General features: G+C 63.1%; 206 protein-coding genes, 2 tRNA genes and 8 pseudogenes (1 of these 216 cut by a window edge). 101 read left to right on the forward strand and 115 right to left on the reverse strand.

Going from position 1 to position 227,592, the window contains the following annotated elements:
- Positions 1–57: 57 nt before the first annotated feature.
- A complete protein-coding gene (locus ACVJGD_RS27390) occupies positions 58–432 on the reverse strand; it encodes a recombinase family protein (protein WP_456637159.1) in 375 nt (124 codons plus the stop codon).
- Positions 425–598: a hypothetical protein gene (locus ACVJGD_RS27395; RefSeq protein WP_456637160.1), complete on the reverse strand. Its 174-nt coding sequence runs from the start codon at positions 596–598 to the stop codon at positions 425–427. The genes ACVJGD_RS27390 and ACVJGD_RS27395 overlap by 8 nt, the downstream gene beginning before the upstream one ends.
- A 259-nt stretch (positions 599–857) precedes the next feature.
- On the opposite strand from ACVJGD_RS27395, the pseudogene ACVJGD_RS27400 reads away from it, so the two are divergent.
- From ACVJGD_RS27400 to ACVJGD_RS27420, 5 genes and pseudogenes are all read left to right on the forward strand, one after another.
- A pseudogene (locus ACVJGD_RS27400) lies at positions 858–1,097 on the forward strand (ATP-binding protein); the annotation flags it as partial.
- 130 nt (positions 1,098–1,227) lie between these two features.
- Positions 1,228–2,445, forward strand: coding sequence for a tyrosine-type recombinase/integrase (locus tag ACVJGD_RS27405; RefSeq protein ID WP_456637161.1), 1,218 nt, complete (start codon positions 1,228–1,230; stop codon positions 2,443–2,445).
- Positions 2,442–3,419, forward strand: coding sequence for a tyrosine-type recombinase/integrase (locus ACVJGD_RS27410; RefSeq protein ID WP_456637162.1), 978 nt, complete (start codon positions 2,442–2,444; stop codon positions 3,417–3,419). The genes ACVJGD_RS27405 and ACVJGD_RS27410 overlap by 4 nt, the downstream gene beginning before the upstream one ends.
- Positions 3,416–4,441 (forward strand): tyrosine-type recombinase/integrase, encoded by a 1,026-nt coding sequence (locus ACVJGD_RS27415; RefSeq protein ID WP_456637163.1) that lies wholly within the window; start codon positions 3,416–3,418, stop codon positions 4,439–4,441. The genes ACVJGD_RS27410 and ACVJGD_RS27415 overlap by 4 nt, the downstream gene beginning before the upstream one ends.
- A gap of 122 nt (positions 4,442–4,563) precedes the next feature.
- A pseudogene (locus ACVJGD_RS27420) lies at positions 4,564–4,812 on the forward strand (ATP-binding protein); the annotation flags it as partial.
- An 874-nt stretch (positions 4,813–5,686) separates the two neighbouring features.
- Here ACVJGD_RS27420 and ACVJGD_RS27425 read toward each other — a convergent pair.
- Positions 5,687–6,505 (reverse strand): annotated as a pseudogene (locus ACVJGD_RS27425) (DUF932 domain-containing protein); the annotation flags it as partial.
- Between the two features lie 381 nt (positions 6,506–6,886).
- Here ACVJGD_RS27425 and ACVJGD_RS27430 point away from each other — a divergent pair.
- Positions 6,887–7,927: a hypothetical protein gene (locus ACVJGD_RS27430; RefSeq protein ID WP_456637164.1), complete on the forward strand. Its 1,041-nt coding sequence runs from the start codon at positions 6,887–6,889 to the stop codon at positions 7,925–7,927.
- A 68-nt stretch (positions 7,928–7,995) separates the two neighbouring features.
- Here the strand turns inward: ACVJGD_RS27430 and ltrA are convergent, their stop codons facing one another.
- Positions 7,996–9,246, reverse strand: a complete 1,251-nt coding sequence (gene ltrA / locus ACVJGD_RS27435; protein ID WP_456632677.1) for a group II intron reverse transcriptase/maturase — start codon at positions 9,244–9,246, stop codon at positions 7,996–7,998.
- Positions 9,247–9,810: 564 nt separating this feature from the next.
- Here ltrA and ACVJGD_RS27440 point away from each other — a divergent pair.
- The 6 genes and pseudogenes from ACVJGD_RS27440 to ACVJGD_RS27465 all read left to right on the forward strand — a co-directional run bounded on the left by ACVJGD_RS27440 (position 9,811) and on the right by ACVJGD_RS27465 (position 15,668).
- Complete coding sequence (locus ACVJGD_RS27440) at positions 9,811–10,146, forward strand: hypothetical protein (RefSeq protein WP_456637165.1); 336 nt, start codon at positions 9,811–9,813, stop codon at positions 10,144–10,146.
- Between the two features lie 90 nt (positions 10,147–10,236).
- Positions 10,237–11,366 (forward strand): IS3 family transposase gene (locus ACVJGD_RS27445; protein ID WP_456637166.1). Its coding sequence is split into 2 segments (ribosomal slippage): positions 10,237–10,489 and positions 10,489–11,366, totalling 1,131 coding nucleotides; the frame shifts between segments, so codons are not numbered across the junction.
- 172 nt (positions 11,367–11,538) lie between these two features.
- On the forward strand, positions 11,539–12,273 hold the full coding sequence (locus ACVJGD_RS27450; protein ID WP_456637167.1) for a hypothetical protein: 735 nt from the start codon (positions 11,539–11,541) through the stop codon (positions 12,271–12,273).
- A 364-nt stretch (positions 12,274–12,637) separates the two neighbouring features.
- Positions 12,638–12,853 (forward strand): helix-turn-helix transcriptional regulator, encoded by a 216-nt coding sequence (locus ACVJGD_RS27455; protein WP_456637168.1) that lies wholly within the window; start codon positions 12,638–12,640, stop codon positions 12,851–12,853.
- 455 nt (positions 12,854–13,308) lie between these two features.
- Positions 13,309–13,474 (forward strand): annotated as a pseudogene (locus ACVJGD_RS27460) (JAB domain-containing protein); the annotation flags it as partial.
- A gap of 136 nt (positions 13,475–13,610) precedes the next feature.
- Positions 13,611–15,668: a DEAD/DEAH box helicase gene (locus ACVJGD_RS27465; RefSeq protein ID WP_456637169.1), complete on the forward strand. Its 2,058-nt coding sequence runs from the start codon at positions 13,611–13,613 to the stop codon at positions 15,666–15,668.
- Here the strand turns inward: ACVJGD_RS27465 and ACVJGD_RS27470 are convergent.
- A complete protein-coding gene (locus tag ACVJGD_RS27470; RefSeq protein ID WP_456636361.1) occupies positions 15,657–16,736 on the reverse strand; it encodes an IS630 family transposase in 1,080 nt (359 codons plus the stop codon). The two genes, ACVJGD_RS27465 and ACVJGD_RS27470, sit on opposite strands and share 12 nt — an antisense overlap.
- Before the next feature lie 85 nt (positions 16,737–16,821).
- On the opposite strand from ACVJGD_RS27470, the gene ACVJGD_RS27475 reads away from it, so the two are divergent.
- Positions 16,822–18,225 carry a DNA-processing protein DprA gene (locus tag ACVJGD_RS27475; RefSeq protein ID WP_456637170.1) on the forward strand — a complete coding sequence of 468 codons (1,404 nt, stop codon included), beginning with the start codon at positions 16,822–16,824 and terminating at the stop codon, positions 18,223–18,225.
- A gap of 69 nt (positions 18,226–18,294) precedes the next feature.
- Entirely contained in the window at positions 18,295–18,741 is a 447-nt protein-coding gene (locus ACVJGD_RS27480) for a GNAT family N-acetyltransferase (RefSeq protein WP_456637171.1), read from the forward strand.
- A gap of 6 nt (positions 18,742–18,747) precedes the next feature.
- Here ACVJGD_RS27480 and ACVJGD_RS27485 read toward each other — a convergent pair whose 3' ends face one another.
- Positions 18,748–19,122, reverse strand: a complete 375-nt coding sequence (locus ACVJGD_RS27485; protein ID WP_456637172.1) for a hypothetical protein — start codon at positions 19,120–19,122, stop codon at positions 18,748–18,750.
- Positions 19,123–19,442: 320 nt separating this feature from the next.
- On the opposite strand from ACVJGD_RS27485, the gene ACVJGD_RS27490 reads away from it, so the two are divergent.
- Complete coding sequence (locus tag ACVJGD_RS27490; RefSeq protein ID WP_456637173.1) at positions 19,443–21,113, forward strand: PAS domain-containing protein; 1,671 nt, start codon at positions 19,443–19,445, stop codon at positions 21,111–21,113.
- Between the two features lie 197 nt (positions 21,114–21,310).
- Here ACVJGD_RS27490 and ACVJGD_RS27495 read toward each other — a convergent pair whose 3' ends face one another.
- The 5 genes and pseudogenes from ACVJGD_RS27495 to ACVJGD_RS27515 form a co-directional block, all read right to left on the reverse strand.
- Positions 21,311–22,012 carry an AprI/Inh family metalloprotease inhibitor gene (locus ACVJGD_RS27495; RefSeq protein ID WP_456637174.1) on the reverse strand — a complete coding sequence of 234 codons (702 nt, stop codon included), beginning with the start codon at positions 22,010–22,012 and terminating at the stop codon, positions 21,311–21,313.
- A gap of 13 nt (positions 22,013–22,025) precedes the next feature.
- Positions 22,026–23,015 carry a 2-hydroxyacid dehydrogenase gene (locus tag ACVJGD_RS27500; RefSeq protein ID WP_456640392.1) on the reverse strand — a complete coding sequence of 330 codons (990 nt, stop codon included), beginning with the start codon at positions 23,013–23,015 and terminating at the stop codon, positions 22,026–22,028.
- Positions 23,012–23,800, reverse strand: coding sequence for an ABC transporter permease (locus tag ACVJGD_RS27505; RefSeq protein ID WP_456640393.1), 789 nt, complete (start codon positions 23,798–23,800; stop codon positions 23,012–23,014). Before ACVJGD_RS27505 ends, ACVJGD_RS27500 begins: the two co-directional genes overlap by 4 nt.
- Before the next feature lie 12 nt (positions 23,801–23,812).
- A pseudogene (locus ACVJGD_RS27510) lies at positions 23,813–24,607 on the reverse strand (ABC transporter ATP-binding protein); the annotation flags it as partial.
- Between the two features lie 20 nt (positions 24,608–24,627).
- Positions 24,628–25,647: an ABC transporter substrate-binding protein gene (locus tag ACVJGD_RS27515; RefSeq protein ID WP_456637175.1), complete on the reverse strand. Its 1,020-nt coding sequence runs from the start codon at positions 25,645–25,647 to the stop codon at positions 24,628–24,630.
- Between the two features lie 247 nt (positions 25,648–25,894).
- Between ACVJGD_RS27515 and ACVJGD_RS27520 the strand changes: the two genes are divergently transcribed.
- The 4 genes from ACVJGD_RS27520 to ACVJGD_RS27535 all read left to right on the forward strand — a co-directional run bounded on the left by ACVJGD_RS27520 (position 25,895) and on the right by ACVJGD_RS27535 (position 31,049).
- On the forward strand, positions 25,895–26,728 hold the full coding sequence (locus tag ACVJGD_RS27520; protein WP_456637176.1) for a creatininase family protein: 834 nt from the start codon (positions 25,895–25,897) through the stop codon (positions 26,726–26,728).
- Positions 26,729–26,847: 119 nt separating this feature from the next.
- Complete coding sequence (locus ACVJGD_RS27525) at positions 26,848–27,123, forward strand: hypothetical protein (protein WP_456637177.1); 276 nt, start codon at positions 26,848–26,850, stop codon at positions 27,121–27,123.
- A 506-nt stretch (positions 27,124–27,629) separates the two neighbouring features.
- Positions 27,630–29,630 (forward strand): carbohydrate porin, encoded by a 2,001-nt coding sequence (locus tag ACVJGD_RS27530; protein WP_456637178.1) that lies wholly within the window; start codon positions 27,630–27,632, stop codon positions 29,628–29,630.
- Between the two features lie 105 nt (positions 29,631–29,735).
- Positions 29,736–31,049 (forward strand): ABC transporter ATP-binding protein, encoded by a 1,314-nt coding sequence (locus ACVJGD_RS27535; protein WP_456637179.1) that lies wholly within the window; start codon positions 29,736–29,738, stop codon positions 31,047–31,049.
- A 136-nt stretch (positions 31,050–31,185) separates the two neighbouring features.
- Here the strand turns inward: ACVJGD_RS27535 and ACVJGD_RS27540 are convergent, their stop codons facing one another.
- Together ACVJGD_RS27540 and ACVJGD_RS27545 are read right to left on the reverse strand one after the other, a co-directional pair.
- Positions 31,186–32,811, reverse strand: coding sequence for an FMN-binding glutamate synthase family protein (locus ACVJGD_RS27540; protein ID WP_456637180.1), 1,626 nt, complete (start codon positions 32,809–32,811; stop codon positions 31,186–31,188).
- A 297-nt stretch (positions 32,812–33,108) separates the two neighbouring features.
- Entirely contained in the window at positions 33,109–33,882 is a 774-nt protein-coding gene (locus ACVJGD_RS27545) for a ferredoxin--NADP reductase (RefSeq protein WP_456637181.1), read from the reverse strand.
- A 290-nt stretch (positions 33,883–34,172) separates the two neighbouring features.
- On the opposite strand from ACVJGD_RS27545, the gene ACVJGD_RS27550 reads away from it, so the two are divergent.
- Both ACVJGD_RS27550 and ACVJGD_RS27555 read left to right on the forward strand, forming a co-directional pair.
- Positions 34,173–35,126: an ATP-grasp domain-containing protein gene (locus ACVJGD_RS27550; RefSeq protein ID WP_456637182.1), complete on the forward strand. Its 954-nt coding sequence runs from the start codon at positions 34,173–34,175 to the stop codon at positions 35,124–35,126.
- Between the two features lie 352 nt (positions 35,127–35,478).
- Positions 35,479–36,480 (forward strand): NADP-dependent oxidoreductase, encoded by a 1,002-nt coding sequence (locus tag ACVJGD_RS27555; RefSeq protein ID WP_456637183.1) that lies wholly within the window; start codon positions 35,479–35,481, stop codon positions 36,478–36,480.
- Between the two features lie 106 nt (positions 36,481–36,586).
- Here ACVJGD_RS27555 and ACVJGD_RS27560 read toward each other — a convergent pair whose 3' ends face one another.
- Positions 36,587–39,745, reverse strand: coding sequence for an efflux RND transporter permease subunit (locus ACVJGD_RS27560; RefSeq protein WP_456637184.1), 3,159 nt, complete (start codon positions 39,743–39,745; stop codon positions 36,587–36,589).
- 9 nt (positions 39,746–39,754) lie between these two features.
- Positions 39,755–40,954 carry an efflux RND transporter periplasmic adaptor subunit gene (locus tag ACVJGD_RS27565; protein ID WP_456637185.1) on the reverse strand — a complete coding sequence of 400 codons (1,200 nt, stop codon included), beginning with the start codon at positions 40,952–40,954 and terminating at the stop codon, positions 39,755–39,757.
- Positions 40,955–41,187: 233 nt separating this feature from the next.
- Here ACVJGD_RS27565 and ACVJGD_RS27570 point away from each other — a divergent pair, with 233 nt between their 5' ends.
- Positions 41,188–41,994: a cysteine rich repeat-containing protein gene (locus ACVJGD_RS27570; RefSeq protein ID WP_456637186.1), complete on the forward strand. Its 807-nt coding sequence runs from the start codon at positions 41,188–41,190 to the stop codon at positions 41,992–41,994.
- Positions 41,995–42,011: 17 nt separating this feature from the next.
- Here ACVJGD_RS27570 and ACVJGD_RS27575 read toward each other — a convergent pair whose 3' ends face one another.
- Positions 42,012–42,368: a hypothetical protein gene (locus ACVJGD_RS27575; protein WP_456637187.1), complete on the reverse strand. Its 357-nt coding sequence runs from the start codon at positions 42,366–42,368 to the stop codon at positions 42,012–42,014.
- 97 nt (positions 42,369–42,465) lie between these two features.
- On the opposite strand from ACVJGD_RS27575, the gene ACVJGD_RS27580 reads away from it, so the two are divergent.
- From ACVJGD_RS27580 to ACVJGD_RS27590, 3 genes are all read left to right on the forward strand, one after another.
- Positions 42,466–42,678 carry a hypothetical protein gene (locus ACVJGD_RS27580; protein WP_456637188.1) on the forward strand — a complete coding sequence of 71 codons (213 nt, stop codon included), beginning with the start codon at positions 42,466–42,468 and terminating at the stop codon, positions 42,676–42,678.
- A 130-nt stretch (positions 42,679–42,808) separates the two neighbouring features.
- Positions 42,809–43,939, forward strand: coding sequence for an FAD-dependent monooxygenase (locus ACVJGD_RS27585; RefSeq protein WP_456637189.1), 1,131 nt, complete (start codon positions 42,809–42,811; stop codon positions 43,937–43,939).
- On the forward strand, positions 43,936–45,546 hold the full coding sequence (locus tag ACVJGD_RS27590; protein ID WP_456637190.1) for a benzoate-CoA ligase family protein: 1,611 nt from the start codon (positions 43,936–43,938) through the stop codon (positions 45,544–45,546). The genes ACVJGD_RS27585 and ACVJGD_RS27590 overlap by 4 nt, the downstream gene beginning before the upstream one ends.
- Before the next feature lie 166 nt (positions 45,547–45,712).
- On the opposite strand, the gene ACVJGD_RS27595 is transcribed toward ACVJGD_RS27590, so the two are convergent.
- From ACVJGD_RS27595 to maiA, 3 genes are read right to left on the reverse strand one after another with little or no spacing between them, the layout of a single operon-like run.
- Positions 45,713–46,900, reverse strand: a complete 1,188-nt coding sequence (locus ACVJGD_RS27595; protein WP_456637191.1) for a 3-hydroxybenzoate 6-monooxygenase — start codon at positions 46,898–46,900, stop codon at positions 45,713–45,715.
- Positions 46,900–47,415: a MarR family winged helix-turn-helix transcriptional regulator gene (locus ACVJGD_RS27600; RefSeq protein ID WP_456637192.1), complete on the reverse strand. Its 516-nt coding sequence runs from the start codon at positions 47,413–47,415 to the stop codon at positions 46,900–46,902. Before ACVJGD_RS27600 ends, ACVJGD_RS27595 begins: the two co-directional genes overlap by 1 nt.
- On the reverse strand, positions 47,402–48,037 hold the full coding sequence (gene maiA, locus ACVJGD_RS27605) for a maleylacetoacetate isomerase (RefSeq protein WP_456637193.1): 636 nt from the start codon (positions 48,035–48,037) through the stop codon (positions 47,402–47,404). The genes ACVJGD_RS27600 and maiA overlap by 14 nt, the downstream gene beginning before the upstream one ends.
- Before the next feature lie 105 nt (positions 48,038–48,142).
- On the opposite strand from maiA, the gene gtdA reads away from it, so the two are divergent.
- Positions 48,143–49,183 carry a gentisate 1,2-dioxygenase gene (gtdA, locus tag ACVJGD_RS27610; protein WP_456637194.1) on the forward strand — a complete coding sequence of 347 codons (1,041 nt, stop codon included), beginning with the start codon at positions 48,143–48,145 and terminating at the stop codon, positions 49,181–49,183.
- Between the two features lie 182 nt (positions 49,184–49,365).
- Here the strand turns inward: gtdA and ACVJGD_RS27615 are convergent, their stop codons facing one another.
- From ACVJGD_RS27615 to ACVJGD_RS27630, 4 genes are all read right to left on the reverse strand, one after another.
- Positions 49,366–50,193: an ABC transporter permease gene (locus ACVJGD_RS27615; protein WP_456637195.1), complete on the reverse strand. Its 828-nt coding sequence runs from the start codon at positions 50,191–50,193 to the stop codon at positions 49,366–49,368.
- Entirely contained in the window at positions 50,186–50,959 is a 774-nt protein-coding gene (locus tag ACVJGD_RS27620; RefSeq protein ID WP_456637196.1) for an ABC transporter ATP-binding protein, read from the reverse strand. Before ACVJGD_RS27620 ends, ACVJGD_RS27615 begins: the two co-directional genes overlap by 8 nt.
- Positions 50,960–51,134: 175 nt before the next feature.
- A complete protein-coding gene (locus ACVJGD_RS27625; RefSeq protein ID WP_456637197.1) occupies positions 51,135–52,139 on the reverse strand; it encodes an ABC transporter substrate-binding protein in 1,005 nt (334 codons plus the stop codon).
- Positions 52,140–52,150: 11 nt separating this feature from the next.
- Positions 52,151–53,539, reverse strand: coding sequence for an FAD-dependent oxidoreductase (locus tag ACVJGD_RS27630; RefSeq protein ID WP_456637198.1), 1,389 nt, complete (start codon positions 53,537–53,539; stop codon positions 52,151–52,153).
- Between the two features lie 136 nt (positions 53,540–53,675).
- Here ACVJGD_RS27630 and ACVJGD_RS27635 point away from each other — a divergent pair, with 136 nt between their 5' ends.
- On the forward strand, positions 53,676–53,930 hold the full coding sequence (locus ACVJGD_RS27635; RefSeq protein ID WP_456637199.1) for a hypothetical protein: 255 nt from the start codon (positions 53,676–53,678) through the stop codon (positions 53,928–53,930).
- Between the two features lie 16 nt (positions 53,931–53,946).
- Here the strand turns inward: ACVJGD_RS27635 and ACVJGD_RS27640 are convergent, their stop codons facing one another.
- Genes ACVJGD_RS27640 through ACVJGD_RS27660 form a run of 5 tightly spaced genes read right to left on the reverse strand, consistent with a single transcriptional unit; the run spans position 53,947 to position 58,627 of the window.
- On the reverse strand, positions 53,947–54,933 hold the full coding sequence (locus ACVJGD_RS27640) for a Bug family tripartite tricarboxylate transporter substrate binding protein (RefSeq protein ID WP_456637200.1): 987 nt from the start codon (positions 54,931–54,933) through the stop codon (positions 53,947–53,949).
- Complete coding sequence (locus ACVJGD_RS27645; RefSeq protein WP_456637201.1) at positions 54,930–55,835, reverse strand: amidohydrolase family protein; 906 nt, start codon at positions 55,833–55,835, stop codon at positions 54,930–54,932. The genes ACVJGD_RS27640 and ACVJGD_RS27645 overlap by 4 nt, the downstream gene beginning before the upstream one ends.
- Before the next feature lie 14 nt (positions 55,836–55,849).
- On the reverse strand, positions 55,850–57,031 hold the full coding sequence (locus ACVJGD_RS27650) for an amidohydrolase family protein (RefSeq protein WP_456637202.1): 1,182 nt from the start codon (positions 57,029–57,031) through the stop codon (positions 55,850–55,852).
- Between the two features lie 38 nt (positions 57,032–57,069).
- Entirely contained in the window at positions 57,070–57,744 is a 675-nt protein-coding gene (locus ACVJGD_RS27655) for an RraA family protein (protein WP_456637203.1), read from the reverse strand.
- Positions 57,745–57,772: 28 nt separating this feature from the next.
- Positions 57,773–58,627, reverse strand: coding sequence for an amidohydrolase family protein (locus tag ACVJGD_RS27660; RefSeq protein ID WP_456637204.1), 855 nt, complete (start codon positions 58,625–58,627; stop codon positions 57,773–57,775).
- 123 nt (positions 58,628–58,750) lie between these two features.
- Between ACVJGD_RS27660 and ACVJGD_RS27665 the strand changes: the two genes are divergently transcribed.
- The 5 genes from ACVJGD_RS27665 to ACVJGD_RS27685 all read left to right on the forward strand — a co-directional run bounded on the left by ACVJGD_RS27665 (position 58,751) and on the right by ACVJGD_RS27685 (position 63,757).
- The gene (locus ACVJGD_RS27665) at positions 58,751–59,725 is read left to right on the forward strand and encodes a LysR substrate-binding domain-containing protein (protein ID WP_456637205.1); all 975 of its coding nucleotides are present in this window, start codon (positions 58,751–58,753) and stop codon (positions 59,723–59,725) included.
- 145 nt (positions 59,726–59,870) lie between these two features.
- Positions 59,871–60,953, forward strand: a complete 1,083-nt coding sequence (locus tag ACVJGD_RS27670) for an ABC transporter substrate-binding protein (protein ID WP_456637206.1) — start codon at positions 59,871–59,873, stop codon at positions 60,951–60,953.
- A gap of 64 nt (positions 60,954–61,017) precedes the next feature.
- Complete coding sequence (locus ACVJGD_RS27675; RefSeq protein ID WP_456640394.1) at positions 61,018–61,803, forward strand: ABC transporter ATP-binding protein; 786 nt, start codon at positions 61,018–61,020, stop codon at positions 61,801–61,803.
- Positions 61,800–62,666 (forward strand): ABC transporter permease, encoded by an 867-nt coding sequence (locus tag ACVJGD_RS27680; protein WP_456637207.1) that lies wholly within the window; start codon positions 61,800–61,802, stop codon positions 62,664–62,666. The genes ACVJGD_RS27675 and ACVJGD_RS27680 overlap by 4 nt, the downstream gene beginning before the upstream one ends.
- 50 nt (positions 62,667–62,716) lie before the next feature.
- Positions 62,717–63,757 (forward strand): esterase, encoded by a 1,041-nt coding sequence (locus ACVJGD_RS27685; RefSeq protein ID WP_456637208.1) that lies wholly within the window; start codon positions 62,717–62,719, stop codon positions 63,755–63,757.
- A 2-nt stretch (positions 63,758–63,759) separates the two neighbouring features.
- Here the strand turns inward: ACVJGD_RS27685 and ACVJGD_RS27690 are convergent, their stop codons facing one another.
- Together ACVJGD_RS27690 and ybaL are read right to left on the reverse strand one after the other, a co-directional pair.
- Positions 63,760–64,233, reverse strand: a complete 474-nt coding sequence (locus tag ACVJGD_RS27690) for a hypothetical protein (protein WP_456637209.1) — start codon at positions 64,231–64,233, stop codon at positions 63,760–63,762.
- Between the two features lie 48 nt (positions 64,234–64,281).
- A pseudogene (ybaL, locus tag ACVJGD_RS27695) lies at positions 64,282–66,050 on the reverse strand (YbaL family putative K(+) efflux transporter).
- Between the two features lie 304 nt (positions 66,051–66,354).
- Here ybaL and ACVJGD_RS27700 point away from each other — a divergent pair.
- Entirely contained in the window at positions 66,355–67,035 is a 681-nt protein-coding gene (locus ACVJGD_RS27700; protein ID WP_456640395.1) for an alpha/beta hydrolase family protein, read from the forward strand.
- 33 nt (positions 67,036–67,068) lie between these two features.
- Here ACVJGD_RS27700 and ACVJGD_RS27705 read toward each other — a convergent pair whose 3' ends face one another.
- Both ACVJGD_RS27705 and ACVJGD_RS27710 read right to left on the reverse strand, forming a co-directional pair.
- Positions 67,069–67,731 carry a response regulator gene (locus ACVJGD_RS27705; RefSeq protein WP_456637210.1) on the reverse strand — a complete coding sequence of 221 codons (663 nt, stop codon included), beginning with the start codon at positions 67,729–67,731 and terminating at the stop codon, positions 67,069–67,071.
- The gene (locus ACVJGD_RS27710; protein WP_456637211.1) at positions 67,728–69,137 is read right to left on the reverse strand and encodes a histidine kinase; all 1,410 of its coding nucleotides are present in this window, start codon (positions 69,135–69,137) and stop codon (positions 67,728–67,730) included. Before ACVJGD_RS27710 ends, ACVJGD_RS27705 begins: the two co-directional genes overlap by 4 nt.
- Positions 69,138–69,351: 214 nt before the next feature.
- On the opposite strand from ACVJGD_RS27710, the gene ACVJGD_RS27715 reads away from it, so the two are divergent.
- Entirely contained in the window at positions 69,352–70,329 is a 978-nt protein-coding gene (locus tag ACVJGD_RS27715) for a DUF2380 domain-containing protein (RefSeq protein WP_456640396.1), read from the forward strand.
- A gap of 50 nt (positions 70,330–70,379) precedes the next feature.
- On the opposite strand, the gene ACVJGD_RS27720 is transcribed toward ACVJGD_RS27715, so the two are convergent.
- On the reverse strand, positions 70,380–70,673 hold the full coding sequence (locus ACVJGD_RS27720; protein WP_456637212.1) for a GYD domain-containing protein: 294 nt from the start codon (positions 70,671–70,673) through the stop codon (positions 70,380–70,382).
- A 171-nt stretch (positions 70,674–70,844) separates the two neighbouring features.
- Between ACVJGD_RS27720 and ACVJGD_RS27725 the strand changes: the two genes are divergently transcribed.
- Positions 70,845–71,576, forward strand: a complete 732-nt coding sequence (locus ACVJGD_RS27725) for an aspartate/glutamate racemase family protein (protein WP_456640397.1) — start codon at positions 70,845–70,847, stop codon at positions 71,574–71,576.
- Here the strand turns inward: ACVJGD_RS27725 and ACVJGD_RS27730 are convergent.
- Positions 71,568–72,350 carry an SDR family oxidoreductase gene (locus ACVJGD_RS27730; RefSeq protein WP_456637213.1) on the reverse strand — a complete coding sequence of 261 codons (783 nt, stop codon included), beginning with the start codon at positions 72,348–72,350 and terminating at the stop codon, positions 71,568–71,570. The two genes, ACVJGD_RS27725 and ACVJGD_RS27730, sit on opposite strands and share 9 nt — an antisense overlap.
- Before the next feature lie 196 nt (positions 72,351–72,546).
- On the opposite strand from ACVJGD_RS27730, the gene ACVJGD_RS27735 reads away from it, so the two are divergent.
- The 4 genes from ACVJGD_RS27735 (at position 72,547) to ACVJGD_RS27750 (ending at position 76,279) form a co-directional block, all read left to right on the forward strand.
- A complete protein-coding gene (locus tag ACVJGD_RS27735; RefSeq protein WP_456637214.1) occupies positions 72,547–73,374 on the forward strand; it encodes a phytanoyl-CoA dioxygenase family protein in 828 nt (275 codons plus the stop codon).
- A 28-nt stretch (positions 73,375–73,402) separates the two neighbouring features.
- Entirely contained in the window at positions 73,403–74,209 is an 807-nt protein-coding gene (locus ACVJGD_RS27740; protein ID WP_456637215.1) for an acetoacetate decarboxylase family protein, read from the forward strand.
- Positions 74,210–74,294: 85 nt separating this feature from the next.
- The gene (locus ACVJGD_RS27745; protein WP_456637216.1) at positions 74,295–75,536 is read left to right on the forward strand and encodes an ABC transporter substrate-binding protein; all 1,242 of its coding nucleotides are present in this window, start codon (positions 74,295–74,297) and stop codon (positions 75,534–75,536) included.
- Positions 75,533–76,279, forward strand: coding sequence for an SDR family NAD(P)-dependent oxidoreductase (locus ACVJGD_RS27750; protein WP_456637217.1), 747 nt, complete (start codon positions 75,533–75,535; stop codon positions 76,277–76,279). The genes ACVJGD_RS27745 and ACVJGD_RS27750 overlap by 4 nt, the downstream gene beginning before the upstream one ends.
- A 172-nt stretch (positions 76,280–76,451) precedes the next feature.
- On the opposite strand, the gene ACVJGD_RS27755 is transcribed toward ACVJGD_RS27750, so the two are convergent.
- The 7 genes from ACVJGD_RS27755 to ACVJGD_RS27785 form a co-directional block, all read right to left on the reverse strand.
- Entirely contained in the window at positions 76,452–77,222 is a 771-nt protein-coding gene (locus ACVJGD_RS27755; protein WP_456637218.1) for an IclR family transcriptional regulator, read from the reverse strand.
- 145 nt (positions 77,223–77,367) lie between these two features.
- Complete coding sequence (locus ACVJGD_RS27760) at positions 77,368–78,150, reverse strand: maleate cis-trans isomerase family protein (protein WP_456637219.1); 783 nt, start codon at positions 78,148–78,150, stop codon at positions 77,368–77,370.
- Positions 78,151–78,155: 5 nt separating this feature from the next.
- Positions 78,156–79,067, reverse strand: a complete 912-nt coding sequence (locus ACVJGD_RS27765) for an ABC transporter substrate-binding protein (protein ID WP_456637220.1) — start codon at positions 79,065–79,067, stop codon at positions 78,156–78,158.
- A 12-nt stretch (positions 79,068–79,079) separates the two neighbouring features.
- Entirely contained in the window at positions 79,080–80,390 is a 1,311-nt protein-coding gene (locus ACVJGD_RS27770; protein ID WP_456637221.1) for an MFS transporter, read from the reverse strand.
- 186 nt (positions 80,391–80,576) lie between these two features.
- Positions 80,577–81,758 carry an acyl-CoA dehydrogenase family protein gene (locus ACVJGD_RS27775; RefSeq protein WP_456637222.1) on the reverse strand — a complete coding sequence of 394 codons (1,182 nt, stop codon included), beginning with the start codon at positions 81,756–81,758 and terminating at the stop codon, positions 80,577–80,579.
- A gap of 108 nt (positions 81,759–81,866) precedes the next feature.
- Complete coding sequence (locus ACVJGD_RS27780) at positions 81,867–82,586, reverse strand: LrgB family protein (protein WP_456637223.1); 720 nt, start codon at positions 82,584–82,586, stop codon at positions 81,867–81,869.
- Positions 82,583–83,008: a CidA/LrgA family protein gene (locus ACVJGD_RS27785; RefSeq protein ID WP_456637224.1), complete on the reverse strand. Its 426-nt coding sequence runs from the start codon at positions 83,006–83,008 to the stop codon at positions 82,583–82,585. Before ACVJGD_RS27785 ends, ACVJGD_RS27780 begins: the two co-directional genes overlap by 4 nt.
- Positions 83,009–83,235: 227 nt before the next feature.
- Between ACVJGD_RS27785 and ACVJGD_RS27790 the strand changes: the two genes are divergently transcribed.
- On the forward strand, positions 83,236–84,177 hold the full coding sequence (locus tag ACVJGD_RS27790; protein WP_456637225.1) for a LysR substrate-binding domain-containing protein: 942 nt from the start codon (positions 83,236–83,238) through the stop codon (positions 84,175–84,177).
- Between the two features lie 3 nt (positions 84,178–84,180).
- Here ACVJGD_RS27790 and ACVJGD_RS27795 read toward each other — a convergent pair whose 3' ends face one another.
- On the reverse strand, positions 84,181–85,080 hold the full coding sequence (locus tag ACVJGD_RS27795) for a LysR family transcriptional regulator (protein ID WP_456637226.1): 900 nt from the start codon (positions 85,078–85,080) through the stop codon (positions 84,181–84,183).
- 123 nt (positions 85,081–85,203) lie between these two features.
- On the opposite strand from ACVJGD_RS27795, the gene ACVJGD_RS27800 reads away from it, so the two are divergent.
- The 3 genes from ACVJGD_RS27800 (at position 85,204) to ACVJGD_RS27810 (ending at position 87,552) form a co-directional block, all read left to right on the forward strand.
- A complete protein-coding gene (locus ACVJGD_RS27800; RefSeq protein ID WP_456637227.1) occupies positions 85,204–85,629 on the forward strand; it encodes a YybH family protein in 426 nt (141 codons plus the stop codon).
- A gap of 432 nt (positions 85,630–86,061) precedes the next feature.
- A complete protein-coding gene (locus tag ACVJGD_RS27805; protein WP_456637228.1) occupies positions 86,062–86,688 on the forward strand; it encodes a hypothetical protein in 627 nt (208 codons plus the stop codon).
- A 504-nt stretch (positions 86,689–87,192) separates the two neighbouring features.
- Positions 87,193–87,552: a hypothetical protein gene (locus ACVJGD_RS27810; RefSeq protein ID WP_456637229.1), complete on the forward strand. Its 360-nt coding sequence runs from the start codon at positions 87,193–87,195 to the stop codon at positions 87,550–87,552.
- A gap of 75 nt (positions 87,553–87,627) precedes the next feature.
- Here ACVJGD_RS27810 and ACVJGD_RS27815 read toward each other — a convergent pair whose 3' ends face one another.
- Positions 87,628–88,521 carry a LysR family transcriptional regulator gene (locus ACVJGD_RS27815; protein WP_456637230.1) on the reverse strand — a complete coding sequence of 298 codons (894 nt, stop codon included), beginning with the start codon at positions 88,519–88,521 and terminating at the stop codon, positions 87,628–87,630.
- Between the two features lie 153 nt (positions 88,522–88,674).
- Between ACVJGD_RS27815 and ACVJGD_RS27820 the strand changes: the two genes are divergently transcribed.
- Positions 88,675–89,328, forward strand: coding sequence for a hydrolase (locus tag ACVJGD_RS27820; RefSeq protein ID WP_456637231.1), 654 nt, complete (start codon positions 88,675–88,677; stop codon positions 89,326–89,328).
- Between the two features lie 380 nt (positions 89,329–89,708).
- Here ACVJGD_RS27820 and ACVJGD_RS27825 read toward each other — a convergent pair.
- Positions 89,709–89,798 (reverse strand) — tRNA-Ser (locus ACVJGD_RS27825).
- Positions 89,799–89,920: 122 nt separating this feature from the next.
- Here ACVJGD_RS27825 and ACVJGD_RS27830 point away from each other — a divergent pair.
- Complete coding sequence (locus ACVJGD_RS27830) at positions 89,921–90,784, forward strand: alpha/beta fold hydrolase (protein ID WP_456637232.1); 864 nt, start codon at positions 89,921–89,923, stop codon at positions 90,782–90,784.
- Between the two features lie 385 nt (positions 90,785–91,169).
- Here ACVJGD_RS27830 and ACVJGD_RS27835 read toward each other — a convergent pair whose 3' ends face one another.
- The 6 genes and pseudogenes from ACVJGD_RS27835 to ACVJGD_RS27860 all read right to left on the reverse strand — a co-directional run bounded on the left by ACVJGD_RS27835 (position 91,170) and on the right by ACVJGD_RS27860 (position 97,578).
- Positions 91,170–92,303: an ROK family protein gene (locus ACVJGD_RS27835; protein WP_456637233.1), complete on the reverse strand. Its 1,134-nt coding sequence runs from the start codon at positions 92,301–92,303 to the stop codon at positions 91,170–91,172.
- A gap of 75 nt (positions 92,304–92,378) precedes the next feature.
- The gene (locus tag ACVJGD_RS27840; RefSeq protein WP_456637234.1) at positions 92,379–93,539 is read right to left on the reverse strand and encodes an iron-containing alcohol dehydrogenase; all 1,161 of its coding nucleotides are present in this window, start codon (positions 93,537–93,539) and stop codon (positions 92,379–92,381) included.
- A 185-nt stretch (positions 93,540–93,724) separates the two neighbouring features.
- The gene (locus ACVJGD_RS27845; protein WP_456637235.1) at positions 93,725–94,501 is read right to left on the reverse strand and encodes an enoyl-CoA hydratase-related protein; all 777 of its coding nucleotides are present in this window, start codon (positions 94,499–94,501) and stop codon (positions 93,725–93,727) included.
- A gap of 22 nt (positions 94,502–94,523) precedes the next feature.
- Positions 94,524–95,262 (reverse strand): annotated as a pseudogene (locus tag ACVJGD_RS27850) (SDR family oxidoreductase).
- Between the two features lie 53 nt (positions 95,263–95,315).
- Complete coding sequence (locus tag ACVJGD_RS27855) at positions 95,316–96,872, reverse strand: class I adenylate-forming enzyme family protein (protein WP_456637236.1); 1,557 nt, start codon at positions 96,870–96,872, stop codon at positions 95,316–95,318.
- A gap of 55 nt (positions 96,873–96,927) precedes the next feature.
- Positions 96,928–97,578, reverse strand: a complete 651-nt coding sequence (locus ACVJGD_RS27860; RefSeq protein WP_456637237.1) for a DsbA family protein — start codon at positions 97,576–97,578, stop codon at positions 96,928–96,930.
- A gap of 189 nt (positions 97,579–97,767) precedes the next feature.
- Between ACVJGD_RS27860 and ACVJGD_RS27865 the strand changes: the two genes are divergently transcribed.
- The 4 genes from ACVJGD_RS27865 (at position 97,768) to ACVJGD_RS27880 (ending at position 100,226) form a co-directional block, all read left to right on the forward strand.
- The gene (locus ACVJGD_RS27865) at positions 97,768–98,277 is read left to right on the forward strand and encodes a winged helix-turn-helix transcriptional regulator (protein ID WP_456637238.1); all 510 of its coding nucleotides are present in this window, start codon (positions 97,768–97,770) and stop codon (positions 98,275–98,277) included.
- Between the two features lie 413 nt (positions 98,278–98,690).
- A complete protein-coding gene (gene rplU / locus ACVJGD_RS27870; RefSeq protein WP_456637239.1) occupies positions 98,691–99,074 on the forward strand; it encodes a 50S ribosomal protein L21 in 384 nt (127 codons plus the stop codon).
- Between the two features lie 123 nt (positions 99,075–99,197).
- Complete coding sequence (gene rpmA, locus ACVJGD_RS27875) at positions 99,198–99,470, forward strand: 50S ribosomal protein L27 (RefSeq protein WP_454621879.1); 273 nt, start codon at positions 99,198–99,200, stop codon at positions 99,468–99,470.
- A gap of 168 nt (positions 99,471–99,638) precedes the next feature.
- Positions 99,639–100,226 carry a GNAT family N-acetyltransferase gene (locus ACVJGD_RS27880; RefSeq protein WP_456637240.1) on the forward strand — a complete coding sequence of 196 codons (588 nt, stop codon included), beginning with the start codon at positions 99,639–99,641 and terminating at the stop codon, positions 100,224–100,226.
- A gap of 123 nt (positions 100,227–100,349) precedes the next feature.
- Here ACVJGD_RS27880 and ACVJGD_RS27885 read toward each other — a convergent pair whose 3' ends face one another.
- On the reverse strand, positions 100,350–101,264 hold the full coding sequence (locus ACVJGD_RS27885) for a DMT family transporter (protein WP_456637241.1): 915 nt from the start codon (positions 101,262–101,264) through the stop codon (positions 100,350–100,352).
- A 160-nt stretch (positions 101,265–101,424) separates the two neighbouring features.
- On the opposite strand from ACVJGD_RS27885, the gene ACVJGD_RS27890 reads away from it, so the two are divergent.
- A complete protein-coding gene (locus tag ACVJGD_RS27890; protein WP_456637242.1) occupies positions 101,425–101,904 on the forward strand; it encodes a MaoC family dehydratase in 480 nt (159 codons plus the stop codon).
- Here the strand turns inward: ACVJGD_RS27890 and ACVJGD_RS27895 are convergent.
- The gene (locus ACVJGD_RS27895; RefSeq protein ID WP_456637243.1) at positions 101,837–102,436 is read right to left on the reverse strand and encodes a methylated-DNA--[protein]-cysteine S-methyltransferase; all 600 of its coding nucleotides are present in this window, start codon (positions 102,434–102,436) and stop codon (positions 101,837–101,839) included. The two genes, ACVJGD_RS27890 and ACVJGD_RS27895, sit on opposite strands and share 68 nt — an antisense overlap.
- Positions 102,437–102,681: 245 nt before the next feature.
- Between ACVJGD_RS27895 and ACVJGD_RS27900 the strand changes: the two genes are divergently transcribed.
- Positions 102,682–103,908 (forward strand): ABC transporter substrate-binding protein, encoded by a 1,227-nt coding sequence (locus tag ACVJGD_RS27900; protein WP_456637244.1) that lies wholly within the window; start codon positions 102,682–102,684, stop codon positions 103,906–103,908.
- 165 nt (positions 103,909–104,073) lie between these two features.
- Here the strand turns inward: ACVJGD_RS27900 and ACVJGD_RS27905 are convergent, their stop codons facing one another.
- Positions 104,074–104,499 carry a DUF1330 domain-containing protein gene (locus ACVJGD_RS27905; RefSeq protein WP_456637245.1) on the reverse strand — a complete coding sequence of 142 codons (426 nt, stop codon included), beginning with the start codon at positions 104,497–104,499 and terminating at the stop codon, positions 104,074–104,076.
- A gap of 158 nt (positions 104,500–104,657) precedes the next feature.
- Between ACVJGD_RS27905 and ACVJGD_RS27910 the strand changes: the two genes are divergently transcribed.
- Complete coding sequence (locus ACVJGD_RS27910) at positions 104,658–106,904, forward strand: PBP1A family penicillin-binding protein (RefSeq protein WP_456637246.1); 2,247 nt, start codon at positions 104,658–104,660, stop codon at positions 106,902–106,904.
- A 154-nt stretch (positions 106,905–107,058) separates the two neighbouring features.
- On the opposite strand, the gene ACVJGD_RS27915 is transcribed toward ACVJGD_RS27910, so the two are convergent.
- The 4 genes from ACVJGD_RS27915 to ACVJGD_RS27930 form a co-directional block, all read right to left on the reverse strand.
- Positions 107,059–107,898, reverse strand: coding sequence for a M48 family metallopeptidase (locus tag ACVJGD_RS27915; protein WP_456637247.1), 840 nt, complete (start codon positions 107,896–107,898; stop codon positions 107,059–107,061).
- Positions 107,899–108,096: 198 nt separating this feature from the next.
- A complete protein-coding gene (locus ACVJGD_RS27920) occupies positions 108,097–109,425 on the reverse strand; it encodes a polyhydroxyalkanoate depolymerase (protein WP_456637248.1) in 1,329 nt (442 codons plus the stop codon).
- Positions 109,426–109,551: 126 nt separating this feature from the next.
- Complete coding sequence (locus ACVJGD_RS27925) at positions 109,552–110,370, reverse strand: ABC transporter permease (RefSeq protein ID WP_456637249.1); 819 nt, start codon at positions 110,368–110,370, stop codon at positions 109,552–109,554.
- On the reverse strand, positions 110,367–111,161 hold the full coding sequence (locus tag ACVJGD_RS27930; RefSeq protein ID WP_456637250.1) for an ABC transporter ATP-binding protein: 795 nt from the start codon (positions 111,159–111,161) through the stop codon (positions 110,367–110,369). The genes ACVJGD_RS27925 and ACVJGD_RS27930 overlap by 4 nt, the downstream gene beginning before the upstream one ends.
- A gap of 300 nt (positions 111,162–111,461) precedes the next feature.
- Here ACVJGD_RS27930 and ACVJGD_RS27935 point away from each other — a divergent pair, with 300 nt between their 5' ends.
- From ACVJGD_RS27935 to ACVJGD_RS27945, 3 genes are all read left to right on the forward strand, one after another.
- Positions 111,462–112,784 (forward strand): ActS/PrrB/RegB family redox-sensitive histidine kinase, encoded by a 1,323-nt coding sequence (locus tag ACVJGD_RS27935; protein ID WP_456637251.1) that lies wholly within the window; start codon positions 111,462–111,464, stop codon positions 112,782–112,784.
- Between the two features lie 117 nt (positions 112,785–112,901).
- Entirely contained in the window at positions 112,902–113,456 is a 555-nt protein-coding gene (locus ACVJGD_RS27940) for an ActR/PrrA/RegA family redox response regulator transcription factor (RefSeq protein ID WP_027583039.1), read from the forward strand.
- 78 nt (positions 113,457–113,534) lie between these two features.
- Positions 113,535–114,710, forward strand: coding sequence for an IS110 family RNA-guided transposase (locus ACVJGD_RS27945; protein WP_456633344.1), 1,176 nt, complete (start codon positions 113,535–113,537; stop codon positions 114,708–114,710).
- A 383-nt stretch (positions 114,711–115,093) separates the two neighbouring features.
- On the opposite strand, the gene ACVJGD_RS27950 is transcribed toward ACVJGD_RS27945, so the two are convergent.
- The 3 genes from ACVJGD_RS27950 to ACVJGD_RS27960 all read right to left on the reverse strand — a co-directional run bounded on the left by ACVJGD_RS27950 (position 115,094) and on the right by ACVJGD_RS27960 (position 118,297).
- Entirely contained in the window at positions 115,094–115,579 is a 486-nt protein-coding gene (locus ACVJGD_RS27950) for an MmcB family DNA repair protein (protein WP_456637252.1), read from the reverse strand.
- Between the two features lie 202 nt (positions 115,580–115,781).
- A complete protein-coding gene (locus ACVJGD_RS27955; RefSeq protein ID WP_456637253.1) occupies positions 115,782–117,383 on the reverse strand; it encodes an alpha-amylase family glycosyl hydrolase in 1,602 nt (533 codons plus the stop codon).
- A 98-nt stretch (positions 117,384–117,481) separates the two neighbouring features.
- Positions 117,482–118,297: an RMD1 family protein gene (locus tag ACVJGD_RS27960; protein ID WP_456637254.1), complete on the reverse strand. Its 816-nt coding sequence runs from the start codon at positions 118,295–118,297 to the stop codon at positions 117,482–117,484.
- Positions 118,298–118,439: 142 nt separating this feature from the next.
- Here ACVJGD_RS27960 and ACVJGD_RS27965 point away from each other — a divergent pair, with 142 nt between their 5' ends.
- Positions 118,440–119,108 carry an MBL fold metallo-hydrolase gene (locus tag ACVJGD_RS27965; protein WP_456637255.1) on the forward strand — a complete coding sequence of 223 codons (669 nt, stop codon included), beginning with the start codon at positions 118,440–118,442 and terminating at the stop codon, positions 119,106–119,108.
- A 34-nt stretch (positions 119,109–119,142) separates the two neighbouring features.
- Here ACVJGD_RS27965 and ACVJGD_RS27970 read toward each other — a convergent pair whose 3' ends face one another.
- Positions 119,143–120,345, reverse strand: a complete 1,203-nt coding sequence (locus ACVJGD_RS27970) for an extracellular catalytic domain type 1 short-chain-length polyhydroxyalkanoate depolymerase (RefSeq protein ID WP_456637256.1) — start codon at positions 120,343–120,345, stop codon at positions 119,143–119,145.
- A gap of 140 nt (positions 120,346–120,485) precedes the next feature.
- A complete protein-coding gene (locus tag ACVJGD_RS27975) occupies positions 120,486–121,889 on the reverse strand; it encodes an MFS transporter (RefSeq protein WP_456637257.1) in 1,404 nt (467 codons plus the stop codon).
- Positions 121,890–122,229: 340 nt separating this feature from the next.
- On the opposite strand from ACVJGD_RS27975, the gene ACVJGD_RS27980 reads away from it, so the two are divergent.
- The gene (locus ACVJGD_RS27980) at positions 122,230–123,468 is read left to right on the forward strand and encodes an LLM class flavin-dependent oxidoreductase (RefSeq protein ID WP_456637258.1); all 1,239 of its coding nucleotides are present in this window, start codon (positions 122,230–122,232) and stop codon (positions 123,466–123,468) included.
- A 130-nt stretch (positions 123,469–123,598) separates the two neighbouring features.
- Here ACVJGD_RS27980 and ACVJGD_RS27985 read toward each other — a convergent pair whose 3' ends face one another.
- Positions 123,599–124,444: a DUF4886 domain-containing protein gene (locus ACVJGD_RS27985; protein ID WP_456640398.1), complete on the reverse strand. Its 846-nt coding sequence runs from the start codon at positions 124,442–124,444 to the stop codon at positions 123,599–123,601.
- Positions 124,445–124,884: 440 nt separating this feature from the next.
- Between ACVJGD_RS27985 and ACVJGD_RS27990 the strand changes: the two genes are divergently transcribed.
- From ACVJGD_RS27990 to ACVJGD_RS28000, 3 genes are all read left to right on the forward strand, one after another.
- Positions 124,885–125,991: a TRAP transporter substrate-binding protein gene (locus ACVJGD_RS27990; protein WP_456637259.1), complete on the forward strand. Its 1,107-nt coding sequence runs from the start codon at positions 124,885–124,887 to the stop codon at positions 125,989–125,991.
- A 98-nt stretch (positions 125,992–126,089) separates the two neighbouring features.
- The gene (locus ACVJGD_RS27995) at positions 126,090–126,653 is read left to right on the forward strand and encodes a TRAP transporter small permease subunit (protein ID WP_456637260.1); all 564 of its coding nucleotides are present in this window, start codon (positions 126,090–126,092) and stop codon (positions 126,651–126,653) included.
- Positions 126,650–128,074, forward strand: a complete 1,425-nt coding sequence (locus ACVJGD_RS28000; RefSeq protein WP_456637261.1) for a TRAP transporter large permease — start codon at positions 126,650–126,652, stop codon at positions 128,072–128,074. Before ACVJGD_RS27995 ends, ACVJGD_RS28000 begins: the two co-directional genes overlap by 4 nt.
- 244 nt (positions 128,075–128,318) lie before the next feature.
- Here the strand turns inward: ACVJGD_RS28000 and ACVJGD_RS28005 are convergent, their stop codons facing one another.
- Entirely contained in the window at positions 128,319–129,161 is an 843-nt protein-coding gene (locus tag ACVJGD_RS28005) for an SDR family NAD(P)-dependent oxidoreductase (protein WP_456637262.1), read from the reverse strand.
- A 195-nt stretch (positions 129,162–129,356) separates the two neighbouring features.
- Between ACVJGD_RS28005 and ACVJGD_RS28010 the strand changes: the two genes are divergently transcribed.
- The 4 genes from ACVJGD_RS28010 to ACVJGD_RS28025 all read left to right on the forward strand — a co-directional run bounded on the left by ACVJGD_RS28010 (position 129,357) and on the right by ACVJGD_RS28025 (position 136,029).
- Positions 129,357–130,319 (forward strand): sensor histidine kinase, encoded by a 963-nt coding sequence (locus tag ACVJGD_RS28010; protein ID WP_456637263.1) that lies wholly within the window; start codon positions 129,357–129,359, stop codon positions 130,317–130,319.
- A 222-nt stretch (positions 130,320–130,541) separates the two neighbouring features.
- Positions 130,542–132,284 (forward strand): putative bifunctional diguanylate cyclase/phosphodiesterase, encoded by a 1,743-nt coding sequence (locus tag ACVJGD_RS28015; protein WP_456637264.1) that lies wholly within the window; start codon positions 130,542–130,544, stop codon positions 132,282–132,284.
- A 124-nt stretch (positions 132,285–132,408) separates the two neighbouring features.
- Positions 132,409–135,510 (forward strand): bifunctional diguanylate cyclase/phosphodiesterase, encoded by a 3,102-nt coding sequence (locus ACVJGD_RS28020; RefSeq protein WP_456637265.1) that lies wholly within the window; start codon positions 132,409–132,411, stop codon positions 135,508–135,510.
- A gap of 114 nt (positions 135,511–135,624) precedes the next feature.
- Complete coding sequence (locus tag ACVJGD_RS28025; RefSeq protein ID WP_456637266.1) at positions 135,625–136,029, forward strand: YccF domain-containing protein; 405 nt, start codon at positions 135,625–135,627, stop codon at positions 136,027–136,029.
- A 14-nt stretch (positions 136,030–136,043) separates the two neighbouring features.
- On the opposite strand, the gene ACVJGD_RS28030 is transcribed toward ACVJGD_RS28025, so the two are convergent.
- Positions 136,044–137,129 (reverse strand): LLM class flavin-dependent oxidoreductase, encoded by a 1,086-nt coding sequence (locus ACVJGD_RS28030; RefSeq protein WP_456637267.1) that lies wholly within the window; start codon positions 137,127–137,129, stop codon positions 136,044–136,046.
- A 128-nt stretch (positions 137,130–137,257) separates the two neighbouring features.
- On the opposite strand from ACVJGD_RS28030, the gene ACVJGD_RS28035 reads away from it, so the two are divergent.
- A tRNA-Arg gene (locus ACVJGD_RS28035) sits at positions 137,258–137,334 on the forward strand.
- A 131-nt stretch (positions 137,335–137,465) separates the two neighbouring features.
- Here ACVJGD_RS28035 and ACVJGD_RS28040 read toward each other — a convergent pair.
- Together ACVJGD_RS28040 and ACVJGD_RS28045 are read right to left on the reverse strand one after the other, a co-directional pair.
- Positions 137,466–137,903, reverse strand: coding sequence for a hypothetical protein (locus tag ACVJGD_RS28040; protein ID WP_456637268.1), 438 nt, complete (start codon positions 137,901–137,903; stop codon positions 137,466–137,468).
- A 196-nt stretch (positions 137,904–138,099) separates the two neighbouring features.
- Positions 138,100–138,327: a hypothetical protein gene (locus ACVJGD_RS28045; protein WP_456640399.1), complete on the reverse strand. Its 228-nt coding sequence runs from the start codon at positions 138,325–138,327 to the stop codon at positions 138,100–138,102.
- 167 nt (positions 138,328–138,494) lie between these two features.
- On the opposite strand from ACVJGD_RS28045, the gene ACVJGD_RS28050 reads away from it, so the two are divergent.
- Together ACVJGD_RS28050 and ACVJGD_RS28055 are read left to right on the forward strand one after the other, a co-directional pair.
- Positions 138,495–139,343 (forward strand): HD domain-containing protein, encoded by an 849-nt coding sequence (locus ACVJGD_RS28050; protein ID WP_456637269.1) that lies wholly within the window; start codon positions 138,495–138,497, stop codon positions 139,341–139,343.
- A 418-nt stretch (positions 139,344–139,761) separates the two neighbouring features.
- Positions 139,762–140,370, forward strand: coding sequence for an LOG family protein (locus ACVJGD_RS28055; RefSeq protein WP_456637270.1), 609 nt, complete (start codon positions 139,762–139,764; stop codon positions 140,368–140,370).
- A 156-nt stretch (positions 140,371–140,526) separates the two neighbouring features.
- Here the strand turns inward: ACVJGD_RS28055 and ACVJGD_RS28060 are convergent, their stop codons facing one another.
- The 9 genes from ACVJGD_RS28060 to ACVJGD_RS28100 form a co-directional block, all read right to left on the reverse strand.
- A complete protein-coding gene (locus tag ACVJGD_RS28060; RefSeq protein ID WP_456637271.1) occupies positions 140,527–141,021 on the reverse strand; it encodes a hypothetical protein in 495 nt (164 codons plus the stop codon).
- Between the two features lie 2 nt (positions 141,022–141,023).
- Positions 141,024–141,242, reverse strand: a complete 219-nt coding sequence (locus ACVJGD_RS28065; protein ID WP_456637272.1) for a hypothetical protein — start codon at positions 141,240–141,242, stop codon at positions 141,024–141,026.
- 12 nt (positions 141,243–141,254) lie between these two features.
- Positions 141,255–141,437, reverse strand: a complete 183-nt coding sequence (locus tag ACVJGD_RS28070; RefSeq protein ID WP_456637273.1) for a hypothetical protein — start codon at positions 141,435–141,437, stop codon at positions 141,255–141,257.
- A gap of 94 nt (positions 141,438–141,531) precedes the next feature.
- On the reverse strand, positions 141,532–141,993 hold the full coding sequence (locus tag ACVJGD_RS28075; protein ID WP_456637274.1) for a DUF2267 domain-containing protein: 462 nt from the start codon (positions 141,991–141,993) through the stop codon (positions 141,532–141,534).
- 148 nt (positions 141,994–142,141) lie between these two features.
- Positions 142,142–143,902 (reverse strand): methyl-accepting chemotaxis protein, encoded by a 1,761-nt coding sequence (locus tag ACVJGD_RS28080; protein WP_456637275.1) that lies wholly within the window; start codon positions 143,900–143,902, stop codon positions 142,142–142,144.
- Between the two features lie 263 nt (positions 143,903–144,165).
- Entirely contained in the window at positions 144,166–144,795 is a 630-nt protein-coding gene (locus ACVJGD_RS28085; protein WP_456637276.1) for an aspartate/glutamate racemase family protein, read from the reverse strand.
- An 8-nt stretch (positions 144,796–144,803) separates the two neighbouring features.
- Positions 144,804–145,817, reverse strand: coding sequence for an amino acid ABC transporter substrate-binding protein (locus tag ACVJGD_RS28090; RefSeq protein WP_456637277.1), 1,014 nt, complete (start codon positions 145,815–145,817; stop codon positions 144,804–144,806).
- A gap of 12 nt (positions 145,818–145,829) precedes the next feature.
- Positions 145,830–147,179, reverse strand: a complete 1,350-nt coding sequence (locus ACVJGD_RS28095) for an aspartate aminotransferase family protein (protein ID WP_456637278.1) — start codon at positions 147,177–147,179, stop codon at positions 145,830–145,832.
- Between the two features lie 5 nt (positions 147,180–147,184).
- Positions 147,185–148,060 carry a MurR/RpiR family transcriptional regulator gene (locus tag ACVJGD_RS28100; RefSeq protein ID WP_456637279.1) on the reverse strand — a complete coding sequence of 292 codons (876 nt, stop codon included), beginning with the start codon at positions 148,058–148,060 and terminating at the stop codon, positions 147,185–147,187.
- A 63-nt stretch (positions 148,061–148,123) separates the two neighbouring features.
- Between ACVJGD_RS28100 and ACVJGD_RS28105 the strand changes: the two genes are divergently transcribed.
- The 6 genes from ACVJGD_RS28105 (at position 148,124) to poxB (ending at position 154,964) form a co-directional block, all read left to right on the forward strand.
- On the forward strand, positions 148,124–149,356 hold the full coding sequence (locus tag ACVJGD_RS28105; RefSeq protein ID WP_456637280.1) for an amino acid ABC transporter permease: 1,233 nt from the start codon (positions 148,124–148,126) through the stop codon (positions 149,354–149,356).
- A gap of 3 nt (positions 149,357–149,359) precedes the next feature.
- Positions 149,360–150,478, forward strand: coding sequence for an amino acid ABC transporter permease (locus ACVJGD_RS28110; protein ID WP_456637281.1), 1,119 nt, complete (start codon positions 149,360–149,362; stop codon positions 150,476–150,478).
- Between the two features lie 68 nt (positions 150,479–150,546).
- Complete coding sequence (locus ACVJGD_RS28115) at positions 150,547–151,521, forward strand: ABC transporter substrate-binding protein (protein ID WP_456637282.1); 975 nt, start codon at positions 150,547–150,549, stop codon at positions 151,519–151,521.
- Positions 151,522–151,529: 8 nt separating this feature from the next.
- Complete coding sequence (locus ACVJGD_RS28120) at positions 151,530–152,351, forward strand: ABC transporter ATP-binding protein (RefSeq protein WP_456637283.1); 822 nt, start codon at positions 151,530–151,532, stop codon at positions 152,349–152,351.
- Positions 152,348–153,115 (forward strand): ABC transporter permease, encoded by a 768-nt coding sequence (locus ACVJGD_RS28125; RefSeq protein WP_456637284.1) that lies wholly within the window; start codon positions 152,348–152,350, stop codon positions 153,113–153,115. Before ACVJGD_RS28120 ends, ACVJGD_RS28125 begins: the two co-directional genes overlap by 4 nt.
- Before the next feature lie 121 nt (positions 153,116–153,236).
- The gene (gene poxB, locus ACVJGD_RS28130) at positions 153,237–154,964 is read left to right on the forward strand and encodes a ubiquinone-dependent pyruvate dehydrogenase (protein WP_456637285.1); all 1,728 of its coding nucleotides are present in this window, start codon (positions 153,237–153,239) and stop codon (positions 154,962–154,964) included.
- 201 nt (positions 154,965–155,165) lie between these two features.
- On the opposite strand, the gene ACVJGD_RS28135 is transcribed toward poxB, so the two are convergent.
- On the reverse strand, positions 155,166–156,377 hold the full coding sequence (locus ACVJGD_RS28135) for a threonine ammonia-lyase (protein WP_456637286.1): 1,212 nt from the start codon (positions 156,375–156,377) through the stop codon (positions 155,166–155,168).
- Between the two features lie 96 nt (positions 156,378–156,473).
- Between ACVJGD_RS28135 and ACVJGD_RS28140 the strand changes: the two genes are divergently transcribed.
- Positions 156,474–156,986 carry a DUF1697 domain-containing protein gene (locus tag ACVJGD_RS28140; protein ID WP_456637287.1) on the forward strand — a complete coding sequence of 171 codons (513 nt, stop codon included), beginning with the start codon at positions 156,474–156,476 and terminating at the stop codon, positions 156,984–156,986.
- Here ACVJGD_RS28140 and ACVJGD_RS28145 read toward each other — a convergent pair.
- From ACVJGD_RS28145 to ACVJGD_RS28190, 10 genes and pseudogenes are all read right to left on the reverse strand, one after another.
- Positions 156,983–157,141, reverse strand: a complete 159-nt coding sequence (locus ACVJGD_RS28145; RefSeq protein ID WP_225708825.1) for a hypothetical protein — start codon at positions 157,139–157,141, stop codon at positions 156,983–156,985. The two genes, ACVJGD_RS28140 and ACVJGD_RS28145, sit on opposite strands and share 4 nt — an antisense overlap.
- 141 nt (positions 157,142–157,282) lie before the next feature.
- On the reverse strand, positions 157,283–158,005 hold the full coding sequence (locus ACVJGD_RS28150; protein WP_456637288.1) for a di-trans,poly-cis-decaprenylcistransferase: 723 nt from the start codon (positions 158,003–158,005) through the stop codon (positions 157,283–157,285).
- A gap of 31 nt (positions 158,006–158,036) precedes the next feature.
- Positions 158,037–158,417, reverse strand: a complete 381-nt coding sequence (locus ACVJGD_RS28155) for a winged helix-turn-helix domain-containing protein (protein WP_456637289.1) — start codon at positions 158,415–158,417, stop codon at positions 158,037–158,039.
- Positions 158,404–159,022 (reverse strand): annotated as a pseudogene (locus tag ACVJGD_RS28160) (hypothetical protein). Before ACVJGD_RS28160 ends, ACVJGD_RS28155 begins: the two are co-directional and overlap by 14 nt.
- 124 nt (positions 159,023–159,146) lie before the next feature.
- Entirely contained in the window at positions 159,147–159,506 is a 360-nt protein-coding gene (locus ACVJGD_RS28165) for a DUF1428 domain-containing protein (RefSeq protein WP_456637290.1), read from the reverse strand.
- A gap of 90 nt (positions 159,507–159,596) precedes the next feature.
- Positions 159,597–160,334 carry a DUF899 domain-containing protein gene (locus ACVJGD_RS28170; protein ID WP_456637291.1) on the reverse strand — a complete coding sequence of 246 codons (738 nt, stop codon included), beginning with the start codon at positions 160,332–160,334 and terminating at the stop codon, positions 159,597–159,599.
- Positions 160,335–160,355: 21 nt separating this feature from the next.
- Positions 160,356–160,817 (reverse strand): SRPBCC family protein, encoded by a 462-nt coding sequence (locus ACVJGD_RS28175; RefSeq protein WP_456637292.1) that lies wholly within the window; start codon positions 160,815–160,817, stop codon positions 160,356–160,358.
- Positions 160,700–161,146, reverse strand: coding sequence for an ArsR/SmtB family transcription factor (locus ACVJGD_RS28180; protein WP_456637293.1), 447 nt, complete (start codon positions 161,144–161,146; stop codon positions 160,700–160,702). The genes ACVJGD_RS28175 and ACVJGD_RS28180 overlap by 118 nt, the downstream gene beginning before the upstream one ends.
- Positions 161,147–161,463: 317 nt before the next feature.
- Entirely contained in the window at positions 161,464–161,739 is a 276-nt protein-coding gene (locus ACVJGD_RS28185; protein WP_456637294.1) for a DUF3551 domain-containing protein, read from the reverse strand.
- Between the two features lie 116 nt (positions 161,740–161,855).
- Complete coding sequence (locus ACVJGD_RS28190; protein ID WP_456637295.1) at positions 161,856–162,827, reverse strand: Bug family tripartite tricarboxylate transporter substrate binding protein; 972 nt, start codon at positions 162,825–162,827, stop codon at positions 161,856–161,858.
- Positions 162,828–162,965: 138 nt separating this feature from the next.
- Between ACVJGD_RS28190 and ACVJGD_RS28195 the strand changes: the two genes are divergently transcribed.
- Positions 162,966–163,385 carry a VOC family protein gene (locus ACVJGD_RS28195; protein ID WP_456637296.1) on the forward strand — a complete coding sequence of 140 codons (420 nt, stop codon included), beginning with the start codon at positions 162,966–162,968 and terminating at the stop codon, positions 163,383–163,385.
- 210 nt (positions 163,386–163,595) lie between these two features.
- Positions 163,596–165,176 carry an AMP-binding protein gene (locus ACVJGD_RS28200; protein WP_456637297.1) on the forward strand — a complete coding sequence of 527 codons (1,581 nt, stop codon included), beginning with the start codon at positions 163,596–163,598 and terminating at the stop codon, positions 165,174–165,176.
- Between the two features lie 138 nt (positions 165,177–165,314).
- Here the strand turns inward: ACVJGD_RS28200 and ACVJGD_RS28205 are convergent, their stop codons facing one another.
- The 3 genes from ACVJGD_RS28205 to ACVJGD_RS28215 form a co-directional block, all read right to left on the reverse strand.
- Positions 165,315–166,412 (reverse strand): HD-GYP domain-containing protein, encoded by a 1,098-nt coding sequence (locus ACVJGD_RS28205; protein WP_456637298.1) that lies wholly within the window; start codon positions 166,410–166,412, stop codon positions 165,315–165,317.
- A gap of 321 nt (positions 166,413–166,733) precedes the next feature.
- Positions 166,734–169,016 carry a molybdopterin cofactor-binding domain-containing protein gene (locus tag ACVJGD_RS28210; RefSeq protein WP_456637299.1) on the reverse strand — a complete coding sequence of 761 codons (2,283 nt, stop codon included), beginning with the start codon at positions 169,014–169,016 and terminating at the stop codon, positions 166,734–166,736.
- Entirely contained in the window at positions 169,013–169,504 is a 492-nt protein-coding gene (locus ACVJGD_RS28215; protein ID WP_456637300.1) for a (2Fe-2S)-binding protein, read from the reverse strand. The genes ACVJGD_RS28210 and ACVJGD_RS28215 overlap by 4 nt, the downstream gene beginning before the upstream one ends.
- 314 nt (positions 169,505–169,818) lie before the next feature.
- Here ACVJGD_RS28215 and ACVJGD_RS28220 point away from each other — a divergent pair, with 314 nt between their 5' ends.
- The 3 genes from ACVJGD_RS28220 to ACVJGD_RS28230 are packed head-to-tail and all read left to right on the forward strand — an operon-like array spanning position 169,819 to position 171,686.
- A complete protein-coding gene (locus ACVJGD_RS28220; protein ID WP_456637301.1) occupies positions 169,819–170,607 on the forward strand; it encodes an alpha/beta fold hydrolase in 789 nt (262 codons plus the stop codon).
- Positions 170,604–170,954 (forward strand): hypothetical protein, encoded by a 351-nt coding sequence (locus ACVJGD_RS28225; protein ID WP_456637302.1) that lies wholly within the window; start codon positions 170,604–170,606, stop codon positions 170,952–170,954. Before ACVJGD_RS28220 ends, ACVJGD_RS28225 begins: the two co-directional genes overlap by 4 nt.
- A gap of 60 nt (positions 170,955–171,014) precedes the next feature.
- Positions 171,015–171,686 (forward strand): dienelactone hydrolase family protein, encoded by a 672-nt coding sequence (locus ACVJGD_RS28230; RefSeq protein ID WP_456637303.1) that lies wholly within the window; start codon positions 171,015–171,017, stop codon positions 171,684–171,686.
- Between the two features lie 137 nt (positions 171,687–171,823).
- Here ACVJGD_RS28230 and ACVJGD_RS28235 read toward each other — a convergent pair whose 3' ends face one another.
- The 3 genes from ACVJGD_RS28235 to ACVJGD_RS28245 form a co-directional block, all read right to left on the reverse strand.
- A complete protein-coding gene (locus tag ACVJGD_RS28235) occupies positions 171,824–172,522 on the reverse strand; it encodes a polysaccharide biosynthesis/export family protein (protein ID WP_456640400.1) in 699 nt (232 codons plus the stop codon).
- Between the two features lie 304 nt (positions 172,523–172,826).
- Positions 172,827–173,483 (reverse strand): peptide-methionine (S)-S-oxide reductase MsrA, encoded by a 657-nt coding sequence (gene msrA, locus ACVJGD_RS28240; RefSeq protein WP_456637304.1) that lies wholly within the window; start codon positions 173,481–173,483, stop codon positions 172,827–172,829.
- Positions 173,484–173,613: 130 nt separating this feature from the next.
- Positions 173,614–173,931, reverse strand: coding sequence for a hypothetical protein (locus ACVJGD_RS28245; protein WP_027580893.1), 318 nt, complete (start codon positions 173,929–173,931; stop codon positions 173,614–173,616).
- A gap of 357 nt (positions 173,932–174,288) precedes the next feature.
- On the opposite strand from ACVJGD_RS28245, the gene rpsT reads away from it, so the two are divergent.
- The 5 genes from rpsT (at position 174,289) to recF (ending at position 180,135) form a co-directional block, all read left to right on the forward strand.
- Positions 174,289–174,555, forward strand: a complete 267-nt coding sequence (gene rpsT / locus ACVJGD_RS28250) for a 30S ribosomal protein S20 (protein ID WP_456637305.1) — start codon at positions 174,289–174,291, stop codon at positions 174,553–174,555.
- 1,212 nt (positions 174,556–175,767) lie between these two features.
- Positions 175,768–177,198, forward strand: coding sequence for a chromosomal replication initiator protein DnaA (gene dnaA, locus ACVJGD_RS28255; RefSeq protein ID WP_456637306.1), 1,431 nt, complete (start codon positions 175,768–175,770; stop codon positions 177,196–177,198).
- A 303-nt stretch (positions 177,199–177,501) separates the two neighbouring features.
- A complete protein-coding gene (gene dnaN, locus ACVJGD_RS28260) occupies positions 177,502–178,620 on the forward strand; it encodes a DNA polymerase III subunit beta (RefSeq protein ID WP_456637307.1) in 1,119 nt (372 codons plus the stop codon).
- Positions 178,621–178,665: 45 nt separating this feature from the next.
- Positions 178,666–178,953 (forward strand): GIY-YIG nuclease family protein, encoded by a 288-nt coding sequence (locus tag ACVJGD_RS28265; RefSeq protein ID WP_456637308.1) that lies wholly within the window; start codon positions 178,666–178,668, stop codon positions 178,951–178,953.
- Positions 178,954–178,995: 42 nt separating this feature from the next.
- Positions 178,996–180,135, forward strand: coding sequence for a DNA replication/repair protein RecF (gene recF / locus ACVJGD_RS28270; protein ID WP_456640401.1), 1,140 nt, complete (start codon positions 178,996–178,998; stop codon positions 180,133–180,135).
- Positions 180,136–180,137: 2 nt separating this feature from the next.
- Here recF and ACVJGD_RS28275 read toward each other — a convergent pair whose 3' ends face one another.
- Complete coding sequence (locus ACVJGD_RS28275) at positions 180,138–182,024, reverse strand: acyltransferase family protein (protein ID WP_456637309.1); 1,887 nt, start codon at positions 182,022–182,024, stop codon at positions 180,138–180,140.
- A 335-nt stretch (positions 182,025–182,359) separates the two neighbouring features.
- Here ACVJGD_RS28275 and gyrB point away from each other — a divergent pair, with 335 nt between their 5' ends.
- The gene (gene gyrB, locus ACVJGD_RS28280) at positions 182,360–184,795 is read left to right on the forward strand and encodes a DNA topoisomerase (ATP-hydrolyzing) subunit B (RefSeq protein WP_456637310.1); all 2,436 of its coding nucleotides are present in this window, start codon (positions 182,360–182,362) and stop codon (positions 184,793–184,795) included.
- A 97-nt stretch (positions 184,796–184,892) separates the two neighbouring features.
- On the opposite strand, the gene ACVJGD_RS28285 is transcribed toward gyrB, so the two are convergent.
- The 10 genes from ACVJGD_RS28285 to ACVJGD_RS28330 all read right to left on the reverse strand — a co-directional run bounded on the left by ACVJGD_RS28285 (position 184,893) and on the right by ACVJGD_RS28330 (position 197,128).
- On the reverse strand, positions 184,893–186,182 hold the full coding sequence (locus ACVJGD_RS28285) for a TRAP transporter large permease (protein WP_456637311.1): 1,290 nt from the start codon (positions 186,180–186,182) through the stop codon (positions 184,893–184,895).
- A gap of 6 nt (positions 186,183–186,188) precedes the next feature.
- The gene (locus ACVJGD_RS28290; protein WP_456637312.1) at positions 186,189–186,728 is read right to left on the reverse strand and encodes a TRAP transporter small permease; all 540 of its coding nucleotides are present in this window, start codon (positions 186,726–186,728) and stop codon (positions 186,189–186,191) included.
- A 98-nt stretch (positions 186,729–186,826) separates the two neighbouring features.
- Positions 186,827–187,822 carry a TRAP transporter substrate-binding protein gene (locus tag ACVJGD_RS28295; RefSeq protein ID WP_456637313.1) on the reverse strand — a complete coding sequence of 332 codons (996 nt, stop codon included), beginning with the start codon at positions 187,820–187,822 and terminating at the stop codon, positions 186,827–186,829.
- A 44-nt stretch (positions 187,823–187,866) separates the two neighbouring features.
- Positions 187,867–188,598 carry a GntR family transcriptional regulator gene (locus tag ACVJGD_RS28300; RefSeq protein WP_456637314.1) on the reverse strand — a complete coding sequence of 244 codons (732 nt, stop codon included), beginning with the start codon at positions 188,596–188,598 and terminating at the stop codon, positions 187,867–187,869.
- 302 nt (positions 188,599–188,900) lie between these two features.
- Positions 188,901–189,611: a molybdate ABC transporter substrate-binding protein gene (locus ACVJGD_RS28305; protein WP_456637315.1), complete on the reverse strand. Its 711-nt coding sequence runs from the start codon at positions 189,609–189,611 to the stop codon at positions 188,901–188,903.
- Positions 189,608–191,749, reverse strand: a complete 2,142-nt coding sequence (locus ACVJGD_RS28310; RefSeq protein WP_456637316.1) for a molybdopterin cofactor-binding domain-containing protein — start codon at positions 191,747–191,749, stop codon at positions 189,608–189,610. The genes ACVJGD_RS28305 and ACVJGD_RS28310 overlap by 4 nt, the downstream gene beginning before the upstream one ends.
- Entirely contained in the window at positions 191,746–192,216 is a 471-nt protein-coding gene (locus ACVJGD_RS28315) for a (2Fe-2S)-binding protein (RefSeq protein WP_456637317.1), read from the reverse strand. The genes ACVJGD_RS28310 and ACVJGD_RS28315 overlap by 4 nt, the downstream gene beginning before the upstream one ends.
- Before the next feature lie 20 nt (positions 192,217–192,236).
- Positions 192,237–193,199: a tripartite tricarboxylate transporter substrate binding protein gene (locus tag ACVJGD_RS28320; RefSeq protein ID WP_456637318.1), complete on the reverse strand. Its 963-nt coding sequence runs from the start codon at positions 193,197–193,199 to the stop codon at positions 192,237–192,239.
- Between the two features lie 195 nt (positions 193,200–193,394).
- Complete coding sequence (locus ACVJGD_RS28325) at positions 193,395–195,851, reverse strand: hypothetical protein (RefSeq protein ID WP_456637319.1); 2,457 nt, start codon at positions 195,849–195,851, stop codon at positions 193,395–193,397.
- Positions 195,852–196,198: 347 nt separating this feature from the next.
- The gene (locus tag ACVJGD_RS28330) at positions 196,199–197,128 is read right to left on the reverse strand and encodes a LysR family transcriptional regulator (protein ID WP_456637320.1); all 930 of its coding nucleotides are present in this window, start codon (positions 197,126–197,128) and stop codon (positions 196,199–196,201) included.
- 158 nt (positions 197,129–197,286) lie between these two features.
- Here ACVJGD_RS28330 and ACVJGD_RS28335 point away from each other — a divergent pair, with 158 nt between their 5' ends.
- From ACVJGD_RS28335 to ACVJGD_RS28360, 6 genes are all read left to right on the forward strand, one after another.
- On the forward strand, positions 197,287–198,423 hold the full coding sequence (locus tag ACVJGD_RS28335; protein ID WP_456637321.1) for an aldo/keto reductase: 1,137 nt from the start codon (positions 197,287–197,289) through the stop codon (positions 198,421–198,423).
- 189 nt (positions 198,424–198,612) lie between these two features.
- A complete protein-coding gene (locus tag ACVJGD_RS28340; protein WP_456637322.1) occupies positions 198,613–199,131 on the forward strand; it encodes a cytochrome b in 519 nt (172 codons plus the stop codon).
- A gap of 135 nt (positions 199,132–199,266) precedes the next feature.
- Positions 199,267–200,562 (forward strand): UDP-N-acetylglucosamine 1-carboxyvinyltransferase, encoded by a 1,296-nt coding sequence (gene murA, locus ACVJGD_RS28345; protein ID WP_456637323.1) that lies wholly within the window; start codon positions 199,267–199,269, stop codon positions 200,560–200,562.
- A 60-nt stretch (positions 200,563–200,622) separates the two neighbouring features.
- Positions 200,623–200,970: a DUF305 domain-containing protein gene (locus ACVJGD_RS28350; RefSeq protein WP_456637324.1), complete on the forward strand. Its 348-nt coding sequence runs from the start codon at positions 200,623–200,625 to the stop codon at positions 200,968–200,970.
- 305 nt (positions 200,971–201,275) lie between these two features.
- Complete coding sequence (locus ACVJGD_RS28355) at positions 201,276–202,664, forward strand: MATE family efflux transporter (RefSeq protein WP_456640402.1); 1,389 nt, start codon at positions 201,276–201,278, stop codon at positions 202,662–202,664.
- Positions 202,661–203,134, forward strand: coding sequence for a DUF2867 domain-containing protein (locus ACVJGD_RS28360; RefSeq protein ID WP_456637325.1), 474 nt, complete (start codon positions 202,661–202,663; stop codon positions 203,132–203,134). Before ACVJGD_RS28355 ends, ACVJGD_RS28360 begins: the two co-directional genes overlap by 4 nt.
- Before the next feature lie 138 nt (positions 203,135–203,272).
- Here the strand turns inward: ACVJGD_RS28360 and ACVJGD_RS28365 are convergent, their stop codons facing one another.
- Positions 203,273–204,823, reverse strand: coding sequence for a winged helix-turn-helix domain-containing protein (locus tag ACVJGD_RS28365; RefSeq protein WP_456637326.1), 1,551 nt, complete (start codon positions 204,821–204,823; stop codon positions 203,273–203,275).
- Positions 204,824–204,989: 166 nt separating this feature from the next.
- On the opposite strand from ACVJGD_RS28365, the gene ACVJGD_RS28370 reads away from it, so the two are divergent.
- Both ACVJGD_RS28370 and ACVJGD_RS28375 read left to right on the forward strand, forming a co-directional pair.
- Positions 204,990–205,967, forward strand: coding sequence for a Bug family tripartite tricarboxylate transporter substrate binding protein (locus tag ACVJGD_RS28370; protein WP_456637327.1), 978 nt, complete (start codon positions 204,990–204,992; stop codon positions 205,965–205,967).
- 22 nt (positions 205,968–205,989) lie between these two features.
- Positions 205,990–207,006, forward strand: a complete 1,017-nt coding sequence (locus ACVJGD_RS28375; RefSeq protein WP_456637328.1) for a methyltransferase — start codon at positions 205,990–205,992, stop codon at positions 207,004–207,006.
- Positions 207,007–207,208: 202 nt separating this feature from the next.
- Here ACVJGD_RS28375 and ACVJGD_RS28380 read toward each other — a convergent pair whose 3' ends face one another.
- Positions 207,209–208,327 (reverse strand): FUSC family protein, encoded by a 1,119-nt coding sequence (locus ACVJGD_RS28380; protein ID WP_456637329.1) that lies wholly within the window; start codon positions 208,325–208,327, stop codon positions 207,209–207,211.
- A gap of 129 nt (positions 208,328–208,456) precedes the next feature.
- On the opposite strand from ACVJGD_RS28380, the gene ACVJGD_RS28385 reads away from it, so the two are divergent.
- On the forward strand, positions 208,457–209,827 hold the full coding sequence (locus ACVJGD_RS28385; RefSeq protein WP_456637330.1) for an MmgE/PrpD family protein: 1,371 nt from the start codon (positions 208,457–208,459) through the stop codon (positions 209,825–209,827).
- Positions 209,828–209,833: 6 nt separating this feature from the next.
- On the opposite strand, the gene ACVJGD_RS28390 is transcribed toward ACVJGD_RS28385, so the two are convergent.
- Positions 209,834–210,718 (reverse strand): hypothetical protein, encoded by an 885-nt coding sequence (locus tag ACVJGD_RS28390; RefSeq protein ID WP_456637331.1) that lies wholly within the window; start codon positions 210,716–210,718, stop codon positions 209,834–209,836.
- 4 nt (positions 210,719–210,722) lie between these two features.
- Positions 210,723–212,084: an MBOAT family O-acyltransferase gene (locus ACVJGD_RS28395; protein ID WP_456637332.1), complete on the reverse strand. Its 1,362-nt coding sequence runs from the start codon at positions 212,082–212,084 to the stop codon at positions 210,723–210,725.
- Between the two features lie 182 nt (positions 212,085–212,266).
- On the opposite strand from ACVJGD_RS28395, the gene ACVJGD_RS28400 reads away from it, so the two are divergent.
- The 4 genes from ACVJGD_RS28400 (at position 212,267) to ACVJGD_RS28415 (ending at position 215,966) form a co-directional block, all read left to right on the forward strand.
- Entirely contained in the window at positions 212,267–213,184 is a 918-nt protein-coding gene (locus ACVJGD_RS28400; RefSeq protein ID WP_456637333.1) for a pirin family protein, read from the forward strand.
- 64 nt (positions 213,185–213,248) lie between these two features.
- Entirely contained in the window at positions 213,249–214,163 is a 915-nt protein-coding gene (locus ACVJGD_RS28405) for a phosphoribosylaminoimidazolesuccinocarboxamide synthase (RefSeq protein ID WP_456637334.1), read from the forward strand.
- Positions 214,164–214,356: 193 nt separating this feature from the next.
- Positions 214,357–215,151 carry a crotonase/enoyl-CoA hydratase family protein gene (locus tag ACVJGD_RS28410; RefSeq protein ID WP_456637335.1) on the forward strand — a complete coding sequence of 265 codons (795 nt, stop codon included), beginning with the start codon at positions 214,357–214,359 and terminating at the stop codon, positions 215,149–215,151.
- Positions 215,152–215,411: 260 nt separating this feature from the next.
- Positions 215,412–215,966: a hypothetical protein gene (locus tag ACVJGD_RS28415; RefSeq protein ID WP_456637336.1), complete on the forward strand. Its 555-nt coding sequence runs from the start codon at positions 215,412–215,414 to the stop codon at positions 215,964–215,966.
- A gap of 114 nt (positions 215,967–216,080) precedes the next feature.
- Here ACVJGD_RS28415 and ftsZ read toward each other — a convergent pair whose 3' ends face one another.
- From ftsZ to ACVJGD_RS28435, 4 genes are all read right to left on the reverse strand, one after another.
- A complete protein-coding gene (gene ftsZ / locus ACVJGD_RS28420) occupies positions 216,081–217,343 on the reverse strand; it encodes a cell division protein FtsZ (RefSeq protein WP_456637337.1) in 1,263 nt (420 codons plus the stop codon).
- An 879-nt stretch (positions 217,344–218,222) separates the two neighbouring features.
- Positions 218,223–218,414: a DUF7660 family protein gene (locus tag ACVJGD_RS28425; RefSeq protein WP_456637338.1), complete on the reverse strand. Its 192-nt coding sequence runs from the start codon at positions 218,412–218,414 to the stop codon at positions 218,223–218,225.
- A 150-nt stretch (positions 218,415–218,564) separates the two neighbouring features.
- Complete coding sequence (locus ACVJGD_RS28430) at positions 218,565–219,428, reverse strand: class I SAM-dependent methyltransferase (protein WP_456637339.1); 864 nt, start codon at positions 219,426–219,428, stop codon at positions 218,565–218,567.
- Between the two features lie 198 nt (positions 219,429–219,626).
- Complete coding sequence (locus ACVJGD_RS28435) at positions 219,627–220,520, reverse strand: NAD(P)/FAD-dependent oxidoreductase (protein ID WP_456637340.1); 894 nt, start codon at positions 220,518–220,520, stop codon at positions 219,627–219,629.
- 115 nt (positions 220,521–220,635) lie between these two features.
- Here ACVJGD_RS28435 and ACVJGD_RS28440 point away from each other — a divergent pair, with 115 nt between their 5' ends.
- Positions 220,636–221,319 carry a TetR/AcrR family transcriptional regulator gene (locus tag ACVJGD_RS28440; protein ID WP_456637341.1) on the forward strand — a complete coding sequence of 228 codons (684 nt, stop codon included), beginning with the start codon at positions 220,636–220,638 and terminating at the stop codon, positions 221,317–221,319.
- Between the two features lie 686 nt (positions 221,320–222,005).
- Here the strand turns inward: ACVJGD_RS28440 and ACVJGD_RS28445 are convergent.
- Both ACVJGD_RS28445 and ACVJGD_RS28450 read right to left on the reverse strand, forming a co-directional pair.
- On the reverse strand, positions 222,006–223,502 hold the full coding sequence (locus ACVJGD_RS28445; protein ID WP_456637342.1) for an NAD-dependent succinate-semialdehyde dehydrogenase: 1,497 nt from the start codon (positions 223,500–223,502) through the stop codon (positions 222,006–222,008).
- Between the two features lie 217 nt (positions 223,503–223,719).
- On the reverse strand, positions 223,720–224,040 hold the full coding sequence (locus tag ACVJGD_RS28450; protein ID WP_454615726.1) for a hypothetical protein: 321 nt from the start codon (positions 224,038–224,040) through the stop codon (positions 223,720–223,722).
- A gap of 293 nt (positions 224,041–224,333) precedes the next feature.
- On the opposite strand from ACVJGD_RS28450, the gene ACVJGD_RS28455 reads away from it, so the two are divergent.
- A complete protein-coding gene (locus tag ACVJGD_RS28455; protein WP_456637343.1) occupies positions 224,334–225,527 on the forward strand; it encodes a serine hydrolase domain-containing protein in 1,194 nt (397 codons plus the stop codon).
- 825 nt (positions 225,528–226,352) lie between these two features.
- Here the strand turns inward: ACVJGD_RS28455 and ACVJGD_RS28460 are convergent.
- Positions 226,353–227,354 (reverse strand): adenosine kinase, encoded by a 1,002-nt coding sequence (locus ACVJGD_RS28460; protein WP_456637344.1) that lies wholly within the window; start codon positions 227,352–227,354, stop codon positions 226,353–226,355.
- A gap of 87 nt (positions 227,355–227,441) precedes the next feature.
- Between ACVJGD_RS28460 and murJ the strand changes: the two genes are divergently transcribed.
- Positions 227,442–227,592 carry the 5' end (the start) of a murein biosynthesis integral membrane protein MurJ gene (gene murJ, locus ACVJGD_RS28465; protein ID WP_456637345.1) on the forward strand. 1,391 nt of this gene lie beyond the right edge of the window, so 151 of the gene's 1,542 nt are visible here — the first part of the coding sequence; it begins with the start codon at positions 227,442–227,444; its stop codon lies off the right edge, out of view.

A 227,592-nucleotide genomic window follows, 5' to 3' on the forward strand; every position in this document is an offset into this window, starting at 1 on the left:
GTTGGGTCGGTTACGGTAATCTGCTCTAATTGATCAGATGGCTCCCGAATAGGGGCATCATGCTGTGTGGTCGTACACGCCGTCTTCGTCGATAATCACGCTGTTCACCAACGTGCAGAACTCCAAGAGCGTGTGCCAATCGCGTCCGTTGCGCGCTAGCCGTGAAGCCTCGATGGCCAGCACGGCACCGGCTGCGCCGGTGCAGATTGCGGCTAATAGACGCTCAAAGCCGGGGCGCGAGGTGCCACCTCCTGAGCGCCCGAGGTCTTCATCGATGACGATTACATTGTCCCAGCCAAGGGCTCTTGCACGCGTTGCGAGCGCGTATTGACGCCGGCGACTCTCCGGATTGTTGGCAAGCTGATCGGAAGTCGATTGTCGGACGTAGACATAGGCACTGCGCGACAGGTGATGAGGTGCGATCTTATTCATCGTTCACCTCGTTTACCTTTGCGCGGCCTGCGCTGCACTCGTTGAGCATCAGCTTGAGCAGACTCACTATCTCGGCGCGAACTATAGGGCCGAGCTGTTGCCGCTTTATTGCGTTTGTTGCGAGCTCCAATAAATCGAGTTGTTGCTGTTGTGAGTTCTGCTCCATCACCGTCTCCACCCGTTCGAATCGTGTCCTGACAGGAGCATAACGATACAAACTGTGCATCAACGAGACCGCGAAGCTCACGCAGTGAATCTAACGAAAGCCGTGGGACTTCGACCATTGGCAAGGTCGCTGCGCTGCTCTCAGTCATCCACGCCGGCAGCAAAACACGGCAGCCATCCGGCTGTTCGATCGCAAAGTGAAGGCGTCCCCCGTGAACAAGCCGTCTGTAGACGACAACGCATTCGCCAGCGCGAGGATGATGCGGATAGCGAATAACAACTTCAAACGGTCTGTTCATGGGCAGTATGTCGTGGGCCTGACCGGTACCGGCAAGTCCTGGCTGGCCTGCGCGCTCGGCAACAGAGCGTGCCGCGATGGCTTTTCCGTCCTCTACAAGCGCGTACCCCGCTTGTTCGCCGATCTCGCCCAGGCGCGCGGCGAAGGCCGTCTCGCCCGCCTGATCGCGGCGCTCGAGCGCGTCAATCTGCTCATCCTTGACTTATGTGCAGCGCGCAGTGATGTGGAGCGATATAGATCTCCCCGCTATTAACAGCCGCTTCGACCGTCCCTACTCAACATAACTGACGACGGTAGCGTGGTTCTCTCTCGTTCATCCGAAGGAGGCAACCATGCTCGAACACTTATTCCGGAAGGTTCACGCGGGTTACACGGCATCGCCCAATGGCACTTTGTTGGAAGATTTCGCTACTTGGCTCATCTCGGCTGGCTACGCCCGATCTACGGCCTGCCACCACGTACGAGGCCTAAAAGAAGCTCTCGACCGGATGTGTTCAGCGCGGCTTGATTGCGATAGCGGCGTTTCAGGAGTGGTCTTGTCGCAAGCATTTGCCCCCGCATCATTGCAAGGCACCCGACGCGCCGTTGAACGTTTTCTCACCGCGAGACGGCTGTTCGTCCAAGAACCAATACCAGAGCCGTTCTCAGCACTTCTTGGTCGCTACAGATGGCATTTATCGGAGGTGCGTGGTCTTACCAGCGCGACCCTGGAACAGCACATCATAACAGTGAAGAGCTTGCTCGCGCACGCTTTGCCAGCTGGCGCCCCGCTGCACGCGTTGTCAGCTGCCACAGTCGATCGGTTCGTAATGACCAAAGCACGGCGCGTTAAGCGACAAACCCTACAGCACGTTGTCGCTCGCCTTCGTGCCTTTCTTAGGTTTTGCTTCGACCAGGGCGAGATCCGGCAACGGCTCGACGCAATTGACGCGCCGCGCGCCTACCGAGGTGAACGACCGCCTCGAGCTCTGGCTTGGCCGCTTGTAAAGCGGCTGCTGCGCTCCATCGACCGATCGGAGCGGCTTGGCTGGCGAGACTATGCGATCCTCCATTTGATGGCGCATTACGGCCTGCGGCCCTCCGAGATCATCGCACTGACGCTTGGTTCAATCGATTGGGATAGCCGTACGCTCCGCGTCAAGCAGTGCAAGACCAGATCAGATCTCGCGCTTCCTCTAGCCGAACAAACCATACGCATTCTCAGGCGCCATCTGCGCCGCGGCCGGCCCGGCGGGGCGCATCGTGAACTTTTCCTCCGCGCAAGCACCCCGGTAGGTCCCCTCACGCACTACGCCATAGGCGATCTCTACCAGAAGCGCGCACGTCAGAGCGGTCTGCCGCTGCAGGATACATCCTCCTACTGCCTGCGCCATTCGTTTGCGATGCGTCTGCTCGATCGTGGTGTCGGCGTCAAGGTGATCGGTGATCTGCTGGGTCACCATACCCTGGAGAGCACCTGTGTCTATCTCCGGCTGCAGACCGGGGCCCTGCGAGAGGTCGCGCTTCCTCTGCCAACGGCGACCATCGGCATCGAGGAGGACGCAGCATGAGCGCGACCTTATCGGCGAGCCCGTTCAACCAAGTGGTTGACCGTTATTTGCAGAGGCAACGTTCACTTGGGCGCGGCTATGTTCATGAGGAGCGCGTAATCGACGCTCTGCGTCTATTTATGGAGAAGAACACCTGTACTGACCTCGATCAAGCGCTCTTCGAGGGATGGTGCGTGTCACAAGGTCATCTTTCCGCAAGCACACGGCGCAATCGCCAGCGTATCGTGCGCAACTTTTGTCTCTATCGTCAGCGTACCGAGCCAAGTTGCTTCGTTCCGGATATCAATCGCTTCCCACGTCGTAGCCCCCATGCACCGCCGGTCATCTTTGGGGCGGCCGAAGTCGCCAGGATGTTGGCCATAGCCGATCGTTTGGCTCCGACATCAAGTTCGCCGCTGCGACCAGCGGTGATGCGACTTGCCGTGGTCCTGCTCTACACCGCGGGGCTCCGTAGGGGCGAACTGCTACGTCTCACCTTGGCCGACGTCGATGCCCGCCATGGCATTTTGCACATTCGTGCGTCGAAGTTCCACAAGTCGCGGATCGTCCCGTTGTCGCCGGATGCCTGTCGGGAGCTGAGGTTGTACCTCAGGAAGCGGTTTCGATCACCTCTGAGCCATTCGGCGGATTCACCCTTGCTTTGCAATACCAAGGGGCGCGTGCGCGGTTACACAGGTACCGGCCTGCGGGAAGGCGTCCAAACGCTATTCCAAGTCGCCAACGTTCGGGGCCCCGACGGGCGAATCCCGCGGGTGCATGACTTTCGCCATAGCTTTGCCGTTGGATCGCTGTTGCGATGGTACCAGCAAGGGGCGGATGTCCAATCCAATCTGCCAAAGCTTGCGATGTACATGGGGCACGTCTCAATTGTTTCGACGACCTATTACCTCCGCTGGATTCCACAACTTTCTGCTGCGGCCAGCGATCGGCTCGAGAGGCATTTCGGCCACCTCATCACAGGAGGTGCCGCATGAGATCCCAAAGACCTAACGAGCTCGGCAAGAGCATCGAGCGCTTCTTCCGGGAGTATCTGCCGACGCTCCGGGGTACCAGCGGACACACCATACGCAACTACCGGGATGCGATCGTTCTGTTCCTTCGCTTTACTTCGTCGCAAACGGCCAAGGCTATCGAGGATCTCGATCTCGTAGATTTCACGGCGAAGCAGGTTCAGGACTTCCTGGCGTTTCTGGAGGCCGAGCGTCACAATGGAGTAGCCACTCGCAATGCGCGGCTGGCGGCGCTGCATACGTTCGCTCGCTTTCTCGCAACCGAACAGCCCGCCTATCTCGCCGAACTGCAGCGCGTGCTAGGCGTACCGTTCAAACGCGGCGCGCGGAGCAAGCCGATCGAATACCTTGAGCCGCAGGAAGTCGAAGCGTTGCTCAAATCGATCGATCGCTCCACGCCAGCGGGTAAGCGCGACTATGCGTTGTTCGCACTGATGCTCAACACGGGTGCTCGCGTTCAGGAGATACTCGATCTGCGGCTGTGCGACATCCGCACTGATCCTCCTCATCAAATCCGGCTGCGCGGCAAGGGCGACAAAACGCGATTGTGTCCAGTTTGGCCCCAAACCGCACGACTTCTGCAAGAACTGTCGAACAGTGTTGCTCATTCGGGAGGCCGCGACGCTCCGCTGTTCGTGAACCGCCAGGGCAACAAGTTGACCCGCTTTGGCGTTCGTTACCTGCTCAAGAAGCACATCACGGCCGGAGCCAACGCAACCCGCACGCTGCAGCAGAAGCGGATCCATCCCCATTCCTTGCGGCACACGACCGCCATCTTTCTCCTGAAGGCGGGAGTCGACTTCGCGACCATCAGCCAATGGCTTGGGCATTCGTCGCTGAACACAACCATGACCTATGCAAGGGCAGACATCGATCTAAAACGCCAAGCGCTTATGCAGGTGTTCCCCGAGATCCTCGCACCGCCTCGCGCCGGGCGCGTCTCTTCTGCGGCGATCAACATTGTTGATTGGCTGAAGAGGCTATAACCTACAGGGTAAATTATGTGGAGTTGGGGGCTGTCAAAAACCGGACCAACGCCGACGGTCAACCGTCAACTCCACATCACTGCGCGCTGCACATAAGTCAAGTCACGTTGAGCTCAACGTGATTGGACGACTGGGGACCCGAAGCGCTCACTGGCGACCAGCGCCGGGATCTGCTCGAGATCGTCGATGATCGCTACGACAAGGGATCATTGTTGATCACAAGTCAGGTCCCCGTGTCGCAATGGCATGACGTGATTGCCGATCCCACGCTCGGCGACGCCATATTGGACCGCATCCTTCACAACGCCCACCGCATCGAGCTCAAGGGCGACAGCCTGCGTCGTCGGGCCGACGATAGGACAACAGCGTGACCACCGCGCGCGCCGCTGCGTCGCTCGTGGGGGCCACTCCGCGCCGCGCGCGGGGCCCTCCCATGGACCGCTGGACCGATCTCCAAGCCCTCCCGCCCGTCTTGACCAGGAAGACCATTTCCAGCACACAGAAACCCGTCAGTCGTGTTCGTCTCCGCAAGTGATCACCATCGTCTGGAAACCGTGATCACGATCGCCTGGAAGCGCTGATCACCATCCCTGGAATACGCAGCCCAGTCTCTTCTCTACGGTGTGCGGTTGCATCAGCATACCTTCGTTATGAAGTTGAAAGACCCAGCAAACGCGCCGCCCTTCACCCGCGCAGAGGGGATTCCCCATCCGGTTGCCCGGCCGGTTTCACCCATGCCCGTCCATCTGAGGATGGCTGTCCCGGGCATTACCCCGGGCATTTTGGCTAATATGGCGGCTCCGTCGCCCTACGGGACATCGAGCGATGCCCGCTTAGGCGATCCCGTGTTTACACGATCAATGAGAGGCGACGTGGTTAGGTGGCCCGTTCGATCATTGGCCCTTCGACGAAGGGTGGGCCGTGCGACCAAGTTTAGGTGGGTCTCGTGGGGTATCTCACCCTTCGCACGGCATGACGCGTCAACCATTGCTGCGTCATGACCCGAAAAAAGTCCCTGATCTGGGCTTCACGCAATTCAGCATTCACCATACACGTCTTGCCCTGACGTCCCGATAGCCTACAATGGTTTCGACCCGGATGACGCCTTTTCCCAACATGCTGTTGTCCCCTGCCGGTTTCCCGGTCGCAGCCATTTCTGGCCAAGGTAAGTCGGGTGGACATCAGGCTATTCTTGGTTTCCTGAGAAGTCTCCTTCACTCAATTGATCGCGCCGACACGGCGCACCCAGAGATTGCGATTTTGGCAGACGGCGCGGAGATAGAAGCTCGCCATGCCGAGCGTCTTCGCACCCACCTCGGAATTCCAGCAGTAGAAGCCGCGGAAATAGAGGTCGGGCGAACCGTCGGCCAATCGGCCGGCCTCGATTGGATTGAGATCGTCGACCAGGAACAGGAAGACATCGCGATCGGACGCATAAAGCGTCGTCGTATCCTGTGTGATGTCGACGTGCGGATTGTAGACACCGGTCGACCAGTTGAGCATGCCCGGGACCTTCCAGCGCGTATCGCCCGTGCCATTGCCCGCGATGCGCTGAACAGCGGCGACGAGTTCGTCGTCAAAGATGCGCCCGTATTCGGGGCCCGTAACAGCGCGAAGCTCGACGCGACCGTCTTCGATCTCGAGCGTCTTTACCTGCGCGGCGGAATGGGAGGTCAAGCCGTATTGGAGGTTGATGCCCGCTAGCGGAGCCGGAAGCTGCCGGAGGTAGGCCGGTGGCGCTCCGACCAGGCCGGCGAGTTGGCCGAAACTCCAATGGGTCGGTGCGATCAGCGCATCAGAACCGGGCAGTACCAGAGCCAGGCGCTCGCCATCGTCGCGGCTGGCCTCAACTCGAATCGCAGCGCTCTCGACCGTTCGGGTCCGGCTTCGCTCGGTCCGTCCACGCACCGCGGCATAGAGCTCCGACAGGGACAGATAGCGCTCGTCCGCTGGCCGCGAGAACCATTCCGACGATACTCGGCCGACGCGTGTCCCGCGGTTCACGTCCACCTTGTAGCCGCTTACGCGATCGCGGCCGGCGCTCAAAACTTCGACTTGGGTCATGGGTCATCTCCGCGACAGGCGCCGGAGGCCTCTCCTCCGTTCTCAACCCGTCACGGCGAAGCCCGTCCGCCCTCTCACTCTGATGCGGGCGCTGCGAGGTTCTCCCCGCAGAAGGGGTCGACCGAGACCACAGGCTCGGGCGCAGGGGAAGGCTTTCCCCTCTAAGGCCTTCCACCGGCATTCAGGATGTCATCGAAGCAACAGGTCACGTAACCCGATGGATTTGCTCGCAAAGTTTAGTGCACCGCAAACGAGGCGAACGGAAGATTGGGTCTCAGTTTGCGGGTACTTTCACCATTTCCATACGGCACCTTGACTTGATGTCCCGCACACCGTCAGAACGATCCTTCAGAGATCACCACGTCAGCGATTGAAACGAAAATGACGCTCGATATCAGGGGCAGCATCAAGAATACGAAGATTAGCTCGAACCCGTATGTTGTTTTCGAGGAGCTGATCTCAAATGCGATCGACTCGTTCCTGATCCGCAAGCACGAGGACGCCTCTGCAACGGACATGCTGGTCGACATCGACGTCGAATTCATTCGAGCTGACATGCTTGATGATCGCGAGTCCATGATCGTTTCCTGCACAGACAACGGATGCGGGTTGGGAGACGATCAGCTCAAGGCATTTCTGACCAAGGACACCTCCTACAAGGACGACCTTCCGATCTTCGGAATTGGTCAGTGCAAGGGTGCGGGACGAATCCAGTTTTTCCACCATTTCTCGGCTCTTGCGATCGACAGCACCTATCGCAGCAGGCACGATATCCTGAGGCGCCAATTGCGCTATTCAGAGCCGCAGAAGCAGATCGATCCTGAAGATTTCGAAACCAGCACAGGAAGTGAAGCCGCGATCGGGACAATAGTACGGCTGGAGCAATTCAAGGACAACGCCCTCGCGCGGATTCAGTACTCAGAGTCGCCTAGCACCCTGTTTTCCGCCCCCGCTCTGAAGAAGCAAATGCTCGTTGCCTTCCTTCAAAGGTTGGTGGGTCTCGCGAGTCGACTCGGGAGCTTCGAGATCAGGTTCACCACTCGCCATTGGAAAAGGGACGACGAGGTAGAGGTATTGAGACATTCCGACTTGCCGAAAGTCACGGCTCAGCGGGAGGTGGACGTTGAGGAACGAGATCCCAGGACTGGCGATGGCTTAGCGACGCATCAAAGGTTTAAGCTCTCTCACTACCAGCTCGACGCGAGCCTCTTTGACCTACCTCGTAATGCCATCGCGTTTTGTGCGAAATCCTCGCCCGTGAAGGATATCACCCCTTATTACCTGCGGACCCGAACGGAGCAGAACAGTCCAGTCGGCGGATTTCACCACATCGTGCTGATCGAAAGCGACTATCTGGATCAGCGCGTGAACGAGCAGCGCGACGACTTCGACAACATCCCTGACGAGATACCTGGAGAGTAGGCCGAAGGAATTGCACCTTCGGCCTCTCGCAGAACGGTGCATGAGCCTCTCGACTCACACCGCTCCCATCAGACAAACGCGCCGATCCCTCCAAAACGCCAATGGGCGAACAAAGACGGGTTCTGCTCTGCAATTCTTTGCATGAGCATGCTGGCCCGCACTTTGTGTCCACGTAGCCGGCGGTATTTCCGCATGATCCAGGCGCGTATCGTGTAGTCTGCGTGCCTGTATATCGGCCACATCGCCGAGGGATAGAATTGCCCGTAGTAAGCGATCCAACCCCGGAGGATTGGATTGAGAATGCGAGCAAATTCTTCCAAGCTGAGATGGGACTGATTGCGGAGATTGAGCCGCCGCGTGTGTGCCCGCATAGCTTTAAGAGATTTTGTACTGACCGCAGGTGAGAAGCTTGTGAAGAGTACGCCCCTTGCACGCGTTCTGGCACCCCGCGCTCGGAACTCGTAACCTAAGAAGTCAAACTTCATGTTCGGGTACGAATCCCTTCGATTTGAGTCCTTGCAGTAAACAGTCTGCGTTTTATCTGGATGCATTTCCAGGCCACATGCTGCAAGTCGAGCTTGCAGTGCCGCCTTAACGGCGTCTGCTTCCGCTCCAGTCCTGCAATGCACGAGCCCGTCATCAGCATAACGGCACCAAGGAAGGTCTGGAAACATTCGCGTCATCCAGACATCGAACGCATAATGCATAAACAAATTACTCAAAACGGGGCTGACCACACCGCCTTGAGGCGTTCCTCGGGTTCGTTCAACCAGAGTACCGTCTTCTTGTTGAAGCGGCGCGATGAGCCAACGTTTGATGTAAAGCGTTACCCACTTACACGTCGTGTGTTTCTCGAGCGCCTTCAGTAGAAGCGCGTGGTCGATGTTGTCGAATAGACCTTTTATATCAAATTCCAAAACCCAATCGTATCGCCAGCAACGATCGCGGGTGACAGCGATTGCATCCAGCGCCGATTTCTTCGGACGATAGCCAAAGGAATCGGGCAGGAAGATAGATTCTAGAATCGGTTCAAGGTATTGCTTGACAACCGTCTGTGCCACGCGGTCGGCCACTGTAGGCACGCCGAGAATTCTTTCCCCGCCATTCTTCTTCGGAATGGCGACCGCTTTGACCGGCGGCGGAAAATAGCTTCCCGACGTCAGCCTGTTCCAGATTTTATACAGATTGCCCTTCAAGTCCTTTTCGAACTCAGTGATTGTCTCCTCATCCACGCCGGCAGCGCCCGCATTGGCTCGGACGGCCTTGTAGGCTTTCCACACTTGCTGTTTCGAGATATCAAACGGTTTCGCTGCACTCACGCGCCTCCTCCTCTTGCGAGTTGAACGCCAAATACAGCTGTCTGACCCGACCCCTTTGCTCCAGCCGCATTACCAGCCTTCATCGCTCGTACGAGTCGGTCCGTCCCAGTGCTCCGCATCGGGCGTTTCGCCTTGTGGTTTTGGCCACTTGTGCTTTTCCCTTGACATCGGAACGACTGGTTCCCGCAGTGCCGTACTGAAGCCTGAGTCAGAGTCACGCCCCCTATACACCGGCCGCCATCTGCCCAGTAATCAGGTTTCCGACAGATTTGTCCCGGGCTCTGCACTCGCGCCCGGTTTTGACGACGTTTGACTTTAACGACGCGTCTTCGAGGGTTTATTTGCATTCGTCTCTCTGACTCTTACCTGCTGGGGTTCTTCTCCCCACGCTTTACTCCCGCGCTCACGACCATGGCTCTTTACCTAGGCCGCCTGGAGTGGTTTGAAGCCTGCTCCTGAAAGCCGACTTCGGAGGGCCCGCCTCCATCTTCTGTACAGCTTCTTGTTTGATTGGATCAGTTCATTCTGAACTCCTCTCTTACGACTGCGGCACACAGTGGAGACATGTTTTCAGCCGAAAAGCTGTCTTACGCAGCAATTCACGAGGCGATTGATCCGATCATCGAGGAGATGGTCGTCCCTGCGGATTGGGATAAGGATGACGTTCTGAAGCAAGTCACTGACCAGTTCGGTGTCAGCGAGGCGATGCTCCAGGATACCTCGACACGCATCGTTTATGGCGAAGCGGCCCAGTCGGTCGCTGAGCGCGTTCTAAAAAAATATCAGGAAAGAATCATTGATGAGACCGCGGAGATCTTCAAACTCAAAGAGGAAATTATAAAGGCCGAGCCGGATTCGGAGCAGTTTCGCGCTAAGATCAACGAGCTTTCGTGGAAATAAACAGAGCTGGCTCCGCAAATTCGGACAGTCGAATAAGTGGATTTTCTGCCTGACAGCAGCGAAGGTTCTCGCTGCGAATCAGGAGCTAAGATGACGAAGAGATCGCGCCGGACGCATTCATCGGCGTTTAAGGCAAAGGTGGCTTTGGCCGCCGTGAAGGGAGACAAGACGCTCGCCGAGCTGGCGCAGCAGTTTGATGTTCATCCGAATCAGATCACGGCCTGGAAGAATCAGCTTCTGGACGGCGCCGCGGGGGTGTTCGGGCAGGACAAGGGATCGGCTGAGGCGCCGGTCGATTTGAAAGCGCTGCACGCCAAGATCGGGGAGCTGACGCTGGAGAACGATTTTTTGTCCGGCGCACTCGGCAAAGCCGGCCTGCTGAGCGCAAAGAAATGATCGACCGCGAGCATGAGCTGCCTGTGGTACGGCAGGCGAAGGTCCTGAACCTTGCCCGCAGCACGGTCTACTATCAATCTCGGCCGGTTTCGGCCGAGGACCTGGCCTTAATGCGTCGGCTCGACGAGTTGCATCTCGATTATCCCTTTGCGGGAGCGCGAATGCTGCGCTCGCTGCTGCGTCGCGAAGGCCTTTCGGTTGGCCGGCGACATGTGGTGACGCTGATGAAGCGCATGGGGATTTCGGCGATCTATCGCCGCCCGAACACGAGCAAGCCGACGCCAGGTCACAAGATCTATCCGTATCTGCTGCGGGGTGTGAAGGTCGAACGGCCAAACCACGTCTGGGCGATGGATATCAGCTATGTGCCGATGCGGCGTGGCTTCGTGTACCTGGCAGCGGTGGTCGACGTCGCCAGCCGTCGCGTGCTGGCGCATCGGGTGTCGATCACGATGGAGGCCGCGTTCTGCATCGAGGCGCTCGAGGAGGCGCTGGCGCGCCACGGTCAGCCGGAGATCTTCAATACGGATCAGGGCAGCCAGTTTACGAGCCAGGAGTTCACGAGCGTGCTGACGGCGGCAGGCGTCTCGATCAGCATGGATGGCAAGGGCGCCTGGCGCGACAATGTGTTCGTCGAGCGGCTCTGGCGCACGGTCAAGTATGAGGAGGTCTATCTGCGCGCCTACGACAGCACAGCGGAAGCGTGCGCATCGATCTCCAGGTATCTGGCGTTTTACAATCAGGGCCGCCCGCACTCGAGCCTTGACGGACGCACGCCCGAAGAGGCTTACTTCGGGCTGCAAGCGATAGCGACGGCCGCATGATCGTCGCCGAGCGATTTTGCTGCAGCTCTGGTCGGGCTACGCCCTCCCGACGCCGCAGCAAAATCGCAAAGCCCCGCGTTCAGTGTAACCCGGCAGGAATCCACTTAATCTCCGCGGGGTGCTGTCCAAACAACCGGAGCCAGCTCTAACGTCATCGCTCAAAGCATTTGACATGGCGAACCTATCGCAATTGATAGTGCGCCGTGCCGCGATCGTACAGATTCTTGATCTTGCGTGTCGTAAGCAACTCGCAGGACAGGCAGTCGCGGATGGCGGACGCCGGAAGGACGAGAAGATCATCCACAGCATCTTTTTCCCGATGCGGAAAGACAGCACTGAGATCGCTGACCACGACATTTGGCTTCTGAGTGAAGAATATCATTACTACGATTACATCGCTTCAGACGTGCCGCTATCAAGCACCCGCTGGAATGACAGCGAAAGTGTTTTCGAAACTGACATCGACCAGGAGTTTCAAAAGCTGCTTGCCAAGCGGGCAGACGACAATGGCGGAAAGCGGCCAGACATTGCTCTCTTCAGCAAAGAGGGTTCAGCCATCATCGTCGAGTTCAAGGCCCCGGGAGTGTCGATGGACGAGCATGTCGGCGATCTTTCAGAGTACGCTCATTTGCTCGCGGCCAAGTCAGGAGGCCGGCTAAGGAAGTTTTATGGATATCTTATCGGCGATACTGTCAATCCCCTGCGTCTGAGCGGAACTTGGACTCCGTTTTCAGTCGGCCAGGGATGGTTTCAATCGAGCGCCCTTTTGGACCCTCGCACTCGGCAGCCGTTGGGTGAAACCTATTTTGAGCTGCTCCACTTCGGTGACGTCATTGAGCGAGCAAAGAAGCGGATTGGCGTATACCAGGACAAGCTCAAGCTGAATCTACATCGGAACAATCATTGAAGGCGGTTGAGCGTGGGGTAGCGAGCTCTTGGCTCGACCGGAGGCAAGTGAGCGCGCCATGTGATCTTCCGAGGCGTAGCGCGCGGCCAGGCTGCCGGCGGCCGATTCCGCTTTTAAGTCTGAGGACAGTTGCCCGCAGCATTTGCTACGTCATGTACCTGCGGCCGAGAGGCGCAAGTATTTTTGCTACGCCCTGTCACACCATCTTACGACTATCAACGAAGGTCGACGCGCCAACTCGTCCCGGTTTGACGAGAGCTATGCGCGGTCATCGAGAATATCGTTTTCTTCCGTCATTCTGGGTGTCAACATCTCAACTGTATCGACCGTGACGTCTCGTGCTGCGGAGTGATGGAGAAGACGAATGACAGACGCCAAATTCCTTACCCCGGAGGAAGTGTCCGCACGATATCGTAACGAGGTCACGGTTGGTACGCTGCGGAATTGGCGCGCGATGCGAACAGGGCCTGCATATGTCAAGATCGGGAAAGCCGTCTTATACCCGGTGAGCGAGCTTGACGCTTGGGATCGCAGAAATCTTGTGATTTGTAGTGCGTTGAAAGGACTCGACGCGAACTAGCGTGGGATGAACAATAGAATTCCTCAGGCGCACAATGTGCGCTCGCATCCTTCATGCCGCTATACTCGCCAACCGCGCACAGTTTTCCGCGCTCGGCGGTGTACGTCGTGAATCATGGCATACGTCGAAAGTCACCTCTCGACACTGAGGCCACTGTCCTGACGGGCCTTCCAGCTATGATCAAATACTCAGCAGAGAAAGCGTGGTTGAGCTGAGCACTCGCTTCGACGTGAGTCCCAGCATCGTCAGTTCACGCCTGTCTTTGAGAGTTCGCAGAAAGTAGTGTAGACTCGTTCGTGATCCAGCATGCTCTAAGCAAACGGTCCATGCGCAGACTGTCGCTAGGGTGATGTTCACGTTGGATCATCGGGGACCGATCCCAGATCCACACCTCAATGGCCTTTCGCTTCGACAAAAATCGCCGTTACATCAAGGCGATACGTGCCGACCAAGGACTGATGCACAACCACCCCTTCCGGCGACCCGACGCCGTCGCAGGCCGACATCCAGATGACCAAGGCGATCATCGATATCGCCAAACCGCTCGGCATCGCCGTGCACGACCACATCATCGTCGGCAAGAACGGCCACGCGAGCTTGAAGGGGATGCGGCTGATTTAGCGCATGCTGAGCACTAATCTAGCCTCGTGAAGGCGAAAGGTTTAAGGGCAATCGCGTGACTCATCACGGCGCGTCGGCATGAGGTACTATGTCGGGACCAACACATAGACCGCCAAGTCAGGAAAGAGCCTACAAAGTGACCTACAATGCGGAACAGGCTCTGACCCTTCTTCGCATTGGCTCCGGACGGGCCGATGCCGCCTTCCGGGATGGCCAGGAGGAGGCAATTCGTCACGTTGTCGAAGGTCGAGGCCGCTTGCTGATCGTGCAAAAGACCGGCTGGGGCAAGAGTTTTGTTTATTTCATTGCGACCAAGCTGCTGCGCGATGGCGGCAGCGGTCCGGCTTTGCTGGTCTCACCATTGCTGGCCCTCATGCGAAACCAAATTGCGGCGGCAGAGCGCATGGGCGTGCGAGCTGTCACGATCAATTCGGATAATGAGAGCGATTGGGCTGAGAGCGAAGCAAAGCTTATGCGTGATGAGATCGACATTCTGCTGATCTCACCCGAGCGGTTGGCGAACGAGCGGTTCCGTACTGAGATCCTGGCGAAGATCGCCGCAAGGATTGCGCTGCTGGTGGTCGACGAAGCTCATTGTATTTCAGACTGGGGGCACGATTTCCGTCCCCACTATCGTTTGGTGGAGCGAATTGTCAGGACCTTGCCGCCCAATCTGCGACTTCTGGCCACCACAGCAACCGCAAACAATCGGGTGACGAACGATCTCGTCGCAGTCCTCGGACCGAGGCTTGAGGTGTTGCGTGGCGATCTAAATCGTAGCTCGCTGTCCTTGCAGACCATAGTCTTGCCTGATCAAGCCCAACGTCTGGCTTGGTTGGCGGAACAGCTCGCCACGCTGGATGGTCATGGTATCATCTACACACTGACGGTGCGCGACGCTGATCAAGTTGCGGGGTGGCTGAAGAGCCGGGGCTTCAATGTCGAGGCCTATACAAGCGAGACGGGGAATCGTCGCGAAGACCTGGAGCAGGCGCTGCTCCATAATCAGGTGAAAGCTCTTGTCGCTACCACTGCTTTGGGCATGGGCTACGACAAGCCTGATCTGGCATTCGTGATTCATTACCAGACGCCAGGTTCGGTCGTGGCCTACTACCAGCAGGTCGGCCGAGCCGGACGTGCTCTCGACTCCGCTTATGGCGTTTTGCTGAGCGGCGCGGAAGAAGATGAAATCACGGACTGGTTCATCAGGAGTGCATTCCCCACCCCGCACGAAGTCGAGGATGTTCTAACTGCGCTCGAGACAGAGCCCGAGGGGCTATCCATTCCCGAGCTGCTCAGCCGAGTAAATCTGAGCAAAGGGCGCATCGAAAAGACGATCCTTCTGCTCTCTCTCGAGTTACCCGCGCCGATAGCCAAGCAAGGAACCAAATGGCAGCTTACGGCAGCAACACTGAGCGACGGGTTCTGGGAACGTGCAGAACGGCTCACGGCACTGCGTCGCAAAGAACAGCAGCAGATGCGAGAGTACGTCGCCCTCCGATCTGGTGATCATATGAGTTTTCTCGTCAAAGCACTGGACGGGGATCTGAGTACTTGCAACCCTCCGACGCTGCGCGCTCTGCCGACCAATCCGGATACCGCGCTGGTTCGGGAGGCAGCAGCTTTTTTGCGCCGCACCGATCTGCCGATCGAGCCGCGCAGGCGATGGCCGGACGGCGGGATGCCGCTCTACGAGGTCAAGGGAAATATTGCCGGAGCGCATCAGGCCCAGGCTGGGAGAGCTCTATGTGTTTGGGGTGATGCAGGCTGGGGCGGCCTCGTCAGGCAGGGCAAATATCGCGATGGCCACTTTCATGATGACCTCGTCGAAGCTTGCGTAGAGATGATTCGACGATGGAATCCGCAACCCGCTCCCACCTGGATTACCTGTGTTCCGTCGCTCCGCCATCCCGATCTCGTGCCGAATTTCGCGCAGCGTTTGGCTGTCGCTCTCGGCCTGCCGCTGCATATGGCGCTGGAAAAGACAGAGACCCGGCCTGAACAGAAGACGATGGCGAACAGCACTCAGCAAGCTCGCAACGTCGACGGTTCGCTCGCCCTTGCCGGACGTCCGCTTGCTCACGGCCCCGTGTTACTGCTTGACGATATGGTGGATTCGCGCTGGACATTCACCGTGGCGGCATGGCTTTTGCGTACCAGCGGCAGTGGCGAGGTCTGGCCGCTAGTGTTGTGACTCTAACGTTTGTTTCGCCCGGGCCACTTTTTCAAGGATTTCGCCTGCAGACTTGGTCCAGACGAAGGGCTTGGGGGCGGCATTGTGGTTGTCCAGGTATTGCATGATGGCGTTCTTGAGCTCAGCGAGGCTTTTGAAGGCGCCGCGGCGAATGCGTTTTCGGGTGATCTCGGCAAAGAAGCGCTCAACCATGTTGAGCCAGGACGCCGAGGTCGGCGTGAAGTGGAGATGGAAGCGCGGATGCGCCTTGAGCCAGCGCTTCACGGCGGACGTCTTATGGGTGGCATAGTTGTCGACGATCAGGTGGAGGTCGAGACCGGGCGGCGTCCGGTGATCGATCAGCTTGAGAAAGCGCAGGAACTCTCGATGCCGGTGGCGCGGCATGCAGGTCCCGATCACCTTGCCGTCCAGCATGTTGAGAGCTGCGAACAGGGTCGTGGTACCATTGCGCTTGTAGTCGTGGGTCATGGTGCCGGCGCGGCCCTTTTTCATTGGCAGGCCGGGCTGGGTTCGGTCGAGAGCCTGGATTTGGCTCTTTTCATCGACACAGAGCACCAGTGCCTTGTCGGGGGGATTGAGGTACAGCCCGACCACGTCCTCCACCTTGGTGGCAAAGTTTTTGTCGCGGGAGACTTTGAAAGTGTCGACGAGATGCGGCTTGAGCCCGTGCGCATGCCAAATCCGCTGGACGCTGCTGTAGGAGATACCTGCCGCCTGCGCCATGCTGCGCACGCTCCAATGGGTCGCGTTCGGCGGTTTCGCGTGCAGCGTCATGTGCACCACCTGCTTGATCTTTTCGGGCGGCAGCGGCTTGACGCGCGACGGTCGGGTCGCGTCCTTCAGCAGCCCGTCCACGCCTTTCGCCACAAAGCGATGGCGCCAACGGCGGACGGTCAGCAGGCTCTTGCCAACCGCCGCAGCAATCGCCTCCGCCGTCAGTCCATCGCTCGCCAGCAGCACGATCCGCGCTCTCCAGACCACCTTCTGCGCCGTGTTGCGGTCGCGAACCAACCGCTCCAATCGTTCACGATCGGCTGCGCCGATCGAAATCTGCTCGATCTTTCTCATCCGCGCAGAATCGCAGCTTCGCGCCGATTTGTGAATCGTGCGTCAGCAACAAAACACTAGCGCTTTCATTGGCAGGACATGACTCATGACGCTGACGTTATCAGCAAACACACAAGCGATCCTGTTGGTGACCGCTCCCTTGATCGCTGGACGCGGTAATTCCTCATCGGACCTGCTATCGCCCGGTGAGTACAAGCACCTTGTCCGCCGCTTGCGCGAAATACAGCGCCAGCCAGCAGACCTCTTGTCTCCAGGTGCCGCAGACTTGATTCATGACTGTCGGCCTGTCGTTGACGAAACTCGTCTGCAGCGTTTATTGGGGCGGGGTTTTCTGTTGAGCCAAGTCGTCGAGCGCTGGCAGTCCAGGGCGATCTGGGTGGTTAGTCGAGCGGATGCTAACTATCCTCAGCGCCTAAAAACACAACTGAGAGAAGACGCTCCGGCAGTGCTGTACGGGTGCGGCGACATAAGCCTTCTGGAATCCGGCGGCCTCGCCGTTGTTGGATCTCGCGATGTAGACGATACGTTGATTGCCTACACGAAGAACGTCGGTCGACTAGCCGCCAATGCCGGCAAGACCATCATCTCTGGCGGAGCGCGTGGAATTGATCAAGCAGCGATGCTCGGCGCACTAGAACAAGGCGGTAAAGCGATCGGTGTTCTAGCTGACAGTCTCGAAAAGAGCGCGATGAACCGCGAGAACCGCAATGTGCTCATCAATGGGCAATTGGTGCTGATATCATCCTATGATCCCAGCGCTGGGTTTAATGTCGGCAATGCCATGCGGCGCAACAGGTTGATCTACGCCTTGGCCGAGGTCGCGCTGGTAGTGAACTCTGATTTCAACAAAGGTGGTACCTGGGCTGGCGCAACCGAACAGCTAGATAAGCTGCATTTGGTCCCAGTCTACGTACGATCCACCGGGGAAACCTCTGCGGGCATCGAGGCCCTGCGCAGAAAAGGCGCTGTTGCGTGGCCGGACCCGTGGGACGCGGACGAACTCAAGGAAGTGTTTACCGCTGCCACGTCGGGGACTGTTCAGGCCGCGCCTGATCTACTTTCAATTGATCCGCCAGTAGAAACCGTTTCCAAGACGACGTCGGAAATTGAACCTGACATGCAATCCGGACCGAGACCCGCAGCGGAATCGCCGCTGCCGGTCTTCGCTGTCCATGAGGACTCTGGCATAGCAGAGCCCTCCGATACGCACATCCCGCCAAAAGGAGGTGAGCTGGAGGGACGTCCGGCAAGCCGCGAAACATTAGTGCAGGCGCCGAACGAGCCAACCGACGCATTGTTAGCCGCTGCGCGTGAGGCATTTCAACAGCTTCTGGTTACACCCATGAAGGACATCGAGATCGCCGCAGCTTTGAATATCTCAACCGCACAAGCCAAGATGTGGTTGAAGCGCTTTGTCGATGAAGGTGTTCTGGAAAAGCGGAAGAAGCCTAACGTCTATGTTGTCAAACAGCTTCGCCTGTTCGAGTGATAGGGAAATTGGTCAGGTCTTGAAGGGGATGCGGCTGATTCAACGCATGATCCGAAAAGGAGCGGCAACATGGAATGGACGTCCGATCAGGACCGGATCGACTGGAGCGTGCTGTCGGAGCTCTATCGCGTCGCTCCGCTCGGTGACAAGAAACCGGAGGACCTGAAGCGCGCCTTCGGAAACAGCATGTACAAATGCTTCGCGTTCGAGGAAGGCATCCTCGCCGGTGCGGGACGTGCTGTCGCTGATGGTGTCGATTGCTCCTACATCTGCGACATCGCGGTTCACCCGCGTTTTCAGGGGCGAGGCCTCGGCAAGGAGATCGCCACCCGACTGCGGGATCTGTCGCGCGGCCACAGGAAGATCATCCTGTACGCCAATCCCGGGACCGAGGGACTTTACGAAAAGCTCGGCTTCCGGTGGATGCTCACGGCGATGGCGATCTTCAGCAACGAGGACGCTGCAATCAAGAAGGGCTTGATCGAGGCCTCGGCTCGCGGCGCGGATCGCGTCTAATGCGTCTCACGGCGCGACCCAGCGCCGCACTGCATCCATCGTATCGGCGGGCGTGGTGTTGAAGCAGATCGAGGCCTCCGGTGCCAGCCGGTGGACCAGGTTGAGGATCTTCTCGAACAGCAGCAATTGCGAAGCGGGCTCGCGCAGGCCCGCGCCGATGACGATGCAGTCGAACCGATTCGACTGTAGCGCCGAGACAACCACTTGCTCGGCGGTATCGCCGAGATCGACCAGGCAGGCCTCGGCCTCATAACCATGGTCGCGCAACTGAGCGATCTGCCCGTCGATATAGTTCCTGATCAGTTCCGGCGTGAGCTGCGGAAAGGCGCTGAAATCCGCGAATGCGGGATCGATGCCGATTGCAAGCACGGTCGTCGCCATTGCGCGCTCCTGGTCCGAAGCCGGATCGAGACATGAACAGCCAACGCCGCACACGCCAACGGTGTTCCTCGCCCCGTCACACGGAGAGGTGACGGCGAGTGGAGACTTACTCGAAAGAAAGCGCCGATCGGTACGTCGTTTTATGTCTTCGACGCGACGCAATATTGGATCTCGGCGATTTTGTCGGCGGCAACCCGATGTTTAAGGGACCGTTCACACGATGCTGAGAGGCTTCTTGCATCGTATTGGAATTGATTCGCCGGTCGCAAATACCAGCGCGACAATTGCGTCGCCTGGCCTCCAGCCCAGGAACTTAAGAGATGTTTGGAAACCGGAAATCGCGTGCCGGTGAAATTGCCAGGACTGCTGCTGACGTCATCACCGCCAACCTGATGGTCGCGGATGCGTCACTGACCATCACTTACATGAATCGCGCGGTGACCGGGCTGCTCACTGAAGCAGAAGCCGACATCCGCAAGGAGCTGCCGGGCTTTTCAGTCGCCAAGCTGATCGGCGGCAGCATCGAGGTGTTTTACAGGGATTCCGCCCATCAGCGCCACGTGCTGGGGCAGTTGAAGTCGCCGCACCGGGAGACCATCAGGTTCGGCGGACGCACCTTCGATCTCACGTTTACGCCGCTCGCCACGGACGACGGGCAGCGCTCGGGCTTCGCCGTCGAATGGTTCGATGCGTCGATCCGGCTGCAGAACCTCGATTTCCGGGCGCAGACCATGGCCATCGGCCGCGTCCAGGCAGTGATCGAATTCAATCTCGACGGCACCGTCATCACGGCCAACGAGAATTTCCTGCGCGCTCTCGGCTACTCGCTGGCCGAGATCCAGGGCAAGAGCCACAGCATGTTCGTCGAGGCATCGTTCCGCGACAGTCCAAAGTATCGGGAGCTCTGGCAGAAGCTGAACCGCGGCGAGTTCGAGGCCGGCGAATTCAAGCGGATCGGCAAGGGCGGCAAGGAGGTCTGGATTCTTGCGTCCTACAATCCGGTGTTCGACGAGAACGGCAAGCCGTTCAAGGTGGTCAAATTCGCGACCGATGTGACCGAGCAGAAGCTGCGCAATGCCGACTTTGCCGGCCAGATCGCGGCCATCGACAAGTCGCAGGCCGTGATCGAGTTCGCGATGGACGGCACGGTGAGAACGGCGAACGCGAATTTCCTGAAAACGCTGGGCTATACGCTGCACGATATCCAGGGCCGCCATCACAGCATGTTCGTCGATCCGTCCGAGCGTGACACGCCGGCCTATCGGGAGTTCTGGGCCGCACTGAATCGCGGCGAATACCAGGCCGGTGAATTTCGCCGCATCGGCGCCGGCGGGCGCGACGTCTGGATCCAGGCCTCCTACAATCCGATCATGGATCTCAACGGCAGGCCGTTCAAAGTCGTCAAATACGCCTCCGACGTTACCGCCCAGGTTATCGCGCGGCTGAAGAGCGAGCGCGTCCGCGGCATGATGGAGCAGGTCGCGGCCGGCGCCGAGGAATTGAATGCCTCGGTGCGCGAGATCTCGGAGGCGATGGTCAAGTCGAAGGAAACGGCCGTGGCCGCCACCGACCATGTGCAATCCGCCGACCATCAGGCGCAGCGGCTGACCGCCGCGGCCGCCTCGATGAGCGGCATCCTGCAGATGATCGGCGACATCACCGGTCAGATCAACCTGCTCGCGCTGAACGCGACCATCGAATCCGCGCGCGCCGGCGAGGCTGGCCGCGGCTTTGCGGTTGTCGCCGCCGAGGTCAAGAACCTCGCCAACCAGGCCAAGCAGGCGACCGACAAGATCGGCGTCGAAATCGACTCGCTCAATGGCATCTCGGCCGACGTGGTCACTGCGCTCGGCACGGTCCGCCGGTCGATCGAGGCGGTGGGCGAATATGTGACGTCGACGGCCGCCGCGGTCGAGGAGCAGAGCGTCGTCACCGGCGAGATGTCGTCGAGCATGCAGCGCGCCGCCAACGAGGCCGCGGCCATCGGCTGAGGGCGGCGGGTTCTGATTTCACCTCTCCCGCTTGCGGGGGAGGTCGGCGCGTAGCGCCGGGTGGGGGCTCTCTCCCCGCAGAAAGTCCCATCGCGGAAACACCCTCACCCCAGCCCTCTCCCGCAAGCGGGAGAGGGAGCGCAGCTTCCATCGCGGATGCAGTTCGACCTGATCTCGTCGTTACTTTAATGGCGCTACTACTGGTCGCGCAGCATGATCAGGGGGTCGGCGCTGTCGGGGACCTTGCGCCACTGCGCGTTGTCGTCGGCCTCGAACTGCCAGGTCTCGCCCTTCTGCGACATCAGGAGCATCTGGCCGTGATCGAGCCGCCAGACCGTCGGCGCAAACGCCGTTACCGCCGGATCGCATTTCGGCTTCAGGAAGAGCTGGAAATTGTCCTGGCCGGCCTCGGTGTTGGTCAGCGTCAGACCGCAGATCGCCTGTCCGTTGCCGCGCACCATCGACCAGTCGCCGATCATCTGGTCCATCGACTTGGCGAGCGAGCGGGCGGCGGCGAGGTTTTGCAGGATGTAGACGCCTTCGCCGGTCCGATGCCCTTCAAAGATACCGCTCTCGACCTCGGTGAAATCGATCACCGGTTCGCCGGCCGCGTTCTGCAGCCGCACGATGTCGAGGCCCTTGATGTTCCAGGCGGTGATGTCCTTGGTGAAGGGAAGCGCCGCCGGGCAGGAGGGCTCGAGCTCGAGCTTGAGGCCTTGCGCCGTCGTATCGCCCTTCAGCGTGACGACGCAGGTCTTGCTGCGCTCGGTGGTGGCAAGCTCCCACTGCCCGATCATTTCCTTTTTCAGCGACGCGGCATCCTGGGACGACGCAGGTCCAACGCCGCCGGCGATTGCAAGCAGCATTGCGGCCACGACGCTGAAACGGCGGACTGACATCGACGATCCCTGATCAACGTCCCTTTACCGGAGTCTCTGCGACAGGCGTGAGCGGCGGCTTGCCTGCGAACCAGCTCTTGAGATTGTCGACCACGAGCTGGTCCATGGCATTTCGTGTTACCACGGAAGCCGAACCGACATGTGGCAGCAGCACGACATTCTGCATCGACTTCAGCTCGTCCGGCACGTTCGGCTCGGCGGCGAACACGTCGAGCCCGGCAGCCAGGATGGTCCCCGATTTCAGCGCGGCAATCAGCGCCGGCTCGTCCACCACGGAACCTCGCGCGACGTTGATCACGACGCCGCGCGGGCCGAGCGCCTTCAACACGTCGGCATTGATCATCTTTGCGGTAGAGGCGCCGCCGGGCACGATCACCACCAGCGTATCCACCGCCTTCGCCATCTCGACCAGGTCGGGATAGTGCTGGTAGGACACGCCGGCCGCGGGCCTGCGCGAATGATAGACGACGGGAACAAGCGAAGCCTCGAGCCTGCGGCCGATCGCCTGCCCGATCCGCCCCATGCCGACGATACCGACCTTGCGGTCGCGCAGCGAGCCGACGCTCAAGGGATAGTTCTGCGTCTGCCAGAGGCCGGAGCGCACGTAGCGGTCGGCTTTGACGAATTCGCGCAGGGTGGCGATCAGGAGACCCATGGCGACGTCGGCGACCTCCTCGGTCAGGACGTCGGGCGTGTTGGTGACGACGATGTTGTGCTCACGCGCATAAGCGGAATCGACATGGTCATAGCCGACGCCGAAGCTCGAGGCGATCTCGAGCTTCGGGAATTGCGCCAGCACCGCCTTGTCGGTCGATACCGTGTGATAGGTCACGGCCATGCCACGGATCTTGGCCTTGGTTTCCGGCGTCAACCGCTCGAGATCGGCGCGGCTCTCGGCAGTGTGCCGGATGAACTGGTCGGGAAAGCCATTCTGCAGAATGGGACGGATCGGCCCGTAAACCAAAAGGTCGATCTTGTCGGAAGAGATACTTGCAGCCATCAGCTTTCCTTTCCAAGCGCGCTCTCGTGCCAGCGCCGCAATACCAGATGCGAAATTAGCGCCAGCACCCCATAAATGACAATCCCGGCGACCGAGAGCAGGAACAGCGCCGCGAACATACGTGGAATGTTGAGACGATAGCCGGACTCGGCGATGCGGAAGGCGAGGCCGGAGCCTGCGCCCGCGGTACCGGCCGCGATCTCGGCTACGACTGCGCCGATCAGCGACAGACCGCCCGCGATCCGCAATCCGCCGAGGATGAACGGCAGCGCCGCCGGCAGTTTCAGGAAACACAGCGTCTGCAGCCGTGTCGCGCCGTAGAGCTGGAACAACCCGGCAAGATTGCGGTCGACCGAATTGAGCCCGAGCGTGGTGTTGGACAGCACCGGAAAGAACGCAACGATCCAGGCGCAGACGACCACGGCGGTCTGTTGCTGCAGATAGATCAGAAGCAGTGGCGCGATCGCGATCACGGGCGTGACCTGCAGGATCACCGCATAGGGGAAGAGCGAATATTCCAGCCATTTCGACTGGTTGAACAACAGCGCCAGCGCGATGCCGCCGATCGCGGCGGCCACAAAGCCTTCCAACGTGGTCAGTAGCGTAACGCCCAGCGATTGCGACAACACCGGCCAGTCGCTGATCAGGGTCTCGAACACCGCCACCGGCCCCGGCAGCACATAGGGCTGGATATGGTTGACGCGAACGATCGCTTCCCACAGCAGGATGGCGGCCGCGAAGACGACGACCGGCAATAGCAGGCGGACCGCATGCAGCGAGGACTTCATGCGCCGGCCTGTCCCGCATAGGCCGCGCGCCAGCGCGCCCGAAACCTGGCGGCAGAAGCCGGCATATTCGGCGGAGGTGCGGAATTCCTCGCCGCGCGGCTCGCTCGCGCTGATGCGAAACTCCGCGCCGATCCGCCCCGGCCGCGCCGTCATCACGATCACGCGCTGCGAAAGATACACCGACTCGAACACCGAATGGGTGACGAAGATCACGGTCTTGTGCAGCTTGCGCCAGAGCGCGAGCAGATCGTTGTTGAGGCGGAAACGCGTGATCTCGTCCAGCGCCGCGAACGGCTCGTCCATCAGCAGAATATCGGGATCGGTGACCAGCGCCCGCGCCAATGAGACCCGCATCTTCATGCCGCCGGACAATTCGCGCGGATACGCTCGCGCGAATTCGGCAAGCCCGACCTGCGCCAACGCCTCGTCGATGCGCGCATCCGCCTCGCTGGTCGGCGCATGCGCAAGCTTCAATGGCAGGCGGACATTTTCGCGAACGCTCGCCCACGGCATCAGGGTCGGCTCCTGGAACACGAAGCCGATCGGGTGATGGCCGCGCACCTCCGCCGCGAGGCGGGAGACGCGGACCGTGCCGGTGGTCGGCGCGGCGAGCCCCGCGATCAAGCGCAGCGCGGTGGACTTGCCGCAGCCCGACGGCCCGACCAGCGACACGAATTCTCCCCGCTCGACGTCGAGGTCAACAGGTCCGAGCGCCGCCACGCCGCTGTCATAAATTTTCGTGACCCCGCGCAGGCTCACCGCGAGCGGAGAGCCGGCGTCCAGTTCGCTCGAGGCTTGCTCGGCCATCACGAGAGCAATCTTCGTGCTTAATTCTTCGGCCGCAGGTTCAGCCCAACGCCCTTGTTGACGAAGCGCAGCGTATAGGCCTGGCGGAAGTCGATATCGGAGCGAACGACGCCGGCCCGCACCATCTTGTCGAAGAAGCTCGCCATCCGTTCGTCGGTCATGGCGCCGATGCCGTTCTTCAGGGAGTCGCCGGAATCGACGATGCCGTATTGCTTCATCTTGTCGATGGAATAGCTGAGCAGTTCGTCGGTCATTTCCGGATTGAGCTTCTTGATCATGGCGTTCGCTGCGGCATTGTCGCCATAGAGATAGTTGTACCAGCCGATGATGGAGGCGTCGACGAAGCGCTGGACGAGATCGGGCTTCTTCTCGACCAGTTCGCGGCGGGTCTCGATCAGGGTCGAATAGGTGTTGAAGCCGTAATCGGCGAGCAGGAAGATGCCGGGCTTGAAGCTGGCTGCCTTCTCCACCGCGAACGGCTCCGAGGTGACATAGCCCTGCATCGCGCTTTTCTTGTCCACGATGAAGGGCTGCGGGTTGAAGGTGTACGGCTTGACCTTGCTCTCGCTGAATCCGTATTCGGATTTGAGCCACTGGAAATAGGTCGTCATCCCCTCCTTGGAGACGAGCAGCGTCAGCGGCTTCAGATCCTCGAGCTTGGCCGCCTTGACGTCCGGATGGGTCAGCAGCACTTGCGGATCCTTCTGGAACATCGCGGCGACGGCGACCAGCGGCACGTTGTTGGTGACCGCATCGAAGGACTGCAGCGAGTTCGCGCTCATGAAGAAATCGATCTTGCCTGCGATCAGGAGGATGCGATTATTGTTATTGGGACCGCCGGGCACGATGGTGACGTCGAGGCCATAGTTCTTATAGGTGCCGTCGGCCACCGCCTGGAAGAAGCCGCCATGCTCGGCCTCAGCGACCCAGTTGGTGCCGAACGAAACCTTGTCCAGGGTCTGGGTGTTTGCGGGCGCAAAGGCCGCGACCAGGGCGAAAACAGCTATAGTTAACGCTCGCAGCAAAAAGGCCCGCTTCATGGTTGGACTCCGTCGCTTGTTATGGCCCATGATGGGTGATGGACGCCGAATGCGTCCGCGGCAGGGCCGGCAAATTACCTCGCAAATTCGCGCAAAGGAACGCTTAGAGCATGATCCGGAAAAGTGGAAACCGGTTTTCCCTCGCGACAGACGCGAAGCGTTTGCGCGGAGATCATGCTCAAACAAAGAGATGAATCATGATCCGATCGGTCCGATCGGATCATGATCGAGCAGAGAAACGTTTGGCATGACGTCCACTGTTCCACCCCGAGACTGGAGCGAAATCCGCTGGCCGGAGATCGCTGGCGCCGATCCGGCGCGCTGGATCGCGGTGCTGCCGCTCGCGGCGACTGAGCAGCACGGCCCGCATCTGCCTCTCGGCACCGACATCATGATCGCCGAAGCCTATCTGGCGCTTGTGCACGAGCTGTTGCCCGTGAGCCTCCCCGCCACCTTCCTGCCGCTGCAACCGGTCGGTATTTCCACCGAGCATGTCGATTTTCCGGGTACGCTGACGCTGCCGACCGATGTCGCATTGAAGACGTGGATGGCGCTCGGCGAGAGCGTCGCGCGTGCGGGCGTCAAGAAGCTCGTGATGGTCACGAGCCATGGCGGAAACAGCGCCGCGATGAGCCTGGTCGCGCAGGATCTGCGCGCGCAACACGCCATGCTGGTGGTCACTACAAGCTGGTCGCGGCTGAGCGCGGCGGAAAAGCTGTTTGCGCCTGAGGAAGTGCGCCACGGCATTCACGGTGGCGCGGTCGAGACCTCGATCATGCTGGCGCGCTATCCGCAGACGGTACGCATGGACGCGATCGCGGATTTTCGTCCCGCCAGCATCACGATCGAAAAGGATCACCGCTGGTTGTCGACGCAACGGCCCGCGCCGTTCGCCTGGCAGACGCAGGACCTGCATGCAAGCGGCGCAGTCGGCGATGCGACGCAGGCTACTGCGGAGAAGGGCGAGCGCCTGCTCGATCACGGCGCACGCGCATTCTGCGAGCTGCTTGCCGATGTCGATAACTTCGACGTGAACAAGCTCGCGAGCGGGCCGCGCTTATCCACTAAGCCGCTGTTCTGACAGCCGAATAATCGACGACCACCGCCTCCCTCCTCTGCTTCGAACCGGAATCGCGGAGGCTCCGTCCAACGGTGCGTGCGGGCCATCCCGGCACCGCCTTCAACAGGATGGAGTTATCCATGTCGATCAAGACCAAGATTGCTGCTCTCGCTCTCGCCACGCTCGCTGTCACTGGCACGATCGCGACTTCGACCACGCAGGCGCAAGCCAAGCCCTTCCACCATCACCACTGGGGCTGGGGCGTCGGTGCCGGCCTCGTCGGCGCAGCGGTTGTCGGCAGCGCCATCGCCGCGAACAACGGCTATTACTACGACGGCTATCGCCGCTGCGGCTGGGTTCGCCAGTACGATGCGTTCGGCAACTACATGGGCCGCGTGCGTACCTGCAATTTCTGATCGATCGACGGAGCGGTTTTGGTTGACGCGTTTTCTGCGCAGATAAGTCTACGCAATCTGCGTAAACTCGATTGCTACGCGAACCGATAAACCTTCCCGCGCACTATGCGGGACAAGCTTCGCTCGAAAACACGTCGACCGTGGATTGTGCGTCCGGCACTGGCGCCTCATCCACCCCGTGTCGTACCCGACCCGCCCGGTCGTCCCCCGGGCGGGTCATCCATGTCGGGGGCTGCGACATGGTGATCGCGCCTCCTGTTGCAAAACTGTCATTGAGCGATGCGATCCAGCGATAACGACCAGCCGCTACTTGCTATTGCGAATTATTCGCAATAAGGATTGCGGTACAGTGTGGCTTCCCCGATCTGGCGCGAGCGCGGGGAATCAGGACATGCGACCGGGGCAGAGGCGGCGTGATGATTTCGTGTTGGGGATGGCGTCGTAGCGGCGCTCCGGGAACGGGCACGCCGAACCGTCGCGACGTCCAGTTTGGAAATATCTCCGCCATGCCCCGCCGCGGCCGATCCCTTGAGCAGTTTCTTGGCGGCGTCGCGGTCGCGACGTTTGCCCTGAGTAGCCCGGCGGTGGCGGCCGATATCAAACCACCGGTCAAGGCGCCCTACGCACAGCCGCTGTTCGACTGGACCGGGCTCTACGTCGGCGCACATGCCGGCTACGGTTTCGGCTCCTCGAATGCAGCGCTGGCCGATCCCCTCGTCACCACCGCCAGCAGCAGGGTGAGCGGCATGATCGGCGGCGTGCAGGCCGGCTACAATGTTCATCTGCCCTCGGGCCTGCTGCTTGGCGTCGAAGGCGATCTGACCTTTCCGAACTATCTGCCCTCGAATTCAGTAGTAACGTCGCTCGCAACGCCGCGCTCCGACTTCGTCGAGCAATGGGACTATGTCGGCACGATCCGCGGCCGCCTCGGCTATGCGAGCGGCCCGTGGCTCGCTTATGTGACCGGCGGCTTCGCCTATGCCGGCGGGCGCTTCCTCAACACGTCTACGGCGATCGGCGAGGAGGAGAAGGAGATCCATGTCCGCCTTGGCTGGGCTGCCGGCGCGGGCTTCGAATATGCCTTCGCGCCGCACTGGACCGCGCGGCTCGAATATCTCTACAGCCGGTTCGACAGCGCCAACATCCAGTTGCTGCCGTCGGGGACGCGGTATTCCTCCAGCCTCGACTTCCAGTCGGTGCGCATCGGCCTCAACCGCAAGATCGATTGGCCGGGCGCCCCGGGCCTGACACCGAAGACGGATATCACCGATCCCGAATCCGATCGCTGGGAGATCCACGGCCAGACCACCTACCTGCCGCAGGGCTATCCGGCGTTCCAGGCGCCCTACAGCGGCACAAACAGCCTGACGCCGGCGCGGCAGGCGCAGGCGACCTGGAGCAACAGCCTGTTCCTGAATGCGCGGCTCTGGGAAGGCGGCGAGGTCTATTACAATCCCGAGCTGCTGCAGGGCTTCGGCTTGAACGATACCGTCGGCCTCGGCGGCTTTTCCAGCGGCGAAGCGCAGAAGTCGAATTTCCCCTACCCGCATTACAACACCTCGCGCTTGTTCGTGCGCCAGACCTTCGGCTTCGGCGGCGAGCAGGAGGAATTGCCGAGCGGGCCGACCCAGCTCGGCGGCAAGGTCGACGTATCGAGACTGACGCTGCAGGCCGGCAAATTCGCCGTGCTCGACGTGTTCGACGGCAACGCCTACGCCAAGGACACGCGCAGGGATTTCATCAACTGGGCGATGTGGGCGCCGGGCGCGTTCGACTATTCCGCCGACAAGGTCGGCCTGACCTATGGCGTCACCGCCGAGCTCAATCAGAAGCGATGGGCGCTGCGCGGCGGATATTTCCTGATGCAGTCGGTATCGAACGCCAACAGCTTCGACACCAACGTGTTCGAGCGCGGAACTTACGTGCTCGAATACGAGGGGCGCTATTCGCTGTTCTCGCTGCCGGGCAAGATACGCACGATCGCCTGGCTGAACAGCGCCTTCTCCGGCAGCTATCGCGAGACGCTGGACAATCCGGCCCTCAATCTCGACATTGCGCTGACCCGCGCCGGCCGCATCAAATACGGCTATGTCATCAATCTCGAACAGGCGCTCTCCGACGACCTTGGCCTGTTCGGCCGCTGGAGCTGGAATAACGGCAAGACCGAGATCATGGCCTTCACCGACATCGATGCCTCGCTGTCGATGGGCGCCTCGATCAAGGGTACCAAATGGGGCCGGCCGGATGACGTCATCGGCATCGGCGGCGCGATCAATTCGCTGTCAAACGACCACCGCGATTTCATCGCCGCCGGCGGCCTCGGCATTCTGATCGGCGACGGCGCGCTGAACTACCGCCGCGAGCGCATCCTCGAAGCCTATTACGCCTACGCCCTGACCAAGCAGGTCACCTTGACGGCGGACTATCAGTTCATCACAAACCCGGCCTATAACGCCGACCGTGGTCCGGTGCACATCTTCTCGGGAAGGCTGCATGGGGAATTCTAGGGCCTATCTTCTCAGGGAAGATCGCGCTCCCACGAAAGGACGGCGCGGACGATCGGTTTAAAGAACGTTGTCCTGCCACCTTCGCCTCGGTGATGAGGAGCCGCCATGCTCGAACAATCCGCTGAGCCCAACCTCATCGACATCCGCGGCGTCTGCCGCTCGTTTCCCAAGGGCAGCGGCGACAACCTGCTGGTGCTCGAAAACGTCGACCTGACCATCCGCGCCGGCGAGATCGTCGGCCTGCTTGGCCGCTCCGGCTCGGGCAAATCGACGCTGCTCCGTATCATCGCCGGCCTTGTCGATCCCTCCTCGGGCGAGGCGGTCTGCCGCGGCAAGAGGATCGCGGGTCCGCCAAACGGCGTCGCGATGGTGTTCCAGTCGTTCGCGCTGTTTCCCTGGCTCACGGTTCTGCAGAACGTCGAGCTCGGGCTCGAAGCGCTCGGCATCGATGCCGCCGAGCGGCGCACCCGCGCGCTGGCCGCGATCGACCTGATCGGCCTCGACGGCTTCGAATCCGCCTACCCCAAGGAATTGTCCGGCGGCATGCGCCAGCGCGTCGGCTTCGCGCGTGCCCTGGTGGTGCATCCGGACCTCTTGCTGATGGACGAGCCGTTCTCGGCGCTCGACGTCCTGACCGCGGAAACGCTGCGCACCGACCTGATCGATCTCTGGACCGAAGGCCGCCTGCCGATCAAATCGGTGCTGATGGTGACGCATAATATCGAGGAGGCGGTGCTGATGTGCGACCGCATTCTCGTGTTCTCGTCCAACCCGGGCAGGGTGGCGACAGAGATCAAGGTCGATTTCCCGCATCCGCGCAACCGGCTCGATCCGGCGTTCCGGCAGCTCGTCGACAGCATTTATGGGCGCATGACGCAGCGGGCCGAGGCCAAGTCGACCACGACGACCGAGGCGGTGTCCGGCGCAGGCGTCGGCATGGCGCTTGGTCATGTCTCGTCCAACGAACTGTCCGGCCTGATCGAGACGCTGGCAGGACCGCCCTATCACGGCCACGCCGACCTGCCGGTTCTCGCCGGCAGCCTGCAAATGGAGACGGACGAGATCCTGCATCTCGGCGAGTCGCTGCAGCTCTTGCGTTTCGCGCGCTTAAGCGAAGGCGACCTGGTGCTGACGGAAGCCGGCCTGCGCTTTGCCAATCTCGAAACCGACGCGCGCAAGAAACTGTTCGCCGAGCATCTGATCAATTACGTGCCGGTGATAGGCCTGATCCGCCGCGTGCTCGACGAGCGCCCGTCCCACACCGCGCCCGCCGCGCGATTCCGTAACGAGCTCGAGGACTACATGTCCGAGGACTATGCGGACGAGACCCTGAAGACCATCGTCTCATGGGGACGCTACGCCGAGCTGTTCGCCTATGACGAACAGTCGGAGACGTTCAGCCTGGAGAACCCGCATTAGCACGGCTCCCTCTCCCGCGCAGCGGGGGAGGGTCGGGGTGGGGGTGCTTCCACGATGGGACCGTCCGTGTGGAGAGAGCCCCCACCCGGCGCTGCGCGCCGACCTCCCCCGCAAGCGGGAGAGGTGGAGAGAAGTGCTACCCCGCCGGCTGGAATGAATCGGCGCGGGCCATGGCCCAGGCGTCGCGGAAGCGGCGGTCCTGGGTGCCTTCGAGCAATTCGCCCGGGCGCAGCGTGGGATAGAGTTCGGCAAAGGTACGGACTTCCGTGGTCGACGTCCGCTGCGTGAAATGGATCGGCCGCAGCTCCTGCGGATGCTCGAGGCCGGCGGCGGCGAGCAACTCCGCCAGCGCATGCAGCGTCGCGTGGTGATAACTGCAGACGCGATCGATCTTGTCGGGCACATAGAGGGCGCGGTTGCGGATCGGGTCCTGCGAGGTCACGCCGGTCGGACAGCGGTCGGTGTGACAGCTCAACGACTGGATACAGCCGAGCGCAAACATGAAGCCGCGCGCCGAATTGCACCAGTCGGCGCCGATCGACATCGCGCGCGCCATGTCGAAGGCGGTTGCGATCTTGCCGGACGCACCAATCTTGATGCGGCTGCGCGCGTTAATGCCGACCAGCGCGTTGTGGGCGAAATTGACGCCCTCGCGCATCGGCATGCCGAGATGGTCCATGAATTCGAGCGGCGCAGCACCAGTGCCGCCCTCATTGCCGTCGATCACGATGAAGTCGGGATAGATCCCGCTCTCGAGCATCGCCTTGCAGATCGCGAGGAACTCCCAGGGATGGCCGATGCACAGCTTGAAGCCGGCGGGCTTGCCACCGGAGAGCCTGCGCATCTCGCCGATGAACGCCATCATCTCGAGCGGAGTCGAGAACGCCTTGTGCGACGACGGCGAAATGCAGTCTTCGCCTAAGGGAACGCCCCTGATCTTGGCGATCTCTTCCGAGACTTTCGCCGCCGGCAATACGCCGCCATGGCCGGGCTTGGCGCCCTGGCTGATCTTGAGCTCGACCATCTTGATCTGCTCGTCGGCGGCGACGCGCGCGAACTCGTCCGGATTGAACGTGCCGTCGCGATTGCGGCAGCCGAAATAGCCGGAGCCGATTTCCCAGATGATGTCGCCGCCCTTCTCGCGGTGATAGGGGCTGACGCCGCCTTCGCCGGTGTCATGCGCGAAGCCGCCCTTCCTGGCGCCGGCGTTCAGCGCGCGCACCGCGTTCGGGCTCAGCGCGCCGAAGCTCATCGCGGAGATGTTGAAGACCGAGGCGGAATAAGGCCTGGTGCAATCGGGACCGCCGATGGTGATGCGGAATTTCTCTTTCGAATAGGGTTTTGGCGCCACCGAATGGTGCATCCACTCGTAGCCCTCGCGGTAGACGTCCTCCTGGGTGCCGAACGGCCGCTTGTCGAGCACCATCTTGGCGCGCTGATAGACCACGGCGCGGGTATCGCGGGAAAACGGCATGCCGTCCTTCTCGCTCTCGAAGAAATACTGCCGCATCTCGGGGCGGATCTCTTCGAGCAGGAAGCGCAAATGCGCCGAGATCGGATAGTTGCGCAGCACCGCGTGATTCTTCTGCATGAGGTCGCGGACGCCAAGCAGCGTCAGCGCGCCGAAGATCAGCAAGGGCACCAGGATGACGTCGATGAGCTTCCGGTCGAAGATGCCGAGCACGAGCAAGAGCGCAGTGACGACCGAGCAAATCGTGAGCACGATGAAGCGCGGCGAAAACGGAAGCAGCAGCGTTTCCATGAAACCCCTCAGCGGATCCTGCCGGATTGGCGGGCGGAGAGCCTAGTCCATCCCGCGCCATCCGCCATACGGTATAATCGGCTTTCGGGTTCACGGATGTGACACCGACGCTACACGATCCGGGGTAGTGTATTGCGCCGCAACGAAGGGGGCACCCGCCGTCATTCCGGGGCGATGCGAAGCATCGAGCCCGGAATCCATCGGGCCGCAAACGCTGGCGGAGGAATGGATTCCGGGTTCGCGCTGCGCGCGCCCCGGAATGACGGCGAAGAGAGTTGGCTTAAAACTCGAAGCCGATCAGCGCTCGACGAAGGCCTTTTCGATCACGAAATGGCCGGGCGCGCTGTGGCTGCCTTCGGTGAAGCCGCGGGTCTCGAACAGCTTGCGCAGGTCTTCCAGCATCGCCGGGCTGCCGCACATCATGATGCGGTCGGTTTCTATATCGAGCGGCGCCTGCTGGATATCGTTGAAGAGCTGGTTTGACGTAATCAGGTCGGTGATGCGGCCGCGATTGCGGAAGGGTTCGCGCGTCACGGTCGGATAATAGAGCAGCTTCTCGGCGAGCAGCGGACCGAACAATTCGTCGTCGCGCAAATTGGCGACCAGGTCCTCGCCATAGGCGAGCTCGGCCACCTGGCGGCAGCCATGGACCAGCACGATGCTCTCGTAGCGGTCGTAGACCTCGGGGTCCTTGATCAGGCTCGCAAAGGGCGCGAGTCCGGTGCCGGTCGACAGCAGCAGCAGCCGCTTGCCGGGGATGAGATTGTCGGTGATCAGCGTGCCGGTCGCCTTGCGGCCGACCAGGATGATGTCGCCTTCCCGGATCTTCTGCAGCCTGGAGGTCAGCGGACCGTCCTGAACCTTGATCGAGAAGAACTCGAGCTCTTCCTCGTGATTGGCGCTCGCCATCGAATAGGCGCGCAGCAGCGGCCGGCCATCGATCTCGAGACCGATCATGGCGAACTGGCCGTTCTGGAAGCGGAAGCCGGTATCGCGGGTGGCTCGGAAGCTGAAAAGCGTATCGGTCCAGTGACGAACAGAAAGTACCTTCTCTCGATAGAACGCGCTCATGTGTCTGGTTTTTCCGATTGACCTTACATAAACGAGGTCGAGCAGCGGCTGCTCGACCGCACGAAAGTGACTGACATCAAGGGGAAGCCCGCCTGCCCGTCGCGCCGCTGACACACATAATGGAATTCGTCCATTGTGCAATTGCGAACTCGGCATGGCTGTCGATTGATTTCGCAGAATGATTCAAAACATCGTTGTTAAGGTTTCCGGCGCGGCGCAATTAACTTGCTGGAAATGATGCCGATCGAGCAATTAATTCCACGACGTGCCATTGAGAGAGGAAAATCGACTTGGCGATCCCAAGCAGCCAGCGGATCTTTGTCGACGCGGTCACGAAATATTGCCTCGCCCGTAACATTACGGTCGAGGTGAGGTCCGAGGGCTGGCTGATCGTCATGCGGCGTGGCGAGCGGCGGCACCTCGCCTTCGCCTATGACGTCGGGCTGAACAGCGCGGTCGCGCACCAGATCGCCAACGACAAGGCGGCGACCGCCGACGTCTTGCAATGTTCCGGCGTGCCCTGCATCCCCCACAGCCTGTTCCTGGGACCGAAGCTTGCGGCCTATGCGCCGGCGTCCGGCTCCTGGGAAACGATGCTGCGCCTGCTGGCCGAGACCCCCCGGGGACTCGTCGTCAAGCCGAACGAGGGAACGTCGGGCGACGACGTCTTCCGGGTCACGACCAAGCGTGCGCTCGAGAACGCGGCCGGCAGGATCCTCGCGGCCTATCCAAGCCTCGCCATCTCGCCCTATGTCGGGATCGAGGAGGAGGTCCGCGTCGTGCTGGTCGATGATCTCCCGGTCGTCGTCTACAGCAAGGAGCGGCCGTTCGTGATCGGCGACGGCAGGCATTCGCTGCTCGAGCTTGCGCTCGCGACAACACCGGCCGAGCGGCGATCGACGGTGCTGCTGCCCGGCCTGACCGCCGAGTTCAAGCGGGCCGAACTCGACGCGATCGTCCCGGCGGGCGAGCGGCGCATCCTCAACTGGCGCCACAATCTCGATTCCGGGGCGCGGCCGGTGCTGCTGAAGGAGGGCGAGGACCGCTGCGCCTGCATCGAGATCGCAATCAAGGCCGCGAGCGCGATCGGCATCCGCTTCGGCTCGATCGACGTCGTGCGCACCGACGGCGCCTGGCAAATCCTCGAAGTCAACGCCGGCGTGAAGATGGAGGCGCTGAGCCGCTCGCACCCGGAATTGGTGTATGCCGCGTATGAAGCGGCGCTGGATAAGGTGTTTGCGTAATGAGGCAGCGACGCTGTGAGACCCTCATGGTGAGGAGCGCGGAACGCGCGTCTCGAGACGATGCTGCGCATCGCTCGGAGAACCATGAGGCCCCGCCGGTGGCCTCGCTCTTCGAGACGGCCGCGGAGCCTGTCATCGGGCCGCGCTTCGCGCGGACCCGTTGGCGGCCTCCTCAGGGTGAGGGGAGAAGTTGGAGTGCGCTGCTCTCTGCCCGTCATTACGAGCGCGGCGAAGCATGTTCCAGTTGTAGAATAGACACGTGAGGACTAGCGTCGCGGGCAGCGCACAATCTGTGCAATCGGTCGCGCAACGAGCACGCAATTGCTTCGGGATTGACCAAAGGGAGGACACCATGAGCGAGGCCAACAATCGTCAGATCCTGCTGGTGGAGAAGCCGACCGGGAAGCTGGGACCTGAGCATTTCAGGATGGTCAACGGCAGTGTCCCCGAGCCGAAGGACGGCGAGGCCTTGCTGCGGCTGCGCTATCTCTCGCTCGACGCCGCCAACCGCGCCTGGATGCATGGCGCCACCTACCGCGCCGCGGTCGAGGCCAACACGGTGATGTCCGGTGGCGGCATCGCCGAAGTGGTGGTGTCGAAGGCAGCGGGTCTTGCGCCAGGCGATATCGTGTTCGGCGACACCGGCTGGCAGGACTATGCCGCAGTGCCGGCCAAGCATCTGAACAAGATGCCGAAGCTCGAGCCGATGACGCATCTGCTCAGCGTCTACGGGATCGCCGGCCTCACCGCCTATTTCGGCCTGCTCCATGTCGGCAAACCCAAGGAAGGCGAGACCGTGGTGGTGTCGGCCGCCGCCGGCTCGGTGGGTTCGATCGTCGGACAAATTGCAAAAATCAAGGGCTGCCGAGTCGTCGGCATCGCCGGCGGCAGGGACAAGTGCCACTGGCTGACCAGCGAGCTCGGCTTCGACGCCGCGGTCGACTACAAGGACGGCGGCACCTACAAGGCGCTGCGGGCGGCCGCGCCTGACGGCATCGACGTCTATTTCGACAATGTCGGCGGCGACATTCTCGAGGCCTGCCTGCCGCAGATGAACAACCGTGGCCGCATCGCCTGCTGCGGCGCGATCTCACAATATGACGGCGTCCCTTCCGCCCACGGCCCGCGCGGCGTGCCCGGATTGATCGTCGTGAAGCGGCTGATCATGCAGGGCTTCATCGTGATGGACTTCATGGACCAGCGCGACGCTGCGCTCGCCGACCTGCAGTCCTGGGTAGCGTCGGGCAAGCTGAAAGTGCAGGAGGACGTGATCGACGGGCTTCAGAACGCGCCGGCAGCACTGATCGGCCTGCTCGCCGGCGAGAACCGCGGCAAGCGCATGATCCGGGTGTGATGGCGCCAATGCCGTAGATGCCGTAGGGTGGGCAAAGCGCAGCGTGCCCACCGCCACGAGCCGAATGTTTGACGGTGGGCACGCTTCGCTTTGCCCACCCTACGGCTTACGGCGCCTGCGGGATGGTTTGCGTATCCGGCGTCTTGGCCTTGCGCGACTTGCGCCAGTTCTCGAAGCGCTGGACCACGACGAAGAACGCGGGCACGAACAGCACGGCGAGGCAGGTCGAGGCGATCATGCCGGAGAACACGGTGATGCCGATCGACTTTCTCGCATTGGCGCCGGCGCCGGTCGCGAGCACCAGGGGCACCACGCCGAGGATGAAGGCAAAGGACGTCATCAGGATCGGGCGGAACCTGGCACGCGCTGCAGCGATCGCCGACTCGATCAGCGGTTCACGGTCGCGCACGTGATGTTCGAGTGCGACCTCGACGATCAGGATCGCATTCTTCGCCGACAGCGCGATCAAGAGGATGATGCCGATCTGGGTGTAAAGATTGTTGTCGATCCGCAAACCTGACAGCACCAGCATCGGGCCGAGCAACGAGAGCGGCACCGCCAGTAACACCGAGATCGGCGCGTACCAGCTCTCATATTGACCGGCCAGCACCAGGTAGACCAGCAGCAAAGCGAGGCCGAACACGTAATAGATCTGATTGGTGACCGCCTTCTCCTGATACGACATCGCCGTCCATTCATAGCCCGTGCCCGGCGGCAGCGTCTTCGCGGCGATCTGTTCCATCAGCGCCATCGACTGTCCCGAGCTGTAGCCTTGCGCCGGCAGGCCGATGATGGAGGCGGACGGATAGAGGTTATAGAGGCTGATCAGCGACGGCCCGACTGACGGCGTGATCGTGGCGACGGTGCCGAGCGGGATCATTTCCCCCTGGCTGTTGCGCACCATCAGGTTCTGGATGTCGCGCAGGTTCAGGCGGAATTTCGAATCCGCCTGCACATAGACCTGGAAAGTACGGCCGAACTTGTTGAACTGGTTGACGTAGCTCGCGCCGAGATAGGACGACAGCGTCGAGAAGATCTGGTCGGTCGTGACGTTCAACGTCTGGGTCTTGGTCCGGTCGATCTCGACGTCGTACTGCGGCACCATGGAGCGGAAGGAAGAGCTGACGCGCTGCAGCGCGCTCTGCGTCTGCGCGTTGGCGACGACCGCGCCCGTGATCGCCTGCAGCTTGGCGTAATCGGCATTGCCGTCGCGCAATTCGACCTGCATGGCGAAGCCGGCGGCATTGCCGATGCCCTGGATCGGCGGCGGCGGAATCACCAGGATGCGCGCCTCCTCGATCTCGGCCAGCTTGTCGTTCAGCCCGAACACCAGAGAGCGCAAATCCTCGCCGGGCCCGCGCTGGCTCCAATCCTTCAGGATCAGATAGGCGACCCCGGCATTCGCCAGGCTCGAACTGTTGTCGAGCGCGGAGATGCCGGCGATGGAGACGACCTGCTGCACGCCGGGCGACTTGCCGGCCATCTCGCTGACCCTCTCGAGCACGCGCTGGGTACGGTCGAGCGCCGCGCCGTCGGGCAATTGCACCGCGGCCAAGAGATAACCCTGGTCCTCGATCGGGATGAAGCCGGTCGGCACCCGCGACAGGCCGTAGCCGGCAAGCCCGATCAGGATCAGCGCGACCATGACCGAGACGTTGCTGTGCCTGACCAGGCCGCCGATCAGCCGCGCATAGCCACGCTCCAGCCGATCATAGACGGCATTGAAGCCGCGGTAGAAGAAATTGCGCTGCTCCGGCGGCACCGGCCGGCGCAGCCACAGCGCGCACTGCGTCGGCTTCAACGTCGCGGCATTGACGGCGCTGAGCAGCGCGGTCGCGGCGATCACCAGCGCGAACTGCGCGTACATCCGCCCCGTCAGGCCGGGCAGGAACGCCGCCGGCAGGAACACCGAGATCAGGACCAGCGTGATGCCGACGATCGGCGCGAACAGTTCGTCCATCGCCGTGATCGCCGCGTCATGGCCGGACAGGCCGCGCTCGATATTGTGCGCGGCGCCCTCGACCACGACGATGGCGTCGTCGACCACGATGCCGATCGCCAGCACGATCGCAAACAGCGTCGAGAGATTGATGGAGAAGCCAAGCGCCGCCATCGCCGCGAACGCGCCGATGATGGTCACCGGCACAGTGGTTGCCGGAACCAGCATCGCGCGCCAGTCCTGCAGGAAGACGAGGATCACGACCAGCACCAACAGGCCGGCCTCGATCAGCGTCTTGTAGACCTCGTCGATCGAGGCCTGGACGAAGATGGTGGTATCGAACGGTGTGTCGTATTTGATGTCCTGCGGAAACTGTTTGGCCAGTTCCGCCATCTTCTTCTCCACCGCCTTCTCGACCTCGAGCGCGTTGGCGCCGGGCGACAGGAACACGCCGATGCCGGTGGAGGGCTTGTTGTTGAGCGAAAAGATCTGGCTGTAGGTCTGGGCGCCCAGTTCGACCCAGCCGACGTCGCGGACGCGGGTGACGTCGCCGACATTGCCGGTCTTGACGATGATGTTCTCGAACTGGCTCGTGTCATCCAGCCGGCCGGCGACGTTCAACGTGTACTGGAACGCCTGGCCGGGTGGCGTCGGCGGCATGCCGACCTGCCCTGCGGTGACCTGCTGGCTCTGCTGCTGGATCGCCTGGATGACGTCCTGCGGCACCAGACCGCGCGCCTGCAACTGGTTCGGATCGAGCCAGACCCGCATCGAATATTGGCCGGCACCAAACACCGTGACGTTGCCGACGCCCGACAGCCGCGACAGCTCGTCCCTGATATTGATGGTGGCGTAGTTGGAGAGAAACAGGCTGTCATAGGTCTTGTTCGGCGAGGTCAGCGTCACGAACAGCAGGATCGAGGTCGACCGCTTCTGCACCGTGACGCCCTGGCTCTGCACCGACTGCGGCAATTGCGACAGCGCGCTCGACACCCGGTTCTGCACCAGCACCTGCGCGAAGTTGAGATCGGTGCCGATCTTGAAGGTGACCGTCAGCGTGTAGGTGCCGTCGGCGCCGCTGTAGGACTGCATATAGAGCATGTCCTCGACGCCATTGACCTGCTGCTCGATCGGCAGCGCCACGGTGTCGATCACGGTCTTGGCGGACGCGCCAGGATAGCGGGTCGTCACCTGCACGGTCGGCGGCACCACATCAGGATATTGCGCGACCGGCAGGTTGAGCAGCGCCACGCCGCCGATCAGGATCATCAGGATTGCGATGACGTTGGAAAGGACCGGCCGCTCGATGAAGAATTTCGAGATCATGGCCGCCCCTCACTTCGCCGATGCGGAGGCTTCGATCTTCTGCAGTTGCGGATCGACCTTCTGGCCGGGGATCGCGCGCAGCAATCCGGCGATGACGATGCGGTCGTCCGGCTTCAGCCCGCTCTCGATGACGCGCAATTCGCCTTCGAGCTGTCCGGCCTGCACCTTGCGCTGCTCGACCACGTTGTCAGCGTTGACGACCAGCACATAGCGACCGGCCTGGTCGCTGCCGAGCGCGATATCGAGCACCAGCAGCGCATCCTTCTGCTGGTCATAGGGCACGCGGACGCGGACAAAGAAGCCCGGCAGCAGCGTGCGGTCGGGGTTGTCGAAGATGCCACGCACCGGCAGCGTGCCGGTCGACTGGTTGAGGGTCGGCGAGATGTAGTCGAGCTTGCCCTTGTGCGGATAGCCGGTCTCGGTCTGCAGGCCGACCTCGACCGGCAACTGACGCAGCTCGGCCACGGAGAGGCCGCGCCGCCTCGCCTCCTCGCGGATGCGCAGCACGTCCTGTTCGTTGACGTTGAAATTGACCCAGATCGGATCGAGTTGGACGATGGTGGCAAGCTGCGTCGGCGAGGACACGCCGACGAGCTCGCCGACCGTAACCAGATGCGCGCTGACGATGCCGTCGAACGGCGCCGCTACGTTGGTGTAGCCGTAATTGACCTCCGCGATCCGGGTATTGGCTTGCGCCTGCTGCAGACTGGCCTGCGCGTTGTCGCGCGTCGCCGTCGACGTATCGAGTGTCGCCTGCGAGACGGCCTGTCGCTGCACCAGATCGACCTGGCGCTTGAAATCGGTCTCAGACTGCTTCAGCGTCGCCTGCGCGCCGACCTCCGCCGCCTTCGCCTGCTCAAGCTTCAACCTGTAGGTTTCAGGCTCGATGGTGAACAGCGTGGTGCCTTGCTTGACGAAGGTGCCGTCCTGATAATTGATCGACTGCAGAAAGCCCTGAACGCGCGCTACCAGGTCAACGCTCTTGACCGGCGCGGTGTTGCCGGTCGTCTCCAGGAAACGCGTGATGCTGCGCTGCACCGGAAGCGCAACCTCCACCTTTGGCGGCGGCGGCGGAACGAAAGTATTCTGCTCGCAGCCGCTTAAGCCGACGAAAGCGGACAGCAGGAAGCCGATGCGTAACAGCGGCGTGACAGCCGGCCGCACGCCATCGTTCAATCCGCAACAGGCCGATGGACGCGCAAGCTTCATTTCCGTGCACCAGTTCGATTTACCTCGCAAAGAGGCGCTCATCTGGAGAAGGCAGCCGCACTCAATCCATAGCAACAATTGGCTTGCAGTGGAACCCGAAACAGAAAATGATACCGCTCGCCAAGATTGCTGTACCAGACCCTTTCAATAACGACCTTCGCAAGAACGAACTTCGCGGGAATGAAACTTCGGTTGAAGCGGCGGCTTCCGTCGACAACAAAAGGTTTGCTTCCATGATCAAGACATTGAAGCGCGCGTGCGGCCGCGCCGTGCCATTTTCCATCGCGCTGTTCGCAACCGCTGCCCTGGCGCAGGCGCCGAGCGAGGCGCAGCGTGAGGCGGTCAAGTCGCAATGCCGCAGCGATTACATGGCGCATTGTTCCAGCATTCCGCCCGGTGGCGAGGCTTCGCTGCAATGCCTGCAGAAGAACATGTCGAGTCTATCAGCGAGTTGCGCCGGCGCGGTACGCGCCGTGGAAGCTCCGGCCGCCCCGAAGGCGGAGACGGCGCCCAAGCCCGACGCGGCTCCAGCCGCGGCCAAGACGGAGACGTCGCCGACGCCAACCACCGCACCGAAGTCGAAAGCGGCCGCCACGCAAGCCAGGCCGCAGCCGAGCGAGGCGCAGGTTTCCGCGATCCGCAGCGCCTGCCGCACCGACTATCAGAAGTTCTGCCCTGGCGTGCCGACCGGCGGTGCGCCCGCGCTGAAATGCCTTGAGAAGAACAAGGCGAGGCTCTCGCCTGGTTGCGGTGAGGCGGTTGCGGCAGCAGGCGGCGATGCGGCACCCGCAGCAGGCGGCGGCTCCACTGCTGCGGCTGCCGCGCCGGCGGCGGCGCCTGCTGCACCAGCGATCGTGCTGCGGCCCTTGCGCCCGCGCGAAGAGCTGTTCGTCGCGCGGTCGGCCTGCGGCGCCGACGTGCGCTCGCTATGTGGCGGCGTTGCACCGGGAGGCGGCCGGATCGTGCAGTGCCTCGCCTCCAATGCGGCGTCGCTGTCGCCCGCCTGCAAGGACGTGCTGGGACAGTTCGCGGCGCGGTGAGCCGCGGCGACCGGCGGCTACTCGCCGCGAAACGCGAGAATGAGCTGAATGAGCCTGACCGACAGCGCGATGTAAGCGAGCGACATCACGATCTGATACGCGGCATGCCAATTCAATCTGGCGAGCTTGTAGAGCCCGTCAATGAAATTGAGCAGGAGCAGGATCACGCCGAACAATACGACGCCGCGGCCGATCAGGCCGTGACGCAGATAGCCGAACAGTTCGATCGCCGGCTCGTCGCTCGAGACATGCGCGCCGGCCGAGACGATCAAGGTGCCGATGATCATCTTCTCGACATGCGAGAATATTTCCTTGGAAGCCGGCTCGACATAGCCAGCATAGAAAGCAAGCCATCTGGTCCTGATCTCAGACATTATTTCCCCCTGCATTCAACGATTGCCGATCCATCAAACAATAATGACGAGAAAACTCCAAACTGCCTTCGATCACCAACCAATATGGGAGAGAGTCATGCGTGCATTTCTGCTGATGGCAGCCGCCATAATTTCCTTCGCTGCGACCCTGACCTTCGAGGCATCAGATGCCAACGCGGTTGTCTGCGCCCGCGGCGTCAATCGCGCCGGCTGCGCCGGCTATCGCGGCGCCGTCGTTGTCCGCAAGCCGGTCGCGGCCGCCTGCCGCTGGGTCGTGGTTGACGGCGTCAGGGTGCGCCGCTGCGTCTGAGCGGGAACTCTCGCGCTGGCCGGGTGCGTTCCGGCCACGGCAGAACCCAAACTTTCCGGTGGCGCCTCGCCCGTCTCGCGGATAGTCTAGGCGCAAAATCGTAAGTACACTGTCAATCGGGAGGAACATCGTGCGTATCGCCGTGATCGGCGGAGGTCCCGGCGGCCTCTATTTCGCCTATCTCTGGAAGCGGCGACATCCGGACGCGGTCGTCGAACTGTTCGAGCAGAACCCGGCCGGTGCGACCTGGGGCTTCGGCGTCGTGTTCTCGGACCAGGCGCTGGAATTCCTGCGCGCCGACGACCCCGAGACGGTCGACGCCATCGCGCCGAACATGGAGAGCTGGAAGAACATCACGCTCAACCTGCGCGGGGAGAGCGCCGAGATCGACGGCGTCGGCTTCTCCTCGATCGGGCGGCTTGCGCTGCTCTCTTTGTTGCAGGAGCGCGTCCGCGCGGTCGGTGTCACTCCGCGGTTCGACAGGATGATCCAGTCCGTCGACGAACTCAAGGATTACGATCTGATTGTCGCGGCGGACGGGCTGAACTCGCTGGTGCGCCGAAGCTTCGAGGGCGATTTCGGCACCTCGCTGTCCTATTCGTCAAACAAGTTCGCCTGGTACGGCACGCCGAAGCGGTTCGAGACGCTGTCGCAGACCTTCGTCAAGACCGAACGCGGCGCCTTCAACGCCCATCACTATCGCTATTCACCCACCATGAGCACGTTCCTGGTGGAGTGTGACCGTGCGACCTGGCACGCCTACGGCTTTGCCAGCAAGGACGCCGAGCATTCCAAGGCCGTGTGCGAAGAGGTGTTTGCCGAGACGCTCGGCGGGCAGCCCCTGGTCTCGAACAAGTCGGTGTGGCGCAATTTCCCGTGGATCTGGAACGAGCACTGGTCGTTCAAGAACATGGTGCTGATCGGCGACGCCCTGCACTCGGCACATTTCTCGATCGGCTCCGGCACCCGCCTTGCGATCGAGGACGCGATCGCGCTGACGAAGGCGCTCGAAGCTGAAGCGCATGTCTCCACCGCCCTCCACCGCTACGAAGCCGAACGCAAGCCGATCGTGAAGAAATTGGTCACGGCGGCGCGCACCAGCGCCGACTGGTACGAAAAATTTCCCGAGCACATGAAGCTCGACCTGATGGATTTTGCCTTCAGCTACATCACCCGTTCGGGACGGATCGACGACGCGCGGTTGCGCGCGATGTCGCCGAACTTCATGGCAGGCTATGAGGCGTCGAGGAGCAAGTCATGACCGAGATCGCCGACCAGGTACCATCAGACAGTCCGGGCGTGCGCGAGATCGGCTTTGCGCTCCCCGAGCGCTACAACGCAAGCCGCATCCTGTTCGACAATCTCGCGCAGGGCCGCGGTGACCTGACGGCGCTGACCGGCCCGGCGGGACAGCGGACCTACCGCGAACTCTGTGCCGAGGCCGCGCGCTGGGGCCATGGCTTCGCCTCGCTGGGCCTGAAGCGCGGCGACCGGATCCTGTTGTTCCTCGACGACACCCCGGCCTATCCGGCGGCGTTCTTCGGCGCTGTCCGCGCCGGCTTCGTACCGCTTCTCATCAATACGCTGACGCCGCCCGACCTGCTGCAATTCTATCTTTCGGACGCGAGCGCATCAGTCGCGGTTGTCGACGCCGAGTTCTGCTCGCGCTTCAACACTGAGGCCTGCAAGGACACGCCGCTGAAAACACTGATCGCGGTCAATGGCGCGGCCTGTGGGCATGCCGCGCCGCAGGCGCTCCTGGCCGATGAATGGCTGCCGCGTTTTCCGACCGAGATCACGGAGGCCGACACTCACCGCAACGAGATGGCGTTCTGGATGTACTCCTCCGGCTCGACCGGCCGTCCGAAAGGCATCGTGCATCTGCACCACGACATGGCCTATAGCGAGCAGGCGTTCTCCCGCAACGTGCTGAAGCTGATACCTGGCGATATCTGCTTCTCGGTACCGAAGATTTTCTTCGCCTATGGCTTCGGCAATTCCATCACCTTCCCCTTCTCGGTCGGTGCCGCCACGCTGCTGTTGCCCGGCCAGCCGAAGCCGGCATCGATCTTCGCGGCGATCGGGCAGTATCGTCCGACCGTGTTCTTCGGCCTGCCGACGCTCTACACCTCGCTGACCAAGGCCGATGGTGCGGCTCAGGCCGATTTCTCCTCGCTGCGCATGGCGATCTCGGCCGCAGAGGTGCTCTCCGCCGACGTGTTCAACGGCTGGAAGGCACTGACCGGGCTCGAGATCATCGAAGGCCTCGGCTCGACCGAGGTGCTGCACATCTATCTCTGCAATCGCGCGGACAGGAAGAAGCTGGGCGCCGCAGGCATGCGCGTCCCCGGCTACGAAATCCTGCTGCGCGACAAGGACGGCCGCGAAGTCGCCGACAATGAGGAAGGCATTTTGTGGGTGCGCGGCGATTCCAACACGCCGCTCTACTGGAACCGTCCGGACAAGACCGCCGAGACCGTGCGCGAGGGCGGCTGGATCTACACCGGCGACCGCTTCGTCCGCGACGGCGACGGCTTCCACTTCTTCCGCGGCCGCGCCGACGACCTGATCAAGATATCGGGCCAATGGGTCTACCCGCTGGAGGTCGAGCTCTGCCTCGCCGATCATCCCGACGTGCGCGAATGCGCCGTGTTCGCTGCCGAACTGCCTGATAGACGCATGACGCTGAAGGCGGTCGTGGTGATGAACGACCGCGCGTTCAATGCGGAGGAGACAGCGAAGCGGTTGCAGGATTACGTGAAAGCAACACTGCTGCCCTACAAATATCCGCGCGAGATCAAGTTCATCGACGAATTGCCGAAGACCGGAACGGGCAAGATCGACCGGCAGGCGGTGATGAGAATGTGATGCATATCGCTGCACCAAACTGGCTGCCGTCCCGGGCTTGACCCGGGACCCATAACCACAGGTGTTTGTTGTTACACAACACCGCCGCTCCAGCCTTTCTCCCCAACCCACATTCGTGGTTATAGGTCCCGGCTCGCGCTTCGCTTGGCCGGGACGACAGCATTCTTTACGCGTTCAACCCCGTGCCGCCATAGAGCCAGGCGAGATCGGCGTAGTAATCCTCCGAACTCTTCGCGCTCATGATGGCGTTGCGGAGGCGGGCGTGGTCGCCGGCGGGGTGATAGATATGCTCGCCGATCGCGCGCGACCACAATTGCACGCGCGCGGTGCGCGGGAAGCGTTGTGCACGGTAATGCTCGAGCGCCACTGCGTGGTCGTCATGGTGCGACAGCATGTGCGACAGGCACACCGCATCCTCCATCGCCTGGCAGGCGCCTTGCGCGAAATATTGCAGCATCGGATGCGCGGCATCGCCAAGCAGCGCGACGCGGCCGTCAATCCAGCGCTCGTTCGGATCGCGGTCGCACAACACCCAGAGCCGCCAGTTCTTGCCGTGACGGATGATGCTTTGCGCACGCGCATGGACGTGCCGAAAGCCTTGCATCACCTCTTCATCGCTGACAGGCTTTCCCGCGACCGGCTCCGGCGCGTCGTTGTGGTAGGTGACGACGAGATTGAATACCTTCCAGTCCGACAGCGGATAATGCACGATGTGGCACTTCGGCCCGGCCCACAGCGTCGCCGCGTTCCAGCGCAGATCCTCCGGCATCCGTTCGGTCGGGATCACCGAACGGTAGGTGGTGTGGCCGGACACGCGCGGCGGCCCGTCCGATGTGACCTGCTTGCGGATGTTCGACCATAAGCCATCGGCCCCGATCAGGAGCCGGCCGGTGACGCGCTCGCCAGTGGCGAGGTGCGCGGTGACCGAGGCGCCGTCCTGCTCGTAACCGCTCACCTCGCTGCTGACGCGCAGCTCGATCAATTCATGCTCGCGGCAGGCGCGCAGGAATACGCCGTGGAGATCACCGCGATGCACCACCGCATAGGGATTGCCGAACCTGACACGGAACGGCTCGCGCAGGTCGACATGGGTGATCTCTTCGGCGGTGAGCGCATCCATCAGGCGGAGCTGGTCGATATAGACGGCCATGCGCCGCGCGGCCTCGCCGACGCCGAGATAGTCGAAGGCATGGAACGCGTTCGGGCCGAGCTGGATACCGGCGCCGATCTCGCCGAGCGCGGCGGCTTTTTCCAGCAGGATCGAGCGGATGCCCTTCTGCGCGAGTCCGAGCGCCGCCGCCAGGCCGCCGATGCCGCCACCTGCGATCAGGACAGGCAAGTTGTCCGTTGCCATCAGCCCGATTTCCCGAGATGTTCGAGGGCATCCTCGGCGCGCAGCGGCACGCGCGAGGCCTCGTTGTTGAGATCGACGAGCTGCGCGAGCAGCGCCATCAATGTCTTGCGGTCGGAAGGCTTGAGCGGCTGCAGCATCCGCGCTTGCGCGCGGTCGACCGCGGGCATGATCTCGCGCAGCAGCGAAGCGCCCTGTTTGGTGATGGTAAGCAGCTTGACGCGCTTATCCTCGGAACCAGGCTTGCGCTCGATCAAGCCCTTGGATTCAAGCCGCTCGATCACGTTGCCGAGCGTGGAGCGGTCGAACGCGATCACCGCGGACAGGCGCGTCGCATCGATGCCGGGATGAGTGTGGATCGCGATCAGCGAGGCATATTGTACCGGCGTCAGGTCGTACGCGCTGCACTCCTCGACAAAAATCGAGACCGCGATCTGCTGCATCCGCCGGAACAGATAGCCGGGCGCGGTATAAACCGCGTCCATGGTCACAGGAGTTTGCTTGCTATTGTTCGGCATCGACTTGCTTGTCCGGGGCGGCGTCGGCAAACGCCTTCATTTCCTGGGCCGCGGCTTCGGCCTTGAGCAGCCGCGGAAAAGCGGTGACATCGACGCCGAAGCGCCGCGCATTGGCAAGCTGCGGCACCAGGCAAAGATCGGCCAGCGTCGGAACGGCGCCAAAGCAGAACGGGCCGGCTTCGCCCGCAGCCAATATCTCGCAGGCCGAAAGCCCCTCGCGGTTGGCCCAGGCCGCCCACTCCGTGACTTTCTCTTCCGGCAGGCCAAGCTGCCGCAATCGCGCCAGCACCTTCAAATTCTGCACCGGATGGGTGTCGCAGGCGATGGCCTGCGCGAAGGCGCGAACTTTTGCGCGCTGCAGCGAATCCTTTGGCAATAGCGGCGGTGCGGGGTGAGTTTCGTCGAGCCATTCAATGATGGCGAGCGACTGGGTCAGGATCGCGCCCGCGTCGCTTTCCAATGTCGGCACCAGCCCTTGCGGATTGATCGCGAGATAGGCAGGAGCGCATTGTTCGCCTTTGCGAAGGTGGTGCGGCAGGTGCTCAACCGTGAGCCCCTTCAGGTTCAGCGCGATCCGCACCCGATAGGACGCACTGCTGCGGAAGTAGCCATGCAGCTTCATCGGAACCTCCCCTCGTCTTTTCTGACCTTGCTAATGTTGACGCTAGCCGTATTGTAAGTATGCTGTCAATCAGCGAACAAGACAGAAATGGACGGGAGGCCTGCCATGGAAGCGGTGCAGAAGACGCCGGAGCGCGAGGCGTTCTATAAGAAGATCGACGGCGAAAATCTTTCCGCGCTCTGGAACGTGATGAACGATTTGATCACGCCGGAGCCGAGGAGCGCCTGCCGCCCGCACCTCTGGAAGTTCGACCAGATCCGCGACTACATGAACGAAGCGGGCAAGCTGATTTCGGCCAAGGAAGCCGAGCGGCGGGTGCTGGTCCTGGAAAACCCCGGCCTGCGCGGACAATCGAAGATCACGACGTCGCTGTTTGCGGGCGTGCAGATGGTGGTGCCCGGCGATATCGCCCCGGCTCACCGCCACAGCCAGTCGGCGCTGCGCTTCGTGCTCGAAGGCAAGGGCGCTTATACGTCCGTCGATGGCGAGCGGACCGCGATGTCGCCCGGCGATTTCGTGATCACGCCGTCGATGACCTGGCACGACCATTCCAACGAGACCAACGAGCCGATGTTCTGGCTCGACGGGCTCGACATCCCCATGGTGCAATTCTTCGACGCCTCCTTCGCCGAAGGCGCGAAGGAGGACCAGCAGCAGATCACAAAACCCGCCGGCGACAGCTTTGCGCGCTATGGCCATAATTTGCTGCCGGTCGACCAGAAGCGAGCCTCGAAGACGTCGCCGATCTTCAACTATCCCTACAGCTACACCCGCGAGGCGCTGGAGCAGGCCAAGGCGCGCGACGAATGGGACGCCTGCCACGGCCTGAAGCTGAAATTCTCCAACCCCGAGACCGGCGACTACGCGATGCCGACCATCGGCACCTTCATCCAGCTCGTCCCTAAGGGATTCAAGACCGCGCGCTATCGCTCAACCGATGCCACCGTGTTCGCCGCAATCGAGGGCAAGGGCCGCACCAGGGTTGGCGAGCAGACGTTCGAATGGGGCCCGCGCGATCTGTTCGTGGTGCCGAGCTGGCACTGGGTCACGCATGAGGCGGACACGGATTCGGTGCTGTTCAGCTTCTCCGACCGTCCGGTGCAGCAGAAGCTCGACCTGTTCCGCGAAGACCGCGGGAATGCGTGAGATTTGGCGCGAATTGTAGGGTGGGCAAAGCGTAAGATCCTGTCGTCCCTGCGAAAGCAGGGACCCATAACCACAGGCAGTTGTTGTGGCGCGAGCAAGCGGTTGCGGCGGAGCACATCACACAGGCCTGTGGTTATGGGTCCCGGGTCAAGCCCGGGACGACGTCGAGTTTGTGGCACCACTTACCGCCAGTGCAGCAATCTCGCCTCTAACAGATTGATCAGCTTCCCGACCGCCAATCCGAACAGCGACAGGATTACGACGCCTGCGAGCAACTGATCAGTCTGCATCAGGTTTCCGGCCTGCAGCACGAACGCGCCGATACCGTACTGCGCGCCGATCATTTCGGCACTCACCACCAGTAACAGCGCGACGGATGCGGTGATGCGGAAGCCGGCCAGGATCGAAGGCAGTGCGCCCGGCCAGATCACGCGACGCACGATGGCATGGAACGGCACGTTGAAGCTCTGCGCCATGCGGATCAGATTGCGCGGCACCGCATCGACGCCGCTATAGACCGAGATCGCGGTGGAGAAGAACACCCCGAGCGCAATGGTGGCAATCTTGGGCTCTTCGCCGATTCCGAGCCAGAGGATCAACAGCGGCAGCAGCGCGATCTTCGGGATCGGAAACAGCGCGGAGATGAAGGTGATGCCGACGCCGCGCGCCAGCGTCGACAGGCCGATCGCGAAGCCGACGATGACGCCGGCCACCGTGCCGAGCAGCCAGCCGGTGCCGATCCGCATCACCGACCAGCCGAGATGCTGCCAGAGCGCGCCTGACATCGCGAGCTTGTAGGTCGCGACCGCGATCGCCGACGGCGTCGGCAGGAACAGCGGATTGACCCAACCGGCGCCGCCCGCGAGTTGCCACAGCGTGATGACAAGGGCGAGCGCGATCCAGCCGGAGGCGCGACCGGTGCTCGGTGTGAAGCCGGCGCCGCGAAACTCGACCGGCCGCGACTTGGTGTCGATGTCGGACGGTGTCTCTGATGGCGCGCGCTCAAGCATGCTGGACCTCGCGCTCGGCGTCGATCGCCTCCTCGCGGATCAGCGACCACAGCTCGTCCTGCAACGCCAAGAGCCTTTCACGCGCGCTCCTGTCGCCGCGCTCGGTCCGCGTCATCGCGATCGGAACCACCTTGCGGATACGCCCGGGGCGGCGCGACAGCACCACGATGCGGTCGGCAAGCCGCACCGCTTCCTCCAGATTATGCGTGACATAGACCGCGCCCATCGCGCCGTCGGCAAGCAGGCGCACGAAATCCTCCATCAGCAGTTCGCGTGTCTGCGAATCCAGCGCCGACAGCGGCTCGTCCATCAAGAGGATTGCCGGCTTCACCGCCAGCGCCCGCGCAATGCCGACGCGCTGGCGCATGCCGCCGGAGAGCTGCTTCGGATAGGTGCCACGAAATTCCGACAGGCCGGTGCGGCGCAACGCGTCGCCAACGATGCCGCGGCGCTCCGCTGCACCGAGCGCCGTGTGCTCGAGCGGGAACGCGACGTTTTCCTCCACCGTGCACCAGGGCAGCAGCGCAAAGTCCTGGAACACGAATGTCAGCGGATTGAGGCTGTCCTTCGGCGGCGCACCGCGCAGCTCGGCCGCGCCACCGCTCGGTCGCAACAGGCCGCCGAGGATCGAGAGCAGCGTGCTCTTGCCGCAGCCGGAGGGTCCGACAATCGCAACCACCTCGCCCGTGCGCACCGTGAACGAGACGTCGTCTAGCACGTCGAGCGTGTCGAAGCGGTGGCTGATATGGTCGGCGATTAAGTCCATCTGTGTTTTCGCTCAAGGTCGGGCGGGCGGTGGGGCCTCATGGTTCGAGACGCCGCTGCGCGGCTCCTCACCATGAGGGGTGACAGCAGCCTACGCGTTACTCTATCTCCTCATGGTGAGGAGCGCGGCTCGCCGCGCGTCTCGAACCATGAGACCCCAATCTATCCGACCTACCTCAATCCGGCTTCACATATTCCTTCGCGAGGATGCCATCCGCGTCAAAACCCTTGTCGACGAAACCCTGCTCCTGCAGCCAGGAAATCTGGTTGGCGACGTTCTTGACGTCGAGCTTGCCGTCGGGATCGACATAGGCGCAATTGCCAACCACCTGCTCGACCGGCAAATTGGTGTATTTGGCGATGATGTCGAGCAGGGGCTTGGTCTTCTCGTCGATCGGCGCCTTGCCGTCCTTGATCGCGGCGAGGATCACGTCGTGATATTCGTGGTCGGCCTTGACCAACGCCGCAAGCAGTTTCGTCACCAGAGTCTTGTTCGTGAGCGTTTTGGGCGAAGCGAACACCGCGCCGAGCTGCCATGGCGTCTCGTCGCCGACCCAGCCAAGGAGCTTGGCACCGCCAGTCTCCATCAGCGGGCGCGCGGTCGAGGCCGGCAGCAGCGCGGCATCGACGGTCTCGCCCTTCAGCGCGGCGGCCGCGTTCGAGAGCGATTGCAGCGGCACCACCTTCACGTCCGACAGCTTGAAGCCGTATTTGTCGGCGAGCAGGCCGAGCGAATAATGAAAGCTGGAGCCGACCTGCGTCACCGCCACGCGCTTGCCCGCAAGGTCCTTCGGCGTCTTCAGCCCGGCCGCATAGGCGTTGTTGGAAGCGAAATAGCCGATCAGCGGATAGCCAGCCTTCTCGCGGCTCATGCCGCCGATCACCTTCAGCGTGCCCTTGCCGGCGAGATTGTAGAGCCCGGCCGTGAAGGCTGTGACACCGAAATCGACATCGCCCGAGGTGGTGGCGACTGCGATCGGCTGCGCCGCATCGAAGAATTTCAATTCGACATCGAGCCCGGCCTCACGGAAATAGCCCTTGTCCTGCGCAATGAACACCGGCGCCGAGGATGACAGCCGGAGCACGCCGATCCTGGCTTTCAGCAGCTCATCGGCCCGCGCGATCCCGCTCGCCGTCAGTGCCAGCAGGCCCGCAAGCGCGAGCCGCACAAAACCCTTCATCCGCGTCCTCCTCATAATCCGGCAGGAACTTTCTGGTCGCGCCCGATGAAGGCGCCCTGCGCTTTCAGTCCCTGTTGCAGTCGTTCTACCGCGATGTCGCGTGGCTTGGTATTGCCAGACAGCGCGAGCGCGGCGGCCGAGCCTGCCGCTTCACCCATCGCAAAGCAGGCCCCGGAAACGCGTGCCGCCGACTGTCCCTCATGGGTCATCGAGGCGCAGCGCCCGGCGATGAGGAGATTATCGACCCGCTCAGGCACCAGCATGCGATAGGGCAGTTCGTTGAAGCCGCGCGATTCCGGGATCGGTGGGAACTTGAAGATGACATCGCCCGCGACATGCGCCTCGATCGGCCAGCCATTAACGCCGATGGAATCCGCAAACGAGGCACAGCCGAGCACATCTTCGCCGCTGAGCTGATAGCCGCCGATCACGCGCCTTGTCTCGCGGATGCCGAGCTGCGGCGGCAGGTCGACGATGTAGGAGTTCTCGAAGCCCGGCACTGTGCGCAGGAATTCGAACGCCTGGATCGCCTGGCGGCGGCCCTCGATTTCGCCGCGGGTAAGGTCGTCGGGCTCTAGACCATTGATGGCGGTGCCGTCCGCGCGCGCGAGCTGGGTGAAGTTCACCCGCCATTCGACCGGAGAGCGCTGCGGCCGCACGATCGCGGCCTTGCGCGGAAATTTGTGGGTGCCGGCACCCTCCGCATTTTCCATCAGCGCCGGTATCGTCCGCCAGGCGTCGCCGGCTTTTTCCGGATCGATGCCGTTGAGACGAAACATCATGGAAGGATAGAGCATGCTGCCCTTGATATCGCCGACCTCGAACGGTGCGCCGGCCCAGGCGGCGAGATCGCCGTCACCGGAGCAATCGATGAAGATGTTGGCCAGCACCGCCTGCCGGCCGGCCTTAGTCTCGACCATCAGCGCGCCGATGCGCGTCTCGTCATCCATCACCACGCCGGCACCGAGCGCGTGGAAAAGGATGTCGACCCTGTGGCTCGCCAAGAGATCGTCAGCCGCGATCTTGTAGGCCGCGGTGTCATAGGCCTGCGCCAGGATCTTGCCGAGGATCAGATGCGGCTTGTTCAGCCCGTTGAGGCGATCGATTCGGTCAAGCAGATCGGAGGCGATGCCCTGCACCACCCGATGCGCTCCGCCGTAGACATTGGCGTGGAGCCCGCAAAAATTGGTCACGCCCGCAGCCGTGCCCATGCCGCCAAGAAAGCCGTAGCGCTCGATCAGGAGCGTCCGCCGTCCGGCACGCGCCGCGGCAACCGCCGCCGCGATCCCGGCGGGCCCGCCGCCGAGCACCGCGACTTCATATTCGCCATGGATCGGCACGCGCCGCGCGGGTTCCTCGATGGTCTTTGGCACGTTTGCTTCCCGGAAGTGGCCCGCCATTGGCCGGCCGTAGGATTTTGTTATCGCCACAACGGGCTAGCAAAGAAAACGCTGCCGGGAAATGGCTCGCGCGCAAAGTTGATGTTGCTCCCACTTCACGGAACTGAAACAAAGGGCCGACAAAGGACGGACGATCTTGAAACTTCTCATCCCCATGGCCCTCGGCCTCATGGTCGGCATCGCCCCGGCTTCGGCGGAAATCGAGCAATGCCGCTTCATTCAGGCCAAGACCGAGCGGGAGGCCTGCTACGAGCGGCAAGCCGCGACGCTGGCAGCCAAGCGCAAGCCAGAGCCGACCTACGACAGCAAGCCGATGGAATCGCTGCAGCAGATGCGGCGCGATGACGAAGAGGTCTACAAGAGTTTGCGCAGCATCTGCCGCGGCTGCTGAGCGGCGGCGCGAAAGATCATTCAGCCTTGATCTTGGCGGTGCGGATGATGTTGCCCCAGCGTTCGGTCTCGGACTTGATGAAGGCGCGGAAATCCTCCGGTGATCCGCCTTTGACCACGGCGCCCATCTCACGGAGGCTGTCCTTCACTTTCTGATCGGCGAGCGCGAGGTCGATCTCCTTGTTCAGCCGCACCACGATCTCCTTGGGCGTGCGGGCCGGAACCAGAAAACCCCACCAGACGGTGGCCTCGACGCCGGGGAAGCCGGCCTCGGTGACCGTCGGGACTTCCGGCAACAGCACCAGCCGCTCGCGCGAGCTGACCGCGACCGGCCGGAGCTGGTTGGCGCGGATCTGCGGCATGCCCTGCACGGGATCGACGTACATGAAGGAGACGCGGCCGGCGATGATATCGACCATCGCCTGCGCGCCGCCCTTGTAGGGCACGTGCAGCGCCTGGATGCCGGTCACCTGCTTGAAGATCTCCGCCGCAAGATGGCCAGAGGTGCCGGTGCCGGCGGAGGCAAAGGTCAGCTTGTCCGGCGCCGCCTTGGCCATGTCGACGATGTCCTTGACGGTCTTGGCCTCGAATTGCGGCTGCACCACCAGGATCAAGGGCGAATAGCCGACCAGCGCGACCGGTTCGAGGTCCTTCTCCGCATTGAACGGCAGGCTGTCGAACAGCGCCTCATTGGTCGCGAGGTTGTTGGCGGCGATCAGGACATTGTAGCCGTCGGGATCGGACTTGGCGACGAAGCCGGTCGCAATGTTGCCGCTGGCGCCCGGCCGGTTCTCGATCACGATCGGCTGGCCAAGTTGCGGGCCGGCCTGCCGCATCACGGTGCGCGCGACGATATCGACCGCGCCGCCCGCGGAGAACGGCACCGCGACATGGATCGGGCGCTCGGGATAGGTGGCCGCGCGAGCCATCCTGGGCAGGCCAGGCGCCAGCGTAGCGCCGGCAAGCAGCGACAGGACAGTGCGTCGGTTGATCTGGTCGGTCACGGGCGAGCCTCGTTCGATGTTGCTGGTTGGACGGCGCCGCCTGTTTCGGGCCAGCGCAGCAAAGCGGCGGCAGTGCCGCCGAGAACGAGCCTGCGGTCGTCCTCGGTCAGGAACGGAAGCTCGCGCCGCATATGGTCGAGACATTCGAGATAGGAGCACGGCAGGCGCGTGAGGTCCGATCCCCACATGATGCGATCGGCGCCGAATGCCTCGAAGGTTCGCCGCAGATAGGGCTCCAGGCTCGCGAACGGATAGGAACTGTCGGTGTAGCAAGGCAGCGAGCTCGCCTTGATCGCGATGTTCGGAAACCGCGCCAGCGCAAGCAATTCGTCGAGATCGGCGAAACAGGCTTCATCGCGCAGCGCGCTCTGCCGCGCCATGTGATCGAGGATGATGGTGAGGCCCGGATAGCGTCCGGCCAGCGCTGCGATCTCCTTGAGCAGGCCGGGCGCGAGCGCCATCAGCGGAATGCCCAAGCGCTGGCAGTCCGACCAGAACCATTCGATGGTGCCGGGCACCAGCCACCGCGCCCATTGCGGCTTGTAGAAGGTCATGCGGATGCCGAGCATCCCCGGCTGGTCGAGCCAGGTCTGCAGCCGCTCACGCGCGCCGGCCTCGTCCGGATTGAAACGGCCCATTACCGCGAACCGATCGGGCAAGCGCTGCGCCGCTTCCAGTGCGGTGTCGTTGGAATCGCCGACCGGCGACGGCGGCACGATCACCGCGCGGTCGACGCCGGTCCGGTCCATCATCCCGATCAATTCATCCGCGCCGAGCGGCTCGGGGCGATGCGGCCGCGCACCGGGCACGGCGACGAAGGACGGCTTGCCGATCTGTTCCGGAGGCCAGGGTCGATCAGGGCGATGCCCTTCCCAGAGATGAACCTGCGAGTCCGTGATCAATGCGCGCTCCCGTCTCAATTGAAGATACCGGTGGGAATGCGGCTGTACACGCGTCGCGCATTGCCGGCGAAGATCGCGCGCTTCTCGTCGGCGCTCAGCAGCGTCGAGTCATCGATGTAACGCCGCGTGTGGTCGTAGTTGAAACCGGTCTCGGGATCGATGCCCTTCACTGCGCCCAGCATCTCTGAGGCAAAGAGGATATTCTCGGCCGGGATCACCTTGGTCAGCAGGTCGATCCCGGGTTGATGGTAGACGCAGGTGTCGAAGAACACGTTTTTCAGCACGCTTTCGGACAATGGCGGCCGCTTCTGGTCCTGCGCGATGCCGCGGTAGCGGCCCCAGTGATAGGGAATCGCGCCGCCACCATGCGGGATGATCAGCTTCAGTGTCGGAAAATCCTTGAACAGGTCCGACATCAGGAGCTGCATGAAGGCGGTGGTATCGCCGTTGATGTAGTGGCTGCCGGTGGTGTGGAAAACCGGATTGGCGGCGGCGCTGACATGGATCATCGCGGGCACGTCGAGCTCGACCATCTTCTCATAGAGCGGATACCACCAGCGGTTGGTCAACGGCGGATCCTTCCAGTAGCCGCCGCTCGGGTCCGGGTTGAGGTTGCAGCCGACGAAGCCGAGCCCCTCGACGCACCGCGTCAGCTCAGCGATGCAGTTCCTCGGCGCGACGCCCGTCGACTGCGGCAACTGGCAGACGCCGATGAAATTCTTCGGATAGAGTTTTGTGAGCCGGTAGATCAGGTCGTTCGAAACCCGCGACCAGGCCTCGCTGACCGCGGCGTCACCGATGTGATGGCTCATGCCCGAGGCGCGCGGGGAGAACAGCGTCACTGAAGTGCCGCGCTCGCGCTGCAGCCGGAGCTGCGCGCCTTCGACGGATTGCCGCAGCTCGTCGTCGCTGATTTTGAGCTCATCGACCGAAGGCATCTGCGAGCCGTCGCCGATCGCCGCGATCTGGCGCTTGCGCCAGTCGAGCAGTGGCTGCGGCTCCGTGGTGTAGTGCCCGTGGCAGTCGATGATCGGTCCGCTCGAGGCCTGTGCGCGGCGCAGCCCTTCCGTCGCCTCGATATTCGTCGGAGACGAGACGGAAGAAGGCCTGCCGGAAGCCATCACGGCCTGGAAAACCAGTGAGCCGCTGCAACACGAACAGCCGTTCGGGTGAACCGATCCGGAAAAAGCAAACACAGCATACTCCCTTGCCAACGTCGCGTGCGACGTCGCGATCAAACGTCAATCCTGCAACCGAGCCGGGTCAGCGTGGCGTCGACCCAGGAGCGGTCGAGCTTGCCCTCCTTGATCAGAGCGAGCTGCTTGATCTCGGCCTGGTGCTTGGCCTCGGTCGCCTTCAGCACCTCAGCCGTGACATCGAAGGGCACGCAAACGATGCCGTCGCCGTCGCCGACAATGAGATCGCCGGGCGCGATCACCATGCCGTCGATCGCGATCGGCACGTTGATCTCGCCGGGGCCATCCTTGTAGGGGCCGCGATGGGTGACGCCGGCGGCATAGACCGGGAAGGTGCCGGCGTGCAGCGTGCCGTAGTCGCGGATCGCGCCGTAGATGACGATGCCGGCGATCCCGCGCCGCTCGGCCTGTGCCGCCATCATCTCGCCGATCAGCGAATTGGTGAGATCGCCGCCGCCGTCGACCACGATCACATCGCCGGGCTCGGCGATGTCGATCGCCTTGTGCACCATCAGATTGTCGCCGGGGCGCGTCTTCACCGTGAAGGCCGGACCGGCAAGCACGCCCTCGCTGTGGATCGGCCGCAGCGCCGCGCCGCCCGCAGTCATCCGCGACATCGAGTCACTGATATTGGCGACCGGCAGCTCGCGGAATTTCGCGACCGTGCCGGCACCGACCTTGCGCGTGCGTTTGCAAATCTGGAATCCAATCATCGCCTCTCCTCCCTTGCCATTCCGGTTATCATTTGAAGAGATCGCGGCCGCCGGCCTGCTTGATGTACTTGATGAAGTTGCCGGCGAAGATCGCCTTGCGATCAGCCTCGTCAAGGAAATCGCATTCCTCGCTGATGAACGTCACAGCCTGCGGATAGGTGCAGGCGCGCAGCACCGGCGGATAGTTCGATCCCCAGATCATCTTGTCGGGACCGATGTGCTCGTAGAGTTCGCGGAAACGCTGCTTCGAGGTCGGATGCGGGTATTTCTCGTTATCCGGTGCGGCCTCGGGAAAATACGATACCTTCATCCAGATGTTCGGCTGTTCGCCGAGCTTGAGGATTTCCGGCCAGTTCCAGTACCGATCGGTATAGGGCGGCATGCGGCGCAGCCCCATATGGTCGAGCATGATCAGGATGCCCGGATAGCGCTTCACGACGTCGTGCAGTTCTTCGGTCTGGTACGGCGCGAACAGTTCAAGCGGAATCTGGAGCTTCTCGATCGCGGCGAGGAAGTCATTCAGCAGGCCCTGCCGAAGCCAGCTATTATAGGGGGGCTGGTGCAGGGTGATGCGAACGCCCAGCATGCCCTCCTGCGCCATGAACTGCTTGAGCCGACCCTCATTGTCCGGCAAGAGCGGATCGAAGCGGCCGAACACGCCGACCACCCGGTCCCCGTGTTTCGCCGCCGCTTCCAGCGAATAGCGGTTGTCGTAACCCATCAGCGACGCCGTGACCTGGACGATATGGGTGACGCCGGCCTTGTCGGCCTCCTTCAAGAGATCCTCCGCGAGCATCTCCTCGCCCCAATGGATCCCGTTGGGATCGTGCGGGCGCTCGGGGGTGGATCGTTCCCAATAATGCAGATGCGTATCGATGATCATGGGACGGGGCCTTCGGTAGGGCGTTCCTCGAATTATCGGTGGTTTCCGCCGGTGTAGGCGCAGCCGACCCATTCCGTCCAATATGATATTGACAGTCCGGCTATACGTTTTGACTATAAGAAGATGGATTATCGCCAGCTTCGCTATTTCATCGCGGTGGCAGAAGAGCTCAGCTTCAGCCGCGCCGCCCGGCGCCTGAACATCAGTCAGCCGCCGCTCAGCATCCAGATCAAGGCGATCGAGGCCGAGGTCGGAACGGCGCTGTTCAGCCGCAATCGGCGCAAGGTCGAGCTGACGCCGGCCGGTGAGGTGCTGCTGGACAATGCGCGGCGCGCAGTGAAGCAGCTCGAGCAGACCACCGAGGCGGTGCGCCGCGCCGGCCGCGGCGAGGCCGGCACCATTCGCCTCGCCTTCACCAGCTCGGTTCCGATGCGGGAGGCCTTCGCACAGATGCTGCGCGCCTTCCGCAGCCGCCATCCCGACGTGCAGATCGAGTTGCAGCACCTGGGAACTGGCTCGCAATTCGCGGCCCTCGCCGACGACCAGATCGATTTCGGCATCCTGCGGCCGCCGGCCGCGCTGCAAAAGAACCGGAATATCAAGCTGATGCCGCTGTGGCGCGACCGCTCGCGGCTGTTCTTTCCGTCGACCCATCGCCTCGCCGCGTCCACCGCCCCGGTCGAGATGACCGAGCTGGTCGATCAGCCGTTTGTCGGCGTCGAACCCGTCGTCAATTGCGGCATGCACGAACATCTGATGACACTGTGCGGTGCGGCCGGCTTCACGCCTCGCATCGAGCAGGAAGCGCGCGAGCTCAACACCGTGCTCGGCCTCGTCTCGGCCGGCCTCGGCATTGCCGTGCTGCCGGAGTGCTATACGTGCATGGCGATACCGGGCGTCTCCAGCCGCCCCATCGCAGGCATCGACGCGGAAAGCTGGCTCATGATCGCGATGCGCGATCGCAGCATGCCGGCGCTCATGCAGCGCTTCATCGACGTGGCCTGCAATCTCGGCGGCGCGGATGCACCGCATCTGGTGCCATCGAAGACGGTGAACGAACGCGCCAAGGCGCAGGCAAAGATCGTCCCGCTTCGCTGAGCGTTCACGGCCGCGAAAGCCGACAGACGCCCCGCGCGCATCGTGTAATATCGAAAAGCTAGCACTCCGATATCTTTCGTAAATCGAAGCAGGAAGAATCTCGCTTTGCGCCGCTTCCCGCACGGGCGAAGCGTTGACATCTGCCATGACCGGTCTGATGTTGCCCGCCAACAACGGACGTAACAACAGATCGAGGGAGGGGCAGTTGATCATCACGCGACGACACACCCTTATGGGAAGTGCTGCATTGCTCGCAGCTCCGGCGCTCATCGTGAAGACGTCGACGCCCGCGCGCGCGGAGGAAGGACAGATCAGGATCGTGCGGCAGCCCGGCATGGGACATCTGCCGCTGACCCTGATGATGGAATTGAACCTCCTGGACAAGCACCTGAGGGCGGCGGGCATCGACAAGCCCACTGTCAGCGTGCGCGTCGTCAGCGGCAGCACGGCGACGTCCGACGCGGTGATCTCGGGCAATGCCGACATGACCAGCGGCGCGCTGACCTCGCTGCTCACGCTGTGGGACAAGACCAAAGGCAAATACCAGGCGCTGTGCGCCATCACCACGCAGCCGATGCAGCTCGACACCATCAACCCCGCGGTCAAATCGGTCGCCGATTTCGCCGACAACGACCGCATCGGCCTGCCCGGCGTGAAGACGTCCTATCACGCGATCGTGCTGCAGATGGAAGCGGCGCGGCTCTGGGGCATCGACCAGTATGCGCGCCTCGATCATCTGACCGTGTTCATATCGCCGCCGGACGGCGTGATCGCGATGCTGTCGGGCAAGTCGCAGATTTCAGCGCATTTCACCTCGGCGCCGTTCATGTATCAGGAGCGCGAGGGCGGCAAGGCGCGCAAGATCCTCGATTCCTACGACGTGCTCGGCGGCCCGCATGTGTTCGGCACCATCTGGGGCTCGACGGCGTATTTCGAGAAGAACCCGGTGACGACGAAGGCGCTGCTCGCGGCGCTGTCGGAGGTCATGGACCTCCTCAAGAACGATCCGCGCGGCATGGCGCAGACCTACATCAAGGCCGACAATCTCAATTTCCCGCTCGACTTCGTCGAGGGCATGCTGCGCGATCCCCAGAACATCTTCGAGCTCGCTCCGCGCAACAGCATGAAGTTCGCCGAATTCCAGAACAGGATCGGCTTGATCAAGACCAAGCCCGCGAGCTGGAAAGACTATTATGCGCCGGCGATCCACCACTTGCAGGGTTCCTGACGCGTCGCTTGGGAGGTCTTCATGATTGAGCGCAAGCGTCGCCGCTTCCAGCATCGGCAAGGACATGGCTGAGCCGCTTCTCGACGTCGACCGCGTGACGCTGCGTTACAAGACGCCGCAATCGCTGGTGACCGCTACCCATCGCGTCAAATTCCACGTCGAGCGCGGTGATCGCTACGTGCTGCTCGGCCCCTCCGGCTGCGGCAAGTCGACCCTGCTCAAGGCCGTCGGCGGCTATCTGTTTCCGAGCGAAGGCAGTATCCGCATCAACGGCCGCAAGGTCGATGGCCCCGGCGCCGACCGCATGATGGTGTTTCAGGAGTTCGACCAGCTCCTGCCATGGAAGACGGTCGCCGAGAATGTCGCCTTCCCGCTCCGCGTCGCGCGCAAACTCTCCAAAGCGGAAGCCAACGACCGCGCCCGCGCCTATATCGCCAAGGTCAACCTGACCAAATTCGCGGATAGCTACACGCACACGCTTTCGGGCGGCATGAAGCAGCGCGTCGCGATCGCGCGCGGCATGGCGATGGAGCCCGACATCCTCCTGATGGACGAACCCTTCGCCGCACTGGACGCGCTGACCCGGCGGCGCATGCAGGATGAACTCCTGCAATTGTGGGCCGATACGCACTTCACCGTCCTGTTCGTGACGCATTCGATCGCGGAGGCGATCCGGATCGGCAGCCGCATCCTCCTGCTGTCGCCGCATCCCGGCCGCGTCAAGGCCGAGATCGAGGACGTGGCCGCCGTCGGCGGCGACAGCCGGCGCGCCGGCGAACTGGAGAAGCAGATCGACGATCTCCTGTTTGCCGCAGAAGGCGCCGGCGCCCACCAGGAAACTACCTCGTGAACGCACCGCGCATCATCCTGAGTTCGACCGCCGTCATGAATGATGGCATGGACCAGCCCGAGGTCGAACGGCAATTGTCGATCGCCGAACGGCTCTGGAACAATGCCGCGCTGCGCAAGGGCCTCATCCTGATCGTGCTGGCCGTGATCTGGGAAGCCTATGCGCGCTACCTCGACGACACGCTGCTGTTCCCGACGCTATCGGACACGTTGAAGGCCTTGTTCGATCACATCATCGACGGCTCGCTGATCGCGCGCACCTGGACCTCATTGCAGGTGCTGCTGCTGGGCTATGCGATCGGAATTGCGCTTGCGGGGATCTTGACGGCACTCGCGATCAACACGCGGCTGGGCACGGACCTTTTGGAGACACTGACCGCGATGTTCAATCCGCTGCCGGCAATCGCATTGCTGCCGCTGGCGCTGATCTGGTTCGGGCTTGGGGCGGCCAGCCTGATCTTCGTGCTGGTGCATTCGGTGATGTGGGCGGTCGCGCTCAATACTCATGCGGGTTTCCTCGCGGTGTCGCCGACGCTGCGGATGGTCGGGCGCAACTATGGCCTGCGCGGCCTGCCCTATGTCCTGAAGATCCTGATCCCTGCAGCGTTTCCATCGATCCTCACCGGGCTGAAGGTGGCCTGGGCATTTGCCTGGCGTACGCTGATCGCCGCCGAACTCGTGTTCGGCGTCGCGTCCGGAAAGGGCGGGCTTGGCTGGTTCATCTATGAAAGCCGCACCGTGCTCGATATCCCCGCGGTGTTCGCCGGCCTGTTGACGGTGATCCTGATCGGTCTCTTCGTTGAGAACCTGGTCTTCCGCCTGATCGAGCGCCGCACCGTGCGGATGTGGGGAGTGCAATCGTAAACGCGTCGACGTCACGCTCTCGGACTAAAAACAAACATAGGGGGACACCCATGCTGAAGCGCCTGGTCCTTGTCTTCATTCTTTCGGGAAATTTTCTCGCGGCGGGACACGCCTCGGAGGCGCCGCCGCCATCCGGTCCGCTCACCATCGCCAAGCAGGGCAGCTTCTTTGTCGGCGGTCGCGAGGTGAAGAGTGACGCGCTGTCGACCATTGCGAATTTCGGCGCGACGGGCACGATCACCGTCGACCAGATGTATGTCCGCTACCAGACCCCGCTGCAGCCCAAGGACTATTCGATCACGCTGATCCACGGATGCTGCCTCACCGGCAAGAGCTGGGAGACAACGCCCGACGGCCGGATGGGCTGGGACGAATATTTCCTGCGCCGCGGCTTTTCCGTCTACGTCATCGATCAGGCTTGGCGCGGGCGTTCGGCCGCGAGCCCCGTAGCAGTCAACGTCGTGAAAACGGGCAAGGCCGCGCCTGGCGCGCTGCCGGCCTTCATCTCGGCCGGTCACGAGCCGGCCTGGGCGATCTTCCGCTTCGGCACCGAATATCCGAAGGTGTTTCCCGGACTGCAGTTTCCACTGGAGGCACAGGACGAGTTCTGGAAGCAGATGGTGCCCGATTGGCACTATTCGATGACGCCGCCGGTCCCGACCGTGAAAGCGCTGTCCGAACTGTCTGAGCGGCTTGGCAAGACGGTGCTCGTCAGCCATTCGCAATCCGGCATCTTCCCGTTCCAGACGGCTGCGATGAGCCCGAAGGGAATAACTGCGATCATCTCGATCGAGCCCGGCGCATGTCCCGGCACCGACTTCGACATGACCGCGCTCAAGCAGATCCCGACGCTGGTGCTGTTTGGCGATTTCGTCAGCCAGTCGGAAGTGTGGAGCAAGCGGCTGGAAGGCTGCAGGAGCTTCGTTCAGGCCGCGAAGGCCGCCGGTGTTGACGCCGAAGTTGTCGCGCTGCCGGACGTCGGCATCCACGGCAACTCCCACATGCTGATGCAGGACAAGAATAATTTGCAAGTCGCCGACTGGCTGATCGACTGGCTCGCGACGCACGTCGAGAAGCACGCCGCGAAATGACGCTATGCCAATTGCTGCGGGCCCAGGCTGCCGAGCCACAGGCGGGCCGAGTGGATGCTGTGAAAATCCTTGATCGCGATTTCTTTGGCCAGTTTCGAATGGATGCTCCCGATCGAGACCTTGCCGAAGAATGTCAGCGACACGGCGGTAGCGACAGCCTTCAAACCCGCCGCGCGCGCCCGCGGCAGCCAATCTTCCACGATCCACTTCTGATCTTCCGCGTGGACGATCGGCAAATCCGAATCATCGCCCAGGATCCTGTCGGCGGCATGCTGCGTGAGCATGTTGAGGATGATCTCATGGACGAAGCGAAGCTGGGCGCTGGTCGCGTATTTCCGCCACACCACCGCGATGCAGGGAATGCTTTCATCATATGAGAGCGAACAGATCGGGTTGTCGTGCGGACTGTTCAACAAGTGGATCCCATCGATGGATTCGGTTTCGATGATCCGCTTCAGCTCCGCCAGTGCGCCCATTCTATCCCCTCTTCCGTCGGCAGCGTTCCCACGCGAGACGGCGGCATACTAGCGATCTGCCGGCGCTTTTGGAACACCATGCAAGGCGACCACGGTTGGCGCGCGCTGCGGTTCCATCTGCTGCGTTTCGGGCAGACGCTGCAGGTTTTCGATCATCGCTCGTGCAATCTCGCGCTCGCCCATGATGACGGTATCAGCGCCCAGTCGCGTGAGATGCTCGACCTCGGCGTCCGAATGCGCGCGGGCGATGATCCGGATATTCGGATTGGCAACGCGCGCCTGCTGAACGATCTGTCCGGCTTCGAACGCCTCGGGAATCGCAACCACCAGGTATCGGGCAGCGGACGGATTGGCTGCGGCGAGCACGTCGGCGCGGGCCGCATTGCCCATGATCGCCTCGATGTTGTTCTGCTTGAGCCCGGTGACAATCGCATCCGCATCCTCGATGACGAGGAACGGCTGGCCCGCCTGCTTCATGGCGTTGCCGACGATGTTTCCGACCCGGCCATAGCCGACCAGGATCGCATGACCGGTCAGGCTCGTGACCGGGATCGTTTCGCGGGCGGCAGGAGCGGCCGTCTCCAGCGACGAGATGGCCTCTGATCGAGGCGCGGTATCAGCCAGTCCACGCCTGCGAAGATCAGCGGATTGAGCATGATCGAAAGGATCGATCCGGCCAGGATCAGGTCGCGACCTTCCTTCGGGAGCAGATTGGATACAACACCAATCTCCGCCAGAATGAAGGAGAACTCTCCGATCTGGGCGAGACTGGCGGAGATCGTCAGCGCCGTAGCGACGGGGTGCCGGAACGCCAGCACGATCAGGAAGGCCGCCACGGATTTTCCGATGGTGATGATGAAGAGCGTGCCGATCAGGGGCCACGGTTCGCGGACCACGCTCATCGGATCGAACAGCATGCCGACGGAAACGAAGAACAGCACCGCAAAAGCGTCCCGCAGCGGCAATGACTCCTGCGCGGCGCGCTGGCTGAGCGGGGATTCCGTCAGCATCATCCCGGCGAAGAAGGCGCCGAGCGCGAGCGAGACGTCGAACAGCTTGGTCGCGCCGAATGCAACGCCGAGCGCGATCGCCAGCACGGCAAGCCGGAACAATTCGCGGGAGCCAGTGTGCGCAACGTAATGCAGGATCCACGGGATCAGCCTGCGTCCCACCACCAGCATCAGGGCGATGAACAGGCCGACCTTGGCGACTGTGAGCAATAACGTGCCCGTGAGTCCAAGACCAAGGCGCGCCGCAAGCGGACCGGCGGCCTGTGCATCGCCGTTCCCGCCGAGCACGCTCGCAAGTGCCGGAAGCAGCACGAGCGCGAGCACCATCGCGAGATCTTCCACGATCAGCCAGCCGACGGCGATCCTGCCACGATCGGTATCCATCAACCGGCGTTCCTGCATCGCGCGAAGCAGTACGACGGTGCTGGCGACCGATAATGCCAGTCCGAACACGAGGCCCGCTCCGGCCGTCCATCCCATCGCGACGGCCAAGCCAAGCCCCATCAGCGTTGCGACAGCAATCTGGACGACGGCACCGGGCAGCGCGATGGCGCGAACAGACAGAAGATCGTTGAGAGAGAAATGCAGGCCCACCCCGAACATCAGCAGGATGATGCCTAGTTCCGCCAACTCGGTTGCCAGTGACTGGTCCGCAACGAAGCCGGGTGTAAAGGGACCGACCGCAACTCCCGCGAGGAGATAGCCCACCAACGGTGGAAGGCGGAACCGCTGGGCGAGGGCACCGAACACAAAAGCCAGTCCAAGCCCTGCAACAATGGTCGCGATAAGTGGCGTATGATGCAGCATTTTCGGCTTTTCGCACAATCCATCGCCGATGTCCCGCGGACCATTTGTGGCGGCATGTCGCACTTGCTGCTTGCGTCGATTGGCGCGGTCTGCGCCTGATGGGATAGAACTGCATCCACGCGGCAACTGCGCTCCCTCGCCCGCTTGCGGGGAAGGCTGGGGTAGGGGTGTCTCCGCGATCGACACTCTTTAAGTGGAGAAAGCCCCCACCGGGCGCTTACGCGCCGACCTCTACCGCAAGCGGGAGAGGTGAATGAACCAGCGGCGAGAGCGATCCAACCAAAGAACGTCACAGAGTAGGATGATGCAAGTCGGAGACACGCGGTCCCTCAAGATCAAAGTCGACCATGCCGGCGCGGTCTCGGCGCTGCTGCTGCGTCCGGCGCAGGCGCGCGCCACATACGTGTTTGCCCATGGCGCCGGTGCCGGCATGACGCATGCCTCGATGGAGGTGATTGCCACCGGACTCGCCATGCGCGGCATCGCGACGTTGCGTTACCAGTTCCCCTACATGGAGAAAGGCGGCAAGCGGCCCGACCCGCCGGCGATTGCGCATGCCACCGTGCGCGCCGCGGTCGCGGAAGCCGCGGAACGGTGCGCGGGCCTGCCGATCTTTGCCGGCGGAAAGTCCTTCGGCGGGCGGATGACCTCGCAGGCGCAGGCAATCAAGCCGCTTGCCGACGTGCGCGGCCTCGTGTTTCTCGGCTTCCCGCTGCATCCGGCCGGAAAGCCATCCAGCGACCGGGCAAAGCATCTTGCGGACATCAAGATCCCCATGCTGTTCCTGCAGGGCACGCGCGATACGCTGGCGGAATTGAAGCTGCTCGAGCCGGTCGTCAAAGAACTCGGATCATTGGCGACGCTGCATCTGGTGAAAGAAGCCGATCATTCGTTCCATGTGCTGGTCCGTTCGGGCCGCAACGACCGCGAGGTGATGGACGAAGTGCTGGATGAGTTTGCGGGGTGGGTGAATACGATACTTTGAAGGCGACTCTCACTTAACGACGAAAGTGAGAAGTCACGCCTCACCTAGATCGATCTGCGTCAAGATTCCCTGCCGCAGTGCAAGCCGGACCAGCTCGATATCCGAGCCGACACCGAGCTTGTCCTTGATGAGGGAGTGCAGGTTCGCCACTGTCTTGGGACTGATGTGAAGCGCCTCGGCGATTTCCTCGGTCGTCCTCTCGGCCAGCAGCATGCGCAACACTTCGAATTCGCGCGCGGAGAGGACATCCGCGGCGGCGGTTTCGCCGGCTAGCCGGCTGAGCGCGAGTTCATGATCGATATCAGGACTGAGGGCGATCTTTCCGGCCAGAACATCTCTTACGGCGTGCACGAGCGTCTCGGGCGGGCTGGTCTTGGTGACATAGCCGCTGGCGCCGGCACGGATCGCCTGCACGGCAAAGGCCGCGTTCTGGTGCATCGTGAACACGAGGATCCTGGCGCGCTTGTCCCATTGCCTGATGCGCCTGATCGCCTCGATGCCGCCGATTCCGGGCATTGAGAGATCCATCACGACGAGATCGGGCGCGGTGGCCTTGAACAGCCGATAGGCCTCAGCGCCATCGGAGGCTTCAGCAACGACGCGCAAACCCGGCTGCTTCTGCAGCACCGAGCGATAGCCCTCGCGAACGACGGCGTGATCGTCGACCAGCATGATGGCGTGACCGCTGCCATTCATGCCGCACACTCCAGGGCGGCGCCATGGTGGCTGGGCGCGACGGGAATGACGACGCGCAAGGCAGAGCCGCCATTTTGCCCGGCCTCGAAGCTCAATCGCCCGCCCAATGCGGCGACGCGTTCACGCATCCCGAGCAACCCCATTCCGGATTTTACTGCGGGATCGGCGAGCCGGCCGTCATCCTCGATGTCGAGCTCGATTGCGGCGCCGTCATTCGAGAGAGTATCGGCCTCTCGCATGCTCAGTCGCAGCACGACCCGCGTTGCGCCCGCGTGCTTGGCCGCGTTGGTGAGCGCTTCCTGCACGATGCGGTAGAGGTTGGCGCTGACCGTCACAGGCATATTCTCGAATCTGCCGGAAAGGGTGATTTCGAAGCAGGGGCGTCCCCGGCTGCGCCCGTTCCAACCGGCGACCAGACCTTCGAGGCTCGCGGCCAGTCCAAGTTCCTCGACGTCGGGCGGACGCAGTCTGAACAGCGCGCCGCGCAACGTTTCCATCATGTCGGTCGCAATCCGCGCGATGCCGTCGCATTCTGCGAGCATGGCCGGACAATCCTGTCCCGCGGTATGGCGGGCCGATGCCGCCAGCGCGCGGATCGCGGTGAGCGACTGCCCGAATTCATCATGCAGCTCCCGCGCCAGATGCCGGCGCTCCTCGTCCTGCAGCGCGATCAGCCTGCGAGTGAGTTCGCTGCGCTCGGCGAGCGCCGTGCCGAGGCTTTCCGCGAGGAGATTGAACACGTCACGGATGGTCGAAAGCTCGGCTAGATCGAACGGCGGCAGACGCGCCGTGAGGTCGCCAGCGGCGATCCGCTCGAGACCGCTCCGGATCAATCCCGTCGGGCGAAGTGCGCGTGCAAGGGCCGCATAGACCAGCGCGCACAGCAGCGGCAGCGCGATCGCAAGCATGGCCATCAGCCGTCCCGCCTCGTGCCAGGCTTCAGCCGTGAGCACGACAGGATCGACCCAGACGACGGCTTCGCCGACCGTCGCGCCGCCAGCCATCACCGGGCGAGCGGCTTCGCGGCCGGGATCAAACAGGCCGCGATAGAAGGCTGCGAAGATCTTCGGCGGAGCGCTGTCCTCGTTCGGCGCGCCGCCGCAGAAGCGCTGCCGGATATCGCCATCACCAGCGCGAAACGCGAGACAGAGACCGGGCGTGATGACCGCCGTCGCGACATTGTCGAGATCAGGGAATTCGGACCGCGGATTGTTCACCCACTGGATCTTGTTGTGTTGCAGCTCCAGCGTCTTTGCCGCGACTTCGGCGATCGCATTGATCCTGGCGCGCGCGGACCTGTCGGCATCGATGAGGAAATAGGCCGAGATGGCGGCAAAGCAGAGGGCCGATACGGCCGCAACGCGCAGCGTCAACCGTACCTTCAGATCGCTCCTGTGGTTCCACATCGGCGGATACCCCTCGCGCGGATGACTTTGGACTCCCGATCTCTGAGCGGGAGCCATACATTTAACGGCAGAATGCAAGCGGCGGAAAGCATTGCCCGCGACCCGGAAATGACGTCGTGAAATTTTCCCGGCTGCTGTCGGGACGCACTCAGCTTCGGTGGCAGACCTGGTCGGCATAGCCTGGAAGCCCGCATGTTCGCTGAAAGGTCCGCCGATGCGCCGATCCCGTCTTGGTTTGCACGCCGCTGCCTTGCTTGGGCTCTTGCTGGGCTTCGGTTCCGCCCGTGCCGACACCAGCGGGCCTGCAGCCCAGACCCTGGGCGTCACCATTGAAGACTTCGGCTATCTCGACACCTCGGGCGAGCCCATCGACCAGACCGCTGTCCATCAAAGGCGCCTGCAGGGGTTCATGGCCGCGCTGAGACGCGACGTCGAGGCGGACCCGCGCTACCGCCTCATCCCGCCCTCGACGGACAATCGGGCGACGCCCGCCGAGCGCATGCAAGCCGCCGCGCGAGGCGGCGCCAACATCCTGATCGCCGGCGCTGTGCAGAAGATGAGCACCCTGGTGCAGTTTGCAAACGCTGTTGTCATCGACATCGGCGCCAACCGGGTCCTGTTCGAAAGGCGCTACTCGTTCCGGGGCGACAACGACGAGGCGTGGGAGCGCGCCGAGAGCTTCCTGTCCCGGGACGTCCGCGCGGCGCTGGCGGCGCAGCTACCCGCATCTCAGGCGGCTGCACCGGCGCCGATCGCGCTTGCGGTGTTCGACTTCGAGCTGGAAGATACCACCGCGGCCGCTGTGGCAAGCGGCGTCACGGCTTCGGATGCGGCACAATTGGCCGATGTCACGAGCGGCGTGCGCGAATTGTTCGCGCAATCGGGCCGCTACCGCGTGGTCGATATCAGCGGCGCGAACGCGGAGGCCGTTCAGACACACACGCTGCGCGATTGCGGCGGCTGCGAAGCCGGCATCGCCTCAAAACTCGGCGCGGACCAATCGCTGATCGGCGTGGTGCGGCGGGTCAGCCGCACCGAATACACGATCGGATTTCAGGTCCGCGACTCCCGGACCGGCGCCGTCGTTTCGCGGGCCGACAGCGGACTTCGCATGGGCGCCGACTACTCGTGGCGGCGGGGTGCGGTGCGCCTGGTCAAGGATCGCTTGCTCGAGAACCGGGCCCAGCAGTGAGCCGCTGCACAGCAGTGGGCCGAGCAGCCGCCTCGCGGCAACCGCGCTCGTCAGAGCATGTTGCCGACGATCTTTGTCATCTCGGCTGCCGAATACGCCCGCAGCGTTTCGCTGCGAACATTGCCGAGCGCGCCGAGGCTCAGACTGAGCGACATGGCGGATGACTCATCCGGCGCCTCAATGAAGGTCACGACGTCATATCGGCCCTGGGTCCAGACGATCTCTTTCACCTTCACCCCGAACGTCTTCGCCATTTCCTTGAAAGCGTCCGCTCGCTTCGGAGACTCCTTGGCGTTGCGGATTCCCTGATCAGTGAACTTCGCCAGCACGACATAAGTTACCATGGCCGTCCTCCTTGGTTAGGACCCCGTGCAACCCAGCATGAGGAAGTCACACCAGAGCATGCCATAGAGGCTCCCCCGCAGCCACAGGCTCCTTGAGGAAGGTCTCCTTTGGGAAGGTCATGGGACGTGACCATTTTTGCCACGCAACGTCATCCGCGCTACGATAGCGCCATGGCAAGGATCCTGATCGTCAATCCCAACACCACCGTCACGATGACCGAGACCATCGCCGCCGCGGCGCGCGCGGTTGCCGCTCGCGGCACTGAGATTGCAGCCGTCACCTCGGCGATGGGGCCGGTCTCGATCGAAGGATATTACGACGAGGCGTTCGCAGTCCCCGGCCTGATCCAGGCGCTATTGAGCGCGCGGGGCGCTGATGCCGGCATCATTGCCTGCTTCGACGACACCGGATTGGATGCGGCACGATCGGCGGCGCCGTTCCCGGTGGTGGGCATTTGCGAGGCGGCGCTGATCACCGCGGGCCAGCTCGCAACGCGGATCGCGGTCGTCACCACGCTGCCGCGCTCGGTCGTGCCGCTGGAAGAGCTGGTGCGTCGCTATGGATTTGCCGAACGAGTCTCGGTGACGGCGTGCAATGTCGCGGTGCTCGATCTGGAAAAGCCGGGTTCGGGCGCCGAGGAAAAACTTTGCGCCGAGATCGAGCGGGCGCTGAAAAAGGGCGCGGAGGCGATCGTGCTGGGCTGCGCAGGCATGGCCGATCTTGCGGCCGCGCTGTCGCAAAAATTCGGCGTGCCCGTCATCGACGGCGTCGCCGCCGCGGTGAAGCAGGCCGAAGCGCTGATCGGCCTCAAGCTTACGACCTCGCGTCGCGGCGCTTACGCGTTTCCAGGCGCGAAGAGCTACGCTGGCCTGTTGGAAAGATTCGCGCCGCCGTCACGCTGAGGACGGCGCGCCGTAGATCCGGTCGCGCAGGCGGCGCATGCCAGCAAGCCAACGGTCGCGGCTCGACGCTTTCCGCTGCATGTATTCCTGCACCTGCGGGTGCGACAGGATCAGGAAACGCTCTTCCTCCATCGCCTCGATCACGATGCGCGCGACTTCCGCCGGCTGCATCACGCCGTCGACCCGCGCCGCGCTCGGGCCCGGCGTGGTCATGCCGGTCTGCACCGACTGCGGACACAGCACGGAAACGCGGATGCCGCGGTCGCCATACTGGATCGCAAGATGCTCGGCGAGCGCGACCGCGGCGTTCTTGGTCACGCCATACGGCATCGAGTTCAGCGAGGCCAAAAGACCCGCGGCGGACGCCGTGTTGAGAAGATAGCCGGAGCCGCGCGCGAGCATGCCGGGCACCAGCGCCCGCGCCGCGAACACGTGGCTCATCACATGCACGCGCCAGCTCACGTCCCAGTCGGCATCGGAGGCCGTCTCCTGTCCCTTGCGCGACAGCCCGGCATTGGAGAAGAAGACGTCGATCCGGCCATATTTGGCTTCCGCCGCCGCGACCAGCGCTTTGATATCCTCTTCCAGCCCGACATCGGCGGTCACCGCCAGCCCATCGATATCGCCGGCGACATTCGCAAGCCGCTCGCGCGTGGTCTTGAGGTCGGCGACGACGACACCGCGCGCGCCAGCGTCGGCATAGGCCCGCGCCACGGCCTCGCCGATGCCACCAGCCGCTCCGGTCACGACGCAGACCTTGTCTTTCACTTGCACGACGGAGCACTCCCTTTTTCGGTTTAACTCCATCTTTTCGCCGCCCGGCGCCGCTGGCAACCGCTTTCTGGACGAGGCATCTGGTCCCGATTCGGACGCAATCAGGACAGCCGGAACCGCCGCCCGTGGCTTGACTCAAGTCAGAAATCTGATTTCATATATGCAACTAAGTAATCATATATGAAATGAGGAAACCATGGCCCTCCTGCCCGAAGCTGCGATCAACCACTACCGCGAGCACGGCTATTACGCTCCGATCAGGGTCATGTCGGCCGGCGAGGTCGAAGGCATTCGCAAGCGGCTGGAGGCGCATGAGACCGCGCACGGCCCGCTCAAGGGATCGATGCGGCACAAGAGCCATCTGCTGTTCACCTGGCTCGATGGCCTGATCCGGCACCCCGCGATCCTTGACGCGGTCGAAAGCGTGATCGGCCCCGACATCCTCTGCTGGAGTTCCTCTTTCTTCATCAAGGAGGCCCGCGATCCCGGCTTCGTCTCCTGGCATCAGGACTCGACCTATTGGGGGCTCGATCCCGCCGATATCGTCACCGCATGGGTCGCGCTGTCCGAGAGCACCGCCGAAAACGGCGCCATGCGCGTCATTCCCGACACCCAGACATTGGAACAGGTCGCCCACCGAGACACTTTTGCCACTGACAACCTGCTGACGCGCGGGCAGGAGATCGCGGTCGACGTCGATGAGAGCAAGGCCGTAATGCTGCAGCTTCAGCCCGGCGAGATGTCGCTGCACCACGTCCGCCTGATCCATGGCAGCGACCCGAACCCCTCGGCAAAGCGCCGGATCGGCTTTGCGATCCGCTACCTGCCGACCCATGTGCGGCAGGTCGTGGGAACGAATGACAGCGCGACGCTCGTGCGCGGCGTCGACCGCTTCGGCAACTTCGCGCCGGAATATGCCCCGGAGAGCGACCTGTCCGACGCCGCGATTGCCTTCCACGCCCATGTCATGGGCGACCAGCAGAAGGTTTTGATGCGGAACACGCAAGCGGGCGCCATGCGATGAGCATGCCGTCGAAGGAGAGCAAGTCCAAATGACCGACCCGATTACCGATCCCAATGATCCCCGGCGCCGCATGTTCGGCGATTACCGGCTGAAGCCGAACAGCGGGGTCAATCCACCCTACTCGCCGGCCTATCCGGTGGAGTGGGGCTGCACGTTGCGGACGGTCGAGATCATGACGCGCGTCGCGCCGGGCAAAGTGGCGGGCCTGCTCGCCGATACTCCGTTCGAGATCGCGAGCGACCGCGTGGCCTTCCGCTTCATGGTGTCGCCGGGCCATTCGCTGGCCATACATGCCGGGCAGATGTTCGATCTGATGATCACCGTTCCCGTGCGCTACAAGGGCCTGTTCACCGAGACGCATATCTTCATGTATTGCAGCGACCCGATGGGGATCTGCGCCGGCCGCGAGGTCTTCGGCTACACCAAGAAGGATGCGCACTACACCTTCAATGAGCAGCCCGACGGCTCGATCAACGGCTCGGTCAGGCGGCGCGGCATTCCGCTGGCGGATTTCTCCTTTACGCCCGATCCGAAGGCGCCCGTCGTTCGCATCGTCGACGGCGACGAACTGCCCGCCGGCGAAATCCATGTGCGCCGCCTGCCGCATCCGGAGCGCCTGGAGACGGCCTATGCCGACATCGCCTATCGCCGCACGCCGCTGAAATATTCCGCGCCGCTGCCGGGCCGCGCCTCGATGACGCTGCACGCAAGCGAATACGATCCGATCGCGGATCTCGCGCCGGAGATCCTGGGCGCGCAGTTCATGGTGTCGGAGGTCTATGGCGGCGGGTTCGAGGTCGAAGACCGGCGACTGATCGAGCGCCTGATTCCGTAAACGACAACATCGACCCGCGCGCTAAGCACGCGCGGGCACAACCATCCGCGCGAGAGCGCGGGCCACACAAGGGAGGGTTTTGGATATGATAAAGTGTATTTCGTTGAACCGCCGCCGGCTGCTGGCCGGCCTCGGTAGCATGGCATTGGGCATCACGAGCTTTGGCGTACAGGCGCAGGAGCCCGGGCCGCTCCGGCTCGGCGTGCTCACGGACATGTCGAGCCTCTATGCCGACGTCACCGGGCCCGGATCGCTGCTGGCGGCGAAGATGGCGGTAGAGGATTTTCAGGCCTCGCCGCACAAGATGACCAGGCCGATCGAAGTCATCAGCGGCGACCACATGAACAAGGCCGATCTCGCCGCCAACATTGCGCGCGAATGGATCGACCGCAACAATGTCGATGCCATCATCGACGCGCCGAATTCCTCGGTGGCGCTCGCGGTGCGCAACGTCGTGCAGCAGAACAACAAGACGCTCCTGGTATCGGGTGCGTCCTCGTCCGATCTCACCGGCAAATCATGCTCGCCAAATCTCGTGCACTGGACTTATGACACCTACGCGCTGTCATCGGGCGCCGCGCGGGCCGTGGTCGGCAGCGGCGGCAAGACCTGGTTCACGCTGACCGCCGACTATGCGTTCGGGCATGCGATGGAAGCGGACGTCAAGAACGTCGTGCAGAAACTCGGCGGCAAGGTTGTCGGCGGCGTCCGCACGCCGATCAACAGCCAGGATTTCTCCTCCTTCCTGCTGCAGGCGCAGGGCTCGAAGGCGGAGGTCATCGCCCTGATCAATGCCGGCGGCGACACCATCAATTCGATCAAGCAATCGGTCGAGTTCGGCATCCCGCAAGGCGGCCAGCGCGTGGTCGCAACCGTGCTCTATCTCAGCGACGTGCATTCGCTGGGGCTGAAGACGGCGCAGGGCCTGCAGTTCACCGAATCCTTCTACTGGGATCTCAACGACGACACCCGCGCCTGGGCCAAGCGTTTCGCACCGCGCAACAGCGGCCGCTATCCGACCGCGCTGCAGGCCGGGGTCTATGCCGCCACGCTGCATTACCTCAAGGCTGTCGATGCGCTCGGCGCCTCCAGCGATGGCAAGGCCGTGGTGCAGGAGATGAAGAAGCTGCCGACCGACGACCCCCTGTTCGGCAAGGGCAGCGTTCGCGCCGATGGCCGCAAACTGCACAACATGTATCTGTTCGAGGTCAAGAAGCCGGAAGAGTCCAAATATCCCTGGGACTATTACAAGCTGATCAAGACCATTCCGCCGAGCGACGCGTGGCGGCCGCTGGAGGAAGGCGGCTGCGACTTCCTGAAATCATGAGCGGCGAAGTAGCGCTCGTCACCGGCGGCGGTGGCGACATCGGCCGGGCGATCGCGCTGGCGCTGGCCCGGACCAGCCGGGCGGTCGCGATCGTCGATCTCGATGAAGCGGCGGCCACGGCGACGGCGCGCCTCGTTGAGTCGGCCGGCGCCAAGGCGCTGGCCATCCGCGCCGACGTCTCAAGCGCGGCGGAGACCGCGGCGTTTGTCGAAACGATCGAGGAGAAGCTTGGTCCGATCGGCATCTTCGCCAACAATGCCGGGATAGAAGGCGTGGTCGCGCCGCTGCACGAGTACCCTGACGATACGTTCGACCGGCTGTTGCAGGTCAACGTGAAGGGCGTCTTTCTCGGTCTCAAATACGTGTTGGCGAAGATGATGCCGCGCGGCCAGGGCGCGATCGTCAACACCGCGTCGACCTCGGCGATCCGCGGCCGCGCGGGCCTTGCCGGCTATGTAGCGTCCAAGCATGCGGTGCTCGGCCTGACCCGTACTGCGGCACTGGAGGTGACGGGAACGAAGATCAGGGTCAACGCGGTCCTGCCCGGCCCGATTGAGTCGCGGATGATCCAGGAACTCGAAGGCCAGGCCCGCGAGCGATCGGTCGCACCGCGACGAAGTGGCGGTGCGCCCTACGGGAAGCCGGAGAATATCGCCGACGTCGTCGCGTTTCTTGCCTCCGACGCCGCCGCGCATGTCAACGGCGCGGCCTGGGTGGTCGATGCCGGGATGACGGTGGGTTAGGGGCGGAATGAGGAGCTCGCTTCACCTCTCCCGCTTGCGGGAGAGGTCGGATCGCATCGTCAGATGCGATCCGGGTGAGGGCTCTCTCCACACGAAGAGTCTCGCCCGTGGAGACACCCCCACCCCGGCCCTCCCCCGCAAGCGGGAGAGGAGCGCACCTGCATCGTGGTTGCTAAGGCACGCCGCCGATCTTCTCCGACACGATCTTCGCAGCGGCGCGTAACTCGGTGGCGATGGTGGCGGCCTCGCCGGCGGAGATGCGGCCCTCCCGCACCAGCGGCACGGTCAGCGCCGCAACCGCGCGGCCCGAGGCTTCGACGATCGGGCAGCTATAGGCGAGGATACGGGTATAGCCGTCGTCGTTGGAGAAATTGCCGCCCTCCGCAGAGATTCGGTCCAGCGCCGCGAGCGCCTTCTTTCCGCTGATCCGGTCGTTGGCGGCGATGACCTCCGCGAGTTCCTGGCGCCGGCCCTCGAGCTGGAACGCCGCCAGCACCTTCGCCGATGCATATTGCTGGGTCAGCGGAAATACGGCGCCGACCTTGACCGACCAGCCCATCAGCCATTCCGGCTCGATCCGCGCGATCACCATGAACTGCTCGCCATGCAGCACGGTGAGATGGCAGGACAACCGCACGCGGCCGGCAAGCTGCTCCATCACGGGCAGTGCCGCCTTCAGCAGCCGCTCCGTCGGCGGGAATTGCGAGGCAATCCGGAACAGTTTCAGCGTCAGCGTATATTCGCCTGTCGCCGGATCGCGCGTGACATAGCCGCGCTGCTCCAGCGCCACCAGCATGCGGAAAATCTCGCCGACGGAGCGGCCGACGCGCTCGGCCAACTGCTTCTGGCTGAGACCGCGCGCCTCAGCCGACAGCGCTTCCAGAAGATCGAGCCCCTTTTCAAGGGCAGGAGCGCCCGGTTGCACCTTCTTCGCCTTCTTCATCCGTGAAGCCTTGGGACATGCCAGCACATCATCTCCCTGCTGCAGGCGGCAGGGAACGAAGCTTGGATGTACCTGATCGCTCGCGCGACGAAAAGTTATCTGCGGGGCTGGCCCGTATGGGCGATCTCCACAGGTTTGAACTGCCTCAACGAGCGGCGGCGATCGGCTCCAGCCCCGCGCTTCTCACGGCCGACCCTGCCGAGAACAGGCGACCATAGCCCACGACATCGCTCTCGATGCTGTTCGACCTCATGAGGTGCCAGGTCATAATCTGGTTGCTCGTGAGCACTGGGATTCCCGAAACCCGCTCGAGCTCGGCAATCACGGGCGCCGACTTGATGGCGGTGCAACTGATCAGGCAGGCATCCGCGCGCGGATCGATCGCGCCCTTGGCCCAGCCGAGGATCTCTTCAGGGCCTAGGCCGGCCATTTCGGAATTGGTGTCGATCCCGAGATTGGAGCTGCCGGCGACCTGGAAACCGTTGGCCTCCAGGAACGCGATCTCGCGCGCATGCACATCATCGATATAGGGCGTCAGCAGCGACACGCGCTTGGCGTTGAGACGCGCCAGCCCCGCCAGGATCGCATCCGCCGTGGTGAAGCAGCGGATACCGGAGGCCGACTGGATGCGCTCGCGGATTCCGCCGGCGAGCTCCGGAGCGAAGGTCGAGACCGCCGTGCAATGGAACACGATGACATCGACCTCGGCGGCCGCCAGCAGCTCGGAGGCGGCTTCGAGCCGATCGAGCATGCGCATCAGTTCGGGCTTCGAGCTGCCGCGCAACGCCAGCCGCGTTACCAGCACGGAGACTTCCCGCGGCAGCATGGCGCGGATCTCCGGCTCCGCCACCGAATTCCCGGATGGAACGAGCAGGCCAGCACGAAGCCGGCTGCCGTAGTCGATATCGGGCAAGGTCGGCATGGTCATCGCAGTCAGGCCGCCGCGACGTCGTGTTGGGCGGCGTGCAGGTAGCTTCGATTGATGTAGTCGGCGGCGTGCGACTTGACCCGATTGGGCACGGCGCGAATCAGGGAGCTGATCTCGATCAGCGCCTGTACCGCGGCATCGCTCGCATCGCCATCGCGTGGGAAGATCTCGTCCCTGCTGTATTCGTCCCAGGCGCGCTCGGCGTAGCGCTGCGCGATCCCGGTTTCGGCCATCGCGATCGGGATGACGCCGGCACGATTGGCGAAGAACCACTCATGCGCACGCACGAAGGCCCGCATGAAGCGACGCATCGCGTCCGTATTCGCCTTGGCCCAGCGACTGTCCACATTGAGCGAGGTGAACTGAAAATACGGCACCTCCTGGCGGGGCTCGCACAGGCTGGGATAGCCCTGGTCTACAGCGATATAATTCAGCGGCGCGCCCTGCAGCCCGGCATCGATCTCGCCGGACTGCAGCATCTGCCATCGCGTCAGGATCGGGCCCACGGCGCGGATCCTGTAGTCGCGCGGATATTCCAGGCCGCGCGCGGCGAGAAGCTTCATCACCAGCGATGAGCTGCCCGCCTCGATCGAGGAGACGCCGACGGTCTTGCCGCGAAGATCTGCCGCCGACCGGATGTTCTTGCCGGTGATGAAGGAGAAGGGCAGCCGGTTGACATTGCCGCCGACGATTTCGAGGAAGCCGCCGGCCTCGCTGTCCAGGATCACGTGCTCGGTGATCCCGTAGCCAAGCTCGGCCCGGCCATCACGGATACGATTCGTCACCTCGTCGACGCCTTCATAGAGCTCGATCGCGACATCGAGCCCTTCCTCAGTGAACATGCCGCGGTGCTTGGCGATCCAGACCGGCATATTGAAGTAGTTCCGCGACACCGCGGTGAATGTCAGCTTCTTCATTGGATTACTCCCTCAAACGACCGAGGCCGCGCGGTCCTGCAGTCCCGCTTCCGGCGCGACTGAGAGCCGGATCGGCGTCCGCGCGCCGGATGTGATCACCACCGCGCCGCCGAGCAGCAGCACGCCCGAAATCAGGAATGCGCCGGAATAGCCGCCGGTGGCGGCCACCACATAGCCGGTGACGATCGGCGCGGCGGTGCCGAACAGGTTGCCGCCCATGATCAAGAGACTGGTGGCGGCGCCATTGTAGCGCCCGTCGGTCATCAGGTCGGCGGTGAGCGCAATGTTCATCGCCATCGCGGTGGCCACACAGGCAAGTGAAATGCTGATCAGGGTCTCGATCACCCAGATCGAATCCACGAACGGAGCCGCGAGGATCACCGACGACAGCAGCAGCATCGCGGCGATCAGCTTGCGCCGGTCGGCGTTCGCGCGGCCCGATTTCTTCAAAAGGCGGTCGCTGAACCAGCCGAGCCCAAGGCCGAGGATCGCGGCCACGCCATAGGGAATGGCGGAGAACAGGCTCGACTTCAGCACATCCATGCCGCGCGTGGCGGCAAGATAGCTCGGCAGCCAGGTCATGAAGAGATAGAGCGTGTAGCCGGCGCAGCCTTGTGTCAGCGCCAGCGCCCACATCGACGGACTGCTCAACAGTCCCTTCAGCGCAGCCGACTGGTTCAACTCGCCGGCTCCTCGTGCGGCGATGGCGCCACGGTTCTTCAAGATGAAGTCGCGCTCCTCGGCACTGAGCCACGGCGCGCGTTCCGGCTGGCGATACAGCGCAAACCAGAGCACCGCGAGCACGACGCCGGCGGCGCCGGTGATATAGAACGACTCGCGCCAGCCGAACGCGACGATCAGCGAGCCCACCACGACCGAGCCGGCGCAAAGCCCGGCATGGGCGCCGCTATTGAGGAACGCCGAGGCGATGCCACGTTCGCCTTCCGGGGCCCATTCGCGGATGATCTTGCCGCCGGCGGGATAGCTTGCGGATTCGCCGACGCCGAGCACCAGGCGCGAGGCGAACAGCGAGGAATAGGTCGTCGCAAGGCCGGTCCAGATGCCGGCCAGCGACCACAATCCGAGCGTGGTGTAGGTGACGGCGCGGCCGCCATACCGATCGGCGAGCATGCCCATCGGGATCAGGCAGATCAGATAGGTCCAGAGAAAGGCGGAGAAGATGTAGCCCATGTCGATCGGCGTCAAACCATAGGTCTCCGCGATCGACTTCGCCGCAACCGAGAGATTAACCCGGTCGAGATAGTTGATGAACATCAGCACGAACAGGCCGACGTAGACAAGATATCGCTTCTGAAAGGCCACCCGCGTTTCTCCCGCCGTCTCTTGTGTTGTTGGCGGCTCCACGATGTCACAAATGCTACAAATAAATAAAACTCATAATTTTCATGTTCGATATGAGTCTGATTCATACACGAAAGCTGTGCTCCCTCCCCCGCTTGCGGGTCCGCAAGCGGGAGAGGCAAGGAAGGCTCCGCGCCTCTTCGCGCGCTACTCACACTCGCGCAGCACTTCGCGAGCGATGGTCATCTTCATCACTTCGGTAGTACCCTCCGCGACCTGGGCGATGCGGCTCTGGAAATAGAGCTGGCCGAAGCGATTTTCCCTGAGCACGCCGAGCCCGCCATGGATCTGGATGGCGCGGTCGATCACCCGGCAGGCCGCAAGCGGGGCGAAGCATTTCACCATCGCCGCTTCCTTCCGCGCATCGAGGCCCCGATCGAGCATCCAGGCAGTCTTGTAGACCATCAGCCGCGACTGCTCGATGTCCATCTCCGATTCCGCGAGCATCCATTGAATGGCCTGCCGTTCCGCGAGCAGCTTGCCGAACGTCTCGCGCTCGCGCGCCCGTTTCGCGGCCTGCGTCTGCGCCCAGCGCGCCGTGCCGGTCAGGCGCGCGCCGATCACGGTGCGGTTGCGGTTGAGCTGGTCCATCATGTAGCGGAAGCCCATTCCCTCCGCACCGAGCAGGTTCTTCGCCGGGACGACGCAGTCCTTGTACTGGTAGTCGCAGCTACGGCCGAGATAGGTGCCGGGCGCCATGGTCTCATATTCGCGCAGCACCGACACGCCGGGATTGGGATAGTCGACCAGAAACAGGCTGATCCCTTCATAGCCCTTGGTCGGATCGGTCACGGCATAGCAGAGCAGATATTTGGGCGTGATGGCGGGATGGTTCGGCGGCGGCGCCCATCGCTTGATGCCGTTGATGATGTAATTGTCGCCGTCGCGGACCGCGGTGGTCTTTATGCCGGCAGCGTCGGAGCCCGCTCCCGGCTCCGAGATGTTTATGTGGTAGAACTTGTCCTCTTTCAGGATCGGATAGAGATACGCCTCCTTCTGCCATTCCGGCGCAACGTGAAGCGCGGGGTGCGGATCGAGAAAGCCCGACCAGGTCGCGAGCAGGCCATGCATCACGGGCGACCTCACGATCTCCTCGTAGACAAGGCACTTCGCCACCGTGCCGAGTCCCTGCCCGCCGGCTTCCTTCGGCACCGCCAAGCCCCTGAACCCGTATTCGCGGAATTTCCGCACCACACCCATGAAGATGTCATGCGGCACGGCATAATCGTCCACGCCCCAACTATCTTCGAGCGGGCGGCAGATTTCCTCCACAAAGGCGGCGGCCCGAGCCTTGATGTCGCGTTGTTCCCTGGACAGTTCAAAATCCACTGTTTTCTCCAAGCCTTGTTTGTGAGGCCGGAGACTAGGTCGCCTGCGTCGGGACGATTATGGCTTGGGGAGCCAATCTGGTTGGCTGATTGCATCAGCCTCGCGCTGCTAGCGGAACAGGCCCACGAGCACAGGCACGAAGATCGCGGTCAGCAATCCATTGAGGCCGATGCCGAGCGCGGCGAAAGCGGCGCCGAGTTCGTCGCGCGCGGCAACTTGCGCCGCGGCAACGCCGCTTCCGGCAAGGCCGGCGGCAAGTCCCTTTGCGCGCCAGTCCCTCACCTTCAGGCCATGCAGCATGTGCTGACCGACAACAGCGGCAAGGATGCCGCCGAGAATCGCGAGTGCAGCGGTAAGCGCAGGCACGCCGCCGATCTGCTCGGAGACCGCAACCGCGATCGGCGTGGTGACGGCCTTGGGCGCCATCGAAAGCGCAACCTCGCGCGAGCCGCCGAGCAGCCGGACGATGCCGACGCCGCTTGCGATCGACGTCACCGATCCCGCGAGCAGCGCAAGGCCGATACCGTGCAGGTTTTCGCGGACGAGGCGTGCATTTCGCGCGAGCGGGATCGCAAGCGCTATTGTGGCGGGGCCGAGCAGAAAGTTGATGAACTGCGCGCCAGCGAAATACGTCGCATAGCTCGTGCCGGTCGCGAGCACGATGACTGCGGCAAGAACGATCGCGATCAGCACGGGGCTCGCGAAGGCTGAGCCGCGACAGGCGCGCTGGATCGCACAGGCGATGACATAGGCCGCGAGGGTAACGACGAGCCACAACAGCGATGTCGTCGACAGCGGCATCCACAGATGCTGGAGGGAATGGTTCATCGTGCGCGCCCGCGATGGCCGACCAGGTCGGGCGGCGCGGCTTCAAGCGCAACAGAGGCGGCGTCGCCGCGGGGCCGCGTGGTCCAATGCATCACCAATCCCGTCACCGCAAGGCTGAGAATGGTCGAGCCGACCAGGCCAGCCAGGATCGGCAGCCACTCAGCGCGGAGCAATCCGGCTTCTGCGATGATGCCGACGCCGGCGGGGACGAAGAGCAGGCCCATGTGGCCGATCAGGCCCTCCGCGGTCCGGCCAAGCGGCTCAGGGATGGCCGGCGCATTCGGTCTGTCCTTCCTCACGATCAGGACAGCCGCGAGCAGGAACATCCCGATGACCGGACCGGGAATCGGAAGATAGAGCGTGTCGCGCGCAAGCTCGCCGACGAGCTCGAACGCGATCAGAAGCAGGAAGGCGGCAATCATTGCAGCACCTCGGGCAATACGCCGATCTTCGGGGAATCGTGCTGGATTACACCCCCATCTTGCAAAGACCGATCGGAAGTCAAGCGACCGGTCCCGCTCCCTGGAATCTCGATGATTTTGCTTTTCACTGCAGAATCTCCGGATTATCTGCAGCGAAGATCGTGTATCCTTGGGCGCTGAGGAATGGCTCCTTTGGCAAATGATTGTTGCAGAAAGGGGAAAGATCAGTGGACTATCTCGAGGCCATGACGGCCTTTGTGCGGGCGGTCGAGCTCGGCAGCTTTTCCAAGGCGGCAGCCGAGGCCGGCCTCAAGGTCTCGACCGTCTCACGCTATGTAAGCGGGCTCGAAGCCGACCTCGGTGCGGCGCTCTTGAACCGCTCGACGCGGCGGCTGAACCTCACCGAAGCCGGCCGGCTGTTCTACGACCGCGCCACCCAGATCCTCGCTGAGGTCGACGAAGCCAGGGATGCGACACGATCGCTGAATGCGCGGCCGCAGGGGCTGTTGCGGATCAACATCCCCGGCGCCTTCGGACGCCGCCATGTGATGCCGCACATGACGGATTTTCTCGCCGCCTACCCGGACATCAGACTGGACGCGACGCTTACGGACGCGACCGTCGACCTGATCGAGACCGCAACCGACGTCGCCATCCGGATCGGTGCGCTCGTCGATTCCACGCTGATCGCGAAGAAGCTGGCGCCGCAGCGTCGTGTGCTGGTCGCGAGCCGTGACTATCTCGACCGTGCGCCGCCGCTGCGTAAGCCTGCCGATCTCGGTCGCCATGATTGTCTCGCCTTTGCACTGCAGCCTGGCGAAGCCTGGTATTTTCGCGCAGACCACGATCCATCCGCTGCCATCGGCGAGATTGCTGTGAGCGGCCGCCTGCGCGCCAACGACTCCGAGGCGCTGCGCGAAGCCGCTTTGGCCGGGCTCGGCATCGCGCTGCTGCCGACATGGCTCGTCAGTGCTGATGTACAGAACAAGCAACTCGCCGCGCTGCTGACTGAGCACGAATGGCTGATCTCGCCCGGCGCCGAACGCGCGATCTGGGGCGTTTATCCGCCGAAACGAACGGTGTCGCCGAAGGTGAGGGCATTCCTCGCCTTCATCGAGCAACGCTTCGGCCAGCCGGCCTATTGGGAGCTGACGTCGCCGTCAGCGTGATTGTTAGCTTTTTCCTTCGTGTCCCTCGATCAGGCCGCGCTGTTTGGAAAGTGCGCCGGCCATAAGATCGAGCACAGTCCGGATACGGGCAACCTTCCGCAGGTCGGGATGGGTCAGCAGCCACAGGACGCCCTCCATGTCCGGAATGGGCGACTCGACGCGGCGCAGCTCCGGCACCCTGTCGGCGAGATAGCAGGGCAATGCTGCCACGCCCAATCCGGCGCGCGCCGCGGACCGCAGCGCAAGCAGCGAATCCGCGCGGAAGACGATCCGCTCTGCGGGCAAGTGGGCCGCCATCCAGCGCGCCGAGCGAAGGTGGCTGAGGCTCTCGTCAAATCCAAGCCAGTGATATTCGGAAAGAGGCCTCTTGCCATTTCTCCTGAGATAGATCGACGAGGCGTAGGGAGCGGTTGCAAGCTTGGCAAGCCGCCGGCCGGCGAGCTGTTCCGGCGCCTCGGCGGCAGGCCGGAGCGCGATGTCGGCCTCGCGCTTTGTCAGCGTGAAGAACTGGTTTGCAACGGTCAGCTCGACGGCGATGGCGGGATGTTCGGCCCTGAGCTCGGCCAATACGGGGGCCATCAGATCGACGAGCGTGTCGGTCGTGGTCACCCGCACCGTGCCGGTGGGACGCAGATCTTCGCCGGCCAGCCGCTGCTCGAGATCAGCGAGACCAGCTAGGACATGCGCGCCGGTGGCAATCGCCATTTCGCCGGCCGAGGTCGGCGTGTATCCGTCCCGTGCCCGCTCGAACAGCTTAGCGCCGAGGCGAAGCTCGATCGCGCCGAGGCGGCGAAACGCAGTGGAGTGGTTGATCTTCAGCAGGCGGGCGGCGCCGGTCAGCGTGCCGGCGACGCCGATGGCGCGGATCAGGCGCAGGTCATCCAGCGAGAAGGTCTCACGCATCTTGCAGGCTCCAAGGCATCCTTGCATTTAACGCAAGCTCAGCCTGCAGGTTCGTCACATTTCCTTGCAGACCGGCCACATCCATGTTGAGCCCCGAACCGCCGCAACAAGCAGGAGATCATCATGGGCGCTCCGTCCCCCGAGCTGTGCAATCTTTGGCTGGCACGAGCCTTCAATGCCAACGACGTCGATGCCGCGGTCGCGATGTACCATCCGGAGGCCTCGATCGTGCAGGTCGACCAGGTCCATGGCGGCACCACGATCGCCCGAGGCGCCGATGCGATCCGGCAGACGATGGCCGCCTATATCGGCCTGAATCCGCACATGGACGTCATCACCCATCACACCACCATCGCCGGCGATTTTGCCATGACCCGATCGCAGTGGCTGATCCGCGGCGTCGGCAAGGACGGCAGGACCATCCATGTGCATCATCACGGCATGGAGGTGCACCGCAGACTGCCCGACGGCACCTGGGCGTTCTTCATCGACCACCCCTTCGGCGCCGATCCATCCTGGGCCGTCGCGGCGCCGCCGCCGACGGAATAGCGGGGCCCGTCGCAACGCAGGGCTATCGCATGTGAAACAAAACTTGGCGGGCGGTCCCCTTCGCGGCCCATCCTTCGAGACGCCGCTTCGCGGCTCCTCAGGATGAGGTCTGATTTCGCGGCGCAATCTTAGACCCTCATGGTGAGGAGCGCCGCTTGCGGCGCGTCTCGAACCATGAGGCCCCCCTCGTTCACAGCTACCAAAACAGCTATACCCTACGTCGCAACGGGGGCGGACCACATTCCTCGCATTGACTTAGGTCAAGCCCGGATCGTCGAGCTAAGGCCACGAATGGACGTAAGCGGCGCGTCCGCATCACGCTCTGTCCTGACCGAGATGGCTTTGCTTTCGTATCCATTCGATCGCCGCCCCAGCGCAGCCCGGCTGCGAGCGTCAGGACGTTCGCACCTCGGACCAGGGGCAACAATCAAGATGCTGCTTGCGATCGCGGCGATTTTCTTCGCCGGAGAATGCATCGGCATGGAGATTTCAAGGGTGAGCGGATGCTCCGGCGACGTCTTGAGACTGCGAGGCCGCATCGAGCGCGGCGACTACCTCCGCCTCAGGTCCTATTTCAGTGAACGCAAGATCGTCGGGCTCGACCTCGGTTCCGACGGGGGATCGCTTGAGGACGGCTTCCGAATCGCAAGGCTCGCGCAGCGGAAACGGCTGACGGTTTACGTTTCCGAAGAATGCGATTCGGCATGCGCCTTCATCTTCCTGACGAGCTGGAAGCGCTACATATCTCCAGACGCCAGGATCGGGGTTCACGCGGTGGGCAACGCGCATGGCAGCGAAGATATCAGGACAATGCGCGATACCGTCGAACTCGCGCGGCTGTCCGCCAAGCTCGGCGTGCCCTCCTCCGTGATTGGGAGAATGGTCGCAACGCCGCCACGGAAGATGTCCTACCTGGATAAAGCAGATCTGCTGGCGCTCAAGACCGTCGTCCGTCACCCCTTCGCCGGCATGGGTGAAAGGGCACGCGGGAATTCGGAACGGAAGGGCTCCACGACCTGCGGTCCGGATGCCGAAAAGGAAGTTTCCAGGCTTCAATAGCTCCTTCCGGTTTCAGATCGCCGCAGCACTGGCGAGCATCGGCACGCCGTCAGGCTGACGCCGACATTTTCGCGATTTCCGCCGCTCTCGGCAGGCTCTCGACATTCCAGCAGGCATCCATGACCCGCCGGATCATGGCTGCGGGGAGATCCCGTCTGCAAGATCGGAGAATTTCGTCTCGAGCTGCTTGTCGGTCATTGGCACCTCGACGCTGCCGATCGCATGCTCGAGAGCGGAAGTGCGGCGGCCGCCTGGATTACGGTCCTGCGATCGGTGTGCATATGATATCTCCTTCAACCCTCATCGACGCATGTTGCGCGCAAGGCGGGTCGCGCTCTCGGGACACCGGTTTTGGTCACGCCTTTTGCGGCTACATCAAGCGCCGTACGTCACAGTCGGAGCTAATAGCGTGAGCGTCTCTTTCCCCAAACTTACAACGACGTGAAGGAGCCACTACGGTGTTGGGACCTAGTATACCCCGGCGGATACACTGCTGACGATTTCGTGCTCGGCTTGGGGAAAAACCGTCGTTACGTCAGCAGCTCTGCATTTTTCCGAATCGGCGAAACGCTATCCTTCGAAGTGTGGGCTTATGCCGGATGCATCATGCAGTTCAGCCGTATCATCAGTCCCATGGAAGACGTGCAAATATGGAGCGCGAGTAGCGGCGGCTTCTCGTTCGTGATCAGCAATGAGAGTCGGAACGGCCCCGGCCTTCGTGGACAACCGGGCTTCGTTGCCTCTTGGCGGCCTCTCTATCTGAATAGGCCCGCGATCAGAGTGGGCGGTTCACCCTTCAAGACGTTCGATGAAGCCGAGAAAGCCTGCGAAGCCTTCCTAACGCACCTGATTGATCTGGCGTGATAGTCAAGGAGCTACCCTCGATGCCACCCCGATCGGCTGTTGTGAAGTCGGGATCGGCTTCGCGCCGTTCGTGCTTTAGCGATCGACACCCGCGAGGTGCGGAGCCGGTTCGCAATACTCAATCAGCAATTCGGTGAGGACCCGTATCTTCCGTGCGGGATGCTGACCTGGCGGGCGGATGACATATGCACCGGCCGGAGGTGGTGGATGACGCGTCATGACCGGCATGAGCGCACCGGAAGCTATATATTCATGGGTTAGGCAGTCGGGCAGGTAAGCGATCCCGAGTCCTGCAGTTGCGGCGGCAACTAGAGCTATGCCGTTGTCAGCCTTGAAGCGCCCCTGCGGACGAACCGTGATGATCTTGTCGCCATCCATGAGTTGCCAGCTTTCGGTGCCCTGCATGAGAGCCTCATGAGCGACGAGTTCCTCCGGCGTCTCGGGCGACCCATGCGCCTTGATGTAGTCCGGGCTCGCGACAAACTTCCCGTAGATTGGTCCGACGCGTCTTGCGATCAGGTTGGAGTCCTGAAGATAGCCAACCCGTATCGCACAATCGTAACCCTCTGTGATGAGATCGACGAAGCGATCACTGTAGCACGTGTGGATTTGGAGCTGGGGATGGCGGCGCGCCATTTCCGCGAGCATGGGAGCGAAGTGAGTCGGGCCGAAAGAAAGCGGCACGGCAACGCGCAAGCGGCCGCGAAGGTCGCCCGCGGGTAGGATCGTTTCCCTGGCCACGTCGATCTCGGCGCAGACTCGAGCTGCATAATCTCGGAACGTGGCCCCTGCTTCCGTGAGAGCGGCGCCCCGGGTGGTCCGTGCAAGAAGCTGGACACCAAGTTCCGCTTCAAGCCGGAAGAGCCGCCGACTGACGATTGACTTGGAGACGCCGAGCCGGAGCGCAGCAGGCGAAACTCCCCCAGCATCAGCCACTTCTACGAAGGTCTGCAGCTCTTCGATGTCCATTTAGCGTTCCCCTTTCCGCGACACAGCTTGCCATGAACCGGGCCTACCGCATCTCGAATAGGAACGACAATACTGGTTCGAGGCAACGTCGCCCCTGGCGCATGTCTCCCGCAAAACCAATGCCGCTCATGGGCGGCAGCAAAGGATGCAATAATGACGTTTCGTAACGGCCTTGCTTCGCTTCTTCGTCCCGAAGACTCGGTACTCGTTCTGATCGACCACCAGCCTTACCAACTCGCGAATGTGAACAGTCACGAACCGCAGATGGTGATCAACAATACGGCGGGTCTGGCGAAGGCCGCTAAGGCCTTCGGTGTCCCCACGATCCTGACCACCGTGATCGCTGAGCGGGGCGGGCTCCTCTTCCCTCAGATCACGGATGTTTTCCCGGGCCAGGAAGTGATCGACCGGACGTTTATCAACACCTGGGAGGATCGGAAGGTGGTGGACGCGGTCAAGGCGACGGGCCGCAAGCAGTTGATCATCGCTGGCCTGTGGACCGAGGTGTGCGTCGCGATGCCGACGATCCAGGCCCTCGGCGAAGGCTGGGATGTAACGGTGATCACCGATGCGTCCGGCGCCGTTTCGGTCGAGGCACACGAGGTCGCCATCAAGCGCATGATCGCCGCTGGCGCGAACATGATGACCTGGCTGGCGCTGGCGGCCGAATGGCAGCGCGACTGGGCTCGGACCGATCAAGCCGTCGCGTTGACGGAAGTGATCACGCAGCATGCCGGCGGTAGCGGCATCGCGTTCCTGTGGGAGCAGCAGTTGCTCAACACCCCGGTGCCGAGCACCGCGGGTTGATTTGAGCGGGGATGCAGAGATTCTCGAGCGGCGCGTTGCGAAGAAGCTGATTGCTTATCGAGCCTCGTCATCCCCTCTCAATAGCAGGAACGTCCATGCCTTAATGCACGCGGGAAGTTCGAGATCAAGGAAGGCCATTCGCTCGGATCGAGATCGTCGATACTAAAGTCGCACCACTCGGCAACGGCATAGGTGGCAATCCATTCATGCCCAAGCAGAGGCGAAGCGGACTATGCGTGTGATCTGCGGTCATACCGGCAGGACTGTCCCACCGGGTCGGGAGTGCGAGAACCATGCCTCGGCAGCACAGCCGCCTCCTGATCTATCTTATTGATGAATAGCGATATAGATCGTCAATTTGTGCGGCGATCGGCGGCTAATGGCGGAGAGGGAGGGATTCGAACCCCCGATAGGCTTGCACCTATGCCGCATTTCGAGTGCGGTGCATTCAACCACTCTGCCACCTCTCCTGGTGCCAAAAAGGTGATTCCTCACCCTCGCGGTCGGGCCGTGTTCTAGGCGAGGATGCGGGGGGTGACAAGGCGCCGGGAGAAGATTTCCGCACCGCCAAACCGGCCCAAAGGAGGGCGAAATGGAGCATTTGACGGTGAAAGCCAATGGGGCGGCGTTCCATGTCGCCAGGATTGGGGCCGGCAAGCCGCTGTTGCTGCTGCATGGCTGGCCGGAATTCTGGCTGACCTGGGAGCCGGTCATGGCGCGGCTTGCCGACCGTTTTGCGCTGATCGCCCCCGACCTGCGCGGCTTCGGCGCCAGCGACAAGCCGGACGGCCCCTACGGGCCGGAACAGCACACCGACGACATGCTGGCGCTGATGGACGCACTCGGGATCGAACGGGCCGGCGTGGTCGGCCATGACGTCGGCGGTGCCGTGATGCAGCCTTTGGCACGCAAGGCACCGGAGCGGATCGCGGGGCTTTTCTTCTTCGATTTCGTCTATCCCGGCATCGGGCCGCGGATGGCGGCGCCTGACCGGCTGAACCACATCTGGTACCAGTCATTCCACCAGATGGAGATGGCGCCGAAACTCGTCGGTGCGACGCGCGAGAGCTGCCGGCTCTATATCGGGCATTTCCTCAAAGGCTGGTCCCATCGCCAGGATGCATTCGACGATGTGCTGGACGCCTTCACCGACAATTTCCTGAAAGCGGGCAATCTCGCCGGCGGCTTTGCGCATTACCGCGCAGCGCACGCCGCGCGCGTCAGGATGATGAAGGGCGAAGGGCCGTCATTGCCCGCGATCACCGTGCCGACCTGCATCCGCTGGGCCGAGCACGATCCGCTGTTTCCCTATGCCTGGACCGACCGGCTCGGCGAGACCTTCGCTGACCTCGATCTGAAAATGTTCGACGACGTCGGACATTTTCCGCATCGCGAAGCGCCGGATCGCGCAAGCAGCGAGATCTCCACGTTCTTTTCGCGGATCGGATGGATCTGAAACGGGAGAATCAGGTTAGAAAGTATGGGTGGGACCGCCAGACGCGACAAAAATAACTGGCGGTCCCGTGCCGCTTCATCAAAATGCTGGCCGGGGAAGTGCGGCTTCGCCGGTCAGCGGAGCGACGCCGCCACCGTAGCAATGCGCGCGGCAACAGCCAACGCAATGTCGGCCTTAACCTAACCTTTAAACCTTACTGCACCCGGATTTCCGAGGAATCGCCCGTAAACCTACGGGAAGATGACGGCCATGCTACGGGAGCCGTAGGGTGGGCAAAGCGCAGCGTGCCCACCACCACGGGCGGAGCGCTTGATGGTGGGCACGCTTCCGCCTGTGCTTGTTTGAGCCGCGGTGCAAGAAGTCGCTTTGCCCACCCTACGCTCCGTCACGCGCTCTTCTTTGCTTTCTTCTCGCCGTTGTCTTTCTCGTTCTTCTCGGCAGTCTTCGCGTTCTTGCCGTTCTCCTTGCGGCGGTTGGTGAAGCGCGCATTGCCGAGGCCAGTGCCGATCGTCAGCACGCCCCAGCGCTCGACGTCCTGCATGAAGGGGACTTCGGAAAGCCCCTGCACCACGCCGTCATTGTGCATCACGATCGTCGTGTCGTGGTCGCCGATCTCTGGGATCGCCTCGACCAGGCTTGCTGGCAGGTTGAACTTGCTGCTCTCCCAATTGCCGGGCAGGTTTTGCGCGCCCTTCTCGATCGAGCCGTCCTCGTCGATCACGCCCGGACAGGCGATGCCGATGAAGGGCGCGAGCTTCAGGCCATCGGACTCCGCCTCCGCGATCAGGCCCTTCAGCATCTTGACCAGTTCCTTCACCGCGGCTTCGCGCGTCGGCGCTTCATCGGCATGGCGCCACAGTTCGGATTTCCATACTGTGGCCTTGGAGAGGTCCGGCGCCTTCTTCCAGCGCGTCTCGACCACGCCGCAGCGGATGTTGGTGCCGCCGATGTCGACCGCCAGGATGCTGTCATGAGCTTCGAATATCCATGACGGCGCCAGATGCAGGCAGCCGATCAGCCCGGCCTCGTCGGGGTGATAGCGGATCGGCAGAAGGTCGACCTTGAACTTCTCGTCCTTGAGGATGATCTCGGTGCGCGCGATCGCGAGTTCGCCAAGCCTGGAGTCGCGGAAGCCGCCGCCGACCACGATGCGCTCGGTCTTGGCCCAGGCCTTGGTCTTGAGGAAGCGCCGCGTCACATAGGCAAGCTCCAGCGCGAACTCCTCGATTGCGCTGTGGACCACGGCCGAGGCCTCTGTGTCGTCACCGACCAGCATCGCATCCAGCGTCTTCTTGCTGACCTGTTCGGACGGCTCGTCGCCGAACGGATCCTCGCCGGACTTGCGCAACGGCTTGCGCCAGCGGTCGAGGATCTTGCGGAAGGCGCTCTTGCTGGCGCGGTCGCCGAGGAAACCCTCGTCGTCCTTCAGTTCGATGTTGAAGCTGTCGACGTCGACCGACGGCAGACGCGTCGCGCCATGGCGGGCGATCCCCGTTGTCAGTACCTGCTCATCGGCCATGAGACCCTTGCCCCGGTTGGAACCGGGGGATAACGGCCGGAAACCCGATTGGTTGCGCCCTCGCCCGCGGCAGATTCAGGCCGCAAGCTTCAGGATATTGACGACGTCGGCCGGCTCGCGGATCGGCTGCGGGTTGGAGCGGGTGAAGATCGACAGCATCGCATTCCTGCCGATCAATTCGAAGCGGTCCTCGCCCACTCCGACATCGGCGAGGCGCCGCGGCAGGCCGAGCTTGGCGATGAAGGCGGCGAAGGCCTCGCTCGCATCGAGTTCGGGGGCGCCGAGCGCGGCCGCGATCGATTTTTGCGCCTGTTCGGTCGCGGGGCGGTTGTAGCGCAGCACGCTCGGCATCATCACCGCCGTGCAGAAATAATGCGGCACGTCGCAGGTGCCGCCAAGCACATGGCCGATCGCGTGGCTCGCGCCCATCGGCACCCGCGCCTGCAACCCGAACGCCGACATCCAGGAGCCCAACTGGCAATTGACGCGCGCCGCTTCGTCGTTCGGATTCTCCTTGGTGCGCGAGAGGCCGTCATGGAGATAGCGCAGGCCCTGCAGGCAGACGGCATCGACCAGCGCGTTGCCGCGGATCGAGCAGATCGCCTCGATGCCGTGATCCATCGCGCGGGTGCCGGAGCCAAGCCACAGCTTTTCCGGCGTGTAGCGCGTGATGGCGGGATCGAGGATGATGGTGCGCGGCATCATCAGGGGATGATTGAAGATCTGCTTCAGCTTGCGGCGGGTATCGGTCACCAGCGTGCCGGAATTGTACTCGCCGCCGGACAGCGTGCTCGGAATTGCGATCATCCGTACCTTCGGCGCGCGGAACGGGCCGAAGCGGCGCTCGGGCGTGGTCTCGAAACCATCGAGCCCGGTGGAATCGAAGATCTCATGCTCCATGCACATCAGCACGATCTTGGCCGCATCCACCACCGAGCCGCCGCCGATCGCGACCACGAGATCGGCGCCGGCCTCCTTGGCGTGCTTTGCGATGTGCACCACGACGTCGCGCGTGGTATGCTGCGGGATGCCGTCGAAGGTCGCGGCATAGCGATCGCCAAGGGCGGTGCGGATCTTCTCGATCTCGTCGGTCGTGGTGTTGAGCGTGCGGCTGACGATCAGGTAGACGCGCCTCGCGCCGAGTCGTTCGGCCTCCTCACGCAGCGCCTCGGCTGCGGGCTTGCCATAGATCACGAAATCCATCGAAGGATATTGATAGCTGCCCGCGCTGTGCATATTCGGCTCCCTTGAAGTCTATTTGGTTGAACAGGTCCTTCTCTTACCTCCCCCGCTTGCGGGGGAGGTCGGATCGCATCGCCAGATGCGATCCGGATGAGGGCTCTCTCCTCACGGAAAGTCCCATCGTGAGGACACCCTCACCCCAGCCCTCTCCCGCAAGCGGGAGAGGGAGCGAAGCGACGTCAGGCCTGGAACTTGGTGAAATCAGGCGGCCGTCGCTCTGCGAACGCCGCAAAGGCTTCGCGCGCCTCGGGCGTCTTCAGCCGCTCCTTGAACAGGCTGCCTTCCTCGGCCATCCGCGCCGCGATCCGCTCGTGATCACGCATCAACTGCTTGGTGAGGCTGAGCGAACCAGCCGGCCGCTTGGTCAGCGCGATTGCGGCATCCAGCGCCTTCTTGCGCAGCTCCGCCTGCGGCACCACGGCATTCGCCAGGCCACAGGCCAGCGCCACGGATGCTTCCATCGGCTCGCCGAGTGCGAACATCGCATAGGCCCGCGCATGGCCGATCCGGAGCGGCAACAGGAAGCTCGAGGCCGCTTCCGGCACCAGCGCCAGATTGACGAACGGCGTGATCAGCCGCGCATTGTCGGCGAGATAAACGAGATCGCAATGCAGCAGCATGGTGGTGCCGACGCCCACGGCATTGCCCTGCACCGCCGCGACCAGCGGCTTCTTCGCCTTGCCGATGGTGGCGATGAAGCGATGTGCCCCGCCCTCGACGGCGGAATTGTCGCCGCGGGAGTGGCTGGCGAAATCGGCGAGGTCGTTGCCCGCCGTAAAGCTGTCGCCGTCGCCCTGGAACAGGACCGCCCGGACCGAGCCATCGCTCTCGGCGCGATCGAGCGCGTCCGACATGGCGTCATACATGGCCACGGTGAGCGCGTTCTTCTTCTCGGGACGCTGCAAGGTCACCGTCATCACGCCGTCGGCGATCTCGGTCTTGACATGCTCGCTCATGGCTTGCTCCCCCGGCCCGCCGTTACCACTTCTCGCCGAACGGACGGATTTCCAGCTCGAACGTCCACGCGCTCTTCGGCTGCTGGTAGAGCTGCCAATAGGAGGCGGCGACGGAAGACGGCGGCATCAATAGATCCGGGTTGTCGAGCGCGTTGGGGCCGAGCGCTTCGATGCGCCGCTGCCTCACCCACTCGGTATCGACGCCGGAGTCGATGATGAGATGGGCGACATGGATGTTCTTCGGTCCGAGCTCGCGCGCCATCGCCTGCGCCACCGCGCGCAGGCCGAACTTGGCGCTGGCGAAGGCGGCGTAGCCCGACCCCACCGCGCAACGATGCGGTGGCGCCGGTGAAGAAGATGTTGCCCTGGCCGCGCGGCAGCATCAGCCGCGCCGCTTCGCGGCCCGCGAGGAAGCCGGAATAGCAGGCCATCTCCCAGACCTTGCGGAACACACGCTCGGTGGTTTCCAGAATCGGGAAATTGACGTTGGCGCCGATGTTGAAGATGCAGACCTCGAGCGGCGCATGCTTGTCGGCGTCGCTCAGGAAGGAGATGATCTCCTCCTCCTTGCGCGCGTCGAGCGAGCGGGCATGAATCTCGCCGCCGGCCGCTTCGATGTCCTTCACCAGCGGCTCGAGCTTGGCGCCGTTGCGCCGTCCGGCGAAGATGGTGAAACCTTCGGACGCAAACTTCTTGGCGATCTCGCCGCCGATATAATCGCCGGCCCCGATGACCGCCGCCGTGGCATTTCTCTTCTGCATTGGCCTCTCCCGACTGCTGATTAGAAATAAATCATTGATGTCGCGGCGCGCGCTCAGGACGTGCGCAGCGACTCCGCCAGTTTGTGCTTCAAGATCTTGCCCGTCGAGGTCGCCGGCAGCGCGTCGAGCAGGATGATCTCCGACGGCCGCTTGTAGGAGGTGAGCTGCGGCGCCACATGCGCCATCAGGTCCTGCGCCGTCGCCTTCGAGCCCTGGAGCAACTGGACGAATGCGACTACTTCCTCGTTGCCCTCGACCGGCCGCCCCACCACCGCGCACTGCACCACGGCGTCGTGGGTCGAGAGCACCGCCTCGATCTCGGCCGGATAGACGTTGAAGCCGGAGCGGATGATCATCTCCTTGGTGCGGCCGACGATGAACAGGCAGTCGCCCTCGAAACGCGCCAGATCGCCGGTGTTGAACCAGCCGTCGGGATCGATCGCCTTCGCGGTGAGATCGGGCGCGCGGTAGTAGCCGCGCATGACGTTGGCGCCGCGGACATGGAGTTCGCCGACCTCGCCATTGGCAACGAGCTTGCCATCACGGCCGACGATCCGGGCCTCGAGACCGGGCAACAGTGTCCCGACCGCATGATCGGCTCTCGGCGCCTCCGGACGGACACCGGAAATTCCCGGCGAGCATTCGGTGATGCCGTACCCGTTGAGCAGGGACAGCCCTAGCTCCTGTTCCACCCGCGATTTCAGGTCGAGGTCGAGCGGTGCGCCGGCGACCGAGATCAGGCGCAGTGCGCCACGGTTCAATTTCGAAAGCCCTGACGTTCGCTTGTATTCGAGCAGGCGCTGATAGGTCGCGGGCACGCCGTTCAGGATCGTGATGCCTTCCTCCGCCATCGCCTGCACCAGCGCCGCCGGATCATACTTGGCGACCAGCCGGACGGTGGCGCCGGTCATCAGCGTCATCGTCAGCAGCGAGATGCCGACGATGTGCGAGATCGGCAGCACGCAATATTGCACATCGTCGGCGGTCATGTTGCGCAGCGCCGCGGTGGTCTTGGCGCTGAACAGCAGATTGCGGTGCGTCAGCATCACGCCTTTCGGCGTGCCCGTGGTGCCCGAGGTGTAGATGAGGACCGCGACCTGGCTGGCGCCGTCAGCCTCGACCGGCTCGGGCGAGGTCGCCTCATTCAGCGCGGAAACGCCGATGCCATAGAGCGGGCCGACATCCTGCACCGGTGCGCCGTAACGCGCGGCATGCGCGGCTGCTTCCTTGGAGACGTCGACGGTGAAGAAGGCGCGGCGCGCGCCGCTATGATCCCGGATCTGGTCCAGTTCGCGCGGCGACAGTCTCGGATTGACCACGATCGCCCAGGCATCGAGCCGGCTCGCGGCGAGCAGAAGGCAGGCGAGCGGAATCGCGTTCTCACTGACGACCATGATGCGGTCGCCGGCACGGACGCCAAGCGCACGCAGCGCGTCCGCGGTGCCGCCGATGGCGCGGTCGAGTTCGCGATAGGTCAGGCTTTCGCCGTCATCGATCAGCGCCGTGCGATCCGGCGTCGCCGCGACATGCCGGTCGATCACCTCATGAATCCGGTCCGGCAGACTTGCCAGAATTTCGGCCGCCGGGGCCGCCTGCTCCAATATCGTCAATGCTACCTCCCGCCGCCACAACCCTTGTTCCGGGTCTTGTTGTGGATTGGTTTGCTTAAGTCCCTTGCCGCCTCACGCAGCCTTTCGCCGCCGCAAGCTGCGCGACGATTTCTTCCTCGACCTCGCGCAGGCGATCCTTGCCGAAGAACATCTCGTCGCCGACGAAGAAGGTTGGCGAGCCGAACTCGCCGCGCGCCACCGCGGCTTGCGTGTTCTCGATCAGCTTCTTCTTGACGTCGTTGTGCTGGATGCGCGCGATTACGCGATCGATATCGACACCGGAGGCGAGGAACGCGTCCCGGAAGACCTGCGGATCGTCCATCTTCTTCGGCTCGACCCACATGTGGTGGTAGGCCGCACGGAAATAGGGCTCGAACAATCCCTCGAACTCCGCGGCGATCACGCCGCGCATCAACATCAGCGTGTTCACCGGAAAGAACGGGTTCTGTTTGAACTTCGTGATGTTATGGCGCCGCAGGAAGCGCTCGGTTTCGAGCGCGTTGTATTCGCCCTTGTTCTTGATCCCGCGCAGCGAGTCGAACGGCGACATGTTGCCGGTCGCCTTGTAGACGCCGCCGAGCAGCACCGGGACATAGTCGAACTTCACGCCGGTGCGCTTTTCGATTCCCGGCAGGACAAGCTCGGCGAGATAGGCGTTCGGGCTGCCGAAATCGAAGTGAAACTCGACCTTGAGCGGAGCAGCCATCGATTGCCTTTCCCTGCAGGGCGGCCGTCGCCGCCATCGGTTGCGAGCTCGGCTTTAAGGTTCTATTTTAGAACTGTCAATAGCGGATTGGGATCTGCAGTAAAGGTCAGCGCACAAACGGTTGAACGCGCCTCAGTGCCGAATTAGAATGAATCCTGCTTCGTGGAGTGCAGGTGACTGGAGACATTGATGAAATGGGATACTCTTGAAGAGGAGCCGTGCTCACTGGCCCGCACGGTGGCCGTGATCGGCGACCGCTGGAGCCTCCTGATCCTGCGCGAATGTTTTCTTCGCAAGCGGAGGTTCGAGGCGTTCCAGTCCTCGCTCGGCATCACCCGCCATCTGCTCGCCGAGCGGCTGAAGAAGCTGGTGCGCTTCGGCGTGCTGCGCCGGATCCCGTACCAGGAATCGCCAAAGCGCTACGAATACATTCTGACGCAGAAGGGCCTCGACCTCTATCCGATCATCATGTCGATCGTGCACTGGGGCAACATCCACATGGTCGACTCGCGCGGCCGTCCGATGCTGCATCAGCACAAGAACTGCGGACACATGTTCGATCCCGTGATGGTCTGCTCGGAATGCGGCGAGCCCCTGACGGCCAAGGCCGTCCATGTGCATCCAGGCCCCGGCGCCCGCCAGACCTCGCCGATGCACGCCATGGCTGCGGATGATCCGAAAGCGAAGACGGGCTCGTAGCGCCTGAGATCAGTCCGAGCTGCACCAACGATGGACGCTGGCGCTCCCTCTCCCGCTTGCGGGGGAGGGCTGGGGTGGGGGTCTCTCCACGAATCCCCCAGCGGAGAGAACCCTCACCCGGCGCTACGCGCCGACCTCCCCCGCAAGCGGGGGAGGTAAGGGAGCGGGAACCGGGCTAAAACCGCTCCAAATCCTTCATTTTGGGCCGGTTTTCGGCCCGATTGCCTTGACTCCTGGCGCTTGGCCGCTATAACGACGCCCAATCCGGCGCGGGATTTCTCGCGCCGTTTGGTTTTGCGCGAATTCCGGGGCACGTCCTCGCGCCGCGCGAAAATCGTAACCCATAGCGACTGAACAAGAAGCCGGCCCGGGGACACCCTCGAGGACGGGATCGAACACGAAGGAATCAAACGATGTTCGCAGTCATCAAAACCGGCGGCCGGCAGTACCGCGTCGTCCCGGATGATGTTCTCGAGATTGGCAAGATCGCCGGCGATGTCGGCACGATCGTGCAGCTTGGCGAAGTTCTGGTGGTCGGCGGCGAGACGCCGGTCCTGGGCACGCCGACGGTGGCAGGTGCTTCGGTAGCGGCCGAGGTGCTGCAGCACAAGCGCGGTCCGAAGGTGATTGCGTTCAAGAAGCGCCGCCGCAAGAATTCACGCCGCAAGCGCGGCTATCGCGACGAGCTGACGGTGCTCCGGATCACCGAGATCCTGACCGACAACGCGAAGCCGACGATCGGCCCGCGGCCGAAGAAGGAAAAGGTTGCTGCAGCGCCCACTGAGGATGCTGCATAAGCCTTCAAGAACGCCGCGTTTGAGAGATGTGATTGTCACGTATCAAAAGTTGAAGCGTGACAAAAAGTGAAATGATTCCGTCAAGGAATTGATCTACAGAATTACTGCAGTTGGAGACGAGCTATGGCTCACAAAAAAGCAGGCGGTTCATCGCGAAACGGACGTGATTCCAAGGGCAAGCGCCTTGGCATCAAAGCGTTCGGCGGCGAGCTCGTGATTCCCGGTAACATCATCGCGCGTCAACGCGGCACCACCTGGCATCCGGGCCTTAATGTGGGCATGGGAACCGATCATACCCTGTTCGCCAAGGTCGAGGGTCGTGTGGAGTTCCGCGCCAAAGGCAATGGCCGCACCTTCGTATCGGTGATTCCGGTGGCCGAGGCTGCAGCCGAATAGACGGTGGACGATATGAGTCCGCCGGATCCTGTTGAACCGGCGGGGCTCGAAGAGGCTCCAAGGGGAGGCGGGATACCGGCCTCCCCTTTTTCGTTGCGCGTGTCCCAAATGGGGCCACGCGCAAGGATCGAAGCGTAGCGTACCGTTTTCGCATCACAGGAGCCCGACATGCTGCAGGATATCCCGACCCCAATATTGCGCGAGTCGAGAGGTTGCGTCCTCGAGACCGAACGGCTGAGCTTGCGCAAGCCGACGCTCGCGGACGTAAAAGCAATCGCGCATCTCGCCAACGATCGCCGCATTGCGGAGAATACCCGTCGCCTGCCGCATCCCTATTCCCAGGATCATGCGGTCGAATTCGTACGCGCGCTCGCTGACACGGGCGAGACCGTATTCCTGATCGAGAACAGCTCCGCACCGATCGGCATGGTCGGCATCAATTGGCGCGAAGTGGACGCGCCGGAGCTCGGCTACTGGCTCGGCGTCGAACATTGGGGCCAGGGCTTTGGCACCGAGGCCGCGCGCGCGGTGATCGACTACTTCTTCGAGGAGTTCGACCACGACCACCTGTTCTCCGGCGCCCGCGTGGCCAACCCGTCGTCGCGCAACATCCTGGAGAAGTGTGGCTTCCAGTGGAGCGGCGTCGAGCTGCACCGCTTCGAGGCGCTCGGCTCTTCCACGCCGGTCGACTGCTTCCGCCTGTCGCGCAGCGTCTGGTCGTCGCTGAAGAGCTGGGGTGCATCGACGCGGCGGTGAGAAGCCCATTCGCCGTGAAGACTGCGTAGGGTAGGCAAAGCGCAGCGTGCCCACCGCCACGAACCGAGCGCGGATGGTGGGCACGCTTCGCTTTGCCCACCCTACACCGCAGCGTCCCTGACGCTACACCGGCGGGCTTACCATCGGCTCTTCCCGTCCCAGCTTCTGTTCGCGTAGGAAGATATAGAGCCCGGCGGCGATGATGATCGCGGCACCCACGATGGTGGCCCAGGACGGCACGTCGCCGAACACGGCGAAGCCGAAGATCACCGCCCAGACGATCATCGAATATTGGTAGGGCACCACGACGCTTGCCGGCGCCAGCTTCAGCGAGCGGTTGACGCAGAGCAGCGCGGCGACCGAAATGAGGCCGGCGATGAAGAAGATGGCAAGGCTGCCGGCGTCCGGCGTCACCCAGCCGAATGGCGACAGCACGGCGCCGAGCAGGAACGTGCCGCCGAATTGCGACGAGGCCAATACGATATCGGGCGTTGCGCGCAGCGAACGCGTGATCAGCATCAGGACTGCGAACGACATGCTGCCGCCGAGCGCGATCATCGCCGGCCAGCTTATGGTTTGCGCGGATGGCCTGAGCGCGATCAACACGCCGCAGAAGCCGACCAGGATCGCGCTCCAACGCCGCCAGCCGATCTGTTCGCCCAGCACCAGGCCCGACAGCGCGGTGACGAAGATCGGACCGGCGAGATAATAGGTGATGACGTCGGCGAGCGGCAGGTAGACGGTCGCAAGGAAGAAGGCGGCGACCTCGAGCGTCGACAGCGTCACCCGCAGCAATTGCAGCCAGGGGCGCTCGAGACGGAAGAATTCCGCGCGCTGCCTCCAGATGATCGGGAGCAGCACGACCAGCGCCGCACAGGCGCGCAGCCACAACAACTGTCCGACCGAATAGGTCGCGACAAGGAATTTCCCCATCGCATCGCCGAAAGAGAACATGAAGATCGACAGCAGCATCAAGCCGATGCCGGCAAGTCGGGCGGAGCGATCATCATAGGCGGAGAGTTTTGCGAACAGGGTCATCAGGCGGGAGATGTTTCTTGCTGTCGTCGTGGCCGGCCCGTTTTTAAAGGCGTGGTTGTCCGGAACAAGCCCGCAGCTCACAAATTGCACGGATTGTCGCAGCGCTCCCGCTGCGATAGCGGTGAAGTGAACAAGATTACGATCAGAGGAAGCCCCAGATATGACCGACTTCGACCCCGCCCGGCATCGCGTGGTGCAAGCACAGCGCTGGTTCGAAGATTTCACCCTGGGCGAACGCTTTGTGATCCCGAGCCGGACCCAGACGGAGGCCGTGTTCGCGGCGTTCCAGACTGCTAGCGGCGACACCCATCCGATCCACTACGACGTCGAATATTGCCGCGCCCGCGGCATGCCGGACCTGCTCGCACACGGCTTCCAGACCCTGATCCACACTGCGCCCGGCGCCGGGCTGTTTCCTTTCATCGTCGAGGAATCCATGATCGGCTTTCTCGAACAGTCGAGCCGCTTCTTGAAGCCGGTCTATGCCCGCGACACCATTTATCCCGCGCTCGAAGTGACCGAGCTTGTGCCCGGCCGCACCACCGGCATCGTGACGCTGCACTCCACCGTGTTCAACCAGCGCCGCGAACTGGTGCTCGAAGGCATGCAGAAGTTTCTGATCCGGCGCCGGCCGGCTTAATCTTCGCGCCCTCGTGCGCGAGCAGCCAGCGCTTGCGCTCCAGCCCGCCGCCATATTTGACCAGCGCGCCGTTGGCGCCGATCAGACGATGACAGGGCAGCACGACGCTGATCGGGTTCGAGCCGTTGGCATGGCCAACCGCGCGCTGGGCATTGGGCGCACCGAGCCTTGCCGCCATCGCGCCATAGCTCATCGTGGTGCCCACGGGGATTTTCGCCAGCGCGGTCCAGACCTTCTGCTGGAATGGCGTGCCGGCAACGCGCCATTGGATGCTGCCGAGGCGATCGAGGTCGCCCTTGAAATAGCCCGACAGCGCGGCGCGGATGTCCTTCGGGGCACACGCCTGTTTCAGGACCACCGCACCATGATGCAGGCGCAGCAGCTCGTTCATGCGCGCCTCGTAGTCCTCCCAATCCAGCGCGCGGAGCGCTCCGTCGTCATCGGTGACCAGCAACGCCACCCCGATCGGCGTTTCCAGCCGATCCAGGCCGAACGTTACGGCCGGCTTTGTCCGTTTGTCGCGAACAGGCATCTTCGTCCCTGACATCGATGAACGATCGCATCTTCCCCTGCGCGGCGTGCCAGCGTCCACCCGATTTCCGGGGTCGGGCTGCACCCTACTTTGGTCGACTGATATCGCTCGGCTTTTCGGCACGACTCCACCTTGCATTGCAGCAAGGGTTCCTCCACTATCGCGGCTCAGCGATGGCATCCGGCAGGCCTTGAACCCGCCGGAGAAGATCATCGGCACAATCACAACACATGAGGAAGCTGCGAATGAGGAACGGGTTTTTGCATCTGGTCACAGGGACGGCGCTGGCACTTGCTCTGTCGGTTTCAGCGGCCAATGCCCAGAAGAAATACGACCCTGGCGCAAGCGACACCGAGATCAAGGTCGGCCAGACCGTGCCGTTCTCCGGACCCGCGTCGGCCTATGCCTCGATCGGCAAGACCCAGGCGGCCTATATCAAGATGATCAACGATCAGGGCGGCGTGAACGGGCGCAAGATCAACCTGATCCAGTATGACGACGCTTATTCGCCGCCGAAGGCGGTCGAGCAGGTGCGCAAGCTCGTCGAAAGCGACGAGGTGCTTCTGACTTTCCAGATCATCGGCACGCCGTCCAACGCCGCGGTCCAGAAATATCTCAACTCCAAGAAGGTGCCGCAGCTATTCGCGGCGACCGGCGCATCGAAGTTCACCGATCCAAAGAACTTCCCGTGGACGATGGGCTTCAACCCGAACTACTTCGTCGAGGGCCGCATCTACGGCCAGTACATTCTGAAGAGCCATCCGAGCGCCAAGATCGGCATCCTCTACCAGAACGACGACCTCGGCAAAGACTACCTGAACGGCATCAAGGCCGGCCTCGGCGACAAGGCGGCCAGCATGGTGGTGGCGGAAGCCTCCTACGAGGTATCGGATCCGACCGTGGATTCGCAGATCCTCAAGATCAAGGACGCCGGCGCGGACCTGTTCTTCAGCGCCTCCACGCCGAAGCAGGCGGCGCAGGCGATCAAGAAGATTGCCGAGCTCGGCTGGAAGCCGGTGCAGATCGTCGACATCAACGCGACCTCCGTCGGCGCGGTGATGAAGCCCGCAGGCCTCGAGGCGGCCAAGGGTGTGATCAGCGTCAACTACGGCAAGGATCCGCTCGATCCGACCTGGAAGGACGACGCCGGCATGAAGAAGTATTTCGAGTTCATGGCCAAGTACTATCCGGAAGGCGACAAGGACTCGAACTTCAACACTTATGGCTACTCGACCGCGCAGCTCCTGGTCCATGTGCTGAAGCAGTGCGGCGACGACCTGACGCGGGAGAACGTCATGAAGCAGGCGACCAGCCTCAAGAACGTGCAGCTCGACCTGTCGCTGCCCGGGATCGTCGGCAACACCTCGCCGACCGATTACCGCGTCAACAAGCAGCTCCAGATGATGCGCTTCAACGGCGAGCGCTGGGAACTGTTCGGCCCGATCCTCGAGGACGCCGGCCCGGCGGGTTAGTGGCGGGACTCGCAAGACAGACGATCGGCGGCCTCCGGGCCGCCGATTTGTTTGGATGCGTCGATCGGTAGGGTGGGCAAAGCGAAGCGTGCCCACCATCGCGAACCGTGCACTGAATGGTGGGCACGCTTCGCTTTGCCCACCCTACGGCTGCGGCTTCGTGGCTTACTCCGGAATCTCCCCGAACGTCTTGCCCACCGGCAGCACCGCGTGGCGGATCAGCCGCGAATCCTCCACTGCGGCCTGGCGGTGCTTCACCGCTTCGCGATAGACGGGATCGCGGATCATCTCGACGAAGGCGGCAACGCTCGGGTATTCGGCGATGAAGCAATGATCCCAGCGTTCCTCCTGCGGCCCGATCAGCATCAGTTCGAAGCGACCCTGCCAGACGATGCGGCCGCCGAGCCGCTCGAACACCGGGCCGCTTTCGCGGCCATAGGCTGCATAGGCTTCCGCGCCGGTGGCCTTGCGGCCATCGGGATAGGCGGCCTCGGCGCGCAGGCGGACCAGATTGAGCATGTGGATCGGACCCGGCCGATCGCTCTCCCTGAATTGCGCGAACACTTCCTTGGTCGGATCGATATGGCCCATGCGGCTCTCCTGTCTTTGTTTGACGCGTTTTCTGCGCCTGGTTCCCCATTCCTTACCACGCCCTGCCTCACCTCCTAATCCCGCGTTAAGCTTTGCGTAACCGAGCCTTAAACCGGGAACGCTAGCGTGCGCGGAGCGTAGTGTGAGCAGCGTTTTGGATGGCCTTCGGAAAGAAAAAGAGCGGCGGGCGCAAGGAGCCGCTATTTGGGCTTCCGGCCGCGCTCGCCGATTTGCGGCTCTCGCCGGCCGATCGCATCCCCAATCCCGAAGACAAGCCGAAGAAATCCGCCAAGCGCAGCAGCGGTGATGCGAGTGAGGAACCGCCGCGCGAGCGCAAGCCGGCCCCGAGTGGCGGGAAACGGCGGAAATCGCGCCGCGGCTTTTCGATCGGCCGCATCTTCTACTGGGGCGCCGTGCTCGGCCTGTGGGCTGCGATTGCGGTCGTCGGCGTCGTGGTCTGGGTCGGCGCGCATCTGCCGCCGATCCAATCGCTCGAAATCCCCAAGCGGCCGCCGACGATCCAGATCGTCGGCATGGACGGCAGCGTGCTGGCACAGCGCGGCGAAATGGCCGGCGCCAATGTCGCGCTGAAGGACCTGCCGCCATACCTGCCGAAAGCCTTCATCGCCATCGAGGATCGCCGCTTCTACTCGCACTATGGCATCGATCCGATCGGCATAGTTCGCGCCGCCGTGACCAACCTCCTGCACCGCGGCGTGTCGCAAGGCGGCTCGACGCTGACGCAGCAGCTCGCCAAGAACCTGTTCCTCACGCAGGAGCGCACCATGCAGCGCAAGCTGCAGGAGGCCGAGCTCGCGCTATGGCTGGAGCGCAAGCATTCCAAGAACGAGATTCTGGAGCTCTATCTCAACCGCGTCTACTTCGGTTCCGGCGCCTATGGCGTGGAGGCCGCGGCACAACGCTATTTCGGCAAGTCCGCAAAGAACGTGACATTGCCGGAGGCCGCGATGCTCGCGGGCCTGGTGAAATCGCCGTCGCGATTGGCGCCGAACCGCAATCCTGAAGGCGCCGAGCAGCGCGCGCAGGTCGTGCTGTCAGCGATGGCGGACGCCAAGTTCATCACCGAGGCCCAGGCGCGGGCCTCGATCGGCCATCCCTCCTACAACGTGAAGCCGGCCGGCGCCGGCACCGTGAATTATGTCGCCGACTGGATCGGCGAAGTGCTCGATGACCTCGTCGGCCAGATCGACCAGGACATCAGGGTCGAGACCACGATCGATCCGAAGCTGCAGAACGTCGCCGAAGCCGCCATCATCGACGAGCTCGCCGCCAAGAGCGTGAAGTTCAACGTCACCCAGGGCGCGCTGGTGGCGATGACGCCCGACGGCGCGGTGCGCGCCATGGTGGGCGGACGGAACTATGCCGAAAGCCAGTTCAACCGCGCGGTGACCGCCAAGCGCCAGCCCGGTTCGGCCTTCAAGCCGTTCGTCTATCTCACCGCGGTCGAGGCCGGGCTGACGCCGGAGACGATCCGCACCGATGCCCCGCTCGATATCAAGGGCTGGAAGCCGGAGAACTACACCCACGAATATTTCGGCTCGGTGACGCTGACGCAGGCGCTGGCGATGTCGCTGAACACGGTCGCGGTCCGGCTAGGGCTCGAGGTCGGGCCGAAGAACGTGGTGCGGACCGCGCACCGGCTCGGCATCTCCTCCAAGCTCGACGCCAATCCCTCGATCGCGCTCGGCACCTCCGAGGTCTCGGTGATCGAACTGGTCGGCGCCTACGCGCCCTTTGCCAATGGCGGCATGGCGGTCTCGCCGCATGTGGTGACGAAGATCCGCACCGATAAGGGCAAGCTGCTCTACGTCCGGCCCGCCGACCAGTTCGCCCGGGTGATCGAGCCGCGTTATGTCGCGATGATGAACGCAATGATGATGGAGACGCTGATCTCCGGCACCGCGCGCAGGGCGGAAATCCCCGGCTGGACCGCCGCCGGCAAGACCGGCACCAGCCAGGATTTCCGCGACGCCTGGTTCATCGGCTACACCGCCAATCTCGTCACCGGTGTCTGGCTCGGCAATGACGACAATTCGCCGACCAAGAAGGCGACCGGCGGCGGCCTGCCGGTGGAAGTGTGGACCCGCTTCATGCGATCGGCGCATCAGGGCGTCCCGGTCGCGAGCCTGCCGAATTCGCAAGTCGGCTGGGCGCTGTCGAATCTGGTGCAGGCGTCGTCGCAGGTGAGCCCGCCGTCACCGCAGTCGCTGGCGCCACCCGCGCCCGTCCCATCCGCCGGCCCGATGGCGCCCACTCCATCCGCCGGTTCGTACCGGCCACCGCCGACTCGCGCCTCGACGCAGCCCAATCCCAATGCGCGTCCGGAAGCCGCGGCAGGATTGGACGGCTGGCTGGTCGATCGCCTGTTTGGCGGAAATCGGTAGCTCCAGCGGCGCAGCCACCATCATTGGCCGTCATGCCCCGCGCAGGCGGGGCATCCAGTACGCGGCGACCTCGCAGAATGAGCACCAACGTCAGTGGGATACTGGATCGTCCGCCTTCGCGGACGATGACAGCGAGGAAAACGCGACAGTTAAGCTAATCCTCGATCCCGTAGCGGTGCAGGTCGTTGCCGTAGGTATCGAGCCAGGTCTTGGCGCGATCGACCGACGAGCAGATCCGGCCGACGGTCTTCCAGAACCGCAGCGAGTGGTTCATCTCGACCAGATGCGAAACCTCATGCGCGGCGAGATAGTCGAGCACATAGGGCGGCGCGAGGATCAGGCGCCAGGAGAACGAGAGCGATCCGTGCGAGGTGCAGGAACCCCAGCGGCTCGATTGATCGCGGATCGAGACACGGCGCACGCGCACGCCGAGTTCCGCCGCATAAGCCAGGGAAGCCTTGTGCAGATCCTTGCGCGCTTCGCGCTTGAGGAAGTCATGCACCCGGCGGTCCATGTGCTCCGGCTCGCCGGCCACGCACAAAATCCTTTCGCCACTGTCGCGAATCTCGGCCCACACCGTGCCGCGCTCGCCGGCGCGATGCACAAGCCGATGCGGCACGCCACGCAGCGGCACCACTGTGCCGTGTTGGAATGGCGCCGCCTTCGGCAGGCGGCCGAGGCGCGCGGCGATCCAGCCGCCATGAAGCTGCGCGAAGTCGCGCGCGTCGGCGATCGTGCCGCGCGGCGGCATCGTGAGGATCGCTTCGCGGTCGGTTGGATGAATGCGAAGCGTGTAACGGCGCGCGCGCCGGTGCCGCCGCAGCCTGATCGCGAAATATTGGGAGCCGTGCTTGATGAGAAGAGTCGAGGGTTCGGCAGGCCGCCGATAAAGGAGCGCGCGAGTGGCCATTTCTGAGAGTCCGGGGAGGAGAACTTCGCCCGGATTCTGCCATATCCGCCGCCAGGGAAATCGCTCGGCGCAAAAACAAATCATTTGCCCAATATACAGAGGCTGCCCGCGATTTGACCCCTAGATACTGGGGTCGGAACCCGAAAAATTTGGGCCGGGTCGGCCCAAAATCACCCTCCAAGGAACGAGTCATAACTCATTCCTTGAACGATCGGCGAATCCGGATTCTTTTAATCAATTCAGCAGCTTATGGACCCGCTCAAATCGGGCTCGGGCGCGCCGCTACTCGGCGGCTGCGACCAGGGAAAGCCGTGTACTGGCCGCTGAGATCATGAAATCGGAGATGCGCGGCACGATTTCGGCGCGGAAACGCGAGCCGTTGAACACACCGTAGTGTCCAACGCCCTTCTGCACGTAATGCACGCGGCGATGATCGGGAATCGATGTGCACAGACCATGCGTCGCTTCAGTCTGGCCTAGGCCGGAGATGTCGTCCTTCTCGCCTTCCACCGTCATCAACGCCACGCGCCGGATCTTGGAAGGATCGACAGGCTCGCCACGATGGGTCATCTCGCCGTTCGGCAGCGCGTGCTTGACGAAGACGAGGTCGACGGTCTGCAGGTAATACTCGGCGGTCAGGTCCATCACCGCGAGATATTCGTCATAGAATTCGCGGTGCTTGTCGACGAGATCGCCGTCGCCCTTCACCAGATTGGCGAACAGCGCCTTGTGCGCGTCCATGTGACGGTCGAGATTCATGCTGATAAAGCCGTTGAGCTGCAGGAATCCCGGATAGACGTCGCGCATCATGCCAGGATGGGGGAACGGCACCTTGGTGATGACATTGTGGCGGAACCAGTCGATGCCGCGTTCGGCGGCAAGATTGTTGACCGCGGTCGGATTGCGCCGGGTGTCGATCGGGCCGCCCATAAGCGTCATCGACAGCGGCACGAAGGGATCGCGCCGCGCTTCCATGAGGGAGACCGCGACCACCACCGGCACCGAGGGCTGGCAGACCGCGATGACATGCATGTTGCCGCCAAGCACATGCAGCATCTCGATAAGGTAATCGACATAGTCATCGAGATCGAAGCGGCCTTCGGACAGCGGCACCATGCGCGCATCGGCCCAATCGGTGATGTAGACCTCATGGGTCGGCAGGAAGGCTTCGACGGTGCCACGCAGCAGCGTCGCATAGTGGCCGGACATCGGCGCCACGATCAATACGCGCGGCTGAGGCGCGCGCAGCGGCCGGGTGAGCTTGCGATCGAAGTACAGCAGCCGGCAGAACGGCTTTTCCCAGATCGAGCGGACCTCGACCGGCGTGCGCACGCCGTTGACCTCGGTCTCGTCGAGACCCCACTCCGGCTTGCCGTAGCGGCGGGTGGTGCGCTCGAACAGTTCGCAAGCTGCGGCAAGGGACTTGCCGACTTCGGTATGCGTCCACGGATTGAGCGGATTCTGAAACAGGATCTTGGTGGCGTCGGTCACCGCGCGTGCCGGGTTGAGCGATGCGTGCGCCATCTCGTACATCCAGTACAGTGGCGTCGTAAGCGCCGGACTGCCTTCGGCCGCCAGCGGCGGGGCGCCGCCAAATTCACCAATCGGCATTTGCTTCAAAATCCTTGTTTGCGACGCAGCATACTGTCGAATGCGTAATAAAGCGTCAATGCATCTGTCACTACATCTACGGCCGAAAAAGCCCTAAACAACCGGGAATCCACGGGAAAGTGAAGGTTACTCGCCGCTGCTCAGCAGCGAGCCGTTGCGTTTGGCGCTGCGCAAAAGGGCAAGAAAGATCGCAAATGACGCGACAAGCAGCACCGCGTTGATGACGAGGGCGTCGACCATCAGCTCAGTGCGGAAGACGTGGTCGATCAGGAGCGCCCGCATGCCCTCGAACACATAGGTCGGCGGCAGCATCCAGGCGAGGACCTGCAGCCAGGGCGGCAATACGCTGACGGGATAATAGATGCAGGCGAGCGGCATCAGCGCGAACATCAGCGTCCAGACGATGCTTTCCGCGCCGAGCCCGTTCCGCAGCACGAGGCCGGAGGCGAAAATGCCGACCGACCAGCTCGTGAAGATCAGGTTGCAGAAGAACGCGATCAGCGGCAGGCCGATGGCGTAGAAGTTGAAACCGAAAAAGAAGAACGCCAGCAGCGTCATCGGAATGACGCCGATCGCGAGCCGGATCAGGCTCATGATCATCAGCGAGAGCAGGAACTCGATCGGCTTCAGCGGGCTCATCATGAGGTTGCCGAGGTTGCGCGCCCACATCTCTTCCAGGAACGAGATCGAAAAGCCGAGCTGGCCGCGGAACAGGATGTCCCACAGGATGACGGCGCCGATCAGGGTGCCGCCGGCTTGCGCGAAGAAGCCCGAGGTCTGCGAGATATAGTTCTGCAGGAACCCCCAGGTGATGATCTGCAGCGCCGGCCAATAGACCAGTTCCAATAGTCGCGGCCAGGACGACAGCAACAGATACCAATAGCGCAGCACCATCGCGTTGATGCGGTTGAGCGACAACCCATGATGGACGGCGATCTCGCTCATGTCGCGCGCTCCCGGCTGCGGCCACGGGCGACGTCCAGGAACACCTCTTCCAGGGTGTCGCGGTTGTAGCGGGCCATGATTCGGTCCGGACTGTCGTCATCCTCGATCTTGCCGCGCTTCATGATGATGACGCGGTCGCACAGCCGCTCCACCTCCAGCATGTTGTGCGAGGCGAGCAGGATCGTCGCATCATGGCTCTTGCGGTAGTTCTCCAGGTGCTGCCGCACCCAATCCGCAGTATCGGGGTCGAGCGAGGCGGTCGGCTCGTCCAGCAGCAGCAGGTCAGGTTCATTGATCAGCGCCTTGGCGAGCGCCACGCGCGTCTTCTGGCCGGCGGAAAGCTTGCCGTTGGCTCGGTCGATGAAGTCGCGGAGGTCGAGGTCGGACGCGAGCCGATCGATCCGCTCTGCGAGATTCCTCACGGCATAAAGCCGGCCGAAGATCGTGAGGTTCTGGCGCACCGTGAGCCGCATCGGCATGTCGACATAGGGGCTCTCGAAATTCATCCGCCCGAGCACCTCGGCGCTCTGTTCGGGCATCGGAAAGCCCAGCACATGGATGCGGCCCGAGGTCGGCAGCACCAGCCCCATGATCATGGCGATCGTCGTGGTCTTGCCGGCGCCATTGCCGCCGAGCAGCCCGGTGATGCTGCCGCGTGCGATCCGAAACGAGACATCGTCGACCGCGCGGGTGGCCTTGTAGACCTTCACCAGATGCGCGACATCGATCGCGGCCGAAGCTGCGGCATCGGAAGTGGACGCTGGCGCCGGTCTTTTCTCGATCTGATCCATGCCGGCCGTTCATTGAGCCATCATGGCTGATCGCGCAAGACTTGTAGTTTGGTCGAAGCTGTGAGCAGCGAGTTTGTGATCGCGCCGTTGCGAGGGTAGAACCTGGTGAGATTGAGTTGCGTCCAGGGATGTAGCTGTGCCCCCCTCTCCCGCTTGCGGGAGAGGGCTGGGGTGAGGGTATCTCCGCGATGGGACTATCCGTGTGGAGAGAGCCCCCACCCGCTGTGCTCTTCGAGCACACGACCTCCCCCGCAAGCGGGAGATGTGGGGAAACAGCCGTCGCGTGGCTAGAGTGAGGACATGACCGACGTAGCCGCCTCCGATTTCCGCCAACCGCGCCGCCATGTCCGTCTGGATACGATTCTGCGGTTGCGCTGGCTGGCCGCGCTCGGCCAGCTCGCCGCGATCTTCATTGTCGCGCAGGGCCTGGAATTCGACGTTCCCGTCATCCCCTGCATCGCCATCATCGCGCTGTCGGCGCTGCTCAATCTCGCCTTGCAGATCGCGTTCAACCCGATGCAGCGGCTCGAGCCGATCTATGCCGCGGCACTGCTCGCGCTCAATATTGTCGAGCTTGCCGGCCTATTGTTCCTGACCGGCGGCCTGCAGAATCCGTTCTCGTACCTGTTCCTGGCGCCGGTCCTGATTTCCGCTACCGCGCTGCCGGTCCGGCTGACGATCGCGCTCGGCTGTCTTGCGGTCGCCTGCGCGTCCGCGCTGGTGTTCTTTCATTTCCCGCTGCCCTGGGACACCGATGATCCGCTGGTGCTGCCGCCGATCTATCTGTTCGGCGTCTGGCTCTCGATCCTGCTCGCGATCGGCGTCACCAGCCTCTACGCGTTCCAGGTCACCGAGGACACGCGAAAGCTCTCGGACGCATTGGCCGCGACCGAGCTGGTGCTGGCGCGCGAGCAGCATTTGACCCAGCTCGACGGCCTCGCGGCCGCGGCCGCGCACGAGCTTGGCACGCCGCTTTCGACCATCTTCCTGATCTCGCGCGAGCTGGAAGGCACGGTGAAGGACGGCCAGCTCGCCGCCGACCTGAAGACGCTGCGCGAGCAGGCGCAGCGCTGCCGTGACATCCTGAGCAAGATCACCCAGCTCTCCTCCACTGGCGCGCCGTTCGACCGCATGAAGCTGTCGACGCTGATCGAGGAGGCTGTTGCACCGCACCGCGATTTCGGCGTTGCAATCAAGGTGCGGCTAGCTGTCGCAGCTACCACGGAACCGGTCGGCGCCCGCAATCCCGCGATCCTCTACGGCGTCGGCAATATCCTGGAAAATGCGGTGGATTTCGCCAATCAGACCGTCGAGGTGAACGCGTGGTGGAATGCCGACACCGTCGAGATCGTCATTTCCGATGACGGCCCCGGCATCGCCCCTGACATGCTGAACCGGATCGGCGAGCCTTATTTGTCGCGGCGCCGCAGCGCGGATGAGGCGCAAGACGGCCGCACAGGGCTTGGTCTTGGCGTTTTCATCGCGCGTACGCTGCTGGAGCGCACCGGCGCCAAGGTCACTTTCACCAACCGGGTGTTTCCCGATCACGGAGCCGTGGTGCAGATCGTCTGGCCCCGCAGCTTGTTCGAGGCGAGCGAGGCCGCCGGCGAAATGATAGGCTGAGCACAATTCGACAATTTGACGCATTAATCGCTTGATCTTGGACGTGTCTTGGGCAGCCTTGGCATCGCCGCAGTCACACGCCATATGTTTGGGATTGGACACAGGGATAGCAGAACCGTGAACGCCATCGCCGAACTGAACGATCAAGCCGACCGCTCATTGCTCATCGTCGAGGACGATAAGCCGTTTCTGGAGCGCCTGTCGCGCGCCATGGAGACCCGCGGCTTCACCGTGACATCCTGCGATACTGTGTCCGATGGTCTTGCGCAGATCGGAAAGGCCGCGCCTGCCTTCGCGGTGGTCGATCTCCGTTTGGGCGACGGCAACGGCCTTGACGTCGTCTCCGCGCTGAAGCGCAAGCGGCCCGATGCGCGTGCGATCGTGCTCACCGGCTATGGCAACATCGCCACCGCCGTGACCGCGGTGAAGATGGGCGCGATCGATTATCTCTCGAAGCCTGCGGACGCCGACGACGTCGTCGCGGCGCTGCTTGCGAGCGGCACCGAGAAATCCGAACCGCCGGCCAACCCGATGTCGGCCGACCGCGTGCGTTGGGAGCACATCCAGCGCATCTACGAGATGTGCAACCGCAACGTCTCGGAAACCGCGCGCCGCCTCAACATGCACCGCCGCACCCTGCAGCGCATTCTGGCAAAGCGCGCGCCGCGGTGATTTGTAGATTCCATGGGGCGGTGAGCGTGCCCTTTCCGGTAGGTTTGGGTTTCCACACTCGAACCATCGGAGAGTCTGATGCAAGCATTGACCAAGAACACGCCCACCGCCGGGCATTGTGGCACGATTTTCGTTGCGATCGAACTGAGTCAGAAGACGTGGCTGGTGACGCTGCACAGTCCGGATCGGGACCGGATATCGCGCCACAAGCTGGAAGGCGGCGATCACGCCGGGCTGCTGGCGCTGATCGAGCAGGTCAAGGCCCGGGCGACTGCGAAGCTTGGAGCGGCGCCGCGGGTGGTGAGCTGCTACGAGGCTGGCTATGACGGCTTCTGGCTGCACCGGCTGCTCGCGGCGGCTGGGATCACCAACTTCATCTTCGACCCGGCGAGCATCGCGGTGGAGCAACGGGCGCGGCGGGCGAAGACAGACCGGATCGATGGTGAGCTTCTGCTGCGCACCTTGATGGCCCATTTGCGAGGCGAGCCGCGGGTGGTGCGAATCGTCCGGGTGCCGAGCGTGGCCGAGGAGGACGCCCGGCGCGCCAGCCGCGAACGCGAACGACTGGTGAATGAGCAGACGGGGCACACCAACCGGATCAAGGCGCTGCTGCGCCTGTTGGGCATGGCGGCCGGCACCTTGCGACGACGGACCTGGCTCGCCTGGCTGGAGCAGCAGCGGGACTGGCAAGGGCAGCCGCTGCCGCCGCAGCTTCTGGCCGAAGTGAAGCGCGAGCATGCCCGGCTGATGCTGGTGCGCGACCAGCTCAAGGCGCTGGAGCAGGCCCAAGTCGCTACAGAAGTCGCGGCAGAAGTCGCGGCGGAAGCCGCCGCGGCGCCGGCGCCGATGGCGAAGCGACGGGATCAGTTGCAGCAGCTCAAGGCGCTCGGCCCGGCGTTTGCCACGACGCTGGTGAACGAGGTGTTCTACAAGGACTTCCGCAACCGGCGCGAGGTCGCCAGCTATTGCGGATTGGCGCCCAGTCCCTGGCAAAGCGGCAGCATCGATCGCGAGCAGGGGATCAGCAAGGCCGGCAACCGGCGCGCCCGCCACAAGACGATCGAACTGGCCTGGCTCTGGCTGCGCCATCAGCCGGACAGCGCGCTCAGCCGCTGGTTCCGCACCCGCACCGAAAACGCCGGCAAGCGCGCCAAGCGCATCGCCATCGTCGCGCTGGCGCGCAAGCTGATCGTGGCGCTGTGGCGCTATCTCACCACCGGCCTTGTTCCGGAGCAGGCCGTGATGAAGGCCTAGCACCGGACCACGCCACCAGGGCGAGGCGGCTCCGCGCCGCGCGCCCCGTACAGGATGGATGATGACCGTGCCACCCAGGGGCCCAACCAGGCCGCTTTGTAGATGGGTCTCATCCTCTTGGCTTCCTCGCCGCAAGCATGCGGAATGTGGGTACGGATCAGCCGATCCGACCGGATATGAGGTGATGCAGTGAGCTGCAGAAATCTTCGGAAGCCAATCCTCGCCCGGGGCCCGGTCGTCGCGCTACGCTACGCATGGCTCCGCGCGCCGCCCTCTCACTGCAAAAACCCAACCCGCACCGGTTCAAGAGCCTTGACTCACAAAGCCCCATATGAGGGTGGGCAAAGCGAAGCGTGCCCACCCTACGGCTTCTTCACATCACATCAGAACTCCGCATGGCCCTGCGGATCGAGCAGGCGGTTGAACCGCTGTGCGGCGGCGATTGCGAAGCGCACCGTCATCAGCTTGCGGGTCGGCGCCGGCAGGCGGTGCTCCGGCGCCTCGCAATGCATGTGCGCGCCATAGGCGTCGGCGATGATCAGGCCGGTATCGGCGGGAAATATCTCGCACGGCAGATCCTGCGTGAAGGCGAAGAACAGCCGGTCGCAATGGAGGCGATAGTCCTGCCATTTCTGGTCGGCGCGCAAATCCTCCAGCGACGACTTGATCTCGACGATCCAGATCTCGCCGCGCTCGTTCAGCGCCACGAGGTCGGCACGCCGTCCGGACGGCAGCGGCAATTCGCTGATGCAGGAGAACCCGAGCGAGCGCAGCAGCCGCGCCGTGCCCCGCGCGATCGCAAGCGCCGTCTCCGACTGGCGACGGTCCGGCGGCGGAACAAGAGCGACGTTGCGGGCGGACGATTCCATGGCAATAGCGTAGCCGATTTTGCGGGCTGACCCAACATAGGCCGGCGACCATGTGCGCGCGAAAGTCCCTCATCCTCCAGCCTATCTCCTCACCCTGAGGAGGCCGCGGAGCGGCCGTCTCGAAGGGCGAGGCCACCGGCGGGGCCTCATCCTTCGAGACGCGCTGCGCGCTCCTCAGGATGAGGGGCAAGCAGCGGTGCCATCAGCGCGGCTGGGCGATGATGACGCCTTCATTGCCGCGGAGGTCGAGCACGCCTTCGATCGTCTCGCCCTTGCGGTCGAGGAAAGTCGACAGCAGGATTTCGCTGCCGAACGCGATCGCACTCGAGGTGACCGCGGCCGGATCGGCCCCTAAGTTGAGCGCCACGATCAGCACGCCCTCCTCGCCACGTCGACGATAGAGCAGGATGTCGCCCTGCGCGGCCACCCGTTCATAGCTGCCGGTCACGAGTTGCGGCCATTCGCGCCGAAGTGCGATCAGCGCCTTGTACAAATTGAGGGTCGACGTCTTGTCGGCACCGAGGCTGGCGACGTTTTCGCGCAGCGCATCATGAGCAACCGGCAGCCAGGGTTTGGCGCTCGAAAAGCCGGCATTGGGCTCCGCGTCCCATTGCATCGGCGTGCGGCAGCCGTCACGGCCGACGCCCAGGCCCGGCACGTTCCTTTCGAAGGGATCGCGCACTTCATTGGGCGCGATCGGAACCTGGCGCATGCCGATCTCGTCTCCGTAATAGAGCGTCGGCGTGCCGCGCAGCGTCAGCAAGAGCATCGCGGCAACGCGCGCCTGCTCGGGCCCCACCCGGCTCGCGACCCGCGGGCGGTCGTGATTGCCCAGCACCCAGTTCGGCCATGCGCCGGGCGGCAGCGCCTTCTCATAGTCCTCGATGATCCGCTCGATCGAGCGCGCGCTCCACAAGGTCGACAGCAGCGCGAAGTTGAACGGCATCTGCGCGCCGGTGAGATCGTTGCCGTAATAGGCGACGAGGCGGTGCAGCGGCAGATAGATCTCGCCGATCAGCACGCGGGCGTCGAATTCGTCGGTGACGCGCCGCATCTCGGCGATCACCTCATGCACCTCCACCTGGTCGGTGGAATATTGCGTCAGGAACTTCTCATGCGGCGGCCGGCCCTCGTGATAATGCGGGTTGGGCGGATTGTCGCGAAACTTGGCGTCCTTGATCAGATGCCAGATGACGTCGACGCGAAAGCCGTCGACGCCCTTGCCGAGCCAGAACCGCATCACGTCGTAGATCGCGCCGCGGACCTCCGGATTGCGCCAGTTCAGGTCCGGCTGCTGGGCCAGGAAGGCATGGTAGTAATATTGCCCGCTCTCGCTGTCATATTCCCACGCGCTGCCGCCGAACTCCGACAGCCAGTTGTTCGGCGGTCCACCGCCCGGCTTCGGATCTCGCCAGATGTACCAGTTGCGCTTGGGGTTATCGCGCGAGCTTCTCGATTCGATGAACCAGGGGTGCTGGTCCGAGGTGTGGTTCGGCACCAGATCGAGGATCAGCTTGAGCCCGGCCTCGTGGGCTGCCGCGACCAGCGCGTCGAAATCCTCCATCGTGCCGAACAGCGGATCGACGCCGGTATAGTCGGAAATGTCGTAGCCGAAGTCGGCCATCGGCGACGGATAGATCGGCGACAGCCAGAACGCGCTGACGCCAAGTTCTCGTAAGTACGGCAGCCGCCGCAAAATTCCCTTGAGATCGCCGACCCCGTCGCCGTTGGAATCCTGAAACGAGCGCGGATACACCTGATAGAAGATGCCGCGCCGCCACCAATCTTCGTCTATGTCACCCATGTCGCCACGTCACCCTTCAATTCAGGCTTGAACATGGCAGCACGTAAACGCGTGGCGGGTTTGCGTGAATATTTCGAGCGAGCGAGGGAGAAGACGCCTCAGACGTGGCGGCCTGTCGCGAGCTGGTAGATGGTGATCAAGACCTCGAACAGGATCAGGAAGACGATGATCAGTTCGAGCCGCAGCGAGCGGCGGGTATCGATGATATCGGTCAGGACCTGCGCGGTCTCGGCGATGACGGCGAGCTTGCGGTTGAGCGATTCGGCACGCTCCTTCAATTCATATTCGTCCTCGAGCCTGGCATAGAGTCGCTCGAGCTGCGGCTTGTCCCAGAGGATGTCGGGCTTCTCGGACACTTCGACCGGCCCTGACACACGATGTCGGACTGACAGCGCATTGCCGATGTGCTTCAGGATCGCGGCGCGGCCGCCATGGATCTGCCCGCTCTTGGCGAGGTCGCGCGCGAACGGCTCTGTCATGTCGAAGACGGCGGCGACTTCGCGCTCGTGCCGCGCCAGCACGACGCTTTTCGCCAGCGCCTCACCGACCAGGATCAACCGCTCCGGCGACAGGCTCTGCAGGCAGATCGGGCCGCCCGGTGGGATCTGATCGTCCTTCTCTGAGGCGAGCTCGATGGTGGCGCTCTCCTCCTCGCGGCGCGCGAACGGCGCCGACATGCGCGACTGCAAGCCGCGCAGGAATTCGTCCTCCTCCAGCGCGTTCAGCCCGATCAGGACCACGACGCCGTAGCGGAACAGGATCGCGACGCCATTCTCGTTGACGCGGAACGCCAATGGCGTCGTTGCCAGCACGTCGCTGCGCTCGAGCCCCGACGTGTTCAGGCGTTCCGCCACGAAAAAGGCGCGCGCCGTGGTACGCTGGCCTCCTAGCGGCGACCGCGAAACCTGGCTCACGGGTTGTTCCGATACGGTGGATGCCATTCCGCTTACACACTACATGTTCAGGAACTGTGCAATCCTATCACAGTCCGGCCAATGGTCGCAGGATGTTCCGAACCCTTGTTGACGGGGTCCAAGGGAAGCATATGGTGCCGCCATGGATGACAAAACCGAAACAAAACCGAAGGCCGGCGCGATCATCGTGCCGGTGACGCTGTTCGAGCAGAACTGCACCATCATCTGGCACGAACCGACCAAGAAGGCGGTCGTGATCGATCCTGGCGGCGACGTTCCGAAAATCCAGGCGGCGATCGAGCAAACCGGCGTCAGCGTGGAGAAGATCTGGATCACCCATGGCCATATCGACCATGTCGGCGGCGCCGCCGAACTGCGCGACGCGCTGAAGGTGCCGATCGAGGGCCCGCATATCGCCGACAAACCTCTGCTCGACAATGTCGTGGCCAGCGGCGCCCGCTTTGGCATGACCGGCGTGCGCGACTTTGCGCCGGACCGCTGGCTCGAAGAAGGCGATCAGGTCTCGATCGGCGAACTCACCTTCGAGATCCTGCACTGCCCCGGCCATTCGCCTGGCAGCGTCGTGTTCTTCAACAAGGAATTGCGCTTCGCCCATGTCGGCGACGTCCTCTTCAACGGCTCAGTCGGCCGCACCGATCTGCCCGGTGGCAGCCACGAGACACTGATCAAGTCGATCAGGGAGAAGCTGCTGCCGCTCGGCGACGATGTCGGCTTCATCTGCGGCCATGGCGCCGGCTCCAGCATCGGCCAGGAGCGCATGACCAATCCGTTTATCACCGGAGAGCTGTGAGCGACGCCGCGGCCTGTGACCGCAGCGTCAAAAGCTATTTCATCAAGCCCGCGGCAGTCAGCGCCCGGGTGATCACATCGCTGATCTCGCGGGCGCGGCCGCGCATGGAGCGTGACGGCGCAGCCTGACGGGATGGCGTTGCGCGAGGCAACGGGATCGGCTTTGCCGCTTCCCTTGCGACCGGCTTGGTCACAGGCTTGGCCGCCGGCTTGGCGGCTTCTCTCGCAACCTGCGCCGGGCGGCGAGCCCGTTCGGTGAGGCCGAAGAAATTCGCGATGTGGTAGGACGACGAAATCCCGGCCTCGATCAGGAACGCGCCGGCTTCGCCATAGCGTTCGTCATTGGCGGCGATGCCGAGCGGTGTGCCATGGGCCATGCCGGTGATGGTGTAGGACTCGACGACCGTCTCGCCATCGGCATTCCACCAGACCTCGCGCGGATAGCCGTCGACCGTCGTCGTCGCCATCGGCGTCTCGGGAAGGCCGTGCACGTCGAGCCATTGCCTGACGATCGCGTCCGCATTGCCGGGATTGACGGTGCGATCGGCGCTGCCGTGCCAGACCGAGACCTTCGGCCACGGACCGTGGTGCTTCCACGCGCCCCGCACGAGATCGCCCAGTTCATTCGCGGGGCGCGACGGCGCTTGCATCATGCCACCCAGAGCTTCGCGCAGATTGGTGGCGATGCCGAACGGCAGGCCGGCAACGATCGCGCCTCCCGCGAACACATCCGGATAGGTCGCGAGCATCACCGATGTCATGGCGCCGCCGGCGGAGAGCCCGGTGACGTAGATGCGGCGCGGATCGAGCTTGTGGTCGACCACCATGCGCGCGATCATCTGACGGATCGAGCCGGCCTCGCCCTTGCCGCGCTTGATGTCGTCCGGATTGAACCAGTTGAAGCAGGTGTTGGCGTTGTTCGCGACCTGTTGCTCAGGCAACAGCAGCGCAAAGCCATAGTGACGCGCGAGCGTCGACCAGCCCGCACCGAGGTCGTAACCGGCCGCGGTCTGGCCGCAGCCATGCAGCACGACGACGAGCGCCGCACCGCGCGGCAGTCCTTCCGGCACGAACGAATGCATCTTCAGCGCGCCGGGATTCGAACCGAAATCGGCGGTCTCGACCAGCGGACTATCGACATCAGGTGCAAGGCTTCGCCCGTAGACGGCGGCAAGCCCATTGAATCCATTCAGCCGGGGCAGATGGCTTAGGAACTCGATGTTCTTGGCAAGTGACAACAGCAACTCCTGAGGTGATTTCGACCAGCCTCGGGTTCATCACATAGTTGCTGCAGCGCAAAATAGAAAGTCCGTATACTGTCATTCCCCCGAAATCGTGAGGCTGACGGTAAATTCGTGATCCCGGGATTAATTTGTGATCATGTTGCACGCCGCATCCATGACAGGAATGCGGCGCAAATGATGATCGACAGCCCAAACAATGCGCATGCCGCATGCAGCGCCAGCCGCGCTGAGCCTGCAGCTTCGATCGCGAAGAATACGGCGCCGATTGCGGCCACGCCGGCCGCATTGCCGATCTGCGTCGTGGTACCATACGTGCCGGAACCCGCGCCTGCGCTCGCAGGTTTCACCGTCGAGAGCACTGCGCTCGACAGCGGCGCCATCACCAATCCCTGTCCGTAGCCGAAGATCATCAGCACGAGCGCGAGCAACAGCGCGGAAGGCGCTTCAACCAATGCTGCGGTCGCGGCAATCGCACCGAGCCCTGCGATCTGCAGCGCACAGCCTTCGATCAGCACCAGCGTGCCGCGATGCCTGGCCCGCGCCCCGCTATGGCGCGATGCGATCACGAAGGTCAGCGCGAGCGGTACGAAGACGAGCCCGGCCTGAAGCGGCGGAATATGCCGCGCGTTCTGCATGAACATGGTCATGACCAGATAGAACGAGAGATTGGCGAAGAAGAAAAAGAACACGGCGACCAGTCCGCGCATGAAGGCAACGTCAGTCAGCAGCGCAAGATCGATCAGCGGCATGCCGCCACGGCGCGCGATCGCACGCTCGAGCCGGATGAACGCGGCGAGGATCGCGACGCCGCCCGCCATCACCAGCCACACCCAGGGCGACCAGTTCACGTCGTGACCGAACAGCAGCGGTCCGATCAGGCACAATAGTCCAGCAAACAGCACGACCGCGCCGGGAATATCGAGCCGCGTGCCGGCGCGATGCGGCACCGTCGGCATGATTTTGAGCGCGGCGACAACGATGACGATGCCGAAGGGCCCGTTGACGAAGAACACCGCGCGCCAACCGAGGCCCGCAAGATCAAGCGTGACCAGGACGCCGCCGAGCAGGAAGCCGGCGGCGCCCGCCAACCCCAGCACGATGCCGTAGATGCCGAAGGCGCGGGCGCGCGCTGAATCGGCAAACAACAGATGTAGCGTCGCCAGCACCTGCGGCACCATCAGCGCGGCGGTCGCGCCCTGCGCCAATCGCGCGATGATCAGCTCAGGTCCGGATTGCGCGAGCCCGCACCACAGCGACGCGGCGCTGAAGCCCGCGACGCCGGCGACGAACACGTTCCTGGTGCCGTAGATGTCGCCCAGCCGGCCGCCGGTGACGACCAGCGTCGCATAGCCGATCAGGTAGATCGCGATGACCGCTTCGATCTCGGCCGCGCTCGCATGCAGCTCCACCGCCATGGTCGGGATCGCGACATTGACGATGAAGGCATCGACCCCGAACATGAATTGCGCGGCGACCACCGTCGCCAAGACCCACCAGCGCCGCGAGGAATCCACTGGCATGGTCACGATCTGGTGCATGGCGGGCGGTTCCGTTCAAAATCCTGTGGCCACGCAAGCTACACGTTCGCGTCACTCCGGCGATTACCTCCGAGGTAGGTTTTGATCTCGATTTGGAGATCGTAGGGTGGACAAAGGCGCGAAGCGCCGTGCCCACCATCTCGCACTCCGTCCGTGATGGTGGGCACGCTTCGCTTTGCCCACCCTACGATTGAGAGCGCCAAATTCCGGGCAGCGGCATGCCGCGCCTGCTGCGCAACATCCATGCAGGCCCCGCGGGCTCGCAGCATTGCGTCGGACCTGCCCTGCCCGTAGGTTGGCGCAACGTTCACGACAACAATAATCCCGGAGAGAACCCCCAATGGCGCGCCTGAAATTCGGAGCCTTCCTCGCCCCGCATCACCCGATCGGCGAGCATCCGATGCTGCAATTCCGCCGCGACCTGGATTTCGTCCAGCAACTCGACGAACTCGGCTATGACGAGTTCTGGTGCGGCGAGCATCACTCCTCGGGCTGGGAGATGATCGCCTCGCCCGAGATGTTTCTGGCCGCCGCCGGCGAGCGCACCAAGCGGATCAAGCTCGGCACCGGCGTGATCTCGCTGCCCTATCACCATCCCTTCAACGTTGCCCAGCGCATGGTGCAGCTCGACCATATGACCGGCGGCCGCGCCATTTTCGGCTCCGGCCCCGGCGCGCTGGCCTCTGACGCGCACACGCTCGGCATCGACCCGATGACCCAGCGCGACCGCCAGGACGAGGCGATCGCGATCATCCGCCGCCTGTTCAATGGCGAGCGCGTCACCGCCAAGAGCGACTGGTTCGTGATGAACGATGCCGCGTTGCAGATCCTGCCCTTGCAGGAGGACATGCCGTTCGTGGTCGCCTCGCAGATCTCGCCCTCGGGCATGACGCTCGCCGGCAAATACGGCATCGGCATCATCTCGCTCGGCTCGATGTCGACCCAGGGCCTGATGGCGTTGCCGCAGCAATGGCAATTCGCCGAGGACGCCGCCAAGAAGGCCGGCACCACCGTGAGCCGTTCGAACTGGCGCGTGCTGTTGTCCTGGCATATCGCCGAGACGCGCGAACAGGCGCGGCGCGAGGCCGGCGCCGGACTGATGCGATGGCACAACGAATATAATGTCGGCACCCTGATGCGACCCGGGCTGACCGCGTTCTCCTCGCCCGACGAGGCCGTCGACAAGACCGCCTTCGTAGAGGGCGCCGCCTCCACCATCGGCACGCCCGACGACCTCGTGAGGATGATCAAGAACCTGATGCAGGTCTCCGGCGGCGTCGGCACCATCGTCGGCTTCGTCCATGACTGGGCCAATCCGGAAAACACCAGGCGAAGCTGGGACATGGTGGCGCGCTATGTGATCCCCGAGATCAACGGCTATATCGACGGCCTGCGCAAGTCGCAGAAATTCGTGATCGAGAACCGCGCAATCTTCGAACGCGCCGGTCAGGCCGTAATGGCCAAGATCATGGAGAACGACAAGGCCGCCGCGGCCTTGTCCAAGACCGGGCCCGGCCGTGTCGCCATCCCCGCCGTCAACGCCCCTGATCTGCAGGAAGCCGCCAAGCGGAAGGCGTGAAGGGCGCGTTCACCTCTCCCGCTTGCGGGAGAGGCGTAGGCCGCCTTCGGCGGCCGTTCTTAGAGAACGCCGAAGCGGAGCTTCGGCTATGGCGTGGCGCCGGGTGAGGGCTCTCTCCACTCAAAGAGTGTTAGTCGTGGAGACACCCTCCCCCGCAAGCGGGGCGAGGTAGGCCGAACCCTATGTCCCCGTAATAATCCTGCACGGTCTCCCAGGCGACTTCCTGCAGGAATTTGGCGGTGGGCTCATCGAGTCCGGCGCGGTAGCTGTTGCCGACCGGCGATTTTCCGGTCAACGCCGCGAACACGACGCAGGAGGCGAGATAGGTGCCGGCGACGCTCGGGTGCCGCCTGTCGATCGCGTGTAGCACCAACTCAGGTTGCTTCTGGTGCGCGCGGGCGAAGGCGAGCCCCGCCGGGATCACCAACGCGTCGTTGTCGTTGCCGGCAGTCGTATAGGCCTCGGCGAGTTGCGCCGTCATCTCCGGCTTGTCGGCATAGGCCCAGGACATGAAGAACACGGGCTTCGCGCCATGGGCGCGAACGATGTCGGCGTCCTTCTTGGCGTATTCGGTGAACACCGGTTTCAGCTTGGGATGGATCGGGCACTGGCTGCAATCCATCATGATGGCGACGTCGAACAGCTTGCCTGGCTTGTTGAAGACGACATTGTTGCTGTCGTCGAAGGAGTAGCTGGCGATAGCCTTCGGCCTGAAATAGCTCTCGACGTCATGCCAGTCGAAGCCGGAGCCGCCGATCGTCACCGACGTCGCGCGATATTCCCGCTTGTGGGCGGGATCGGCCGCGCGCTGCATCGCCAGCACATGGCTGTGCATGCTGTTGTTGTAATAGAAGAAGCTATTGCCGATGAAGATTTCGGTCTTCGGATAGTCCGGCCCCAGACTCGTGACGTGCGGTTTGGTCTGTGCCTGCCCGACCGTTGCGCCGGTCGCGATCAAGCCAAGGACGGCCAGCATCAGCGCCAAACCACGCGAGATTTTCGGCATATATTGCTTCTCCCTTGCCTTTGCAATTTGCGATCAACTGACGCGTGCACGCATAGTTTGGTTCTATCTGCGCGACTGAGTCAATGTCCGCTTCGCTCCGAAAGCGACCGAAGGACCCCTGCGCCGGATGATGACACAGACATATCGGCCAAGCCTTTTCTCTCCACGCTACGCCTGCTGACGTCAGCAGAAAGATCGACCGCGGTGCAATAAGCGGCGGCAAGAGCCGTTGGCGCGCCTCCGCGCAAAGCGCGCCTCACTGCAGCAGCCTGCCAGCGCTTGCTGCGGCCAGAAAGCAAGATGACAACTTGAGGCATTGGTGGCAGACTTGGTTTCGAGACCAGGTGCGGCAAGAAAAAACCAAGTAAAACGATCGCCAAGGTCCCGTCGTCAAAGGGAGGAGAGGGCTCATGAAACGCTTGTTTCTGGGACTGGTCGCTGCTGCCCTGATGGCATCGGCGTTTGTCGGATCCACCTCTGCAGTCATGGCGCAGACGAAGGTGCTGAAGATGCAGGCCACATGGCCGGCGTCGCTCACACTCTATGACAACTTCACTTACTTCGCCGAGCGGGTGAACAAGCTATCGGCCGGCACGTTGAAGATCGAGACGATGCCCGCCGGCCAGGTTGTGCCGGCCTTCGAGGTGCTGGACGCAACCAACAAGAAGGTGCTCGACGGCGCGCATGCGTGGGCGGGCTACTGGACCGGCAAGAACAAGACCGCGATTCTGTTCACCGGCGGTCCCGGCGGCACGTTCGGCATGGATTACATGGACGTGATGGGCTGGTTCTATCATGGCGGCGGCCTTGAGCTGTACAACGAGTTCTATCAGAAGGAGCTCAAGCTCAACCTCGTCGTGTTCCCCATCCTGCCAGCAGGGCCGCAGGCGTTCGGCTGGTTCAAGAAGCCGATCCAGACGGTCGAGGACATGAAGGGCATGAAATGCCGCCAGACCGGCATGGCCGGCGAAGTGTGGCAGGCGCTCGGCTTCACAGTGGTCAACATGCCGGGTGGCGAGATCATTCCTTCCGCGCAGCGCGGCGTGATCGATTGTGCGGAATGGGTCGGCGGCATCGAGGATATGCAGCTCGGATTCCACAACGTCTGGAAGTACCATTATTCGCCCGGCTTGCATGAGAACGTGACGGTCGGCGAAATCGTGATCAACGGCGATGTGTGGAAGGAGCTCAGCCCGCAGCACCAGGAGATCATCAAGTCGGCGGCCAACGAGACATTCCTCGTCTGGTGGACCAAGTGGCAGCGCCAGAACGCCGATGCGCTGACTGAGATGCAGCAGAAGCACGGCGTACAGGTCCTGCGCACGCCGACCGAGATCTTGCTGACCTTCATCAAGAAGTGGGACGAGATCGCGGCGGCCGAGAGCGCCAAGAACCCGTTCTTCAAGAAGGTGCACGACTCGCAGAAGGCCTATGCCAGCGCTGTGGTGCCGTACAAGCGGTCCTATTTCCCGCCATACTCCTTCATGGCGAACTACTACTTCCCGGTCGAGAAATAGGACTTCGTCCGAGGGCGGCCGAACCGGCCGCCCTCCATCCGCTCGCGGACGGCCTGCGTCACGCCGCAAGGCGCGATCGGCCGGTGGTAGGGGGAGGGATGGTTGAGATAACAGACAGGCCGCCGCCAGCGCTGCTGGCCACGATCCGGATCATTGACGGCTTCACGGATCGAACCGGCACGATCATTTCGTGGCTGTCGGTGCCGCTTGTTCTGGCCGTCGCCTACGAGGTCGGAGCGCGCTACCTGTTCAATGCGCCGACCATATGGGCCTACGACGCAACCTACATGCTCTACGGCTCGCTGTTCATGCTCGGCGCCGCTTACGCGCTGCACAAGGGCGCTCACATCCGCACCGACTTCTTCTGGGAGAAGTTCTCCACCCGCAGGAAGGGCTGGATCGATACGATCTCCTATATCGTCTTCTTCTTCCCGAGCCTGATCATGCTGTTGCTGATTAGCTGGAATGAGTTTCACTACGCCTGGCAGATCAACGAGACCTCGGACCAGACGCCGTGGCGGCCGGTGCTATGGCCGTTCAAGTTCGTCGTGCCGCTCGCCTGCCTGTTGCTGCTGATCCAGGGCGTGTCCGAGCTGCTCAAGAGCATCTACATGGTGCGCACCGGCGTCGAGCTCGAGCATAAGGAGAAGGTCGAGGTATGACCGCCGAAGCATTCATCGGTCTCATCATGCTCCTGGTGCTGCTCGGAGCGATTTTCATCGGCGTGCCGATTTCGTTCACGCTGCTGTTTCTCGCCTTTGCGTTCGGGTATGTGGGCATCGGCGCGACGGTCTTCGAGCTTGCCTATTTCCAGACCATCGGCCTGATGAAGGAAGAACTCCTTGCCGCCGTTCCGCTGTTCATCTTCATGGGCTACATCACCGAGCAGGCGGGGCTGATGGAGCGCCTTTTTACGGCATTCCGCATGCTGCTTGCGCCGTTGCGCGGCGCACTCTTCCTCGTCGTCATCCTGACCTCGACCGTGTTCGCGATGGCGACCGGCATCGTCGGCGCGGCCGTCACCGTTCTTGGCATCATGGCCTCGCCGATCATGACAAAGTCGGGCTACGACGCGAAGCTTTCGGCAGGCACCATCACGGCGGGCGGCACGCTCGGCATTCTCATTCCCCCGTCGGTAATGCTGATCGTGATGGGGCCGGTGCTCGGCGTGTCGGTCGCAGATCTCTATGCCGCCGCGTTCGGCCCTGGCTTCCTGCTGGCCGGCATCTACATCGCCTATCTGATGGGCCGCGCCTACATGAATCCCAAACTTGGACCGCCGGTGCCGAAACAGGAGCGTGTCTACTCGGCAGGACAGATGGCGTACGAGGTGACCGTTGGCACGCTGCCGCTGGTCGGACTCATCACGGCAACGCTCGGCTCGATCATCGGCGGTCTTGCGACGCCGACGGAGGCCGCCGGCATCGGCAGCGTCGGTGCGCTGATCCTGGCCGCCGCATATGGCAAGCTGTCGCTCGGCCGACTGCAACGAGCGCTGATCTCGACGATGGCGACGTCGAGCATGGTCCTGCTGCTGGCGGTCACGTCGAACATTTTCGGCGCCGTGTTCGCCCGCCTCGGCTCGGCGAACTGGATTACCGAGACAATGCTCGGCCTCCAGTTGCCGCCCGGCTTCATGCTGATCGTGGTGCTGTTGCTCATCTTCCTGCTGGGTTGGCCGTTTGAGTGGCCAGCCATCATCCTGGTGTTTCTGCCTATCTTCTATCCCGTCGTGAAAGGCATGGGCATCGACCTCATTTGGTTCGGAGCATTGGTTGCGGTGGTGCTGCAGACCGCCTTCCTGTCGCCGCCGGTCGCCATGTCGGCATACTATCTCAAGCAGGTGGTCAAGGGCTGGAGCCTTGCAACGATCTACGCCGGCATGTTCCAGTTCATGATTCTGCAGGTGATCTGCGTTGGGCTGATGATCGCCTTTCCCGGCATCGCGACCTGGTTCCCGCATACGCTGCACGAGGCATCCCGCAGTCAGGTGATCCCCGAGGAGTACAGGAAAATCCTGGAACAGCAGAAGCAGGCGCCACCCTTGGAAGACGAGGACTGGCTGACACCAAAAAAGAAATGACAGGGCTTGGGCCAATCGAGTCGGCCCCCGGCGCAGCTCGACCGGCCTTTCACCTGAGATCGCGATGGCATAGAAAATCGAAACTGAAATGGCGGTGCTTGCCCCGTTCGGTCACCCGTTCAGTCCGCGCAAGCGACGTGTCGAGCAATGGGCGGCGGGCGAGATCGGGGCCTCATCCTTCGAGACGTGCGACGACGCGCTCCTCAGGATGAGGGTCGAACAGCAGGCCCACCGCCACATGCGATTACCCCGCGCCCTGGTCGAAAGCCTTGCGGAGCTCGACGTAGCCCTGCTGCTGCTGGGTCCAGTTGCGGCCGCCGGTGATGGCGCCGTCGACGACGAGGTCGTGGCCGTTGATGAAGGAGGATTCGTCGCTGGCGAGGAAAACGGCGGCATGGGCGATATCGTCGGGCAGGCCGGCGCGCGGGATCGGCTGGGCGGTCTTGTAGACCTCGCGCATCACCGCCGGTGTCTTCTCCGCGGCGTCGGTCGACAATCCCAGCGCCTTGCCGAAGATGCCGGTCGCGATCGCGCCGGGCGAGATCGAGTTGACGCGGATGCCGGACTCGCCGAGCTCCATCGCTACGCATTTGGTCAGATGGATCACCGCGGCCTTTGCTGCGCCATAAACCACCGAGGAGGAGAATCCGGCAAGCCGTCCGGCGATGCTGCCATTGTTGATGATGCTGCCGGAGCCCTGCTTCTTCATGTGCGGCGCGACATGCTTCATGCCGAGCATGACGCTGCGTACCAGCGTTGCCATCGCGGCATCGAAACGGTCGACCTCCAATCCCTCGATGCCACCGGTTTGTGCCGGACCGCCGGCATTGTTGAAGAGGCAGTCGACCTTACCGAATTTTTCCAGTGTCAGCGCGATCAGCGCCTTCATCTGCTCTTCCACGGTAACGTCGGTCTGGCGGAAGATGCAGTTGGCGCCGAGCGCCCTGGCCAAGGCTTCGCCTTCGGCGATGCGGCGCCCGGCGATGACGACCTTTGCGCCCTCGGCGACGAAAACCTCCGCCGTACGCAGGCCGATCCCGCTCGTGGCACCCGTGATCACCGTGACCTTGCCGTCCAACCGTCCCATGTCGTTACCCTCTTAAGTTGTCAGTCGAATTCGATGGACTGGGATATTCCTGCCACAGGCGGAACAAGGCAAGCGGACTGTTCGGTGCACAACGGCGCCGGCTGTGGTCTGCGGCCCTCTGCCGGCCACAAATGGCGGCTTACCCGTCGGTTCGGCCTTATTTTGGATTCGCTGATCACCTGAAGTGACAAAGCCATGAAGAGACTGATCGACGAGTTCAGGTGCGGCTGGCGCGGGGACGCCCCGCCGTCGCTCGCGCTCGGCATCGGCTTTGCGATCATCTGCCTGGCGCTGGCGACGGCGGTGCGCTGGGGCCTGTCCCAGCTCCGTCCCGACGTGTTCTTCACGCCGTATTTTCCGGCGGTGTTCTTCGCCGGTGCCTTCGGCGGCTTGCGCATCGGAATCCTGACCGCGCTTGCAAGCGGCCTGCTCGGCCTCGCCCTCAATTTCGGCAGCACGGTCACCGATCCGATGCGGATTACGCTGCTTTTGATGTTCTGGGTGGTGTGCGGCCTCACGATCTGGGGCGTCGAGCACTACCGCTCGATCGTCGCCGAGCAGCAGAGGATCGCCAAACGCCTGATCGGCGAACAGGACTACCGCAAGCTGGTGGTCGACGAGCTGCAGCACCGGCTGAAGAATAAGTCCTCAACCATTCACGCCGTGCTGCACCAGGCGCTGCAGGACCAGCCGCAGATCTGGAGCCGCATCGATCATCGCATCCGCGCACTGTCGGCGACCGACGACCTGATCGCAAAGGTCGACGGCAACGGATGCGATATCAAGGACCTGCTGATCTCCGAGCTGGGTCCCTACGGCCATGTCCGGTTCAACCTGAACGGCGATCGCCTGTTCTTGCCGGCCAAACTGGCTGTGAGCCTCGCCTTGATCTTTCATGAGCTCGCCACCAACGCCGGCAAGTATGGCGCGTTCTCCTCCGCGCGCGGCTTCCTGCAGGTATCATGGTCAGTGTCGGATGATCGCCTCACCATCACCTGGGACGAGACCGAGGGACCGGCCGTGGAAAATATCGGCGAGCCAGGCTTCGGCACCAGGCTGCTGAAATCGGCGCTGAGGCCATTCGACGGCAAGGCCGACGTCAGCTATCTCAAGACCGGTGTTCACTGCACTATGCAGTGCCGGATTCCGACGGCTTGAGCGCGCTTTTCGCGCCCTGCTGCGAAGCGAAGGCGAAACGAAAGACAGCCGCAAGCACTCGATGATCGAGTTGACGCTCTGTTAATGACGATTGAGGCGGCGCCTGTTGAAATCTCCTATCGACACAGATGTCGTGGTTTTTCTCAGTTCCACTTAACCAAAACTACAAGGGACTTTGCCAAGTTCGCGCGCATGCACAGTCCCACAAAACACGACTTTCAGATGGCCACGGCCGTGGCCACGAATGAGAGCGAACTCCATTCCGAATTGCGGATTCTGCGTGATGTCGTCAGGCTGCTGCCTGCGGGTGTCACGGTCCAGGACGAGCAGGGCAACTTCCTTGTCGTTAACGATGCCGCCGCGACGCGCTTCCGACTGGCAAGCGATGCAATGGTCTCGCAACTGGACGAGCGCCGCGAGACCTGTCTCGAATTGCTACGCAGCGGCCGCTCCGCCGTGCTGGAGGAAGCGGTTGCTTCCGGCGCGACCAGGCAGGTGTTCCTCACCGCGCATCGGCCGGTGCGGATCGCCGACCGCAATCTCTTGCTGTCGACCTCGGCCGACATCACCGAGCAGAAGGCGTTCGAGGACCAGCTATTCCGTTCCGCCTATTATGACGAGCTGACCGGCCTGCCGACGCGCCGCGTGATCGAGCACCGCGTCAACAGCCTGTTGCACCGTAACGAGGCAGACAATCATTTCGCGCTCGCTTTCCTCGACATCGACAATTTCAAGCACATCAACGACTACTACGGCCACGCCATCGGCGACGCGCTGCTGGTGGAGATGACCCGGCGGCTCGGCATGTCCCTGCGCGAGACCGACATCCTGTCGCGCATCTCTGGCGACGAATTCCTGCTGCTGCTCAATCCGGTCCAGACCGCGCAGGAGGTCGCCGACTACATCGAATTCATGCTGCAGCGATTGAAGGCGCCGTTCTTCATCGACCAGTCGGAAATCTTCGCCTCCACCTCGATCGGCGTCAGCCTTTATCCCGAGCACGGCCGAAGCTACGACGAGCTGCGCCAGAACGCCGACATCGCGATGTACCGGGTCAAGAACGGCGGCAAGGGTGCTGCGGCCTTCTTCGACGCCAGCATGGAAGTCGAGGCCATGGCGCGGATGAAGATCGAGCAGTCGCTGCGGCTTGCGATCCTGGAGAAGCGCTTCTGCTGCGCTTTCCAGGCCAAGGTCGATCTCAGGACACAGGAGGTCAGGGGCATCGAGGCGCTGGTGCGGCTGCGCGACAATGAAGGCGTGATCCAGGCGCCCGGCACCTTCGTCAACCTCGCCGTCGAGCTCGGGCTGATCGACGAGCTGACCCATCTGGTGCTGGCGGAAATCGTGAAGTCGATCGACCTGATCAACGAGACCTTCGGTCCCGACGCTTCCATCAGCATCAATGTCGCGGCCAAGCAGGCCGCCAATCCCGAATTCATGCGCCCGTTCGCTCGCGCGCTCGAAGAGACCGGATTTCCGAAGCGCTTCATGATCGAGGTGACGGAAGACGCCTTCGTCACCAAATCGCATTTCCAGGAGGAGATCCTGCCGATACTGCGCGGGATCGGCGTCGGGATCTCGATAGACGATTTCGGCATCGGCTATTCATCGCTGTCGGCGCTCGCCGACATCACCGCCGACGAGATCAAGATCGACCGCTCCTTCATCACCGACATCCATAAGCGGCCGCGCAGCCAGGGCATCCTGCGCGCGATCGAATCCTTGAGCGAGGCGCTCGGCATGACGGTGATCGCGGAAGGCATCGAATCCTACGAGGAGCTGGCCTACCTGCAGGCCGCGACCAAGATCCGCTACGCCCAGGGCTACTACTTCTCGAAACCGATTTTCCTGGACGACCTCAAGCCGTCGATGCCGCTGACAAGCGAATCGCGGGCCAGCCTCGCGAGCCGGGCGGTGCAGGAGTCACGTCCGGCTTACACCCGCACCAGCAGGTATCGGCGCTGAGGGCGGGAGCTGCCGCAACCATTGCGAGGATATATTGCAAGGCACGTATTAAGCGTTGAGTAACCGGATTTCCTAACCGGTTGGGCAATTTTGCGTTGTATGTCTGCCTCCCGGGAATTCGGGAATGCGCAATCCTTCAAAGCACATCCATAGGGTCATTGTTCGCGCGAAAATATTCCGCCGCCACTTGGCCGCGACGATCCGTGGCCCGGTGCTGTGGCTGACGCTGTGCGGCGGATTGCTGGTGGCCGCGATCTTTGCCGGCACCATCCTGATGGTCGGCCAATTCCGTGAGCGCGCCCTCCACAACAGCGAGCGCGAACTGGAAAACACGGTGCTGATGCTGACGCGCCACTTCGACCAGCAGTTCGAAGACTCCGCGGCGGTCGCCTCCGACCTGGTCTTGCAATTGCGGATCCCGGAGCTTGCCTCGCCGGAAGCGTTCAAGGAGCGGATGTCGACCGCTGAAGTGCATCATGTGCTGAAATCGAAGGGCCTGTCCTATCTCGGTGACGTCTCGCTGTTCGACACCGACGGGCGCATCATCACCTGGTCCGGACCGCTGCCGGCGCCGAAGCTCGACATATCCGAGCGCGCCTACTTCAAGAGCTTCAAATCCAATCCGGCGACGGAGCCCGTTCTCGCCGAAGCGGTCCACAGCTATGTCACCGGCAATCTGAATACCGTGATCGCGCATCGCCTGACCGGATCCAACGGAATCTTTCTCGGGATCATGACGCGACGCATCGATCCCGCAAACTATGAGAAGTTCTTTGCGTCCATAGCCCCAGGCGCGAGCGCGACCATCGGCCTGTTTCACGCCGACGGGACCTTGCTCGCACGCCACCCACGCATCGATGAGATGATCGGGCGGAATTTCGCCTCCGCCCCGCTGATGCGAAAGGTGCTGGCGGAAGGAGGCCAGCATACCCTGCGCGTCGTTAGCCCGGTCGATGGAATGAAGCGGCTGGGCTCGGCGGCGCGGCTGAGCCATTTCCCGGCGGTCGTCGTCGCAACCAATTCGATCGACGCGGCGCTTGCCGACTGGCGCGCGCAGACCAAATTCCTGGTCGCCGCCGCGGCGCTCGCCGCCCTCGTGGTCGCAGGTGTGCTGTTCCTGATCATCCGCAAGATCAACAAGCAGAACCGCCAGGCGCGGCAGCGGCTCAAGGCTGAGCGGCACCGACTCGATACTGCGCTGAACAACATGATCCAGGGGCTGGTGCAGTACGACGCCGAGGGGCGCATCGTCGCCTTCAACCGTCGCTACCTCGACATATTCCGGCTCTCGACCGACGTCGTGAAGCCGGGATGCCATTTCCGTGATTTGATGCGGCACCGCCAGGCGCAGGGATTGTTCGATGGTGATGTCGACGAATTCTGCACCTCGGTCATGAACAGTATCGCGCAGGGTCGAGTCGATCGCCGCCTGACAGGCTGCGCGGATGGCCGCTGGTTCTCGGGCATCAGCACGCCGCTCAGGCACGGCGGGTGGATCACAACGGTCGAGGACATCACCGAGCGCTGCAGGCTGGAGCAGGAGCGCGATCGGAACTACGCGTTCCTGCGCGAGATCATCGATCACATCCCCTCGCAGATCACCGTCAAGGATGCGCAGAACCGGCGCTATCTGCTGGTCAACCGGGTTGCCGAGGAGCAGTTCGGCATCTCACGTGACCTGATCATCGGCAAGACCGCCTTCGATGTGTTTCCGGCCGCCTCCGCCCGAATTGTCACCTCGGACGACGAAAGACTGCTGCAGTCCGCCGACGGCCTCTACAAGGACGAACACCTCTGGAAGACCCAGGCGAAGGGCGAGCGCTACATCACCTCGAAGCGCATCGGGATACGCGATCAGGCCGGCACGACGCGTTATATCATCAACGTCGTCGAGGACGTGACCGAGCGCAAGCGCGCGAACGAAAGGATCACCTATCTGGCGCATTATGATGCGCTGACCGACCTGCCGAACCGCGTGCTGTTCCGCGCGCAGATCGCGCGCGAGCTCGAAAGGGCAAAGCATGACGAACAGTTCGCATTGCTTTACATCGATATCGACGAGTTCAAGGCCATCAACGACTCGCTCGGCCATCATGTCGGCGACGAATTGCTGAAGACGGTGGCCGCACGAATCAAGGCGTGCCTCAAACCTGGTGACTTGATCGCCCGGCTTGGCGGCGACGAATTCGCGGTGATCCAGACCGCCGTTGACGCGACCGGTGACGTCGCGGACTTCGTGACGCGGATCCATGGCGCGATCCGACAGCCCTGCGACTGTCTCGGCCATCATCTCTCCACCGACGCCAGCATTGGCATCGCGCTGGCGCCGCAGGACGGCACGGAGCTGGACCAATTGATCAAGCATGCGGATCTGGCGATGTATGCCGCCAAAGCGGGTGGACGCCGGACGCACCGCTTCTTCGAGCCGGCGATGGATGAAAGCGCCCAGGCCCGCCTCACCATGGAGCAGGACCTGCGGCAAGCCATGGTGGACGGCGGTTTCGAGATCCATTACCAGCCGCTCTTGGACTTGAGGACCAATCAGGTGGCCGGCTGCGAGGCGCTGTTGCGCTGGCGCCATCCGGAGCGTGGCATGGTCTCCCCCGCCGAGTTCATTCCGGTGGCGGAAGATACCGGCCTGATCAACGAGCTCGGCGACTGGGTGCTGCGCACGGCCTGCACGGAAGCGGCCGCCTGGCCATCTCACATCCGGCTCGCCGTCAACGTCTCGCCGGTCCAATTGAAATGCGAAACGCTGGCGTTGCGGATCACAAGCGCGCTCACCGCCTCCGGCCTCGCGCCCGGTCGGCTGGAGATCGAGATCACGGAGGCGGTGCTTATCAGGGACGATGAAGCCGCGCTGGCGATCCTGCACCAGCTCCGCGCCATTGGCGTGCGCATCGCGCTCGACGATTTCGGCACCGGCTACTCATCCTTGAGCTATCTGAAACGGTTTCCGTTCGACAAGATCAAGATCGACCGCTGCTTCGTCAGCGATATCGAGGTCGACGGTTCCTCGGCCATCGTGCAGGCGGTGGTGAATATCGCCGCGTCGCGCAACATGACCACCGCGGCCGAAGGCGTCGAAACCGAACAGCAGCGGAAATTGCTGCGCGAACTGGGCTGCACGCAGATGCAGGGCTTCCTGTTCAGCGCACCGAAGCCGGCATCGGAGATCAGGCGATTGCTCGACATGGACCAGACGACGGCACGGGCCTTCGCCTAGAATGGCGCGATCGCCGATCGGGCGGCTATCTTGCGCGACGAGGATGGCGTACAAATATCGGGTCCGAGCCCGGCCACGAGGCAATCTGGCCACAAGGCAACGTCGAGTGAACCCATGTCTCCTCTCTCCATCCTCCTCAATGTGCTCTGGATCCTGATCGGCGGCGCGTGGATGGCGTTTGGCTGGCTTGTCGCTGCGATCATCATGGCGATCACGATCATCGGCCTGCCCTGGGCGCGCGCGGCCTTCAACATCGCCGTCTATACCCTGCTGCCGTTCGGCTCGCGGGCGGTGCGCCGCGACGAAATCACCGGCGAGAGCGACGTCGGGACCGGCGCGCTCGGGCTGATCGGCAATCTGATCTGGTTCGTACTCGCGGGCTGGTGGCTTGCGCTCGGTCACCTGCTCACGGCGATCATCTGGGCGGTCACCATCATCGGCCTGCCCTTCGCCTGGGCCCATCTCAAGCTTGCCGGCATCGCGCTATGGCCGATCGGCAAGACGATCGTACCTGCTTGATCGTTCTGATTCGATCAGAACCGAGCCTCTAGGCGGCCGCGGTTGTTTTCGGCCAGGATCGGGCGGATCAGGCGTCCAAAACGCTCGGCCTCTTCGTCATGCAGATAGCCGGACAGGCAGAAGGAATGGCAGCCGGCATCGATGAATTGCTGCAGCATGTCGGCGCATTGGACGGGATTGCCGACCACGGCAATGCCGGCGCCGGGCCGGACCTTGGTGATGCCGGTCCACAGATGCGGCAGCAGGAGATCGCCGTGCTCGCGCGCAAGCTGCTGCACCCGTTGGTTGGCGACTGAATTATTGTAGAGCGTCTTCATCTCCTGTCTCTGCCGTTCGGTGGCGTGACGCACCAGGCGGTCGGCCGCCTCCCACGCATCCGCTTCGTTCTCGCGGCAGATCATCTGCAGCCGCATGCCGAAGCCGATCGCCTGCTCGCGGCCATGACCGCGCGCCAGCGCCCTGATCTCGGCGATGTTCTGCGCGATACGTTCCGGCAGGTCGCCCCAGAACAGATGCACATCGGAGTGTTTCGCCGATAATTCCCACGCCTGCCGCGAGCCGCCGCCGAGATAGAATTTCGGGAACGGCTGCTGCAGCGGCCGCGGCCGGATATGCGCACCCGACAGCGTGTGGAACCTGCCATTGAAATGCACCGGCCCGCGCGTAGTCCACAGCGCCTTCAGGATCGAGACCTCCTCGTCCATCAGCGCGTAACGCTCTTCCTTGGCGTAACGGACACCCTCGGCTTCGACCTCGCTTTCGTTCTGGCCTGCGATCAGGTTGATGCAGATGCGCCCGCCCGACATCTGGTCGAAGGTCGAGATCATCTTGGCAAGCAGCACCGGATTGATGTAGCTGGGACGCGCCGCGATCAACGGCTTGATCTTCGACGACCGCGCTGCCATGAAGGCGCCCGTGATCCAGGCCTCCCAGCACGCCGAGCCGACCGGGATCAGCAGATATTCAAAGCCCGCCGCTTCGGCGGCCTGCACCACCCGCTCGCAGAGTTCCGGCGAGCCCCCCACCTGGGCTTCCATCAGCCCATAGGCCGTGGTGTCGCCATGCGTCGGCAAATACCAGCCAAATTCCAGCGGGCGCATGACAATTCTCCTTGGGCAGACGGCGCTTTTCGCGCGATTTCTACCGCCAGTTTACAGCCTGCGCTCGGCCCGACAATCACCTCAAGGCCGTTGCCGACAGGGGACCAATCGGCTAAATGAACGGCTAGGCACCCGTAGCTCAGCTGGATAGAGCGTTGCCCTCCGAAGGCAAAGGTCACACGTTCGAATCGTGTCGGGTGCGCCAACAAATTCGATAAGTGGCGTAGATCGCCAGAACCTGCGCAGAAACAAGACTCACCATAGATTTGCCGACCGAGATAGCGGATTGGCCGCGATCAACGTCGCGCGCGGCGGCATTCGAGCGGCGCTTGCCCCTCAATCGTCATCGGCTCCTTGAATGGAGAAGCCTTGCCCATATGGGTTCGTCGGGCTGTCCGGCGCGTACGGATTTCCAGCACCAAAGGGATTGTTGACGCTATCGGGAGAGAAACGGCTTCCATAGCGGCCGTATGGGTTTGAAATCGAATCCGGATCGTACGGATTGCTACTTAAGCGCCCACGATAGTTTCCCTCGCTGTCATACAGCTTGGGAGCATCGGTCGCGTACGGATTATTCGCGGAGCTGTTGCTATGACCGCTGCCATATCGCCCGTACGGATTGTTGACGCCGTTTGGATTGTATGGACTGCCAGCACCGTATGCGTTCCCCGTCGAGTTCGGGGCATATGGGTTGGCGGAATAGTTGCCGAGGTATTGCGCGCCAGCGCCCGAAGTGGTCACGACCAGCAGGACAATGCTCAAAGCCATCTTCATCGACACTTCTCTTCGCTCCGACATCGCGGGCGCACTCGCTGGACACACGGTCGTCGGGCGGCATGGCCGCACTCAACATTGTCACGACACTTCCTGAACGTCACATGACCGCAGCCGGGATGTCCGGCGGCTGCAGCGGTCCTATGGGGCGAGCTGGCACCCGGTACACATCCATCGCGTGCGACCGGGCGCAGCGCTACCTCAACCCGAGAAGCGAGCGCCGGTAGCCGCTGGCGCGGGCTTCGCTCCTGCACACAAAGCTTCCGGTATAACCCCGTCCGTAACGTTTCTGCCCTTTCAGGTAATAGCGCGCGCGCCGGAAATCGAGCCAAACCACGGAATCATCAGGGCAATGCCGCTGGGCCTGGGATTGATAGCGAAACGGCGTAAGCGGGACGGCCTTCGCCTCGTGTGCGGCGCACACGAAAAGTGCGAAGGAAACGACAAGTCCACTGTATTTGATCCGGGTCAACGGGCGCGCCCCCAAGCGTTTCCAGCACCCCGATCCATACCATTTTCGACACGCCGCCTGAAGACGGCTCGAACGGACTGTGCTATCCTTCAATCAGTCGCGACTGAGCGAGCAGCAACATGCTCACCATTCCACATCTCACCGCGCAGGCGCTCGGTGCCTTTCTCGCCTCCGAGACCACCGGACGGTTTGGCTCGTCTTACGGTTACCTCAACGAGCTCCTGCCATATGCGGCGCGACTGGCGCTTGAATGCATCGGCAACAGCGATGCGCTTTATCACAACATCGAACACTCGATGCTGGTCACCCTGACCGGCCATGACATCCTGATGGGGCGCGCCCTGTCGCGGCCGACGACGGCCGAGGATTATTCGAACTTCATCCTGGCCTGCCTGTTCCACGACATCGGCTATGTCCGCGGCGTCCTTCAAGGAGACGGGGACGACGTCTATGTCGCCGATGTCACCGGCGCGACCATCCGGCTTCCGCGCGGCGCGTCCGACGCGGCGCTTGCGCCCTATCACGTGGACCGATCCAAACTGTTTGCGCTGGAACGTTTCGATACTGCCGAGCACGTTGACGCGAACCGGATGGCGCGCGCGATCGAATACACGCGATTTCCCTACGCGCCCTCATCATCGGACGACGATCTGAACAATGAAGAGGGTCTATTGCTGCGCGCCGCCGACCTGATCGGCCAGCTCGGCGACCCCAATTACTTAAGGAAGGCCAATGCTCTCTTCTACGAGTTCGAAGAGACCGGGATGAACAAGCAGCTCGGCTACGATACCCCCGCCGATGTCGTCTACAAGTATCCGCAATTCTACTGGAATACGGTCGCGCCGCAGATATCGACGGCCATTCGATACCTGAACGTCACATCAAGCGGCCGCCAATGGATCGCAAACCTCTACGGCAATGTCTTCAGGGCAGAGCGCGAGATGAGACTGTCCGGTCCGCAACTGTGACGCTCATGGATTGCCAAGCCGTACAACGCATATTGAGATCGCCGACATAGCCAGCGCAGCAAGCTGGTCTCACCGCCGAACCGCGAGAGCTTTGGTTCTGATTGAATCAGAACCAAAGCTCTCGACACGCTACGCCGCCGATCAATCAGCGCCAGCATGACCGGCGCATCCGGCATCGACAGCACCGCGTCGGGGCGCTCGATCAGGCGCGATTGCGCGCCTTGCCGACGGTGCCGAACGGGCCGCCCCTTAACCGGGTCGGAAAAATTCCTGTTAAATTCCAAACATATAAGTCGGCATTCACAATGCCGACCTGGTGGCGATCACCTTGCAGTGCGACGCCTCGATCCGCCGCCCCTCATGCTAACGTCGACCCGGCGACGAATCGTTTGCAGCACGAAAGGTCCGCATACATCCAATGCAGAACCAAAATCACAAGACGCTGAAATCCGTCTGTATCTTTTGCGGCTCCAGCCCTGGCCGCGACCCGATTTACCTGGAGACCGCGGTCGTCACCGGGCAGGCGCTGGCGAAGGCTGGCATCACCATCGTCTATGGCGGGGGGAAGGTCGGGCTGATGGGGGCCGTGGCAGATGCAGCGCTCGCGGCGGGCGGGCGTGTCGTCGGCGTCATTCCACGCTCGCTGGTCGAGCGCGAGATCGGGCACACAGGCTTGAGCCAGCTTCACGTCGTCGAAACCATGCACGAGCGCAAGACGATGATGGCGGAACTGTCCGATGGCTTCATCGCGCTACCCGGCGGCGCTGGAACGCTCGAAGAACTTTTCGAGGAATGGACCTGGGCCCAGCTCGGCATCCATGAAAAGCCCTGTGGCCTCCTGAACGTGAAGGACTATTTCTCGCCGCTGATCGCAATGGTGGAAAGGATCGTCGCGGAAGGGTTCATGGCGGCCGCCTACGCCGAGATGCTCGTCATCGAAACCAAGGTGGAAACGTTGCTAAGTCGCTTCGCGACCTACCAGCCGCCGCCACGAAAATGGTTGCGCGCGAACGGCGCCAAGCCCTGAAGCATGATCCGGACGCGGAGGGCCGCGTTAGCGCAAAGTGGAACGCGATTTTCCCCTCGCTACAAAGGCGAAGCGTTTGCGTGGGGAGATCCTGCTCAAACGAGAAGGTGAAATCGTGATCTGATTCTGCTGAATCGGATCACGATTTCTGTCCCTTCACCCGCCATGCTTCTGCGGCTTATGGCCGCGCTGGCCGGGATCATTGTGCTTGTTGTGGTGACTTTCCTGGTTCAGCCCGCCGCGGCTCACCGGAAATTCCGACTGCCGCGCATTGTGTTTCGGGCGTCTTACGGCTGCATCTTCCACAATGCGCGCGCCCCCTTGCTCGACATGGCGCACGTCGGGAACGTCGGGCTTTCGTTCGAGCATCCGAAGCTGCTGCTCATGGGTCTTCTTGCCCTGCAATACCGTCTTGCGCGATTTCGGCGTCTGGTCGCGCGACGGGCGGCCTTGCCGGCGATCTGGCGCTTCGATGCCGCCCTGAGCATTGGTGTCGTTTTCGACGTCGCCTTCAAACGTATTCTCGCCTTCGGCATCTTCGAGATCATCTGGCGTCGCCTGCGCCATCGTGACGCCCTTCGATCCGCCGATCAGCGGATTGCGATGAAGGTCGATGTCGCTCGGCCGTTTCGTCTTGGCATGCTTCGTCATGATCACCCCTTCGATGCCGGATGCGTACCCCCGCCCTTCTGTTCCGGTTCGTGCGTATGATGGCTATCGCGCTCGCCACCGCCGCCGGAAACCCGGCTGTGATGTCGCTTGGGGTCGTCCGCGGCCGGCTTCTTGACTTCAAGCGGCGCCTGGGCGTTTTCGTGCGCAGCACCAGGGCCGCCCTGGCGAATGCTCGCCGGCGTCTTGGTGGAAGTGGACATCAGTGTGCTCCTTCAGCGATCCTGCTGATAGCCTTGATGGGTGGTGTTCTGCCTGGCGTTCGCCGACTGCCCCTGCTCATCGGGATTTTCCACGTGCCCGCGCGTCGTGCGCGCCTGATGGGCATTGCCGGACTTCGGATCACCCGTACCTTTGCGACTCTGGTTCTCCGGCGGCACCGGTGGTGGCTTGGTCATGATGGACTCCTGTTCCATCGAAGTTGACATAGGATAACGCACGCGAACTGCGTGGGTTCACTTCACCGTCATTGAAACCCGCGGACGTAATCGGTCAGGAAACCGATTGCGCGCGCCGCGGCGTCCTCTTCGATTCCGGCCACATCGCGCGGACTTCCTCCGGCAATGCGTGGCGGACCTTCTCGACCTGACCAGGGTCGACGTAGTGGTTCAGCACCTGGAACACGGCATGCGCCGCGTCGGGCGCGCTCACCGGCCGTGTCGAGCTCAGCTCGGCCGTGATGATCGACAGGAACTGTTCTGCCGACCGCCAGTTTTGCGGGGTATCGCTCGGGCGGAATCGATCGTAGTACGTGCCGCGCACCATCAGTGGAAGCTGCGCGCCGAGATGCGCCGCGAGTTCGATGGGAACCCGATCGCGTATGGTCCGCAGCACCGCGCCCAATGCATGCCACGCCACCTGCCGGTCGCGTGGCAAGGTTTCCATGATCTCATCCAGCCATGAATTGGTGAGATGGATGGTTCTGTCGAATACCTCGAGACCTGTCGCACTCATGGGATCACCCTCCGTTTGTGAGACGCAGGGCTAACGATGCGCGGACGCGGAGGTTCGGGAATGTTTTGGCCGACGAGCGCCCGGCCGACTTCTGCTTCTGGCGGCCGAGCTGCATCTACAATGGTGGCGCTGCCGCCACCGGCCGCGTTCAGGCGGCCCGGACGGTCTGCAGGAACCGGCCGACTTCCATCTGGAGCCGATTGCTGTCGCGGGACAGCGATTGCGCTGATGAGAGCACCTGCGTGGACGCCGAGCCTGTCGCGGTGGCGCCGCGCTGCACGTCGGTGATCCGCGAAGAAACCTCCTCGGTCCCTTGCGCGGCCTGCTGCACATTGCGCGCGATCTCCTGCGTCGCCGCGCCCTGCTCCTCGACCGCGGCCGCGACCGTCGAGGCGATCTCCGCCAGCGCTTCGATCGTGTTGCTGATCTGCCCGATGGCGCCGACCGACTGATCGGTCGCGGTCTGGATCGCCGCGATCTGCTGCCCGATCTCGCCGGTCGCCTTCGCCGTCTGCTCGGCCAGCGCCTTCACCTCGGAGGCGACCACTGCAAAGCCGCGGCCCGCGTCGCCGGCGCGCGCAGCCTCGATGGTGGCGTTGAGCGCCAAGAGGTTGGTCTGGCCTGCAATGGTGTTGATGAGCTCCACGACATCGCCGATGCGGCTTGCGGCTTTGGAAAGTTCGCTCACGCGCTCGGTGGTGGCGCGCGCCTGGCCGACAGCGTCGGCCGCGATTCGCGCCGAATCCTGCACCTGGCGGCTGATCTCGTTCACTGAAGACGACAGTTCTTCCGTTGCTGTGGCCACCGATTGCACGTTGGCCGACGCCTCTTCGGACGCCGAGGCGACCGCAACTGTTATCTCCTGGGCCCGTTCGGCCGTCGACGTGAGCGCCTTTGCGGATTGCTCCAGCTCCGTCGACGCTGTCGAGACGGTGCTCACGATCTCGCCTACCGCTCCCTCGAACGCGTCCGCAAGCTTGATCATTTCGGCCCGGCGCTGCCCGGCGAGGATGTCATCCTGCCGGCGCTTGGACTCGGCCTCGAGCACCGCCTTCTCTTCCGCCTTGACCTTGAACGTCTCGACGGCGCTTGCGACCGCGCCGATTTCGTCCTTGCGCCCGATGCCGGGCAACTGGACGTCAAAATTGCCATTCGCGAGTTCCTGCATGGCCCGGCTCAGGCTGCGCATCGGTCCCGCGATCGAAAGTGCCGATAGCACGGAGGTCACGATCAGAAGCAGGGCCGCAACGCCGCCGATGGCAAGCGACATTTTCGCAGCCGAAGTCGCCTGCTGCGCCGCTTTTTCGATCTCACCGGTCATGGCCTGCTTGGCACGGTCCACGATCGAATTGGCGTTCGCCTCAAGCTCCGCTGAAAGCGGCAGCATGACATCATTGGCGATCAGTCGCGAATCTGTCGTCAACTGCGCGGCGCGCGCCTGGGCTTCGTTCGAGATCGCGAGCCCGGAGGCTTCGACGGAGGCAATCTCCAGAAGCTCGGTCTTCATCTTCGCAAGCCTCTCGGCGGCCGCCTCATAGGCCGTCGCCGAGCTCTTCAACTTGTCCAACTCCAAGCGCGTGTCTGATGTCGAGAGACGGGCGATCTCATCGGCGAATCCGAGAAACCCCTTGAAACGCGCCGCCAGAAACTCCGTGGCTTTCTGCAGCTCTTCATCGGTGGTCGCAACGCGGATATTGGCTGCTCCGATCTGCAGGCCTCGTGCCGCCGCCTTGGCGTCGATGGCCGCGCGCGCAATGTTGGACTGCAGGAGGGCGCTTTCATTGGTCCGGCCGACACTGGCATTCGCCGTCAGTTGATTGGCGATCATCAGCGCGACGAAGATCACGCCGAGTGCGGATGCGATGCCGAGCTTGGCTCCGATCCGCAAATTTTGAATAGTCTTGATCATGCCCACCCCGTTGCAGTCTGGCCTTTGGCCCAACCTCTTCAGCCCGCGCCGAACTTATTGCTGGGGCTGTTTAAGCAACGTTAAAGGGCGGCAGCCAAAGCGCTGAAACAACCCGTGAGCGAATGAATGATGGTCTGCGGAAACGCAGGCTGCATATGCCGACGCGCGAACGCGGGGCTCGCACAACTCTCTGATGTACTTCTTCGTCTAGAAGAAGGCGAGCCGGGACGATTCGCCTGCGCACTCGTCGGCAAAGGATACCGTCAGCACAGCATCTCCTTCAACTTCAACACCGCGCTATCCGGCGTCGTGAGCACGGTTCGCCCCGATACTTGCTCAACCGCTGCTGCCGCCGGCGCCATACTGTATTGCGCGAGCGCGATGACGTCGCAGTCGCGCAAGCCTTGCGATGCTGCGACCACAAGCCGGTCGTGCTCGGCGCGATCGCCACGGTCGAGCGCTGCCAATGCGCCTTCCGCCAGTTTCGGCACGAGCTCGATAGAGGCGGGAAACTCGCGAGGCATGGAGACTAGCGTCGGCGGAAACGTCGAGAGCAGGCCGACCTTGCGCCCGCTTCGCGCGGCCTGCTCGATCATCGCCTCATTGGGCTTCAAGACCGGCATCGGCGCATGCGCCCGCGCGACGGCCTCGATGCAGGGCCCGAAGGCGGAGCAGGTGAACAGGATCGCATCGGCGCCGGTGCTCACGACATAACGGCCGAGCGCGAGGAAACGCTCGGTCATGACGTCGGTGAGCCGGCCATCGCGTGCGAGATCCGCCGACAGGCTGTCGTCGAGCAGGTTCATCAGCCGCGCTTCCGGCCACAGCCTTGCGAACGACGATTCGATCGGCTCGATCGAATGCTTCAGGGCGTGAATGAGGGCGATACGCATCAACCAGCTCACTTGAACGGAATCGCGTACATCATGCCACCCTTGCTCCAGAGCGCGTTCAAGCCACGATCGAGCTTGAGGGGGCTCGCCTTGCCGACATTGCGTTCAAAAATCTCGCCGTAATTGCCGCCGGCCTTGATCGCGTAGACCATCCATTTGTTATCGAGCCCGAGCCGCGAGCCAAGATCGCCCGATGAGCCGAGCAGGCGCTGGATCGCCGGCACATCAGAGGATTTTGCCATCTGCTCGACATTCGCCGCGGTGACGCCGAGCTCTTCCGCCTCGATCAGGCCGTAATGCAGCCAGGTGATGATGTCGCTCCATGCTTCGTCGCCGTTGCGAGTGAAGGGCCCGAGCGGCTCCTTGCTGATGGTCTGCGGCAGGACCACGTAATCGGCGGCATTCGGTGCCGCGGTGGCAACGGCGCCGGCGAGTGCCGAAGCATCCTGGGTCATCGCGTCGCAACGACCGCCGAAAAAGGTCTGATACATGGTGTCGACGCGATCGAATACGAGCGGCTTCCACTCGATGCCATTGGCGCGGCCATAGTCGCCGAGCGTCACCTCGTGTGTCGTGCCCTGCGCCACGCAAACGGTGGCGCCATTGAGCCCTTTCAAGTCTTTGACCCCGGCGTCGACGCGGACGACGAAGCCCTGGCCGTCGTAGAAATTGACCGGGCCCTGGCGCAGACCGAGCGTGGCGCCGCGCAAATAAGTCTGCGTCGAGTTGCGATAGAGCACATCGATCTCGCCGGACTGCAGCGCCGTGAAGCGGTTTTGAGCGGTCAGCGCCACGTAGCGTACTTTTGCGGGATCGCCCAGCACGCCGGCGGCGAGCGCCCGGCAATAATCGACATCTAGCCCCTTATAGTTGCCTTGAGAGTCCGGCGCGGAGAAACCGGCAAAGCCGGCGCTGACGCCGCAGACGAGCTGACCGCGCTGCTTCACCGTGTCGAGCGTACCTGCGATCGCCGCCGAGATCGACGTGGCGAGCAAAGCGGTTGCAACAAGAACTCTCTTCATTCTGCCCTCCTCCTAGTGACCGACACTCTTCAATGCGCTGTCGACGGCCTTGCCGAGCCGATCGACGATCTCGTCGATGTCCTCCGATGTCGCGATATAAGGCGGCGCCAGCAGAACGTGATCGCCATGGCGCCCGTCGACCGTGCCTCCAGCGGGGTAGCAGCCGAGCCCACCCTCGAAGGCCGCTGCCTTGATTTTCTGGTTGAGTTTCAGCGCGGGATCGAACGGTTGGCGCGAACTGCGATCGGCGACCAGTTCGATCGCCCAGAACAGGCCGCGGCCCCTGATATCGCCGACATGGCGGTGATTGCCGAAGCGCTCTATCAAGCGACGCTCGAACTGGTGGCCGCGCTGCTTCACACGATCGAGCAATTGCTCCTCATCGATGATCCGCTGCACCTCGAGCGCAGCGGCGCAGGCGAGCGGATGCCCGAGATAGGTATGGCCGTGCTGAAACACACCCGAGCCATCGCGGATCGCGTCCGTGATGCGGCCACTTGCGAGCATCGCGCCGATCGGCTGGTAGCCGCCGCCAAGACCCTTCGCGATCGCCTGGATATCGGGCGAAACGCCCTCCTGCTCCCACGCATGCAGCGTGCCGGTGCGACCCATGCCGCACATCACCTCGTCGAGGATCAGAAGCGCGCCGTGCCGATTGCAGATCTCGCGCACAGCCTTGAAGTAGCCTTCCGGCGCCGGCACGCAGCCGGCCGTGGCGCCGACCACCGGCTCCGCGATGAAGGCCGCGACCGTATCGGGGCCAAGCCGCTGGAATTCGGCTTCGAGCTCCGCGGCAAGCCGCGCGACGAAGCCAGCTTCCGTCTCCTGATCGCGCTGCTCGTGATAGGCGAAAGCCGGCGTGACATGGCTGAAGGCGGACGACAACAGCGGCGCGTAAGGCTCGCGCCGCCAGGCATTGCCGCCGGCGGCGAGCGCGCCCAGCGTATTGCCGTGATAGCTCTGGCGACGGGCGATGAAATGCCGGCGCTGCGGCTGGCCGGTCTCGACGAAATATTGCCGCGCCAGTTTGATGCTGGCCTCGACAGCTTCCGAACCGCCGCTCACGAAATAGACCTGAGCGAGCCCACCCGGCTCATGGCCGACGAGCTTTTCGGCCAGCGCCTCGGCAGGCTCCGAGGTGAAGAAGGCGGTGTGGGCATAAGCCAGCTTCGAAGCCTGCTTCGCGATCGCCTCAACGACGCGCGGGTGCTGATGGCCAAGACAGGAGACCGCCGCGCCGCCGGACGCGTCGAGGATCTTTCGGCCATCTTCGGCGATCAGCCACACGCCTTCGCCGCCGATCGCTTTCGGCGGGGTTTGACGCAAACTTCGGTGCATCACGCGGCTGCGGCCGGTAGCCATGACGGTCAACCTTTCTCGACAACGTATTGCGACAGTTCGGCGAGGCGCGCCTCGGTCTCCTCCAGCCGCCGCCTTGCACCTGCGCCGCCCAACGTGAAGGCAACCGCGGCAAGCGACTGCGCGATCGCAATGGCGCCGGTGAGGCTCGGGAAGAAGCCGGGCGAACTGGCTGCCTCGAACAGCAGCAGGTGATCCGCGCCTTCCGCCATCGGCGCGCTGACGGTGTCGGCGATCGCGATCATCGTCGCGCGCGCGCGATGGGCCGCGCGCGCCGACAATACACTCGCCATGGAATAGGGCGCGAAGCCGATGACGACCACCGCGTCTTTGGGGCGGAAGGCGCCGAGATCGAGGTCTTCGGGCCCGGAGCCGCCGACAAGCTGCACGGCCTCGGGACGGAACAGGCGAAGCTGGTAGTTCAGGAGTTCCGCAACACTGCGGCAACTTCGGAAACCGGCGATCCAGATGCGTTCGGCGTCGCGGAGCGCCCTCGCGGCATTTGCCACCGCGCCGTGAGAGATCCGCCCCAGACCCGCAGCCTCGGCTTCGAGTTTGTCGGCGACCAGTGCGACATCGGCGTGCGGCCCCGTACGCCTTCCTGTGGTGCGCGCGGAAAAGGGTGAGGATTGCTCCGGCCGCCGCGCCTCGGTCAGCGCGGCACGTAATGCATCCCAGCCGGAATAGCCGAGCGCCTTCGCAAGCCGCGTAAAGGCCGCAGGATCGGCCCCCGCTACTGCTGCGAGTTCCCGCATCGAGCGCGTGGTGGCGTCATAATCGTTTGCTGCGACGAAGCGGCCGACTTGCTGCAGCCGCGTCGGCAGCGACGGCAGGGCGCTGCAGAGCTCGTTCAGGGGCGAGGACTTCGGCTGCGGCTGGGCCATGAAACATATGTTGCACAGATCGAGAATTGGTGCAACATTTGAAGCGCGCGCCCCCGTCAGCGCATGGCCGAAGATCACTTCATCTCCGAGGTTGAGGATTTTTGCGCTGTGACGATATCCACGACCGATCGCCCTCACCGCCGGCCCATTCGCCGTTCCTGGAGCCGTCAACAAATCTCCGGTCTGATCTGGCAGATCGTGGTGATCGCCATCGCGGTCGCCGTCGTCGGCTTCCTCTGGTCGAACGCCGTCCACAATCTGTCGGTGCGGCGCATTTCGACAGGCTTCGCCTTCCTCGGTCGCGAGGCCGGGATGCCGATCGCCGACTCCTGGCTCGCCTATAGTCCGAAAGATCCCTATGCGCGCGCGTTCCTGGTCGGCATCGTCAACACGCTGCGCGTCGCCGTGATCGGCATCGTGCTTGCGACGGTGCTTGGCACCGCGATCGGCATCGCGCGACTGTCTTCGAACTGGCTGTTGTCGCGGCTTGCCGCCGTCTATGTCGAGGTGCTGCGCGACCTGCCGCTGCTGCTGCAGCTTCTGTTCTGGTACGTGCTGATGCAGGGCCTACCCGCGGCACGTGCGGCATGGAAGCCGATCGACGGCGTGTTCCTCTCCAATCGCGGCTTGGTGCTGCCTTCCATCCCCATCCATGCCGCCAATCTCTGGGCGATCGGAGCGGTCGTGCTCGGGCTCGGCGCATTCTATTTCCTGCGCCGGCGACTGATCGCGCGGCAGATGCGCGACGGACAGCCAAGACGGCTGTGGCCTTATGGATTGATCCTCATCGTCTTAGCTCCAGCACTGGTGTCGTGGGCAGTCGGCGCCTCCTGGACGGTGACAAAGCCCGAGTTGCGTGGCTTCAATTTCGTCGGCGGCCTGACGCTGGCGCCGGAATATTTTGCGCTGCTGATCGCGCTCGTCACCTACACCTCCGCCTTCATCGCAGAGATCGTACGCAGCGGCATTCAGGCGGTGCCCAGGGGGCAATGGGACGCCGCGGCCGCGCTCGGGCTGCGGCGCAGCTTCGTGCTGCAGCATATCGTGCTGCCACAGGCACTCCGCGTCATCATCCCGCCGATGACGAGCCAATATCTGAATCTGACGAAGAACTCCTCGCTGGCGGTCGCCGTCGGCTACCAGGACATCGTCTCGATTGCGAACACCACGCTGAACCAGACGGGTCAGGCGATCGAGGCGATCGCGCTGATCATGAGCGTGTTCCTGACCATCAGCCTCGCCATCAGCCTGTTCATGAATTGGTACAACGCGCGCATCGCGCTGGTGGAGCGCTGAGCCATGACGATGGCGACGGACCTATCCGAAGCGCCGCTGCCGATCCCGCCGCGCGCGCGGAGGACGACCGGCGGCCGTCCGATCCAATGGCTGCGCGCCAATCTGTTCTCGTCGGTTCCCAACGCGCTGATCACTCTGGTTCTGGCCTTCGTTCTCGTGAAGGCCGGCGTCAGCTTCGTCCAATGGGGATTCTCGAATGCGATCTGGTGGCTCCCCGGCAATGACACCGCGGCCTGCCGCACGCTGCGCGGGCTCGGCGCCTGCTGGGCCGTGATTCCGGAAAAGTATCGCTTCATCCTGTTCGGCACCTACCCGTTCGATCAACAGTGGCGGCCGGCGGCCGTCACATTGATCTTCATCGCGCTGTTCGTCATATCGAGTCGGCGGACGTTTTGGCGCCCCGCGCTGGTTTCCGTCTGGATCGCAGCACTGGTTGTGATCGGCCTGTTGATGTGGGGCGGCATCCTCGGCATGCCCTATGTCTCGCAGGACCGCTGGGGCGGACTTCCGGTGACGCTGATCCTCGCCACCTTCGGGCTGGCTTTCGGCTTCCCGCTCGGCATTGTCGTCGCGCTCGGTCGCCGCTCAAAGCTGCCTGCGATCCGCTCGCTCTGCGTGCTCTATGTCGAACTGATCCGCGGCGTGCCCTTGATCAGCCTCCTGTTCATGGCAAGCGTGATGTTCCCGCTGTTCATGCCCGACGGCGTCAACATCGATAAATTGCTCCGCGCCCAGATCGCCTTCATCCTCTATGCAGGCGCCTATTTGGCAGAAGTGGTGCGCGGCGGGCTGCAGGCCGTGCCGCGCGGCCAATATGAAGCCGCCGACGCGCTCGGCCTTTCCTATTGGAAGAAGCACGGCCTGGTGATCCTGCCGCAGGCGATCCGTCACGTGATCCCGCCGCTGGTCAACACCTTCCTCGCCTTTTTCAAGGACACCAGCCTGGTGCTGATCATCGGCATTTTCGATCTCCTGACGACCGCGAAGACGGCGATCATCGATCCGGCGTGGCAATCGTTCAGCGTCGAGGTCTATGTCTTCGTCGGCCTGATCTATTTTGCCTTCTGCTTTGCAATGTCGCGCTACAGCAAGCAGCTCGAGGCGCAGGGCACGCCACGGTGACGGCATAAGCCGGCCCACCTGCGGCACATTTCTTGCTGGTTCCCAGGAGACTTCCCTGGGGATTTTCCATGAAATTGATGTCCAAAATTGTCGCGTTGTCTCTCCTGCTGGCATGCGCAGCCGGTCTGCCCACCCCCTCGCAGGCGCAGGACAAAGTCGCCGTGGGCGTGTTCCCGCTCTCCTCGTCGCTGCCTTACTTCGTCGCGCTGGAGCGCGGGTTCTTCAAGGAACAGAACATCGAGCCCGAGATGACGAAGCTGCTCGGCGGGCCGGCCAATGTCGCGGCGCTGATGACCAACCAGATCGAAGTCTCGGCCGTGCTGGTGACGCTGGAGGGCCTCAACGCCAACGTCAAGAAGCCGGGGGTTGCCACCTATATCAGCCTCAACAGCCAGACCAAGGTCGGGAGGATGGAGCAGTTCGTCGTCCGCAACGGCTTCCCTGCGAATTCGATCGCCGAGCTCAAGGGTGCCAAATTGATGTCGGCGCCGGGCCCGGCCAACATCAACACCGCCAAAGCGATCCTCGCCAAGAACGGCTTGAAGGAAGGCGACTACACGATCGACCAGCTCGACATGGGCCAGCATGTCAACGCGATGACGGCCGGCACCTTCGACGGTGGCTACACGCTCGAGCCGAACGCATCGATGATGATCAAGGCCGGCGTCGCGCGCTCGATCGAGGCCGGGGTGATCTCGAAATATATCCTGGGCAATGAGAACGCCAATGCCTACGCCGCCGGCTGCGCGATGACGGCGGACTTCATCCAGAAGCGGCCGGATGTGGCAAAACGCTTCGCCGCCGTCTGGGCCAAGGCGATCGCCTTCATCAACTCCAATCCCGACGAAGCGCGGAAGCACCTCGCCAAGAACACCTACACGCCGGACAACGTCGTCGATATGGTGCCGATGCTTGGCTATGTGATGGCCGGCGACATGACCAAGGAGCAGCTCGCCGATCTGCAGGCCTTCGCGGATTTCGGCACCTCGATCGGCGTCGTGCCCGAAAAGATCGACGTCATCAAATTCCTGTACAAGTTTTGAAGGGCCGCATGACGAGCGCGGCTGCAAGCATGGCGAGCGAACGGGTTAGCGGGTTCGACGAGTCGCGCCGGACGGCGCCGCATGTCACGATCCGCAGGCTTTCCAAGCGTTATCCCGATGCGATCATCTACGACAATTTCGATTTCGACATCCCGCGCGGCAAGCTGATTTCGGTGTTCGGACCCAATGGATGCGGCAAGAGCACGCTGATCAACATGATCGCCGGCCTCGTGCCCGCGGACGCCGGCGAGGTGCTGTTCGACGGGCGGCCGCTCAGCCGCGTCAAGTTCGGCTACGTGTTCCAGAATTACCGCGAAGCGCTGTTTCCCTGGCTGCCGGCGTTCGACAACATCGCCTACCCGCTGAAGCTGATGGGCGTGCCAAAGGCGGAACGCAAGCTGCGCGTGGAACGGCTGGTGGCGCATCTCGGCGTCAAGATCGACCTCGCGCTCTATCCCTACTATCTCTCCGGCGGACAGCAGCAGCTCGTCTCGATCATGCGCGCGCTGATCGTCGAGCCGGAGATTCTGTTCCTCGACGAACCGTTCTCCGCGCTCGACTACGAGATGACGCTATTCATGCGTGAGCAATTGCAGCGCGTGTTCATGGAGACCAAGACGACGACAGTCCTGATATCGCACGACCTCGAAGAGGCCGTGTATCTCTCCGACCATGTGCTGCTGTTGTCGCGCCACCCGGCGAGGGTGGTCGAGTTCGTGCCTTATGACGCGCCGCGGCCGCGCACCGACAAGACCATGACGGAGACTTCGTTCATTGCCACCAAGGCGCATTGCCTGAAACTGTTCCAGCAGGAGGTGCGCCGCGGATGACCGGACGCAAGCAAATCGCGCGGGCTTTGCTGCCGCTGGTCGGCGTCGTGATCCTGCTCGCCGTCTGGGCGCTGGTGAATGGGCTGAAGCTGGTCGATCCCGTGCTCCTGCCTTCGCCCGCCGCGACGTTCAGGACGCTGTGGGAAGGCATGATCGGCGGCAAGCTCGGCGCTGACTTTGCCAGGACCGTGATGCGGACCATCTCCTCCACCGCGATTGCGGCCGTTATCGCGATTCCGCTCGGCATCCTGCTCGGCTCCTCGGAAAAACTCTATCGCTCGGTCGAGTTCCTGATCGACTTCTTCCGTTCGACGCCGGCATCCGCGATGTTTCCGCTGTTCCTGGTGCTGTTCGGCGTCGGCGACCGCACCAAGATTTCGGTGGCCGCGTTCGGCGCGGGGCTCGTGATCCTGTTCAACGTCGCCTATGGCGTCATGAACGCACGCAAGACCCGCCTGCTCGCCGCCAAGGTGATGGGTGCGTCACGGACGCGCGTGCTGTTCGACGTGATGCTGCTGGAATCGCTGCCGCAGACTTTTGTCGGTTTGCGCAACGGCGTGTCGCTCGCGCTCGTCATCATCGTGGTCGCCGAGATGTTCATCGGCTCGACCGACGGGCTCGGCCAGCGCGTGTTCGAAGCGCAGCAGCTGTTCGACATGCCCGGCATGTATGCCGCGATCTTTGCCGCCGGCGCCCTCGGCTATGCACTCAATCTCTTGTTTCTCCTGATCGAACGCCGCTTCGTGCACTGGGCCGGCCGCTAGCCTCCCTGGCCTCACCACGAGGCCGTGCGAACCTGAAATATCCCTGTTGACGGAATGGCGTATGTTCCGGGTCGCCGGACACGTGCTCTGTCGAAACCCCGATTCCCCCAGGGAGAATCTCATGGCCCGCACCGTTGCCGACCAGATGGTCGAGACCTTTGCCGCAGCCGGCGTGAAACGCATCTACGGAATTGTCGGCGACAGCTTGAACGGTTTCACCGACGCGCTGCGCCGCCACGGCGGGGTCGAGTGGCTGCATGTGCGCCACGAGGAAGTCGCGGCGTTCGCCGCAGGCGCCGAGGCGCACATCACGGGCGAACTCGCGGTCTGCGCCGGAAGCTGCGGTCCCGGCAATCTGCATCTGATCAACGGCCTGTTCGACTGCCATCGGTCGCGCGTTCCGGTGGTCGCGATCGCGGCGCATATCCCTTCACCCGAGATCGGTTCGGGCTTTTTCCAGGAGACGCATCCGGAGCACCTGTTCCGGGAGTGCTCGAGCTATTGCGAATTGGTGTCGAGCGCCGAGCAGATGCCGCGCGCGCTCGAGATCGCTGTGCGGCGCGCGATCGCCGAACATTGCGTCAGCGTCATCGTGATTCCCGGCGACATTGCGCTCAAGCCCGCCACCACCACCTCCGCCTCGACATCGACGGGGCTGGTCCTGTCGCAGCCGGCGGTGGCGCCTTCAGATGAAGCGCTCAGACAACTCGCCGATCTCCTGAACCAGTCGGAGCGCGTCACGCTGCTCTGCGGCAGCGGCTGCGCCGGCGCGCATGACGAATTGATGCAGCTTGCGGAAGCCCTGAAGTCGCCGATCGTCCATGCCATGCGCGGCAAGGAGCATGTCGAGTGGGATAACCCTTACGACGTCGGCATGACCGGCCTGATCGGGTTTTCCTCCGGTTATCACGCCATGGAGAACTGCGACACGCTGCTGATGCTTGGCACCGACTTCCCCTATCGGCAGTTCTATCCGAAGGGCGCACGGATCGCGCAGGTCGATGTCAGGCCCGAGGCGATCGGGCGGCGCGTGCCCGTCGAGCTTGGCGTCATCGGACAGGTCGGCCCGACGTTGCGCGCGCTGCTGCCGCGACTGACCGCCAAGGACGATCGGCGCTTTCTCGACGGCGCGCGCAAGCATTATGCCGAAGCGCGCCGCGGGCTCGACGAACTCGCCTCCGGCCGCAAGGGCGGCCCGCTGCATCCGCAGCAGATCGCGCGTGTCGCGAGCCAGTTCGCCAGCGAGGACGCGATCTTCACCTGCGACGTCGGCCTGCCGACGGTCTGGGCGGCGCGCTATCTCGCCATGAACGGAAAACGCCGCCTGATCGGCTCGTTCTGGCATGGCTCGATGGCGAATGCGATGGCGCAGGCGATCGGTGCCCAGGCGGCCGCGCCGGGACGCCAGGTCGTCTCGTTCTCCGGCGATGGCGGTTTCACGATGCTGATGGGCGATCTTTTGAGCCTTTCCCAGCTCAAGCTGCCGGTGAAGGTGATCGTGTTCAACAATGGCGCGCTCGGCTTCATCGAGCTCGAGCAGAAATCCTCCGGCTTCCTCGACACCGGCACCGAGTTGAAGAACCCGAACTTTGCCGCGATGGCGGAGGCCACCGGCATCAAGGGCATCCGCATCGAGGATCCGGCTGAGGTTGAGAGCAAGCTCGCCGAAGCCTTCGCGCATCCCGGGCCTGTCGTGATCGACGCCGTCGTCAATCGCCTGGAGCTCGCCATGCCGCCCAAGGTGACCACCGAGATGGCCAAGGGCTTTACGCTCTACATGGTGCAGGCAGTGCTGAACGGCCGCGCCGACGAGGTCGTCACGCTGGCGCGGACCAATCTCTTGCGCTGACAAGATCAGGTCGAACTGTATCCGCGACGTACGCCGCGACTTCCTCTCCCGCTTGCGGGAGAGGGCTGGGGTGAAGGTTTCTCCAAGATGGGACTTTCCGTGCGGAGAGAGCCCTCACCCGGCGCTTCGCGCCGACCTCTCCCGCAAGCGGGAGAGGTGAAGCGAACTCGCGGCCGAATCTCGCCAAATCACCACCAGGTTCTACGTGCAACGCGCCGCGAGGCCTGCCGCCGCGAGCTTGGCCAGCACATCGTCCAGATGTGCGCGGTCACGGGTTTCGATCACGAGTTCGAGCAGCGTCGCCTTGGCCGGCAGTGCCGAGAAGGTCCGCTGATGCGAGACTTCGATGATGTTCGCGCCGGCTTCGGCGAGCAGCGCCGAGACGGCGGCGAGCTGGCCGGGTCGATCGACGATGTCGAGCGTGAGCTGCGTCAATCGTCCCTCGCGCGCGAGCTCGCGTGTCAGGACCGAGGCGATCAGCCGCGTATCGATATTGCCGCCGGTCAGGACCAGGCCGACCTTCTGCCCCGCGAAGCGCTGCGGCGCGGCCAGCACCGCGGCGAGGCCTACTGCGCCGGCTCCCTCGACGACCGTCTTCTCGATCGAGATCAACATCGCCACCGCGCGTTCGATCTGATCTTCGCTGACCAGCAGGATGTCATCAACCAGCTTGCGCACGATCTTGGTCGTGATCTGGCCGGGCGACTTGACCGCAATGCCCTCGGCAAGAGTATCGCCGCGCATCGGCAATTGTTCGTTCCTGACGGCATTGTACATCGACGGGTAGAGCTGGGCCTGGACGCCGATGATCTTCAGATTGGGCTTGAGCGATTTGGCGGCGATCGCAACGCCCGAGATCAGCCCGCCGCCGCCGATCGGCACGACGAGTACATCAAGATCCGGTACGGAGGCGAGCATCTCCAGCGCAATCGTCCCCTGGCCTGCCATGATCAGCGGATCGTCGTACGGATGGATGAAAGTCATGCCGCGCGTCTCACAGAGCTTGCGGGCGAACTGCGCGGCGTCCTCCAGCGTCGACCCGGAGATGATGACTTCGGCGCCATGGCGCCGCGTGTTCTCGATCTTCACCATTGGCGTGCCGATCGGCATCACGATCGTGGTGGGAATGCCGAGTCGCAAGGCGTGATAGGCGACGCCCTGCGCATGATTGCCGGCCGACATCGCGATCACGCCGCGCTGCCGCTCCTCGGGCGATAACGCCTGCAGACGGTTCAACGCCCCACGTTCCTTGAAGGAGGAGGTGAACTGCAGGTTCTCGAATTTGAGCCAGATGTCGCAGCCGCAGATCTCGCTCAGCGTCCGGCTCTGGTTGCAAGGGGTAACGTTGACCGAATCGCGGATCGTCGCCGCGGCGGCCCTGATATCGGCCAAGGTGATCGGAAGGTTTTTCAAGTTGACCTCGGTTTGGCCGGCGGCCTGTCCTGTAGCTTCCCTCGGGGCGCCTGTGGCATGCTCACGGCCTCGCTCTGCTCTTGGATACGGTCTGGAATGCCAACCTATATCGCCCTGTTGCGTGCCGTGAATGTAGGCGGAACCGGCAAGCTGCCAATGACCGAACTGAAGGCGATGTGCGTCGCCGAAGGATTTACGAGCGTACAAACCTATATCGCCAGCGGCAACGTAGTGTTTGACAGCAAATTGCCCGCCGCGAAAGTGAAGGCAGCGCTGGAGAAGCGGCTGCAGGCCTATGCGGAAAAGCCGGTCGGCATCGTGATCAGGACTGCGGCGGAGATGGCCGCGGTGCTGAAGGCCAATCCGTTCCCCAAGGCGCCGCCGAACTGGACGGTCGCGATCTTCCTCGACCAAGCGCCGCCGGCCGATGCGCTCGTGGCGATCAAGGGGCGGCAGGACGAAGACGTGCGCCTCGGCAAGCGCGAGATCTATGTCGCCTATGGCTCGGGGATGGGCCGCTCGAAGCTGAAGATACCGGCGGCGGCAAACGGCACCGCGCGGAACATCAACACGATCGCGAAGCTCGTGGAACTCGCGTCGGGCGGTTAGGCGTCCTGGAGCGCAGCCTGCGCGTCCTCGCGCGGCTTGACCGGTTCGGCCCGCTCGACCACGTCGCAGTTCTCGCAATGCAGGACGGTACGGAAATGCTTGTCCAGCGCGACGGTCCGTTGCCGGCCGCATTGGCAGCGCATCTGCTTGTCCATGGGAATGACCCTGGTTGTCTTTGATTCGCAGGAAGGTCGGTGCGTCTAGCTAGCCGCTAAGGGTTAACCTAGTGTGACGATGAAGACGCAAATCCAGCCGCCTTCCCGCGCCGCCGGTCTCCAGCCGTTCGTCAGCCAAGCTCAGAGGCTCGGCACATCCTCCAGCGCGACCGGCTGCAAGCCGCCAAAGCGGCGTTCGCGGCGGTGGAAGGAGGCAAGCGCTTCGGCGAGATCATCCGCCTCGAATTCCGGCCACATCCGATCGGTGAAGTGCAGCTCCGCATAGGCGCCTTCCCACAGCAGGAAATCGGACAGGCGCTTTTCGCCGCTGGTACGGATGATGAGATCGACGTCGCGCAGATTCTGCTCGCCGGTGACGAGTTCGGAGAAGGTCTCGCGCGTCAGCTTGCCAAAGCCAGCGACCCGCGTCGCGGCGTTGAGGATGGCATCGCGCGCGGAATAATCGATCGCGATACGCAGGTGCAGGGCGTCGCCATCAGCCGTCGCTTCTTCCGCGCGGGCGATCGCAGCCGCAATGCCGTTGGGCAGGCGGTCGCGGCGGCCGATCACGGTGAGGCGGACACCATTGCGCACCAGCGCCTGAATCTCGTTGGCGAGATACAGGCGCAACAGGCCCATCAGCGCGGTGACTTCGGCCTTCGGCCTGCGCCAATTGTCGCTGGAGAAAGCATAGAGCGTCAGCGTGCCGATCCCCTGCGCAGGCGCCGCCTCGACGATACGGCGGATCGCGTCGACGCCGGCCTCGTGGCCGCGCAGCCGCGACAGCCCCCTCCGCGTCGCCCACCTTCCGTTGCCATCCATGATGATGCCGACGTGAAGTTTCGAGGAGAGATCACTTTGCATTACAAAGTCTCCGATCAAAAAAGAATCGTGATCAGGCCGGCAGGATGCCGAGCCGGGAAGGCGCAACACCCTCCTTGCCCGCAGCCTTGGCGGCGTCGCGCACGAGCCGTTCCAGCACGACCAGATAGTCGAGGAAGCGGCGGCGGCCCGCCTTGGTGAGGCGGCAGGTGGTGAGCGGCCGGTTGCCCTCATAGCCCTTGGTGACTTCGACGAGCCCGGCTTCCTGCAGCACCTGCAGATGACGGCTGAGATTGCCGTCGGTCAGTCCGCAAAGCTGCTTGAGATCGGCGAACGCCAAGCCCTTGGGATGCGTCATCAGCGAGGTCATCAGCCCGAGTCGCGCCTTCTCGTGGATCACGCGGTCGAGGCCGTCATAGGAGAACGGCGCGTTGTTGGCTTCAGTCTTCGACATCGTTTTCTCCAGAGGCGAAATACAACAGGGCAGCCATCAACACCTGGCCGACGACGAAGGGCAGACCCATGGTCCAGGGCGACAATGCGTGGTTCTGGCTCGCGACTACCAGCACCGCAAAGCCGCAGAGGAAATACCAGGCGCCGGCAAAGGCGATGCTGCGCGGCAATAAGCGGACGGAAGCGAACACGCCGAGGCTCACCAGCACCTGCCACAGGCCGGGCAGCATCCACAGCGTTTCGGGCGCGAACTTCCACAGCAGGATCGCCAGCAGCACGCCGGCGACGCCCGCGGGCAGGAACTGCTCGACCGCCTGCTGGATCATGGCGTCGGCGAGCCCGGAATGATGCCTGCGCGACCGCGCCCGCATCTCGGTCCAGATCAGGGCGGCGGAAAGCAGCGCGGGCGGCGGTCCAGCCGCCGAAGAAGGTCAACGGGTTTGCGGTCGGATTGTCGAGCCAGAGGAACTGCAGGATCGCGGTCAGCAGCGCGACGCCCCCGGTGGCGGCCACGGTCGCCGGGCCATAGCCGCGGAACGCCGTGCCCGCCGCAATCTGGCTGCGGATGGCGAGGATATCGGCCAGGGCCTTGTCGAGATCGCGCATCGGTTGTCCGAACTTTGCATTGCAAAGTATAGCGAGTCGGAAAGCGGACGCAAGTCGGCCATCGGCCGATCAGCGATCACTTTCGGCCATCTTCGCCGAAACAGTTTGTGTAGCGGCGCCGGCGCTATACCTTCACCAGGCTCGCAAATCCGCCATAGATCATGCGCTTGCCGTCGAAGGGCATCGACTTGCCGTTCATCATGGATGCGAGGCGCTTATCCGCCATCACCTTGGCGTTGATTTTGTCGCGCTGGGCGCGCGATTTGTAGGTGATCCAGGCGAACACGACGGTCTCGCCCGCTTTCAGCTTGACGCTCTGCGGGAACGAGGTGAGCTTGCCGGGCTTGACGTCTTCGGCGACCCATTCGCGATAGTCCAGCGCGCCATATTCGCGCCAGATCCTGCCGCACTTTCGCGACATGCGGGCATAGGCGGCCAGATTCTTCTTCGGGACGGCGACGATGAAGCCATCGACATAGGGCATGGGCGGTTCCTGTTGTTGTTCCCCTCATTGCAAGCCATCGGGCGGCGCTAGCGCCGACCCGGTGGCTCGCAATGACGGTTTGGGTGTCTGTCAGCTATGGCAACAGGATGCCTGAACCGGCGTCGGCTGGTATTGGTCACGGTGCCGCACCCAGTCCATCGGATAGGGCAGTCCCTCTTCGTGGCGGCCGAGCGGCGTGAGATCGAGATAGTGATAGGCCGCGTTCATCATGTCGAGGCCGCGGGCAAAGCACGAATAGGTGTGGAAGATGTTGCCGGCCTCGTCGCGATAGAACACGCTGATGCCCGGCGCCTCCTCGACACCGAACCCGGACGTGCCGAAATTGTAGATCTTGGCACCCGACTTCAGCTCCTCCCGCGTGAACGACACCGCGAAGTCGTGGTTGAAGTCGCTGTTCGCCGAGGACAACCAGTCGAACGTCCAGCCCATCCGCTTCCGGAACGCTTCCAGCTTCTCGAATGGCGCACGCGAGATCGCCACCAGCGTGGTGTCGCGTGCCGCAAGATGCGGGATCATGCGCTCGTATCCGTCGGCCCAGAACGAGCAGCTCTTGCAGCCTTCGTCCCAATCGGGCGCAAACATGAAGTGCTGCACCACGAGTTGCGGCCTGCCCTTGAACAGATCGGCGAGCGCCACCTTGCCGGCCGGCCCGTCGAACATGTAGGCCTTGTCGATCTTGACCCAGGGCAATGCCCGCCGCTCCGCGCTGAGGGCATCGCGGGCGCGGGTGAATTCCTTTTCGCGCGCCAGGTGCGTTTTGCGGGCCTGGATCCATTCCTCGCGCGACACTACTTTGTGTGGCTGCATGGCACCCTCCTTTGACAGCGTTCAGGCAACGAAACTTTCCAGCTTGGCAAATAGCTCGGTCCATCCACGCTCATGATTGTCGAGCGCAGTCTCGTCGAAGAACTGCTCGTGATGGAAGGTCAGCAGCGTGCCGGCGCCGTCTGGCCTGAGCGACACGGTCACCAGCGACTCGCGCTCGGGCGTCGAATGCCAGGCCCAGGTGAAAACCAATCGCTCGTTTGGCACGACCTCGCGATAGACGCCGCCGACTTCGTGATACTCGCCGTCGTTGGCGGTGAAGCTGATGCGGTAGCGTCCGCCGCCGCGAACGTCGAGCTCAGCCTGCACGGACCCGGGCTTCACATTCGCCGGCCCGAACCACTGCACTAGGTTTTCCGCCTGGGTCCACGCGGCGTAGATCTTTTCCGGCCGCGCGCGGAAGCGGCGCGTGAGGGTGAGGCCGGGGCGCGCGACGGCGTCGGGACTGGCGGTGCTGATGGCCATGGGTCTTCCTCCACAAAGGCGGCAAGGCGATCGAAATTGTCGGACCAGAAGCGCGCGTAGCGATTGAGCCAATCCATCGCCTGCTCCATCGGTCGCGCGGTCAGCCGGCACGCCACCGTGCGGCCGGTCTTCTCCCGCGTGATCAAGCCGGCATCCGACAATACGTCGAGATGCTTCATGATTGCGGGCAGCGACATCTGAAATGGCTGCGCCAGTTCGCTCACCGACAGGCTTTCCTCCTCGCCAAGCCGCGCCAGAAGCGCACGACGGGTGGGATCGGAAAGCGCCGCGAAGGTGCGGTCCAGCGTCTCGTCGAGATACTTAACCATGTGGTTTAGTATAGACGCGATCGATCACGAGTCAATGGCTCGTATCGCAAGAACTCTCACGAAAATTTGGTGCTCAGAAAGATGCGGCAAAGACGACTTGCGCCCGCCCTTCCCTTCTCCCCTTGTGGGAGAAGGTGGCGCGCATGAAATGCGCGACGGATGAGGGGTCGCCTCCGCGGGCGACGGTGCGCGTGAAGAAAGACCTTCACCCAAGTGAAGTTGTTGCCGACACCGGCGCCGCCCTCTCCCGCAAGGGGAGAGGGCTCAGTAACTGCCACCGCGAAACCGCAGGGCCGGTAAGCACGTCGTTCGCAAGCTCAGTTGTAGTAATAGTAGTCCCTGTACGCACGACCGCGACGCGGCGCCTGCTGCTGACCGAAGGCTACGCGTGGATTGATGTTGCAGTAGAGGTTGCGGCCGGACGCGCTCGCCATGCACTGCGCATAGGTTTGATACGAGCAGTCGCCCGGAATTCCGAAGCCTCTGCCTTGGGCGCACCAGGGATAATCATAGGCCGCGGCGGGAGCGGAGCCGGCGGTGACACCCGCCCCGACGGCCGTCACGGCCAGCATTGCCAACATCAGTTTGCGCATCGTCGTTCTCCTTGGCCAAGCTAGGCCATTGCCTGCATCTGCGTAGTCGCATGGCCGGCGTCAAGGTTCAGAACGCGATTGTCGCAGGAAGGTTCGAGATGATGCTCTCTCGCGCCCTATTCCACCTTCAACCCGGCGCCCTCGACCACTTTCTTCCACTTTTCGGTCTCGGCGACGACCTCCGCACCGAACGCTTCCGGCGTCTGGATGCGCGGCTCGCCGCCCAATTCAACCAAACGTGTTTTCATCGCGGGCTCGGCCAGCACAGCGTTGATATCGCTGTTGAGCTTGGTGATGATCTCCTTCGGCGTGTTCTTTGGCGCACCGATGCCAAACAGGGCGCTCGCCTCGTAACCCTTGACAGTCTCGGCGACGGCCTGCACGTCGGGCAGTTGCGGCGAGCGTTCCGCCGTCGTGACGCCGAGCGCCCGCAGCGAGCCGGAGCGGATATGCTGGATGATCGAAGGCATGTTGTCGAAGATCACGTGCACCTGACCGGCAAGCAGGTCGGTGATGGCCGGCGCCGCGCCGCGATAAGGCACGTGCTGCATCTTGGCGCCGCTCATCGCCATGAACATCTCGCCGGAGAGATGCACCGAGGTGCCGTTGCCGGATGAAGCCAGATTCACCTTACCGGGATTGGCTTTCACATAGTCGATGAACTCCGCGACGTTCCTTGCCGGGACATCCTTGTTGACGGTCATCACGTTCGGCACTCGCTGGAACGAGGCGATCGGCGCGATGTCGCGAACGAAATTGAACTTCAGATTCGCATACAGCGTGGCGTTGATGTAGTTCGCGGGATTGACCAGCAGCACGGTGTAGCCGTCCGGCTCCGCGTTGATCGCGGCTTCCGTGGCGATATTGTTGCCCGCACCGGGCTTGTTCTCTATCACGAATTGCTGTCCGAGCTTTTCCGACAGCCGCTGCCCGATCAGGCGCGCCAGGATATCGGTGGCGCCGCCGGGCGGATAGCCGACGATCCAGCGGACCGGCCGCGCCGGATAGTCCGCCGCCGAAGCGCGGCCGATCGCAAATGTCGAAATCCCGGAACCGATCAGGCCAAGCGCAGTACGGCGTGAAATCATGAAGTTTCCTCCGATATGGCCGGGTTCACACTCCGGTCCGTCTTCTCTTGAACTAATGACGCCGCGCGTTGTAACAAACTACGCATCGGACAGCCAGTGTGCAGCTTGCGCACTGGACCGCGACGAAAGGATGAGGCCATGACCGTCAAGGTGAACGCGCTCGACCATCTCGTGATCAACGTGTCCGATGTGACCCGTTCCGCCGAATGGTACAGCAGGATTCTCGGCATGGAGGTCAAGGTGTTCGATCCGGGCGAGGGCAAGGCGCCGCGGACCTCGCTGGTGTTCGGCAACCAGAAGATCAACGTGCGGCCGCGCGATGCCTCCAAGATCGACTGGTTCACCGCCGATCACGAGATGCCCGGCAGCGAGGACCTCTGCTTCCTCACCTCCAGCACGCCCGATGAGGTGGTCGCACATCTGAACGCCAACGGCGTCAAGATCGAGGAAGGCCCGTCGGCCAAGCATGGCGCGCGCGGCATGCTACGCTCGGTCTATTGCCGCGATCCCGACGGCAGCCTGATCGAGATTTCGTCGTATGACGATGGCGTAAAGTAAGCACGCCCTTCCGGCCATTCTCAGGTCGTCATGCCCGGGCTTGACCCGGGCATCCACGAAGCCGCAGCGGGAAGACGTGGATGGCCGGGTCAAGCCCGGCCATGACGGTGAAGTTCACACACGGTTTGATCGCGTCACGATCCGGTGGCAGAACTGTCCTCCGAACAAGCAAAACCAATGAGCAGCCACAAAGGCTGCGCGGGAGGAAGCATGACCGATTCACAGGCAGCACCCGGTATCGTGGGACCGTTCGCTGGCCTCGACGTGCCATGGCTGCTGCGGATGCGCGCGGAGGTCCGGCGCGATCACCCGTTCCTGATCTGGGCGCCGTTCGAGGCGCCGTCGCGAACATGGACCTATGGCGAATTTCACGAACGCGTCGGCGCGCTGGCCGCAGGGCTTGCTAAGCGCGGCGTCAGGCCCGGCGAATATGTGCTGATCCATCTCGACAATTGCATCGAGGCGATGCTGGCCTGGTTCGCCTGCGTCGAGCTTGGCGCGATCGCGGTCACCACCAACACGCGCTCCGCCGCCGCCGAGATCGAATATTTTGCCGGCCATTGCGGCGCGGTCGCCGCGATCACCCAGCCGGCCTATGCCGAACTGATCGCGGCCAATTGCCGCGACCTGCGCTGGATCGCGGTGATCTCGCATAACGCCGGCGCCGCGCCGGCACAGGCCACATCACGCGGCGACAGTTTTGAAGCGCTGTTCGGAGACAGCGCCGACCGGCCGCGCCGCGCCACCGATCCACTGGCTCCCTGCAGTGTGCAGTACACCTCCGGCACGACGTCGCGACCGAAGGCGGTGTTGTGGACCCATGCCAATGCGCTGTGGGGTGCCAAGGTCAATGCCGCCCACGAGGACCTGCACGCCGGCGACGTGCACCAGATCTACCTGCCGCTGTTCCACACCAATGCGCTGGCCTATTCGATGCTGGCGACGCTCTGGGTCGGCGCTACCAGCGTGATCCAGCCGCGCTTTTCCGCAAGCCGGTTCTGGAGCGTGGCGCTGGAGCACGGCTGCACCTGGACCTCGACCATTCCGTTCTGCATGAAGGCGCTGCTGGAGCACGAGATCCCTCAGAACCACAAGTTCCGGCTTTGGGGCACGGCGGTGTGCGAGCCGCCGCCGTTTGCCGCGTTCGGCGTCAAGACGATCGGCTGGTGGGGCATGACGGAGACCATCACCCACGGCATCGTCGGCGAGGTCGACCAGCCGAACACGCCGATGTCGATCGGCCGCGCGGCGCCCGAGTACTCGATCCGCATCACCAACGACGACGGCTCGGCCACGGACGTCGGTGGCACCGGCAATCTCTCCATCAAGGGCATTCCCGGCTTGTCGCTGTTCAAGGAATATCTGCACAACGAAAAGGCCACCCGCGAAAGCTTCGACGAGCACGGCTACTTCCTGACCGGCGACCGCGTCACCCTGCTCGAACACGGCTTCGTCAAGTTCGGCGACCGCGCCAAGGACATGCTGAAGGTTGGCGGCGAGAACGTCGCGGCCTCCGAGATCGAGCAGGTGATCGCGGTGGTGCCCGGCGTGCGCGAGGCGGCGGTGGTGGCGAAGAAGCACCCGATGCTCGAGGAGGTGCCGGTGGTCTTCATCATCCCGCAGGACGGCGTCGAGCGTGCGCCCGCCAACTTGCACGACAACGTCATGGCCGCCTGCCGCAGCGCGCTCGCCGACTTCAAGGTGCCGCGCGAGATCCGCTTCGTCGACGACATGCCGCGCTCGACGCTGGAGAAGGTCGCGAAAGCCGAACTGCGAAGGATGCTGGAGTGACGTGACGAGGCGCGTCATCCCGAAGCAACGTCTCTCCACGTCATTGCGAGCGAAGCGAAGCAATCCATGGTGCTGCTTGCGGAGCCTATGGATTGCTTCGTCGCTACGCTCCTCGCAATGACGGCTGAGCAGTCGGAATCAATAATACCCGAACGCGACCGGGCGGAACGCCTGCAGCAATTGCTGATCGAGCTTCCCGCCCATGTCTTCCATCATCGCGAACGCCTTCGCGTGGGTGAACTGCAGCCGGTAGGCGCGCTTCTCCACCAGTGCGGCGTAGATGTCGACGATGGTGGTGAGCCGCACGATGTCGCTGATCTGGCCGCCGTGGAGACCATTCGGATAGCCGGAGCCATCCAGCATCTCGTGATGGTGCAGCACCACATCGAGCATTTCGGGCGGAAAGCCGCCCTGGGCCGTCAGCGCCTCGTAGCCGCGCCGCGGATGCTCGCGCATCTCGGCCATCTCGTCCGCCGTCAGATCGGTCGGCTTGTCCAGGATCGAGGTCGGGATGAACGCCTTGCCGACGTCGTGCAGCAGCGCCGCGCGGGCAAGGCGGCGCTGGTCGTCCTCGCGCATGCCGAGGTGCTGCGCGAACGCCACCGCAAAACCGGTGACGAACAGGCAATGGCGATAGGTGTCGGTGTGATGGCAGCCGACCATGGTCAGCCATTCGCGCAAGGATGAGTGCTTGATCGCTTTCAGGATCTTGCGCTCGGCGTCGACGATGTCGCTGAATTTCAAGGGCACGCCGGCCGGCAGCTTTTCGAAGATCTTGACCATCACCGCATGCGCCGCCTCGACGCCGCGGTTCAGCGCCTTGCCGCGATCGGTTTCATCGTAGCCGTCGGCGTCCGGAAACGCGGAGCGGATACGCTGCAACAGTCCGGACGCGTCGAACGGACGCGAGATCGTGTCGGTGGCTCCTAACGCCCAGGCCTGCATGGTCGCGTGGTGCAATGCGTCCTGCAGCACGAACAGCCGCGGCATTTCGCGATAGGCTTCCGTCCTGAGCCTGTTGCGTACAAGCTGCACGCTCTCGGGCGAGCGCAGGTTGATGTCGACCACGATGCCTGAAAGATTGTCCGCGGGCGTCTCGGGAATCTCCGCGGTCGAGATGGTGTCGACCTCGCCAACCGATCTCAATATCCGGGCCAGTTCGCTGCTTTGGTCGCTTCGATCCGACGCCAGCAACAGGCGGCGTCTTGACGAAGTCTTGTTGGCTAACGCGGTCATGAAATTCCTGGGCGTTCGCAATGACGATCCACAGCCCAGGCTAGCCGAGAATGGGTTCCCTGCGGCTTAATGGGGATGATGAATGCGGGGCTAGCGGGAATGCTACAATTTTAGGGATTTGCTGATCGCGCATGCGACGCGGCCACGCTCACCATCGTCATCATCCGCGAAGGCGGATGATCCAGTAATCACGGACGCCGGTGAGACACAGGACCGTCGGCGGTTACTGGATGCCCCCGCCTGCGCGGGGCATGACGGAACAACAAAATCCGCCGGAGACTTTCTCCGGCGGATCATTGTCTCACAACGTGCGCGACCTCCTTACGCCTTCATCGCCGCCTTCACCGCGTCCGCGGTGATCGGCAGCGCGCGAAGCCGGGCGCCGCAGGCGTTGAAGATGGCGTTGCCGAGCGCGGGCGCGATCACCGTGACCGCGGGCTCGCCGACGCCGGTCGGCTTGTCGCCATTGGCGATGACGTTGACCGCCACCTCCGGCATCTGGCCCATCCGCAACGGAGTGTAGGTATCGAAATTGGTCTGCTCGATGCCGCCGTCCTTCAGCGTCGCTTTCTCATACATCGCGAGCGAAAGGCCCCATAGCGCCGCGCCCTCGACCTGGGCACGGATGTTGTCGGGATGCACCTGCATGCCGACATCGGTGGCCACCGTCAGCTTCTTCACCTTGACCTCGCCCGACGGCGCCACCACGACATGCGCGACGCAGGCGGTCCAGCTTGCGGAGGCGCGCTCCTGCGACGAGACGCACGCCACGCCCATGCCCTCGCCCTTCGGCAATTTGCCGGTGCCGTAGCCGGCCAGGCCCATCGCGGCGAGCAGCGTGTTGCGCAGGCGCTGCGCGCCACCGTCGTTCTTGCCCTTGCCGTCGAGCAATTCGATACGGAACAGCGCCGGATCCTTGCCGGACGCATGCGCGATCTCGTCGATCATGCTTTCGACTGCCCAGAACGTCCAGCCCGGCGCCACCGACCGCAACTGGCCGGACGGCGTGGCGTTGTGCGCCATCTCGTTCTTGATCGCCCGCACCTGATGGTTGGGCACGGTGTAGAAGAAGTCCGCGCCATTCACCGTGAAGGAGTCGAGCGGGCCCCTCTTGTCGACCGACGGCGTCAGGAAATCGGGGATTCCCCAGCGCGCGGTCGGCCAGGCCGAGACCACGTCGTGGTTGAGCGCGATCAGCTTGCCGCTGGCATCGAGGCCCACCTTGACCTTCTGGTAGGTCAGCGGCCGCGAATAGTCCATGGTCATGTCGTTTTCGCGCGAATAGATGATCTTGACCGGCTTGCCGACGGCCTTGGCCGCCTGTACCGCGGGGATCATCATGTCGGCGTCCAGGCGCCGGCCGAAGCCGCCGCCCAGCCACATCTGGTGCATCACGACATATTTGGGATCGATCCCGGCCGCAGCCGCCGAAATCTCGCCGGTGCGCGTTGCGAACTGGTTGCCGGAATAGATGTGCAGGATGTCGCCCTTGAAGTCGGCCACGGCGTTCATCGGTTCGAGCGGCGCGTGGATGTTGATGTTGGTGGTGTATTCCGCCTCCATCACCTTCGCCGCCGTGCCGAACGCCGCCGCCGTGTCGCCGTCCTTGACGAAGAACTGGCCGGAGTCATCGAGCGCCTGCAGCCTTTTCGCTTCGCTCAGCAGCAACTCGCTCGAAAGCTTCGCGTTCGGACCGTTGTCATAAGCGATCTTCAGCGCTTCCGCGGCCTTCTTGGCGCTGGCGTAGGTGCTCGCGACCGCCACCACCCAGCCGGAAGTACTGCCGGTCTTGTCGTCCAGCACCACCGTCTTGATGAAGCCGGGCACCTTCTTCGCGGCGCTATCGTCGACCGATTTCACGGTGGCGCCGAAGCGCACCGGCGGCGTCACCACGCGGCCATAGACCATGCCCGGCAGCATGACGTCGATGCCGTATTTGGCCGTGCCGTTGGTCTTCGAGGGGATGTCGAGCTGCGGCACCGAGACGCCGATCAGGGTGTACTGATCCGGGGTCTTCAGCTTGATCGCCTTCAGTTCGTCCGGCGTGAAGGTCTTGGTCGCCTTGCCGCTCTTGACGATGTCGGCAAAGCTCATCGACTTCTTGGACTTCGGATGCGAGATCACGGAATCGCGTACCACGAGTTCGGCCGCAGGCACGCCCATCGCGGCCGCTGCAGCTTCCGTCAACGCGATCCGTCCCGCCGCGCCCGCGCGGCTCATCGCGTCGAAGTTCATCATCGTCGACCAACTGCCGCCGGTGATCTGCGCCCCGAGCACGGGGTCATTGAACTTGGGATCGTTCGAGGCAAGCTGGACGCGCATGTCCTTCCAGTTCGCCCCGAGCTCTTCGGCGACCATCTGCGCCATCGTGGAAGCGATGTGCTGACCCATATCGGCCTTGCCGCAGGTGACGGTCACAATGCCGTCGGGCGCGATCGAGTACCAGGTGCTGGGCTCGAAATTGGATGGCGCGGCAAGCGCCTGGTCGAGGCCGGGAACGGCGGCATAGCCGAGCACGAGCCCGGTTGCGGCGGAGCCGACCAGGAACGACCGGCGGCTGAGATCGGCAGGTCCGCGCGAGGTGATCTTCACATGGCTGTTCATGTGGGCCTCCGCTCGGTTCCGACGTTGGATGCCGTGCGCATTTCGGACGCGGCGCGCATGATCGCCTTCTGGATACGCGAATAGGTCATGCAGCGGCAGAGATTGCCGTCCATATGCGCGACCACTTCGTCGCGGGTCGGGTTGGAATTCCTGGAGAGAAGTGCTGCCGCCTGCATGATCTGGCCGGACTGGCAGTAACCGCATTGCGGCACCTGCTCTGTGATCCACGCCTTCTGCAGCGGATGATCGCCCTTGGCGGACAGGCCTTCGATGGTGGTGATCTTCTTGCCGACGGCCTCGCTGACCGAGGTCTGGCAGGAACGCACGGCTTCGCCATTGAGGTGGATCGTGCATGCGCCGCAGAGACCTGCGCCGCAGCCGAATTTCGTCCCGGTCATCTGCAATTGCTCGCGGATGACCCAGAGCAGCGGCGTATCGCCGGCCGCCTCGACGGACATATTCCGTCCATTGATCGTGAGGTTAGGCATCGCGTTTCCCCTTCCGGTGTTGGAAGCCGCTTACGGCGGCTGCTCACTTGTTGGGTATCGGGCCGGCACCCACCGGGTCGATGCCGGCAGCGCGCGAGCATGATCCGGAACCGGATTGGAGGCAATCCAATTTGGAAACACTCAAGGCCAAAGCGACATCGGTTGTGCGTTGCGGGAAGATTGTGTCGCGGCGTTGTCAAAGCGATCGCAATGACGCCGACATCACCTTCCATTTCCGCATTTCCCACCCGCGAACGGATCGCGCTAGGATGATTGCGCAGCATCGCTGCCTAAAATCCGGTCGGGGAAACGCAATGCCGAAGATCAAGCGAGATGGGGTCGAGATCTATTACGAAGTCCACGGCGAGGGCCCGCCTTTGCTCCTGACCCACGGCTATTCATCGACGTCGGCGATGTGGCAGGGCCAGATCGCGGCGCTGTCGAAGCGCTACAGGCTGGTGCTGTGGGACATGCGCGGCCACGGCCAGTCCGATTATCCGAGCGACCCCGCGGCCTACAGCGAAGCTCTGACGGTCGCCGATATGGCCGCGCTGCTGGATGCGGTCGGCGCGGATAAAGCGATCGTCGGCGGGCTCCCGCTCGGCGGCTATATGTCGCTGGCGTTCTCTCGCGCCCACCCGGAGCGGGTGCGCGCACTGCTGATCATCGATACCGGACCGGGCTTCAAGAAGGACGACGCCCGCGACGCCTGGAACAAGCGCGCTCACGACACCGCTGAAAAGTTCGAACGCGAGGGCCTCGATCTCTTGAAGTCGTTGAGCCGCGAGCGCTCGACGGTGACACACCGCGATGCCTCGGGTCTCGCGCGTGCCGCACGCGGCATGCTGACCCAGCGCGACGCGCGCGTGATCGAGTCGCTGCCCGATATCAAGGTGCCGTCGCTGATCGTGGTCGGCGCCGACGACACGCCGTTCCTCGCCGCCTCCGACTATATGGCGGCCAAGATTCCCGGCGCGCAGAAGGTCGTGATCCCGGCCGCGGGCCACGCCGTCAATATCGATCAGCCGCAGGCCTTCATCGAGGCGGTGCTGCCGTTCCTCGACAGCCTCGAGGCGAAGTCGGCGCAGAAGGCCGCGTCATGAGGACGATGGCCGCGACACTGCTCGTGCTCGCCGCTGCAGCGGCACCGGCCAGCGCGCAGCATTTGCCGCCATTTGGCGGTCCTGCTCCCGCGCCATCCTACTTCGTAACGACGCTGTCAAACACCACGCCGCTGGTGTTCGGGATGGACGTCGAGGAGACGTCGCGCGCGCTCGGCACGCCGCTGACCTATGTCAGCGGGCGTCCCGGCAATGAGATCTATCTCACCTTCCGCGATATCGGCGGCAGCGGCCTGTTCCCGCACAAGGACCGGCTCTTTCTGCAATTCCGCAAAGGACGGCTCGCCGGCTGGAAAGCCGATTGGGGCCAGAACTGGATGTGGCGGTAGTCAGCCGCTGCTCTTTCGAGAAAACGTAACTGCAACCCTCAAACGAGAAGGGATGACCCCGTGGGAAAAGACATCACGCTGACGGCTTCGGACGGCTTCAAACTCGGCGGCTACCGCGCGGACCCCACCGGGGCGCCGAAGGGCGCGATCGTGGTGATCCAGGAGATTTTTGGCGTCAACCACCACATCCGCTCGGTCTGCGACCGGCTCACGCAGGAAGGCTATGTCGCGATCGCGCCTTCGATCTTCGACCGCAGCGAGCCGAACTTCCAGAGCGGCTACTCCCCGGACGAAGTGGCGGTCGCGCGCAAATTCGTCGCCAATCCGGATTGGGCGGCGATGCTGCGTGACACCCAGGCTGCCATTGATGCCGTGAAGGATGTCGGCCCGGTCGGCATCATCGGCTTCTGCCTCGGCGGCAGCGTCGCCTATGTCGCGGCAACCAAGCTGACGGGCCTGAAGGCGGCCGTCGGCTATTACGGCGGCGCCATCGTCCGCTTTGCCGACGACAAACCGAAGGTGCCGACGCAACTCCACTTCGGCGAGAAGGACAGTGGCATTCCCTTGACCGATGTCGAGACTATCAAGGCCAAGCGGCCCGAAGCCGAGGTCCACATCTATCCCGGCGCGCAGCACGGCTTTCATTGCGACGAACGGGCGAGCTACGACAAGACCAGCGCCGACGTCGCCTGGCCGCGCAGCCTCGCGTTCTTCGCGAAGCATTTGCAGTAGCGCGCAGCTCTCTCCCTCGTCGTTCCGGGGCGCGCGAAGCGCGAGCCCGGAACCCATTCATCGGCACGTTCAGCGGCCCGATGGATTCCGGGCTCGCGCTTCGCGCGCCGCAGAATGACAAGCGGAGAAAGGTTTGACTAGAACCACCGCTCGCCGACGAACACGGTATCGCCCGGGCTCATCGGCGTACCGAGCGGCACCGTGTAACGCGCCGCGCCGTTGGCATCGGTATGCGTCAGCGTCACCATGTCGCGCTTGGCACGCGGCGAGAAGCCGCCCGCAATCGCAACCGCGCTTTCGACGGTCATGTTGGGCACGTACGGATACTGTCCGGGCGCGGCGACTTCGCCGAGGATGAAGAACGGTCGATAGGCCTCGATCTCGACGGCGACCGAAGGCTCACGGATATAGCCGCTGCGCAGCTTTGCCGCGATCTCGCCTGCGAGCCCCGAGGTCGTCCTTCCGCGCGCGGGCATCTGCCCGATCAACGGCATGGTGATCGAGCCGGCAGCATCGATCGCGTAGGTGTTGGTGAGACCTTCCTGGCCGTAGACCACGACACGCAGCCGGTCGCCGGCATCGAGATGATAGGCCGAGTCATATCGGCTCGGCGACCCATAGGCCGCGGGCCGAGGCGCCGCGGCATAGGCAGCACGGGGTGAAGCCGCAAAGGCAGAGCGAAGCGCGCCGACCGCACCGCTGCCGGTGTCAGCGACCGCAACCGGCGCAGGCGTGGCGGGCGCGCCATAGGCCATCGAGTCGAGATCGGCCGGCGCCGGCGCGACCGCGACCGGGCCGCTCGTGCGCATGCAGCCCGACAACGCGAGTGCAGTCATGACGGCAGTGATCGGCAATCGAAACGCGCGCGCAACCTGCACCGTGGCCATCCCTGAAAAGCGAGACAGCCTAGTCTTGCACCGGTTATAGTTAACAAATGGTTGTTGGGAAGTGGCCTCTGTCCCGCGCATGCATTTGGGGAGACAGAAGAGAGGCGAGGCAGGCGCCCACCTCTCCCATCGGGAGAGGTCGCGCGAAGCGCGGGTGAGGGTTACGGTCCCTCATGGACACCTCGCCCCCTCGCCCGGATCGCATTGTATGCGATCCGACCTCTCCCCGCCGGGGAGAGGTGAAGCAGCGGTCTCAGGCGGTGACGCCGACCCCGATCGGGCACGACACGCCGGTGCCGCCGAGGCCGCAATAGCCCGCCGGATTCTTGGCGAGATATTGCTGATGATAGTCTTCCGCGAAATAGAACTCGCCGGCCTTCGCGATCTCGGTCGTGATCGGACCGAGGCCTTTCGCCGAAAGCGCTTTCTGATAGGCGGCCTTCGAGGCCTCCGCGGCCTTCCGCTGCGCGTCGCTGAAGGTGTAGATCGCGGAGCGATATTGCGTGCCGACATCGTTGCCCTGGCGCATGCCCTGCGTCGGGTTGTGATTTTCCCAGAACGTCTTCAGGAGCTGCTCGTAGGAGATCGTCTTCGGATCGAACACGACCAGCACCACCTCGGTGTGGCCGGTGCGGCCCGAGCAAACCTCCTCATAGGTCGGATTCGGCGTGTAGCCGCCGGCATAGCCGACGGCGGTCGTGTGGATGCCACCGCCAAGTTCCCAGAACTTGCGCTCCGCGCCCCAGAAGCAGCCGAGCCCGAACACCGCCTGCTCCAGGCCTTCAGGATAAGGCGGCTGCAGCTTGCTGCCATTGACGAAGTGGGTGGTCGCCGTCGGGATCGGCGTGGCGCGTCCCGGCAGCGCTTCGGCTGCACTCGGCAACGCGGTGGTCTTGCGCATGAACAACATGGACTACCTCCAGGCGGAACATCGGCCCGAAGCCGAGGGCGGCTTCGGCCGGCTTGGCCTCTATATAGGTCTTTACGCCCGATCTGGCAGCCCTGTTACGCGCCCACAACCAAAAGGCGTAAAGTTCCAATCAATCCCGCGCGTAGCCGATCAGCGGCTTGCGCGGCCGGAACAGGATCATGAGCAGGATGCCGGCGACGCCGAGCACGACGAAAACCGGCTGGTCGAGGATGACCTTGATCACGCTGTCCCAGAGGAAGGGCGCGGTGCGCTCGATCCAGGCACGGAATGCAGCCTGGCTGGACTGATGGATGTCGTTCCAGAACTGGCCGAAGCGGGTGAAACGCAGGGTCTGATCGGCGACGAAGCGGGCGCCGTCATAGACCATGAAAACGAATCCGCCGGCCAGCAGCAACAGCCCGATTAGCCGAAAAAAACCGCGGATCATGCCTCACCCTAGTCCCTGTCCGCCCCAAGCGCGCCAAGGCCCATTAACGGCAGGGAGGGCGGAAATTCAACCGGTTCAGCACCTTGGCGGCCATTTTCTGCCGGATTCCGGCCGTCCGAACCGGGTGGAAAACGTTGACGCTGGGGGCCGACCCCTCTATAAGACCGCGCAATGGCGGCGGGCGCAATCCTGCCGCCGCTGTTCTTTGGACGGGCGGCTGCCGGGACTTTTGCTTCTGGGCACGGCTCCGTCAAGAACGCATCTCGAAAACACAGCAGAGTAGATCACGCGATTTCAACGGCCGGCGCGCTCGAGCCCGACCAACAGAGCGACCAACGCCGAAGGACAATTGAGACCATGGCCAACACCACTTCCGCCAAGAAGGCGACCCGCAAGATTGCCCGCCGCACCATCATCAACAAGTCGCGCCGCACGCAGATGCGCGGTGCCGTTCGCTCGGTCGAGGAAGCGATCCAGCGCGGCGATCGTGACGCAGCGCTGAAGGCGATGGCACGCGCCGAGCCCGAACTGATGAAAGCCGCACAGCGCAACATCGTTCACCGCAACACTGCGAGCCGAAAAGTTTCGCGCCTGACGCATCAGATCGCCAAGCTGGCGAAGTGAGCTGACAGAAAAACATTTTCATCAAAGGCCCGGCTTCTCGCCGGGCCTTTTCTTTTGCGCAGTTCGAACGACTGTGCCCTCGCGAATTGTCTCGTCGCCGTACAACAGCACGCCTGTCACATTCGGCGCGTCCGTAGTTCTACCGGGCTGCGGTTCTTGCAGCGCTGGACTCGCGGCCACGCGATTAAATTCGCACGCATGCGCCGCATAAATGGAATAGTGCTAAACATTTCCTCGGCGAAAAGCCGCGAGGGGTTACCCTCCAAAAGCAATCGCGAAAAACTTCGTCTCACTAATCACTTACCTACATAGCGAAGCCAACTTGTTTGAAAATTGGCGCCGCCGAGATGCTACGTAAATATTTTATGAACTTTTTTTTCCGCTACACCGTGATTTGTGACACGCGCGAATCTGCGCGGTGATTCAAAAACTTGCTTTCGGCTTTCGCAATTGCAATGCCGCAACACCAGCGAAGACTCAACTCGCCAGCCACAAACAACGGATTGTCAGAAATCGCACTTGGTGTATTTGTTTATGCGTTCGCGGTGCCCACGGCTCTTAAGATCAGCGCGATTTTAGACCCACGGGCGGACGTGCAAATCGGCGGCGGTGTGCGCGTTAGCGACGCTTTCCAAGCGAAGCTGAGTTGGCAGCTCATAGCAATATGAGAACGGCTGTTCTGTGTCTGGATTTCTCGATCGACGCATCCGCGCTGAGAGAGAAACGAACTGGGGAGACACATAGCGGCCGCGGCCTTAAGCAGCGGGGAACGCGGAGCCCGTGAATGGGTTGACAAGGACTGAACTACGCGGCGGCGCAGCACTGGGCGTTTCGATGTTCGGTAGCGGCACACTGATTTGGACCACTTGCGAGCGGATTGCTCGCCGCGCGCAAGTGCGGCGAGAGGGGGAGGCAGTATGATTTACGGAACCATCGCAACATTCGAATTGCGCATTTCAGACAAGCCCGTATTCGACACCCTGGATTGCACTTCCGCAGACACCCCCACGCGAACTCCGGATACACCGTCGAGTACGCGCTGACCTCGCGAGCGCACGTCTCATCCAACACCTGATCCGTCGCACGGCGGTTTCGCCGAACGGGAGAAGTGTGTCCGGGGAGGCAGCCTCGCTTGAGGTCGCGTCGTGGCAAGAAACATGCTCGGCGCTTTCACAAACAATCGGCACTACTCTTGAGAAAAGTCTTCAGGCAATGACAAACACGGAACAGGATCGCTGGTCGCGAGTGAAGGGACGGTTGCGGACGAGCGTTGGGGAGGATGTCTATACGAGCTGGTTTGCGCGCATGGACCTCGAGGGCGTGCAGGACGAGAGCGTCCGCCTGTCGGTTCCGACCCGCTTCCTGAAGAGCTGGATCCAGGCGCACTACGCCGATCGCGTGCTCTCCTGCTGGCAGGCGGAGATGCCGCAAGTGCATCGCATCGATCTCACCGTGCGCTCGGCTGTGCGGCCCTTGGCCACCACGAAGGAGGCTCCTGCGCCGGCGGAAACGCGCCGCGTCGAGCGTCCGGAAGGGCGGCCCTCCGTCGAACTGCGTTCGACCGCGACCGCGCCGGTATCTGCGAGCCACGATGCGCTCGGCGGCTCGCCGCTCGATCCGCGGCTAACATTTGCAAGCTTCGTGGTCGGCCGCTCCAACACGCTCGCACATGCCGCGGCGCGCCAGGTTGCGGAAGGTCGTCGCGGCGATCCCGTGATGTTCAACCCGCTCTACATCCATGCCGGCGTGGGGCTCGGCAAAACCCATCTCCTGCAGGCGGTGACCTGGGCCGGCAATTCCGGCGGCGAGCGCAAGGTGCTGTATCTCACCGCGGAAAAATTCATGTATGGCTTCGTCGCGGCGCTGAAGACGCAGACGGCGCTCGCGTTCAAGGAAGCGCTGCGCGGCATCGACGTGCTCGTGATCGACGACCTGCAATTCCTGCAGGGCAAATCGACGCAGGCCGAGTTCTGTCACACGCTGAATGCGCTGATCGATGCCGGCCGCCAGGTCGTGATCGCGGCCGATCGTCCGCCCTCCGACCTGGAAAGCCTCGACGACCGCGTGCGCTCGCGGCTTGCCGGCGGGCTCGTGGTCGAAATGGGATCGCTCGGCGAAGAGCTGCGCCTGGGCATCCTCAAATCGCGCGTCGCCGCCGCCCGCGTCCATCACGCCAGCTTCGACGTGCCGGACGAGGTGCTGGACTATCTGTCGCGCACCATCACCCATAACGGCCGCGACCTCGAGGGCGCGATCAACCGCCTGCTCGCACACAGCAAGCTGAACAACCAGCCGGTGACGCTGGAAATGGCTGAGCGCGAAGTCCGCGATCTGATCCGTCCGCAGGAGCCGAAGCGCATCAAGATCGAGGACATCCAGCGCGTGGTCGCCCGGCAGTACAATGTCAGCCGTTCGGACCTCTTGTCCTCGCGCCGCACGGCGAACGTGGTGCGCCCGCGCCAGGTCGCGATGTACCTGGCCAAGACGCTGACGCTCCGCTCGCTGCCCGAGATCGGCCGTCGCTTCGGCGGGCGCGACCACACCACGGTGCTGCATGCCGTGCGCAAGATCGAGGCGCTGGTCGCCAAGGACAATTCGCTCTCCGAAGAAGTCGAATCCCTGAAGCGCCAGTTGCAGGAATGAATTCTTCCCTCCCGCCCGGATCATGATCCGACCCGACGGAATCGGGTCGTGATCCCGGCGGGAACGGCCTTTGATGCCTGAAAACGTGGGGGAACGGCGTTCCGCTCCCTTGCGCTCGCGCCTTATCCGCGCCACCTTGCGGTCCCCCCGACGGTTTGGTCAAATCCCAGGGATTGACCCGGCTTTCGGGCTTCAAACGCCGCGGCGCGCCCATGGCCGCCCCGGCCTTTCCATCTCAGAGCACGGTGGGTTACCGGTTTCGGACAAAACCATGCTCCACTCAGGGATCTGGCGGGTATTGCAATGAAGGTCACCGTCGAGCGCGCGCAACTCCTGAAGTCGCTCGGCCACGTGCATCGCGTGGTCGAACGCCGCAACACCATCCCGATCCTGGGCAATGTGCTGGTCCGCGCCGAAAATGCCAAACTCTCGCTGAAGGCGACCGACCTCGATCTCGAGGTGACGGAGACGCTGGCCGCGGAAACCGCGACCGCCGGCTCGACCACGGTGCCCGCCCACATGTTCTACGACATCGTGCGCAAGCTGCCCGACGGCGCCCAGATCGTGCTGGAGGCGGATGGCGACCGCTCGGTGCTGGCGATCCGGGCCGGCCGCTCGCGCTTCACCTTGCAGACGCTGCCGGAGAGCGATTTCCCGGATCTTGCCGCCGGCGACATGACCCATTCCTTCGCGCTGCCCGCAGCCGACGTGAAGCGCCTGATCGACCGCACGCAGTTTGCGATCTCGACCGAAGAGACGCGCTATTACCTCAACGGCATCTACCTGCATGCGGCAGGCAGCGCCAAACAGGCCACGCTGCGCGGCGTCGCGACCGACGGCCACCGCCTGGCACAGATCGACCTGGTGCAGCCGAAGGGCGCCGCCGGCATGCCCGGCGTGATCGTGCCGCGCAAGACCGTCGGCGAAGTGCAGCGGCTGATCGAGGATACCGAGGCGGAAATCACCATCGAGCTCTCGCAGGGCAAGATCCGCTTCACCCTCGGCAATGTGGTGCTGACCTCGAAATTGATCGACGGCACCTTTCCCGATTACGGCCGCGTGATCCCGCAGAACAACGACAAGGAACTGGTGGTCGACAAGAAGGATTTTGAAGCCGCCGTCGACCGCGTCTCGACCATCTCCAGCGAGCGCGGCCGCGCGGTCAAATTGTCGCTGTCGGCAGGCAAGCTCGTGCTCTCGGTGACCAACCCGGATTCCGGCAGCGCCACCGAGGAACTGGAGGTCGAATACGCCTCCGATGCGCTCGATATCGGCTTCAACTCGCGCTATCTGCTCGACATCGCTGCCCAGATCGAGGGCGAAGTCGCAGTCCTGAAACTCGCCGACCCCGGCTCGCCGACGCTGGTGCAGGACAAGGACAACAAGAGCGCGCTCTACGTGCTGATGCCAATGCGGGTGTGACACCTCGTCATTGCCGGGCTTGACCCGGCAATCCATCAAACAAAAATGACCTATTGGGTGTACATCCTCGCCAGCCAGCCCGGTGGAACGCTCTACGTCGGCGTGACCAATGATCTGGTCCGCCGCATCTACGAGCATCGCGAGGGATTGGCAGAGGGTTTCACGAAGCGCTACGGCGTCAAAACCCTGGTTTATTTCGAAGCGCATGAAACCATCGCAGCAGCACTCCAACGCGAAAAGAACATCAAGCATTGGTCACGCGAGTGGAAAATCGATCTGATCGTCAAGGGCAATCCCGATTGGCGAGACCTATATGATGAGATTGTCCGCTGACGCGGACGATGGATTGCCGGGTCAAGCCCGGCAATGACAGTGATGACCCCTTCGCGCATCCATCGGCTGTCGCTGACGCATTTCCGCAATTATCGAGCGGCGAGCGTCTCGACGCGCAGTGATGTGGTGGTGCTGGTCGGGCCGAATGGCGCCGGCAAGACCAATTGCCTTGAAGCGATCTCGTTTCTGGCGCCGGGACGCGGCCTGCGCCGCGCGACGCTGGAAGACGTCGCCGACAACCAGGGCGACGGTTCCTGGGCCGTCTACGCCGAGGTCGAGGGCGCGCTCGGGCTTGCGACGCTCGGCACCGGGATCGAAGCGCCCGCGCAAGGCAGCGAGAGCGTCAGCCGGCGCTGCCGTATCGATCGTGAGCCGGTGGGTTCGGCTGCGGCCTTCGGCGACCATCTGCGCATGGTGTGGCTGACGCCTGCAATGGACGGCCTGTTCATGGGCGCAGCCTCCGAACGGCGGCGGTTCTTCGATCGGCTCGTGCTTGCCATCGACTCCGAACATTCCAGCCGCGTCTCGGCGCTGGAGCGTTCCTTGCGCTCGCGCAACCGGCTCCTGGAAGTGCGCAACTATGACGATCATTGGTGCGGCGCGATCGAACGCGAGACCGCGGAACTTGCGGTCGCGGTCGCGGCGAGCCGCGGTCAGACCGCAGCAAGACTGTCGGCGATGTTGCGCGAGCGCGCGCAGGGCTCAATATTTCCTTCGGCCGAGATCGCGCTCGACGGCTGGATGGAGAATGCGCTGCTCAGCGAGCCCGCAACGGCCGTCGAGGACCGCTACCGTGAGATCCTGCGCCTCAGCCGCGCGCGGGATGCCGCCGCCGGACGCACGCTCGACGGCCCGCATCTGACCGACCTGCAGGTCGTCTACGCGCCGAAGAACATGCCGGCGCGCGACGCCTCCACCGGCGAGCAGAAGGCGCTCCTGATCGGGCTGGTGCTGGCGCATGCGACGCTGGTCGCCGAAATGACCGGCATCGTGCCGCTGCTGCTGCTCGACGAAGTGGTGGCGCATCTCGACCCTAGCAGGCGCAAGGCGCTGTTCGACGAACTGGCAAAGCTCGGCGCGCAAGTCTGGATGACCGGCGCCGATCCCGCAGGGTTCGTCGATATCGGAGCCAATGGCGAGATCTTCGACGTCGAGGCAGGCCGCATCACCCGTCGCGGCTGACGCTACTTTCCCGGGTTGCCCGCCTTGGACCCATCGAGCACGCGGTCGATCACCGCGTCGATGAGATAGGTCGAGCCTTTCTCGGTGAGGTGAATGCCGTCGCTTGCGGTGATATCGCCGGCGCTGTCGCCGATCCGGGTCAGGCAGCCGTCGCCATCGCACAGCACATCCCAGGCAGAGACGAATTCCGCGCCGGCGGGCGCGAGCTTGTCGCGCATCACCGCGTCGAACCATCCGCTCGTCACGCCACCGCTCCAACGCGCCGGGATCAGGCCGTGATAGAGCAGGAAATAGCGCAACACTTCGTTCGGCAGCCCGCGCCGCCAGGTCGGCACCGCGCCAAGCACGACGACGCGGGCGCCGGTCTCGCGCTTCAGCGCGGCGGCAGTCTCGGCGATCTGGTCCAGGTATCTGTCCCAGGTGCCGTGCATCACCACGATGTCGGGCCTGACATCGCGGATCAGTGAAAACACCTTATCGTTCATCTGGCGGCAGTTGGGCGTGCCGGGTACATCGACGTTCAGGACGGGAACGCAGGACGCCGAAGTGAACTGCGCGATGCCGAAGTTTCTCGTCTGCTGCGCCTTGCGCAAGCCGGGCAACAGCGCACCGGCTGTCGAGTCGCCCCAGATCACGACCAATGGGTGGCGGCTGCGATCGACGCAATCATCGGCGAACGACGTATCACGGCTCAGATCGAGCAGGCATTGATGGAACCGCCACTGCGCTGACTGTGTCGACACACCGGCCATGGCGCGGATTTCCGGCGGCAGGCGGAAATCGTAGCCACGCCCCCGGTCCACGGCGCCGCCGAGTGCAGCGACGAGCACCATGCCGGCACCGAGCGCAACCAGCTTGCGCGGCTGGGGCCGGCCGAAACGAAGCGGCTTCTCAAAATAGCGGTAGGTCGCCCAGGCGAGCAGCACGCTCGAGAGCAGGATCAGGCCGCGCTCGAGCAGCGTCAGCGGACTGAACTTGATCAGCGCGAAGAACACCAGCAGCGGCCAGTGCCAGAGATAGAGCGGATAGCTGATCAGCCCGATCCATACCATCGGCCGGCTGGCGAGGACGCCGCGGTTGAGCCAGGCAGCGGGCGCCGACAAGAGCAGCGCAGATCCGGCGACCGGCAGCGCCGCGCGCCAACCCGGAAACGGGCTGTGGCTGTCGAACAGGCCGACCGCGAGCGCGATCAGGGCGAGCCCGGCGACCGCGCGCCAATCGCTCGCGGCGCTCGGCTTGCCGATCTGGTTCCAGCCCAGTGCCAGCAGGGCGCCGGCGAGCAATTCGAAGGCCCGCGTGAACGGCAGATAGAAGGTCGCGACCGGATTCGCGCCGATCAGCAGCAGATTGAGCGCGAAGGAAACGGCGCCGAGGATCGCCGCGATCCAGAACAGCTTCAGCCGCAGCCGCGCGGCCAGCATCAGCAGCAGCGGCCAGAACAGGTAGAACTGCTCTTCGATGCCGAGCGACCACAGGTGCAGCAGCGGCTTCTTCGCCGATTCGACGTCGAAATAGCCTGACTGCAATAGCAGCGCGATGTTGGCGAAAAAAGCGGCGCTGGCAAAGACGTCGCTGCCCAGTTGCGCATAGGCCGACGGCAGCATCCAGAACCAGCCCACGACCAGCGCGAACGCGAGTACGACGATCAGCGCCGGAAAAATCCGCCTGATGCGCCTGGCGTAGAAGCCGGCCAGACTGAAGCGCTTGTTGTCGAGCTCACGCGCGACGATACCGGTGATCAGGAAGCCGGAAATCACGAAGAAAACGTCGACGCCGACGAAGCCGCCCGGCGCGGCCTCGGGAAAGGCGTGGAAGATCAGCACCAGCATCACGGCGATGGCGCGAAGGCCATCGATATCGGGCCGGTAAAGCTGGGAAGGCAGGGACAAGGGCGGACAATCCGAAAAATCGCGGAACAAGCATAGGGCATCGAAGTCAGCCTGCTTCGACGCCCTCTGTAGCAGGTCCGCGAAGCACCGCCAGAGGGGCCTCGCCAAGCGCCCCAAATCGGGATTTTTCTGCCCTCGAAAACGGCCTCGAATCGTGCTTTTTCGAGGCTTGCGAAACGGGCTTGAAACGCCTTGAAAGAAGGCAGAAAAATACTATTTATTCAACAGCTTGCGGAGACAGACTTTGCGCTAGGCGCGATGCATCTTTCGTGGCACAAATAGTGTAATCAGCCCTCAGTTTTGCGCCGCTGATTCGGGACATCTCAAGGCTTCACATGACAGAACCAGCCCGGCAGACCCCTGCCGAAAGCCAGCATCCCATTCCCGTGGAATATGGTGCGGAATCGATCCGGGTCTTGAAGGGCCTCGATGCCGTGCGCAAGCGGCCGGGCATGTATATCGGCGATACCGATGACGGCTCCGGCCTGCATCACATGGTCTATGAGGTCGTCGACAACGCGATCGACGAAGCGCTGGCGGGCTATGCAACGCGCGTCGAAGTCGTGCTCAATCCCGACAATTCCGTCACCGTGCGCGACGACGGCCGCGGCATTCCCGTCGACATCCACAAGGGCGAAGGCATCTCCGCGGCCGAGGTCATCATGACCCAGCTCCATGCCGGCGGCAAATTCGACCAGAACTCCTACAAGGTTTCGGGCGGCCTGCATGGCGTCGGCGTTTCCGTCGTCAACGCGCTGTCGAGCACATTGAAGCTCCGCGTCTGGCGCGACGGCAAGGAGCACTATGTGGAATTCGCCCACGGCGATTCCATCGCTCCCCTGAAGGTGGTCGGCGACGCCAACGGCAAGCGCGGCACCGAGGTCACTTTCCTGGCCTCCACCGAGACCTTCAAGAACATCGAATACGATTTCGCGACGCTGGAGCACCGCCTGCGCGAGCTCGCCTTCCTCAATTCCGGCGTCAACATCCTGCTCTCGGACATGCGACATGCGGTCGAGAAGCGCGAGGAGTTGCACTATGTCGGCGGCGTCGAGGAATTCGTCAAATATCTCGACCGCAACAAGAAGGCGATCGTCGCCAACCCGATCATGGTCCGTTCGGAGATGAACGGCATCGGGGTCGAAGCCGCGTTGTGGTGGAACGACAGCTACCACGAGAACGTGCTGTGCTTCACCAACAACATCCCGCAGCGCGACGGCGGCACCCATCTGGCCGGCTTCCGCGGCGCGCTGACGCGCCAGGTCAACGGCTATGCCGACGCCAATGCGAAAAAGGAAAAGATCACCCTGACCGGCGACGACTGCCGCGAGGGCCTGACCGCGGTGCTCTCGGTGAAAGTGCCGGACCCGAAGTTTTCGTCGCAGACCAAGGACAAGCTGGTGTCCTCGGAAGTGCGCCCTGTTGTCGAGAACGTCATCAACGAGGCTCTGGCGGCCTGGTTCGAGGAACATCCCAGCGAGGCGAAAGTCATCGTCGGCAAGGTGATCCAGGCCGCGGCCGCCCGCGAGGCCGCGCGCAAGGCGCGCGAACTGACCCGCAAGAATCCGCTCGCGGTGTCCTCGCTGCCGGGAAAACTGGCCGATTGCCAGGAGAAGGATCCCGCCAAGTCGGAACTCTTCATCGTCGAGGGCGACTCGGCAGGCGGCAGCGCCAAGCAGGGCCGCAACCGCGAATTCCAGGCGGTGCTGCCGCTACGCGGCAAGATCCTCAATGTCGAGCGCGTCCGTCCCGACAAGATGCTGTCCTCTGAGCAGATCGGCACGCTGATCACGGCGCTCGGCACGGGCATCAGCGACGACTTCGCGATCGACAAGTTGCGCTATCACAAGATCATCGTGATGACGGACGCCGACGTCGACGGCGCCCATATCCGCACGCTGCTGCTGACCTTCTTCTATCGCCAGATGCGCGACATCATCGACGGCGGCTACCTCTATATCGCCCAGCCGCCGCTCTACAAGGTCACGCGCGGCAAGTCCGAGCAGTATCTTAAGGACGAGCGCGCGCTGGAGGATTATCTGATCGAGGCGGGGCTCGACGATTGCGTGTTCACGCCTGGAACCGGCGGGGAACGCTCGGGTCGCGATCTGCGAACGTTGATCGATGACGCTCGCGTCATCCGCGCCGTGCTCCGTAATCTGCACAGCCGCTATAATCGCGCGGTGATCGAGCAGGCTGCGATCGCGGGCGTCCTGAACCCGAGGATCACCCGCGATATCAACGCCGCCAATGAGGCAGCCGACTACATCGCCAAGCGGCTGGACGCGGTGGCTGAAGAAGTCGAGCGTGGCTGGATTGGCCACTTCGTCGAAGGCCAGGGCTTCCAGTTCGAGCGCACCGTACGCGGGGTCAAGGACGTTGCGATCATCGACGACGCATTCCTCGGCTCGGTGGATGCCCGCAAGCTCGACGAATACGCGCCGAAGCTGCAGGATATCTACGCACGGGCGGGTAAGCTGCGTCGCAAGGACGCCGAGCAAACCATCCACGGCCCGGTCGGCCTGTTCGACGCTGTAACGGATGCGGCCCGCAAGGGCCTATCCCTGCAACGCTACAAAGGCCTTGGCGAAATGAACCCGGAGCAGCTCTGGGAGACTACGCTGGATACCGAGGCGCGCTCGCTGTTGCAGGTGAAGGTCAAGGAGGTCGACGAGGCCGACGACATCTTCACCAAGCTGATGGGCGACGTCGTCGAACCGCGCCGCGACTTCATCCAGGAAAACTCGCTCAGCGCCACCATCGACATCTGAGGCGAAGCGCGGGGGGTCTATATGGTCTTGCTCTAAATCTCTTTGCTTGAGCATGATCTTTTCGGAAAACCGGTTTCCACTTTTTCCGGATCGTGCTCTAGAAGCCGAACATCCTCGGCAATGCCAGAGACAGCCAGGGCACGTAGGTCACGATCATCAGCACCGTGAACATCACAAAATAGAACGGCCAGATACCGCGCATCACCTCGTCGACTGAAACCTTGCCGATGGCGCAGCCAACGAACAGGGTGGTCCCGACTGGAGGCGTCAGCAGCCCGATGCCGAGGTTGAGCAGCATCACGATGCCGAAATGTACCGGATCTATGCCGAAGCTCTTCACGACCGGCAACAGGATTGGCGTGCAGATCAGCAACAGCGGCGCCAGATCGAGTGCCGTTCCAAGGACCAGCAGCATGATGTTCAACCACATCAGCAGCATGTATTTGTTGCTCGATATCGCAACAAAGAACTCCGTCATTTTCGCGGGCATCTGCATCAAGGCAGCGACATAGCCGAAGCACGATGCTGTCGCGACGAGGGTGAGCACCATGGCAACCGTCTGCAGCGTCCGATAGATCAGCACAGGCAGATCCGACCATTTGTAGTCGCGGTAGACGAACATGGTGACGAAGAACGCCCAGACGCAGGCGACCGCGCCGGCCTCGATCGGTGTAAATATCCCGGAGAGGATGCCGCCCAGCACGATCGCCAGTGTCACGATCCCCCACAGCGCGTCGACGAGCACTCTGATCGCCTGGCGGATCGGCACGGGCTCGCCCTTTGGATGCTTGTCTCGATACGCGTAGAACAGGCAAAGCAGCATCAGCGAAAAGCCGAGCAGCAGCCCCGGAATCACGCCGGCGAGAAACAGGCTGGTAATCGAGACCACCCCACCCGTCGCCAGCGAATAGATCACGGAGTTATGGCTTGGCGGGACGATGATGGCTTGAAGCGAAGCGCTGATGGTCACGTTGGTCGCGAACACCCGCGGATAACCTTTCGCAGCCATCTCTGGAATCATAACCGAGCCGATCGCTGACGTGTCGGCCACCGACGATCCCGAAATGCCGCTCATGATTGTAGTCGCGAGGATGTTGATCTGCGAAAGGCCGCCCCGCAAGCGCGTGAATCCGACCAGCACCGCAGCAAAATCGACCAGCCGTCTGGCCATACCGCCTTCGGCCATAATGGCGCCCGCCAACACAAAAAACGGGATCGTCAGCATCGAGACCTTGCCGACGCCGCTGGCAAGCTGTTGCATGACTGCCCCGACGGGCAGGTCGATCCAGAGCGCGCCGACGAGCGACGACAGCGCCATCGCATAGGCGATCGGCATGCCGATGGCGAAGAAGAAGCACATGCTGAGAAGAAGAATGGCGATATCCATGGGAATTCACTCGACCGGAACGTGAGCATCGCTGCCGTCACGCGGTGGCGGACCGATGGTCAGGCGCTCGACGACGAACAGGAACAGCATCGCTCCGCTGACTACGATCGGAAGGTAGGTGACCCCGACCGACAGCCATGGAAACTCGTCCACCGAATTGCCCCAGGTGGTCTGAACGAGCTTCAATCCCCACACGAACATGAACAGCGCAATCACGCCCATCAACAATTCACTCAACAAGAGCGAGGCGCGGCGCAACAACGGCGGCAGCAGATCGGTACCCACCGTCATGTTCATGTGAATGCGCTGACGATAGCAGTTGGCTGAACCGATGAAGGTGATGCCGACCGTCAGCAGCACGGCCATGGGCTCAGGCCATGACGAAGCGCTGTTCAGGACATATCGGGTATAGACTGCCCACGGAATGACGGAGGAGACGAGCACGAGCGCCACACAGGCAATCACCGCTCCCGTCCAGTAGACGGCATTCACGAACCGCCGGAACAGGCCGGTCCAATAAGCTTCGGTCCGTTGCTCGTCAGACATTTGGACCTCGCAAGATTTAGCAGCGATTCAAATCGCTCCGGCAAATCCGGTGTCTGGGGAGCGGACGCGGTTCGGCCATTCGCCCGTTGCAGCGGGTGCTATTGGACCGCTTCGATCCGCTTGATCGTTGCGGCGTACTTTGCGCCATACTTGTCCCAGACCGGCTTTACGGCGTCCTGGAATGGCTTCTTGTCGATATCGGTGATGATTTCGGTCCCGGCCGCCTTCATCTTGGCGATGGCCGCGTTTTCCGCCTCGTACCAAAGCCCCCGCTGCTCGGCCTGCATGTCCTTGGACAGCTTCTTGATCAGCGCCTGATCCTCCGGCGACAGCTTCTGCCACGACACGCGCGAGAACACGACGATTTCCGGAATGATCAGGTGCTCGGTCATCGTGAAGTATTTGGCAACCTGGTAGTGGTTCTGCGCCACGAACGAGGGCGAATTGTTTTCCGCGCCATCGACCACGCCGGTCTGCATCGCGCTGAAGACCTGATCGAAGCCGAGCGCGACTCCGTTGCCGCCAAGTGCGTTCATGGTGTCGACGAACAGCGGATTGCCGATCATGCGGACCTTGAGACCCTTCAGATCGGCCAACGTTCGGACCGGCCGCTTGTTGTTGTAGATATTGCGCGAGCCGGCGTTCATCCAGCACAGCCCAATCAGACCAGCCTTGTCGTTCGCCGAAATCTTCGCAAGCAGCTCATCGCCGATCTCGCCATCGATCACCTTCTCCATATGCCTGGAGTTCCGGAATATGAAAGGCAGGTTGAAGACGTTGACGTCATCCACGACCGGGCCGACGGCCCCGACCGAAATACGAGCGATCTGCAGCGCGCCGAGTTGGGCCTGCTCGATCATTTCCTTTTCGCCGCCAAGTTGCATGGACGGGAACATCTGGATCGACAGCCTTCCATTGGTGGCGGCTTCCAGCTTCTTGCCCATCCGAACCATGGCTTCGACCGTCGGATAGCCCAGCGGATGAACGTCCGCTGCCTTGAGGACTGTTTTTGTCTGGGCCTGCGCGGGCGATTGCCGGATAACGAAAGCCGCCCCGAACCCGGCGCTCAGCTTGATGAAGTCGCGGCGTTTCATCTGATCCTCCCGATGTATTGTTATTGTCGTTTTGATCTTCAACCTCAGGTTCGCGCGTCGAAGAACTCCGGGTTGATATTTTGAGTGACGGAGATATCGACGAGCAGCCTTTCGAGATGCCTGGCCATGGCCATTCCCGCAGCGGGCGGATCGTGATCCTCGATCGCAGTCATGACGCCTTCATGCTCCGCGATCACCTGACCCATTCGCCCAGGTTGCGGCAGCGTCAGGCGGCGATAGCGATCCACGTGGACCTTCACCTGCAGGATCAGCTTCCAGATGCCCGGATATCGCGCGACCTCGGCGATGGTTGCGTGGAACAGTTCGTCCGCTTGATGGAACGCTTCGCGATCGCCGGCGGCGCTCGCTTCGCGCTGGCGCTCCAAGATAGAAAGCAAATTCAGGATCTGGCTTGAGGTGGCGCGCTCGGCCGCCAATCGGGCGGTGGTTTCCTCGAGCGCCTTGCGGATGGTGATCGCCTCGGGCAGCGCGGCGATTGGAATGCGCGAGACGAAGATGCCGGATTGCGGAAATATCTCCACAAGGCCCTCGTCCGACAATTTCAGGATAGCCTCGCGGACGGGCGTCCGGCTCACGCCATAGGAGAGCGCGATTTCCGCTTCCGAGATCGCCTCGCCGGGGCGTCGCTGCAGCGACACCAGTTCGGCGCGCAGATCCGTATAGATCCGCGCCGACGCCGTCGCTGTTCGCGGCCGACCGCTGCGGCGATTGCCGGCGGCACGGATGATGGTCTCGGCCTTCCTCGTGGTGGACATGAGGGTCTCCCGATCAATTAATATATTAGTATATGACCTGGAACGCGCCAAGGTGGATTTGCTCGGGTGCACCTACAAATTGTGCTTCCGCCATGTGAGTGCTGGCAGGTCCGCTGCGGCCAAGTCTGACGGGCACAGAGCAAGAGATGTATCGGCGCGCCCATCTCGACCTGATGCGCCGTCGATCGGTGACCGACGAGCAAATCCGAGCGACAGCGTTCTCGGGTCTTTCCTAAGAGCGCGCCGCGACGCCGACAGTTGAGGTATCAACCCCGTTTCCGATTGGGCTGCTCGAATCGCCTCTACATGGACCGCGAAGGAACGAAGCCCGCGCGGCCTCTTGCCTCTCCGGCCTGGGCCGCCGTCAAAAGATCGATCAGCCGTTCTGCCGCCGGCGCGGCCGAAGTGCGCGTCGTGACGGCGCCCGTGTACAGGGTCGCCAGAGCGCACCCTGGGGGTAACGAACCGGACAGGACGACTCCGTTGGTCGCAATGATCTCAGTCGACTGTGTGCAACCGATCGGCCGCCGCGCGTCCGACTCGGCGAGGTGACGCATGGCGGTTGCCCCATTCGGAAAGATGCGCAAGCGTTGCTCTACCTCCCTGGCAATGCCGAGCTGCTCCAGGACTTTCGCGACGTGAATTCCCGCGGTCGATGCCTTGGTGTCCGGGACGAAGATCGCATCCGCTGCCCGCAGCGCCTCGCGCAGGCTTGCTGCATCCTTCGCGGCGACCGGCGGATCTCCTGCGCGGACCGCAAGCGCGGTCTCGACCAGGCCGATATCTCTGACGGAGGCCGACGAGACCAGCTTCTCCGCTGCAAGTGTCGCGACGAGTGCCGATGTGAAGATGATGACATCGGCAGCGGCGCCTTTGCGCAGCTTGTCCGCCATGGCCCCGACCGCGCCAAATTCGCCCTCGATCTGCAAGCCCGTAGCCGCCGTGAAGGCTGGTGCAAGGTTCTTGACGAGTCCCTGCGCCGCCCCGCCGCTCAAAACGTGCAACTTGTTCATGACGTCAATTCCATCGCGGCGATCAACCGCTCGCGCGTAATGGGAAGATCGCGTATCCGCACGCCGAGGCCATCAAAAACCGCGTTGGCGATCGCTGCGGTCACCGGACCATGCGCGGCTTCGCCCGCACCAACAGGATCCAATTCCGGGCGCTGGATGAGTTCGACCTCGACCTCCGGCACCTCGCTGAAGCGCAGGATCGGGTAGTCCGACCATGTGGTGCTGGTGATGCGTTGCCGGTCGAAGCGGACGCGCTCCTTCAGCACCCAGCTCGTAGCCTGGATGGCGCCGCCCTCGATCTGGTTGATGATTCCATCGGGATTGATCGCCTCCCCGACATCGACTGCGAGTGTCAGCTTTCTGACGCGAATGTCCTTGTCGCCCTCGACTTCGGCCACGGCAGCGCAGTACGCACCCATATTCTTGTAGCGAGCAAAGCCGACGCCATGACCGATGCCGGGTCGCTGCGCCGGCTTCCATTTCGCGCGTTCGGCAGCGGCGCGGATGACGTCTCTGGCGCGGTCGTCGCTCAAAAGGCGCAGCCGGAACGCGACCGGATCCTCGCCGCGCTCGGCGGCGAGCTCGTCGAGAAAGGACTCGATGGCAAACACGTTGCCCTGGGCGCCCAGCGTGCGTAGCGCCGAGGTGCGCACCGGCATCGTCAGCAGACGGTGACTCTCGATCTGCCATGAGGGGAAATCATACAGCGGAACGGCATTGCGGTCGGCGCCGCCACCATTGGCCTGCGGCGGATTGGTCGAAATCATCCGCGGGAACGGATTTTCCAGCTCGAACCCGGCAAGCAGCGCCGGCTGCGCCGCGCGCCCCGGTCGTGCCGCATGGCCGTTGCTCCAGACCTGATGATGCCAGTGGAGGACCTCACCCCCAGCGTCGAGATCGGCTGCAATCTCGATCGCCATGGCCGCACCGAACGGTGCATGCGACAGCTCGTCCGCGCGCGACCATTGCACCCGTACTGGCCGGCCACCGGCGACCTTCGCCAACAATACGGCATCGAGGGCGACGTCGTCAGCTCCGTTGTGGCCGTAGCAGCCGGCGCCTTCGAGATGCTCGACCGTGATGTTCTCGGCCGGGAGCTTGAGCAGCAGCGCGAGGTCCGTGCGCAGAAGATAGACCCCCTGGCTGTGAGTCCAGACACGGACCTTGTCGCCACTCCATTGCGCCATCGCGCAAGATGGCGCGATCGAAGCGTGGGCAATGTAGGGACGGGTATATTGCCGCCGGATTGTGCGCTTGCCGTCGCTTCGCGTTGAAGTCGCCCTCGTGTCGATCACAAGCGATTCCAGCGGTTGGCTCTTCAGGAACGCGGCCAGGCCGTTCTCGTCAGGCAATATCTCGCCCTCAGACCATGTCGCGCCTTTGCGCAGCGCATTGAGCGCAGCCTCCGCGCCATTTTCCGTTTCGCTGACGACCCCAGCGAAACTGCCGTCGCGCACGATCGCAACCAGGCCTGCGACGGCGCGCGCACCATCTTCATTCAGCTCAATCAGCCTGGCGCGCGAATTTTCCGGCCGCAGCACACGGCCGTGCAGCGTGGCCGGCAGGCTCCAGTCCTGAATGAAGCGTGGCCGCGCAAAGACCTTGTCGGGAATATCGATCCTGTGGACGGAATCTCCCGCCAAGCGGCGCTCGGTTGCCAGTTTCGGCACGATCCCCGGTGTCGCGTCTCGCTCAAGCTCGACAGCGCCGGCGAGTTCCCAATAGCTCGTCCTGACATTGCCGGGACCGGAGATGGTGCCATCCTCAACCGAAAGGGAGGTCTTCTCGACACCGAGGCGATCGGCGGCAACCTCGAGAAAGATTTGTCGGACTTCCGCACAGACGTATCGCAGCGCGCGGCCCGATTGCTGGATCGAAAGACTGCCGGAGGTGACGCCCTCGTTCGGGCTTGCCGCGGTCGAAGCGCGAACCATTCGGATGCGCGCGATATCGATGTCAAGTTCATCGGCGGCGATTTGCGCGAGCGCAGTAACAATGCCCTGTCCGATTTCCACCTTCCCCGGCGAGACCGTCACCTGTCCTTCGGCCGAGAATTCCAGCCAGGATGACAATCTTGGGTTAGCCGCAAGGCTGACCGGCAGCGCTGCCGCGGACGCGGAGGGCGCAGGCCGGCTCATGGCGCCGCCATTTCCGCTGCTGCGCGCAGCACCGCCCGTATCATCCGGTTGTGCGACCCGCAGCGGCAGAGGTTGCGGTCCAGCGCCTCCTTCACCTCGTCCCTGGAAGGAGCTGGATTCCGCTTCAACAACGCCGCGGCGCTCATGAGAATGCCCGAAACGCAGTAGCCGCATTGCAACGCCTGTTCCGCGATGAAAGCGCGCTGCAGCGGATGCGGTGCGTCGGCGCTCCCTAATCCCTCCGGCGTCGTGATGTCCTTATCTGCCACCGACCACAGCGGCATATCGCAGGAACTCATGGCGCGATCGCCGACAATGACATTGCAGGCGCCGCACTCTCCGGCACCACAGCCGAAATGCGGCCCGATCATGCCGAGCTGGCCGCGCAGGATGTCGAGCAGCGAACGATCAGGATCGGCGTCTACATCCATCTCGACGCCATTAAGGCGAAATCGAACGTGCGGCATGGTGGATCGGCTCAGGTGAGCTACTGCGTCTTCTCGAACTTCTTGACCACGGCGGCCCATTTCACAATATCGGCGCGCAGGAATTTGTCGAATTCTTCCGGCGACATCGACATCGGAACTGCCCCCTGCGACTCCCAGAGTTTTACGATGTCTGGCCGCTTCACTGCGACGTTCACCGCGGCATTGAGCTTGTCGATGACGGCCTTTGGCGTGCCGGCCGGCGCCATCAATCCGAGCCAAATCGTGGCCTCATAGCCGGAAATGCCGGCCTCGATCACGGTCGGTATCTCAGGCAAGACGGCCGAGCGCGCCTGGCCGGTCGTTGCCAGCGCCCGCACCTGGTTTTCCCTGACATTGGGCGCCATCGCGGGCACGGCGTCGATCATCATCTGCACCTGGCCCCCGATCACACCGCTTCGCGCCTCGCCGCTGTTGCGGTAGGGCACATGCACGACGTCGATCCCGGCCATCGCTTTGAACAATTCGCCCGCCATGTGGTACGGCGTGCCCTGGCCGGAGGAGGCGTAGTTCAATTTTCCCGGCTGGGCTTTAGCAAGCGCGATGAATTCCTGCAGCGTCTTCGCCGCGACGGAAGGGTGCACGACGATCACGAGGTCGGAGTAGTTGACCGGAGCGATCGGGGCAAGATCGCGCATCAGCTCATATTTGCGCTGCGGGACCAGCGATTCGTTGGCGGTTTGCGTGTTCGACATCATCAACAGCGTGTAACCATCGGGCGACGCCATGGCGGCCTCCTGCGTGCCGATCACGCCCCCGGCGCCGGTGCGGTTCTCGACCACAAAAGGCTGACCAAAATTTTCCTGCAGGATGTTGCCGATCTGACGGGCAGTGACATCGGCGGGCCCGCCGGCGCCGAACGGAACGATGATCCGGACCGGCCGCGAGGGGTAGTCCTGCGCAACTGACGAGGAGCCCGCCAGCAGAAGGGCGGCCAGTGCCAGCACGAATCTTGGGCTCATCATTTCTCTCCCCAAAATATTGTTCTTTGCTGGGAAGTTTAGCTGCCGTGCGAAGTCGCTGTCGACGACAGACTCCGGATGGCTCGCGGGAATAAAACAGAAATCCCGGTGTACCCTGGCATTGCCAATAAGCGGGAATGAAGGGATCAAGCATCAGGGAATTTCACGCCGCGACGAGCCTGTTAAGGCAAAGTCCAGTCAATGCGCGTGGCGGAAACGGCCCACGAGTTCGGCGAAGGCTCCTGCGAATGGATGGAACGAGAAGCGTACCGTGTGATGTCCCGGCGGAAGCGCGACGGCGCGGAAGATGACGTTGGCCTTCAGGATCTCGCGCGGCTTGCCGTCCACCGTTGCACGCCACCAGGGATGCCAGACGTCGTTGAGGAGCAGCAGGCCGCCTGACGGCGCGTCGACATCGACGTCGATTTCCGTATTCTCATAGCGGGAGAGGCGTGCCGTGCCCGGCGCCGCGCCGGCTGCGCTTGCGCGCGGCAGCACGGGTTCGCGTTTGAGCAGGACGGTGCGGCGCGGATCGATGTCCGCCGGCCAGCCCTTGGCGAGAACCTGATCGAAATCCGCGATGCGCCAGTCGTTGACCACCATCACCCGCGGCAGCGCGCGGGGATTCTCGTAGACATAGGCGTCCGGGGTGCGCGCGACGAGCGTGAGGTCGCCGGGGGCAAGCGATGGGTCAACCCTCTCGACCGGCACGCCGACGGCGACGAAGCGCAGGCCGAACAAATCGGCGAAGGCCGAGCGATAGGACGGAAACAGCGGCGAGAACCGGCGCTGGTCGTAGTCCACGACCGTATCGCCTACACGGGTGGCGTCGTAGAACCATTTGAGGCGGAGCGGATTGTGTCCGAACACGTGGTCGCAGCCGTGGATCATGCACAGATTCGGCCAATGATAGGCGATGCCGATCAGTTCGACGCGATCGCGACGGTCAGGCGCTGAAGCAGCGGCAAGCTTCGATTTCAAGAGCGCCAACGTCGCATTCCTGCTGTCGAGGCGCGCCGCATCGAACGTCGAGGGCGCCATCGCGGTCGAAACGTGCGGCGCATTGTTCCAGGCGAGGTCGACGACCGAAAACGAGGTGAGCAGCAGCATGCCGGCAAGAGGCGAGACACCGTTCAGCCGACGCGCAAGAGTCAGCGCGGCGACCGCGCCGCCGGTGAAGGCGAGCGCGGTGACGACAGGTACGACTACCAACGCAATGGACACGACCGTGTGGGCGAGCCACAACGCCACCACAACGAGCACAACCGGCACAGCCAGTTCGACCGCCCGCTGCAACCTGGTAGGTTGCGGCACCGTGCCTTCGAGCCAGCGATGCACGAGATAGCCTGCGATGATGGCGAGTAGTGCCCCGATGACGAAGGTCGCATCTGCGGGGCGCCGGTACAGCATCACGCCCGGCAACCATTCATACATCGCATGGAAGACCGGCGTGTACCAGCCGAGCGCGTAGAGCAGGACGCCGCCGGCAGCGATCGAGAAGAATCGGATGTCGCGCGACCAGGCGAGGCGGCGCACAAGGCCGAACGAGACGATGACGACGAGCAGCAAGGCACCTGCATAGATCAGTCCCATGTTCTGCGCGAGCGACAGATCGGCACCACCGAGCGTCGTCTTCCAGTACGACGTTGCCGGCCCCCAGTAATCGATGGCCGGATCCATCGCACCGTACAGATCGGCAAAGGCGAGGGTCAGGAGATGCGCGGGATGCAGCGATCCCTGACCGGCGAGCATCCAGCCGATCTCGGGCCGGTTCGAGCGCTCGGCGAGCAGAGCCGTCAGCGTGACCGGAACAGCGGCGATGAGGAGGCCGACCAGGCAGCAGGCCGCAAGCGGCTTGAGGCTCGCGCGCATGCGCTTGCGCCAATCGTCGCCGTCGATCCAGTGGTACACGACGAAGCCGGTGAGAACGTAGAGCGAGATCAGCGCAACCTGATCCCGACCTGAGGCGAGCAGCCCGCCGAACACACCTGCCACCAGGCCGGCGCGCCACGATGAGCGCTCAAGCGCGCGCGACAGCATCCAGAGCGTCAACGGCAGATAGACCAGGCTGATGATCTGGCCGGTATGCTGCAGTCGTGAATTTGCCGAGCCGCCGAAGGCGAAGGCGAGCGCCGCGACGAGCGCACCCGTCGCGTGCCAGCCGCGATCCCGGAAATACAGAATGATGGCGACGCCACCGAGCAGCAGATAGACGAAGGTCAGGCCGTCCACCGCACGAAAGCCTGGTTTCGGATCGAAATAGGCGAGCAGAAAATGCAGCGGCGAGAAGATCAGCGACTGCGGATCGGAGATGAGCGGCCAGCCCGCGAACACGTTGGGCGTCCAGAACGGCGACTGCCCGTTTGCCAGCGAGGTGGCAAGGAATTGCAACGGCGGCAGGAATTGCGACTTGGCGTCCCAGGGAATCGTGACGTGCCCGGACAGCCACGGCCAGGCCGGCAACAGAAAGGCGAGCGCGAACAGCGCTACGGTGAGGCCGAGCGGAAATTTGCCCGTGCGTGGCTCGGCAGCAGTCAGCCACGGCGTCGCCTGCGAGGACAAAGACGGTGCGGCCCCGGGGTCGTCGGTCCATGACAGCGATCGTGCTTCGCTCTTTGGTCCTCCGAGCGATCCGTCCCCAAGGTCGGTTCCCATCTACGGCCCTTTGTTTGACGGAAGCGTGGGCCTGGTCTGGATCGCATCCGGGCTGCCGCAACCAACGACGTTCCGTTTGCCATCCGCGTGCCGGCTTCGCCTTTCGCGCGAAGAGCTCGCTGCAGGCACCACGTCAACCGCGATTGCGCTCAAACTTGCTGCTGCACCCCGCCACAGAGAGTGTGCTCTGATGTTGAGAATGCCCTGACAGGGCCATCAGTATCGGGCCACCACTGTAAAGACCGGATATACGGAATTTCTGTGGCGACGACATCGCCAGGACGACGGCCATTTACGCGCGCGGCGCCCACGCCACACCGCTCGTGCTGCCGAAGCAGCCTCGTCTCCTAGCCGGCGTCTGTCGCCAATGGCGGCAGCTTTTCGGATTTGCGCGTGAGATCGATGAGCTGGCGCAGGCCGGGCGGCGACTGTCGGCGGCTCGGATAGTAGATAGTGAAGGGCGGGCCTTCCGAGGCCCATTCCGGCAGCAGGATTTCCAGCGCGCCGGATGCGACCTCCGCTTCGACCCGCCGTTGCAGGCAATAGACGAAGCCCACGCCGCGCAACGCCATGTCGACCGCGTGCTCGGTCTCGTTGGCGCATACCGGCCCTCGGACATCGAGCCGGATCATGGAATCGCCGTTACCCAATTCCCAGGGGACGTTGCGGTTATCGCCGACGCGCATCTCGACGCACGGAAGCTGCAACAGATCGCCGGGAGCATCGGGACGCCCGGCACGCGCAATCAGTTCGGGCGAGCCGACCACGACCCATTTCAACGGCTTCGTCAGCGCGATCCCCACCATGTCGAGCGGCACACGATCGCCGTAGCGGATGCCGGCGTCAAAACCCTCCGCGATGATCTCAACCATGCGGTCCTCGACGGTCACGTCGAGCTGCATGCCCGGAAACTCCTTGCAGTAACCCGGCAGCACAGGACCAAGAACGAGGCGCGCGGCGTCGCGGAGAACGTTGAGGCGAAGCCGCCCCACCGGGACACGTCGATGGTTCTCCAATCCGGTCAGGGCATCGCGGATGGTGCGAAATCCTGTCTCCAGTTCAGCGGCAAGGGAGGCGCCGGCCGCGGTCGGCCTGATGGAGCGGCTGGAGCGATGCAATAGCCTGACGCCGAGATCGGACTCCAGCTTGCGCAGGCGATGGCTCAGGGCGGACGTGCTCACGCCGAGCTCGATGCCGGCTTTGGCAAGGCTGCCGCGGCGGACGATCGTCAGGAACACGTTCAAGTCCGCCAACATGTTTCGGTCGAACGTTTTCATGAACGCCCCTCAAGGTCTCGTTGAGCTGCACTCAACGAACCTACCCTGGTGGCCGCCGCTTTACGACCCATACTCAAGCTTCAAGGAGCTTCAAGGAAGAGGCGCCGGGCATGAAGCCACGCTTCTCAGCGTCCCCGCATGACCGAAGGAGACACGTGATGACGCAACGAACTGGCAGTCGCAGGGATTTTCTCACCGTCGCCGCGGCAACACTCGGCGCCTTCGCGGCACCGTCACTGGTTACAGCAGCCACCAATACCAATGGAGACAATCGCATGGCACAGGCAAATCGGGCCACACAACTTTTCAAGCCGGAGTTCCGCTTCGGACTGGGCGGCGTCCCGCTTGGCAACGAGTTCAACAAGGTCACGGACCAGGATGCCGAGGCGACGCTCGAGGCAGCGTGGAGCGCCGGCGTACGTTATTTCGACGTGGCTCCCTGGTATGGCTTCGGACTGTCCGAGCGCCGCTTCGGCCATTTCCTGCACAACAAGCCTCGCGGCGACTACGTGCTGTCGTCCAAGGTCGGCAAGCTGTTCAAGGCGTCGAAGAACAACCGGCATGCGGACATCTTTCCGCTGTCGGATTCGCCGAATGACGTCACCTACGACTACACCGCCGACGGCGTTCGCCGTTCGATCGAGGACAGCCTGCAGCGGCTCGGCGTCGACAGCCTTGACGTCGCATTCGTCCACGACATCTCGCCTGATTTTCCGTACTTCCCGACATCATGGCAGGAGCAGTTCGCGATCGCCGAACGCGGCGCGTTCCCGGCGCTCTCGCGCATGCGCGAGGAAGGCATCATCAGGGCGTGGGGCATCGGCGTGAATCGTCCCGAGCCCATCCTGCGCGTCATCGACGTTGCCGATCCCGACGTCTGTCTGTGCGCCTCGCAGTATTCGCTGATCGATCATGCCAACGCGGTCAATCAGGTTTTCCCGGCGGTGCGGAAGAAGAACGTGCCGCTCGTGATCGGCTCGGCGCTGAACGCAGGCTTCATCTCCGGCAGTCCGCGCTACAATTACGGGCCGAACAACTACAAGATCTCGCCGGCCCATATCGAGAAACGTGACCGCCTGCGCGCAGCGGCCGCCCGCCACGGCGTCGATCTGCGGACCGCGGCGTTGCAGTTCTCATCAGCCCCTGACGTGGTCGTCGCATTGGTCGTGGGCGCGAGCAGCCACCGGCAGATCCTCGAGGACTACAATTCGATGCAGGCCAGGATCCCTGCGGAATTCTGGCAGGAGCTGAAGGAAAGCGGGCTCATCGAACAGGCAGCCACAGTCCCGGCGTGACGGCCGGGGCAATGGCGATGAGGCGCGTCGAGGCCGACGACATCTGTACTAGGCTGATGAGCGATGTGGCAGAGCCGCGCCGCGACTTCATTCAGGAAAACTCGCTCAGCGCGACCCTTGACCTGAGTCAATGCCGGGCAGGCGGATCGAGCAGTAACTGTGTATGCAGTTTCGCAATGGAGCGCAGCAATGACGGTGCAGTACCCGCCGCGCGGATATACGGCCGCGCAGATTCTCCTTCACTGGGTAATCGCCGTATTGGTCGTGTTCCAGCTCATCTTCGGCGAGGACATCGTTCCGGCTTACAGGGCCATGCGGCGTGGCACCGAAGCTTTACCCTCCGACCTCTTCAGAGCTGACATTCACATCTATGTCGGATTCACGATTCTGGTCCTGGCGGTGGTGCGCCTTGCGATCCGTCTGATACACGGGGCTCCGCCTGCGCCGGCGGGCGAGAGCGCCGTCCAGAAATGGATCGCCGCCGCAACGCATTTCATTCTCTACGCAACGATCTTCCTGATGCCGGTGACCGGCGCGCTCGCCTGGTATCTCGGCATTGGCGCGATCGGCGAGGCGCACGAGATTGCCAAGCCGATCATTATCATCGCCGTGGTCCTGCACGCGGCCGGCGCGCTGTGGCAGCATTTCGTTGCCAGGACCGACGTGCTTTTGAGGATGCTACGGCCAGGTGCCCGACGAGCGACCTGATCCCCTCAACCGGGGAATTGCAATGCCTCGGTCGACTTTCTGCCGCCCGCTTTCTGTGTTATGTCGCCTCGGTCAACATTGATTCCGCTGCGGAATTCCCAGCGGAATCTGGCTTTGCCTTGAGGGACAGACTCCGTGGCGCCCATTCAGTACATCGTCGAGGGCGGGCACCGGCTCTCCGGCACGATCGAGCCGTCCGGCAACAAGAATTCGGCGCTGCCGATCATCGCGGCGGCGCTCTTGACCGAGCATCCGGTCACGCTGACGAACGTGCCGAGGATCCGCGATACCGAGACGCTGGTCGAGCTGGCCCGCTCCGTCGGCGCCTCGGCGGAGTGGACCGAGCGCAACACACTTGCAATCCACGCCAAGGAAATCCGCGCCGCCGATCTCGATCCGGAACTGTGCGCGCGAATCCGCGCCTCGATCCTGCTCGCGGGACCCTTGCTCGCCCGCTGCGGCGAGGTCGCATTGCCGCCGCCCGGCGGCGACGTGATCGGCCGCCGCCGCCTCGACACGCATTTCCTTGCGTTCGAGCAGTTGGGGGCCAGCGTTACAGCGACTCACCGATTGGAGTTCCGCGCCTCCCGCCTGAAGGGCGCCGACGTGTTCCTCGACGAGCCCAGCGTCACCGCGACCGAGAACGCGCTCGTCGCTGCCGTGGCGGCGCGCGGCACCACCTACCTGCGCAATGCCGCGTCCGAGCCGCATGTGCAGGATCTCGCGAATTTCCTGGTCGCGCTCGGCGCCAAGATCGAAGGCATCGGCACCAATACCATCATCGTGCACGGCCCTGCCACGCTCGGCGGCGCCCGCTATGCGATCCAACCCGACCACATCGAGGTCGGCTCGCTGATCGGGCTTGCCGCGGTGACACGCTCGCCGCTCCGTATCGCGCGCGCCGGCGTCGAGCATCTGCGCTCGATCCGGATGGGTTTCGAGCGGCTCGGCATCGTCTGCGGCGTCGAGGGCGACGACCTCGTCGTGCCCTCAGGCCAGACCATGAAGATCCATGATGATTTCGGCGGTCATGTGCCGAAACTGGAGGACCAGCCCTGGCCGGCTTTCCCCGCCGATTTGATGTCGATCGCGATCGTCACCGCGACCCAGTGCGACGGCGTCATCCTGATGTTCGAAAAAATGTTCGAATCTCGGATGTTCTTCGTCGATAAGCTGATCGCGATGGGCGGACGCATCGTGTTGTGCGACCCGCATCGCGCCATCGTTGCCGGTCCCAGCCGGCTGCGCGGCGCGCCGATGACCTCCCCCGATATCCGTGCCGGCATGGCGATGCTGCTTGCGGCCGTCTGCGCCGAGGGCACCTCCACCATCAACAATGCCGACCAGATCGAGCGCGGCTACGAGCGGATCGAGGAGCGGCTGAACGCGCTCGGCGCCAGGATCACCCGCGTGCCCGAACGCGTGCGGTAACTGGAACAATCGGCTGATCTGGCCGTTGCACTGCCAGTTCCCCCATAGGCAGGTGCGGCCATGCGCGTTCGTCTGCCAAGCTTTCTCCAGATCACCGGCGGCGACGCCGCCAATCTCACCATTGCCGCAGCAGCGGTCGCTGCGCTGACGATTGCGCTCTGGCTCGCGCATGGCAACGAAAGCCCGGGCGGCGTCGCAGGCATCCCGGTCGTGATCCCGCACCATTCGGCAGTGCTTCTGACCAGCGAGCGGGCGCATGTCCGTGATCCCAAAGTCGGGCAGATCGCCGACGGCTTCATCGAGGCCCAGCAGCGTGAAATCAGCGCGATCAGGCAGTCGATCGGCAATTTCGAGACCAGCTCGGTTCCGACCGATGCCAAAGGCCTGCCATTGCGGCCGGGCAATTAAAGCGCAACTCGCATCCGCGACGGATTCTGTGCTCCCTCTCCCGCTTGCGGGGGAGGGCTGGGGTGGGGGTATCGCCACGATTCACGCTGTCCTTGCGTGGGGATAGAGCCCCCACCCGGCGCTACGCCATAGCCGAAGCTTCGCTTCGGCGTACTTAAGAACGGCCGCCAAGGCGGCCTATGCCTCCCCCGCAAGCGGGAGAGGTGAAGCCGCAGCCCGGGCGACGGCTTTTCCGTCACCTTTTCGGCTTGCTGCTGTGCTATTCCGGCCTCATGACCTCAACCGAGAACATCGAACGCGCTTCGATGGCGCCACGCGTGGCCGCGCGTGCGCCTCGCGACCGTTTGCTCGACGAGCTCACTGAGACCCTGCGCCTTGCGGTGCCGATGGCGCTGACGCAGCTCGGCCAGATCGCGATGATGACGACCGACCTCGCCTTCATCGGCCGATTCGGCGACGAGGCCGTCGCCGCTGCGGCATTGGCCGGAACGGTCTACTTCGTCAGCTTCACCTTCGGCATGGGCCTGATGTCCGCGGTCGCCCCGTTGGCGGCGCAAGCCTTTGGCGCGCGCGATCCGCGCATGGTACGGCGCTCGCTTCGCGTCGGGCTGTGGGCCGCGCTGTTCATCACGCTGCCGCTGATGGCGCTGCCGTTCCGCGGCGAACAGATCCTGCTGGCACTCGGCCAGGCCGCCACCGCCGCGCAGCTCGCGCAGCAATATCTGTTTGGCCTCGCCTGGGGCATGCTGCCGGCGCTGTGGTTCATTGCGATCCGCGGCTTCATGAGCGCGGTCAACCGTCCTGAGCCGATCCTGTGGATCACGCTCGCAGCGATCCCGGCCAATGCATTGCTGGTTTATCTCCTGCTCTATGGCGTTTCTTTCTATGGTGCTTGGGGATTGCCGCCGCTCGGGCTGTTCGGCGCCGGCGTTGCGACCTCGATCGTCAATCTCGGGACCTTCCTCGCTGGTCTGTGGTTCGCCTACCGCCGCCGGCCATTCCGGAAATACCAGGTGCTCGGCCGCGTCTGGCTCGTCGACTGGCCCTTGATGCGGCAACTCGTCATTGTCGGGGCGCCGATCTCGGTCTCGTTCCTGCTGGAATATGGCCTGTTCGGCGCCGCAGGGCTCCTGATGGGCCTGATCTCGACGGCTGCGCTGGCCGCGCATCAGATCGCGCTGCAGATCGCGGCCATCCTGTTCATGGTGCCGTTCGGCATCGGCATGGCGGCAACCGTCCGCGTCGGCCACGCGATCGGGCGCGCCGATGCGCCCGCCGTCAAACGCGCGGGGCTCGTTGCAACCGCCCTCGGCATCGCCTTCATGTCAGGGATGACGCTCCTCGTCATGCTCGGACGATACGCGATCGCTGAAATCTTCCTCGGCGAAGCCGCCGAAGCCACTGCGCAGTTGACCGCCTCGCTGCTCCTGGTCGGCTCGACTTTCTTCATCGCCGATGGCGTGCAGACGGTGGCGGCTGGCGCGCTGCGCGGCATGAACGATACACGCCTGCCGCTGCTGTTTGCCACGATCAGCTATTGGCTGATCGGATTCACCTCCGCATGCCTGCTTGGGTTCGCGACCACGCTCGGCGCAGTCGGCATCTGGATCGGGCTATCGGCCGGAACCGCAGCCTATGCCGTTTTGCTCATCCTGCGTTTCCGCCTGCTGAGCAGCAGATTGGCCCCGTCATGAAAGCGCGCGAGGTCACGCCCGACATCGATCCCGGCCCGCTGCTCGCAGGCGCGGAGTTCATCGACGCCTATCGCATCGCCGTCGATGGCACCGCACTCGATGCGCGCAAAGCGGCCGAGAAGATGTTTGCGCGACGCCAGCGCTGGATCGAAGCGCTGTTGCGTTTGCGCAATTTGATCGTCGCGCCGCTTGGCCTGAAGACATCGGGCGAAGGCGACAAGGCATCCCATGGCATGGTCGGAATCTTTCCGGTTCTCAGCGAGACGCCGGAACGGCTGGTGGCGGGCTTCAACGACAGCCATCTCGATTTCCGGGTGGTGGTGGATGTCACCTCTCGCGCTGGCGGCCAGGACGTCACCACCACCACGCTGGTGCGGACGCATAACTGGCTTGGCCGGGCCTACCTTGCGATCATCCTGCCCTTTCACCGACTGGTCGTCGCCGCAATGCTGCGGCAGGTCGCGCTTTAGCTTCAACCAAACGGCAGCGTGCTAGGACGTGTACTCATGATCCCCGCGTCGCAGATCAGGGCGCGCGGAGGTCCGCGTTAGGCTATCAGCAGAAGTTCGCGAGATCGATCCCTCCGGCCTCGACTGCCTGCTCGCCATTCACTTCTGGGGAAGTCCCGCCTTACGCAAGCCATGGGCGATCCGCGCCCGCTGCACGAGGCAGGTCGGATGGTCCGTCGGCGAACTGACGTGGAATTGGACCAGGCTGAAATTAGGGTCGAGGGCAAGCCCCGCCAGCACCGACGTCCGTGCGTCCTCGATGCACCCGAGATGGGCCAGCGCCGCAGCGAGATAGAAATGCACGAACGGGGCAATGTTCCGGTTGGTCTCGATTGATCGCTTGAACCAGTGAACGGCGACCTCATCGGCCCCGAGATATGACTGCGCGACGCCTGCGGTATTCATCCAAGAAGAGGCTTTGTTGTCGCGGGGAGAGAGCCGGAATGCTTCCATGATGTGGGCTTCAGTCTCCTCGGCCCGACCCAGATTGCACTTGCCAAGTCCGATCCATGCATGGGCGGTGGCCAGATTCCGATTCAGCGTCAACGCCCGCTCACATTCGGCAATGCCCTGGGCGGCGCGTTTTGTGAAAATCTGGACGACGCCCATCAGGCAATGCGCCCTCGCGTGATTGGGCGTGTGAGCAAGTATCCTGGCCAAGGACGCTTCGACCACCCGCAGGGCCGCCGTCCGGTCGATCAGCATGGAGGTAGCCCGCATGGTCTCGACGTCGGCCATGCCCACCATGGCTTCGACGTTCGCGGCGTCCAGGCGGAGGGCTTGTTCGAAGAACGGGCACGCGTGCGACAGGCTTGCGGGATCCGTTCCGCGATTCAGATACGCCATGCCCTGGAAATACAGGTCCATCGAATCCGGATGCGGCGCCCGCGCGGCGCGCCGTGCCTCCACCGTGACCAACTCGGTTCCCAGTTGATTGGCAAGACGAGCACCGATCTCGTCCTGCATGTCGAAGAGGTCGGCGACCTGTTTGTCGAAACGTTCGCCCCACAAATGGTTGCCGGTTTCGGCATCGATGAGCTGGACGTTGATGCGCATCCGGCTTCCAGCCCGCTGCACCGAGCCCTCGAGCACGTAGCGAACGCCGAGTTCGCGGCCGACCTGCTTCAGATCGACGTGCTTTCCCTTATAGGTGAAGGCGGTGTTGCGGCCGATCACGAAGATGCCGGCCATCCGCGACAGATCCGTGGTCAGGCTTTCGGTCACGCCGTCGACGAAATAATCCTGCGCGGGATCGGGGCTCAGATTGGCAAAGGGCAGCACCACGAGCGACGGCTTGCCTGCGGCGGGGCTCGGCGAACTGGTGACCGTTGCTGTCGTCGGCGCTTCGCGCACCGCCGCGACGAAGCGGACGCCCTTGCGCGGAAACGTCTTGATGAGGCGCTGCTCGTCTCCGGAATCGCCGATCGCCTTCCGCACCGCATTGAGGCGCGTGGTCAGAGCGACGTCCGAGACGGCGCGACCCTGCCAGATGGCGCTGATCAGATCGTCCTTGCTGACGACGCGCTCGCGGTTGCCGATCAGATAGCCGAGCAGGTCGAACACCTGCGGCGCGATGGCGACGACCTCCGGCCCGCGACAAAGCTCGCGTCGGTCGGTATCGAGTGAAAAATTGTCAAAGAAATAGCGCAAGCCACTTCCCCGCAACTGCGGTCGATCGTTGAAATCCGTCTGCTTGAGAATAAGCTTCCGCTAAGGAAAAAGTAAGCCGGCGGCCAAGCCTGCCGGCTCCCGACGTGCTACATCCGAAAGTAGAACCCGGGCGGAAGCGTCGAGCCGGGGGTCAGGGAGACAGGTGATGATCACGCGTCGTGACGTGTTGACCGCATCGGCCGGTATGGTGTTCTCCGCCACATATGGCGCGCCGCGGGCGCTCGCGCAGCCGCTCGCTAGAACCGCGCACATCCTGACGACCACCACGCCGGGGCTGCTCGACGCGCTGGCGCGGCTCCTGGCCGACCAGATGGGCGACTATGCGGCAACCATCGTGGTCGAGAGCCGGCCAGGCGCAGCCGGGCGTATCGCGGTGGAGGCGGTGAAGAGCGCCGACGCCGACGGATCGGTCATATTGTTCGCGCCGCTCGGCTTCATGATGCTGTTTCCGCACATCTATAAGACGCTGAGATACCAGCCGCGCGATTTTACACCGGTGTCGACCGTCGCCTCGGCCCCCGCCTTTTTGACCGTCGGGCCGAAGGTGCCCCCTGAGATCAAGACGCTTGCAGACTTTGTCATTTGGTGCCGCGCCAATCCGCAACTTGCTACCTATGGCACGCCGGGCATCGGAACCACGCTGCATTTTCTCGGCATGATGCTGGGCCAAAGCGCGGGCTTCGAATTTCTTCACGTGCCCTACCAGGGCATTGGCGCGATTTACGATGTAGTCAAGGGCGTGATTGCAGCGGCCGTCATGCCGATCGGCAGCTCGCTCGGACTCGTCCAATCTGGAGATCTTCGTGCGCTGGCGACGACCGGGCCGCGCCGCTGCCTGTTTGTTCCGGCGGTACCGACGGTGCGGGAAGCCGGATATCCGTCGCTCGAGGATCTCACATGGTTTGCGTTCTTCGTTCCGGCGAAGACGCCGGTGTCGATCGTCGACAAGCTCAATGCCGCGATCCAGGCGGCCTTGCGCGCCGACGAGGTCAGGGTTGGCATGGCAAAGCTGGCCGTCGAGCCCGAGGCGATCGCCATGGGAGATTTCGCCAGGCTGATCGCATCCGAATCCGACCGGTGGAAGGCGATCGTGCAGGCAACGGGGTTCGTCCCGACCGATTGAACCCAGCATTGAGAGGCAACACATGAGCCGGCCAGCATCCGTGCATGATCTCGTGCAGTCGCATCGCATCACCGCGGTGATCTATGCGGCAGCGAAGCTCAATCTCGCCGAGGCCATCGGCGATGAGGCGAAATCGGTGGCCGAGCTCGCTCGGCTGGTGTCCGCCGACGAAAGTGCGCTGCGCAGACTGCTCGTTGGCCTGACGACACTTGGCCTCTGCATGCAGGCCGACCGGGACCGGTTCGCCATGACCGATCTCGGCCGGCAGCTCGACGAGACCGCCGACCCATCCTTCAAGGACTGGGTCCTCTTCGAGGGCGAGATGCTCGCGCAATCCTGGAGCGGACTGGTCGATTCGGTTCGCACCGGGAAGACCGCGACGCAGCTGCGCGGTGACGGTGACGATCGCTATGCCGTGACCGGCCGTGCGACGGAATGGACCCGCCGATTCAACGCTGCGATGGTCAGCCTCACACGGACCATCGTTCCGAAGATCGTTGCGGCCCACGATTTCGCGGCCGCACGCGTCGTCATGGATGTCGGCGGCGGCACCGGCGAGTTGATCGGCGGCGTACTCCAGCGCAACCCTCATCTTGAGGGCATCGCCTTCGACCTTGCGCGCTGCGAGGCAGACGCGCGCGCGCATTTCGATCGGCTCGGCATCGCCGGCCGCTGCAGGTTCGTCGCCGGCAGTTTCTTCGAAGTGGTCCCAAGCGGCGCTGACACCATCCTGATGAAGAGCATCATTCATAATTGGACGGACGACCGCTGCGAGGTCATTCTGCGCAACTGCCGGGACGCGCTGCCGTCCAGCGGGACGCTGATCGTCATCGAGCGGATCATGCCGGAGCTTGCCACGACGGAACCCGAGGACCGCTCCTGCGTCATGAGCGACCTCAACATGCTGCGCGGACCCGGCGGCTGCGAGCGGACGGAAGCTGAGTATCTCAGGCTGGCCGTCTTGGCCGGCTTCGCTTTCGTAGGGACGACTGGTATCGGCCCGTTCAGCTTGGTCAAATTCAGGAAAGTAGGTAATTGAGGAGGCGTTCTGTGGTCATGAGGACACTGATTGTGCCTACCGCCGCGTCCCAATGACGAATCCGGATTTTCCTATAAGATGATGGGCAATTTTCCGTCTCGTCCTGTCCGCTCGGGCTCACGAGCGGTAATGCTCCGTTTGATTGTAAGAATTTCCGCTTGGCCGTCAGAAGCTGACATCTGCGCCTATGTGAGGACGCGCCCTAGTCTTCGGCCGGCTCCCTCGCCGCCGCCGACGTCTCCGACCACTCGCCGACGACGCGATCGAGGTCGAGCAGATTCTGCCGCATCTGCTCCAGCGAGAATCCGAGCGCGAAGAAACGTTCCGCCATGTCGCCCGGCAGGCCGCGGACCAGGCCCTCGCTGCGAACGGCGGCGACTTCGTTCGTATAGCGCTGCAGGGCGGCATGGACCGGTGCAATGGGCGGCGCCCCCGCGCCGTTGCGCAACGCCGCGGCCGCCGAACGCAGATACAGCGTGATCGCCTTGCTGACTTCAGACAAGGGCGCGGCAAGCCGCGCCTGTACATTCGCCGGCAGCGGCACCACGGTGGCGCGGCCGATCATCACGACATCATGGCGCAGTCGCAAAATGGTCCGCAGCAGCGGCCCGGTGTCCGGCCCGGACGATAGATGCGCCGATCGCTCCCGCTCGGCCTCCGCACCCGTCGCGTTCAACCCTTCCAGCGCGGTGCCGATGCCGTCCTGGATGCGGTGCAGGGCATCATTGTCGCGCCCGCGCGTCAGGCCGGCGAGCAGCTCCGTGAAGGCGGCTGCGATCAATTCCAGCACCCGCGCCGCATTGACGCGGATCTGGCTCACCGCGCGCGATGGCAGCACCAGGAACGACACCAGAAGCCCGGTGACCGCGCCGACCGCGACCTCGCTGACGCGGTCGATTGCGGATGCCAGCGGATCGGCGTGATGCATGGTCGGGACCAGCAGCACGATCACGGCCGTCACGGTGGCCGCACTGAGGCTGGGGTTGATGGCGGCGATGAAGGCCAATGGCGCCACCGCCAGCACCAGCAAACCCAGCAGGCCGCTCTCGCCGGAATACGGGATCAGCACGGCGATGGCGCCGCCGTAGATCGCGCCGCCGATGGTCCCGAGCATGTAGTCGCGGGTCGCCTTCAACGACCGGCCGACACTCATCTGGGTCACGATCAGCGAGGTCAGCACGGCCCAGAGCGGCAGCAGGAGGTTCAACGCGACAGCCACCGCATAGGCAATCGCGGCCGCCACCGTGACCCTGACTGCCAGCGCCAGTTGCCCCTTTCGGGACCGGATCCAGCCGAGCACATGTTTCGCGACGGCTGTCATGCGACCGAATCCCTGATGCTCACGACGATCCCATGGCTGACGTTCGGCATGGCTGATGCCCGCACCGTGAAGGCGGCTTGAAACGTGAAACCGGCCCGCCTACCCTGCGAGGCAGAACGAGGAAACACGATGGCCAACGAAACCGCAACGCTCGCCGCCTACGTCGCTAACCTGAAATTTGCAGATATTCCACCGGAAGTATTGCAGCGCGCAAAGGTACTGACGTTGGATTTCCTCGGCAGCACCATCCGGGCGCGGCGCGAAGCCGAATCCACGCCCTCGCTGCTCAAGATGCTGGAAGCGCTGGCGCTGGATGGCAAGGGCGAAGCCACCGTGTTCGGCGACGGCAAGACCTGGACGCCGGCGGTGGCGGCGCTGCTCAACAGCGCGCTCGGCCATTCGCTCGATTTCGACGACACGCATGCCGATTCCTCGCTGCATCCGAGCGCGCCGGTGGTGCCGGCTGCGTTTGCGGTCGGCGAGATGGTCGGCGCGTCCGGCCGCGACGTGCTGACGGCGATCGTCGCGGGCTACGAGGTCTGCTGCCGGCTTGGCAACGCGCTCGATCCAACCTCGCATTATGCGCGCGGCTTCCACCCGACTGCGACCGCCGGCACCTATGGCGCGGCGGCGGCGGCTGCGAAGCTGTTCGGGCTATCGAAGGAGCAGATCATCGCGGCCTTCGGCGTCTCCGGCAGCCAGGCCGCGGGCTCGCTGCAGTTCCTCATCAACGGCGCCTGGAACAAGCGCTACCAGGTCGGCGCCGCCGCGATGAACGGCGTCATCGCCGCGACGCTGGCGCGCAACGATTTCGTCGGCTCGGTCGAATCGGTGGAAGGCAAGCACGGCCTCCTGGTCGGCTACAGCGACGATGCGCATCCGGACAAGGCGATCGCGGGACTCGGCAGCATCTTTGAGACCATGAAGATCGGCGTCAAACCCTATCCGAGCTGCCGCTACACCCATGCCGCGATCGATGCGCTGATCGCGATGCGGCGCGAGCACAACCTGACGCCGGACCAGGTGAAGCGGGTCGAGATCGGCCTGCACCGCAACGGCATCACCCTGACCGGCGACGCCGCCACCAAGCGGCACCCGACCTCGATCGTCGGCGGCCAGTTCTCGATGTTCTTCACCGGCGCAATCGCGCTCGACCAGGGCCGCTTCGGCTGGGATGACTACAGCCGGCTTGGCGATGCCGCGATCGACGCACTCGCCGACAAGTTCGACGTGGTGCAGGACGACCGGCTGGAGATCGGCCGCACCCACCCGTTCGGCGCGCGCGTCAGCATCACCACCGATGACGGCGTGCATGAGCGGCTCAATGCCGATCCCTCCGGCGAGCCGACCTCGTTCCCCGACGCGGTGGCGATGCAGCAGAAATTCCTCACCCTGGCCCGCCCGGTCCTGAACGGCCGCGCCGACCAGTTTGCCGATGCGATCCTGTCGCTGGAACGCTTCGACCGCGTGGAAAAGGCGACGCAATTGGGACGGCAGTAGGCCGCCTCAAAAGCCGACCTGCTTGAAGCGCTTATCCAGGTAGCGGGTCACCAGCACCGCCGACCGCGCGTCCAGGTGCACGCCGTCATCCCATCGCAGTTCGTTGCGGTCGACGTCGATCGGCAGCCAGCGGCCTTGATCCGGGAATGCGCGGTGGACGATCTCGCGCGTGGTCCTGACATAGAGCGATGTCTCGATTGGAGGGGCGTAGGGCATTTCCATCAGCAGCACACGGGCGCCGCGCTTTTCCAGCACCTCGATCAGGTGAGCGATCGTCTCGACATTGACCTTGGCGGCGACGCTCGGGTCCTCGGACTCCATCTGTCCGATCGCCCGCTCCAGATAGACGCGGTTGTCGAAATTGCCGGGCGGCTGCGCAAGCAGGCTTTTCAGCCGCGCCGCGATCTGGGCGTGGGTGAGCGGGGCATGCACCCGGTTCTCGTACGCCGCAACGGCGGCCCGGATCGGGCGTAGGAACAGCGCCTCGTCCCCCTCCTTGGTGGAGAAGCGATTCACCAGCTCCGTATCCGGTGCGCGGGACAAGATGTTGATCTCGACGACGATCAGCTTGGGGAGCTGCCGCTGGCTGGCTAGGATCTCGAGCGCCGTGACGGGCGAGCCGCCGGCGAACGCCAGATTGCTCACGCGCGGCGTTTCGAAATATTCCTCCCTGAGCCGGAAGGTCAGCGAGCTGCCTACCAGCACGACGTCGGGAACGGGATTGTCGACATAGCGGTTCATGGTGACGAGCGCGCCGTCGCGCGCCGTCGTCGCCGGCAATTGCAACGTGTGTCCGAACCGCGCGGTCGCAATGCCGCAGGCGAGCAGAAGCAGCGCTGCCGCAGCGGCGCTCTTGATCAACCAGGCGGTGGGGGTCGGCTGCTTGTCCATGCGATCAGAACTGGAAATAGATGAAGGCGCTCTCAGGACCCGCCTCCAGATAGGCAAGCGCGATTAGCGCACCGTAGACATATGGCTCCCACCGCATCAGCGCGGTCTCGAACAGCGATGCGATGCGCATATGCTGCAGCAGCACCGGAAGCGCGTAGAGCAGCGCGAGATTATAGAACAATTTTGGCGGATTCGGATTGGTGGTCGGCGTGAACATGCCGGTGAGATAGCTGAGCGCATGCTCGAAGTTCGGCAGCTTGAAGAAGATCCAGGCCATGGTGACGCAGAAGAACACCACCCCCATCCGCAGCAGGCGCAGCGGCACGGAATCGATCTTCTGCAGCACATGCAGGAACGGCCGCTCGATCACCAGGAACAGCCCGTGCAGCACGCCCCATGCCAGATAGCTGAACCCCGCGCCGTGCCAGAGGCCGCCCAGCCCCATCACGATCATCAGGTTGAGATAGGTCCTGACACGTCCATGCCGGTTGCCCCCCAAGGGGATGTAGAGATAGGTGCGCAGCCAGGTTGACAGCGAGATGTGCCACCGGGTCCAGAATTCCGAAAACGACAGCGACGTATAGGGCAGGTCGAAATTGATCGGCAGACGATAGCCGAACAGAAGCGCAAGCCCGATCGCGATCGCCGAATAGCCGAAGAAGTCGGCATAGATCTGGTAGCCATAGAGGAAGACGAGCAGCCAGCGGTCCTGGGTTTGCAGCGTCTCGTAGAGCGGGAAGTCCATATAGGCCGTCATCTCGTTGAGATTGTTGGCCACAAAGAGCTTGAAGAAGAAGCCCGCGATGATCCATTTCGCGGCCTCGACGAACGGCACGTCGGCGACCTGCTTCGGCTGAATTTGCGGCATGAACATGCCGGCGCGCGTGATCGGCCCGGAGACGAGCTGCGGAAAGAAGATGATGTAGAGGAAGACGTCGGCAAGCGGCGGCCGCAATGCCTTGCTGCGGGTGAGGTCGACCAGGAGGCTGATATTGTGGAAGACGAAAAAGGAAATGCCGATCGGTAGCGGCAGCTTCAAGAGGAAGTCGATCGCCGCATTGTCGACCAGCACCGGCGCCTTCGGATCGAGGAACAGGAATTTGTATTTGAAGAAGGCGAGCAGCGCGAGGTTGAAGACGATGCCGGCCGGCAGCCAGCGGCGGTCGCGCAGCGAGAGCGCCAGGAACAGATAGGTCCCGCCGACCGCGACTGCGAGCAACGGCAACAGCTCGGGCTGACCGTATCCATAGAAGAACAGGCTCGCCACCACCAGGAGCTGGACCTGGAACCGCCGGAACGGCGGGAGGTAGTAGGCCACAAATACGATCGCGGCAAACAGGCCGAATTGCCACGACGTGAAGGTCATGTCCTGATGGTCTCGCGGGAACCCTGAGCCTTATGCCATGCCCTAATGCCGATTCGTGAGTCAAGCCACGATGACGCGCGAGCAAGAGACACCAATCCCTCGCCGGTGGGATGGCCGGGATGATGGCGTGCAGGCGGCGGATTCCTGCTATTATTGCGGCGACGAAATCAGGAGTCCCCCTCATGAGCTGGCTACCCTCCAACGATCCGATCCTCGGCGATCCCAAGACCTGCGACGCGCTGGAGCTCGTCATCGTGCCGCGCACCCGCGATCTCGGTGACGGCTTTGCCGTGCGGCGGGCGCTGCCCCATGGCAAGCGGCAGATGGTCGGCCCCTTCATCTTCTTCGACCATTTCGGGCCGGTGCAGTTTCTCGCCGGCAAGGGCATGGATGTGCGGCCGCATCCGCATATCGGGCTAGCCACCGTCACCTATCTGTTCGACGGCAGCATCATGCACCGTGACAGCGAGGGCAACATCCAGGAGATCCAGCCCGGCGCGATGAACCTGATGACCGCGGGCCGCGGCATCGCGCATTCCGAGCGCACGCCGGACGTGCAGCGCCGCGACGGCCAGAAGATGCTGGGCCTGCAGAGCTGGATCGCGCTGCCTCAGGCCAAGGAGGAGATCGCGCCCTCGTTCCAGCATTATGCCGCCGGCGACCTGCCGATGATCAGCGAACGCGGCTTCACCGCGCGCGTCATCGCGGGCTCATCGTTCGGCATCTCCTCGCCGGTCGAGATGGTCTCGCCCTGGTTCTACACCGAGGTCACCGCAGAGGCCGGCACCAGCGTGCCGCTCGATCCCGATCACGAGGAGCGCGCGATCTATCTCGTCGATGGCGAGGTCGAGATCGCCAATGAGCGCTACGAAGGCCCGCGCCTCCTGATCTTCCGGCCCGGCGACCGCATCACGGTGAAGGCGCTGCAGCCCACGCGCATGATGTTTTTGGGCGGTGACGCGCTGGAAGGTCCGCGCCATATCTGGTGGAATTTCGTCTCGTCCAGCAAGGAGCGGATCGAAGAGGCCAAACAGGACTGGAAAACCGGGCGTTTCGCAGCCGTCCCGCAGGAACATGAGTTCATTCCGCTGCCGGAGTGAGCTATCTCCTCGTCCCTTTCGTCGCCCGCAATCTCGCGGGCGGCCGCTTTGAAGGTCTGATCCCATGAATGCGATGCGCGCCAGCGACCTGCCCTTGCCACGGATCGGCCGCGGCAAGGTCCGCGATATCTATGCCGTCGGCGACGACCGCGTGCTGCTCTTGACCACCGACCGCATCAGCGCGTTCGACGTGGTGATGGCCGAGACCATCCCGATGAAGGGCGCGGTACTGACCCAGATCAGCGCGTGGTGGTTTCGCCAGCTCGAAAGCACCGTGCCGCATCACATGATCAGCGCCGATGCTGAGGAGATCATCCGCGAGGTGCCTGCGCTGAAGGAGCATCGCGAAGAGATCGCAGGCCGCGCGATGCTGTGCCGGCGCACCCTCGTCTTCCCGATCGAATGCGTGATCCGCGGCTACATCTCCGGCTCGGCCTGGAAGGAATATGCCGCGCACGGCACGCTAGCCGGCGAAAAGCTGCCGGCAGGCCTGGTCGAGAGCGCCAAGCTGGAGCCTGCGATCTTCAGCCCGGCGACCAAGGCCGAGACCGGGCATGACGAGAACATCACCGTGGCCCGCGTGCGCCAAATCGTCGGAGGCGAAGTTGCCGACACGTTGGAGCGGATGGCGCGCACGGTCTATGCCTATGGCGAAAAGGTGAGCCGCGAGCGCGGCATCATCATCGCCGACACCAAGTTCGAATTCGGTCGCGACCAGGATGGACGGATCATCCTGATCGACGAGGTGATGACGCCGGACTCCTCGCGCTTCTGGGCAGTCGATGTCTACAGGCCGGGCCAACCGCAGCCGAGCTTCGACAAGCAGCCGCTGCGCGACTACCTCGACGCCGAGCGCCGCGCCGGCCGCTGGAACGGCGAGGCGCCGGCGCCGCCGTTGCCGGCCAGCGTGGTGGAGGCGACCAGCAAGCGCTACCTCGAAGCCTATCGCCGCGTGACGGGGTCAGAGCTGAAGATGTAACCCCTCGCCATTGCGAGGTCCACCCCCCGTCATTGCGAGCGCAGCGAAGCAATCCATCTCGTCGCTTGTGGAGGCATGGATTGCTTCGCTGCGCTCGCAATGACGCTTGTGGCACGCGTCGTCGCCGTTGTTGCATCACCCTCGTCTCCAGTGCCAATCTCCTCACCAGATAGAATCCCGGGAGGAGCGAAACATGAGCGAGGCCGACAGTGTGCTTGTCGAACGCGATGGTCCGGTGACCATCGTCTCCATCAACCGCCCGCGTTGCCGCAACGCCGTCGACGGCACCACGGCGCGCAAGCTCTATGACACCTTTCTCGCCTTCGATGCCGATGACAATGCGTCGGTGGCGGTGTTCACCGGCACCGGCGGCACCTTCTGCGCCGGCGCCGACCTGAAGGCGGTTGCCGCAGGCGATCCCGCCCGGAAGCGCGAGATCGGCGGTCACAGCTCGATCGCGCCGATGGGGCCGAGCCGGCTGCGGCTCTCGAAACCGGTCATTGCCGCGGTCGAAGGATTTGCGGTTGCCGGCGGCCTCGAGCTCGCGCTGTGGGCGGACATGCGCGTCGCCGCGGAAGATGCGACGTTCGGTGTTTTCTGCCGGCGGTTCGGCGTGCCGCTGATCGATCTCGGCACCATCCGCCTGCCGCGCCTGATCGGCCATTCCCAGGCCATGGACCTGATCCTCACCGGCCGCGCGGTCGGCGGGCCGGAGGCCCAGCGGATGGGCCTCGCCAATCGCCTGGTGCCCAAGGGCGAGGCCCGCGCGCAGGCGATTGCGCTGGCGAAGGAGATCGCGCGCTTCCCGCAACAATGCCTGCGCGCGGACCGCCTGTCGGCGCTGCGCCAATGGGACCTCGAAGAGGAGGAAGCCATTATCAACGAGATGCGCGGCGGGCTCGAAGTGATCGCGTCAGGCGAAACGCTCGCTGGCGCCGCCCGCTTCGCCTCCGGCGCCGGCCGCCACGGTGCCTTCGGCAGCGAGTGATCTTGTGCCCACCCCGCGCGGCTAAGCCTCGACGCAGTTCAAGCGGGGCTTCCTCGTCCGGTGGACCACCGTTGCATCAGATATGAAAATTAATCACTTGTTAACCATACCGTCGCCTAATGCGAAATGATTTGGAGGGAAATTTAGATCCACCGCCGCGGCGACGCGAACGAAGTCGATGCCTTCGTCGGCCGATCTTACCATTCGTTCGTTTGCCAGGCTGACGGTTCGCGGTACGGCTGTCCTACGCGGAGCAAAAAATGTCCGGAGAGAACGATCTAGTGGACACTCTCAGCCGCGATCTCGATCGCGCGCGCGGAAAACGCGACGCACTTGCATCCGATGTCACGACACTGACGGCTCAGATCGCCGAGATCGAGGCCCGCCTTTCTGAAGAAAGAGAGAGGTGCGAACGCAATCACGTTTTGGGCGAAATCGAAGCGATAAAAAAGCGAATCACGCAAACCGGCAAAGCATTTACACCTGTCATCAGCGAGCTCTGCGAGGCGACCGAGATGGCGGCGGCAGTCGTACCCGAAGCTCGCGAGCTCAATAATTTTCTATCATCCGTCGCGACCGAAGTCGAAGCCGTCATCGATCCCCTGTTGCGCGAACTGGACCGACGCGCGGATGCGGTGCGAGCCGGCCACGCTGCACTGGATCTCCCGCGCCTGGCCAATGAGGCGCCGACCGAGCTGCCAAAAGATAATAATGATCGCCTGCTTCGCTTGCTGCGTCTTCCAGCATGGCTGTCGCGCAGCAATGACGTTGGAAAAAAAGAAGCAGCAGAGAACCCGGGCAGCACAGCAGCGTAAACCGTCGGCGCGCAGCGCACCTCAAAGACCCTCGATGCTCGTGTGACGGACTTTTGCAATCGCGTCGCAGCCGTCTACTTCCGGCACGTGGAAACTTTGGTTCCTGCGACGTCCTCAGGTGGCCTGGCGGCGCAGGAAGGCCGGGATATCGAGAAGGTCTTCCCCGATCAAATTCCGCGCGGGAGAGGAGCGGCCGTACGGATCGACGCCTTGCGGAGCCGCATGGCGCGCATGTTCCGAAATCGGCGTTGCCGGTTGCCCTCCAGGGTGGAGGGTCGTCGGGCGGAGTGGTGGACTCTCTGATTGAGGCGCCGCTGCACCACGCTCGATCCCGTTGACAATGCGACGGTTGTCGTTCCGCAGCCTGCCTGCGAGTTCGGTAAGTGCGCTTTGCGCCGGTTGCGTCCGTTGCGCCGGGCCAAGATTATCGATGCCGGTCGCCACCACCGAGACGCGGACGATGCCTTCCAGGCTTTCGTCGAAAGTGGCGCCGACGATGATGTTGGCGTCCGGGTCGGCCTGTTCGCGAATGCGAGTAGCAGCTTCGTCGACCTCGAACAACGTCAGGTCCTTGCCGCCGGAGATGGAGATTATGAGGCCACTGGCGCGCTTGATCGAGGGGTCCTCGATCAGTGGATTGGAAATCGCGGCCACAGCGGCGTTGAGCACGCGCTTCTCGCCGGAAGCCTCGCCCCTGCCCATCATGGCTTTGCCCTTCTCGCGCATGACCGAGAGAACGTCGGCAAAATCGAGATTGATCAGGCCTTCCTTGACGATCAGGTCGCTGATGCATGCCACGCCCGAGTAAAGCACTTGATCGGCCAGGACGAAGGCATCGGCGAATGTGGTTCTCTCGCTGGCCACCCGGAACAGGTTCTGGTTTGGGATGATCAGCAGCGTGTCAACTGCCTTTAACAGTTCGGCAATACCTGCTTCGGCAACGCGCATGCGGCGCTGACCCTCGAAGTGGAATGGCTTGGTGACGACACCAATGGTGAGAATGCCAAGCTCGCGCGCGGTCCTGGCTATAACAGGTGCTGCCCCAGTGCCCGTACCGCCGCCCATGCCAGCCGTAACAAACACCATGTGCGCGCCGGTCAAATGATCGCGGATAGCATCGGTCGCCTCTTCGGCCGCAGCGCACCCCACTTCAGGCTGCGCGCCGGCGCCAAGACCCCTGGTCACCTGAGTGCCCATCTGGACGATGCGCGTGGCCTTCGACATGCCAAGTGCCTGCGCGTCGGTATTGGCAACGATGAAGTCGACGCCTCTCAGCCCGCTCGCGATCATGTTGTTGACGGCATTGCCGCCGGCGCCGCCGACCCCAAACACGACAACGCGCGCCTTCATCTCCCTGATATCGATGGTATGGGTCATTTTTGCCTCACGTTGCTCCGGCAAGTCGCGAATGAGAGGACACGGATCGGCTATCTACAAGCCCTGCGGTCGCGGCGTATGCTGTATTTTAGCGAGATCAACGCTCATCAGGGCTCTGCCCCATCCGAACGTGAGCGCAGCAAGTCGCGTCGCCTGGCAAGCGAACGAGCAGCCTCTGGCAAGACTGTCAGGCGGGCACCTGGAGCGGCATATGTCAGCGCCTCAACGGACATCGGCTGTTCTCCTAGAACGAACCGGGCGGTAATCGGCTGATGATGACCGGGCGATGACCGCAGGCTAGGCCGCGTTGGTTAACAGATCGTTAGCGGGCGCGTATGATCTGTAACGACCCTCAGCGTCGTAGGTGGGCAAAGCGACTTCACGCACCGTTATTCAAACGGACGCAGGTGGAAGCGTGCCCACCACCGCGAGCGGAATGCGGATGGTGGGCACGCTGCGCTTTGCCCACCCTACGCGACCTCGCGCCGCCGATGTGGGGACACGTTGAAAGCGACTCGGCTAAGTGCTTGAGTTTGCTGATTCCTACATTTTGAAAACGACTCGATCTTGACCTTAAGAACGACTCGATCAGCGGTGCTTTCGTTTTGAAAACGACTCGATCCTGCAAGTCGTTCGAGACGCTGCGGAATTCGCCCCGTTTTTTGTGTCGGCGGGCGCTCGGCCGGCAGCTTCGGCTCAGTCGCTGATAGTCCTGGTTCAAGACGAAGTTGAAAGCCGTATTCGCACGATGTTGCCGGCGATCGCTCGATCGAATTCGCTCCGGCTCGCCAGGGTCAACCGAAGGTGCGTCAGGGCTACTCGTAGATGCTGGCCGCATGCAGCAGTCGAGCAAGGACGGCGTAAGGCATGCTTTCCCGCTCAAGGGGGCTCGGCCCCTTGATGGTCTCGCAGCACAGCTGCGAAAGCTTCGGGATATTGGTCCAGCGTAACCTGCTCCCATTCCTCCGGATGCGCCAGCAAGTGCTCGCGGAGACTCTCCACATAAGCGGAGAGCTCGGACGCATTCGAGGGAGCGGCATCGATAAGCCGGTGACTCATGTCAGCACCCATCTCTTCTGCGTACCCTGACCGATTGGCCAACTAACTAACTCTCTACTCTCCGAGACCGAGACCGCCGGCGAATACGCCCTCATCTGGTCCCGCTGACCGGCCAAAGACGCCCCCCTCCACCGAGCGGGGCGTCTCCCCTGCTAATCGCTATCAGCTTGCGGGATTGCGCGCGGTGACGATCCACGTCGCGCTGTCGATCATCACCGACCGCTCGCCGGGGCGGCCCGCGAAGGCGGCACGAACCGCGGCCGAGGCGCGGGCGCGGATGTCGTCGGGCTGATCAGCAAGCGCGCGCGACAGCGGGCCGACCTCGAACGTCATCTTCACCGCGTCGTCGATCGCCGCGTCCCGCGTCGCGCCCTCGCCAAACGGGACGGAAGCATCGAAGGGCGCGATAGCGATATCGGTGAAGCCGGCCGCCGTCAGGATGCGAGCCACCCGCCCCCGGTCGCCGAACGAGAATGGGCCGGGCGCTTCGGGATCGGGCGGCGCCGTCGGCGGGACGATGCCTTTGATCGCGCCCATCGGCAGGCGCACCCAATCGTTCTCGGCCGCGCCACGCCAGCAGACGAAAGCGACCCGCCCGCCCGGCTGGAGCGCGCGGCGCATATGGGCGAACGCCCCTGTCGGATCGTCGAAGAACATCACCCCGAAACGCGAGAACAGGATGTCGAACGCCCCCTCGGGCAGCTCGGCGCTGCTGGCGTCGGCCACCCGGAACAGGGCCGGCGTATCCAGTGGCGCAAGCGTGCGCGCTCGGGCGATCAGCGGTTCGGATATGTCCACGCCCAGCACCTGGCCTCCCGCGCCGACGCGGGCGGCCAGAGCCAGACTTGACGCGCCCGCGCCGCAGCCGACGTCCAGCACGCGCTCGCCCGTCGCGGGCGCGGCGGCTTCGATCGCGGCCTGGCCGAACACCGCCAGCCTGGCGTCGAGCCGGGCCTGGTGGGCGACCCAGCGCTCCCCGCTTCGGCCATTCCAGTCGGCGACCCGATCGGCATTGTGCTGTGCCATGACATCTCCTTGTTCTGATTCGTTCTTAACTAAGCTGTCCGATGCCAAAGCGCGCATCGTCTCCAGCGATCCCGCCTCCACCAGCGATAAGGCGCCAGACCTGCGTGTGATCGTCTCTGCGTCGAGATCGGTGCCGCCTAGCGCCGGACTTCGAAGGCCAACCGCGCCCTCGGCAACCGGAGAAGGGAATCTGTGCTCTCAAACCACCATCGACTGCTGGGCGAAGATACCCGCCATCGCGCCCTGCGATGATGCCTGGGTGACCGAGGGCAAGAAGGGCGTGGTGAGGTCGCCGGCGGCGTAGATGCCGGGCATGCTGGTTTGGCGGCGCTCGTCGACCTTGAGGGCGATGCCGACGGGCGTATCCACCGTGGCGAGGCCCAGTGATTCATGCAGGCTTGCGGACGGCTTGTTGCGCGGATGCGCGAACAGGATGTCGACCGCGACATTGCGGCCGGTATCGAGCTTGACGGTGGCGATATGGCCCTTGTGATGGGCGATCTCGACGATCCGGCGATCGACGACAGCTATGTTGCGGCGCGCCAGATCGGCCTGGATATCAGGCGGAATGTCGTGACCATCGGCAAAGACAGTCAACGTGTCGGTCCAATCGTGGAACAGCCTGACCTGATTGTGCGACTGCGGGCCGGACCAGACGAGGCCCCAATGCTGGCCGGCGACTTCAAAGCCGTCGCAATAGGGGCAGGGCACGATGGACGTGCCCCAGCCTTCGGCAAAGCCCGGAATATCAGGCATCTGGTCGGCGACGCCATAGCTCAGGATCAGGCGGCGCGCCCCAAGGCTTTCACCATCGCCAGTGAGGACGGAAAAATCGTCAATGGTGCCGGAGATGCTGTCGGCCCGGGCATTGACCAGCCTGATCGTGGGATAACGCGCCAGCTGCTGCCGCGCCTCGGCCAGGATGTCCAGCGGTGGCTTGTGATCGTGGCCGAGCAGACCATGCGAGTGGCCGGCGAAGCGGTTGCGCGGCAGGCCGGTATCGAGAACGGTGACCTTGCGCCGGGCACGGCCGAGCTGCAGGGCGCCGGCGAGCCCGGCAAAGCTGCCGCCGATGATGATGACGTCATCCATGGTGATGGGCTCCGTTTGGAGGACAGGTCGAAACCTACCCATTGGCTTGCACATTTCAGATACTACATGGTATCGTAATGTAAAAATTAGAATACTGTCAAGTACTGGAATTGTCGTGACCGAAAACAGCCAGGGCCGTCGCGGCCGGCCCGCCAACGAGGCGCTTGGCCAAACGATCGTCGACGCCGCGTGCGAACTCTTTGTGGAATTGGGTTTTCAAGCGACGACATTGGACAAGGTCGCCCAGCGGGCGAAGATATCCAAGCTCAGCATCTACAGGCACTTCGAGAACAAGGAGGCGCTGTTCAGCGCGGCCATCGCGGCCGGCTGCCATCAGTTGTTCGCACCACAGGCCCTTCTTGAAGGCGTCGACGGTTCGGTCGAAGATCAGCTCATGGCGGTGGGATCATCACTGCTTCGCACGCTGTTGAGATCAGACGTCCGCAGTGTCGAAGCCATGGTCATGGCCGACAAGACGAATCAAAACTCGTTAAGCAAGCTTCATTACGAAGCCGGCCCCGCCCATGTCATCGCCCAAATCGAGGCCCTGTTGCGTCAGTTGCACGCGAAGGCGGTTCTGAACGTGCCCGATCCTCTCCGGTCCGCCCGCTTGTTTGCCGCGCTTTTCAAAGGATCCGATCTCCTGATGATCGCACGCTTCGATCAGGCGAGAGCAGAGGACGACAACGAAATCGAATCCTATTGCCGGTCGGCCGTCGCCATGTTCATCGCAGCGCACGGTGGCAACGACCACGTGGGCGGATATTTGCCTGCCCCAAGGTCAAAAAACAAAATTTGAATCGTGCGTGACCGATGTTGTCAAAATAACCGAGACCGGTTTGAAAATCATGGAGGCTGAAGAGCTTTCGATTGGCGACGAGATCGCGGAAAAATACGCTTGTTGAACTATCGGTTGCGATACCAGTCCGCACGATGGTTCCCGCGCGCCCACCCGCTCTTGTCAGTTGGGAAAATAGCTCCGCAAATAATGCGTATGTGTTCACGTCGCCGGCGCCACTCAGCGGGAATCGATCTGTCTTGAGTACAAACACGCTGGCAGCTTCGGACGCGCGTTTCGGCATTACGGTGACAGTGCACAAAACATCCCATCAAGCGGAAGCGGCGAACCCTCGGCAGCGCATTTCCCCGAATCCAGTCCGCCTTCGCCCTGCGGGCTTCGGCTTGACAGCCTTCGTTCGCTTCGCTGGGAGTTCGTGGCACGGCTTGCCAGCCGGAGCTCGCGAAGCGACGCTAGGACCGAAAAAGACCCCCCTCGGCTCTTTCGCGCTCAGAATCGGTACGGAAAAAATCCGGGCGGATTTGGCGAATCAAATCAGCGGATTACGAAATCGAGTCACTCTTAAAGGCGGCAATCGAGTCAGTCTTATAGAGGAATCGAGTCACTCTTTCGGTGTCCGCACACACCGACTCGTTCTTACAGCGCGATCGACTCGTTCTTAACGTGTCGGCATAACGGTCGCGCGGCTACACTCCCGCCATCATCACGTATTTGATCTCGACATATTCTTCCATGCCGTGATGCGAGCCTTCGCGGCCGAGGCCGCTCTGCTTGACGCCGCCGAACGGCGCGACTTCGGTCGTGATCAGGCCGGTGTTGACGCCGACCATGCCTGATTCCAGCGCCTCGGCGACGCGCCACACCCGCCCGAGGTCGCGTGAATAGAAGTACGATGCGAGGCCGAACGGCGACTTGTTGCACATCGCGATCACGTCGGCTTCATCCTTGAAGCGGATCACCGGCGCGAGCGGGCCGAAGGTCTCCTCCTGAGACACCAGCGCATCCGCCTTGACGTCGGAGAGCACCGTCGGCTCGAAGAAGGTGCGGCCGAGCGAGTGGCGCTTGCCGCCGGTGACGACCTTGGCGCCGCCCTTCACCGCGTCAGCAATGTGCCGCTCGACCTTCTCGATCGCTTCCATGTTGATCAGCGGCCCCTGCACCACGCCCTGCTCGGTGCCGTCGCCGATCTTCATCGCGGCAACCTTCTCGGAGAGCTTCTGCACGAACTCGTCGTAGATCTTGTCCTGGGCATAGAGACGGTTGGCGCAGACGCAGGTCTGGCCCATGTTGCGGTATTTCGAGACGATCGCGCCTTCGACCGCGGCATCGATGTCGGCGTCATCGAACACCACGAAGGGCGCGTTGCCGCCGAGTTCCAGCCCGAGCTTCTTCACGCCGACCGACGCCTGCCGGTACAGGATCTTGCCGACCTCGGTCGAGCCGGTGAAGCCGACGAAGCGCACGGCAGGGTGCTCACACAGGACCTTGCCGATCGGCGGCGCATCGCCGGTGATGATGTTGAACACGCCCTTCGGCACACCCGCCTTCTCCGCCAGCGCCGCCAGCGCCAGCGCCGACAAAGGCGTCTCATTGGCAGGCTTCAGCACCACGGTGCAGCCGGCGGCGAGCGCGGGCGAAACCTTGCGGGTGATCATCGAGTTCGGGAAGTTCCACGGCGTGATCGCGCCGCAGACGCCGATCGGCTGCTTGATCGCGAGCAGCCGCGCATCCGGCCGCTGGGTCGGGATGGTCTCGCCATAGACCCGGCGGGCTTCCTCGGCGAAAAACTCGACATAGGCGCCGCCGATATCGACCTCGCCGAGCGCCTCGGCCAGCGGCTTGCCCTGTTCCGAGGTCAGGATCAACGCCAGATCCTCGCGGTTGGCGATGATCAGCTCGAACCATTTGCGCAGGATGTTTGAACGCTGCTTGGCCGTCAGCTTGGCCCAGGCCGGGAACGCGCGTTCCGCGGCCTCGACCGCCTTGGTGGCGTCTTCGGCGCTCATCTGCGCGATCTTCACCAGTTCGGCGCCGGTGGCCGGATTGTTCACGGAGAACACGGGTGTGCCGACCCAGGAACCATCGATGTAGCAGCGGTCACGCAGCAGCGAGGGATCTTTCAGGCGATCGCGAAGCGAGGTCGCTGAGGGCTCTGAAGCGCGTGCGGCAACGGGCGGATTCATGGCGTTACTCCTGAAATTTTCTGGACTTGTCGCCCAAAGATAAGTCGAAACCCGGCGCAATGCATCGTCCGCCGACCGCGGACGCGTCAAGCAATTTTATGGGGTCGGCAGCCGGCTAGAGCGTTTTCGAGCGAAGCGGACGCCGGTTCGCGTGAAGAAAACGCGTCAAAACAAGAATCTCTAGAGCATCGGTTCTGATTCAATCAGAACCGATGCTCTAGGCTGCGCCGCTCAGATAGGTTTCGCGACGCCCGATCATGCGCTCAGCCGCCGCCTTGGCATCGGCCTTCGAAGACGTCGCGCAGGTGCGGTATTCGAGATCCGGCAACTTGGCCGGGTCGCGGCGGCCGAACCACGACCTCGGCGCGACCTGCAATAGCGCCAGCGCCTGTGCGACATTGTCGACCGCCTCGAAGGAATGCAGCGCGCCGGTGCCGGCGTAGCGCACCTCATAAAGGCCGGGGCTGATCGGGGCTTCGATGTTCTCGCCGCGGCCGGGCCGGGGATACCGTTTCCACTCACTCCAGGTCGAGATCATCGCCACATCCTTAAGCCACTCCGAAAGCAACCATTTGCCTCAAAACATTCGGTCCAGAAGCACGGTTTGCCTTGGAATTAGAATGCGTTGCATGACGAAATCATTGACGGGAATCAATACCAAATCACGTTATCGTGGACGGTTCCTGGTCGTCGTCGAGATCGCCCGCCATCCACCGGCGGGCCGCTGTCGCCGTATTTCCGCTGAAATCAAAATCCGCAAGCAGCCGGCTTGCGGGACGCGCCACACGGTAAGAAGATCAAAGCCCCACAACAACAATCCGGAGGCGCCCCATGCAGAGCAAAGCTCACATCGATCAGCTCCTGCGTCAGAAATGCGACGCGAAGGAAATCCCCGGCGTGGTCGCGATTGCCGCGACCGGCAATGAAGTCATCTACGAGAACGCGTTCGGCAAACGCGATCTCGGCAAAGACGATGCCATGACAACGGACAGCGTGTTCTGGATCGCCTCGATGACCAAGGCGGTGACGAGCGCAGGCGCGATGCAACTGGTCGAGCAGGGCAAGCTTTCGCTGGACGAGCCGATCGGCAAGGTGCTGCCTGATCTTGCTTCACCGCAGGTGCTCGAAGGCTTCGATGCCGACGGCGAACCCAAGCTGCGGCCGGCGAAGAGGCCGATCACGCTGCGCCACCTGATGACCCACACCGCGGGGTTCTGCTACCACATGTGGAACGGTGACATGGGGAAGTATCTCGCGAAAACCGAGCTACCAACCGTTACCACCTGCAAGAATGATGCGCTGAAGTTGCCGCTGGCGTCAGATCCCGGCACGCGCTGGGAATATGGCATCAACATCGATTTCATCGGCAAGGCCGTTGAAGCGGCGAGCGGCAAGCGGCTCGACGCTTACTTGCGCGATCACCTGTTCACCCCGCTCGGCATGAGCGACACCGGCTTCAAGATCACCGATGCCATGCGCCGGCGCCTGGTCGGCATGCATGCGAGAGCCCCCGACGGGACACTGGCGCCGATCCCGTTCGAACTCGAGCAGGAGCCGGAATTCCACATGGGCGGCGGCGGCCTCTACTCGACCGCGGGCGACTACATCAAGTTCACCCGGATGATCCTGAACAAGGGCCGCGGCAACGGCAACCAGGTGCTGAAGCCGGAGACCGTGGCGCTGATGGGCCAGAACCACATGGGCGATCTCAACGTCACCAAGATGGTTTCGGCCGATCTCACTTTGTCCAACCATGTCGATCTCTATCCGGACATGGACAAGAAGTGGGGCCTGAGCTTCCTCATCAACACCGCGAAAACGCCGGAGGGACGCAGCGCCGGCAGCCTCGCCTGGGCAGGGCTCGCCAACACCTACTACTGGATCGATCCGGCGCGCGACGTCACCGGCGTGATCCTGATGCAGCTATTGCCGTTCGGCGACGGCAAATGCCTGGAAGCTTTTGCGGGCTTCGAACGCGGCATCTACGACGGCCTCGATGCCGGCAGCGGCAAAAAGGCGGCGTAGTCCGCCGCCTGCGCGCCACAGTCACCGCCGTCATTCCGGGGCGCGCCTCTTGGCGCGAGCCCGGAAACTATCCGGCCGCAGGCGCAGGTGGAGAAATGGATTCCGGGCTCGTCCTTCGGACGCCCCGGAATGACAGTGCGATTGGCAACATTCCGCTTTCGCCGTCGGGCAAATCAGCACTTATTAATCCGCGCATCTCACCCGAATGAGGGGCGGGTCGCGATCGTCACGAACGTTGCGGTGAGATGCGGTGGACGAGAGTGTTGCGACTGACGAGCGTGGCACTCGCGGACGGCGAAGTCGTGTGGTTCTGGCGCCCCGACGCTGGCGCTAAGTTTTTCGCGCGAACTTTTTTCGCGCGAGAGATGACGGTGGCAAGAAAGCCCGGTCACCGGGAAGAGCACGAAGTAAACCGTAAACCACTGCGCAGGGAAAGCCGGTGTTGCTCCGGTTGACCTGTGGTCCTACCCCCGTGCTTTTTGTTGCACGGGGCCCACGGGTGCAACCGGCACCCGGCTTTCCCTGCGCCCTCTGATTTCGAGAGGGTGAACGAGACGCAAAGCTCGGGCAGTTCGTGCCGCGAGAATACATACTCACATCCCCTCCGCTGTTTGAAATTCGAATCCGAATCTATCCCCGCGTCGTCCCGGGCTTGCGCGCCGCGGCGAAGCCTCTTAGCGTAGCCGGGACCCGGGACCCATAACCACAGGCCCCTGTGATCTGCTCCGCTGCAACCGCTTGCTCACGCCACAACAACGCCCTGTGGTTATGGGTCCCTGCGTTCGCAGGGACGACGGAGAGAGCGGGGACGACGGAGCGAGCAACCTACACCGGCAAGCGGTTCTGCTGCGCCAGCTCCTTCAACGACGCCTGCGGCCGCGCGCCGATGTGCTGGATCACCTCCGCGGCCGCGAGCGCGCCGAGTCGTCCGGCATTCTCGTAGCCGGCATTGCGGACGAGGCCGAACATGAAGCCGGCGGCAAAGAGATCGCCGGCGCCGGTCGTGTCCACCAGTTGCTCGATCGGGAACGCCGGCACGGCCGTGACGCCGTCCTTCGATGCCACCACGCAGCCTTTCTCGCTGCGGGTGACGACGCCGAGTTTCGCATCGACGCGGAACTGCTGCAGCGCGCCGTCGAAATCGGCGGTCTGGTACAACGAGCGCAGTTCGGCTTCATTGGCGAAGACCAGATCGACCGTGCCTTTGCGCATCAGTTCGAGAAATTCGTCGCGGTAGCGATCGACGCAAAACGAGTCGGACAAGGTCAGCGCGACCTGGCGGCCTGCGCCATGCGCGATCGTCGACGCTTTCACGAACGCTTCCTTGGCGCTCGCGGGATCCCAGAGATAGCCCTCGAGATAGACGATGCGGGCAGCCGCGATCTGCGCTTCGTCGATATCGGCCGGCGTCAGATCCTGCGCGGCGCCCAGATAGGTGTTCATGGTGCGCTCGCCGTCCGGCGTCACCAGGATGTAGGAGCAGCCGGTGGCGGGGCCATCGGCGGCAGGCCTGGTCTCGAATGCGACGCCGGCGGCGCGGATGTCATGGGCATAGAGGCGGCCAATCTGATCGTCCTTGATCTTGCCGACATAGGCGGCGCGGGCGCCGAAATTGGCGACACCAACGATGGTATTGGCCGCCGAGCCCCCGGACATTTCGGTCGCCGGGCCCATGTCCTGGTAGATCGCGCCGGCACGGGCTTCGTCGATCAGCGACATACTGCCCTTGGTCATACCATGACGACTGAGGAACGCTTCGTCGGTCCTGACAAGGACGTCGAAAATCGCGTTGCCGATCCCGAGAACGTCATATTTTGCTTCGGCCATTATCCACCCTTCCGGCGATTACGAAGGCTGCGCCCTACCAGATCAACATGGCGCCAGCAAGCCAAGCGGCTGTTATATAGAAGTCACATGATCCGCTCCTTCCTCACCGTCTCCTCGGGAACGCTGGCCTCGCGGCTGCTTGGATTTGCCCGCGATTCCATCATCGCTGCGCTGCTCGGCGCCGGCGCGGTCGCTGACGCGTTCCTGGTTGCCTTTCAAATGGTCAATGTGGTCAGGC

The sequence above is a fragment of the Bradyrhizobium sp. USDA 10063 genome (assembly GCF_054063735.1).

Coding starts and splice junctions, on each gene's coding strand:
- ACVJGD_RS27390 (WP_456637159.1), bottom strand. CDS start 432: ATGAATAAGATCGCACCTCATCACCTGTCGCGCAGTGCCTATGTCTAC.
- ACVJGD_RS27395 (WP_456637160.1), bottom strand. CDS start 598: ATGGAGCAGAACTCACAACAGCAACAACTCGATTTATTGGAGCTCGCA.
- ACVJGD_RS27405 (WP_456637161.1), top strand. CDS start 1,228: ATGCTCGAACACTTATTCCGGAAGGTTCACGCGGGTTACACGGCATCG.
- ACVJGD_RS27410 (WP_456637162.1), top strand. CDS start 2,442: ATGAGCGCGACCTTATCGGCGAGCCCGTTCAACCAAGTGGTTGACCGT.
- ACVJGD_RS27415 (WP_456637163.1), top strand. CDS start 3,416: ATGAGATCCCAAAGACCTAACGAGCTCGGCAAGAGCATCGAGCGCTTC.
- ACVJGD_RS27430 (WP_456637164.1), top strand. CDS start 6,887: ATGACGCTCGATATCAGGGGCAGCATCAAGAATACGAAGATTAGCTCG.
- ACVJGD_RS27440 (WP_456637165.1), top strand. CDS start 9,811: ATGTTTTCAGCCGAAAAGCTGTCTTACGCAGCAATTCACGAGGCGATT.
- ACVJGD_RS27450 (WP_456637167.1), top strand. CDS start 11,539: ATGGCGAACCTATCGCAATTGATAGTGCGCCGTGCCGCGATCGTACAG.
- ACVJGD_RS27455 (WP_456637168.1), top strand. CDS start 12,638: ATGACAGACGCCAAATTCCTTACCCCGGAGGAAGTGTCCGCACGATAT.
- ACVJGD_RS27470 (WP_456636361.1), bottom strand. CDS start 16,736: ATGAGAAAGATCGAGCAGATTTCGATCGGCGCAGCCGATCGTGAACGA.
- ACVJGD_RS27475 (WP_456637170.1), top strand. CDS start 16,822: ATGACGCTGACGTTATCAGCAAACACACAAGCGATCCTGTTGGTGACC.
- ACVJGD_RS27480 (WP_456637171.1), top strand. CDS start 18,295: ATGGAATGGACGTCCGATCAGGACCGGATCGACTGGAGCGTGCTGTCG.
- ACVJGD_RS27485 (WP_456637172.1), bottom strand. CDS start 19,122: ATGGCGACGACCGTGCTTGCAATCGGCATCGATCCCGCATTCGCGGAT.
- ACVJGD_RS27490 (WP_456637173.1), top strand. CDS start 19,443: ATGTTTGGAAACCGGAAATCGCGTGCCGGTGAAATTGCCAGGACTGCT.
- ACVJGD_RS27495 (WP_456637174.1), bottom strand. CDS start 22,012: ATGTCAGTCCGCCGTTTCAGCGTCGTGGCCGCAATGCTGCTTGCAATC.
- ACVJGD_RS27505 (WP_456640393.1), bottom strand. CDS start 23,800: ATGAAGTCCTCGCTGCATGCGGTCCGCCTGCTATTGCCGGTCGTCGTC.
- ACVJGD_RS27515 (WP_456637175.1), bottom strand. CDS start 25,647: ATGAAGCGGGCCTTTTTGCTGCGAGCGTTAACTATAGCTGTTTTCGCC.
- ACVJGD_RS27520 (WP_456637176.1), top strand. CDS start 25,895: ATGACGTCCACTGTTCCACCCCGAGACTGGAGCGAAATCCGCTGGCCG.
- ACVJGD_RS27525 (WP_456637177.1), top strand. CDS start 26,848: ATGTCGATCAAGACCAAGATTGCTGCTCTCGCTCTCGCCACGCTCGCT.
- ACVJGD_RS27530 (WP_456637178.1), top strand. CDS start 27,630: ATGCCCCGCCGCGGCCGATCCCTTGAGCAGTTTCTTGGCGGCGTCGCG.
- ACVJGD_RS27535 (WP_456637179.1), top strand. CDS start 29,736: ATGCTCGAACAATCCGCTGAGCCCAACCTCATCGACATCCGCGGCGTC.
- ACVJGD_RS27540 (WP_456637180.1), bottom strand. CDS start 32,811: ATGGAAACGCTGCTGCTTCCGTTTTCGCCGCGCTTCATCGTGCTCACG.
- ACVJGD_RS27545 (WP_456637181.1), bottom strand. CDS start 33,882: ATGAGCGCGTTCTATCGAGAGAAGGTACTTTCTGTTCGTCACTGGACC.
- ACVJGD_RS27555 (WP_456637183.1), top strand. CDS start 35,479: ATGAGCGAGGCCAACAATCGTCAGATCCTGCTGGTGGAGAAGCCGACC.
- ACVJGD_RS27560 (WP_456637184.1), bottom strand. CDS start 39,745: ATGATCTCGAAATTCTTCATCGAGCGGCCGGTCCTTTCCAACGTCATC.
- ACVJGD_RS27565 (WP_456637185.1), bottom strand. CDS start 40,954: ATGAAGCTTGCGCGTCCATCGGCCTGTTGCGGATTGAACGATGGCGTG.
- ACVJGD_RS27570 (WP_456637186.1), top strand. CDS start 41,188: ATGATCAAGACATTGAAGCGCGCGTGCGGCCGCGCCGTGCCATTTTCC.
- ACVJGD_RS27575 (WP_456637187.1), bottom strand. CDS start 42,368: ATGTCTGAGATCAGGACCAGATGGCTTGCTTTCTATGCTGGCTATGTC.
- ACVJGD_RS27580 (WP_456637188.1), top strand. CDS start 42,466: ATGCGTGCATTTCTGCTGATGGCAGCCGCCATAATTTCCTTCGCTGCG.
- ACVJGD_RS27590 (WP_456637190.1), top strand. CDS start 43,936: ATGACCGAGATCGCCGACCAGGTACCATCAGACAGTCCGGGCGTGCGC.
- ACVJGD_RS27595 (WP_456637191.1), bottom strand. CDS start 46,900: ATGGCAACGGACAACTTGCCTGTCCTGATCGCAGGTGGCGGCATCGGC.
- ACVJGD_RS27600 (WP_456637192.1), bottom strand. CDS start 47,415: ATGCCGAACAATAGCAAGCAAACTCCTGTGACCATGGACGCGGTTTAT.
- maiA (WP_456637193.1), bottom strand. CDS start 48,037: ATGAAGCTGCATGGCTACTTCCGCAGCAGTGCGTCCTATCGGGTGCGG.
- gtdA (WP_456637194.1), top strand. CDS start 48,143: ATGGAAGCGGTGCAGAAGACGCCGGAGCGCGAGGCGTTCTATAAGAAG.
- ACVJGD_RS27615 (WP_456637195.1), bottom strand. CDS start 50,193: ATGCTTGAGCGCGCGCCATCAGAGACACCGTCCGACATCGACACCAAG.
- ACVJGD_RS27620 (WP_456637196.1), bottom strand. CDS start 50,959: ATGGACTTAATCGCCGACCATATCAGCCACCGCTTCGACACGCTCGAC.
- ACVJGD_RS27625 (WP_456637197.1), bottom strand. CDS start 52,139: ATGAAGGGTTTTGTGCGGCTCGCGCTTGCGGGCCTGCTGGCACTGACG.
- ACVJGD_RS27630 (WP_456637198.1), bottom strand. CDS start 53,539: ATGGCGGGCCACTTCCGGGAAGCAAACGTGCCAAAGACCATCGAGGAA.
- ACVJGD_RS27655 (WP_456637203.1), bottom strand. CDS start 57,744: ATGATTGGATTCCAGATTTGCAAACGCACGCGCAAGGTCGGTGCCGGC.
- ACVJGD_RS27660 (WP_456637204.1), bottom strand. CDS start 58,627: ATGATCATCGATACGCATCTGCATTATTGGGAACGATCCACCCCCGAG.
- ACVJGD_RS27665 (WP_456637205.1), top strand. CDS start 58,751: ATGGATTATCGCCAGCTTCGCTATTTCATCGCGGTGGCAGAAGAGCTC.
- ACVJGD_RS27670 (WP_456637206.1), top strand. CDS start 59,871: ATGACCGGTCTGATGTTGCCCGCCAACAACGGACGTAACAACAGATCG.
- ACVJGD_RS27675 (WP_456640394.1), top strand. CDS start 61,018: ATGGCTGAGCCGCTTCTCGACGTCGACCGCGTGACGCTGCGTTACAAG.
- ACVJGD_RS27685 (WP_456637208.1), top strand. CDS start 62,717: ATGCTGAAGCGCCTGGTCCTTGTCTTCATTCTTTCGGGAAATTTTCTC.
- ACVJGD_RS27690 (WP_456637209.1), bottom strand. CDS start 64,233: ATGGGCGCACTGGCGGAGCTGAAGCGGATCATCGAAACCGAATCCATC.
- ACVJGD_RS27700 (WP_456640395.1), top strand. CDS start 66,355: ATGCAAGTCGGAGACACGCGGTCCCTCAAGATCAAAGTCGACCATGCC.
- ACVJGD_RS27705 (WP_456637210.1), bottom strand. CDS start 67,731: ATGAATGGCAGCGGTCACGCCATCATGCTGGTCGACGATCACGCCGTC.
- ACVJGD_RS27710 (WP_456637211.1), bottom strand. CDS start 69,137: ATGTGGAACCACAGGAGCGATCTGAAGGTACGGTTGACGCTGCGCGTT.
- ACVJGD_RS27715 (WP_456640396.1), top strand. CDS start 69,352: ATGCGCCGATCCCGTCTTGGTTTGCACGCCGCTGCCTTGCTTGGGCTC.
- ACVJGD_RS27720 (WP_456637212.1), bottom strand. CDS start 70,673: ATGGTAACTTATGTCGTGCTGGCGAAGTTCACTGATCAGGGAATCCGC.
- ACVJGD_RS27725 (WP_456640397.1), top strand. CDS start 70,845: ATGGCAAGGATCCTGATCGTCAATCCCAACACCACCGTCACGATGACC.
- ACVJGD_RS27735 (WP_456637214.1), top strand. CDS start 72,547: ATGGCCCTCCTGCCCGAAGCTGCGATCAACCACTACCGCGAGCACGGC.
- ACVJGD_RS27740 (WP_456637215.1), top strand. CDS start 73,403: ATGACCGACCCGATTACCGATCCCAATGATCCCCGGCGCCGCATGTTC.
- ACVJGD_RS27745 (WP_456637216.1), top strand. CDS start 74,295: ATGATAAAGTGTATTTCGTTGAACCGCCGCCGGCTGCTGGCCGGCCTC.
- ACVJGD_RS27750 (WP_456637217.1), top strand. CDS start 75,533: ATGAGCGGCGAAGTAGCGCTCGTCACCGGCGGCGGTGGCGACATCGGC.
- ACVJGD_RS27755 (WP_456637218.1), bottom strand. CDS start 77,222: ATGAAGAAGGCGAAGAAGGTGCAACCGGGCGCTCCTGCCCTTGAAAAG.
- ACVJGD_RS27760 (WP_456637219.1), bottom strand. CDS start 78,150: ATGACCATGCCGACCTTGCCCGATATCGACTACGGCAGCCGGCTTCGT.
- ACVJGD_RS27765 (WP_456637220.1), bottom strand. CDS start 79,067: ATGAAGAAGCTGACATTCACCGCGGTGTCGCGGAACTACTTCAATATG.
- ACVJGD_RS27780 (WP_456637223.1), bottom strand. CDS start 82,586: ATGAACCATTCCCTCCAGCATCTGTGGATGCCGCTGTCGACGACATCG.
- ACVJGD_RS27785 (WP_456637224.1), bottom strand. CDS start 83,008: ATGATTGCCGCCTTCCTGCTTCTGATCGCGTTCGAGCTCGTCGGCGAG.
- ACVJGD_RS27795 (WP_456637226.1), bottom strand. CDS start 85,080: ATGCGTGAGACCTTCTCGCTGGATGACCTGCGCCTGATCCGCGCCATC.
- ACVJGD_RS27800 (WP_456637227.1), top strand. CDS start 85,204: ATGGGCGCTCCGTCCCCCGAGCTGTGCAATCTTTGGCTGGCACGAGCC.
- ACVJGD_RS27805 (WP_456637228.1), top strand. CDS start 86,062: ATGCTGCTTGCGATCGCGGCGATTTTCTTCGCCGGAGAATGCATCGGC.
- ACVJGD_RS27815 (WP_456637230.1), bottom strand. CDS start 88,521: ATGGACATCGAAGAGCTGCAGACCTTCGTAGAAGTGGCTGATGCTGGG.
- ACVJGD_RS27820 (WP_456637231.1), top strand. CDS start 88,675: ATGACGTTTCGTAACGGCCTTGCTTCGCTTCTTCGTCCCGAAGACTCG.
- ACVJGD_RS27830 (WP_456637232.1), top strand. CDS start 89,921: ATGGAGCATTTGACGGTGAAAGCCAATGGGGCGGCGTTCCATGTCGCC.
- ACVJGD_RS27835 (WP_456637233.1), bottom strand. CDS start 92,303: ATGGCCGATGAGCAGGTACTGACAACGGGGATCGCCCGCCATGGCGCG.
- ACVJGD_RS27840 (WP_456637234.1), bottom strand. CDS start 93,539: ATGCACAGCGCGGGCAGCTATCAATATCCTTCGATGGATTTCGTGATC.
- ACVJGD_RS27845 (WP_456637235.1), bottom strand. CDS start 94,501: ATGAGCGAGCATGTCAAGACCGAGATCGCCGACGGCGTGATGACGGTG.
- ACVJGD_RS27860 (WP_456637237.1), bottom strand. CDS start 97,578: ATGGCTGCTCCGCTCAAGGTCGAGTTTCACTTCGATTTCGGCAGCCCG.
- ACVJGD_RS27865 (WP_456637238.1), top strand. CDS start 97,768: ATGAAATGGGATACTCTTGAAGAGGAGCCGTGCTCACTGGCCCGCACG.
- rplU (WP_456637239.1), top strand. CDS start 98,691: ATGTTCGCAGTCATCAAAACCGGCGGCCGGCAGTACCGCGTCGTCCCG.
- rpmA (WP_454621879.1), top strand. CDS start 99,198: ATGGCTCACAAAAAAGCAGGCGGTTCATCGCGAAACGGACGTGATTCC.
- ACVJGD_RS27880 (WP_456637240.1), top strand. CDS start 99,639: ATGCTGCAGGATATCCCGACCCCAATATTGCGCGAGTCGAGAGGTTGC.
- ACVJGD_RS27885 (WP_456637241.1), bottom strand. CDS start 101,264: ATGACCCTGTTCGCAAAACTCTCCGCCTATGATGATCGCTCCGCCCGA.
- ACVJGD_RS27890 (WP_456637242.1), top strand. CDS start 101,425: ATGACCGACTTCGACCCCGCCCGGCATCGCGTGGTGCAAGCACAGCGC.
- ACVJGD_RS27895 (WP_456637243.1), bottom strand. CDS start 102,436: ATGCCTGTTCGCGACAAACGGACAAAGCCGGCCGTAACGTTCGGCCTG.
- ACVJGD_RS27900 (WP_456637244.1), top strand. CDS start 102,682: ATGAGGAACGGGTTTTTGCATCTGGTCACAGGGACGGCGCTGGCACTT.
- ACVJGD_RS27905 (WP_456637245.1), bottom strand. CDS start 104,499: ATGGGCCATATCGATCCGACCAAGGAAGTGTTCGCGCAATTCAGGGAG.
- ACVJGD_RS27910 (WP_456637246.1), top strand. CDS start 104,658: ATGGCCTTCGGAAAGAAAAAGAGCGGCGGGCGCAAGGAGCCGCTATTT.
- ACVJGD_RS27915 (WP_456637247.1), bottom strand. CDS start 107,898: ATGATTTGTTTTTGCGCCGAGCGATTTCCCTGGCGGCGGATATGGCAG.
- ACVJGD_RS27920 (WP_456637248.1), bottom strand. CDS start 109,425: ATGCCGATTGGTGAATTTGGCGGCGCCCCGCCGCTGGCGGCCGAAGGC.
- ACVJGD_RS27925 (WP_456637249.1), bottom strand. CDS start 110,370: ATGAGCGAGATCGCCGTCCATCATGGGTTGTCGCTCAACCGCATCAAC.
- ACVJGD_RS27930 (WP_456637250.1), bottom strand. CDS start 111,161: ATGGATCAGATCGAGAAAAGACCGGCGCCAGCGTCCACTTCCGATGCC.
- ACVJGD_RS27935 (WP_456637251.1), top strand. CDS start 111,462: ATGACCGACGTAGCCGCCTCCGATTTCCGCCAACCGCGCCGCCATGTC.
- ACVJGD_RS27945 (WP_456633344.1), top strand. CDS start 113,535: ATGCAAGCATTGACCAAGAACACGCCCACCGCCGGGCATTGTGGCACG.
- ACVJGD_RS27950 (WP_456637252.1), bottom strand. CDS start 115,579: ATGGAATCGTCCGCCCGCAACGTCGCTCTTGTTCCGCCGCCGGACCGT.
- ACVJGD_RS27955 (WP_456637253.1), bottom strand. CDS start 117,383: ATGGGTGACATAGACGAAGATTGGTGGCGGCGCGGCATCTTCTATCAG.
- ACVJGD_RS27965 (WP_456637255.1), top strand. CDS start 118,440: ATGGATGACAAAACCGAAACAAAACCGAAGGCCGGCGCGATCATCGTG.
- ACVJGD_RS27975 (WP_456637257.1), bottom strand. CDS start 121,889: ATGCACCAGATCGTGACCATGCCAGTGGATTCCTCGCGGCGCTGGTGG.
- ACVJGD_RS27980 (WP_456637258.1), top strand. CDS start 122,230: ATGGCGCGCCTGAAATTCGGAGCCTTCCTCGCCCCGCATCACCCGATC.
- ACVJGD_RS27985 (WP_456640398.1), bottom strand. CDS start 124,444: ATGCTGGCCGTCCTTGGCTTGATCGCGACCGGCGCAACGGTCGGGCAG.
- ACVJGD_RS27990 (WP_456637259.1), top strand. CDS start 124,885: ATGAAACGCTTGTTTCTGGGACTGGTCGCTGCTGCCCTGATGGCATCG.
- ACVJGD_RS27995 (WP_456637260.1), top strand. CDS start 126,090: ATGGTTGAGATAACAGACAGGCCGCCGCCAGCGCTGCTGGCCACGATC.
- ACVJGD_RS28000 (WP_456637261.1), top strand. CDS start 126,650: ATGACCGCCGAAGCATTCATCGGTCTCATCATGCTCCTGGTGCTGCTC.
- ACVJGD_RS28005 (WP_456637262.1), bottom strand. CDS start 129,161: ATGGGACGGTTGGACGGCAAGGTCACGGTGATCACGGGTGCCACGAGC.
- ACVJGD_RS28010 (WP_456637263.1), top strand. CDS start 129,357: ATGAAGAGACTGATCGACGAGTTCAGGTGCGGCTGGCGCGGGGACGCC.
- ACVJGD_RS28015 (WP_456637264.1), top strand. CDS start 130,542: ATGGCCACGGCCGTGGCCACGAATGAGAGCGAACTCCATTCCGAATTG.
- ACVJGD_RS28020 (WP_456637265.1), top strand. CDS start 132,409: ATGCGCAATCCTTCAAAGCACATCCATAGGGTCATTGTTCGCGCGAAA.
- ACVJGD_RS28025 (WP_456637266.1), top strand. CDS start 135,625: ATGTCTCCTCTCTCCATCCTCCTCAATGTGCTCTGGATCCTGATCGGC.
- ACVJGD_RS28030 (WP_456637267.1), bottom strand. CDS start 137,129: ATGCGCCCGCTGGAATTTGGCTGGTATTTGCCGACGCATGGCGACACC.
- ACVJGD_RS28040 (WP_456637268.1), bottom strand. CDS start 137,903: ATGAAGATGGCTTTGAGCATTGTCCTGCTGGTCGTGACCACTTCGGGC.
- ACVJGD_RS28050 (WP_456637269.1), top strand. CDS start 138,495: ATGCTCACCATTCCACATCTCACCGCGCAGGCGCTCGGTGCCTTTCTC.
- ACVJGD_RS28055 (WP_456637270.1), top strand. CDS start 139,762: ATGCAGAACCAAAATCACAAGACGCTGAAATCCGTCTGTATCTTTTGC.
- ACVJGD_RS28060 (WP_456637271.1), bottom strand. CDS start 141,021: ATGACGAAGCATGCCAAGACGAAACGGCCGAGCGACATCGACCTTCAT.
- ACVJGD_RS28065 (WP_456637272.1), bottom strand. CDS start 141,242: ATGTCCACTTCCACCAAGACGCCGGCGAGCATTCGCCAGGGCGGCCCT.
- ACVJGD_RS28070 (WP_456637273.1), bottom strand. CDS start 141,437: ATGACCAAGCCACCACCGGTGCCGCCGGAGAACCAGAGTCGCAAAGGT.
- ACVJGD_RS28075 (WP_456637274.1), bottom strand. CDS start 141,993: ATGAGTGCGACAGGTCTCGAGGTATTCGACAGAACCATCCATCTCACC.
- ACVJGD_RS28080 (WP_456637275.1), bottom strand. CDS start 143,902: ATGATCAAGACTATTCAAAATTTGCGGATCGGAGCCAAGCTCGGCATC.
- ACVJGD_RS28085 (WP_456637276.1), bottom strand. CDS start 144,795: ATGCGTATCGCCCTCATTCACGCCCTGAAGCATTCGATCGAGCCGATC.
- ACVJGD_RS28090 (WP_456637277.1), bottom strand. CDS start 145,817: ATGAAGAGAGTTCTTGTTGCAACCGCTTTGCTCGCCACGTCGATCTCG.
- ACVJGD_RS28095 (WP_456637278.1), bottom strand. CDS start 147,179: ATGGCTACCGGCCGCAGCCGCGTGATGCACCGAAGTTTGCGTCAAACC.
- ACVJGD_RS28100 (WP_456637279.1), bottom strand. CDS start 148,060: ATGGCCCAGCCGCAGCCGAAGTCCTCGCCCCTGAACGAGCTCTGCAGC.
- ACVJGD_RS28105 (WP_456637280.1), top strand. CDS start 148,124: ATGGCCGAAGATCACTTCATCTCCGAGGTTGAGGATTTTTGCGCTGTG.
- ACVJGD_RS28110 (WP_456637281.1), top strand. CDS start 149,360: ATGACGATGGCGACGGACCTATCCGAAGCGCCGCTGCCGATCCCGCCG.
- ACVJGD_RS28115 (WP_456637282.1), top strand. CDS start 150,547: ATGAAATTGATGTCCAAAATTGTCGCGTTGTCTCTCCTGCTGGCATGC.
- ACVJGD_RS28120 (WP_456637283.1), top strand. CDS start 151,530: ATGACGAGCGCGGCTGCAAGCATGGCGAGCGAACGGGTTAGCGGGTTC.
- ACVJGD_RS28125 (WP_456637284.1), top strand. CDS start 152,348: ATGACCGGACGCAAGCAAATCGCGCGGGCTTTGCTGCCGCTGGTCGGC.
- poxB (WP_456637285.1), top strand. CDS start 153,237: ATGGCCCGCACCGTTGCCGACCAGATGGTCGAGACCTTTGCCGCAGCC.
- ACVJGD_RS28140 (WP_456637287.1), top strand. CDS start 156,474: ATGCCAACCTATATCGCCCTGTTGCGTGCCGTGAATGTAGGCGGAACC.
- ACVJGD_RS28145 (WP_225708825.1), bottom strand. CDS start 157,141: ATGGACAAGCAGATGCGCTGCCAATGCGGCCGGCAACGGACCGTCGCG.
- ACVJGD_RS28150 (WP_456637288.1), bottom strand. CDS start 158,005: ATGCAAAGTGATCTCTCCTCGAAACTTCACGTCGGCATCATCATGGAT.
- ACVJGD_RS28155 (WP_456637289.1), bottom strand. CDS start 158,417: ATGTCGAAGACTGAAGCCAACAACGCGCCGTTCTCCTATGACGGCCTC.
- ACVJGD_RS28165 (WP_456637290.1), bottom strand. CDS start 159,506: ATGCCCTATGTCGATGGCTTCATCGTCGCCGTCCCGAAGAAGAATCTG.
- ACVJGD_RS28170 (WP_456637291.1), bottom strand. CDS start 160,334: ATGCAGCCACACAAAGTAGTGTCGCGCGAGGAATGGATCCAGGCCCGC.
- ACVJGD_RS28175 (WP_456637292.1), bottom strand. CDS start 160,817: ATGGCCATCAGCACCGCCAGTCCCGACGCCGTCGCGCGCCCCGGCCTC.
- ACVJGD_RS28180 (WP_456637293.1), bottom strand. CDS start 161,146: ATGGTTAAGTATCTCGACGAGACGCTGGACCGCACCTTCGCGGCGCTT.
- ACVJGD_RS28185 (WP_456637294.1), bottom strand. CDS start 161,739: ATGCGCAAACTGATGTTGGCAATGCTGGCCGTGACGGCCGTCGGGGCG.
- ACVJGD_RS28190 (WP_456637295.1), bottom strand. CDS start 162,827: ATGATTTCACGCCGTACTGCGCTTGGCCTGATCGGTTCCGGGATTTCG.
- ACVJGD_RS28195 (WP_456637296.1), top strand. CDS start 162,966: ATGACCGTCAAGGTGAACGCGCTCGACCATCTCGTGATCAACGTGTCC.
- ACVJGD_RS28200 (WP_456637297.1), top strand. CDS start 163,596: ATGACCGATTCACAGGCAGCACCCGGTATCGTGGGACCGTTCGCTGGC.
- ACVJGD_RS28205 (WP_456637298.1), bottom strand. CDS start 166,412: ATGACCGCGTTAGCCAACAAGACTTCGTCAAGACGCCGCCTGTTGCTG.
- ACVJGD_RS28210 (WP_456637299.1), bottom strand. CDS start 169,016: ATGAACAGCCATGTGAAGATCACCTCGCGCGGACCTGCCGATCTCAGC.
- ACVJGD_RS28215 (WP_456637300.1), bottom strand. CDS start 169,504: ATGCCTAACCTCACGATCAATGGACGGAATATGTCCGTCGAGGCGGCC.
- ACVJGD_RS28220 (WP_456637301.1), top strand. CDS start 169,819: ATGCCGAAGATCAAGCGAGATGGGGTCGAGATCTATTACGAAGTCCAC.
- ACVJGD_RS28225 (WP_456637302.1), top strand. CDS start 170,604: ATGAGGACGATGGCCGCGACACTGCTCGTGCTCGCCGCTGCAGCGGCA.
- ACVJGD_RS28235 (WP_456640400.1), bottom strand. CDS start 172,522: ATGACTGCACTCGCGTTGTCGGGCTGCATGCGCACGAGCGGCCCGGTC.
- msrA (WP_456637304.1), bottom strand. CDS start 173,483: ATGTTGTTCATGCGCAAGACCACCGCGTTGCCGAGTGCAGCCGAAGCG.
- ACVJGD_RS28245 (WP_027580893.1), bottom strand. CDS start 173,931: ATGATCCGCGGTTTTTTTCGGCTAATCGGGCTGTTGCTGCTGGCCGGC.
- rpsT (WP_456637305.1), top strand. CDS start 174,289: ATGGCCAACACCACTTCCGCCAAGAAGGCGACCCGCAAGATTGCCCGC.
- dnaA (WP_456637306.1), top strand. CDS start 175,768: ATGACAAACACGGAACAGGATCGCTGGTCGCGAGTGAAGGGACGGTTG.
- dnaN (WP_456637307.1), top strand. CDS start 177,502: ATGAAGGTCACCGTCGAGCGCGCGCAACTCCTGAAGTCGCTCGGCCAC.
- ACVJGD_RS28265 (WP_456637308.1), top strand. CDS start 178,666: ATGACCTATTGGGTGTACATCCTCGCCAGCCAGCCCGGTGGAACGCTC.
- recF (WP_456640401.1), top strand. CDS start 178,996: ATGACCCCTTCGCGCATCCATCGGCTGTCGCTGACGCATTTCCGCAAT.
- gyrB (WP_456637310.1), top strand. CDS start 182,360: ATGACAGAACCAGCCCGGCAGACCCCTGCCGAAAGCCAGCATCCCATT.
- ACVJGD_RS28285 (WP_456637311.1), bottom strand. CDS start 186,182: ATGGATATCGCCATTCTTCTTCTCAGCATGTGCTTCTTCTTCGCCATC.
- ACVJGD_RS28290 (WP_456637312.1), bottom strand. CDS start 186,728: ATGTCTGACGAGCAACGGACCGAAGCTTATTGGACCGGCCTGTTCCGG.
- ACVJGD_RS28295 (WP_456637313.1), bottom strand. CDS start 187,822: ATGAAACGCCGCGACTTCATCAAGCTGAGCGCCGGGTTCGGGGCGGCT.
- ACVJGD_RS28300 (WP_456637314.1), bottom strand. CDS start 188,598: ATGTCCACCACGAGGAAGGCCGAGACCATCATCCGTGCCGCCGGCAAT.
- ACVJGD_RS28305 (WP_456637315.1), bottom strand. CDS start 189,611: ATGAACAAGTTGCACGTTTTGAGCGGCGGGGCGGCGCAGGGACTCGTC.
- ACVJGD_RS28310 (WP_456637316.1), bottom strand. CDS start 191,749: ATGAGCCGGCCTGCGCCCTCCGCGTCCGCGGCAGCGCTGCCGGTCAGC.
- ACVJGD_RS28315 (WP_456637317.1), bottom strand. CDS start 192,216: ATGCCGCACGTTCGATTTCGCCTTAATGGCGTCGAGATGGATGTAGAC.
- ACVJGD_RS28320 (WP_456637318.1), bottom strand. CDS start 193,199: ATGATGAGCCCAAGATTCGTGCTGGCACTGGCCGCCCTTCTGCTGGCG.
- ACVJGD_RS28325 (WP_456637319.1), bottom strand. CDS start 195,851: ATGGGAACCGACCTTGGGGACGGATCGCTCGGAGGACCAAAGAGCGAA.
- ACVJGD_RS28330 (WP_456637320.1), bottom strand. CDS start 197,128: ATGAAAACGTTCGACCGAAACATGTTGGCGGACTTGAACGTGTTCCTG.
- ACVJGD_RS28335 (WP_456637321.1), top strand. CDS start 197,287: ATGACGCAACGAACTGGCAGTCGCAGGGATTTTCTCACCGTCGCCGCG.
- ACVJGD_RS28340 (WP_456637322.1), top strand. CDS start 198,613: ATGACGGTGCAGTACCCGCCGCGCGGATATACGGCCGCGCAGATTCTC.
- ACVJGD_RS28350 (WP_456637324.1), top strand. CDS start 200,623: ATGCGCGTTCGTCTGCCAAGCTTTCTCCAGATCACCGGCGGCGACGCC.
- ACVJGD_RS28355 (WP_456640402.1), top strand. CDS start 201,276: ATGGCGCCACGCGTGGCCGCGCGTGCGCCTCGCGACCGTTTGCTCGAC.
- ACVJGD_RS28360 (WP_456637325.1), top strand. CDS start 202,661: ATGAAAGCGCGCGAGGTCACGCCCGACATCGATCCCGGCCCGCTGCTC.
- ACVJGD_RS28370 (WP_456637327.1), top strand. CDS start 204,990: ATGATCACGCGTCGTGACGTGTTGACCGCATCGGCCGGTATGGTGTTC.
- ACVJGD_RS28375 (WP_456637328.1), top strand. CDS start 205,990: ATGAGCCGGCCAGCATCCGTGCATGATCTCGTGCAGTCGCATCGCATC.
- ACVJGD_RS28380 (WP_456637329.1), bottom strand. CDS start 208,327: ATGACAGCCGTCGCGAAACATGTGCTCGGCTGGATCCGGTCCCGAAAG.
- ACVJGD_RS28385 (WP_456637330.1), top strand. CDS start 208,457: ATGGCCAACGAAACCGCAACGCTCGCCGCCTACGTCGCTAACCTGAAA.
- ACVJGD_RS28390 (WP_456637331.1), bottom strand. CDS start 210,718: ATGGACAAGCAGCCGACCCCCACCGCCTGGTTGATCAAGAGCGCCGCT.
- ACVJGD_RS28395 (WP_456637332.1), bottom strand. CDS start 212,084: ATGACCTTCACGTCGTGGCAATTCGGCCTGTTTGCCGCGATCGTATTT.
- ACVJGD_RS28400 (WP_456637333.1), top strand. CDS start 212,267: ATGAGCTGGCTACCCTCCAACGATCCGATCCTCGGCGATCCCAAGACC.
- ACVJGD_RS28405 (WP_456637334.1), top strand. CDS start 213,249: ATGAATGCGATGCGCGCCAGCGACCTGCCCTTGCCACGGATCGGCCGC.
- ACVJGD_RS28410 (WP_456637335.1), top strand. CDS start 214,357: ATGAGCGAGGCCGACAGTGTGCTTGTCGAACGCGATGGTCCGGTGACC.
- ACVJGD_RS28415 (WP_456637336.1), top strand. CDS start 215,412: ATGTCCGGAGAGAACGATCTAGTGGACACTCTCAGCCGCGATCTCGAT.
- ftsZ (WP_456637337.1), bottom strand. CDS start 217,343: ATGACCCATACCATCGATATCAGGGAGATGAAGGCGCGCGTTGTCGTG.
- ACVJGD_RS28425 (WP_456637338.1), bottom strand. CDS start 218,414: ATGGGTGCTGACATGAGTCACCGGCTTATCGATGCCGCTCCCTCGAAT.
- ACVJGD_RS28430 (WP_456637339.1), bottom strand. CDS start 219,428: ATGGCACAGCACAATGCCGATCGGGTCGCCGACTGGAATGGCCGAAGC.
- ACVJGD_RS28435 (WP_456637340.1), bottom strand. CDS start 220,520: ATGGATGACGTCATCATCATCGGCGGCAGCTTTGCCGGGCTCGCCGGC.
- ACVJGD_RS28445 (WP_456637342.1), bottom strand. CDS start 223,502: ATGAATCCGCCCGTTGCCGCACGCGCTTCAGAGCCCTCAGCGACCTCG.
- ACVJGD_RS28450 (WP_454615726.1), bottom strand. CDS start 224,040: ATGATCTCGACCTGGAGTGAGTGGAAACGGTATCCCCGGCCCGGCCGC.
- ACVJGD_RS28455 (WP_456637343.1), top strand. CDS start 224,334: ATGCAGAGCAAAGCTCACATCGATCAGCTCCTGCGTCAGAAATGCGAC.
- ACVJGD_RS28460 (WP_456637344.1), bottom strand. CDS start 227,354: ATGGCCGAAGCAAAATATGACGTTCTCGGGATCGGCAACGCGATTTTC.